Below are 230686 nucleotides of genomic sequence, written 5' to 3'. Positions count from 1 at the left end.
GAACAAAAGGACGTTGTTCCTGATCGACGAGTTCGGTACCGGTACGGAGCCGGGGCTGGGCGGTGCCATTGCCGAGGCGATCCTCGAAAACCTCACCAAATCGGGCGCATTCGGGATGATCAACACGCATTATACCAACTTAAAAGTGCTTGCTGATAAAACCGAAGGCCTCGTAAATGGCGCGATGCGCTTCGACGGCGAGCATCTGGAACCGCTGTACCAGCTCGAAATCGGCCGTCCGGGCAGTTCGTTTGCATTTGAAATCGCCTCTAAAATCGGTTTACCGAAAGCGGTGGTGGCGCGGGCGAAGGAAAAGCTGGGCACGCAGCAGGTGAATTTTGAAAAACTGTTGAAAGAACTCGATATCGAAAGACGTGTTTTCGCGGAGAAAAACATTGAAATAGGCATTAAGGAGCGGAAACTCGCCAAGCAGCTGGCCGATTACACGGCTCTTAAGGAAAAGCTCGATAACAACGAGAAGAAGATCGTCAATGAGGCCAAGCAGAAGGCTAAAAACCTGCTTGCCGACGCCAACCAGCTCATTGAGAATACCATTCGGGAGATCAAGGAAAACAAAGCCGAAAAGGAGAAAACCAAAACGGTACGGACTACGCTCGAAAATTTTGGCAAAAACAACCTCAAACTGGCCGAAGTGACCGAACCGCAGCCTGCCGAAGACGTGTACGAACCGGAAGGCGGCGAGATCACGGCCGGAAGCTACGTGCGGATCAGCGGGCAGACTGCCATCGGCGAAGTCCTGTCCGTAAAAGGCAAGGACGCGGAGATCCGCATTGGAGACCTCAAATCGACCGTGAAATTGAACCGCCTGGAAAAGGTATCCCGCAAGACCTATCGGGCCGCTACGGGCGAAAAAGGCGTGAAGACGGCCGCGCGGGGCGTAGATATGAACGAGCGGATGCTGAATTTCAGCTTTAACCTCGATATGCGCGGCAAACGCGGCGAGGAGGCGCTCGGGATGGTGGACCAGTTTATGGATAATGCCATTATGCTCGGTTACGACGAGCTGCGCATTGTGCACGGCAAAGGCGACGGCATCCTGCGCACGCTCGTACGCAACCACCTGCGCGGGTACAAGCAGGTAGCGGGCATGTATGACGAGCATGCGGACCGCGGCGGCGCGGGCGTGACGATCGTTAAGCTGAAATAACCGTTTGAACAGTCGTATTAATGCAAAAAGGACGCCTCGTCAGCGTCCTTTTTGCATTAATAGTCTATGAAAAATCAGTGTGCCGCTGCCGCAGAAGAGGCCGGTACTGTTTTACGTCCTTTCATCCAGAAATACAGGATTGCGAATGCGACGATCAGCAATGCGGGGAACATCACCATCGTGCTCAGCGTCGCCTGCCCTGCTGCGAGCTCCATTTCGTCGCCGGTAAGGCCTGCTGCCGCTTTCTCGATCTTGGCGTCATCCAGCCACTTACCGATTACCGGCTGCCAGATCGCCGTCGAGAACATCCCGATACCACCGACGATCGACATACCCAATGCACCGCTCAGAGGCACATTTTGCGCCACGAAACCGATCATCGTCGGCCAGAACAGCGCTACGCCCATCGCGAAGATCACCGCCGCCGCGTACGCCGCAGGACCGGTTACGGTGCTGAACAGGTAAATACCGATGGCCGCGAGGATGGAAGAACCCCATAGGATACCGGTTTGACCTATCGCAGCCACGATCGGGTGCGCAAAGAAGCGGGTAATCGCCATCAGACCGGTTACCAATGCGAGGATCAGCATGGGGCTGGCGCCGCTTTTGCTCATGATGAGGCCTGTCCATTGCTGCGGACCGAATTCGCTGATCGCCGTGAAGGCCATACACACGAAAATGAACAGGAACAGCGGCGTGAACATCGCTTTCACGTTTTCGCCGATTGACGTTACACCATCCACATGCGGTCTGGGGAATGCTTGGCCCCAGAAAAGAAATGCGTAAATGATCGTAGGGATGAGGATCACCCAGATCTGCGCCTGCCAGCCGAGATTGGCGTCGGTCATGAATTTCGAGATCAGCGAGCCCACTACGATACCGCCCGGGAACCACATGTGGAAGCGGTTGAGCATTTTGCTCATCTGCAGGCCCGAGTAGGAATCGGCGATCATCGGATTACAGGCAGCTTCGGTACAGCCGTTACCTACCCCTATGAGGAATGTAGAGATCAGAAGACCTGTGTAGCCACCTGAATAAATCGTCATAATGATACCAATCGCGTGGCAGACGAAGGCCACCTGCATGATAATTTTCGGCCCGATGGTGTGGTATACGAGCCCGCCAATGATCATGGCAAGCGGGAATCCGAAGAACCACATCGAGTTGATAAAGCCCAGCTGCTCGGCAGAAAGGTTGAATTCCGAGCCGAGCTGCGGCAGAATCCCCGCACGAATACTGAATGAGAATGCAGTGGTTATGAGCGCAAAACAACTTGCATTGAAGAGCCTTCCGCTGTTAACTGATTGGGTCATGTGACGTAATGGGTTTGATTATTTGAACTAGATGATTGATAACTTCGGGATACTGTTTTTATTCTAAGATTTTCACAAAAAAAACAAACTCCCGGGAATTCTACTGCTTTTCATTATTCCTAAGCAATGTTTTTTATGTCTTAAATTTATATTTGTGAGAAGTAAGAGTTTTTTACCCGACTCTTTCTTACTAATAAAATCTTTTCGAAAACCTTAAACCAACTGGAATGTCAAGAAAGATCAGAATGGGCATGGTAGGCGGCTCCCTGGATGCATTTATTGGTGGGGTCCATCGCCGTGCAGCGATCATGGATGGAGAAATTGAGCTGGTTTGCGGAGTGTTCAGCTCCGATCCCGCTAAGTCTAAGGAAACCGGAAAAGCGCTATACCTGCCTGAAAACAGGGTTTATAACGACTTTGAGGAGATGATCCTGAAAGAAAAGCAACTACCGGAAGGCGAACGCATGGATTTTGTTGCCATCGTTACCCCTAACCACGTACACGCCGCGCCTACGAAGCTGGCTTTGGAAAATGGCTTCCACGTCGTTTGTGATAAACCGATTACCCTCAATACCGAAGAAGCCGAAGAAATCGTCGCGCTGGTCGAAAAAACCGGGCTGGTTTTCTGCCTCACACACAACTATACCGGCTACCCGATGGTCAAAGAAGCCCGCCAGATGATCGCCTCGGGCGCCATTGGCGAAGTTAGAAAGGTCATTGTGGAATATCCGCAGGGCTGGCTCGCCACACTGGTGGAGGTAACCGGCAACAAACAGGCCGCCTGGCGCACCGATCCCAAACGTTCGGGAGCAGCGGGAGGCCTGGGCGACATTGGTACCCACGCCGAAAACCTGGCAGAATACGTCACCGGACTGAAAATCACCCAGATTTGCGCCGACCTTACAATATTTGTGGAGGGCCGTTTGCTGGATGACGACGCCAATATCCTGCTACGTTTCAACAACGGCGCCAAAGGTATCCTGCAAAACAGCCAGATCGCCAACGGGGAGGAGAACGACCTCAATATCCGCGTCTACGGCGAAACGGGCGGCCTCCAATGGAAGCAGATGGAGCCGAATACATTGATCCACAAAACCAACCAGGGCACACGCATCATCCGTACGGGTGTGGGCAACCTGTCCAAAGCCGCGCAGGTGCATACCCGTATCCCGGCCGGCCACCCCGAGGGCTACTTCGAAGCCTTCGCCAACCTCTACCGTAACTTCGCCATTCACGTGAGGGCTTACTGGGAAGGCAAAAAAGCCGATCCGGTGTACGACTTCCCGACCGCACAGGATGGTTTGAGAGGCATGAAGTTCATCGATGCCGTCATCGCTTCGAACAAGACGGAGACGAAATGGACCGATTTCTGATCCGGATACGCAGTCAATTCACCTACATCTCAATTTAACCCGCGAGAGCGGACTGTTTTTCACCAATCATTCCATACCCATTTATGAACAAAATCAAAGTTGGCGTTGTCGGTACCGGCTTCATTGGCCCCGCACATATTGAAGCACTGAGACGTCTTCCTAATGTAGAAGTTGCCGCACTTTGCGAAGTGACCGCAGAACTGGCCAAGGAAAAAGCTGACGCACTTGGCATTGCCCGTTCCTACACTTTCGATGAACTGTTAAAACAGGATGACATTCAGGCTATCCACATTTGCACGCCTAACTTTTTGCACTACTCACAGTCGAAGGCGGCATTGCTCGCCGGCAAACACGTGATTTGTGAAAAACCATTGGCCAAAGACCTCGCAGAAGCGGAAGAACTCGTTGAACTCGCTGCGAAAACCGGTCTGGTAAATGCCGTTCACTTCAACCTGCGCTATTACCCATTGGCCCGCCAGATGAAGTCAATGCGTGAAAAAGGCGAACTGGGCGAGATTTATTCGTTCATCGGTTCTTACCTGCAAGACTGGCTGTTTTACGAAACCGACTACAACTGGCGCCTCGAACCGGACAAATCCGGCGACTCACGCGCGATCGCGGACATCGGTTCCCACTTGATGGACATCCTGGAATACATTACCGGCTTGAAAACCGTTGCCGTTCTGGCGGACTTCAACACCGTTCACAAAACCCGCAAGAAGCCCTTGAAAGCCGTTGAGACTTACTCGGGCAAAATGCTGCAGCCGGAAGACTATGCCGATGTCCCCATCAATACCGAGGACCACGCCAACGTATTGCTCCGTTTCGATAATGGAAACAAGGGTGTGATCACCGTTTCGCAGGTTTCGGCAGGCCGTAAAAACCGCATGTCACTGGAAATTTCCGGTTCTAAAAAGACATTCAGCTGGTGCTCGGAATCCCCGAACGAAATGTGGATCGGTAACCGCGACAAGGCAAACGAAGTCCTCATGCGCGACCCGTCGCTCGTGAACGAGGACGTCCGCTCGACCATCACCTTCCCTGGCGGCCACAACGAAGGCTTCCCGGATACTTCGAAACAAATGTTCAAGGAAGTGTATGCCGCCATCGCAGCCGGTAAGCAACCGGAGAACCCGACATTCCCGACGTTTGCGGACGGCTACCGCGAGTTGCTGATTTGCGAGAAGATCCTGGAAAGCAACCGGGCTGAGGCTTGGGTAACAATTTAATTTTGAATGATTGAATGTGTTAAAGGTCGGGTGTTGTCAGGTATTGCTTTAATTAAATACTATCAATGACTACTTGACCACAAATGACAACTCTTGACTACAAATGACCACACCTGACAATTCGCGCATTCGATCACTAAACACAGATATCTATGAAAACAATAAAAGGACCCGGCATCTTCCTCGCTCAGTTTTTGGGCGATGAGGCTCCGTTCAACTCATTGGATACCATTGCCGATTACATGGCCGGGCTCGGCTATAAAGGTTTGCAGCTCCCTACCTGGGATCCGCGCGTGATCGACGTGAAACAGGCAGCGGAATCTCAGACCTATGCCGATGAGCTGAAAGGCAAACTGGCAGATAAAGGACTGGCAATTACCGAATTGGCTTCTCACATTATCGGCCAGCTGGTGGCTTCACACCCGGTTTATGACGAAATGTACGACGGTTTCGCCGTACCGGAAGTTCGAAACAACCCGAAAGCGCGTGCCGAATGGGCTACCCAGCATTTGAAATATGTAGCACAGGCAAGCCGTCGGCTTGGTCTGAAAGCCAGCGCGACATTCTCCGGCGCGCTGGCATGGCCTTTCCTTTACCCGTGGCCGCAGCGCCCTGCCGGCCTCGTTGAAACGGCATTCAAAGAATTGGCGACCCGCTGGAAGCCTATCCTGGATGTGTATGACGAAAACGGCGTGGATGTGGCCTACGAGCTGCACCCGGGCGAGGACCTCTTCGACGGTACTACTTTCGAAATGTTTGTTGACTACCTCGACGGCCACACCCGCGCGAATATCAACTACGATCCGAGCCATTTCGTGCTGCAGCAGCTGGATTACCTCCAGTTCATCGACTTGTATCACGACCGTATCAAGGCTTTCCACGTAAAAGACGCGGAGTTTAACCCAAGCGGTAAGCAAGGCGTTTACAGCGGCTTCGCAGGCTGGGCCGACCGCGCGGGACGTTTCCGTTCATTGGGAGACGGCCAGGTGGATTTCGGCGGGATTTTTTCCAAACTGTCGCAGTATGATTACGACAGCTGGGCGGTGCTGGAATGGGAATGCTGCATTAAGTCGCCCGTACAAGGCGCGGCGGAGGGTGCACCGTTCATCGAAAGCCACATCATCGAAGTAACGACAAAAGCATTCGACGATTTCGCAGGAACCGGTGCAGATGAGGCATTTAACCGCAAGGTTTTAGGTCTATAATTGTCGATCTTACAAGTATATTGAAAACCTGTCTTCCTTATGGAAGATAGGTTTTTCCATGTTAACCAAATCATCATAATGAGTGAATCCCCTTTTCAAAAAGTATTGAAACGTTTCAGGATCGCCGGGGTGGCGGCACTGGCCTGTTGCGGTCTGGTGGCTACGGCACAGACGGTGACGCCGGAAAAGCGCGTACTGGTATTCTCGAAAACAGCCGGGTTCCGGCATTCGTCAATCCCGGCAGGGAAAACTGCCATCCTGAAATTAGGTAGAGAAACCGGCTTCGCGGTGGATACTACCGAGAATGCGGCCGTCTTTACCAATAAAAACCTGCAAAAGTACGCAGCCGTTATATTCCTGAACACCACCGGTAATGTCCTGAACGACAAGCAGCAGGACGCATTTGAACGTTACATCCAGGCGGGCGGCGGCTACGTGGGCGTCCACGCCGCCACCGACACCGAATATGACTGGCCATGGTATAACAAACTCGCCGGCGCGCAATTCCTGAGCCATCCGGGCAATCCGAATGTGCAGGAAGGCGAAGCATTTGTCGTGAACGATCAGCATCCCTCGATGGATGGTTTTCCAAAAAAATGGAAGATCAAGGATGAATTTTACGACTTCAAGAACTTCAACGACAAGGTAACTGTCCTCGTAAAAATCGACGAGAAAACCTACAAGGATGGTAAAATGGGCGATAACCACCCGATGTCGTGGTACCACGAGTTCGACGGGGGCCGTGCATTTTATACCAATTTCGGGCACGAAGATGCAACTTTCGTAAACCCGGTTTTTGTGAAACACTTCACAGGCGGACTCAACTGGGCCATGGCTTCTAAGCTGGATTATGCCAAATCACGTCCGGAAGAAAACCGGTTTACTAAAAAAGTATTGGCTACCAAACTTGACGAACCTACCGAATTGGTCGTCCTGGATGATCAACGGGTGCTTTTTACCGAGCGTAAGGGAAAGGTAAAGTTGTTCAATCCCAAAACCGGGAAGGTCAAGATCGTGGGTGAAGTTCCTGTGTACACCAAACAGGAATATGGCCTCATGGGCCTGAATATCGACCCGAACTTCAAGACGAACAAGCTGATTTACATGTACTATTCGCCGCCTTCGACGGAAAAAGATACGGCGCAGCATTTGTCGAGATTTAAATATGATGATGTGAAGGACACCGTGCTGTTGAGCACCGAAGAAGTGCTTCTGACAGTTCCCGTAAAGCGTACCGACTGCTGCCATACCGGCGGCTCCATCGCCTGGGATGCGAAAGGCAATCTTTACCTGTCTACCGGTGACGACGTGAACCCGTTCCAGTCGAACGGTTACGGGCCTATCGACGAGCGTCCGGGCCGTGAGGGCTGGGATGGGCAGCATACTTCCTCGAATACCAACTCGTTGAGAGGAAAGGTATTGCGCATTAAGCCGCGCTACGGAGACCGTCGTGCGAATATGCCAGGCGGTACCAACCTGTACGACATTCCCGAAGGCAACCTCTTTCCTCCCGGAACCGACAAAACGCGTCCTGAAATTTATGTAATGGGTACCCGTAACCCATACCGCATTTCGGTAGACCAGCACACGGGCTATTTGTATTGGGGCGATGTGGGTCCGGACGCATCCAACGACGATCCGAAACGTGGCCCGAGAGGTTATGATGAGGTTAATCAGGCAAGAAAAGCAGGCTATTTCGGCTATCCGCTGTTTATTGGAAACAACAGGCCTTATATCGATTTCAACTTCGCCGACAGTACTTCCGGCAAACCGTTCGATCCTTTGAAACCGATCAATAACTCCCCGCATAATACCGGTATTCAGGAACTACCGCCTGCTCAGCCGGCATTCATCTACTATCCGTATGCCGATTCGCCGGAATTCGGCGCCATCGTGGGTAAGGGCGGACGTAACGCCATGGCCGGACCGGTTTACTACTCGGACGATTTTCAGGATAGCAAAGTTAAATTCCCTTCGTATTACAATGGCAAATTCTTCGCCTACGACTGGATTCGCGACTACATCAATATCGTTACCATGAACGAGAAAGGCGACCTGCAAAGCATCGAACGCTTTATGCCGGACACCAAGTTCAGCCACCCGATCGACATGCAGTTTGCCAAAGATGGTTCATTGTATACATTGGAATACGGCCCGAACTGGTTTGCCCAAAATGACGAAGCCAGCCTCTCGCATATCACATTCAATGCCGGTAACCGCGTTCCGGTTGCCATTGCCAGCGCGACGAACACAACGGGTGCCACACCATTGAAGGTGAATTTCTCATCGAAAGGCTCCATGGACCACGATGGCGACCCAATCAAATATGAGTGGTCTTTCGGCAAAGGTCTGCCGAAAAGTACGCTGGCTAACCCAAGCTTCACGTACGCTAAACCAGGAGAATACACTGCTACCCTAAAAGTCACCGACAATGCGGGTAACTCCAACACTTCGGAGGTGATCGTGCGCGTGGGTAACGCTATTCCAAAAGTAGACGTGGCGATTAAAGGCAATAAGACTTTCTATTGGAACGATAAGCCTGTGAATTACGAAGTTTCCGTTTCAGATAAGGAAGATGGTAGCCTTGCTAACAAAAAAATCCCGGAAGACGAGGTGGTACTGACCATTAACTATCTCGAAGGTTTCGATAAAACCCAGCTCGCGCAAGGTCACCAGGCCAATACCGGCTTTGAAACCGGTAAACGCATGATCGAGCTGAGCGACTGTAAAGCTTGCCATTCGATCGATAAAAAATCGATCGGTCCTGCGTACCGCGAAGTTGCCAAGAAATACAAAAGCGAGCGCAATTCGTTGAAGACGCTTACCGACAAGGTACTGAAAGGCGGAAGCGGCGTTTGGGGCGAGCAGGCAATGCCCGGTCACCCGCAGCACAAGCCTGAGGAAGTGGAAGAAATGGTGAAATACATTCTCGGCCTGGCAAATGAAAAGGCTGTGGACAAAAAACCGCTGAAAAGCGCATACGTGACACAAGCTAAAAAGAAAGATGGTTCGTACATCTTCACAGCCAGCTACACCGACAAAGGTAACGGCAATATGGGCCCATTGACGGGAAGTAAAACCGTGGCATTACGCCCGGCTACCCTGCTAGCCAACACGGCCGACACAACCAGAAATACCTTTAAGTACAAGGGTGAAAATGGTAATGAAATGGTAATCGGCATGAAAGACGGCGGCTTCATCGCCTTCGACGAGATCGACCTGACCGAAATTTCGAAGCTCTCTGTCTCGGTAGGAAGCAATGCAGGTCGCTCCGCGGGCGGCATCCTGGAAGTACGCCTCGATGGTGTTGCCGGAGCTAAAATCGGCGAAGGCAAAGTCGATAAGACGGAAACCATCAGCATCCCGGTGAAAGCCCCGGCCGATGGGAAGTTGCATAAGGTGTATTTTGTATTTAAAAACGCCGAAGCAGGCAACAAGCCGCTGTTCTCGATTGAATCGGTGCGGTTTGAGAATACTGTGTTGTGAAAGTGATTTTTTAGTAAAATGATAAAAGCGGGCTCCTTGACGGGAGCCCGCTTTTACATTCCTAATGGGTAACAAATTTACTTCTGAACCACCATTTTCTTCACACCGTTGCTTTTTCCGTCGGTTATCAGGTCATACAGAAAAACCCCGTTTTGAAAATCCGATGCTGAAATTGTCAGTTCTCCCTCTCCCCTTTCCTTTAACGGATAGGAGTTCACCTTAATACCATTTACAGAATATACCTCAACGGACGCCTCCTTCACAGATTGCGGAATAAAGAATCTGATCGACGAGTTTTTTGAAAACCCATTCGGCGCATTTTGTTCGAGAACCACTCCATTCGCATTCGGTTCAACGCGCGCAGCGTTGCCAGTCAACGGCTTTGCGGTATTGGATGCCACGACCTGCTCTAACTGTTCGAGTCGCTTCGACAATGCGGCGACTTGCGCATTCATTTCTTTCAATTCCGCATCCTTTCGCTCGATTACCTGCTGCTGTTCTTTCACCGAGTTGATCAGAATATAAGTCACCGCATTGGCGTCATAATCCAGGTATTCTGTTTTGTTTCCCAATGAATCCTGGTGCGTGAATGAACCGACTGTGTAGGGCGCTATTTTCTGCATTTCCTGTGCGATAATGCCGACAAATTGTTTGCTACCCGTTTCAATGCCTGCCTGGCCGTTGTATTGGAATCGGACGGGGTGGATTTGTTTGAGAACGTCCAGACCATCATTAAACTCGGTAATGTTCTGTTTGAGGCGCCTGTCGGAAGCTACCGTCCAAAGTGCGGAGCCGGGTTTGGCCGCGGCATCGGTGCTTAAATGTAATTGGAAAGATGGTGCGGATATGCCGATGCCTACGCTGGCTTTCTGCCCCAAAACAAGGCTATTGCTAGCAGTTACTTTTGCGGAAGCACCTATGGCTGTCGCATTGGTCAGGTTAGAATCGCCGCTGGCATTGTAACCCACGTAGGTATTTCTTTTTCCACTGGTATTGCTCTCCCCCGCATGAAAACCTAAAAATGTATTGCCTTGCCCACCCGTGTTAAAATATCCCGACCAATTACCTAGAAATACGTTGTCAGAGCCAGTCTGGTTGAAGAAGCCCGCCCGTGCCCCGACATAAGTATTACGGTACCCGACGGCACCGCTATATCCCGCATAATCCCCCAAAAAAGTGTTTTCAAATCCCGAGGTATTGCTGTAACCGGCATGGCTTCCGGTAAAGACATTAAAATCGCCCTTGTTATTCGTACCGGAAGCAAAGCCGATGATGACGTTTTCACTACCACTGTTTGCCTCGCCTGCCTGCGTACCCACAAAGACATTGTAATTTCCGCTGGTCCCCAGATAGTTAGCTAGGGCCCCTATCGCACAGTTGCTTCCTCCTTGTGTATTTAAAGCCGCCGCCTGAAAGCCTAGGTAAACATTGAGCCCGCCAATCTGATTGCTCCCACCCGCCTCTCTACCCAAAAACACATTCTGAAAACCCGTAGTATTAGACTTACCGGCAAGACTTCCGACAAAAGTGTTGTCAATTCCACCGACATTTAATCCGCCCGATTTGTAGCCAACAAAAGTGTTGTCATTCGCTACCCCATTATTCGCCCCGGCCTCCTGCCCGATAAACGTATTGGACGGCCCCGTACTCACTTTCCCCGCATCCACGCCAAAATGCGAATGAAACTGCCCTTGTGTACCTGCCCCGACGCCGTAATGTGTCTGGGCCGAAACGAACTGTGATATCATGCAACCCATCACGGCAAGCGCCGCCTTCCTGTAATTTTTGAACATAACACGACTGATTAGAGTGAAACGTTTACAAGCGACCGCTTGTAACAATCACAAATGTGAATTGCGACAGGCATGATCATCCAAAGCCTTACACTAATGGCCGTGCTGCGTTTTTTTCCGGTATTCTTAATTCGCAAACCCTTCTATCCCCAACCCAAACAATGCAAAGTCATACTTCACAGGGTCATTAGGATCGAGCAGACGCAAAGAGGCAGTAAGCTCGGTAGCCGTTTGCCAGTCGGTGGTGGGGCGTTTGATCAGGCCCAGGACGCGCGCGACCCGGTCGACGTGAACATCGCAGGGGCATACGAGCTGGGCCGGGCGGATCGTGTTCCAGATGCCGAAGTCGACGCCGTGGTCGTCTTTGCGGACCATCCAGCGAAGGAACATGTTCAGGCGCTTGCAGGAGGACTTGCGTGCAGGCGTCGCGATGTGCTTGCGCGTGCGTGCGGGAAAATTTTCGGAGTTGGAAAACAGGTCGTGGAAGCCGGTAAGGCCGGTCTCAATGGTAACCTCCTGCTGTGTCATATGGCTGCTGAATGCGAATTCCAGCGAGTCGTGGATTTTGTAGTATTCCTGAAAGAAATGCAGGAAATAGAGGGTATCGGTCGCGTTGAAAGTCCGGTGTTTGAAATGCAGGAAAGGTTTAAGATCACTTTCGTGGTGGTTCCTGACGAAGTCGTAAGGCGCATTGTCCATCAATGCGGCCAATTCCAGGCATTTGTTGATAATGGTTTTCCGCTGGCCCCAGGCTAGTACTGCGGCCCAGAAACCCATGATTTCAATGTCCTGTTTGATGGAAAACCGGTGCGGAATGCTGATCGGATCGAAAGGAATAAAGTCCGGCCGGTTGTATTGTGCCACCTTTTCGTCCAGCAGTTCGGCAACGTAGGACGGCGGGTAGGCGGTAAAGTCAGCGTCTGGCATGGCTACCTCCAAACAGGTAAGCCAGCACACGTGAAATACCTGAAAAAATCATCACGATCCCCGAAAACAGGAATGTAAAAACGGCAATAAACGGATACAGCAGCGTGAACATCACACTCCATACCTTGTATCCTGCCGTGTTTTTGAGCGCTTCCCGCTCCTCTTCTCTCTTGGAGCGAAACTGTGGTGCGTGTTTCATAATATTCGTTATACCGCTGTTATTCAAGATAACTCACTACGGCGCGGAATCGTTTGCTGTTGGGGGAAACTTTTTCAAATGCGCGCGACGAAAGTTTGATCACAATGTCGTCATTCACGCTGGTGTCGGGAATGCGGCCGATAATGCGGACGATGATTTTCTCCTGGTTATACTCGTTCAAAACCTCTACCAGCGACCCGATCGGAGCGGTACGGTGAAGGCCGAGGAATTTGCTGGTACTTTCGTCCGTTTCGATCACTTCCGCCAGGCCCGATTCCGATTTCTTCTTGCTTTTCACCACTTTCGGCGGCGCCACCTCTTCTACCGGCTTTACCACCTTTTCTGCCACAGCGGTTTTTGCTTTTACGGAATCTTTCACCACCGTCGTAGCTACTTTTGGGGCGGGCGGCGTCGCGGCTGGCGCGGCAGCTTTTTCAGCACCTTTTTCACTGACAATCAGCTCCTGGCCGTCTTTCAGGTTATCATCTGTGAGGTTGTTCCATTTGCGGAGATCGGCCATGAGAACGCCGTATTTCACGGCCACGCGGTACAATGTCTGGCCCGGCTCTACCTTATGAATACCGTTCGAAGGCAGCGGGGCGGGAGGGCCGGATGGTGCGGCGGTGCTGGTGACGACCGGGGCAGCAGGCGTATCGGCTACGGGTTTTGTTTCCTTCACCTCAGCCTTTACAAGCTCCTTCTTTTCTTCCTTTTTATCTTCTTTTTTGGAATCCTTTTTGGCGGTCTTGGGGGTGTAAGGCACACGGATCGTCTGTCCCGACTGGATCTGGTCGCTCATACCGGGATTGGCCTCGCGCAATGCGTGAATGGTGGTGCCATATTGCCGTACGACGGCGAACATGGTTTGTCCCTGGTTAACCTTATGCAAAACGAAGATCTTCCCTCCTACCTTTTCAACTCCGACGGAGTCAACAGCATTCAATCCCTTAGCCCGGGCACTCGTCAAACCTGTCATCAATCCTGCCAAAAGGGCCAGGCAAAAAATGTATTTCATTTATTATGAAAGCGTTAAACTCGAAAACTCGTTGCTATTTTTCAGATAAACCAGTGTGGACGCTTTCAGCATCATCGTCGAGCGGCCTGTTCCTTCCCGCTCTTCCGATAGTTTCTCGTGTAAAACCTGTTGCTTGTGATCGGTTACTATGAGGAGGTATTGCACTGTTTTATCTTGCTCGTAAATATAATAAGAAAAGATTATATAGGGTCTTTTCTCCAAATAATCAATGGCTACCGGCATATGCCCGCCCGTCGCATCGACAATAAATTGCGCGAGCCGTTCGAAATACATATTCTCCTCCCTGTAACGAACGGGCTCCTTTAAAATTACTTCTGTACCGGATTCTGACGCATGCTCTTTCAATGGCGACAACTTGCCGGTTACTGCATCGCAATGCGCGTGTTTGAAACGGTCGCCTTGCTTTGTTGCCACTTCCAGCACGTTATCATGAATGCTTTTGACAAGCACATAATCAGGCAAAAACCAGGATATTATCCCCGTTTCTGCATCCACAGCCATCAAATCCGTCGGTTCGGGAATTTCAGGGTTCCTGTAATTATGCAGGTAAATGCGGTTATGCGAGAAAGCGGTCAGCAATGTCCACCAATCCGTGCCTTCCAGCGCGCGGTGCCATTTCAATGTCTGTGAATGCAAATCGACGATCGCAAACGATACCTCCCTCGTCTCCGCATTGCGTAACTCGATGACCCACAACGCACTTTTCGGATCGGCATCGGGCATTACCCGCCAGATGTTTTCCGAAAACCGGAACGAAAACAGATTTTGCAATTTTTTACCTTTATTTTGAATTCCAATTTAAACTGACAACGACCTCGTGCGCATTTTAGGAATAATACCCGCCCGCTACGCTTCTACCCGCTTTCCTGCAAAAGCTTTGGTGGATATCGGCGGCAAAAGCATGATCCAGCGGGTTTACGAACAAGCATCCAAAGCTACGCAACTCGGCCAGGTTATCGTAGCGACGGACGACGAAAGAATATTCAACCACGTCGAAGAGTTCGGCGGAAAGGCGGTTATGACCTCCGAGGACCATCAGAGCGGCACCGATCGCTGCTATGAAGCGCTTTCCAAAACCGACGGCGGATACGACTACGTGATCAACATCCAGGGCGACGAGCCGTTCATCAGCCCGGAGCCGATCGACCATCTGGCATCCGTCCTGAATGGTGATACCGAGCTCGCCACATTGGTAAAAGTGATCGATAATGACGAGATCCTTTTCAATGTAAATGTACCAAAGGCCGTTCTCAACAAGCGTGGGGAAGTAATGTATTTCAGCCGGCAAACCATTCCTTACCTGCGGAATGCCCAAAGCCAGGACGAATTCCTGAAATCGCACGTTTTTTATAAGCATATCGGCATTTATGCCTACCGCACCGATGTGCTGGCCGAGATTACGAAGCTGCCGGTGTCGTCACTGGAAAAAGCGGAAGCATTGGAACAGCTGCGCTGGCTGGAAAACGGCTATGCGATCCGCGCGGTAATCACCTCCGACGACTCACACGGCGTGGATACGCCCGACGACCTGGCCCGGGTAACGAGAAAATTTTTGCACTAGGCAGCCATTGTGGAATGCATTTTTTACGGGGAAGGTTAACGTATAAGGATTAGCCGTATATTTCTTAAAAAACGTTAAAACCGTTTTACGTATACGACCCGCTTCTTCCGACGCGTTAGCCTTTTATTGTTTTAGTTAATTACCACTTTTGAAAAACAGTCCTATGCAATATAACATCCTGTGGGCCGATGACGAAATAGATCTTCTCAAACCGCATATCATGTTCCTTACCAATAAAGGTTATAATGTGACGCCCGTCAACAGCGGCGCGGATGCATTGGACCGCATTGAGAATGACCGGTTTGACATTGTGTTCCTCGACGAAATGATGCCCGGTATGACCGGCCTCGAAACCCTCGCGCAAATCAAGCAACAGCAGCCGAACCTGCCCGTGGTGATGATCACCAAGAGCGAGGAAGAGCACATTATGGAGGATGCAATCGGCTCCAAAATAGACGATTACCTCATCAAACCCCTGAATCCAAATCAGATATTACTTTCGGTTAAAAAGATATTGGACAACAAACGTCTGGTAACCGAAAAAACCACCCTTAGCTACCAGCAGGAATTCCGCAGCCTGGCCATGCAGTATCAGGACCGCATCGGTCACGAGGAGTGGGCGGATATTTACAAAAAACTCATTTATTGGGAGCTGGAACTCGAAAGCTCCGACGACCAGGGAATGGCCGAGGTTTTCAGCATGCAGAAAAGCGAAGCCAACGCGAATTTCTGCAAATTCATTGAGGATGAATATGAAGAATGGCTGAACGACCCGCGTTCCGACAAGCCCATTCTGTCGCACCAATTGATGAAACAGAAGGTGTTCCCGCATTTGAAAGGATCCAGCGATCCGGTTTTCTTCCTGCTCATCGACAACTTCCGGTACGATCAATGGAAGATGATCCAGCCGATTTTACAGGAGTATTTCAATATCGAGGAAGAGTCATCCTACTATTCCATTCTGCCGACAACCACCGGCTATGCGCGTAATGCGATCTTCTCCGGCCTGATGCCAAGCGAAATGGAGCGCAAGCATCCGCAATGGTGGGTAAGCGACGAAAATACCCCGGAAGGGGAAGAAGGGCTCAATAACCACGAACAGGACTTCTTACAGAAACAACTGGAAATGAACCACTTGAATATCAAGTTTTCATACAACAAGATATTGAACACGAACCAGGGCAAAGCGCTGGTGGACACATTCAACAACCTGCTGACCAACCAGCTGAATGTGATTGTCTACAACTTTGTGGATATGCTTTCCCACGCGCGTACGGACGTCCAGATGATCAAGGAGCTCGCGCCTGACGAAGCTGCTTACCGTTCGATTACCCGCTCGTGGTTCCAGCATTCGCCGCTACTGGACTTCATCCGAAAGGTAGCCGAGAAAAAAGGCCGCCTCATCCTGACGACCGACCACGGTATGATCCGTGTGCAAAAACCGGTCAAAATCATCGGATACCGCGAAACGAATACGAATCTCCGTTACAAACACGGCAAAAACCTCGGCTTCGACGACAACCATTTGATGGTATGCCGCAAGCCCGAGCGCATTTTCCTGCCGAAACCGCACGTTTCGACATCTTATGTGTTCACGAAAGAGGATTACTTCTTCGCCTACCCGAACAATTACAACCAATACGTCAACCTCTACCGGGACACCTTCCAGCACGGCGGCGTGTCGCTCGAAGAGATGATCATACCGGTGATCGATATGAAAGCGAAATAGGCAGTTTAGATATGCAAAAAGGGCGTCTGAGTTGATCAGACGCCCTTTTTGTTTTGGCTTATATCATATCAGTTGTCCGTCACCGTAATGCCTCCGTTCTCGCATTTGATCACGCGTGCGGGAAAGCGTTTCAGAAAGTCGTGGTTGTGCGTGGCCATTAATATCGCTGTACCTGCATTGTTGATCGTCCGGAAAACCTGCATGATCTGGTCGCCTACTTCCGGATCGAGGTTACCGGTTGGCTCGTCGGCAATGAGGATCTGCGGTTCGTTCAGCATGGCGCGGGCGATGACGACGCGCTGCTGCTCACCGCCGGAAAGCTGGTGCGGCATTCGCTTCTGAGCGGTTCCGAGACCTACCTGCATGAGCACTTCGGCAATGCGTTTGGAAATTTTACCCTTGTCTTCCCAGCCCGTCGCACGCAGCACGAATGCGAGGTTATCCTCCACGGAACGGTCGGATAGCAATTGAAAATCCTGGAATACAATGCCTATGCGGCGGCGCAGGAACGGGATATCGGCCCTTTTAATGTTGTGCAGCTCATAACCGGCCACTTTGGCAGAACCGGTATGCAGCCATAAATCGGCGTATAGTGTTTTTAAAAGCGAACTTTTACCACTACCGGTGCGCCCGATAAGGTAGACGAATTCGCCCTTGTTGATCTCGAAGTGAACGTCGTTCAAAACGGGCCTCTCACCCTGATAAATATCTGCCCTTTCCAGTCTGATTATTGGCTCCGTCGAATCGGTGGTCATAATTGTGCTAATGAGAATGTTGAGCTAATGATGCTCTGGTAGAATAGTGCGGGGAGATTAATGTCATCCTGAGCGAAGTCGGAGGATAATGGCGTGATGCCCCCGGCATCATGCATTGCACTTCGACTCCGCTCAGTGTGACATGTCAATGTTTAAGCATTACCCTTTTTGTAATCAGAAAGGAATTTCTCCAGACCGATATCTGTCAATGGGTGTTTCAGCAATGCTTCGATCGCGCTCAATGGGCCGGTCATCACGTCCGAACCTACCTCTGCGCATTGGATAATGTGCATCGGGTGACGAACTGACGCTGCCAATACCTGCGTATCGAAACCGTAGTTTCTGTAAATAGTCAGGATTTGCTCGATCAGACCGATACCGTCGGTTGAGATATCGTCCAGACGTCCCACGAATGGCGAAACGTAGGTAGCACCTGCTTTCGCAGCCACGAGCGCCTGTCCTGCCGAGAAAATCAGCGTACAGTTGGTACGGATGCCTTTTGAAGAGAAATATTTCAAAGCCTTGATACCTTCCTTGATCATCGGGATTTTCACCACGATTTTCTCGTCGATCTCTACCAGCTCCTCGCCTTCGCGAACCATTCCTTCGAAATCAACCGAGATCACTTCCGCACTTACATCACCATCCACGATGTCGCAGATAGCCTTGTAGTGACGCATTATATTATCCTTACCTGTAATTCCTTCTTTCGCCATCAGGGATGGGTTGGTGGTCACACCGTCCAAAACACCAAGTGCCTGCGCTTCCCGAATTTCATCCAGGTTCGCAGTATCAATGAAAAATTTCATATTGAAAATTTATTGGTTAGAATATTCCACAAAAGTAGAAAACCCTGAACAAAAGCAAAAAGAAAAGAAAGACGGATAAACCCGAGGCGAAGAAATAAAAAAAGGCAAACCGAGAATCTCACCGCATCGACCATCTACCCTTGCTTCCGTCAGGACCTGGGGGATTCGAAAGGAGCTGGTAGTTCCGATTTGCCGCTGCAAAGATAACGACATTTTATTCACAAAAAGAAAACATTCGTGTAACGTTTCGCCTTACTTTTGTGCGAAACAACTCGAAATGAACCAGTATGCCCCGATTATTTTTTTTCATTTTTCTGATTTTCCTCTACGCCTGCTCCCAATCTTCTGACGCATTTCTCCAAAAGGGCAAAGAACTGATGCAGCAGGGCAAAACCCGTGAGGCCATTGAATTCATCAACAAAGCGATCGAAAAAAATACCTCCAACGCCGACGCGTTCAACCTCCGCGGCGTGGCCTATTACGAACTGAAAGAAAACGACAACGCGTTGCTCGATTTCGGTCAGGCCATTAAGCTGCAACCCGGCTCCTACCGCCCCTATTTTAACCGCGCATTGCTCTATACGGACGAAAATAAGCTCGATTCCGCATTTGCCGATTACAACAAATCCGCCGAACTGGCACCCGACACGGCCGATGTCTTCCTGAACCGGGGCCAGTTACTCGTGTTAATGGACAAGACACCGGATGCGATCAAGGATTTCGAAAAAGCGACGCAGCTCGACGCCAATAACAAACAGGCCTGGTATAACCTCGGCAATACCTACTACCGCAGTAAGGATTTCAAACAGGCCACGCTCGCATTCCGCCAGACCGTGAAACTCGATGCTTCATACGGCAAAGCATTCTACGGCCTCGGCCTCGCACAGTATAATGATGGTGAAAAAGACTTAGGTTGTACCAGCCTTAAACAGGCGCTGAACCTCGGTTACAGCGATGCGGCGAACGCTTTGGCGCAATTTTGTCAGTAAAAAATTTGTTTAATTGCTAGGAAACAAAACCCACTATCATGAAACTCTTCAAGATATTTTTCGGCATTATCTTCGTGATTTTCGCCTATTTTCAGCTGAATGACCCCGACTCGGGCGTGTGGATAGCGATTTACGCGTTCGCAGCACTGGCGTGCTTCATGAGCTTCCGCGAACTGTGGCCTTCCTGGGTGTTTTATGCGATGGGAGCCGGTTACCTGATTGGCGCTATTTTCCAGTGGCCGCCTGAATTTGAAGGTATTTTCTTTGGAGAAACTGCCATGCGCAGCCTTAATATCGAACTGGCCCGTGAGTCGCTTGGCCTGGGCATTTGTGCCATCGTAATGGCTGTGATCGGCAAATGGGGTTGATCACTCTTTAACCCATTCGATTTCCTTCAAACCGAATTCGAGTTCTTCCGGCTCGGTAGCCAATCTCACCCGCAACCGCCCGAGTTGCGTCACGTTGGTTACCGAGCCGTTTGTGATATTTCCGTTATACAAAAACCTCACATCCTGCTGATAACCATATAGTTGATTCAGATACTCAGCCCTGATAGCTTCATTTTGGCTCCCCGACCGCAGCCTGACATAGTAGGCATCGAGGTATTTGAGCAGCTTCTGAAATTCCTCCGACAGTGCAAATACCTGCCCCGTTTCGCGAAAGAGCGAGGTAGCGTAGTTATTATCGAACACCGACTGATTGATATTGACGCCGATACCTACGATAGAGGTCGCGTACCGGGTGCCCTGCAATGAATTTTCGATCAGTACTCCACAGGACTTGCGGTTGTTCATGTAAATATCGTTCGGCCATTTGACCTTCGTGCCGGGCACGTAGCTGCCCAGGTATGCGCGTATCGCGAGGGCGGTGATCTGGCTGATCAGGAACTGCTCCTGGATCGGAAGGAATACCGGTTTAAGTATGACAGAAAATGTCAGATTCTCGCCCGCATTCGCGTTCCAGACGGTACCGCGCTGCCCTCTTCCTTTTACCTGATTATCGGTGATGACAACCGTTCCTTCTTCAAACAAGCCCGCATGCACTATTTCAGCCGCTATGTCGTTGGTGGAATGACAAGTTGGCAGGTATATAACTTTTTTACCAATTATTAGCGTATCTGGTGTAGAGTTGTACAATTTTTTTGTTTTACTTTAGGGTTTTAGAAAAGGAAACAATCACGCATGAAAGAACGCAAAAATAAAGAACTATCCTCAAAAGATCTCACCGAACTGGTGGTGAAGGGAATGACAGAAAAGAAAGGTTTGGACATTGCCATATTAGACCTCAGAAAAGTAAAAAATTCAATAACCGACTTTTTCGTGATTTGCTCGGGTAATTCCGACACTCAGATAGACGCTTTGGCCAGCTCGGTTGAAGATGAAGTTTATAAAATATCCAAAACAGAGCCCTGGCAAAAAGAAGGAAAGGCGAATGGGGAATGGATTTTGATTGACTATGTGGACGTTGTCGCACATATTTTCAACAAAGAACGCCGCAAACATTACGATCTGGAAGAACTTTGGGGAGATGCAGAGGTGACGTACCTGGAAGACTCCATGGTATAAAGGCCCGCCGGGCGAACATTAGCCCCGCCGGGATTGTTGTTTATTATATTTCCTCTTAATTAATACGAACGAATGTCTGAAAACGATAACAAAAGGGGGCCACTCAACCCTAAAAGTCCTCAGAAGGGATATCAAGGTTGGATTATAGCCGCTCTGATCGCTACTATACTCGGAATCACGTACCTTAACCGCACATCGACAATCCGCGAAACCACTCAGAAGCGTTTTGAGAAGATGATGGCCGACAAGGAGGTGGAACGCGTAACCATTGTGAATGACAAATCGGTAGAGGTCACACTGAAACCCGAGGCGCTCAAACTCGACAAATACCGGGTTGTTGCAAAGGAAAATAACTATTTCGGCGGGGAAAATGCTTCCCATTACCAGTTCCAGGTAACATCGGCGGAGACTTTTAAAAAGGACTTCGACAAAATGCAGGAAGGCGTCCCCGATGACGACAAGGTGCCGTTTGTCGTGGATACCCGCAACGACTGGACCAGCTTCCTCGGAACCTGGGGCTTTTTCATTGTCATGATCCTCGTCATGTACTTCATCCTCGGCAGAATGTCGGGCGGTGTAGGTCCCGGCGGTCAGATCTTCAACATCGGCCGCTCCCGCGCAACGCTTTTCGATGCGGAGAATAAGGTAAAGATCACATTCAACGATGTGGCCGGCCTCGACGAAGCGAAAGAAGAGATCAAAGAAATCGTAGAATACCTCCAAAGCCCTGACAAATTCAAGAAACTGGGTGCAAAAATCCCGAAAGGTGCATTGCTCGTAGGCCCTCCGGGAACGGGTAAAACGTTGCTTGCAAAAGCCGTAGCAGGTGAGGCAGGCGTACCATTCTTCTCCCTTTCAGGTTCCGATTTCGTGGAAATGTTCGTGGGTGTGGGTGCAGCGCGTGTGCGTGACCTCTTCAAGCAGGCGAAAGAAAAAGCGCCTTGTATCATTTTTATCGATGAGATCGACGCGGTAGGTCGTTCACGCGGCCGTGGCGCGATGCCCGGTTCTAACGACGAGCGCGAAAACACATTGAACTCCCTGCTCGTGGAAATGGACGGTTTTGCGACCGATTCCGGTATCATCATCGTGGCAGCTACCAACCGTCCCGACGTCCTCGACCCTGCACTACTTCGTCCGGGCCGTTTCGACCGCCAGATTTCCGTCGACAAGCCAGATGTGATCGGTCGTGAGGCGATTTTCAAAGTGCATTTGAAGCCATTGAAACTGGCTACGGACGTTAATATTCAGAAACTCTCGTCCCAAACTCCTGGCTTCGCCGGTGCGGAAATCGCCAACGTTTGTAACGAAGCCGCGTTGATCGCCGCTCGTCGTAACCGTGAGGAAGTAACGATGCAGGATTTCCAGGATGCAATGGACCGCGTAATCGGCGGTTTGGAAAAGAAAAACAAACTCATTTCGCCGGAAGAAAAGCAAATCGTGGCGTACCACGAGGCAGGTCACGCGGTGGCAGGCTGGTTCCTCGAACATGCCGATCCTTTGGTGAAAGTGTCGATCGTACCGCGTGGTGTGGCGGCATTGGGTTACGCACAATATCTGCCGCGTGAGCAGTATCTGTACCGTACCGAGCAGCTCTTCGACGAAATGTGTATGACATTGGGCGGCCGGGCAGCAGAAGATGTGGTGTTCGGTAAAATATCTACCGGCGCATTGAGCGACCTGGAACGCGTAACGAAAGTTGCTTACAGCATGGTAACCATGTACGGTATGAACGAGCGCATTGGCAACATTTCATTCTACGATTCGAAACAAACCGATTATGCATTCACCAAACCCTACTCCGAATCGACGTCGCAGGCGATCGATGAGGAAGTGAGAAAACTGGTGGACCAGGCGTACCAGTTCGTGAAAAACCTTTTGGTTGAGAAACGCGAGGCATTGGAAGTTTTGGCAAAAGAACTGCTGGAAAAAGAAATCCTGTTCCAGGCAGACCTTGAAAAACTGATCGGCAAGCGTCCTTACGAAAAGGAAACGAGCTACCAGGCCTATATCAACCGCCGCTCGAACGAAGAGGCTGCCATCCACGAGGAAGTGGTGAAACAAACCCTTGAAAAAGAGCGCAAGGAAGAAGAAATGGCAGAAGCCGAAAAAAGCGCCGACACCGAATAGGAAGCGACTTTTGACGATTAAATATGCAATAGCCGGACAATTCAACCTGTCCGGCTATTATTTTTACAGCATACAGTGATTTTTTACCTAAACCTTCAAAGCAAATGTCCTTTGAAATTTTCAAACAGCAATTCGGCGATCTTACAGAATACGTCATACACGATACCTCCACCGAAAATCGCTGCGTAGTCATTCCCGAGCTCGGCGGCGTGGTGCGCCAGCTCTCATTGCGAAAAGGCCTCACGCTTTTCTCGCTCCTGAAAACCCCGCCTACCCCTAATGCATTGGTAGCCGACACCAAGAGCGCCAGCGAACTGCTTTTCCCCTTCGCCAGCCGCATCCCGGAAGGGAAATACAAGTTCCTCGGCAAAGAATACGAGTTGGAGAAAAACGAAGACGGCGGATTAAATGCCATCCACGGCCTCGTGCGCAAAAACCACTTCCATATCGACGAGCAATCGGTGCACGAAGACCATGCCGCCATTCAGCTCTCCTATTCCATCGACAATGCAAAAGGTTACCCATTCCAGGTGCATTTCTCGGTACGTTACACCCTGCACGTCGACGGTCGTTTCGAGTTGAAATATGAAGCGAAAAACAATGGCCAGGCCCCATGCCCGACCATGTTCGGCTGGCATCCTTACTGGGTGTTGGGCAATGAGGATGTGGAAGCGTGGAAAATCAATATCCCGTCGAAACGGCTTGTGACATTCAACGAAAACCTCATTCCGATCGGTACCGAGCCATTTACGATGGAAATGCCCACGCTGCTGCACCGGAAAGAATTCGACAATTGCTTTATCATGGACGCTGCCGGCCCGCACGCGGTAACCGAACTGATCTCGAAAAATCAGGATGTGACCCTGCGCATTCAGCAGGAAACCGGGGAAGGAAAATTCAACTATCTCGTGGTGTACACGCGCCCGCAGCGCGATTGCGTAGCGATAGAGCCGCTTACGGCCAATGTCGACTCATTCAACACCGGCGACGGCTTAAATATCCTCGCGCCCGGTCATAGCGTTGACGGCACGGTTACGGTCAGCCTCGTTTAAGGGCCGCTTCCGGTACCAAATGAGCTTGTGCCACAACAGCCGCCAGTGGCTCAAATAACTGATATGCGCCGCGACAATGGAAAGTTTATCCGACCATCTGTCGCGGTTTTTGATATTATAAAGGAAAATGCGCCACGTTTTGGTTTGCAGCGAAGGGCGCTCATTCTCCCAATGGGCCAGCATTTCTTGCAAAAACGCAGGTGAAGGATATTGTCCCGGCACCCCGGCAGCCGACAAGTAGTCACGCCCGGCAAGCAAACCCGCCACCCCCAGCGATTCAAGAAGCAGTTTGTAAAAACCTTTCGCGGCTGCCACGCGACTGATATATTCCCAATCCAGCCGGTCGGCGAACTTATCGAGTAGCCTGACGAAATCGGCCATGTATTTCAGCTTGTCCCACTGCTCCACCCCCGCGTGATGGATGACCATCATAATGAGCTGCGTTTCCGTATCGGGAACGAGGACCGACTTACCAGCCATCGTGAATTCGACGCGGTTCGCCGCCAGCTCATCCCATGTGAAATTGTAGCAATACCGCGGGTATGTACTATTCCATTGAATTTCAAGAGACTGCAATGTATGCTCCTGCAATGGTGTGAGCGGAAGCTGGTAATCGGTGTTCAGGTAATCGTCCATCACCGATTGCTGGTTCAGCAGGTAATGCCGGTAGCTGTCGGCTGCGAAACCTTCGGTGCGGAAAATGTCGAGGCTTTTGGAAACGTCTTCCTTACCGATAAAAAAGTCTATATCGCCGAATTCCCGCAAAGTGGGTTTGTCGTAAAGCTTCCAGGCCCACAGCGCGCCCTTCATCGGAAAAGCCCGTACGTGCTGTTCGGTAAGCCGGTTGTACAAACGCACGCAAATGCCCAAAAACGCCATATTAGCCACAGCCTGTCCTAAGGTGAATTCGCGCAATGCCCGCAACACGCGCTCGGGAAGTTCCAGCGAACGGGACTGCGCATATTCAAATGCCAGCGGCCGCACCTGGTGCCATTTACTGAGCGCCATAAATTTTTGCGGATCCAACGGAGCATCGCTCACCTTAAACGGCAGCTCGCCGACAGGCGCCAGCGCGGCTTCTATGAGAATAGCCAGTTCACGGGAAATATGGGTCTGGCGCATATCAGCCCGCGATTAGTTGTTCACGGATGCTTTCCCGCACCCATTTTTCCAGCCTTTCAAAACCTTCCGGCCTTCTTTGCCGCAAAATTTCGGCAGATTTGGCACATTGCAGGCTTTGAAAGAAATGCTTTTTGAGATACTCGCCGTCCAGAAGCTCCGTTGCCAACGGGAAATTACGCAGCATTTCACCCGGCACTTCGGCCACGCCGAGGCTTTGTACGGCCGGTTTGTTTCTCGCTTTGTGTAAAAACAATACTTTCTTTAATGGCACGGCGGCCAGGGAGAAACCTTCTTTGGGCTGGAATGAAAACTTATTAACCCCCTCGCTCACCGGTTCAAGGTCCGAGCGGTTGTATTGCAGGCCCTGCACGGTGCGGTCCCAGATTTTCAGCTGTGGATAGGCGGGAATGATGAGCGGTTTGCCGGATTTATCGAATGTAATGGCGGTAAGGTCGTCACTCAGCAGCCGGCAACCAGCCTTGATGAATGCCGCCGCGGTAGAGGATTTTCCTGCCCCAGGCATCCCCATAAAGCACCACGCCTCGTCACCGACGGCCACAGCGCTCGCGTGCAGGAGAAAATAGCCCTTTTGAAACAGCACGAGCCCTAATGCTTCGCTAACTGTAAAAAGGCTGATCAGATTACCGTCGGCAGTAACGGGCGAAACGGTGAGCGCATGGCCGCCCGTGGCTTTGAATGCTGCCACACCGGCCCAATCGAGGTACAATGCCTGCTGTGCGTCCCGGCCGAAATGCGCGCGGATACCCCGTCTGTAAATCGTCGTAGGGCGGAGCTTGGGCAGCTCGAAAGTACCGCGCCGGATGTGCACATCGACCACAGCATCCGGGTCGCCGTCGGCGAGTTCGGGCAATGCGATTTCAGAATGGATATGAAGCCCGAAGGCCATGTAATGATGCATGTGTGTCGTTTCAATTAATATCACTCCCAAACCCAGATCCGTTTGTAAGAGACGGTGTCAGGCCAGCGGCCGATGACGATGTTGCCATGCTGCTCCACCCAGGCATGCGCCTCGAACTGTTTGGCAGGATTGATCTCTATTCCGATTTCCAGGGTCAATGCGGGCGAATTACGAAGCAGGTATTTGGTCGCCAGCGCGCGCGGCAGGCACAATAGCTCGAACGGCAGCAGGTTGGCGGCGGTGTCCACGGCCCACACGGTAAGCGTCATCTGGTCCGGGGGTGTTTCTTTCAGGTGGCTGGGGCGGCTTAGCCAGTGGTACCATTTGCGGAAAATGGCAAACGGCAGTAACGCAAGACCGGTTTTGATCCAGAGCAAACTCCATACGGCCCGCAGGAAAATCCATTTCTCGGGTCCGGACAGCGTCCGCCATTTGCCGATCAGCTTGCCGATTTTGCCCAAAACTATTTGATGATTTCAACCAGTCGTTCCGAGATAAGGTCTTTCAGCAGCCCGTCGATATCGCTTTTGCAGGTTTCGGCATCCACCTCGTATTCGCTGGTAACCGCTTCGCAAAGTTCCTCGATCGTCTGCGGGCCTTTTTCCAATGTATCCCACACCAGGACGCCCACTTCATCCAGACCATAATATGCCCCTTTGCTGTGGTTAAGGATCACTGTTTCCCCCGCAACTTTGGATGAGATCTGATCGGAAGTGAGCTGGTATTTCATTCTGAAAGTTTAATCTGAAAAAATAGAATGTGTATTGGCTTTGTACAAAGTTAGAAATTTTAATTACTCGATCTCAAACTTTATTCCCTGCGCAAGCGGCAATGCCGTGCCGTAATTAATCGTATTGGTTTGCCTGCGCATGTAGGCTTTCCAGGCATCCGAACCCGATTCGCGCCCGCCGCCCGTCTCCTTTTCCCCACCGAATGCACCGCCGATCTCCGCGCCCGACGTGCCGATATTCACATTGGCAATGCCGCAATCGGAGCCGGCGTGCGAGAGAAAGCGCTCGGCATCCCGGAGGTCGTTCGTAAAAATCGCCGAGGAAAGCCCCTGGGGCACATCGTTTTGTAATGCTATCGCCTCGTCGGGCTCGCTGTACGGGATCATATACAGTATCGGCGCGAACGTTTCATGCTGCACAATCGCGAAATGGTTTTCCACCTCGGCAATGCACGGCGCCACATAGCAGCCCGAAGCATACTCCTCACCCGTCAGCACGGCTGGTTCCACGACAAATCTTCCACCCGACTTCCGTATTTCGGCTACCGCATTTTCGTATTGTGTCACTGCCGGCCGATCGATCAACGGCCCTACGTGAATGCCTTCCACGAGCGGATTGCCGATTTTCAACTGCCCATACGCTTTTTTCAAACGGGCTTTTACCTCTTCAAAAATGGATTCGTGGACGATCAGCCGGCGGGTGGATGTGCACCGCTGACCGGCCGTTCCTACTGCGCCAAAAACGATTCCGGGAACCGCTACTTTCAAATCGGCCGTCGGCGTGACGATGATGGCATTGTTCCCGCCCAGTTCCAGCAAACTCTTGCCCAGCCTGCGCGCTACCGCCTCTCCTACCGACCGCCCCATTGGAATACTGCCCGTGGCTGAAACGAGGCCAATGCGCGGGTCGTTAGCCAGCCATTCGCCCACTTCGCGCCCGCCGGATACAATGCACGATACGCCTTCGGGTACTTCATTGTCTTTTAAAACTTGCTGGATAATGTGCTGGCAGGCAATAGCCGTCAGCGGCGTCTTTTCAGAGGGTTTCCACACGCACACATTCCCGCACACCCAGGCGATCATCGCATTCCACGACCATACCGCCACCGGGAAATTGAATGCTGAAATAATGCCTGTCACGCCCAGGGGGTGCCACTGCTCGTACATCCGGTGCTGCGGCCGCTCGCTATGCATGGTGAGGCCGTACAATTGCCGCGAAAGACCGGTAGCAAAATCGCATATGTCGATCATTTCCTGTACCTCCCCGAGCCCCTCCTGCAAGCTCTTACCCATTTCATAGCTCACGAGCGTTCCGAGCTCGTGCTTGCGTTCGCGGAGCTTCGCCCCCATTTGCCGTACGATTTCGCCGCGTTTCGGTGCAGGTATGCTCCGCCATTTCTTGAATGCGAGCGTTGCCGTTTCCACGGCACGGTCGTAGTCAGTCTTTACGCTGCCGGTTAATGCCGCTATTTTCAATCCATCGACCGGTGAAAATGATTCCAGCAATGCGCCGCCGCCTTGCCAGCTCGTCTGCCCGGTACTCACGCCATTATTGCTGGCAGCAATGCCCAGTTTTCCAAGAATATCATGGATTTCCTTCATATTTTGCGATGATATGCTAGTTGAAATACTGCCCGTTTTGCGTTTTGAAAAAATCATCCAGCAGAATGTCTTCCTGGCGGATAAAGCCGCTTTGGGGCAAAACACCATCGGCTACCATTTCCACAACGGAAGCGATGGAAGCGGCGGTGGTCCACGAAATTGCCCGCCAATGCTGGCCGTCGATCTGGATCGGGTGATAGGCCCGGTAAAATTCTTCCCTTTCGAGGTGGCTGCCTTTCCAGCCTTCCACCACGGCATATACATACACTACGTCCTGCTGCACGGGCGGCTTGGCCTCCGTCAGGATTTCCTCTACCAATGCGCGTTTATCCTTCAAGCACAGTTCATATAATACAAATCGCATCAGGCTGCAATGCCCCGGATAGCGGATGGTTTTGTAATTCAATGTATCCACCTTCCCTTCCAGCGTCTCGCACATGGTACCGAGCCCGCCCGAAGTGCTGAATGCCTCGAACTCCTGCCCTTCGATATTGATCATTTCGATGCCTTCCAGCGACGGTACCATCTTGCGGACGCCGTTATGGATCACCTCGGCGTCGTTCAGGTATTCGTTCACCACTCCCGCAGGCGACCAGGTAAAGGAGTAGCCCATTTGCCCGTTCGGGTAGCGCGGCAATGCGCCCACGCGGAGCTCGATGTCCCTGATTTTGGTAAAACGCTTCGCCAGGTCCATACCTACGATGCCGATAAACCCCGGCGCCAGCCCGCATTGGGGGGCCAGCACGCTCCGGCTGTTTTGGGCCATTTCGCGGATCGCGGAAGTAGTCGGTACGTCTTCGGTGAGGTCGAAATAATGGATGCCCGACTGGTGGGCCCGGCGCGCGATGGGGAGATTGAGGTTGTACGGCATACACGACACCACGGCGTCGAAACCTGTCATGACTTTTTCCAGGAAAGCGTCGTCGTTGACATCGCCTTCCACCACTTCAAATGGCAGCTGCACCGCCGGCTGGGCCCTGTCCACGCCGGTCACCCCGAAGCGTTTGCTAAGCAAAGTGCCCACGAGCGAGCCTACTTTGCCCAGACCGATTACAAGTACTTTTTGCATGTATAGTTTTAAATGGTTTTAGTTAGAATTTTTGAAGCTATTTTGAAAGATAGAAAAAGAAATTGCAGTTTTTAAAACTTGCATGGCATTTTTGTGGGGTAAATAGAGGATTATGACAATCACCATCGTGGGCGGGGGCGCCTCGGGTTTTATGGCTGCCATCACCGCCGCGGAGACATTTCCGGGCGCGCGCATTACCATTCTGGAAAAAAGCAAAACCGTGCTGAACAAGGTGCGAATCTCGGGCGGGGGCAGGTGCAACGTCACCCACCGGCCGCACGAGCTCCGGCATTTCGTAAAAAACTATCCGCGGGGCGAAAAGCTGCTGCGGAAGCTGCTAACACATTTCGACGCCGGGGCGACGGTGGAATGGTTTGAAAAAAGAGGGGTGAAATTGAAGACCGAAGCCGATGGCCGGATGTTCCCCGTTTCGGACTCGTCGCACACCATTATCGAATGCCTCATTAAAACGGCCCGTAACCTGGATATCGGGATCAGGACGGGCGTGAATGTGAATGCTTTTGTTAAAAACGGCGGACAGTTCCAGCTGGAAATCCTGAATGGTGAGCCGATCACAACCGACCGACTGCTCATCGCTACGGGCGGCTATCCCAAAGCGGAGAGTTTCGATTGGTTGCAGGAACACGAGCACGGCATTGTGCCGCCGCTGCCGTCATTGTTCACATTTAATACGCCCGACAATTACCTGCTGCCGCTGGCCGGCGTTTCGGTGAAAGATGCGTTGGTCAAAATAGGCGGGACGAAGCACGAATGGCGGGGGCCGCTGCTCATCACGCACTGGGGTTTCAGCGGGCCGGCGGTGCTGAAACTTTCGGCCTGGGGCGCCCGTGACCTCGCCGAAACGGATTACCATTTCACCTGCCGCATCAACTGGCTGCCGGACATGAAGGAACAGCAAATCCGTGATTTTTTGTTGGCAGAAAAAAACAATACGCCCAAGCAGCAAATTGCTTCCCACACCCGCCTCGGGCTGCCTTCCCGGCTTTGGAAAGCATTTACGGAAAGAGCGGAAATCCCCGAAACGCTCCGCTGGTCGGATGCCAGCCATAAGGTGCTCAACCGGATGACCGAGCTCCTGACGAACAGCCAGTTCGATGTGAAAGGCAAAACCACTTTCAAGGAGGAATTCGTCACCTGCGGCGGCATTGCATTGCCCGATATCGACCCCGAAACCTTGCAAAGCCGCTCTACACCCGGCCTGTATTTCGCTGGTGAAGTAATGGACGTCGATGGCATCACCGGCGGCTTCAACTTCCAGAATGCCTGGACAACGGGCTATATTGCCGGCAAAAACATTGGCCTTTAATTGTCGGCTACCGTAGCCCTGCTACCGTAGCCCGGCTATCGTAGCCCGGCTATGGTATCGAAATAGGCTCGTACCTTTTTCGCACGGTCGAGGCCGATGAGGTCTGTAAGCGTTTCCACCGAGCTCTCGCGTATGGCGCGCACGGAACCGAAATGCTTCAGCAGCTTGGTGGCGGTCACTTTCCCAACACCAACGACGCCTTCCAGCTCGCTTACCAGGCTGCTTTTGCTTCGTTTGTCGCGGTGGAATGTGATCGCAAAGCGGTGCGCTTCGTCGCGGATCTGCTGGATCAGTTTCAGCGACTCCGACCGTTTGTCGATATACAATGGCAGCGGGTCTTCGGGAAAATAAATTTCTTCCAACCGCTTTGCAATGCCGATAATGGGCACCTGGCCGTATATACCGAGGCTTTTCAATGCATCGCAAGCCGCGCCGAGCTGCCCCTTGCCGCCATCGATCACGATCAGGTCCGGCAATGGCTGTTCCTCGGCGATCAGGCGCAGGTAACGGCGGGATACGATCTCATTCATCGACGCGAAGTCGTTCGGGCCTATCACCGTTTTGATATTGAAATGGCGGTAATCCTTTTTGGATGGCTTACCTTCTTTGAAACAGACCATCGACGCCACGGGGTTGGTACCCTGGATGTTGGAGTTATCGAAACATTCGATGTGGCGGGGTAATGTCTTGATCTGCAAATCGGCTTTGAGACGGATGAGCACGCGGTCCTTTTTCGAGGTTGTTGCGGATGCTTCCACTTCCCGGCGCTCGGCTCTTTCCCTCCTGAAATACATCACATTCTTCATGGACATATCCAGCAGCTTCTTTTTGTCGCCGATTTGCGGTACCGTCACTTCCAGGCGCATATCGAGATCGGGCTTCATATTGGAAATGAGCTCCTTCGCCTCGGAACCATAAGTCGTCCGCATTTCGACGATCATCATCGCCAGGATTTCCATATCGCTCTCGTCGAGCTTTTTCTTCACTTCCAGCGTTTGCGTGGCCACCATATAGCCCTGCTTGATCTTCATAAAATTGAGATAAGCGGCTTCCTCGTCGGAAACGATGGTGAGCACATCGATATTCCCGATGCGCGGGTTAATGACGGTGGCCTTGCTCTGGAAATTCGACAAATGCTCGATCTTCGTTTTCCAGGCGTGTGCTTTTTCAAAAGCCATTTGCTCCGCCGCTTCGAGCATTTTTTCCTTGAAATACTGCTGCGGCGACGACAGGTTCCCTTTCAATATGTTATGCACCTGCTCGATTTCCGCATCGTACTCGTCCTCTGCCTGCAAGCCCTCGCAGGGGCCTTTGCAGTTGCCGATATGGTATTCGAGGCAAACTTTAAACTTCTTCGCTTCGATATTCGCTTTTGTGAGCGGCAGCTGGCAGGAGCGGATCTGGTAGAGGCTCTTGAACATGTCCAGCAGCGTGTGCATGGAGCGCAAATTGGCAAACGGGCCGTAGAACGTGCCTTTGGTACGGTCCATGTTCCGCGTCGGGAAAACGCGGGGGAAAGGTTCGTCGGTGACGCAAATGAATGGGTAGGTCTTGTCGTCTTTGAGCAGGATATTGAATTTCGGCTGCAACTGCTTGATCAGCTGGTTTTCGAGCAGCAACGCGTCCCATTCACTCAATACGATGGTATATTCGATCCGCCGGATTTGGCTCACAAGCCGTTTGGTCTTGCGGTCGTGCTGGTTGTTTTTCAAAAAATAGCTCGAAACCCGGTTACGTAGGCTTTTTGCTTTTCCTACATATATAACCTCGCCCGTTTCATCGAAATACCGGTACACGCCGGGATCGAGAGGAATTTTGGTGAGTTCTTCTTTGTAATTGAATTCAGACATTGACTGTAATTTAGGACTAAATATTGTCCCTGTTGAAGAAAAACAACCGCACTAATTGAAAAGTTGCGTCGCTCACGAGGCTGTACGCGTCGCGCTGGGCTGCGTCGAGGTCCATCGGACGGTTCAGTACCGACACGGCGTATGTCATGCCTGCATCCCAGGCCTGCTGCGGTGTAATTTGCAATGTGCCGCAAACTACCGCTAGTGGCACATTATATTCCTGGCAAAGTCCTGCCAGCCCTTTCACTACCTTACCGGCCAACGTTTGTTCATCCACCTTTCCTTCGCCGGTAATGACCAGGTCGGCCTTTTCCACGAGCGCCGCCACATTACTCTGCTCCATGACAATGCTGATACCGTCTTTGAGGACCGCATCCAGGAACCACATGCACCCTGCTCCCAGCCCACCAGCGGCACCTGCGCCGGGTACCAGGCTCACATCACGCCCCAATGCACGCGTGGCTACCTGCGCGAGGTTTTCAAGGCCGTGGTCCAGGATCGTTACCATGTCCGGATCGGCGCCTTTTTGAGGACCATACACATAAGCCGCTCCGTCTTTGCCAAACAGTGGATTGGTCACATCGCATGCGACGGTAACGGCAACGGAAGCCAGCCGCGGATCGGCATTAAGCCTGTCGATCGACGCAATTTTTCCGAGCGATTCGCCATTGGGAAGCAATGTATGCCCTTCCGAATCCCTGAATGCATACCCCAGCGCTTCCGCCATTCCGATGCCGCCGTCCGTGGTAGCGCTGCCGCCGATCCCGAGAATGATCTTTTTAACACCTCGATCGAGCGCGTCTACGATGAGCTGACCGGTACCGAATGTGCTCGTGCGCAATGGATTACGCGCTTCGACTGCCAGCAAATGCAGCCCGGAAGCGGCCGCCATTTCGATAAAAGCGACCTGGCTATCCTGTGAAAGGCCATAAGTTGCCCGGACAGGCCGGTTCAGCGGGTCCATAACGGTCACGGTCACTTCTGTACCGCCTGCATGCCGGGTGAGTATTTTCGAAGTCCCTTCACCGCCGTCGGCGAGCGGGATGGTGGTGACGCTGGCTTGCGGGTATGCTTTCAGAACGCCTTCTTTTACGGCATTGCACACTTCCACGGCTTCCAGCGAGCCACGAAACTTGTCGGGGGCTACGAGAATATTCACGGGCAAGAATTTAGGATGTCAGAACAAAATGCCTTCGTCATCCGAGCGGGATGGCGGGACGTAGGTATTGGTGCTGTCCGTCGCGACGCCGCCGCATTCCCGGACGTAGTTTTCAGGTTTGTTGAAAGGCATCTTCCGGTATTGTACCAGGGTGGGATCGGCATATACTTTTTGCATGAACAATCCCCAGGCCGGCATCGCAATGCGCCCGCCCTGCCCGTAGGCTATGGTACGGAAGTGAATGCTGCGGTCCTCGCCGCCTACCCAGATGCCGGATACCAGGTTTTGGGTCATACCCATAAACCAGCCGTCCGAATAATTGGATGTAGTACCCGTTTTTGCGGCGATCTCATTGCCCTCGGTGACGCCATACTGACGCAACCGCCCTGCCGTACCACCCGGATCTTCTACCGCCCCGCGCATGAGGTACAACATATTATATGCCATATTTTCGCTGATCTCCTGGTTCTGCTTCTGGAAAAACTCCTGCAACACATTGCCATATCGATCTTCAATGCGCAGGATCGTCATCGGTTCGGTACGGTGGCCTCCGTTGGCGAATGCGCAATACGCTCCGACCATCTCATATACCGACACGTCGCTGATACCAAGGCAGAGCGAAGGTACTTCCTGCAATTTGGAGGTAATGCCCAGCTTGTGCGCATATTCCACTACCGCCTTCGGCCGCACCATTTTCATCAGGTAAGCACTCACCGTGTTCACTGATTTACCCAATGCCTGCCGCAGCGACAGCGACTGGTAGGAATACTTGTTGTTCGAGTTCTTAGGTGACCATCCACCCGGCACGCCATCGGAAAGTCCGAAGAAAATAGGCTGGTCGGTCACGTGGTCGCACGGTGTGAGGAAGTTTTTATCCAAAGCCGAAACATAGACAAATGGCTTGAACGTAGACCCCGGCTGCCGCGAGCCCTGCTTGACGTGGTCGTATTTGAAATATTTGAAATTAATACCTCCTACCCACGCCTTGACATGCCCGTTACGCGGGTCCATAGACATCATACCTGCCCGCAGGAAGCGCTTGTAATAAGCAATGGAATCGAGTGGGCTCATTGTTACCTCCTTCTCGCCATTCCACGTAAACACCTTCATTTTGTAGGGCTTCCGCATAATCTTCCAGGCTTCTTCCTCGCCCAGGTCGCGTTTCAAGGAGATAAAATGCGGAGACCTGCGTGCGGCAGTAGCAATAAAGCCCGGAATTTCCTTGCCGTTGTCGAATGTCCATGGGTTACGGCCTTTCCAGTGCTCGTCGAAGAGCTTTTGCTGGGCCTTCATATGCTCGGTCAATGCGGCCTCCTGATAACGCTGCATGCGGGAATCAATGGTCGTGTAAATGCGCAGGCCGCTCGTGTACAGGTCGAGGTCGGTGTCATGCTCTTCATTGTATAGCTTCACCCAGCTTTTGAGGTAACCGCGCATGGATTCGCGGAAGTAGGGCGCCAGGCCGGTATTGTGGCTGTCGACGGTGAAGTTCAGCCCCAGTGATTTGTCTTTGAATTTCTCGAAATCCTGTTCGCGGATGTACTCGTACTTGTACATCTGCGCGAGCACGGTATTCCGGCGGTTCAATGCGTTGGTCGGAAAGCGCAGCGGGTTGAAGAGCGTCGGGTTTTGCAGCATGCCCACGAGCAATGCGGCTTCCGTCACATTCAGGTCCCAGGGATCTTTATCGAAATAGGTCTTGGAAGCGACCTTGATACCGTATGTATTATTACCAAACGAAACCGTGTTCAGGTACATCTGCATAATTTCCTGCTTGGTATATTTCCTTTCCAGCACCACCGCAAGTATCCATTCCTTCGTTTTGGCGATCACGATCCTTATCACCGGAATTTTGCCCAGTAGCCCTTCATATTCTTCGGAACGGGTATTGAAAAGGTTTTTGGCCACCTGTTGGGTAAGGGTACTACCGCCCCCGGAGCTGGAATTGCCCGAAACTACCCCTTTGAACACCCGCGCCAAACTGCGCGGATCGATACCCGAGTGGTTGACAAAACGTGCGTCCTCGGTCGCAACCAATGCGGCGATGAGGTTAGGGGAAATCTGCGCGATGTCGATCGGCGTGCGGTTTTCGAAGAAGTATTTTCCCAATGATTTGCCGTCCTCGCTGATCAGTTCCGACGAGAGCTCGCTTTTCGGGTTTTCGAGCGTTTTGAGATCAGGCATACCGCCGAACAACCACAAAAAGTTAAAACTGACGGCAACAATGTAGAATATGATCAGACCCAGTCCCAGGCCAACAACCCGCCAGAGACGGATAATGGTACGCCGATACTTTCCGGGTTGTAATTCAATCATAGATGTGGGGTGATAGGTTACTGTAAAAGGCAAATATACGATTTCAGCCTATTATCTCTTGCCCATCGACACGGAATTGAACTCCTGCATTTCTTTGAGCCGAGGCAGGTAGATGCTGGTTGGATAAAGCCGCATAAACTCGGTAATGGCCTGGCCGTAAGCATCCTTACCCCGGACTTTACCGATCAGGAAAACGCGGAGCAATGCAAACTTGTCCTCCATAGAACTGCCTTTGTAAGACGGCAGGTTTTTCTCGATATCTTCGAGGGCCCTAGTGTAGTTGCCGTCCGCGTAGAGCTTGTACATGGCCTCGTACTCCTTGGTCGCATTGCCGGAAGTCCCGCCCGTGTCCGTCGATTTGTTCACGAGGCGTGCGTAGGTAGAATTGGGATATTCGCTGAGCAACTTGCCTTTCCACGACTCTTTCTGCGTGACATTGTCTTCATTGCTCAGGAAAAGCAGGTAGTAAATCTCGTCCTTGTATTGCGTTTTGGGATATTCCGAAAGCACACGCTCAAACGACGTGATGGCGCGGCTGGATTCTTTCAGGTCGAAACGGTAGATTTTCCCGAGGTTATACAAGGCGTCTTCCTTCTTCTTTTGGGAGGTAGCAAAGGCGGTATCGCTCAGCGGAACGTTCTTTTTGAGCACCGCATGCACCTGGTCCCATTCGGGCGTGCCTTTTTTCAGACCTGTATTGTCGGTAGCGGTTTGCGCTACGGCCGTGCTGTCGGTTCCGGCGGCGCCGTTTCCGGCCAATGAGCGTAACGGACGGCTGCTCCGGCGCCAGTCGTCTTCCAGCGGACGGTTACCCCACGCCCTTTTAAAGTCGATTTTGCCCTTATTCACCAATGCGGGATCGTATAGCTCCCAGCGACGCTCGCCGCCATTCACCAGCGGGTTACCGCCGCCTTGCTGCATGCTCGCATTCTGCGCTGCCAGCTGGGCTTTGCGGGCCTTTTCTTCCTCTTCCAGGCGTTTCTTTTCCTGCGCTTCGATAATCCCGTCGATTTTGTTGTCCAAAGCGGCGGGGTTCATGCGGGCCAGCTTCTGGAGGCTGTCCTCGGCGGAGACGATGGTGTATTGGGTCACAAAATTATCCAGTGCACGTTTCCGGTCGGCCACGAGGCGGTATTCCGGTGCTTCCTGCGGGAGAATGGCTAATGCACTGTCATAATAGGCTTTCGACATTTCGAAATTCTCCAGCGACTCGTATTCGATACGTGCGAGTTGAAGGTAAGTATATGCTTTCTGCTGCATATTGCCTTTTGAGGCGGCGGCGGCTTTTTGCAGGTATTCGACGGCTTGCGGGAGCTGTTTCTTGTGTTCGGCGAGCAAGCCCATTGTAAAGTATACCCGGTCCCGCAGGTCGTCGTTTTTGCGGTCGCGGAGCATTTTATCGAAACCTACATTAGCCAGATTGCGCTCGGGATTGAGTACCACTTCGTTTTGCAGCGAATTCATGGCCGAGTAGAAACCCAAGTCGTAGTTTGGCTTGTTGCGGTTCACGCTCTTGTAATGCTTGTTGGCCAATGCATATTGCCCGAGACGGTCGTACATCTGCGCCGCCGCAAAGTGAATGCGGGCCGTTTCAATCGATTTCTTTAACAGCGGAAATGTCTCTTCCAGGATCGCGACGGATGTGAGGTACTCGCCGTTTTGCTGGTGCAGATAGGCTTTGGTAAGGTAAAAATCACGTTGCGAGCTTTTGTTAAGCGGCTGCTGGCTCAGGTATTCGGCCACGCCCAATGCATTGGAATAGTCCTTGTGCTCGATGTAGGCGCGCATGAGCACGATAAGCGCATTGTTTTTATCGCTTTCGTCGCGCCCGTTGGCATATACGTAGCGCAGGGCTTCGAGGCCGTCGGCCCACTCGCCGAGATAGAGCCTGGATTTACCCAGTAAAATATAGCTGTTGTCGATCCACTTGCTGTTCTGGTGCTTCTCCGCCACGATCGACGCCTTTTTGATCGCATCCTGCAACTTCGGCTTCACGGCCTGCGCCCGCACCGAATCCATCGGCAAAAGAATGGGTAGCAGCTGGTTATAGTTTTCCTTATAAGCTTTTTGCATTTCAAATTCCGCATCCAGCATATCCTGCTCGGCCATGAAATAGGCATTATACCGCGCCGCTACATTGTGGAATGTGATCGCACCGGGCCTTGAACTGTATTGCGAGCATGCTGCCAGCAGGGTGATCAGGCCAAGTAGCGGTAATGTGCGTCGGATATGGGAGGTAAAGCGGTCGATCACGAAATTGACTTTATGGGGTGTTCGTCTATGTGCCAGGTTTGCAAACCTAAAACGGTATTTTCAATAAATGCGTATCGAAGATAATGCCATTTGCAAAATTTGAAGCAATTTTACCCCGATATTCTACCATTGTTTTTCAACTGAAACAGGAGGTTACCAGATTATGGCAGAACAAAAAAAGCCGGCAGACAGGGGCCAGTCGTCCCGCTTCCTGAAATATTCGGGGATGGCCACGCAAATGCTGGGGACCATTCTGGCATTCACTTACGGCGGTTACAAGCTCGACGAGTGGCAGCAGAACAAAGTTCCTGTGTGGACGCTCGTACTTTCGCTCGTCTCGATTGGGGCGTCGCTCTACCTGCTGATCCGAAGTTTTACCAAACAGTAACCCGTTTCCCAACACCCGCGCATGCTACGCACCCTCATCGCAACCATTTTGCTAGGAATTGTATTTTTCCTTGCTCAAAAATTCCACTTCGATTCCTTCCTGCATCCTTATATATGGTATATTCTCGTGTTCTTTTTCGGGCTGTCGTTCCTGGCACACCGGCTCATGGACTTCGGAATGCAAAACAAACGGGAGAAATTTGTCACATTTTACATTTCTACCATCGTTGCACGGATCATTCTCAGCCTCATTTTTATCGCCATTTTTTTATACAGAGGGCTAACTGATTCATTCCTATTCGTTATCGACTTTTTTGCACTCTATTTATTTTATACATGCTTTGAAATATATGGTTTGTATCGTAACTTGCGCCGCGATTGACAAAGCATAGTATTTCAAGCATTTATGTATACCCATCTGAGACGGTTTTTTACTATCGCCCTTGTAGCGGCAACATGCCTTTTTAACCTCCCGGCCCGCGCCGACGAACCTACGCAGCACGATACTGACAAGGTCGCACAGGCTGTGAACGAGGAAGAGCATAAAATTGAACATAAGCTTGAAGAGCACGAAGCAAAGTTCAATATCGGTGAGATGATCATGCATCACATTGCCGACTCCCACGAATGGGAATTCTCGCACGGTGTTTCGATCCCCCTACCCGTAATCCTTTATTCGGCCGACCGTGGCATCGAGGTATTCTCGGCATCCAAATTCCACAATGAACACCACGAATACAACGGCTATCACCTGGTACACGGGGATTCCGAGCAAATCGTGCCGGTTGACGAATCACGTAAGGTTTACGACTTCTCGATTACGAAGAACGTAGCGTCCATGCTCCTCAGCGCCCTGATCCTGATCCTCGTTTTCACAAGCATCGCCGGCTGGTACAAAAACAGCAAAGGCAAAGCGCCGAAAGGGTTCAACTCAGCGATGGAGGTGATCATCCTCTTCATCCGCGACGAGGTGGTGAAACCGAACGTAGGTCCTAAATACGAAAAATACCTGCCATACCTGCTCACGTTGTTCTTCTTCATCCTGATCAACAACATCATGGGCCTGCTTCCAGGATCGGCTAACCTTACCGGTAACATCGCCGTGACCCTGACATTGGCAGTACTGACGTTCATCATCGTTCACCTGAACGCGAACGGCAACTACTACAAACACTTGCTGAGCCCTCCCGGCGTACCTGCTCCGCTGTTGCTGATCATGATCCCCGTGGAAATCGTCGGTGTGTTCATGAAGCCATTTTCACTGATGGTCCGGTTATTCGCCAACATCACCGCAGGCCACATTATCCTCCTGAGCTTGTTCGGTCTGATCTTTATTTTCCAAAGCATCGTGATCGCCCCCGTAATCTCCCTGTTCGCGTTGTTCCTGAACTTCATCGAGATCATGGTAGCGTTCATCCAGGCGTTCATCTTCACACTACTATCGTCCATGTACATCGGAAGCGCCATCGAAGAGCATGGCCACGCCGATCACGGACATTGATTTGAATCTCTTTTTTATTAATTATATTTTAAAACAAACACAATTATGTTGCTTCAAATTTTGCTTCAAGCTGCTGAACAAGGTGGTGCAGGTCTTGCAGTTTTCGGTGCTGCTATCGGCGCAGGTCTTGCTGCTATCGGTGCAGGTCTTGGTATTGGTAAAATCGGTGGTAGCGCTGTTGAAGGTATCGCCCGTCAACCGGAAGCTGCTGGTGCCATCCAAACTGCCATGCTGATCATCGCGGCCCTTATTGAAGCGGTAGCGCTTTTCGCAGCGGTTATCTGTCTACTTATCTCTTTCAAGCTGTAATAGCTTCCGAAAGGGGAACGTCGCCCCGGCGCGCTAGGCCCGGAAGCGGCGCAAAAACATTCTCGTGGGAGCATTAGGCTTCCACGAAATTTTAATAAGAAGAGAGAAGATACAGATCATTCTTACACTCAAAAACTCATTTAACTATGTCATTGCTTACTCCAAACCCAGGCCTTATTTTCTGGATGCTGGTAGTATTTTTGCTGGTAGTGTTCATCCTCGCGAAATTTGCATGGAAGCCTATCCTGAAAGGCCTGAAAGACCGTGAGAACGAAATTCAGGGTGCTTTGGACCTCGCAGAGAAAACCCGTGCTGAAATGGCACAATTGAAGTCGGACAACGAAAAACTGATCGCAGAAGCCAACGCCATCCGTGACCAGATCCTTCGTGACGCGAAAGACGCATCCGACAGAACGATCGCCGAATCGAAAGACAAAGCGGCTGTGGAGGCACAAAAAATCATCGAAAGCGCACGCGAAACCATCCGCAACGAACAAGCTGTGGCGGTGAGCAAAATCAAACGGGAAGTAGCTACCCTTTCATTGGAAATCGCTGAAAAAGTATTGCACCGTGAATTGGCTGACAAAGCGTCTCAGGAGAAACTGATCGCTGACCTGGCTTCATCTGCACGTCTTAACTAATCAGCATTCTAATCCAACATTCCGATGTCAGTAAGTATTGTAGCTTCCAGATACGCAAAATCGCTGATCGAGCTGGCGAAAGAACAGAACGTTCTCGACACGGTGTATCAGGATATGCTGCTGTTCAAAGACACAGCAGACAAGAACCGCGGCCTGATGCTTGCATTGAAAAGCCCGGTGGTACGTCACGAGAAGAAATCAGGCATTCTGAAAGGTCTTTTCAAAGAGCGGGTAAGCCCGGTATCATTCGCGATCTTCGATATTATCACCAAGAAAAACCGGGAGGCTATCCTGGACGAGATCGCGGTGGAATTCATTAAAGCCTATAACAGTTTCAAGGGGATCGAAAGAGCGACGGTGGTAACCCCTACCCCGCTGACCGACGAACTTCGCAAACAATTCACCGATATTGTTGCCAAAGCAACCGGAAAAACGGTAGAACTCGCCGAAAAAGTAGACAATGCGCTAATCGGGGGATATGTTCTCACAGTGGGCGACCGTCAGATCGACGCTTCGCTGCGCAGCCGTTTGAACGAACTTAAATTACAGTTAGTAAACTGAAATTTTTATCTGCATAATTTGGAAGACCCGGCTGCGATGCGGCCGGGTCTTTTTTTATGCTAGACTTTCATCTTCACGACGTTCTTGAAGCTCGTCTCGATCGCCTGCACCGGCGGCACTTTTGCGACGTCCTGTTCTACGAAGAAATGCGTCATACCGGCGAGTTTGCGATTATCGAAGATCTTCTTGAAATCGATCGTACCCGTTCCTACCTCGGCGAATGAACCGTCTTTTTTATCAATATCCTTCACGTGCCACAACGGGAAACGGCCCGGATATTTCTTGAACAATGCCACCGGATCGATGCCCGCTTTGACCGCCCAGTACAAATCCAGTTCCAGTTTCACAAGCTTCGGATCGGTTTTGCCTACGATAAGGTCGTAAGGAACCTGTCCGTCGATTTTCTTGAATTCAAAATCGTGGTTGTGGTAGCCGAATTGCAACCCCGCCTTCTTCGCTACTTCACCAGACTTATTGAAAAGGTCGACATACTTCTTGTACTGATCGATCGTCTTCCGCTCCGATTCGGTCAGGTAAGCGCAGTTCACATATTTCTGCCCGATTTCCGCGGCATCTTCAACCGCTTTCTGCCAGCCGTTGCTCAATGTACCTTTTGCCGTTTTGCTCTCCACACCGGCGCCGTAATGGCCGCTCACGGGGTTGAGGCCAAGGTCGCCCAGGATTTTCTTGAATTCCTTCGGTGTTTTCCCGAAGAATTTGCCGTCGGAATAGCCGTAAAGCTCCACTTCCTTGTAGCCGATCGCCGCCACTTTTTTCAGCGTTCCCAGGAGATCTTTGGATATTTCATTGCGCAATGTGTACAACTGCAAACCGATCGGCGAAGCAGCCTTCGCGTCCAGGTTCAGCTTGGAGAGCATGGGCGTAGCCAGCATGAAAGCACTGGCTTTAAGGAACGATTTCCGGGAAATCTTTTCGTTGTAATCCATGGGTTAGTATTCGAAAAATTGAAAAATAAACTACGGGGTAATATCAACGGCGCCTGAGGCGGAGAGCTTGCGTTTCGTGTCGTCGTCGAGCTTCCATTCCTGCGTGAAATGATTGTCGATCAGCAAATTGGTAGAAGCGTCTTTGAAGAATATAATGTCCTTGAACTCTGACAGCTTGCGGTGCATGACGGGCACAAACGGAAATCCTTCGTCTTTTATGCCCGCCCACCAGGGCAGTCCGGAACTCACTGCTATGTAGTGCCCTTCGATGGGAAATACATAAAAAAGGCCGTGAGCGGCATCTGTCTTTTTTAAATGCACGGGAAGCTGCCCGGCATGTTTCGCGATCAATGCATTGGTTTCTTTTGTACCGAATAAAATCAGGTTCGAGGTCTCGATGTCGCTTGGGCGCACTTCCTTATCCGCCAGCACACGTGGGAAAAACATGATCCGTCCCAAAAACTCCCCCCGGTACTGCGACCAGCCCGCCGCCTGCGTCGCAATTTCCACGCGTTTTTTCAGTTCTTCCGGTGACGGATTATCGGCCGTGCCATACACATACACATGGCGCGATGAGAATGCGGCATAAATGGGTCCCTCGGCGCCTTGTTTCTTACCCGTGTAAACGGACATAATGCTTGCACCCTCTACCGCCCATTTACCACCCGCCGATGCACGGAACAGGGTCAATACACTGTCCGTTTTGGCATTTACCACCGAACCGTCGATTTTGAGGCTGAGCGCTGTGCCGGGTTTGAATTTCGGGTGGTCTTTCAGGTTAAGGGTAAATTTTTCCAGATTTTTAGTCGCGATTTCCAATGCATTCTCCTTCGTGAACTTCGCATCGATCTCCGCCAGCTGGCCATAGGCAAACCGGTTAAACTGCACCCAGAATGCCTTGTCGTATTTGTATTGCTTACTCACAAACCGCACACGGTTCGGGTACGGGTTACGCTTGAAATCCTTGAACCATTCGAAAATGTACTCGTTGTCATAGGCGCTCACCCAGCTATCGTGTTCCACGTCTACGAACTCCTTGTAGGTAACATCCCCGCCCAGATCCTGCAAATGGCTGACCCATTTACGCGTCCCGGCCACGGGCACTACCGGATCGGCATCTCCGTGGAAGAAATGCACGGGAAAGTTCAGTGCATTGGTCGCAAGCTCGAATGTGGCTGCGGGTGGCGCCGGGCATACGGGCGCGATCGCCGCCCATATGTCCGGGCGTGTGAGGCCGATCCAAAGCGTACCGCCGCCGCCCATCGACAGGCCTGTGAGATATGTCCGGTCCTCATCGATTTTAAACCGCTTTTTGACATCCGCCAGCACGTCGTAAACATCCTGCTCGGGAATGCCCTGGTAACCTGCCGTTCCCCTCGCGTACGGCGAGGCTACAATATAGTCGACATTGTCCCATTTCGGGAAGTTGCGTGTCGCTTCCACATCCGTCTCCCCGTCGGCATTGCTCTTGCCGAATACCCGGCGCAATGCGAGGCGGTGATTGGAGCCGGCCCCGTGCAGCATGATCACCAGCGGATATGCTTTGGTTTCGTCGAAGTTCTCTGGGAGATAAAGGCCGTATGGCTGCTCGGTATCATCGGCGTCGGAGAAGAAAGTGAGGACTTGCGGGCCCGGAGGCAATTTTTGTGCAAACACATTGACATTAGTTGCTGCAATACTGAGGGTTAGCCCTATCAGCGCGCTCTTCCAGTTAGGTCTCATCGATTATACGAATTTTCAATGGCTAAATATAAACAAAAAAAGGCAGGTCATCCGACCTGCCTTCCAAGCTACTTTGTGCTTTCAGAGTATTACAAATCTAGTTTGCGAGCTCTTCTTCTTTCTTGCGAACACTGATAACGAGTTGTTCACTCTTTTCTTCGTGATCGGCTACCAATACATCGCCTTCGCGCAGGTCGCCTTTCAGTATTTCCTCAGCTACGGGATCTTCCAGGTATTTCTGGATCGCCCGGTTCAAAGGACGCGCTCCGTATTGCGGATCGTAGCCTTTTTCGGACAGGAAGTCTTTTGCTGCGATAGTCAGTTCTATTTCGTAGCCCAGCCCTTTCACTCGGTTGAACAATTTGCCCAGTGAAATGTCGATGATGCGGTGCAGATCTTCGCGTTGCAGCGAATTGAACACGATCACATCGTCGAGACGGTTCAGGAACTCCGGAGAGAATGCTTTACGCAATGCGCTCTGGATGGTACCTTTCATAATGTCGTCCTGGTTATCGGCCCTTGCTTTGGTTGAGAAACCGATCCCTGTTCCGAAATCTTTCAAATCACGTGCCCCGATGTTCGAAGTCATGATAATGATCGTATTACGGAAATCGACCCTTCTACCCAGACCATCTGTCAGAATACCATCGTCGAGTACTTGCAGCAGGATATTGAACACGTCCGGGTGCGCTTTCTCGATCTCGTCGAGCAGCACTACGCTGTACGGTTTCCGGCGGATCTTCTCGGTCAGCTGGCCACCTTCTTCGTAGCCGACATATCCCGGAGGTGCTCCTACCAGACGCGATACGCTGAATTTCTCCATGTATTCGCTCATATCGATCCGCACCAGTGAGTCTTCCTTATCGAACAGGTAAGTCGCCAACACTTTCGCAAGCTCGGTTTTACCTACACCGGTTGGTCCAAGGAAAATGAATGAACCAATTGGTTTCTTAGGATCTTTCAAACCGACGCGTGTGCGCTGGATCGCTTTCACCAGTTTTTCAATCGGCGGATCCTGACCGATTACTTTCGCTTTCAGCTCGTCGGCCATGTTCAGCAATTTCTTGCCTTCGTCCATCGATACGTTGGTTACCGGAATACCGGTCATCATCGCAACTACCTCAGCCACATTATGTTCTGTAACGGTGTAGCGCTTTTGCTTGGTTTCTTCTTCCCAGGCGAGTTTGGCGCGTTCCAGCTGATCGATCAATTTCTTTTCGCGATCTCTCAATTGGGCTGCCTCTTCGTATTTCTGGCTTTTCACCACCCGGTTTTTCTCCTGTTTGATATTCTCGATTTGCTCTTCGAGCATCAGAATGTCCTCCGGAACCGTGATATTGCTGATATGTACACGGGCACCTACTTCATCGAGTACGTCGATGGCCTTATCCGGCAGGAAGCGGTCTGTGATATATCTTTCCGACAATTTCACCGCCGTGCTGATCGCCTCGGGCGTGTAATTCACATGGTGGTGATCTTCATATTTGTCTTTGATGTTGGTCAAAATCTGAACCGTTTCCTCGATCGAAGTGGCGTCCACCATCACCATCTGGAAACGACGGGCCAATGCGCCGTCCTTTTCGATATACTGGCGGTACTCGTCGAGCGTGGTAGCTCCGATACATTGGATTTCCCCGCGCGACAATGCCGGCTTGAACATATTGGAAGCGTCCAGAGAGCCCGAGGCACCACCTGCGCCCACGATCGTGTGGAGCTCATCGATGAACAGGATCACATCCGGCGATTTTTCCAGCTCGTTCATAACCGCCTTCATTCTTTCTTCGAACTGGCCGCGGTATTTCGTACCGGCCACGAGCGAAGCCAGATCGAGCGTCACAACGCGCTTACCGAAAAGCACACGCGATACTTTCTTCTGAACGATCCGGAGCGCAAGACCTTCCGCGATGGCTGTTTTACCAACGCCCGGCTCACCGATCAGGATCGGGTTATTCTTTTTACGACGGCTCAGGATCTGTGCCACGCGCTCGATCTCTTTCTCACGTCCGACGATCGGGTCGAGCTTGCCTACTTCCGCCATTTTGGTTAAATCCCTTCCAAAGTTATCCAGCACAGGTGTACGGGACTTTTCAGCACCTTTGGATTCTTTACCGGAAGAAGAGCCACTACCACCTCCAAACATTCCGCCTCTGGCTTCATCATCCCCGTCTTCGGTCTCCGGCCCCATATGAGGTCTGGATCCGGATGATTGATATTCTAACATTTCCTTGATGACTTCGTAGTTAACATTGAATTTATGCAATATCTGGGTACCTACATTGTCTTCGTCACGCAATATCGAAAGAAGCAAATGCTCAGTGCCGATGAGCGTGCTTTTGAAAATCTTGGCTTCCAGATATGTAATCTTCAATACCTTCTCCGACTGCCTGGTCAGAGGGATATTCTGTAAATTTTTAACGTTGTTTGTGGCCGCACCTTTTGTTGCCTGCTCGATCGTCTGGCGGACGTCGTCCAGCGAAACGCCGAGTTTTTTTAGCAACCCTATGGCTACACCATCACCCTCGCGTATCATTCCTAATAACAAGTGCTCTGCTCCAATGTAATCGTGACCCAGGCGGAGGGCTTCTTCCCGGCTCATTGAGATTACCTCTTTCACTCTATTCGAAAATTTTGCTTCCATTGTGTAGCAATAAAAAGTGTTTATGTATTCTAAACGCTACTTGATCCTTGTTTGTTCAAATTAGCTTTTATTGAGACTTACAGGATCTTAACAAAACACTTTTTGCTTCCGGCCCCATATTAAACAGTAAATCAACAATACTTAAATTCCCCACAAAATCATTCCCGAAGGTCTGGTAATAAGGTGTCGGGTGGTAATATTTATGCAAATCCGGCTGTTTTCTGTTGTTTATTAAGGATATAGCGTTTTCCACACCGTTCCGGTCGTTTTCCCCACCTGACAAATTGTACTGAATCTCGTTTGTAATACCAGTCAATCTAAGACAAATTGTCAACAATTCATAGTTCAGGTCGACCAGATACGCCAGCTTCTTTTCATAAACGCGGGTAAACTCATGCACGTAATACTCGTAGAAGGGCGACTTCCCATATGCCGATTGCAGACATCCCAAATGACGCCTTGTCCAATCCTGGTTGTAGTCGATCAAAATATCTTTTGTGGAGCTCGCCGGCAAATACCCTTTTACAGGGATTGTCAGCGTGTCTATTTTATTGGTAGTGAGCACACTGCACCGGTTTCTGTAAGTCTGCTTCACATACCTCTCCGCAATATCGATGTAGACCCGGTCGTACTGTAAAATACAAGTAAAATACTCTAAACAAGGCAGATACTGTAACTCAATCAGTACTTCTGAGGATTTCTCCTCTCTAATCAAAAAATCTGACACTATCAAATATGGTAAAGGCTTATGATATTATCAAAAAATTTATAATAATTATTTTGTACGGTCAGCAATGTTCAACAGCAACTTAAATCATTACAATTTTTGATCTCAAAGGAAGATGCTCGTGTCGCCCAGGCCCTCGCGGATGATCTCGAAATCATCGCCGTCGGCCCTGACAATTGTGGACGCGATATTGCCTCCATATCCCCCATCCACGACCATATCCACCTGATGTTGAAATTTCTCGAAAATGAGCTCCGGGTCGGTCGAATATTCGATGATTTCGTCATCGTCGCGAATGGAAGTCGTCACGATCGGGTTCCCTAACTCCTTTACGATCAAACGGGGAATAAGGTTGTCCGGCACCCTGATCCCGACCGTTTTTTTATTGGTATTCAACAGCTTGGGGACATTGCTCGTAGCATCCAAAATGAACGTATACGGCCCGGGGAGCACCCTTTTCATCGTTTTGAACGCGGTATTCCCCACCCGGGCGAAGTCGGCGATGTGGCTCAGATCGTAGCAGATAAACGAGAAGTCGTTCTTCTGGGGTTTGATGCCTTTGATACGGGCGATTTTCTCGACGGCGCGGGTGTTGTAAATGTCGCAGCCCAGACCATAAACCGTGTCGGTCGGGTAGATCACCAGACCGCCGTCACGAAGACAATCCACCACCTGACGAATGCGTCGCTCGTCGGGATTCTGGGGATATATTTTAACAAATTCAGCAGGCATAAGGGAAATTTTACTTTTTGAATTAACAAAATCAAAAAGCAAATCCTTCCTGCGGGGCGATCTTTTTTAAATTTTCGATGTAGAACCTGTATGCGAAATTCACCGGCAAATGCAGCCTGCACATCAGTACGATCAGCTCTGTTTGCAAACCCGGATTCTCGATATAGTTCAATAACCGGCGGAAACGGACTGCCAGCTCAAACTCCTGGGCGTACAAACATTTACGGATAAATGTACGAATGCGGGCCGCCAAAAGATCGAACTCTTTCTGGTCGCGGTTGAGATCGTAGGCCTTGTTGCAGACGGCGTAGTAGGATTGCAGCATGCCGCTGCCTTTTTTGTAAACACCGGTGGAAAGAGAAGTTTTCAATACCCGCTTTTTGGTGAGGATTTCGTCCAGATAAAAGTATTTGAAACGCACCGACGAACGCACCCAGAAATCGAAGTCTTCGAATGCGAGCGCTTCGTCGTAACCGCCCAGCTGCTGCAATGCGGAGGTGCGCATCATCATCGTCGGCGTGCAGATAAAGTAGCGTTCCAGGATGTTCTTATATACGTCTCCCGAAGGTACCTGGCTGGTCGCCCTCCCCTTCGCGTCGATCTCGTAGTGATTGTGCAGCCGCTGGCCGTTTTTGCCGATATAGCGGGCATTGGTGAATACCACGGCGTAATCTTCGGGAAGGTGTTCGAAGGCTTCTACCTGTTTTTCGATGCGGTCGGCGATCATAATATCGTCGCCTGAAAGATCGATCACATATTGGCCCTGTGCAATAGCAAGTCCCTGGTTGAAGGCGCGGCAAAGACCGATATTATGCCGGTTGCGGATGACCTGAAAGGCGGGTGATTTCGACTTGAAACTCTCGATGATGCCCAGCGTATTGTCCTTGCTTGCATTGTCGATAACGATCAGCTGAATGTACCGGTAGGTCTGATAAAATACGGAAGCCAGCGCTTCCTCAATGTACTTCTCCTGATTATAAGCCGTCAGGATAACTGTAACGAGTGGTTTTTCAAAGTTTGTCATGTCGTGCGCTCCGTTGCGGTCCCTGCATTACGGTGGTTATTTTCGGAGGGATAAGGACACCGCAGCACAAAATTACCAACAACAAACCGGAGATGCCGATAATGTTATTATCCGGCAAATCACCGCGTTACAACACGTCTCGGACCCGCTTTGATGCGCGCGCGGGTTATGCTCGCGTTGATCTCGAATCCCAGAATAATTACAAATGCAAGCAGGTAAATCCAGATCATCAGGGCGATCATCGTACCGATGGAACCGTACAGCTTGTTGTAAGAGCTGAAACGCGACAAATAGAAAGAAAAACCGTAGGTAGCGGCCAATATGAGAATGGACGCGATCACCGAGCCTGCATTCAAGAATGTGAACTGACGCCCGTGCGAAGGCGCAAACCGGTAGATAATCGATATCGTCAACATCAGAGAGCCGAAGCTGATCAGGTAACGCAGGATATTGAGTAATGCGATGAGCCAGTTATCGCGGATAATGTGCCATTCACCCACAATGTTCATCACCGCATCACCGACGATCAGCAGCACCACCGACAGGAACAGTACCGCGATGAGCAGTAATGTCAACAGCATGGCGATACCTCGAATGGCCAGGAACCCCCGCGTTTCCGTATCGTCGTACACCATGTCGAACGAGCGCATGAGCGACATCATGCCGTTCGTCGAGGCGATCATTGCGAAGATAAAACCGAGCGAGAGCACGCCTGAACGCGGCCGGCTCACAATGTCCATGATCGTCTGGTCCGCCGCCTGAAATGTGCCGCGCGGCATATTCTCCCGCAGCATTTCCAGGATTTGCTGGTCGAGGTTCTCGATCGGGATGTAGGGAATGAGGGTAAAAAGGAAGATAATCCCCGGAAATGCGGCGAGCGTCAAGCTGAAAGCTACCGCCGAAGCCCGCTGATCGATCTCGTGCTTACGGTTGCTTGCGACGAGGTTCAGAATAATGTCGTACAGCGAAACCGTTCCCCGGAACAGCATTGTTTGCTGCAACCAGCGGATAAGGCGCTTGATATGTCGGTTTTTCAACAGTTTTTCAAGCATAACCGGCCGTTTGTTATTCCTTGCGTTCGAAATAGGGTCTCAGTTTTTCCTGTAACTTTTCAGGTGCGGGACAAAGCTTTCCGGTATCCATCCGCTGAAAAACGAGGGTCGTGTCACCCGTGTTCAGCAAAACGCGTTCCTGATTCCTGATTTCGTAAGAAAAACGGACGCGTACGCCCGGCATTTCCTCAATTCTGACGAGTATATTCAGCTCGTCGTCGTACCGCGCCGGTTTCAGGTATTTGTAATGACATTCATATACGGGCATCATCACACCCGAATCTTCCATTGCCTTATAGTGAAAATCGAGGCTGCGCAATGCTTCCACCCGGCCGATTTCATAGTATCGGGCATAGTTGCCATAATATACATAACCCATCTGATCGGTATCGGCATACCGCACCCTGATGCCCTTTACTTCGTGAACAAACATCCTTACTTCATGATTTGCAACCGGTTCAGCTCGGCCTGGTAGAGGCGCGCATTGCTGAGGTGGTCGGAATAGTTGGTGGCGAAAGCATGGTAACCCGAGAGGTCCGCCTTGGCACACATATAAGTGTAATCGTGCTTTTCGTAATTCAGCACCGCATTCAGCGAGTTGAAATCCGCCACACGGATCGGGCCCGGAGGCAGACCGGTATTCACATAAGTATTGTAAGGCGATTTAATGAGCAGCTGCTGGTTCAGAATGCGCTTGATCGCGAAGTCCTGCAATGCAAATTTAATGGTTGGATCGGCTTGCAGGGGCATGTTTGCGTGTAAGCGGTTGATATACAAACCGGCCACTTTCGGGCGCTCGTCCACCTTACGCGCCTGCTCCTCTTCCACTATCGAAGCCAGGATCGAAACCTGAACGGGCGTCAGGCCGATTGCCTTCGCTTTCGCCACTTTGTCGTCGGACCAGAACTTTCTATACTCGCTGTGCATGCGGTCGAGGAATTTCTCGGTGCCGGTGGTCCAGTAAATTTCATAGGTATTCGGCAGGAACATCGATACGATCGTCAGGGTATCGAGGCCGTATTTGTTACAAACCGCCGGGTCGTTCAATGCCTTGCGGAAATTGTCCTCGCCGAATGCAAACCGGCTGCCGATACGTTTGATCAGGTCTTCTTTCAACCGGATATTGTTGAATGTGAGCTTCACCGCGTCCTGACTACCGGCCGAAAGCTTTTTCAGCACCTCGTAGTTGTTGCTTTTCGGCTTGATCACATAGCGGCCTGGCTTCACTTTCTCCGTATATTTCAAAAATTTAGCCAGAAACTGGAATGAGATGTGGTCATTGATCACCTCATGTTTGTTCAATGTGTCGAGCACCGTCTTGTAAGTAGCCCCCTCGGGCACCAGCAAAACGAAGCTGGATTCCTTGTCGGCCTGCAAGTTCGGCGTGCGGAAGATCTGCCAGAAATAGAAGGTGAATGTAGTAGCAAGGATCGCGATCGTGATGAACAATCCTATTTTAAAATTGCGCGACATATTTTTCTGCGGTCAGCCGCCGGCGGTCAGCCGTCAGCGTTTTTTGTTTTCTTGATTACAAATTGATTTCAAATGGTATGCCGAAACGCCTGGCCAGCTCGTCGAGTGACAAAACTACCGGTTCGAGCAGCCTGATACCGTTCACGCTGCGCTCCGCTTCCATTTCCCGCTCGGGGTCGCCCGGAATGAGCACTTTTTCGCCGTCCACGGCCCGTGCGTGACGGAATGCGCCGATCCATTTGTCCATATCGGCCTTGAACTCGTCGGCCGGCCGGAAGCCATCCACGCGCATTGCGCCCAGGAAATGCCCGGTACCGAGCCCCACGCTTTGCTGCACGCCCATAAAACCAGCCGTAGCGAACGGCGGCACCCACGGCCCAAAGTTAGCACCGGAAAGCACACCGGAGAAAATATCGACGATCGCGCCCAGGCCGTAACCTTTGTGGCTGCCATGCTCGCGGTCGGAGCCTAACGGCAGCAAACCGCCCCCGCTTTTGACGGCATTGGAATCGGTGGTAGGATTACCGTCCGCGTCCTGCGCCCAGCCCAGCGGCGCTGGGAGGCCTTTTCTTTGCAGTATTTCGAATTTGCCGTACGCCACTGCCGTCGATGCGAAGTCTGCCACAAAGGCAGGCTCCGTCAATGCAGGTACCGCCACGGCAATGGGATTGGTACCTAATAATTTATCCAGCGAGAAGGTTGGCGTAACGAGCGGCGCGGCATTCGTCATCGTCCAGCCGATCATATCCTTCTGCAATGCCAGCATCGCGTGATACCCTGCAATGCCGAAATGGTTCGAATTCCGCACCGATATCCAGCCGGAACCGACTTCCTCCGCCTTCTCCATCGCGATTTCCATCGCTTTGGGCGCTACGACCAATCCTAATCCCCGATCGCCATCCACGACGGCCGTGCTGGGCGTTTCGTAGGCAATGGTCACATTGGGCTTCGGGTTCAGACGGCCATGATCGTAAAGCCTTACATAACCCGCGAGCCGGGCAATACCATGGGAATCCACACCGCGCAGATCCGCGCTGACCAACACTTCGGAAGCCAGTCGGGCCTCTTCCTGAGAACATCCTATCGCGAGAAAAACTTCTTCGGTAAAATGTTTTAAATAACTGGCCTGATACATATACGTCAAATGAGTGAACTTCTTGCTAATTTTGCCTGTACCGCCAAATCGCGCGCCCGGCGTGCAAATATGGAAATTAAAAACTCATTCCTCAAACGCATCATCAGCTACTTCATCCGGGGGCTTGTGCTGGTGGCGCCACTATACGTAACCGCGCTGATCATCTGGTCGGGCGTGGAATACCTCGACAGTATTCTTCCCATCGACATCCAGATTTCCAACAAACAGAGCGTTTACCTCCCCGGCCTCGGCGTGCTGATCATCATTTTCGGCATTATCCTGCTCGGCTTCCTCTTCTCGACGATCGTCCCGCAGTCGTTCTTCAAATTCACCGAAAGCATTATGCGGCGCATTCCGCTCGTGAGTTTGATCTACTATTCGATCAAAGACCTCATTCTCGCATTTGTAGGGGATAAAAAGAAGTTCAACCAGCCCGTACTTGTTACGATGTACAAGGAAACGGACATCAAAAAGATCGGTTTCATCACCCAAACCGACCTTAGCCACCTCAAAATCGCCGACCATGTGGCCGTATATATGCCGCTCTCCTACTCGCTCTCGGGGGAGCTTTTCATTGTCCCCGCCGACCATGTGACGCCCATCGAGGCGAAGGCCACCGATGTGATGAAAATGCTTGTATCCGGGGGTGTATCGGTGAAGGTTTCGAAGGAGGAAACCGCTGATGAGGACTAGTTTAACCCGTTTTTAATAAGCAACAATGCAACAGTTGTGCCCGTTTAAGAGAATGATTCCCTATATTTGAACCATTCTTTTAGTACTATGAGACAACTACTTCCCATTGTCGTTTTGCTGTTCCTGGGGAATGTCAAAGCATGGTCGCAAGACCATTACGACCCTAAAAAAACCCTTTCCAGTGAAGAACTCTTTCTGAAACAGGGCAGCAGCAGCCGGGTGATCGCCACGCCGGGACAAAAATATCTGGTACTCGACGCTTCTCCATTCATCGGCGGGTTTCACCGCTACCGGTTCTTTCCGGGCGATAATATCAAGTTCCGGATGAGAAACGAAACCATCCGCTTCAACGAAACGATTTCCAACGTAACCGACTCGTCCTTTACATTCGGGGTAGTGAACGAGGCCGTGGGCCGGGTGGATTACCAGGAAATTTTGCTGAAAGACGTGCGGCTGATGAAGGTGTCGAGAAGGATACCGTTCATTTCACAGGCGGCGCCATTGCTTCCGCTCGCCGGGCTGATCTTCATCGGGGCCGATTTTTTCAATAAAGGCGTGGACAACAAGCGCTATACCACCGATACCGGCACGCTGGTGATCGGCGGATCGCTCATGGCTGCGGGTTTTATTTGTTATAAATTCACATTCGCCTCTTTGAAGATCAATTCGAGGAATAAGCTGAAAGTGCTCGAAACCTATTAATTGCTGGAATACAGTTACGGACGACCGCGTCCCATTATCAAATCTGAATATTAAAAAGTGAAATCCATTCTCGTTCATCCCCCCCAACAACCCATACGTGCAGAAATACAGCTTGCCGCATCCAAAAGTGAATGTAACCGCGCGCTGATCATCAATGCGCTAACCGGCTTCCAGTCCGAGCTGACCAACATTTCGGAAGCCCGCGACTCGCAGACCATGCTTCGTTTGCTCAATTCGAACGACGCAGTAGCCGATGTGATCGATGCGGGAACCACCATGCGGTTCCTCACGGCTTATTTCGCCGTTACCAACCAGAAGAAAACCATGACCGGCACCCCACGCATGTGCGAGCGCCCGATCGGTATCCTGGTGGACGCGCTGCGCAAGCTCGGGGCGGATATTACCTATGAGAAAGTGGAAGGCTACCCGCCGCTCCAACTGAATGGCTTCAATTATTCGGGGAACAACGAGCTCACCATGCGCGGCGACGTAAGCAGCCAGTACATTTCGGCATTGCTGATGATCGCGCCGCAGCTGCCCGCCGGCTTGAAGATCAAGCTGGAAGGTGAGGTTGGGTCCCGTCCTTACATTGAAATGACTTTGAACCAGATGGCGCATTTCGGCATCGAATATGTGGCCGACTGGCAGACCAATACATTGACCATCCCCCCATTCAAATACCAACCCAAGCCCTACGCCATCGAATCCGACTGGTCGGGTGCGAGCTACTGGTACAGCATCGTGGCGCTGGCCGAAGATGCTGAGGTGGAATTGTTGGGATTAAAGAAAAACTCCTTGCAAGGCGACAGTGCCATTGTCGACATTATGCGGCACCTTGGCGTGGAAAGCGTTTTCACCGATCGCGGTGTAATGCTGACCAAAATTCCGGCAAAGGCATCGCTCGGCTGGGATTTCACCAACTGCCCCGACCTGGCGCAAACCGTGGCCGTTGTAGCGGCGATCAAGAAGATCCGTCTCTCGCTGACCGGCATCGAAAGCCTGAAAATCAAGGAAACCGACCGCGTTTTCGCGTTGCAGCAAGAGTTGAAAAAACTCGGCGCGGAGTTGAAAGAAGTTGAAAAAGACCATTTGTACGAAGTTGCGACCCTCACCGATATCCCGACGGAACCGGTGCCATCCATTCACACCTACGACGACCACCGTATGGCGATGGCGTTCGCGCCCGTAGGGATGGTAAGCCCCGTTCTGATCGAAGAGCCCGGCGTGGTCGTGAAATCGTATCCCGGCTACTGGAAAGACCTCGCGAAGGTTACCACCTGGGAAGAAGTATAGGAATATTCATCATCACGGAACTGTTTTATGGAAACTGTCTGGTCCTTTCTGGCATCAGTGCCTGTCTGGCTGTATATCATACTCGCCATTGCCGCCATCATCGCACTCAGGGATGTTATACAAAAAAAGCACACCATTCAGCATAACTTTCCGCTGGTTGGCCATTTCCGGTACATGATCGAGACGATCGGACCGGAATTGCGCCAGTACATTGTCGCCAACAACCGGGAAGAGCTGCCGTTCAACCGCCGGCAGCGCTCCTGGATTTATGCTTCCTCTAAAAAAGAAAACAACTACCAGGGCTTCGGTACCGACCAGAATATGCAGGAAGCGGGTTATGTGCTCATCAAGCCCGCCATGCTGCCATTCAAAGTCGCCGCTTCGCACAGTCACCATGTCAAAAACGGCAAGGACCCCGACCATTACACCATTCCGTCAGCCAAGGTAATCGGCGAATATCACCAGCGCAAGCGCCCCTACCGGCCGCGTTCGGTCGTGAACGTGAGTGCGATGAGCTATGGTTCATTGTCTGCCCGCGCCATCGAATCATTGAACAAAGGCTCGTACAAATTCGGGAATTACCATAATACCGGCGAAGGCGGGCTTTCGCCTTATCACAAATACGGGGCGGATGTGGTTTTCAACATGGGCACCTCTTACTTCGGTGTGCGTGACGACGACGGCAATTTCGTCATGGAAAAGCTCGTGAAACTGATGCAGGACAATCCATCGGTGCGGATGATCGAGCTGAAACTTTCGCAGGGCGCCAAACCCGGCAAAGGAGGCGTGCTGCCGGCAAGCAAGATCACGGCCGAAATAGCCGAAATAAGGGGCGTACCAATTGGCAAAGATGTGGTTTCGCCCCCCTACCACAGCGCATTCTCCGACGTCCGCGGCATGGTCGACTTCATTGAACAAATGGCGGCGGCCACGGGATTGCCGGTAGGCATAAAATCGGCGGTCGGCAAAACGGATATGTGGGAAGAGCTCGCCGAAATAATGGTCGAAACCGGCAAAGGGCCGGATTTCATCACCATCGATGGCGGCGAAGGCGGTACCGGTGCAGCCCCCCCTTCTTTTGCGGACCATGTGTCGCTGCCGTGGGTATTCGCATTCAGTACGGTTTACAAGATTTTCCAGCAGCGCAACCTTAACGACCGCATCACCTTCATCGCCTCCGGCAAGCTGGGCTTACCCGCGCAGGCCGTCATGGCGTTCGCGATGGGTGCGGACGTGATCAATGTTGCCCGTGAGGCAATGCTGTCGATCGGCTGCATTCAGGCACAAAGCTGCCATACCAATCGCTGCCCTACCGGCATTGCCACGAATAATAAGTGGCTCGAATCGGGCATTGACCCGGCATTGAAAAGCGAGCGTTTCAGCAACTACATGACCACGCTTGCGAAGGAGATCATCGAAATCACGCACGCATCCGGCTACGAGCACCCCTGCCAGTTCGGCATGGCGGACGTCGACATTTCGATGGGTGATAACAATAAAACCATTACATTGTCGGATAATTACGGTTACTTAAAAACCATCGTTCCCTATCCCGGCCTACCGGCATTGCTCCACTGCGAGCACCTTGGCGCACGGGCACCGATTGAAAAACCGGCATAACCGGCCACACTTTTGTCCCGGATCCGGTATATGGAAATAATGGCAAGGAACGTTGCTTTCAAAAATCCGGCTCCATGAAAAAAACTTTACTGCTCACCGCATTTTCGTATTGGCTCATCCAGGCGGCCGCTTTTGCGCAAAGCTCACCGAGATACCTGGTATTGTTCAAAGACAAAACCAATACCATTTACTCCGCCGACAAACCGACCGAATTTTTGTCCCAAAGGGCGATTGACCGTCGCAAAAAGCAGAACATCGCCATTACCGCCAACGATTTTCCTGTTAACGAGGGTTACCTGGCGGCAATCCGGCAAATCGGCGCCAAAGTGATTTACCCCACGCGCTGGCTCAACGGTGCGTTAGTAGAAGCCTCCGACGCGCAGCTGACGCAGATCAAGAACCTGCCATTTTACAAAGGCATCGAACTGAACCTGCCGGTCGCCAATATTACTTCGAAATCTCCCGGCATTGCCCGCACCGCCGCCACACACCAGAAGTTCGGCACGACCGAGGACGTCGATTACGGCAAAATGAATGCGCAGCTCGCCCTGATGGAGGTAGCCGACTTGCACAAAAAAGGATTTCAGGGCGAGAATATGCTCATTGCAATCCTCGACAACGGTTTTGCCAAAGCCGATGAAGTGGCCTATTTCAAACAGCTCCGCGACGACAAACGCATTATCGACACCCACGATTTCGTAGCCCGCGACGGCAACATCTACAACGACGGCTTCCACGGCCTGAACGTCATGTCCACCATCGCCGCCTATCTGCCCGGCACATTGGTAGGCACCGCATTCAAGGCCTCATTTGCATTGTATATTACTGAAAATAACTCCGGCGAATCGCCCTACGAGGAAATTACCTGGCTTATGGGCGCCGAACGCGCCGACAGCCTCGGCGCCGATGTCATCAATTCTTCATTAGGCTACACCACCTTCGACGACGAATTCGACTCGCCCGCGTACAACCACACCTACAAGGATATGGACGGTAAAACGACCATTGTGAGCCGCGCTGCGCGCTACGCGACGCGCAAGGGCATCATCGTCGTCAATTCCGCGGGAAATGACGGCAACAACAGCTGGAAATACATCGGCGCGCCCGCGGATGTGGATTCCGTACTGACCGTAGGCGCTACCAACTACGACCGCAGCTACTCTTCGCTGAGCTCCATCGGGCCCAACTCGGCGCAGCAGCAGAAGCCCGATGTAGCTGCAGTGGGCGCGGGAACCATTATCGGCGACCTCGCCGGCGGGGCATCCAGCGGGTATGGGACGTCGTTTTCCGCACCCCAGATAGCAGGTCTGGCGGCAATCGTCTGGCAGGCGTACCCGCAGCTGACGGCACAGCAGGTGATTTATGTATTGAAAAAATCGGGGCACCTGGCGGAAACACCCGACAATTTCCTTGGCTATGGCGTGCCCAATGCCGTCAAGGCGCAGGAAATCGTACAAAACGAGTTTTCACCTCTCGGTACCGAAGCCGGATTGCTCAGTTCCGTCATTCTCTCACCGAACCCGGCGCAAAGCGAAGTCACGCTCACCGTTCCGCAAACGCTGGTGGGCAAAATGGCGGAGATCAACCTCTTCGGCGCCAACGGCGCGGCGATGCATGCGAGCCAAATGCGGCTTCAAGCAAAGCAAACCGTCCCCACCGGCCAGCTGGCATCGGGAATTTACCTGCTGCGCCTGAAAGTGGACAAGCAGGAACGAACGCTGAAATTCATAAAGCGCTAGTTTTCCGCACCATCCGCATAATGGACTCCGAATTGTTGGCATCCTGCACCTGTGCAACGGGTATCCACTGCACGTCTTTCGATTCGCTGTTCAAAACAATTTCCTGCCCCTCTGCGGCTTTGAATGCAAAGCGGATGTCGTAATGGTAATGGGCGGGGATGTCTTTGTTTTCGGGGATTAAATGCACGTCCACGTCGAAAATACCTTTCTGCAATGCTTGCAGATCGGCGATGCCGGTTTCTTCCATGACTTCTTTCATGGCTACTGTGCGTACATCCGGATCACCGTCGCAATGGCCTCCGGGCTGGAACCAGCGGTCGAGTTTGCGGTGGTGCATGAGCAGTACCGTATCCTTATCGGGTGAAAGCACCCAGCCCGATGCGGTAATGTGGCCTTTGAGCAGGCTTCTTTCGAAACAATCGGGATGTTGTTTTACAAAATCGACCGTATCGTCGTGCATTTCAGCCTCTAACCCCGGCTCCGGCTCGTACGCTGCCAGCAATGCCAGCAAACTGTCCCTTTTCATGTAGACTATCTGGTTTTTTCGTTCTAATTTCACCACAAGTTTAACAACTGAAAGCAATAAACCACCTTATTCAAGCAATGAAAAAGTATCTATTAACCATGTCCCTGGCGGCATTCATGGCGACCGCTTCCATCGCGCAGCGCGTACCCGCGCCCAGCCCCGCAGCCACTGTCATGCAAACCGTTGGTGTAACCGATTTCACCGTTAAATATTCCCGTCCGTTCATCAAAGGCCGCAAAGTATTCGCGGAAGGTTCCGCATTGGCGCCTTACGACCAGATCTGGCGCACCGGTGCCAATATGGCCACCGTCTTCGAAGCCAGCACTGAATTTACATTCGGCGGGAAGAAGGTTCCTGCGGGCAAGTATGCTTTGTTTTCGATCCCCAATGGCGCAGCGTGGACAGTTATTTTGAACAAAGACTATAACCAGGGCGGCTCCGACAACTACAAGGAATCGGAAGACGTTGCCCGCGCGACGGTATCCCCTACTTCCAGCGAATACAACGAGGCATTCAAAATAGAGATCGAGCCGGTCACGGACAGTACCGCTTACCTCAACCTCTCGTGGTCGTCGGTGAATGTGCCGGTACCCATTTCGGTAGCGACCGAGTCGCTGACATTGACTGCATTGAACAAGGCCGTAGCCGAAAAACCGGAAGACGTAGCCACGCTGCAGAGCACTGCGGGTTATTTGCTTTCCAAAGGCAAGGATTTGCAGGTAGCGCTTTCCCTGGCTGATAAGGCGATCGGTTTGAAAGAATCATTCGGCGCGTTGTGGACCAAAGCACAGATTTTGAACAAACTGGGTAAAACTGCCGAAGCCATTCCAGTAGCGCAAAAGGCTTTGACGGTAGGCGCAGGCAATCCCGACGGCGCTTACAATTTCTACAAGCCGCAGGTAGAGAAAGCCATTGCAGACATGCAGGCGAAGGCCGCACCGGCGAAAGAAGCCGCTTCGGCAGTGAAAAAGAAGAAGAAGTAATTGAAATACAAATGCATACAGACGCCGCCGGAAAACCTCCGGCGGTTTTTGTTTACCTGAAAAAACGCGGAACGCTCCATTGGTAACGTACGGCCAGAATGCGGATCACGATGATCACCAATGCGGCCAAAATGAAGGTGGTATTGCGTTCGACGCCCAGGCTATCGAGTATCAGGTACACGCAGGCGCCCGTGAAGCAGGCCGTGGCATAGACTTCTTTACGATAAATGATGGGGATCTCGTTCGTCATTACATCGCGGATCACACCGCCCATCGTGGCCGTAAAAACGCCCATTATCACGGCAATTTCCGGCCTGACACCCAGATGCAATGCTTTTTCAGTTCCTACCAATGTAAAAAGCGCAATTCCGAAAGTATCGAACAGGAATAACGTCTTCCGTAACCTCAGCAGGAATTTGTAGAAAATAAATGTGACGATAATGCCAAGAATGATGGCATGGATAATCGTAATATCACTGATCCAAACGAGGGGGTAGCTGTCAAGCAGCACGTCGCGCAGGGTCCCGCCGCCGATGGAAGAAATAAAGGCCGTGAAGCTCGCACCAAACCAATCCTGGTGCTTCTGATCCTTCACAGCCAATGCGCCGGAAATCGCGAATGCGAATGTCCCGACAATTTCTAATATGTATTGAATGCTCATTCCGCCGCGATGGTTACACTGCCACCGGCGCCTTGATTCCCGGCCACGGGTTGTAATTCACAAGCTCGAAATCTTCAAATTTGAAGTCCAGCACGTTCGTCACGTCCGGATTCAGGATCATTTCCGGCAATGCGCGCGGTTCGCGGCTAAGCTGCGTTTCTACCTGTTCCAGGTGGTTGAGGTAAATGTGCGTATCGCCGCCGGTCCACACGAAATCGCCCAGGTCGAGGTCGCATTCGCGGGCGATCATCATCGTGAGCAATGCATAGCTGGCAATGTTGAACGGCACGCCCAGGAAAACGTCGGCACTGCGTTGGTAAAGCTGGCACGATAGCTTACCCTTCGTCTCGCCGGCCGCGGTATCGGGCGGCGCCACGTAAAACTGGAACAATGCATGGCACGGATGCAATTTCATCTGCGGCAGCTCCGACGGGTTCCAGGCCGAAACGATAATGCGGCGCGAATCGGGCGAGTTTTTGAGCTGTTTCAAAACTTCCTGCAACTGGTCTACCGACTTGCCGTCGGCACCTTCCCAGCTTCGCCACTGCTTGCCATATACCGGGCCCAGGTCGCCATTTTCATCCGCCCATTCGTCCCAGATCGACACGCCATGTTCTTTCAGGTAACCGATATTGGTATCGCCCTGCAAAAACCACAGCAGTTCATGGATGATCGATTTGGTATGCACCTTTTTAGTGGTCACGAGCGGGAAGCCCTTTTTCAGGTCGAAGCGCATCTGGTAGCCGAACACACTGATCGTGCCGGTGCCCGTGCGATCGGTTTTCTTCACCCCTTCTTTCAGGATATGGCGCAGCAGGTCGTGGTATTGTTGCATGATTTATCTAAACTGAGGCGATTTCAACGTCGTAAGTAATGGTCGCCAGCGCTTCCAGCTGGGCCGTCGCCGAGCAGTATTTTTCCATCGAAAGCCCGATCGCGCGCTGGATCTTGGATTCGTCGAGGTTATTGCCTGCGAATTTGAATGTCAAATGGATCTTGCGGAATGGTTTGCGCTGGGTATCGGGCTCCTGCTCGCGGTCTCCGTCGGCCACGATGCGGAAGTCGGTAATTTCCTGGCGCTGTTTTTTGAGAATGAGCACCACGTCGATGGCGCTGCAACTGGCAAGGCCCATCAGCAGTAATTCCATAGGCCTTACGCCCAGGTTTTCACCACCGATTTCAGGCGAGCCATCGGTATGTACTTTTACTTCGGAGGAACCGGTGCCTTCGAAATGGAAGGCGTCATTTACGCGGACTAGTTCTACTTTCATAATGTTTGCCTTCCGTTCGGAAGGACTGGCTTTGATTAATCTATCAACTCTATGGCGCGAAGCTCCTGCTTCGTGCCCGCTATGCGGAGGCCTCCGGCCGACACGCCCGGCCGCCTCGTATACGTGTAACGGCTTTACGCCCGGCCAAAGTTCAAATATACTCGAATGCATCCGGATCGGCTACCGGAACAAGGAAATTCAGGAAGAATAGCGTTATATTCGGGTGCAAAAATCCAGCCTGACACCAGCAATGCGGCACGCACTGGCATAAGTATTTTGGCTAAATACTTCACATCAAAACACCGAAAACCATGTGGCAGGAAGAAGACAACAAACTCAAAAAAAGCTTTTCGTTCAAGGATTTCCGGGAAGCTTTTACCTTTATGAACAAAGTGGCCGATGTTGTGAATGAAATGGACCACCATCCGTTCTGGACCAATATGTACAACAAAGTCACGTTCGAACTGAATACCCATGATGCCGGCGACGTCGTAACGGAAAAGGACCACCAACTGGCGGCGGCGATCGACCGGATTTATAACGCATGAAACTCTATATAGTACCCACGCCGATCGGCAACCTCGAAGACATTACATTAAGGGCGATCAACGTCCTCAAAAGCGTCGATGCAATCCTGGCAGAAGATACCCGCACGTCGGGCAACCTGCTCAAACACCTGGGCATTTCCAAGCCTTTGCACAGCTACCACATTCATAACGAGCACCAGACGGTCGCCCGCGTGGTGGAGCGCATCCGCAAGGGCGAGACGCTCGCGCTCGTATCCGACGCCGGCACGCCCGCCGTGTCCGACCCCGGCTTCCTGCTCGTACGTGCGTGTATCCGCGAGGGCGTAACCGTGGAATGTCTCCCCGGCCCTACCGCATTCGTGCCCGCACTCGTCAATTCCGGCCTGCCGAGCGACCGCTTCACATTCGAAGGGTTTTTACCCCACAAAAAAGGGCGCCAAACGCGCCTGCAAAACCTCGCCGCCGAAGAGCGAACGATGATTTTCTACGAATCGCCGCACCGGCTCGTGAAGGCATTGCAGCAGTTCGCCGAGCATTTCGGGGCCGACCGGCAAGTTTCCGTGTCGCGGGAATTGAGTAAAATGTTTGAAGAAAATGTGCGTGGAACAGTCACCGAGGTGATCGCGCATTTCGGCGATAAGCCTGTAAAAGGCGAAATCGTGATCGTGGTGGCCGGCAAAACCGATGATAAAAAGAAATCCGATGAAGATGAGGAATAGCTGTTTAACCCTTCTGATATGTTTGCTATGGCTGCTCAAACCGGCAGTTTCCCAGGCACAATTCACCACGTTGAGCCCCAATGCTAAAATCAGTCTCATTACCGTAGCTCCCGGCCAGGAGCTGTATTCGGGTTTCGGGCATAGCGTTTTGTGGGTTTTCGATCCGTCGATGGGCATCGACAGGGCATTCAATTACGGCACATTCAGCTTCCAGGAGGGTAATTTTTATGTCAAATTCCTGAGAGGCACGCTGCCTTACAGTGTTTCGGTTTCGCCGCTTTCCTACCAGATAGCGCATTACCAGGAAGAGAACCGATCCATTTCCGAGCAGGTTTTGAATTTATCTGTTCCCCAAAAACAAAGGCTGTACAATTTCCTGGAAAACAATTACCTGCCTGAAAACCGGGAGTATCAATACAAATTTTTCTACGACAACTGCGCCACCCGCATGACCGTCGCATTGAAATCGGCCGTGGGCGACAGCCTCATTTACAATGGTTATACCAAAGAAAAACTGAGCTTCCGCCAGTGGATCGACCGGTATGCATTCAAGCAAAACCCATGGGCGGACTTCGGTATGGACCTCGCTATCGGTGCGCCGTCCGACGAGATCGCGACGCCGGAACAAGCGACATTCCTGCCGGATAACCTCGCCGCCGCATTTGCCGACGCGAAGGTAAAAACCGCCACGGGCACGGCGCCATTGGTGTCCGAAACCCGCGAGATATTCAAAGCCGCGCCTGCGCCGCCCGTCAGCCCCGTTACCCCGACGGTCGTGTTCTGGTCGCTGGCGATCCTTACGCTGGCATTCACCTACTGGCAGATCCGCACGGATCGGGTGAATTTTTTGTTTGATAAAATCCTGTTCGGCATTGCGGGGCTGGCGGGCTGGATTTTGCTACTACTGTGGTTTGGTACCAACCACGGCGTGACGAGCTGGAATTACGATGTGCTTTGGGCGTTTCCGCTGTGGATGCCGCTCATTTTTGCCCTTTCTAAAAACAGGAAGCCCGCATGGTTTCAGTTTTTGTTGATTTTTTATGCATTTCTCTTACTTTGCGCAACGGGCAATGTCATGAAGCACAATTACGTGGTCATACCCATCCTGGCGACGCTGATCATCAGGGTTTACTATATTAACAATTCACTTTCAAAAGTTCCCCAAAAGGAGATTGCGTATGGATCTGGAGTTGCTGACACAAAAAACCATTGAAATAGTAAGGCAGGCGTCCTCATTTATCCAGCAGGAAGCGGCCCTTTTTTCCCGCGATAAAATCGAGTACAAAGACCTCAACAACCTGGTTTCCTACGTAGATAAGGAAGCCGAAAAGCTGCTTGTGGCCGGTTTACAGGAAATCCTGCCCGAGGCCAGCTTCATCACCGAGGAAGGCACGACAGGCCAGGAGCCCGACCCCACCGCATTGAACTGGATCATCGACCCGCTCGATGGTACGACCAACTTTATCCACGGTATACCCGTATACTGCGTGAGCGTAGGCCTCGCCCGAGGGAAAGAACTGCTCGTCGGCGTGATCCACGAACCGAGCCTGAACGAAATGTTCTACGGCTGGCAGGGCGGCGGCGCGTGGTGTAACGGCAAGAATATCAGGATATCGACGGTACCGAAGCTCGCCGACGCGCTCATTGCGACCGGCTTTCCCTACTACCGCTTCGAAAAGCAGAAACGCTACATGTACATCCTCGAACTGCTCATGCAGCGCACGCACGGCATCCGGAGAATGGGCGCAGCGGCCGTGGACCTGGCCTATGTAGCAGCCGGACGTTTCGATGGTTTTTACGAATATAACCTCAATTCCTGGGACATGGCCGCAGGCACATTGCTCATCAAGGAAGCAGGCGGCACGGTCACCGATTTCAACGGCGGCGACAACTACCTCTTCGGAGGCGACATCATCGCAGCCGCGCCCGGCGCCCATTCGGAGCTCGTTCAAGTTATTAGTGAAAATTTCTAGTACCGAACGCCAGGAAAGTCAGGAGGTCAAGAATAGTCATGTGTTGTCAGGTGTTGTCATTCATTGTCATGCAGTCATTAGTAGGATTCGAATTAAACAACACATGACTATAAATGACTACACATGACTGTTCTTGACCATTCAATCATTCACTCATCGCACCGGCAACCCGGTCAAAATTACCGCCCAACCATGAACCTGAACGAACTCAAATACCCGATCGGCGAATTCCAGGCGCAGGCCAGTTACTCGCCGGCTGACATCAAGACCAATATTCAGATCATCAGCGCGTTGCCTTCGAAGTTTATCAACCTCCTGGGTGGCTGGGATGATCACCGGCTCGATACGCCTTACCGCCCCGACGGCTGGACGGTGCGCCAGCTGATCCACCACGTAGCCGACAGCCATATTAATGCCTACACCCGTTGCCGGCTGGCATTGACGGAGGACAACCCGACCATCAAGCCGTACGAAGAACATTTGTGGGCCGAGCTCCCCGACGCGCAAACCGCCCAGGTGGAGCTCTCGCTGCAACTGATCCGCTACGTACATTTGCGCTGGGTGCTGTTGCTGAATTCACTCGATGAAAATGACCTGGCACGGACCTATTTTCACCCGGGCTCGCAAAAGACCTTCCGCCTCGACGAGGTGATCGCCAATTACGCCTGGCACAGCGAGCACCATTACCAGCACGCATTCCGCCTGGCGCAGCGGAACAATTGGCAGTGAAATACCGTTTAACGAAGCATGGAAACGCAGCAAATCATCATCTGGATATTGTTCCTCGCGGCAGCCGGTTTTATGGGCTGGCGGATCTGGAAGTCCTTCGACCGGCGCAACACCGGCGGCTGCGCCAAAGGGTGCGGCTGCGCTGCGGATAAGGTGACTTCGGTCAAAATCAAATAATATTTGTTTTAAAAGGGGCAAATGTCCGTTTTGAAACGTAGGAGGCCCCGCCGGGGCCTTTTTTATTGACAATCCCGATGTTGCTAGAAACAGTGAACCGCTCCGCGGTTGCGACTGCGCTTTTCAAGCACCGAGACTACGCGGACATCAAGCGACCAAATGCAATGCCGGAGGCATTCCCTGTTTCTAGAATCCCAATACTCCAAAACGACAAAAGGCCCCGGCGGGGCCTTTTGTCACAACGAAACGATATTCTATCTTACAATTTCCCTGCCTTGATCTCCTCCACAACCGCCGGATCGAGCAGCGTCGAGGTATCACCCAAATTACTCACATCTCCTTCCGAAATCTTTCTCAAAATCCGGCGCATAATCTTGCCGGACCGTGTTTTTGGCAGGCCTGATACGAATTGTACCTTGTCAGGCTTGGCGATCGGGCCGATGATACGGGACACGGTGGCTGAGATGTCTTTGCGGAACATTTCGGGGTCGTCGGGAGTGTGCTCGGCGATCACGTAGGCGTAAATGCCCTGGCCTTTGATATCGTGCGGATAACCTACCACGGCGGATTCCACTACGCCCAGGTGCATGTTGATCGCGTTTTCTACTTCCGCGGTGCCGATACGGTGACCGGAAACGTTCAGTACGTCGTCCACGCGGCCGGTAATGCGGTAGTATCCGTCCTCATCGCGAAGGCAGCCGTCGCCGGTGAAGTACATCCCCGGGTAGGTCGAGAAGTAGGTTTGGCGGCAGCGCTCGTGGTCGCCGTAGGTGGTGCGGATAATGCCCGGCCACGGAAATTTGATACAAAGGTTACCGCTCACGCCGTTACCTTCGATTTCTTTACCAGCTTCGTCTACGAGTACCGGCTGAATGCCTGGTAATGGCAATGTCGCGAATGTCGGCTTTTCGGGCGTTACGCCTGCCAGCGGGGAAATCATGATCCCCCCGTTTTCGGTCTGCCACCAGGTATCGACGAGCGGACAGTGGTCGCCGCCGATGTTGGTTTTGTACCAATGCCATGCTTCCTCGTTGATAGGCTCGCCTACGGAGCCGAGTTTTTTCAACGAAGAGAAATCATGCCCTTTGACATAATCCAATCCGAAGCCCATGAGCGAACGGATGGCCGTTGGTGCGGTATACAGAATATTAACCTTGTGTCTTTCAACGGTTTTCCAGAAACGGCTCGCATCCGGGTAGGTAGGAACGCCCTCGAACACCACCGAAGTGGCTCCATAGCACAGCGGCCCGTACACGATGTAGCTGTGACCGGTGATCCAGCCGATGTCGGCCGTACAGAAATGCACCTCGCCCGGTTCATACTGGAATACATTCGCGAACGTGTAGGTCGCGTACACCATGTAGCCGCCGCAGGTATGCACGACGCCCTTCGGCTTACCGGTAGAGCCGGATGTGTAGAGGATAAACAGCATATCTTCCGCGTCCATCGGCTCGGCCGGGCATACGGAATTCACTTGTTTCACTTCCTCTTCCCACCACAGGTCACGGCCTTTGAGCATATGCACCGGGGTGCGGGTGCGCGTCATCACGATCACCTTCTTCACAGTCGAGCATTGTACCAATGCTTCATCCACGGTGTCTTTCATCGGGATCACTTTCGGGCCGCGAAATGCACCGTCGGAAGTGATGACCATCGTACATTCGGCGTCATTGATACGGTCGGCGATGGATTTGGCGGAAAAGCCACCGAATACCACCGAATGCACCGCGCCGATGCGTGCGCAGGCGAGCACGGCCACGGCCAGCTCGGGTACCATCGGCAGGTATATACACACTCTGTCGCCCTTCTGCACGCCGTGCTTTTTGAGCACATTGGCAAAACGGCATACTTGTTCAAACAAAACCTGGTAAGTAAGCGTCACCGCCTGGTCTTCGGGATTATTAGGCTCCCAAATAATCGCGGGCTGATCGCCGCGTTCGGCCAGGTGACGGTCCAGCGCATTTTCCGTGATGTTCATCACACCACCTTCAAACCATTTCGTCCGCGCTTCCTGAAAGTCCCAGCTCAGCACTTTCCGCCACGGTTTACGCCACTGAAATTGTTGGGCTACTTCTGCCCAGAAACCTTCGGGATCGTCTACACTTTGCTGGTAGGCAACCTTATACTCTTCAAAGGTCTTAATTCTCATGATAAATAAAGGTTTTAAACAGGGAAATTTAGGATTGAGCGACAAGTTATAATTTTCATTTGGTTAGTCCTACTTAGACAGAAACTGTATTACGGACACATACGGGCCATTTTACTGATTATCAACCGATAGCGGAAAATCAGTAATTGTTATGATTCTGATAATATTTCAAATTGATCTTTCACGGCATCCGCATTGCCGCTCCCCGGCAAAAATGACGTACTTTCGGAATTCGAACCAGTTGAACAAATGGGTACAGGTAAGGAAACAGGGGCAACGGACGGCATTCAGGCCGGTTTTACGGAAGATGAGATCGCATTTATCCGCGAACATCTGCACGATAACCCGGGCGATCTCATCCTCAAAGCAGGGAAGTTCAGGGGGCTCGATGTGAAGAAACTCGCGGCCCAGGTCCAGTCGCGGCAGAAGGCATCGAAGAAGCTGCCCGAATGGTCGGCCAACGAACGGCTCATATTCCCGCCAGCATTGTCGGTGGAGCAATGCTCTTCCGAAGCCACGGCATTGTATAAGGCAAGTATTGTGTCCGGCCAAACGCTGACCGACATTACCGGCGGCATGGGCATCGACTGCTATTATATGAGCCGCAGCTTCGCGGAAGCGCATTATTTCGAACAACAACCCGACGTAGCATCCTCCGCGGCATACAACTTCGCACAGCTGGGCGCGACGCGCATTCACGTACACGCGGGCGAGTCACTGCATGCATTGGGAAGCGGCCTTACTGCCGACTGGCTCTACGCCGACCCGGCCCGCCGCGACGCCAACAAGGAAAAAGTAGTGCGCCTCGCCGATTGTACGCCCGATGTGGCCGGTAACCTGGCATTACTCTTCCAGGCAGCGCCGAATATTCTCATCAAAACCTCCCCCCTGCTCGACATCGATCTAGCGTCGAAAGAGCTGAAAAAACTGAAAGAAGTGCACGTTATGGGCTACGAGCAGGAATGCAAGGAGCTGCTGTTCGTCCTCGACCGGGACATGCCGGAGCGGGATTTTAAAATCAAAGTCAGGATTTTGGACCACACCGGAAAGCCGCTGCATCAGCTGGATTTCGACCGTGAAGAGGAGCGCAATGCATTAGTACGCTACTCCAAACCGCTGGGCTATTTATATGAACCGCACGCCGCCGTGCTGAAAGCGGGTGCATTCAAGACATCGTGTACGCGGTTTCCAATGCAGAAACTCGCCATACACAGCCAGCTTTACACTTCCGAAGCATTGGTAACTGATTTCCCCGGCCGCAGTTTCAGGATCGTGGCCGTTTGTAAGCCCGACATCCGGGAGATTTCGCAGCATATTCCGGGTGACAAGGCGAACATTACCGTCCGGAATTTCCCCGCGAAACCCGAAGAATTAAGGAAGAAGTGGAAACTAAAAGATGGTGGCGACCATTACCTGTTCGCCACCACCCTCGCCGATCAGACCAAAGTCGTGATCGTATGCGTGAAACCTATTTGAGATAGGTTTCTTCGTAGACCTTTTCGTTGAAACCCAGCGTGAGCGCTTTGCCGTTTTCATCTTCCACTACCGGGCGTTTAATGGCCGTCGGGTTCGTGGAAAGCAGTTTTGCGGCAGATTTGGCGTCGGTCACCTTCGCTTTTTCCGCATCGCTTAGCTCTTTCCAGGTGGTGGAAGCTTTGTTCAAAACCTTCTCCCACGGGAATTCGCTGAACCAGCTCGCTACTTTTTCCGGGCTGATGCCGTCTTTTCTGTAATCGTAAAACTGGTAGGCCACCTTATTTTTATCGAGCCAGGTGCGGGCTTTTTTAATGGTATCGCAATTGGGGATTCCGTAAAGCGTCAACATAAAATTTACTCTGAAAATGAACGGATACTATACTTCGGTGGTTTCGGGCTGCGGCACCACCTTGTCCGAATCGTGCATTTTCTGATCATCGAGCTCGCCTTCCCAACGGGCAATCACGGCGGTAGCCAGACAGTTCCCGGTCACGTTCACCGACGTCCGGGCCATATCCATCAGTTCGTCGATCCCCATGATCAGCAATACAGGCCATTCGGGCATGCCAAAGTTAGCGATCGCGCCCAACAATATCACCAAAGTAGCCCGCGGGATACCCGCCACGCCCTTGCTGGTAAGCATCAGCAGCAATACCATCGTAAACTGCTGCCCGATCGACATTTCGGTGCCGGTGGCCTGCGCTACGAACACCGTCGCCAATGCGAGGTACAAGGTAGAACCGTCGAGATTGAAGCTGTAACCCGTTGGCATGACGAAAGATACGATCTGCCGCGGCACGCCGAACTTCTCCATTTTCTCCATCGCCTTGGGCAAGGCGGATTCGGAGCTGGTCGTTGCGAATGCAATGGAAACCGGTTCGAAAATGGCTTTCGCAAATTTGATCACCGGGATACGCGCGATCATGGCCACCGGTACGAATACAACGAGGATGAAGACGATTAATGCACAATATAAGGTAGCGAGCAGCAATGCGAGGTTTTTCAAAACATCGATACCCATATGGCCCACCGTTTCGGCAATAGCAGCCCCTACCCCGATCGGTGCGAAATACATGATGATTTTGGTAAACTTGAACATCACCTCGGCCAGCAGCTCCACGCCGTGAACGAATTTCTCCTTCTTGGCAGCCGGCAGCAATGCCAGGCTAATGCCGAACAGCACGCTGAAAACGACGATCTGCAACACTTCGCCATGGTAAATGGATTTGGCGACATTCTCCGGGAACGAGTGCAGCACGATTTCCTGCCAGGTTTGCTGGTTCACCTTCGGCAGTGTCGCATTGAGGCTTTCCGGCGGAACTATACCGACACCGGGTTTGAACCAGTTGGCAAACACCAGGCCGATGATCAATGCGAATGTGGTAACGACTTCGAAATACAACAGCGATTTCCAGCCCATGCGGCCTACCTGTTTCAGGTCGGAATGGCCGGCGATACCGGTCACGAGCGTAGCGAAAAGCAGCGGCGCGATCACCGTTTTGATCATCTGAAGGAAGATCTGGCGAAGGAAATGCAGCTCCGTACCCATTTTCGGGAAGTCGTAGCCGATCTCCGTGCCGACGAGCATCGAAATCAGGATGGAAGTGGTAAGGTTCTTTTTGATGATCGCGTACACGACCAGACTGGCGAGCGCCAGCCAGCGGAGGCCGATCAGCACACTATCAGACAACGGCACAATGTCGTAAGCACTTAACACGGAAGCTATCGCGGCAATGGTAACCAGCACGATATTGATAGTGGTAATCTTGCTCTTCATACAGGGAATTTGGAATCCTAAATTAGTTTGTAACGGTAAACTTATAAAAAATCAAATTAATGATTGTCAACGCAACCAATGCATTTTACACAAAACACAGAATTTAATTATGTTTTGAACAATAAGAATGAACGTTTGTACTAAACAGAAGAGAAATTATAAAATAAACACTCGTTTACTTAAAAACTGTAAGGGTATTGGACAAATACAAAAAGTAACGAGGATACCGGCGGGCAAACGGCCGGAAATGCACGAATCCGGACCCAATTTGGCATAAAAATTGACACTATGGGAATTACCGGAATATTAAATCTTTCGCAGAAGTGCGCCTGCCGCCAAAAGATGACCAAAGTCCTTGATTCCGGTTACTAAAATCGATATGTTGGGACAAATCCATACCCAAAACAAAACGTGACCGCCCATGAGAAGCATATTAGTGGCTATCGACTTTTCTGAAAATGCCGAGCGCGCCCTGGCCGCCGCCAAGTTGATCGCCGAAAAAGACGTGACGGAACTGCTGATCCTCCACGCCTACCAACCCTATATCGCCGATGTGAACGTGACGCCCGGTAATGTAATGCCCGGCATCGGAGGCGCCGATTTCCTGACGATGACCACCGAGCTCGAAGAAGAATACCATAAACGCCTCGACGGGTATGCCGGCGACCTCGTTGCAGAAGGCTATAACGCCAAGGCCATCTGGGCGCTCGGCAGCGTGCAATCGGCCATCGAAGAGGCCATCGACGACCATGTGCCCGACATGATCGTGATCGGACGGACCGGTACCGGCGGGTTTCTCGACAAACTCATCGGCAGCTCCGCAACCCACATTGCATTGAACTCGCCCTGCCCCGTGCTGGTGGTACCGCCGCAGGTGGAACTGAGCAGTTTCAGGAATGTCGTGTATGCCACACAGTTCGAATACGAGGAGAATAACATCCTCCGCGAAGTATTTGTATTGATCAACCACCTGGGCGCGAAGCTTACATTACTCAAAGTAAATTCCGACACACAGCCCGATATTCAGCCTGACAACCAATACATTACCGAAATCCGTTCGCATTTCACCATCTCCGACGAACAGATCGCGATCCGCGAAAACAAACACGTGCTCGACGGCATCGAGGCGTATTGCGACGAAGTGAAGGCCGATCTGCTGATCATGTCCACACGCGAGCGGTCGTTTATTGAAGAATATCTGATTAATCCGAGCATTACCCGCAAGCTCGTGGTCGATACGCATGTACCTTTGCTGGTGTTTCACCTCAAATAGCATCCGTTTTGAACAGGACAGACGCCAGCAACAAGCCGAACGGGGGCCACGCAAATGGCGGCGGCACCCGCAACGGCAGCCGAAAATCCAAAAAGTACCGTAAGCGTGGCCTGCTCACTTCGCCAGGCACGCTTACTTACATTGGTCCGGATATTGGGATGAAAACCAAGATCCGCCGGATCAGGTATAATGAGCATATGTACAAGGAGGAGACGGTGAAAACGCTGGAAGAATGCCGTGCGGCGGAGAATGGCGAGAACTTCATTACCTGGCTCAATGTGGACGGTATCCACGAAACAGAGCTCATTGCCAAGCTCGGGGCATTCTATCATTTGCACCCGCTGCTCCTGGAAGATGTCGTCAATACCGAGCATAAGCCCAAGCTGGAATTGTACGACACGGGGCATTTGTTCCTGACCCTGAAAATGCTTCACGTCGATTCGGAATCTCCGATCAGCATTTCGGCGGAGCATGTAAGTTTTGTAATGGGTAACAATTACGTGCTCTCGTTCCAGGAAGAGCTGACGAGCGACATTTTCACGTCCGTCGAAAACCGGCTGGAAGCGTCCGTCGGCAAGACCCGCCGCAACGGGCCCGATTACCTGCTTTTTGCATTGATGGACGTCGTGGTGGACAACTACTTCATCGTGCTCGAAAAGCTGGGCGACGCCCTCGACGCCACCGAAGACCAGGTGATTCGCGGCGTGCAGGAACTTTCGCTGAAAGACATGTACGCATTAAAACGTGAACTTACCCTCGCCCGCCGGCAGATCTGGCCGCTCCGCGACATGGTGAACCAGCTCATCCGCGAGGACAATATGCGGATAGGCCGCGACGTGATCCCCTACTACCGGGACCTTTACGACCACATTATGCAGGTACTGGACACGATCGACTCCTACCGGGAGCTCGTGGCGAGTTTGGTGGACGTGCATTTGTCGACCATCAGCAACCGCATGAACCAGGTGATGAAAACGCTTACCATTTTCTCGGCCGTTTTCATGCCGCTGACGTTCATTGTGGGCGTTTACGGGATGAATTTCGAGTTTATGCCAGAGCTGAAAGATCCGAACGGTTACTACTACGTATGGGGACTCATGGTAGCCGTGACGGTGGGGATGATATTTTATTTCAAATCGAAAAAATGGATGTAGGATTGATACCTTTGTGCTCTGATTAACGCGCATTGGAATGAGTCTTACTGTTAATACGTCCCCTGTTGTAACTACACAAGCCCAGTACATCCTGACCGACAGCCGGCAGGTTTCCTTCCCCGGACAAAGTATCTTTTTTGCGATCAAAGGCGAGCGCCATGACGGCCACCGCTTCATTACCGAGCTTTACGCGGCGGGCGTGCGCGAGTTCGTAGTAGAGGAAGCCGCATTTACGGGCGAACTGCGGGAAACGGCCTCGGCGTGGAACGATGCGCAGATATGGGTAGTAGCGTCCAGCATCCGGGCATTGCAGCAGCTGGTGGCGGCGAAAAGGAAACAGTTTGATATTCCGGTGGTGGGCATTGCGGGGAGCAACGGCAAGACGATCGTGAAAGAATGGCTCGTGCAGCTACTGTCCCCCGGCCGGAGCATTGTAGCGAGCCCGAAAAGCTACAATTCGCAGATCGGCGTGCCGCTTTCGGTGTGGAATCTGAGCAAAGAGCATTCGCTGGCGATATTCGAGGCGGGCATTTCCAAAGCCCACGAAATGGAATACCTGCAACCGGTAATGCAGCCGACCGTCGGCATTTTTACCAATATCGGCCCCGCCCACGACGATGGTTTCCGAAGCCGCAAACAGAAGATCACCGAGAAGCTTCGCCTTTTTACAAAGGTCAAAAAACTCATTTACCGGAAAGATTACCACGAAATAGACGAGGAAATCAGCCTGATCCTCAAACCGGTCAACCCGTTTCTGGAAACGCTGAGCTGGGGCAGCAACTATTCCGGCTCGCATGTGCAGGTGACATTCAACCCGCAGAAAGACAAAACGGTCATTTCGCTCACCGGCAAGCTGGGCATTCACAGTTTCGAAACCGGCTTCCGCGACGATGCCTCCCTCGAAAACCTCACGCATTGCATTGTATTCCTGCTCGATTTCGGCCTCGAACCGGCCGTGATCCAGGAAAGGGTGCTGCTGCTGAAACCGGTATCCATGCGTTTGGAGCTCAAAGAGGGTATCAACCACTCCTACATCATCGACGACGCCTACAATAACGACTTGCAGGGACTCTCGATGGCGCTGAACTTCCTCGCGCAGCAGGAGCAGCGCAACCGTAAAACCGTGATCCTCTCCGACGTCCTCCAGACCGGACAGACGCCGACCGAATTGTACAAAATGGTTTCCCGCCTGCTCAGCGAAAAAGGCATCGACCGACTGATCGGCATTGGAAAACAAATCAGCAGCCAGGCTGCGCTGTTCGATATCTCCGAACAGGAGTTTTACGACGATACCGACAGCTTCCTCAAAACCTTCGCATTCCACACGCTCGCGGATACGCTCGTGCTCGTGAAGGGCGCGCGGCCGTTCTCTTTCGAGCAAATCGTGCACCGCATTCAGCAGAAAGCACACGATACCGTCCTGGAAATCAACCTGGATGCATTGGTGCATAACCTCAACTACTACCGGGCAAGGGCCGGCCAGGGTACCAAAGTCATGGCGATGGTCAAAGCATTTGCCTATGGCAGCGGCAGCTCCGAAGTAGCGGCGTTGCTGCAATACCACCGCGTGGATTACCTCGGCGTGGCCTATACCGACGAGGGCGTAATGCTCCGCCAAAGCGGCATCACGCTGCCGATCATGGTTATGAATGCCACTTTGCCAACCTTCGACCTGCTATGGCAATACAAGCTGGAACCCGAAATTTACAGCCGCCGCATGCTCATCGACTGGGTGGAATACATTACGCGCAAAGGCGAGCCGGCCAATACGCCGTCCGTACATTTGAAACTGGATACGGGCATGCATCGGCTGGGTTTTGTGAAAGACGATTACGAATGGCTGGTAATGCAGCTCCGGCAGAATCCCGCTCTGAAAGTAGCGAGTATATTCTCACACCTGGTAGGTGCCGACGAGGGCGTACACAACGAATTTTCGAGACAGCAATATGCGCAATTCAGTGAAGGCGTGGCGCTGATCGAGCGCACATTAGGCTATAAAACCATTAAACATATCCTCAATTCCGCGGGCATCGTACGCTTCCCGGAATACCGCCTAGATATGGTGCGCCTTGGCATTGGCCTCTACGGCGTGGAAGCCACCGGCCAGGATCAGCGCGCATTGCAGTCGGTGGGGACGCTGAAAACGATTGTGTCGCAGATCAAATACCTGACTTCCGGTGAAACGGTAGGTTACAGCCGCAAAGGCGTTGTGGATCACGATTCGGCCATCGCGACGCTCGCCATCGGGTATGCCGACGGCTACGACCGCGGCCTCGGTAACGGCGTGGGTAAAGTATGGGTGAACGGCACATTGTGCCCTACCATCGGCAACATTTGTATGGACATGACGATGATCGACGTCAGCGATGCTCAGGTAGAAGAAGGGGATGAAGTGATCGTTTTCGGAAAGGAAGTGCCTATTACGGAACTTGCGAAAACCATCAACACCATCCCCTATGAGATCCTGACGGGCATTGGCGACCGCGTCAAGCGTGTTTTTTACAAAGAATAATCACTTTTCAGCATTAACCTCCTGTACTTCCGGGCTTGCATCAGCGGGCTCGGAAGTTTTTTCTTCCGGCGAGGCCAGTGCAGCAGCCTCAATGCGCCGGTCTTCTTCTTCGAAAAGCTGTGTAGCCATCACCTGGTCCAGCGTAACGTTGTAGAACGCCTGATGCACGTTCAACGGCTCGCGGCCATTCTCGATCTCGCATTTGATATAGTTGCCGTCCTCCTGCAATTCGTAGGCGTTCACATTATCCTGCAAACTGTAATACAGAATGTGGATCGCTTCCTGGCGCACGCGCGGGTCCACGAGCTTGAACAGCGACTCGATACGCTTGTCGAAACTGCGTACCATCGCATCCGCACTGCCGCCGTACACGAGCGGGTTACCATTCTGATGAAAGTAGAAAATGCGGGAGTGCTCCAAAAAGTCGCCTACCAGCGAGCGAACGGTAATGTTCTCGCTCAAACCTTTGCGTTTTGGCCGCAGACAACACATTCCTCTTACAATCAGGCGAATAGGAACACCTGCTTCAGATGCTTTGTATAGTTCATAAATCGTGTCGCGGTCTTCCAGGGAGTTAATTTTAATACAAATACCACTTTTCAGTCCCGCCTTCGCATTCTCTGCCTCCTGCTGGATCAGCTCGATCAGCTTCGCACGCATGTAGCGCGGGGCCGTGATAAGGTTCTGGTATTCCGAAGGGATCGAATGGCCTGTGATGACATTGAAAAACTCGGAAATATCGTGCGTGTATTCTTCATTGGAAGTCAGCAGGCCGGTGTCGGTGTACAGCCTCGAAGTATCTTCATTATAGTTACCGCTCGACAAGTGCGCGTACCGCAGTACCTGGCTGCCCTCATTGCGGACGATGAGAAGCAGTTTCGTATGCGTTTTAAGCAAGCCTATGCCGTAAATGACGAAACAGCCGGCTTTTTGCAGACGCTGCGCTTCGCGGATGTTATTTTCCTCGTCAAATCGCGCTTTCACCTCGAATAATACCGCCACGTGTTTGCCATTCTCCGCCGCCCGGAGCAATGCCTCGGTCACACGGGAATTTTTGGCAAGCCGGTAAATGGTCAGCTTGATGGAAAGCACCTTGGGATCTTCCGCTGCCTGTTCGAGCAGCTGCAATACCGGTTCGAAGTTGTTATAAGGATGGTGCAGCAGAATGTCCCGTTCACGCATCACTTCGAAAATATCGGGAATGCGCTCCCGGTCGAGGCCCAGCGGCGGCACCGGCGGGTGGATCGGCGGGATCTGGTCCTTGAACTCAGGATGCCTGATAATGCTCCACAGCGCCGTGTAGTCGATCAATCCGTCGATAAGGAACACATTATGGTCGTCGATTTCCCAGCGTTTTTTGATCAGGTTCAAAAGGTCCGGGTTAGAATCGGGCTCGATGGAAACCTGCACCACACGTCCCAGACGGCGTCCCTTGATCTTCTGTTTGATCTCGTCGATAAAATCCGCTTCGATATCGTCGCTTTCTTCCAATGTAAAATCACCATTGCGGCTAATGCGGAAAAGGTTGGTAGACACGATATCGACATTCCGGTACAGCTTATTCACATGCGCTTTGGCAATCAGCTCGATGGGAAGGAAAAGCAATTCCTCGTCGCGATCGATCACGTAAAAACGCGGCAGGTTTTGCGGCAGCTGCACGAACGACAGCTTGCGGTCTTCTTCGGACGTCGTTCCTTTCACCTGCGTAATCACGCCCAGGATGAGCACTTTCGCGAGCAGCACGGGGAATGCGTGCGTGTAATCGAAAAGCATCGGCGTAAGCATCGGGTACACCGTGCGTTCGAAATACGCCTCCACGGCCGTTTCCTCTTCTTTACTCAGCTCGTCCATGCCGATCATCCGGAAACCATGTTTCGGGAAAAGCGGCATCAGCTGTTCTTTGTAGCATTCGTTCTGGCGGCGCACAAAATCATGCAGTTCCTTCATGAGCACCTTGCGGAAAGGTATTTCACGCAGGCCGGAGTAATCGAGGCGTTCTTTCCCGAAATCGAGATAATTATAAAGGCTTCCTACCCGGATCGTGAAAAACTCGTCGAGGTTGGAAGCGGTAATGGCGAGGAATTTGAGGCGGTCGAACAGGTTGCGGTCTTCATTGGTAGCCTGATCGAGCACGCGGTCGTTGAATTTCAGCCAGCTAAGGTCCCTGCTGATGAGGTCGCTCTGCTGCATTTGGGTATTTGCCTTTTCCGACGAGCTCACCACCTTGCTATCCTCCGCCGCAGCCGGTTCTTTCGGGCTTTTGAACAGGGCGAACAGGTTGGTCAGCTTACTTCGTTTTTCGTTGCTATATATATTGTCGGATGAGCCGGACATAACGTTATGCTATTAAAAAGGTGTATCAGGATGGCAATAAAAATTCAACGAATCTAAACAATCTATTGTTTTCGGGCCGATGAAGTTTGTGTTAAATTTTCGTTCCAAAAAAGAAACGGATGACCGTGTTTCACAGCCATCCGTTTCCCTATTGCGGTTTAAGCTAATGACTACACGTCTACACGGGCGTACTTCGCATTTTTCTCGATAAAATCGCGGCGGGGGGCTACTTCATCGCCCATCAGCATCGAGAACAGGTGATCGGCCTCGGCAGCGGATTCCACAGAAACCTGTTTCAAACTTCTTCGTTCCGGGTTCATCGTCGTTTCCCACAGCTGTTCCGCATTCATTTCTCCAAGACCTTTGTAACGCTGCACGTTCACCGAGTCTTCCTTGCCGGCGGCAATCTCGCGGATCGCCTCCTCACGTTGTTGCTCGGTCCAGCAGTAGCGCTCTTCCTTGCCTTTTTTCACGAGGTACAATGGCGGCTGGGCGATGTAGATATATCCGTTGTCGATCAAAATCTTCATATAACGGAAGAAGAATGTCAGGATCAGCGTACGGATGTGGCTGCCATCGATATCGGCATCGGTCATGATCACGATCTTGTGGTAACGCAGCTTATCGATGTTCAGTGCGCGCTCGTCGCCGTCCTTACCGATCTGCACGCCCATGGCAGTGAACATGTTCTTGATCTCTTCGTTTTCGTAGATCTTGTATTCCTGCGCTTTCTCCACGTTCAGGATCTTACCACGCAGCGGAAGGATCGCCTGGAATGCGCGGTTACGACCTTGCTTGGCTGTTCCACCCGCCGAGTCCCCCTCGACGAGGTACAGTTCGCACACATTCGGATCGGTTTCGGAGCAGTCGGAAAGCTTTCCGGGAAGTCCGGTACCGGTGAGAATGTTCTTGCGCTGCACCATTTCGCGCGCTTTTTTCGCGGCGATACGGGCTTTGGCAGCCAGGATCACCTTGTCAATGATCACACGGGCTTCCTTAGGGTGTTCGTCGAGGTAAGTATCGAGCATTTCGGCCACAACCTGGCTTACGGCGGCGGTTACTTCACCGTTACCGAGCTTGGTTTTGGTCTGGCCTTCAAATTGCGGCTCGGCCACCTTAATGGAAATAACGGCTGTCAGACCTTCACGGAAGTCGTCACCGCTGATCTCCACCTTTTCCTTGGCCAGAATACCCGATTTCTCGGCGTAGTTCTTCAAGGTACGGGTCAACGCGGCCCGGAACCCGGAAACGTGCGTACCGCCTTCAATCGTATTGATGTTGTTCACATAAGAAAACACATTCTCGCTGTACGACGTGTTGTACATCATCGCCACTTCCACGGGGATGGCGCCTTTGTCGCTTTCCATGTGGATCGGCTCGGGAATGAGCGGTTGGCGGGTCGCGTCGAGATAAGTCACGAACTCGTTCAGACCGACTTCGGAGTAAAATTCCTCCTGGCGGAATGTGCCGTTCTCCTCTTCCTCACGTTTGTCTTCCAGCGTAATACGGATGCCCTTATTGAGGTAAGAAAGCTCCCGCAGACGGGTAGCAATGGTTTCGTATTTGAATTCGGTTACGGAGAAGATGGTCGCATCCGGCAAGAAGTGGATGATCGTACCGGTCTTGTCCGACTCGCCGATCACGCGCGTGGCGTAAAGCGGCTTGCCTTCGCTGAATTCCTGTTCGAATATCTTGCCCTCGCGGTGTACTTCTGCGCGCAAATGGATAGACAGCGCGTTCACGCAGGATACCCCTACCCCGTGCAAACCGCCGGAAACCTTGTATGTGTCTTTGTCAAATTTACCACCAGCGTGAAGGACCGTCAGTACGACTTCGAGAGCGGATTTGTTCTCTTTCGGGTGCATCCCGGTGGGGATACCACGACCGTTGTCTTTAACGGTAATCGAATTATTTTTCTCAACAGTAACGTTGATGGTGTCGCAGTACCCGGCCATGGCTTCGTCGATCGAGTTATCCACAACCTCCCATATCAAGTGGTGAACACCCTTAAACCCGGTATCACCGATATACATCGCCGGACGCTTACGAACGGCCTCTAAACCTTCAAGAACCTGGATATTTTCAGCCGAATAGCTGTTTACTTCTAGCACTGCTTCGTTTGACATATAGTTTGTTTTACACTTGGATAAAAAGAACCATTATCTGGCTTTTTAAGCACGTAAAGATACGAATTTTTTATGGTTTTACCTAGCAAAAACTAATGCAAACCCGCCATTCGCCGCGGCTTTCGGAGCAAATGCGAAGTTCGGCGCTTAATGGGCCAAAATATGATATTTCTGTGTTGGCTGTCCGCTTTCCGGGATACCTGCCACCACTGATCAGGCGCCATTTGGAGGCGAGTAAGCGGACACGCCCGTTTACCGAAGGGCATACCCGTTACCAGTCGATACCAGCGAACGGTCGAGGCGGTAAAATGACTTGCGCCCGCTGCCCGAAACATCCAGAATGCCCATCGAATAGACGCCCGGCGCAAAGTCGTCGTAGCGCAGCTGGGTATTGAAACCGTTTTTATAATAATGGCCGCTGGTGACGATGTTCGCCCTCGCTTCCACTTTCGGGGTAGCATTGAGCAGGTAAGTAACGCCTGTCGAGTCGTTTTTCAATGCGAGAAAACGGTCGTCGAAAAAGTCCTTGCGCTGCGGGGAGGCATTGCTCGACACAAAATAGTAGGTCAGTTCTTCCTCGCCATCCCGCACAATGCGATGAATATCCCAGGTTTCAAGGTATAAAGTCGAATCCGGCGCCACCTTGCCGCTTTCGAACAGCGCATTCACCTCGTCTTTCGTCACCACTGGCTCGGGGAGTGAAAAGAATCCCTTTTCCCAGGCCGGCAGCAGGTAGAAATTACCGTATTGCACGATCGATTTTTCCACCGAAAACATATTGCGGGTATTCCGCCAGTTGTAAATATCGGCCAGGTAGGTGGTCCTTTTCGCCGCAACGACATTTGTAAACCGGTAATGCGAATAAGTCCAGTAGCATATGCTGAGCGTCAATACCGTGACGTACACCCATTTCTTTTTCATAAAATCGGTGTAATACAGTAAAAACAGGTAGAAAATCACCGTCGACAATGCCGCATACAGCTGAAAACGGCTGGCAATGGTGGTACCGGCCCACGACCGGAACAGCGCCACTACCGTACTCGAAATAAAAATGAATGCAAAAAGCGTCAGCAGCTCGATCGTACCCGGCCGGATGTCAGCCGGTTTTGGGAAATACACGCTGGCCACGCGGATGGTTACGAGCGCCATGCAGCCTATGATCGCCGCCCCCCAGATCGCCGAAAAGAATTCAGGTTCCATCCACAACGACATTTCCGAACCCACAAAACCAAACAACGACGAAAAGAATAGAGCCGCACTTTTCGGCAAATTAACCGCTTGTCCCGATTCATAGCCCGCCAGATATATAGCCAGACAAATGATCATAAAGATGGCCGTCAAAATCGCCTTGCGGAAATCTTTGTAGCAAAGGAAAAGGAATATGATCGCCGGAAATGAAAGTATGCCGTTGCCGTGCGTGAATGTCGCCAGGAAACAGCATACCATAGCCCCGTAAAAAGCAGCCGAAGTCCCGCGTGAGGCAAGGGTAATGGCGGTGACCAGAAACGCGGTAAGGTACGTATGCTGCATACCGGTAAGCGCCCAGCTCGAAACTTCGTGGTATAAGGGGTGAAAAAACAGGAACGGGACGGGCACGAAATAGTAAAGCGGCAGTTTGGCCTTTTTGAAATTGAGGTAAATGAAATAGAAAATATAAATCACATTTACCGACACCAGGAATATGTAAAAGCGGAAATTCAAATGCCCGGTGATCCAATATTCAATCAGTGATATAAATCTGGGAACCACCGCTTTATGGTCGTTAAAAGTGCGGAACATTTCCCTCACAACACCTACAAAACCGGCCTTGTTTTCGGAAATGGCTTCGATAAACTGAATGAATAAAAAGTCGTCCTGAAAGGGAAAATTGACTGAATAATGGAGATTATAAAGAAAATATAAAAGTATAACCGTACAAATAGCGACAACTGATAAAAATCGAAGCATGAGCAATGGCCTTAACGTATAGAATGTGATAGGGATAGGTGTTAGTAACCGAAAAATGACGATTTAATTGCAATAAAAAAACGAAGAGCGGAAGAAAATCCTCCGCTCTTCAAATATGTGATGTAGAATTACTTGCCTTGCTTTACAGTTTCTCCAATGGATGCTCTTTTAAAAGCTGGTCAGGCGAATAAAAATCCTTCTTGCTCTCCGTTGCGGCGCGCACCTGCTTCACTTTTTCGGGCGAAATGGCCGGTCCTTTGTTGCCGAATGAATTGCGGACGTATGTGAGCACAGCCGCAACTTCATCGTCTTTGAGCAAGCCCGCGAACGGCGTCATCGGCACCTGGCCGGGGTATTTCTTGCCATTCACTTCAATAGGCCCCAGCAAGCCCTTCAAGGCGATCTTGATCAGACGCTCGTCGCTGCCCATAATCCAGGGGCCCGCGAGCGGCGGGAAGCCCGATGCTTCCAGACCTTTGCCGTCGGGCTGATGGCAGGTGCCGCAATAGCCTTCCTTGGCATAAATCTGCCTTCCCTGGTTGAACAGGATCAGGTCGTTGCCTTTCAGGTTGGTAGCGGCCACTACCTGCTTCTCTTTCTTCACGTTCTCGCCTTTCAAATGCGCTTCCGCGGCTTCGAAGGCATGGATCGTCCAGTCATCGAGCGGCTTCTTCTTTGCTTCGGCCAGCACCGGCAGGCCTTTTTCCTTACCAATCCACGACGCCGCCACGATCGCCATCAACCGCACCCGGCTATTCTCGTCGCGTGCCGCCTGCGTGAGCAGTTCGGCCTGATCGGGCACCTGGTGACCGGTATAGCGCACCACCTGCACCGCTGCGGCACGGGCGTGGTAGTCTTTGGCATTCAATACCTGTTTCAGAAGTTTCTGATCCACCTTGTCCATCCCCCAGCTCACCCACAGGCCTTCCAGCAAATGATGCTCGTAGCGCGGGTCGCTTTTGTCCAGTTTCGCCACCCACGCATTCAGTTTCGGCAATACCTGCGATGCCTCGCGTCCGCGCAGCTCGCGGCGGGTGCGGTAGCGGGTACGGTATTCTGGCAATTTCAGGTTATCGAGCAGTTCTTCGATGCTCGCACCGTCGACCTTCGCAGGCGTAACGAGCGGGCGCGACGGGTAGGTAATGCGATAGATACGGCCGTGGGAGTGGTCACGCAGCGGGTCGCGCGCGTTGTGCTGCATGTGGCCGATAAGGATATTGTGCCAGTCGATCACGTACAAGGAGCCATCCGGCGCGAATTCCATATCCACCGGGCGGAAATTGCGGTCCTCGCTCACGACCAGGTCCTGGCGGTGATGGCTTTTGTAGCCGGTACCCTCGTCGGTCAGCGTGTGTTCCTTCGTTCCGAGGAAACCGATGGTGTTGTTGATCAGGAAATCACCCTGGATATCATCCGGGAAATGCCGGCTCGAAACAAATTCGAGGCCCGAAGTAGGGCGTACACGGTGCTTGTCCTCCACGAGCTGTACCGATTTGTGCGTGGCCTCACCGTAACGCGGCAACACGCTTCCGGGCAGCATCCAGCGCACATCCGGGCTGGATGTTTCGGCAAAAAACGGCTGGCCCCAGTCGTCGAATGCGATACCCCACGGGTTAGGGATCGAGAGCTGGGCGGTTCTTTCCAGTTTCTTCAATTGCGGTGCATAGCGATAGAAGCCGCCGTTGGTAGCACGTACCGGACCGTAGGACGTTTCGACATTCGTATGCAGGAAAACGCCTTCACCGGAATAGATCGCACCCGACGGGTCTACCGTGAATGCGTGGCTGTTATGGTGCGTGTCGTGGTCGTCGAAACCGCTCAGCAGGATTTCCTCTTTATCCGCCTTGCCGTCGCCGTTTGTGTCGCTCAGCAGTTTCAGGTTGGTGCCCTGCGAAACGTAAACGCCTTCTTTGGCAATCTCGAAACCCAGCGGCAAATGCAGCCCATCGGCGAAAACGCTCTGTTTGTCGGCCTTGCCGTCGTTATTGGTATCTTCAAAAATGATGATCTTGTCGTTCGGCTTCGAATCGCCCGGCTTGTAATGCGGGTAGCTCGGCATGGTGGCTACCCACAGGCGGCCTTTGTTGTCGAACGACATTTGCATGGGCTTCGCCAGGTCGGGGAACTCCTGCTCCGAAGCAAACAGCTCTATTTTATAGCCTTCCGGCACTTTCAGCTTTGCCAATGCGTCGTTCCCGTACAGGTACGTGAGGCTGCCGTTTTTCTCCGGGTTAAAATTGGTTTTCACCTGCGGCAATGTGCGGGTACTCTTGTCGGCCGCCGCCAGGTCCGTCTTTTCACCTTTCGAAGCTGCCGTCCAGATAGCCTGATCGCGAATGTCGGTCAGCTGGCGGATCTTCTCGATTTCCGCTGGATAGTTATCCGGGCCGAATGGATTGTAGCGCCGGCCATACACGTGTACGCCATTCGGGATTTTGAAATCGTTGTGCCACATCCAGTTCTTCTCGTCCACGGCAGCCTTCACCAGCTCGCGGCTTTTGGCTTTTGCGGCACCTTTTCCGAAAATTTTATCCACCAACAGCACTCCCAGTTTTTTATAACCTTCCGCATTCAGCTGCGAACCATCGATGGTCAGGTCTTCTTTCGTTTCGGCATACCATTTCTGCGAAGGCGTGAATGCGTCGACGAACAATACCTTGTTCTGATCGGCCACCTCTTTCATGGCATTGGTATAAAGCAGCAGATTGGCATTCTCCTTTTTGCCGTTCGGCAGGTCGAATTTCGCCGAAAGGTCTTCGAAAGCGATCGGCGAAACGATCACCAGCTGCGGCGCCGAAGTACCGTTGTATTTCTGCTGCAATGTCCATTTGATGAATGCATCGAGCTCGGCCTTGTAGTTGGCCAGCCCGGCTTTTCCTTCGAAAGACTCGTTATACCCGAAAAACGAAATAATGACATCCGTTTTCAGGCGGGTGAGCCATTGGTCGGGCGTTTCCAGGTGGCCTTCGCTTTGCGACGGGTTAGCCAGCTCGGTTTGGAATTTCTCGGCGCCGGGGAATGCCCAGGGCGTGTTGCGGCTCGCATGCGGACGGAAGCCCGGCGTATCGCCGCCGTCGCACATATTGCGGATCACGAGGTTGTCGTCCGGGTAACGTACATACAATTCCGTTTCGAAATTGTCGTAGTTCATCATCCGTGAGCCCAGGTTGTTGCCGATCAGGGAGATGTGCGTGCCCTTGCCGATCTTGACCGGCACAGGCTGGTTCAACTGGAATGCGCTGAATGCAATCACTGCCAGTCCAAATGCAATGAGCGATGAATAAACGCTGATTTTTTTGGGTTTAGACATTTGAAAAGATTTTAGATTGGGTTTTAGGTAGCGTTATGTAAATCTTACTTGGCTTCGCGGTAAGGCACCTGGATGTCCATTTTGCCCTTCCATTCCTTCGGGATTTTGAGGCCCAGCTCGTAATGGATCGCATTGATCACCAGCCGCTGAAACGGCTCCTGCCTGAAATCTTCGGGGTGACCGAGCGTCGTCATGAACACTTTACCGCCGAACGAGTTAGTCCCCGTCCAGGCCACCGGGTTTTCGACCGCCTCCTTGTCCGGATTCACCGATTTGCCCATCAGCAGCCAGGTAGAGCCTTTGGTAGGATAATCGGGCAGCACGCGGTATAGCCACGAACGCGCATGGAAAGGGCCGGTAACGCCGGTCAGGATCGGATTTTTAGCTTGCTCGGGGATCACCGTCACGTCGGTGCTGCTGTTATGGCCGTAATGCGTGTGCTTCGCGGCCCCGCCCCATCCCGGAGGCGCATTCAGTGCGAATTCGCCGAAAGCGTTCCATTTTTCGCTCTCATGTCCTTTGGGAAAATTGAATGCGTGCGTGGTCGTGCGGAATCCCATCACCGGTTTGCCGGTTTTGAGATAGGCCTCTATGTGCGCGAGCTGGTCGGGTGGCAATTGACGCCAGCGGAGGTAAAATACGGCCAGATCGGCATCCTTCAATGCTTCCAGACCGGGGATATTCTTTTCGCTGTTGTGATCAGGGTAGGCTTTTAGGACGATCGTGCGCATCCCGTAATTCTTTTCGAGCTCGGCGGCTACGATGGGCAAGGTTTCTTCGCCGCTGTACTCGTGGTCGCCTGTAACGAATACGACGAGCGGAGCGCCGCCCTGGGACTTCTTGTCTTTTCTAGCGGCTTGCGCGGTCGCCGTCTGCACAGCGATCATCCCTGCAAATGCCGCAAAGAGGAAGCAAATGCAGAATTGTTTCAATTTCATGATGAATGGATTAAGGTTCAAGCTTAGTGAGTAAAGGGATATAATAGGAAGACTGATTAATGCAATTTTTCCCCTAGTTAGTTATAAATGAAATGTAGTGTATCCTGTGTTGTCCTGTTTCCAGGCACAGAAAGCGCACTCATTTCATCAAGGGCAATAAACTATCTGATTGGATCACAAAAAACGAAACCCGATCGTCAGCGAAAACCGGGATAAATCCACGCTGTCGTCTTTCGATAAATGCAGCGTTTCGGTGTTGAATTCGGTTTTGCGCCGGAGGCGGTAGATGGCTCCCATCATGGCGGTGCCGGTGAGATTGAGGGCGAACCGCGGACTGATGGGCTGTTCGATACCGACGCTGACGCCCCAGTTCATCGTTTTGCCCGTAAATGTGAATGGCTGTCCCTTGACGGCGCTTTTGTTTTCGTAAGGCTGGTAGCCGAGCAGCAGGGAAGTAAGGATGGCTGTTTTGCCGTTTTTAAGAAAAGAGCGGTGGATTACCGCGCCGCTCAGATGCTGGATCGTCACCTTTTCGCTTTGCGTGCTATCCATTCCGGCATTGCCCTTGTACATTTCGTAGCGAATGCCGAACCCCACGTGTTTCCAGGGAAAATATGCCATGTCGCCGCCGAATGCGATACCGGATTTGAGATCTTTTAAATACTCCTGCTCATCGTGGCTCACCACACGGCCGGCGCGGAACAGGCGGTAGGCATATCCGCCATTCAGGCCGAAACTCCATCGGGGAAGTGCGGGATCGGCGGCTTCCTTTTCCTTCACGATGGCCTTTTTGGGGCTGTCGAATGCCTCTTCCCGGTCTTTCTTCCATTCGGTAATGGATGCTTCCTGGGCAAAGGCGCATTGGCCCGTGATGCCCAAAACCAGTATTAATGCTGCAAACGATCTGACCATTAGCTGTGCGGAACGCGGAGATTTCAAGAACCCAAAACTACTATTTTCAGGCCATATTCGGCTTTACGGGTTTCAGAAAATGTCAGATCGCCGGTTTTACGCCGGCCTTTTTCAGTTTTTCAACGATAAATGTCCCTATGGCCCTGCCCTGCGCCTGGCCGTTTTCGATGGCGTCGCGGTAGTGGATGCCGCCGTAAAGCCTCGATATGGCCGCTTCCTCCGAAGCCTGACGGAACGATTTGAAATCGCGGGTCGGGAGGTCGAAAATCACCTCGGTATCGTCTCGAAATGCAAAGTTATCGCCCAGGAAAAAGGTCAGCGTTTCGGCCACAGCCGTAGAAATGACGCTATGGCCGCTGGTGTATTCCGGAAATGGCGGTGTTTGGAGCAGCGGTTGCCATTTCGGGTCGATCATCCGGTTGATAACCGTCTCCGGGCGCACCCGGCTGCTCCGGTACTTCTCGTCCCAGCAGCTGATGAATGCGTCCATCAACGTCGCCGCGACGAGCGAATGCACCATGATGCCTTTGTCTAGGTCGAGGTTCGCTTTGGTGGTGGCAATACCGGTAATGTTCATCCAATGCCCTCCCGGACTGATTTTCTTGAAACCGATATTCATATGCCCCGACGTGTTGATCGCGAATGGGTTACAGTCCCAGTACGAAGCGATGAAGCGCTGCGGTTCGGTCAGGTTTTTGCCCGCGTCGTACACTTCTTTGGCCAGTTTATAAAATGCGCTGGTGCTGTCCTTGCTGAATTCCACCGGCGGCTTGGGCACGAATTGCGCGCTGGAATCGATCAGCACCGGACGGATCGTCTTCCAATGCGGCTCCACGCCCTCGATGTAGCCTGGCGGGGTCGGGTACCAGTAGGCATCGCCTTTTTTCGGACGGTAGCGGAGACGGGTACTGAGTTTGAGATAACCATCGGTAGCGGCGTCTGCGGCGATTTTTTTTGCTACTTCCTGCGCCACGGCAATCGATTGGTCGATCGTCGCCTGCGCATGCCCCTCGCGCAGCAACGCGATCACAAGCTTTTTCTCATCTTCTTCGAGCATATAGCCCGATGGAATGATCAGCCGGCCCGTTTCGAGAATGCAGTACAACGCGGCGATCTGGTAATTGTAATCCTTCGCGGCAATGGAAGCAGGGTTAATGCTTTTGGTAAATACCGTCGGCGCGACGATCTGCCGGTTGTTCCGTGCCACGATCTCGTGTGCGCCCATGAGGCAATAGGTGTAAAACCGGCTAGCTGCCGGCGGGTTCACCACGTCGTGGATCATCACCATCGTCACCGAAAACACGGCTGGCTGCAAATGCTTGCGCAGCTCTTCCTTCGCAGGTTTGGCAAAAAGAGTTTGGGAAACTATCAATAAAAGCAGGAGAATCCGACGCATTACTTTCTGGAATTTTTGTAAAACTGTAACGGCTCGTTGAATGCACCGATTACGATAAATGGCTGGTTACCAATGCGGACTTGTACCGCGGATTTCACATCGCCCAGCACCGACAAGCCCGACTGCGGCTGCGCCACAAACCGGAAACCGCCCTTGCCGTCGCCCGCGAACAGGCTGCCGTAGTTGGCGTCCATACTACCGAGTTTGAGCCGGTTATCGGTTTTATTGCCCAAAAGCAGCAGGTCGGCGTGGCCGTCGTGGTTATAGTCGCCGCTCAGGATCGCGCATACGGGCCCGAACTGCGCTTGCGCAGGCATGGCGATTTTCTCAAAACGGCCATTGCGGTTCATGAAGCATACGCTCCGCAGCTCGCGCACTTCCAGCTTGCCGGCATTGGCGAGGTCGGCGGCGGGGATCACGTCGGGCATGCTGGCATTCGCATAGTCGCGGTAGAATGAGAATTTCTTCCGCATCGGGTATATCTGGTCGTTCAGCTCGTCGCGGCTCACGAACGGGTAGGACTTGCCCTGGACGTAGAAGTTAAAAAATGGATCAATGGAGCCATTTTTGTCGAAATCGGCGAAGTACAATTCTGCCGGCTCATTGTCGGAGGCTTTGATCTGCGAGTTCCGGCCGAGGTTGCCTGCCAGCAAGTCGGGCTTGCCGTCGCCGTCGAGATCCGTGATTTGCAGGGTATTCCAAAAACCGCTCTCCGCGTTGGCGAAGTAATCGGCTGTTTTGTCTTCAAAATCCTTCCCATTGAAGCTAAAAACCTTCACCGGCATCATTTCACCTACGATCACGAGCTCCGCCTTGCCGTCGCCATTCAAGTCTCCCCATTGCGCGTCGGTGACCATTCCTATCTTGAAAAATGGCGATTCACGGGCCTCGAAGCGGCCCTTGCCGTCGTTCACGAGCAGGTACGACGCCGGGGCTTCCGGGTAGCGGCCGGGGATAATGCGGCCGCCCACGAACAAATCGAGGTCGCCATCCTTGTCAAAATCATAAGGCCGCACGCAAGACTTGCTGCTCGCCTTCATATTCGGCACCGATAGTACCGAGAGGTTCAGCCCGCCCTTGCCGTCGCTCAGGTAGAGCTCGTCCTGCAATGCCACGGTATTCGGCTCAAACATCGAATAGCCGCCTTTGGCAATGTACAAATCATCAAATCCATCCCCATTGGCATCAAAAAACAGGGCAGCGGAAATGGCCGACGTTTGCTCGTCGCCGATCGCAAAACCCGGCATTTCGCGGAAAGTACCGTCTTTCTGCTGCAACCAGATTTTGGCCTTTTTGTTCTGGTCGCCACTTGTGAAAATATCGTCCAGGCCGTCCTTGTTCACATCGCCTTTCGCCACCACGGGGCCCGTCTGCGAATACATCGAGAGCATGAGCGGCTGGCGTTTGAAATCATTTTCGCTGAAACCCTCGTGCTGGTAGGCGATTGCGGGCAGCTGCTTTTCAAACAATGCGGCCGTTTCTTTCTCCCCTTTTTCGGCCTTTTTGCTGCCGCTTTTTTCGACCACGAGCAGCTGGTTGCCTTTTACGTTCGTCAAAACCTGGTCGGTACCATCCGGCCACAGGATTTTCACCGTATCGACGGCCGATGATTCGCCGAGCCCGAAATGCAGCCGCAGCGGGGTGCAGGAGAGATAACCACGGTTGGGGCTCACTTCCTGGTATTGCAGCGAGCCGTTGTTTTTCAGGTAAACCCTCGCTCCTATCCCGCTCGCATTACCACCGTTTTGTTTGAGTTTCAGTTGAAGCCAGTTGCTGTTTTTAACCTCGCTGGCCGTGTTTTGGTATACAAATGCGGGTTCGTTGATATTGTTCACCACCAGGTCGAGGTCGCCGTCGTTGTCCAGGTCGGCGTATACGGCACCGCTCGAAACCGAGGCGTGGTCCATTCCCCAAACCTGCTGCATTTTGGTGAATGTGAGGTCGCGGTTGTTTTTGAAAATGTAATTGGCCAGCATCGTCGAGGGCATCGCTTTCACGAGGTCCATCAGCTGGAACGGCTCCTTATCGATGGCCCGGCGGATCTTGTAGTCCCCCCAGTATTTGAGAAAATCCTTATTGGTGTAATCCCTCAGATAGCCGTTCGATACGAACAGGTCTTTATAACCGTCATTATCGAAATCGGCGAACAACGGCGTCCAGCTCCAATCGGTGTTCGATACGCCGGCAAACTGCGCGATTTCGCTGAAAGTCCCGTCGCCGTTATTCAGTTGCAGCATATTGCGCATGTACTGCTTCTGCAAATCCTGGCCGACCATGAGCTCGAAAGACTCGTAATTTTCCTGCAATTGCAGCAGTTTCTGGCGCTGGTTGTCCTCGGGCAGCATGTCGAGCGACATCACGTCGGGCAGGCCGTCGTTATTGAAATCGGCAATGTCTATACCCATCGAAAACTGCGCCAAATGCCGGAAATACTGGCGGGTAACGTCCTTGAATGTCCCGTCCTGGTTGTTGATGTAGAGGTAATCGGGTTCGTTATAGTCGTTGGTCACGTAAATGTCCTGCCAGCCGTCGAGGTTCACGTCGGCAATGGCAATGCCGAGCCCGAATGTGAGCGGGTACTGGTGTATGCCGGCTTTCTGGGTGACTTCTACAAATTGGTTTTTCCGGTTTTCAAAAAGCTTGTTGCCCGCGAGCGCGTCCGTCTGCGTACGGAACTTGGCGAGCTCCATGTTGTCGATCTTCTTGGTGGTATGGTTGAGCAGCATCATATCCAGATCGCCATCGTTGTCGTAATCAAAGAAAGCGGCCTGGGTGCTGTATGAGAAGTTGTCCAACCCATACTCCTTCGCCTGTTCGACGAATTTGAGATTGCCCTGGTTGATAAACAGCTGGTTTTTACGGTCTTCGTCCTTCACTTTCCCCGAATAGCAGATATGAATGTCCAGCAGGCCGTCGCCGTTCACATCGGCCATGGTCACGCCGGTTTTCCAGCCGCCTTTGCGGCCTTCGAGGCCCTTGCCGGCGGATGCGGTAATGTCTTTGAACTTCATCCTGCCGCCGGTAGCGCCGAGGTTCAGGTATAATTTGTTGGAACCCATGTTCGAGGTGAAGAAAATATCCTCGAAACCGTCGTTGTTAATGTCCCCGACCGCGACACCGCCGCCATTGTAATAATATTCGTAGGACATCACATTCTGGTTCTCGGTTTCGCTGATGGGGTTCACGAAATCGATCCCGGTTTGTTTCGCATCGAGCAGGCGGAACAACGGGTTCTGCGCCCTGACGTCGGTGTAATGTAATGTCAGCAGTAAAAAAGCAGGCAGGCAAAAGAGGATACCCTTGTGATTCATTGAGCGTGCAGTACCGATTTAGAAAGGAAGATTTACTACTAAAATAAAAAACTTCAACCGAAAGTTGAAGTTAAAACTTAGTGCAGTGATTTGAGAAGAAAGCGCTAAGAAAATTAATATTTCTTAGCGCTTTCGTATTATTTATTTATCCCACCAAACTTTGTTCACCCAGTTGTCGCCGCCCAGACGTCCGATCGCGTCTGCGTAGTTGGCGCTGTTCTGAGTAGCTTCGGTAGTTGGGTAAGGCTGGCGGCGCGGGATGGTCCCGTTCGAGAAGTTACCCACGTAGTTGATCGGGGTCAGCACAGGGAAGCCTGAACGTTTCCAGTTGCTCCATGCCTCCACGAAGTTGAACAGGATACCGGTTGTTGCCCAGTACTGCTCGTTGATCTGCTTCAATGCATTGGCAGCATCCAGCGGGTGAGCGGTCGCATAAGCATCGGCAGTTGCTGCGTCGATTACGGCAGCAGCACCATATTTACCCAGCGACTGGATACCTGCCGACAAACCGTTTTTGTAGTGGGCAGCAGCCGTTCCGCCTACGGCGAATCCGCGGGTTACCGCTTCTGCAAGCAGCAATTCGGTTTGCGCGTAAGTGAGCACGGTGATCGGTCCGCTTCTTGAACGGTAAATGGCGGTCGGGCGCGAGTATTTGCCGATCGGCGTCACATCGCCGCCGGTACCGGTTCCGCCGGGATAGCCGGCTGTTTTGGTAATGTCGGTAGCGCCTCCGTTCATATCGTAACCATTCGGCAAGCCGAGCTGGTTGGCCGGTGTGGAATCACCTGCATTGGTAATGCTCTGGTTGGCCGCCAATCCTGCCGCAGGCACCTCGGCGATTTTGCTCAGACGTGGGTCGTTACCCGCTTTCAGGTAGTCGATCATGGTTTTGCTCCATCTTACCTGGTAAATATCCGCCGGGGTCGACAATGCGGCACCGTTACCGTTGGTATAGCCGTTGGCGTCGTCCATGATAATGTACGCGTCGTCGGCTACGCTGGTGAACACACCACCTGCCGCTGCTTTTTCCGCGTAGGTTTTAGCGGTAGCGAGGTCGGCTTTGGTGAGGCGCATGGCCAGTTTCAGCATCAGGGAGTAACCGTACTTCTTCCATTTACCGATATCGCCTTTGTAATTCGCGAACGAATCGTTAGCAGGGATAGCGGCAGCCGGGTTCAATGCGGCAATGGCGGCATCCAGCCGGGTGAGCATCGATTTGTAAATGCTTTCCTGCGTGTCGTACACCGGAAGTGTAACGCCGGATTTAGCCTGCAATGCCTGGGTGTAAGGGATATCACCGTAAATGTCGGTGATGGTCGCCAGGGCCTGGACCTGCATGATGATCGCGATGTTGGTCAGGTTCACCAGCGCGGGCTTGTCCTTCGTCAGCTGCTCCATTTCGTAAGCAAGGCTGGCTGCGCGGTAGCCGGTGTTCCAGGAGCTCGCCAGGTACGAGTTCGTGTTGCTCGAAATCACGTACTTATCGGCATTGGAATAGTAGTTGGCCGCACCCGAAGTAGTAGATGACAGAATCTGCACCCACATGCTTTGGAACAGGATCGTACCGTTATAACCCGCTGTTGCATTGGCATGGTTGAACTGGATCGTGGGCAACAAAAGGTTCGGATCGAAGGTCTCTCCCGACGACTTGGTAGGGTCGGTATTCAGCTCATCGAATTTGTCCGTACAAGCCAAAGGGAGCAGGCCTGCGAGGACGATCATATTGATTAGTCTCTTTTTCATATTTATGCTCATTTGAACTTGAAGGCTACGTTAACACCGTAGTTGCGTGTGGCAGGCAAGCTGGTTCCTTCGATACCGGAATATCTCAGGTTAGCACCGAAAGTAGCCTCGGGATCGATGTTGTTGGTCTTCTTCATGAAGTAGAAGAGGTTTCTCGAAACGAGCGAGATATTCACCGCGCGGATCAATGGCCATTTTTCCAGCATTTTGGCAGGAAGGCTGTAACCCAATGTCACCTGGCGCAGTTTGATGAAATCACCGTCCAGTACGCTGATAGCCGTCACGTTGTTGGCCAGTGCCGTGTAGTAATCCTGTGCAGTCGCAGTCACTGTGTTGGCCGCGCCAGTTTCGGTTACGCCGGTCGTTACACCGCCTTCACGGCCTACGAGGGTCTCTTTCGCCAAACCACGACGGTATGCGTAGTTTTCTGTTGCGGAAAGAATTTTGTTACCGAAGTTGTAGTCGATCAGGAACGACAGGTTCACGTCGCCGAAGCGGAGGTCGTTATTCAAACCACCGTAAAGCGTGGGCAGTACAGTGCCATAGTTTTTCAGGTCACCACGAACCGGAAGACCGGATGCATCCACGACGATCTGGCCGTTCGAAGCATATTTGTAGTCGTACGCGCGGATCTGCGGACCTGCCTCGCCCACTACGAATGCCGTGATGGCATTACCCAGTGTAGCACGGTTCTGGCCGAGTGAGATCGGATTGTTGTCCGCATCGGTTTCGAGGACCTTGTTTTTAACCGACGTCAGGTTGAAAGACGCATTCCATTCGAATTTCGAAGTTCTCACAGGCGTACCTGTCAGCATCAGTTCCAGACCACGGTTTTGAACAGAACCTGTACCAACCACACCGCTCACGTAACCGGTAGCGCTGCTGTAAGTAGCCGGCATGATCTCGTTTTTCGTTTTCTGGCTGTAATAAGATGCGTCCAGGCCCAAACGGTTGCCGAAGAATTTCAGTTCGAGACCTACTTCCACTTCGTCTTTCGTGAAAGGTTTCAGGAAGAGGTTCGGCAATGCGTCGGGGAAGTTACCGGTAGGAACGGTGTTGAATGCATTTCCAACACCATAATAGATGGCTGTACCGTAGGCGGTAGTAGGCTCACCGGAGGTTTTCGCATACGAAGCGCGCACCTTACCGAAGCTCAGGCTCGATACATCAAGCAGGTCGGTGAAAATGAATGCACCGGTTACCGAAGGTGTGAAGATGCTTCTGTTGGCACTTGGAAGCGTCGAGTACACATCGTAGCGGCCGGTTGTGCTCAAATTCAGGATTCCCTTGTAGCCCAAATCAACGCTGTAATAAGCTGACTGAACCTCGGTATTCGCCACTTCGTAGTTACGGTTGAAGTTCACCACGTTGTTCCAGCTGTACAGGTAGGGCAATACGAACGGGCTACCACCGATGCTTACTTTCTCGTACTGGTTCTTACGGATGTTACCACCCACGATCGCGTCCACCGACAGGTCGTTGAAAGTTTTGTTCAAACCAATCAAACCGTCGAAGTTCAGCTCGGTACGTTGCGCATTGGACAATTCGTCCAAACCACCTTTTCCGGCATTCGAGAATGCGGTTCCCCAAGGCGTTACCTTGAAAATGCGGTCGTTCGCATTGTCATAACCCATACGGGCCTGTGCGTAAATCCAGTCGGCAAACTGGTATTTGGTAGCCACGGCGGAGATCAGACGCTTACGGGTCACGTCGTTTACGAACTGGCTCGTTACGAAATAAGGGTTGGTCACATATTCATCATCCGAGAATACGATTTCCTTGCCGGTAACAGGGTCATAACCTGGTGCCAGAATGCGCTGGTCGATGTTCGTAGCGAGGAACATACCGTTGTTGGCATTCATCGGGCCATCGCTGAGAACGGGCTTGCCGGTGATTTTCTCATCGATATAGTTAGCCATCACATTCACGCTCAGCCTCTTGGTGATATTCTGATCCGCCGTAAGGTTGATAGTCCTTCTCACCAATCCGCTGTTTTCGATGATCGATTTGTTGTCCAGGTTCGCCAATGACAAACGGAATGAACCGTTATCACCGCCTTTGGTCACGGAAACGCTGTTGGTGAAGTTGCTACCGTTGCGATAGAAATGCTTCACATTGTCTTTCTGCGCAGAATATTTGTAGGTTTTGCCGTCGAACTGGATCACATCGGAGCCATCCAGTTTCGCACCCCAGCTCATACGGGCTGTTTGTTGTGCCAGTGCAGTGGTAGTCGGTTTCTGACCGCCGATACCCTGGCCGTACTCATACTGGAAGTCGGTCATGTCGCGTGGCGCGTCGAGCGAGTAGTTCAGGTTGTAATCCACTGAGAAATCGCCTTTTTTGCCCGCTTTGGTTTTCACGAGGATCACCCCGTTGGAAGCGCGCGCACCATACAGACCCGAAGCAGCCTGACCTTTCAGAACGGTCATCGACTCGATATCGTCCGGGTTGAGGTTACCCAAACCGTCGCCGCCGTCGGCTCCACCCCATTCACCGGCGCTGCCGCGCTGGGTGTTGTCCATCGGCACACCGTTGATAACGATCAGCGGAGAACCGCCGGAGTTCATACTCGGCATACCACGCATGAGGATCTTGGCAGTACCACCGGGGCCGCTGTTGGTTCCTTTTACGTTCAAACCAGCCACACGGCCTGCCAGCGAGTTACCTACGTTGGTTTCGCGCGCCTTGGTCATCAGGTCGCCGCCGATGGTGCTTACCGCATAACCCAGTTTACGGGCTTCTTTCGAAATACCGAGGGCCGTTACCACCACCTCTTCCAGGTTGGCCACGTCGGGTACCATTTTGATATCCATCGTGCTGCGGCTGCCGACGGTCGCTTCCTGTTTGAGATAGCCGATAGAGCTAAATACCAGCACATCGGTGTCCTTCACCCCTGCCAACGTGAACGCACCTTCCGCATCCGCGTTGGTACCTCTCGTTGTTCCCTTCACCGTTACTGAGACACCAGGGAGGCCCTGGTCTTTTTCATCAATGACCTTGCCTGAAACAGTCCGTTCCTGAGCAAAGGAGGTCAACGATGCAAAAAGCAGAAACAGCCCCAGGGGGATAATCCCTTTCCCCAGGACCATGCGTAGCTTTTCTTTCATAGGTCGATAAATTAGTAAATTTTAAATAGGTTAAATTTGGTAAAGACCGAATTTTTACAAAGCAAAAACCCGTCCAAGACAAATATCATAAATTATTTCATAATTAAATAATTTTAAAAACGATTTGTACTTATATGATTTTTTTAATATTTCTTTAATAACTATGAAAAGCATTTTATAAATATTTGACCTGCACTTCGTTAGGCGTTTCGTGTACGTTAACATTCCGGTAATATCCGAATACCCCGTTTTTCATGACCAAAAACCCATAAAAAATGCCCGGAAAGCACCAAAACGGGCTTTTCGGGCAAGCTGCCTTTTTAATTGAAAATTAATTTCCCTACTCCCGGAAATGGTACACAACCAAGGGTGCATCATTTATTCCCGCCAGCAAATACCGACTGCCTTTTACGTTTGATACCAGCAAATCGCGGACGTCGCCATTGACATAAAAGCCGCTTTTTTGCTGTGGTAAATGATTGAATTTCAGACCCCCGAAATTGGAAAATACCTGGATCAGGCTTGCATCGTTACGGCCCATTCTCACACGCGTTTGTTTGGTATTACCTCCCAGAACAATATCCGTTTTGCCATCGCCATCCATATCACTCAGCGCGATCGCGTGCACGGGCGCGAACTGCGCTTGTATTGGTAACGCACGGAAAACGAATTTACCATTCACATTTTCCAGCAGCCCGGTACGATATTCTTTCACAGACAGGCTTTTAGCATTAGTCAGCTTGTCTTTCGGCAGCATATCGGCGAGGGTTGCTTTGGAATAGCTCACGTAGTCGGGATATTTCTTTTTCAGGGATGGGACCTGGTCCAGGAGCTCGTCGCGGCTGGCGTAGGGATATTCTTTCCCGTTCTCGTTCAGGGCAATCACCGGCACAATGCGGTTAAGCCCATCGAAATCAGCGGCATAGAGCGACAATCCGGCAGGCGATGTAATGTTCCACTGCCAGTTGTTGCCCATGTTTCCCGCCACGAAATCGGTGTCGCCGTCGCCGTCCAGATCGGCGGCGCGGAGTACGTTCCAGCAGCCATTCAGGCCTTCCACGCCCCATTGTTTGCTTGCATTCGAAAGTTTACCGCTATGGTTGCCAAAAACCTGGATCGGGCCCCAGTCGGCCGTCAGAATCAACTCGGGCAAGCCGTTTTTATCCAAATCTTCGAAAATTGCGTCCGTAACCATGCCCGTTTCACGGAGTTGCGGGGCACGGCCGGCGGTTTCGTCCGTGAATACGGCTTTACCATTATTAACCATCAATACACTTCCTGTGCTTTCTGGAAAACGGCCTGGTGTCACCCGCGATCCGAGGAAAATATCCTGGTCGCCGTCCTTGTCCACATCACCTGTTGTCACCGTTCCGGCATTCGCTCCGACGGCCGGAAATGGGACTTTTTTCCAAACGCCTTTTTCGTTCAAATATAACCTCGGGAGCAGGAGCGGGTCGCCAGCATTTAGCTCGTAACCGGCGCTCGTGACGAGCAAATCCGCATCGCCATCGCCGTCCGCATCGAAAAACGCCGCGTCGGCGTCTTCATAAGCCGCATCGGCCTCGAATGCCGGCTGCACCGATCTCTTGTACCCGCCATTCCCGCTCAGGAACAGCGCCCCGGCCTGACCCCTCGCGCCAGCCACATAAAAATCGTCGGTACCGTCGCCATTCACGTCCTTTTGCGCCAAATGCGGGCCCTGGTAGGTAAGCATGGCGGGCATCAGGGTTTGAATGCGGAAATCGTTGCGTGCGTCCTCGGTATGCGTGAAGTCGATCAGCCTTGCGGGCTCCCATAATGGCGCCGGTGCCGCGGGGAGGTCTGGTGTTTTGCGCGCGTCGGCATAGCGAAGCGTGATTTCCTTTCCGGTAAGGCCTTTCAGCACCTGCCGGCTGCCATCGGCCCATTGCACGGCCAGGGAGTCGATGCGCGACTGGCCGCCCAGCCCGAAATGCAGCGCGTCCCACTGCGCCGACTGGAAGCCGCGAACGGGGATAAAATTCTGGGTTTGCGTCAGCGAATCGCCGTACAGCGTCACTTTCGCGCCAGCGAGCCAGGCATATCTGGGTGAGGCCAGTTTTACTTTCAAAGTCGCATTCGCTGCCAGCATTTGCTCCGCATTGTTGCGGTATACAAATGCCTTCTGACCCACATTATTCGTCACGAGGTCCAGGTCGCCGTCGTTGTCGAGGTCGGCGTAAATGGCCCCGTTCGATTGGTTATTTTTTTCAAAACCCCATTCCTTGATTTTTTTCGTGAATGTCAGGTTCTTTTGGTTCTGAAAAATATAGTCGGGCTCGTTAATCGGCGGCATCTGGGCGATAATCTCCATTTGTTTGGGCGCATTGCTGCCCTGGTTTTGCTGTACCTGCTTGTCGGCAGAGTATTTCAGGAATTCCATGTTGGTATAATCCCTGGCATAGCCATTTGAAATGAAAATATCCTTCCAGCCGTCGTTGTCGAAATCCGCCATGAGCGCCGCCCAGCTCCAATCGGTGTTCGAAATACCGGCCAACTGCCCTATTTCGCTGAAAACGGGCACGCCATTGCGGTTCACGCCGTTGTTGAGTTGCAGCATATTACGCATGCTCTGATCGTGGAAACCGGCGCGGACCAGCTGCTGGTACTTGTCGTAATTATCGTCGCCGGACGTGAGTTTGATCCGTTCGTTATAGCTCGGCAGCATATCCAGCGTGAGGACGTCCATCAGGCCGTCGTTGTTGAGGTCGGCGGCGTCGGTACCCATCGAGAAAAGCGATACGTGGCCCATTGCCTCGCGGATCACCTCGCGGAAATGACCGTTGCCTTCATTGAGGTACAGGTAATCATTCTCGTTGTAATCGTTGGCGATGTACAGGTCCTGCCAGCCGTCGTTGTTGAAGTCATTTACGTTTACCCCCAGTCCGAAGCTCAGCACATTGGAAACGATCCCCGCCGAATCCGTGACGTTCGTAAACTTGCCGCCGTCGTTGCGGAGCAGTTTGTTGCCGTACGCCTCGTTGCGCTGCTGCCGGTAGCTGGCGAGCAGGTTGCTGAAACCCGCAAATTCCTGCAAGGAGTGGTTCAGCAGGAAGCAATCGGTATCGCCGTCGCGGTCGTAGTCGAAAAACACGGCCTGTGTGGTGTAGGAGGCGTCGTTGAGGCCGTATTCGGCAGCTTTCTCCGTAAATGTCGGGATACCGTCAGCCGTTTTGCCATTGTTGATATAGAGCAACTTTGTGCGCAGGCGTGGGTTCTCCGCCCCGGCGCGCGAGACAAAAATGTCCACCCAGCCGTCGTCGTTAATGTCCACGAGAGACACGCCCGTTTTCCAGCCCTCGTTCAACCCCGTGCCCGATTTCTCCGAAACATCCTCGAACGCCATTTCACCCCGGTTAAGATACAGCTTGTTTGCGACCATATTTCCCGTGAAATACAGGTCGATGAGACCGTCGTTGTTGAAATCCGCGGCTGCCACGCCCCCGCCATTGTAGAAATAGCCGTAGCGGAGCACATTGTTCTCCTCGTCCTCGTCGATGTAATTGTTAAAATCGATGCCGGTCTTACCTGCATCGAGCAATGTGAAAAGGGTATCGTCTTTTTTGCAGCCTGAAAGAAGGATCGCCAGGAGTAGAATTTTGCGCATAGGTTCACGGGATTGCAAAAAGGCAGACACAGGGTCTGCCTTTTTCTTTTTCACAAAGTAGCTAAAAATCAGGGCTTATCCCACCACAGGCGTGTGCTGGATTTGTCCTCGCCGCCGAGCTTGCCGATGGCCGCATTAGCTGCCGCGGCATTCGCCTGGAATTCTCCTATCACGAACGGCGTCCTTCTTACGACTGCGCTTTTAGGCGAATCCGGGTTATCGGAGTTGATACGCGCGTAGAGTTTAGGATAACCCGTACGACGGTACTCTGCCCAGGCTTCGTGACCATTCGGATAGTTGGCCAGCCATTTCTGGGTGATGATCTGCTCCAATTGCTTGGCAGGATCGGCCGAGAATTTCACAGGGATGTCGGACAATGCCGGCGTTTTCGCCATGTCGTTCAGGGCAATCGGCGTAGTGGTACCGTTGGTATAGGCCGTGATAACCGCCGCATCGGTGATCCCCCATTGCTTGAATGCGGTTTCAATGCCTTTTTCGTAATAATCCTTGGCCGTACCGCCGCCCATATTCCAGCCTTTCAATGCACCTTCCGCGCGCAGGAAGTATGCTTCCGACGCGTACATGATCGTGAACGGGTTGGTGGCTTGCACCGCCGGCAGGAACTGGTCGGCCACGTTCGAGGTGGCATTGGCATTGTTTTCGGGCGCACCGAGCTCACCCTGGGTGTAGCCGTTCCGCAAGCCTTTGTAGCTGTTGGTCGTTCCGGCTACCGGGGCGTAATATTTACCGATCCGCGGATCGACATAGCCTTTGAGCACACTTTCCATGGCCGCGCTCATGCGGAACTCGTTCCATGCCGTTGCCTGGTTCATCGGGTTGAACGAGTTGGCAGTCACTTTCAGGAATGCGTCGTCGGCATTGGTGGATAATACCCCTCCTGCCACGGCTGCTTCCGCTTCGGTTTTCGCCAATGCAGGCTCTACTTTCGACATACGCATGGCTACGCGCAGGCGGAGCGTATTGCCAAACAGTATCCATTTATCCACATTACCTGCGTAGATCTGGTCATTGGAGCCGAATACATTGGTCCCTTTGAATGCCTGCAATGCGGCGGTGGAAGTGGCCAGTGTTTTTACAAAATCCTTGTAGATGGCTTCCTGCGTATCGTATTCCACGCTGCTTTCGCCATTTCCTACCTGGCTGTAAGGGATCGGGCCCCAATAGTCGGTGCGGGGAAGGTACATATACACTTTCCAGATGCTGGCGATCGCGTACATGGCCGCATTTTCGTTGGAACCGCCTGGTTTCGTCGCGTCTAGTACGCCCAGCAACGGCGGGATCGCCGTGCCGTAGAAGCCGCTCCATGCGCCGTTGAGCCAGTTACCCACCATTACGTTCCGGTCGGACGAGAAGTTCTGGGCGATGTTGGCAAAATACTGACCCTGCAAATCGGCGAACAAGCTCTGGAATGTCTGCCAGCTGGCCTGAATGGACCGGTATTGGGCCGCCGCGAATGCATTACCGATCGCGGAGGCATCGAGGGTCGTCAGTTTGGTTTTGTTGGTGTTGATCTCCTCGAAATTATCCGTACAGGAATAGGTACTTCCCGCCAGCGTGGTGATCAGAGCCAATGATAGTATTTTATATCTCCGTTTCATTTGTATCAGAATTTTAGCAATTAGAATGTCAAGTTAAGATTCAAACCCAGCGAACGCGTGGACGGCATCGAAAACGACTCCAGACCGACCGTGGTGTTTGCCGAACCCGCAACGAGTTCAGGGTCAAAACCTTTTGCTTTATTCATAATGAAGAACAAGTTACGTCCCACGAGTGAGAGCGACACATTCTGGAACGGCGACTTGCCGATCAGGCTCTGCGGCAGGCTGTAACCCAGGGTCAGCTCGCGGAGGCGGATGTTGGAAGCGCTGTAAGTAAATGCCTCTCCGATCGGCGTGTTCCGGCCGCCTACGAATTTCCAGTAAGCTTCGGCCGTCGTTTTCACTGTGTTCGGGCTTCCGTCCGCTTGCACGCCTTCTATCACCATACCGTCGCGGCCGGCCAGCGTTTCTTCGGTCACACCGTCGGCGTAGATGACCGCGTTGGTGAACGAGGTAACAACACCGCCGATGCGCCCGCTGACGAGGAAGCTCAGGTTAATGCCTTTGTACGAGAAGCGGTTGGTCACACCGCCCGTCCAGCTCGGACGTGAAGTGCCCAGCGGCACGGTGGTTCCCGACGTTACGAGCGGAATACCATTGGTACCTATCAGAATACGGCCCTGGGCGTCTCTCTGATAGCCCCGGCTGTAAATCTGGCCTAATGCCCTGCCTTCTTCCGCACGCATGAAATTCATGAAGTCGCTCGACAGCGTGAGGGTTTGCAGGTTGGGCGCGAGGGTGATGACCTTGTTAATGTTCCTGGCGTAGTTAAAATCAAGGTTCCACACGAAATCGGCGGCTTTCACCGGAACGAGGTTCATGGTCAGCTCGATACCCTTGTTGTTTACATTACCCGCATTGATATACTGGAAGCTCCAACCCGATGCCGGCGGGATCGCTACCCGGAACAGCTGGTTTTTAGAGTTACTGTTATACAATGTCAGGTCGAAACCGATGCGGTTTTGCAGGAATTTCGCTTCCAAACCTACTTCCTGCGCATTGGTGAGCTCTGGTTTCAGGTCCGGGAACGGCTTGGTATCGTCGCGGATAATGTACCCGTTGGCACCGCCCGCAATGTAGGAATAGGTCTGCATAAGCAGGTAAGGCGAGGCATCGTTACCGGTCTGCGCCACGCTACCGCGGATTTTCATGAATGAAATCGCCTGCGGCATGTTGAACAGGCTCGAAAGCACGGCAGAAGCTCCTACCGACGGGAAGAAATACGATTGGTTCGCCTTTGGCAATGTCGACGACCAGTCATTACGTGCGGAAGCAGAAACGGTCAATGCATCTTTCCAGATAAAGTCGGCCTGGGCAAAAACGCCTTGCTTGCGGGTTTGCGTCACGGTGCGGTTCGTAACCGAGTTTCTGGCATTGGTGGTCACGAACAGGTTATCGCGGTTCAAGCCGTTGTTCAATGTCTGGTGGTTCAGGTAATCGCGTTTCAGCACGTTACCACCCACGGTCGCGTCGATTTTAAAATCTTCACCGATCGGCTTGCTGATCAATGCGAACAAATCGAGGTTGAGCTCGCTGTTGTCGCGCCAGTTGGTCTGGTAATCCCCGAAATCGGCAATCGTATAGGTATTGGTGTACCATTTACCTTCGAACTTATCAATGTACTTGTCGTACCCGGCACGTCCCATCACGGTCAGCCACGGCAGAAACTTGTAGCTAAGCGAGGTAAATCCGTAAATACGGTCGCGCGTGTCGTCGGCTAGAACGCGGTTTTTGATCCAGTAGGGGTTCTGGCCGCCGTTAGAACCGGGGTTCCAGTAGTTTTGCAGCTGCTTACCCGACGATGGATCTACATATTCAAAGGATTTCGCCTGGTCGAGGGAAATGCTTCTCGGCAAACGCAGGATGTGGCGTTGCAGGTTGGCGAATGCCTCCCCGGTTTGCTGGCGGTTTTCGATATTTTCGTTCAGGTAGGTAATCTTCCCGTCGAAGCTCAGCTTGCTTGTCACCTGGCTGGAAAGGCGCAGGTTGAAGTTGTGGCGATCCAGCTTGTTGTTGGAAACGATCCCTTTCGCATGGGTATTGGTGTAGGAAAAATATGTCTGCACCTTTTCATTACCAGCATTGAGCGATACGGAGTTCGCCAGCGAAGTACCGGTCGAGTAAAAATCCTTATAAGAGTTCGGATTGGGTGAATAGGCGTAGGTCTTGCCCTTGTTGGCCGGGTCGGGCCCCCAGGCAGCTACCTGCTGTCCGTCCATTTTAGGCCCCCAGCTGAATTCGCTGTTCGGGAAAAACTTGCCTTCCACGCCCTGGCCGTACACATTCTGGAAGTTTTGCAGCTCCATCGCCTTCTCCATCTGGAATGTGCTGTTGATGTTCACGCCGATACCTTTGCGCACCGCTCCTTTTTTGGTCGTAATGAGCAACGCACCATTCGCAGCGCGGCTACCGTACAGCGCCGTCGCGGACGCTCCCCTCAATACGTTGATCGATTCGATATCGTCGGGGTTGATGCTCGACAGACCGTCGCTCGCATCGCGGCCGCCATTCGCATTACCCGGACTGAAATTGGAGTTATCGATCGGCACACCGTCGACAACAATCAGCGCCTGGTTGTTACCGGTAATGGACCGGTCGCCGCGCAATACCACCCGGCTCGATCCGCCGACACCGGACGACGAGCGCACAATGTCCAGACCGGCCACACGCCCCGAAAGCGAGTTGGCTACGTTCAGCTCGCGCGCTTTGGAAAAGTTGTCGGTATTGATCACCTGCGTGGCGTAGCTCAGTGTTTTCTGCTCCTTGGTGATACCGAGGGCGGTAACCACCACCTCGCCCAGGTTGCGCACGTCCGCATCCATGGAGACCGTCACGTTGGTCATGCTTTCGGACACGGCTATTTCTTTGGAGTTATATCCGACCGAAGAAATGATCAGGACTCCGGCGCCATTCATATTCAGACTGAAATTTCCTTCGGCATCGGTATTGGTCCCTCTCGTGGTACCCTTGATCAGGATGTTGGCACCGGGAAGCCCGGCCCCGTTTTCGTCATTCACCTTCCCGGTGACCTGTCGGTCCTGGGCGTGCGACGCATTCATAAATAGCACTACCGACAATAACGTTAGCAGCACGCACTGTAAAGCTTTGCTCATAGGTAAGTTGGGTTTATTTGGATTTCCTAGAAATTTAAGTCTATTAAGCCAAATAAGCAACTTATTCTGCTGTTTTTAATTGCACTAAACTAATATTTCGCACAAACGGCTTTTAAAAGCATTTAAAATGCATGATTTGGAACATTTTAAAATATTATTTGTCCAAAATACATTTATTAAACAGTCTAAAATTTTGTTGCGTGCTCGAAACACAGTCGTGTATTCGGCGTTTTTGATTTTTTGCCAATTATATGGAAACATCGGTCCGCCACCCGGAAGCAACAGAACTAAAACGACAAAAGAGTACTAAAAGCCAATGGTATCTTTGGACGCAGAACTAGTATAAAAGCAAGATGGGATAATGGCGCGCTACTCGTACTTGCGCCAGGCGCCGAGAATGGTGCCCGTAATGGTGTACACGATCACGCTTACGCCGCCATCGATGAGCGAGAGGGCCAGCGGGCGCATGGAAAACATATCCTTCACAATCGTTTCAAACAGTACAAACACGGTCCCGAACAGCAGCCCGATGAGGAAACCGAGAACAAACGATTTAACGGGGACTTTGGTGAAAACCCAGGCCATGGTATAGGCAACAAAGGAAGTGGAGACAATACTGGCAAGATAAGGGACCGGGCTCGTGGCCGACTTGATCTGCTCCACCGTGAAGCCGTTCAAAGACATCCACTGTTCTGAAAATATGCTATACCAAACTGCTGGTATCACCTGACCTATCACTACACATACTAGCACGGCCCAAAGATTGACAGATTGTTTTCTCATTGTATTGAGTGTTTTATTCAGTCATCGAAAGGTACTCCCCGGCCCAAATATAAGATGTTTCGAATATAATTGTGCTTTTTATTCACGGGATATAACAAATTCGATATTCCGCTTCAAACCGGCGTATTTGGCCCTTTTTACCGGTGATTTCCTGAAAATTTCCCGGAATACTTCTTCCGTAATCTCCTGCCAGTCACCGTTTGAAAAGCCGGCCAGCTTCCCCGGCAAATCAAACGCCGGCGTCGTGTGCGGCCGCGCGAAGCGGTTCCACGGGCACACGTCCTGGCAGATGTCGCACCCGAAGATCCAGTTGTTGAATTTGCCGTGGACCTCTTCGGGAATGGCGTCCTTTAATTCAATGGTATAGTAGCTGATACACTTGCTGCCGTCGACCACAAACGGGTCGGTGATGGCGTCGGTCGGGCAGGCCTCGATGCATTTGGTGCAGGTGCCGCAGTAGTCGCCCGTGGCGCTGTCGGGCGCGAGGTCGAGGTCACAGATGATCTCGCCGATAAAGAAGAAACTGCCCATTTCCCGGTTGAGCAGATTGGAATGCTTCCCAACCCAACCCAAGCCGCTTTTGGCAGCCCATACCTTGTCCATCACAGGCGCCGAATCGACGAAAATGCGCCCGTTCACCTCCCCCACCTCTTCCTGAATGGACGCGAGCAAGGCGCCCAGCTTTTCCTTTAATATATAATGGTAGTCCGTGCCGTAGGCGTACTTGGAAAGTTTCAGGTCGTCGTCGCCTTCGGGCAGGCGTGCTTCGGGGTAATAATTTAATAATACGGAGATGACGCTCCTGGCCCCATCCACCAGCTTGCGGGGATCGAGGCGCTTGTCGAAATGGTTGGCCATATAGGCCATAGCGCCGTGGTGGTTGAGCGACAGCCATTTTTCGAGGCGCGGCGCTTCACTTTCAAGAAAGTCGGCCTTTGAAATACCACAGAAATCGAAGCCGTGTTCCAATGCCTTTGCCTTGATCAACCGACTCCTTTCCTGCGCTACAATATCTGCTGTCGTCATACTGCAAAGTTACAAATTGATTGTAAAATGCCATCTTGTCAGTAATTTAGCCGTGGCAAAGTAATTTTGGAGTAAAATGGCTGTTGCAAAAAGACACGTAACTGCGAATAACCATGCCAGAAAATACAGAATTCAACATAGATCAAGACAAAAATTACGAAATGAACGAGGATAAAGCTTCATTGGAAACTGACAATCTGGTTAACGAAGAAACTTCCGAAGGCTCCAACACTGTGCCGCTGGATAATGCCGGACAGGAAATAAAAGGAGAAGCGCCCGCACTCGACCCGCTCGATGCGGCAAAGGCCGAAATCGCGGAGCTGAAAGACAAGTACCTGCGCCTGTATGCGGATTTTGAAAACTTCCGCCGCCGTACTGCCAAGGAAAAACTGGAAATGATCTCGGGGGCCAGCGCCGACACGGTGAAACTGATCCTGCCGATCGTCGACGATTTCGAGCGCGCCAAAGTTTCATTTGATTCTTCTACCGACGTAGAGGCCCTCAAAGAAGGTGTTGACCTCATTTATAACAAGCTTTACAAAACCCTGGAATCCAAAGGCCTCAAAGCCATGGAATCGAAAGGGGCCGACTTCGACGCCGACATCCACGAATCCATCGCCCAGTTCCCCGCCCCGTCGGAGGACCTGAAAGGCAAAGTGATCGACGAGATCGAAAAAGGTTATTACCTGAATGACAAGGTCATCCGTTACGCCAAAGTAATCGTAGGCGCCTGATACGCTCAACCTTCCTTACGGGATACATCAGTAATTAAAAATGGCAAAGAAAAGAGATTATTACGAAGTCCTTGGCGTAGATCGTGGCGCCTCTGCGGATGAAATTAAAAAGTCGTACCGCAAGCTCGCGATCAAATTCCACCCGGACAAAAATCCGGACGATCCCACGGCAGAGGACAAGTTCAAGGAAGCAGCGGAAGCATACAGCATCCTGAGCGACGATAACAAACGCGCACGCTACGACCAGTTCGGTCACGCGGGTGTAGGCGGCGCGTCGGGCGGTGGCGCAGGCGGCTTCGGCGGCGGCTTCACGATGGACGATATTTTCTCCCAGTTTGGCGATATTTTTGGAGATAGCAGCCCATTCGGTGATATTTTCGGTCGCCAGGGCGGCAATGGCCGTCGCGTACGCAGAGGTTCCGACCTTCGGATCAAACTGAAACTGAACCTGGAAGAAGTCGCGAACGGCGTTGAGAAGAAAATCAAGGTAAAAAGACATGTAACGTGTAATACCTGCGGTGGCAACGGGGCCAAAAACGGCACGTCACTCACCAACTGTAACGGCTGTAACGGCACTGGCCAGGTCCGCAAGGTGGTAAGCACCATGCTGGGCCAGATGGTATCGACCAGCACCTGCCCTACCTGTAACGGTGATGGCAAGATCATCAGCGAACGCTGCGACTCGTGCGCAGGCGAAGGCCGTTTGTTGCAGGATGACCTGATCACGCTCAACATTCCGGGCGGCGTGGCGGAAGGCATGCAGCTCTCGATGTCGGGCAAAGGAAACGTTCCCGCACGCGGGGGCGTAGCGGGCGACCTGCTGATCGTCATCGAGGAAGAAGAGGACGCATTGCTGAAACGCGATGGTAACAATGTGGTGTACGACATGCATTTGAGCTTTATCGACGCCGCGCTGGGCACCTCGGTCGAAATTCCGACCATCGATGGCAAGGCACGCATCAATATCGAGTCGGGCACGCAGGCCGGCAAGATCCTGCGTTTGAAAGGCAAAGGCGTCAAGGACCTGAACGGCTACGGAAAAGGCGACCAGCTGGTACATATTAATGTATGGACGCCGCAGCAACTGACTTCCGACGAGCGCTCGACGCTCGAATCGCTCCGTCACTCGCCAAACTTCCAGCCGAAGCCAGGCAAGAACGAAAAAGGTTTTTTCGATAAAATGAAAGATTTCTTCCATTGATCATGCCTATCCAATAAATATTACAAAAGAGCTGCTTCGTCACCGGAGCGGCTCTTTTTGCTTGACACCAATAGCGGTTTCCGCAACTCATCACCGATCATTAATAACCAAAATTATCATTCAATGAAATCTCTGTTGCTTGCCGGCACAATGCTCTGTCCGGGGCTACTCGCGGCGCAAAACTCCAAACCCGCGGCGTCCATCACTTTCGCTACCTATAATGTAAGTATGGAAGCGGAAAATTACTTCCCGCGCGGCACGCCGGGCAATTCGGAAAAGGTGCTGATCAAGGAGCTGGCCTCCGGCTCGAACCAGCAGATCAAAAACATCGCCCGCATTATCCAGACCGTCCGCCCGGATGTGATTCTGCTTAATGAGTTCGATTACGTCAAAAACCCTGCGGAAGGCGTCGGGCAGTTTATCAAGGGATATTTAAAAGAAGGTACCGACGGCGCGAAAGGCATCGATTACCCTTACTACTACTACTCGACCGTAAACACCGGCCAGCCGAGCCCCTACGACCTGGACGGCAACGGCAAAGCGGAGCAATACGGCGCCGACGCCTGGGGCTTTGGCAACTACCCGGGACAATATGGTATGGTACTGCTATCGCGTTTCCCGATCGACACGAAAGCGGTGCGTACGTTCCAGCATTTCAAGTGGAAAGACATGCCAGACGGCCTGAAAACGACGAAGGAAGACGGCAGCAACTGGTACAGCGCCGAAGCCTGGGCTGAATTCCCGCTATCGTCCAAATCGCATTGGGACATTCCGGTGAAAGTAGGCGACAAAACGGTCCACGTCCTCGCCAGCCACCCCACCCCGCCCTCCTTCGACGGCAAGGAAGACCGCAACGGCAAGCGCAACCATGACGAAATCCGTTTTTGGAACGATTACATTACTCCAGGGAAGGGCGACTACATCTACGACGACAACCACAGGCAAGGCGGCCTGCCAGCCAACGCATCCTTCGTCATCCTCGGCGATCAGAACGCCTCCCCCGACGAAGGCAACGCCATTTCAGACGGCATCCGCCAGCTCCTGGCCAACCCGGCCGTAAACAACGCCTCCGCCCCGGCCAGCAAAGGCGGCCCGGAGCATTCCCCGACCAACGCATTCGCCAAAAACCACACGGCCTTCTGGCGCATGCGTGCGGATTACGTGCTCCCCTCGCGCAAAGGCTTCCAAATCCTCGACAGCGGCGTTTTCTGGCCCGCCAAAGGCGAACCGATGGCCGGGCTGGTAGAGAAGCGGGAGTCGAGCTCGGATCACCGGTTGGTTTGGGTTAGGGTGAAGGTGGAGTAAAAACCGGATAAGATTGTCAGCTTGATTGTTTAAAATACCGTTGTTCTGATTTCCCCGATTAGCTTGTAGCAGAACTTACAACTAAGCCGGCAATCCGCACAAAAAGAAAGGCGGCATCTGCTTTCGCAAATGCCGCCTTTCGTATTTTAAAAAGTCAGACGCTACTACTGCCCACCATACATATTAAACGCTGCCAAATGCTTCTGGAAGATCGCCTCGTATTTCTTCGCGGCGGCTTCCTGCTTGGCGTCGCGGCATTCCTGGACGATTACCTGCATGATGTAGAGGTAAACGTTCGTGTCGCGGCGGCGGGTGGTACTATTGTCTTTCGCCCACGTGAGAACTTCGTCGGAACGCTTGGCCATGGTATCGGCGATTTCCAGCGCTTTTTTCGTTTCACCCAGGTCGAACAGCGGGCCGATGAAGTTGGCCGAGAACTGGTCGTACGGAATGCTCTTGTCCGGCATCGTTGTCAGGGAGCGCTCGATGGCTTTTTTCGCTTCTTCCTTGCGGCCGTCGGCGATGAGCTGGCCGGTGAGGCGCAGGAATGCGATACGCGCAGTCGCCACCGGCGAGCCAAGGTAGGTGTTGTCGTAATATGTGTTCGGATTGTCGAGCTCGCGCCAGGCCATCTTCGTCATCATATTGTTGTACATCACGTCGGCATTCACGTAGCCATCGCTGGCACCCGGTACTTTCACAGGCAGCAGGCGGTAGGCGTAACCTTCGAGCTGCATATATTCTTTCAGGTTCAGGTAGCTCGATCCCCCGAGGGTCGACGAGAAGTAAATCGGACGTTTCCAGTCGTTCGAGGCGATGATATCGAGCATGATCAGGTCTGATTTGTACAAATCACCTTTCCCGATCGTCCAGCTGATCGAATCGCTCACGAATGGCGTGAGGTCGCTTTTGATGATACCCATTTTCTTCACGGCATCTGCATCCACAGGCAGGAACAGTACCGAAGATGGCAGGATCGACGTCATGTCGCCGCTCGTCAATGGCACCTGGATGGCCTTGTTTTCCTGTTTCACCAGGCCAAGGTATTCTTTCAGGTTGATACCCGATTTCACGCTCGGGATTTCGTAGAACGGCACAATGTCGTTCTTACCGAATGCGTAGTTGTTTTTATCGAGTGAGATCGGCAATGCTTCCGACAAGTAAGTCTTCCGCTTCATCTGATCGATATACCAGTCGGTTCCCAAGAGGCTGAGGTTACACACGCGCACGTCGGTACGGAAGCCTTCAACTTCCTGCACGTACCACAATGGGAATGTATCGTTATCACCGCCGGTAAAGAGGATCGCGTTCGGCGCGCAGGAGTTCAGCAGGTTTTTTGCGAAATCGACCGAGTGGTAACGGTGGTCGCGGTTGTGGTTATCCCAACCTTTGGCGCCCATCATGACGGGTACAACCAATGATGCCGCGGTTGCCACGCCGGCACGGGCCGTGGCGCTCTTGACAAACTTCCCGATCGCATCCGCCACGGCGATGACGCCATAACCGATCCAGATACAGAAAATGTAGAATGAACCTACGTAAATGTAATCACGCTCGCGCGGCTCAGTCGGCGGTGAGTTGAGGTATACTACCAGCGCCACGCCCGTCAGGAGGAAGAGCAGGCCAAGTACGAGCAAATCGCGTTTCTGGCGGAAATAATTGATCACCAAACCGAACAAACCCAGCAGGAACGGCAGCATGAAATAGTTGTCGTGCGCCTTGTTGTTGGCAATCGGTTCGGGGTACTTTTTGGATACATCCCACGGCACCATGTTACCTGCCCCTTCCTCGTCGCTTTCACGGCCGACGAAGTTCCAGAGGAAATAACGCCAGTACATATGCCCGATCTGGTAGGAGAACATGAACGAGAGATTATGCGACATGGTCGGTTTCTGGTTTTCGGCCAGACCGGTCATTTGCATATACAGCTGTGGGTGGCCCGGCTGCGTGCTGTACATACGCGGGAGCAGCATATTCGCGCCCGGCTCGTATTCGTACTCCGGACGGTAATCGTAAATCACATATTTCCCATCCTGCTTGCGATACATCGGCGCGCCGCGCTTCTGGCTTACCGGGCGGGACACGAACGATGGCCCGTACAGCAACGGACGGCTTCCGTACTGCTCACGTTTCAGGTAGGACACGAAGCTGAGGACGTCGTTCGGGTTATTTTCGTTGATGGGCGGGTTGTACTCCGCGCGTACGAGCACCATCAGGTAGCTGGCGTAGCCGATCAATACGAATGCCAGGGAAAGTAAGCTGGTATTGAGCAGCACATTGCCTTTTTTCTGCGAGAAACGAATCCCCCAGATCAATGCGCCGATGAACAATATGATGAAGAAGATCACCCCTGATTTGTAAGGCAACCCCAATGTATTCACAAAGAAAATCTCGAATTTACCCGCTACACTCGGCAGCCCGGGAATGATGCCGGAGTTGATAATACCTAGCACAACCAATCCGCCGACGAAAGCCATAATGCCTCCGAATATGCTCGTTTTGGGGTACTTTTTGAAATAATATACCAATGCAAGCGCAGGAATGGTAACGAGGTTCAGCAAGTGAACACCGATAGAAAGCCCTACCAGGTAGGCAATGAGAATGAGCCAGCGGTTCTCGGCAGCAGGGTCCTGAATGCGCTCCCATTTGAAAACAGCCCAGATCACGATGGCGGTAAAGAAGGACGACAAACCGTAAACTTCCGCTTCCACGGCCGAAAACCAGAACGAGTCGGACCAGGTATATGCCAATGCGCCGACGATGCCCGCGCCCATGATCAGGTAAGTATCGCCGGAAGAGAGTTCCTCGTCACCTTTTTCGATCAGCTTGCGGACTAGTAATGTAATGGTCCAGAACAGGAACAGGATTGTGAATGCGCTGCTCAACACGGATACCATGTTGATCCAATATGCTACTTTCAGCAGGTCGCCTAATGCAAAAAGGGAGAAAATACGACCTATGAGCAGGAAGAACGGCGCGCCGGGAGGGTGAGGCACCTGCAATTTGAATGCACAGGCGATAAATTCCCCGCAATCCCAGAAACTGGCAGTACGTTCGACTGTGAGGGCATATGTGAGGAATGCAATAGCAAAGACAATCCAACCCGTAAGGTTGTTGGTACGGTTGAAACGGGTCATCTGAAAGACGGTAAATTTGAAAAAGTTATATGCACGATGCGCAAAGATGGCGACTCTTTTTGAGCAGTTCTATCATTGATCGGCCAAAAATAGCAAATTTACCACAACGGCAGCCGTTTGTGAATCTTAAAAAACGTTAAAGGTCATTTATAAAATATCCATTTCACCAACTCCTTGTAACTAACCTTTTTGCCGTACATCAGGATACCCACGCGGTAAATGCGGGCGGCAATCCAGGTGGTGCCCATGAAGCCCAGGATGAGCAGTACCATCGACAGGACCAGTTCCCAGGCCGGCACACCGAACGGAATGCGCACCATCATGATAATGGGCGAGGTGAACGGAATGATAGACGTCCAGAATGCCAGCGTGCCGTCGGGATCTCGGAGGACAAACTGGGCGAAAACGAAGGAAAAAATGATCGGTAAGGTAATCGGAAGCATAAACTGCTGGGTGTCCGCATCGTTGTCCACCGCCGCACCCACGGCACCGAACAACGCGCTGTAAAGCAAATATCCACCCAGGTAGTAGAACAAAAAGCACCCCAGGATCAGCGGAATGTTCAGGCTGCTGACGGCGCCCAGGATTTCTCCCACCGGGTTATCGGCAGCGTTGCCCTGCATGGCCTGGTTCGCAACCTGAGCCTTCTCCATTTCCTTGGCTACCTGCGCCGACTGTTTCGACATGTTATTGCTCAATATCGCCGAAGTTGCACTCGTGAGCGCCGTCGTGAGCAGTATCCAGAGGACAAATTGCGTAAGCCCTACCAATGCGACACCGATGATCTTGCCGAGCATCAGCTGGAATGGTTTCACGGAAGAAATGATCACTTCCACGATACGGCTCGTTTTCTCCTCGGTAATGCCGCGCATCACCTGCGTACCATAAATGAACACCGACATATAGATAAGGAATGCGCAAATACCGCCGATCACCGTAGCCGCGCCGGAACTGCTCGTTTTCTCTCCGCCGTCGCTCAGGCTGATCGTCTCCGAGTTCACGTTCACCCGCGAATCTTCCAGGATTTTGTGCGTAATGCCCGCTTCGGCGAGCTTGATGTCCTCGATCTCCTTCTCGATCACCTTTTCGATCTCCGATTTCAGGTCCATACTCACATTCTTGGCGGCATAAATGCGTACGCTCTTCGGCGCTTTGATCACATTGGCCGGAATGTATACGAGCGCGTTGGCGTCGCCTTTCTGGAAAGCCGCTTTGGCGGAGTCGAGGCTGCTGTCGGTAAATTCGAATTTGAGTGCTTCCGAATCTTTGAATTCTTTTTTAAATAAACCGCTTTCATCCAGCACCTGCACGGTTTTGGTATCCACCGAGCCCACAGCTACCCAGATCACCGCCGCGTAGAAGCCCACAAAAAGCAGCGGGCCCAGCAGTGTCATCACGAGAAACGACTTCTTCTTGACCCTCACCAGGTACTCTCTTCTTAAAACCAGATATATATTTCGCATGGGATTCGGATTAATAGCTTGGTTGAACGGGCATTATGCCTCGGGAACTTCGTTGACAGCTTTCATAAAAATGTCGCTCATCGACGGGATATTCTCGCCGAAAGCACGGATCTCTACCTTCGATACCAGGTTCAGCAGCAAAGCATTGGCGGTCGAATTGCCGTCTAGGTGAATGTTGGCCCGCAGGTAGCCGTCTTCCAGGACTTTCTGGTCGAGGATCTGGTAAATCGGGTCGAGCTGGTCGAGGTGGCCTTTATATTCTACAAAATAGGTATGCGTTTTAAACTCTTCCTTGATCTGCCGCTTGGGGCCGTCGAGCACCTTTTTGGACTTATGGATCAATGCAATGTAGTCGCAAAGCTCTTCCACGGTTTCCATGCGGTGCGTGGAAAAAATAATGGTACTGCCTTTTTGTTTCAGTTCCAGGATCTCGTCCCGGATCAGGTTCGCATTGATGGGGTCGAAGCCGGAAAATGGCTCGTCGAGAATGATCAGGTCGGGCTCGTGCAGGACGGTGGATACGAACTGTACCTTTTGCTGCATTCCTTTCGAAAGATCGGAAATCTGCTTGTCCCACCAGGTTTTGATATCGAATTTAATAAACCACGTTTTCAGCTTGTCCATCGCTTCTTTCTGCGAAAGGCCTTTCAGCTGGGCAAGGTACAGCAGCTGCTCCCCTACTTTCATCTTCTTGTAAAGCCCGCGCTCCTCGGGAAGGTAGCCGATCCGCGAGATATGGTCGGGATTGAGCGGTACGCCATCGAAAAGTATTTCCCCGCTATCCGGGCCGGTAATCTGGTTGATAATGCGGATGAGCGACGTCTTGCCGGCCCCATTTGGCCCGAGCAGTCCAAAAATACAGCCTTTGGGTATCGAAATACTCACGTTACTGAGGGCTGTATGATTGGAATATTCCTTCGTTACATTCCTAACCTCGATGATGTTCATAGATTTGAAGACGGTATAAACGCAAATATGCGAAGTAATTAGCTCAGCCCTTGTCGCCACAGGTACAAAAGCCCCATTTGACTGACCAATGGCAAAAATAAAAAGCGGACGGAATAATCCGCCCGCTTCTTACATGAATGCGTTATAACCTTCACGCGTACTTCTCGCGGATCTGGAACAAAACCCAGAAACCGATCAATCCGCCGATGATGAATCCGAAGATACTCAGCTGGATAAGGTTGCTCACCAGGCCGATCAGCAATGCGTAATACAGCAGGTTCCAGCCGGCACGTTTGCGTGCTTTGAGTGGAGAAAACGCCAGGAGATACATCACCAGCGCTACAATGCTGAACGCCAGCCCGACGTAATAATTAAATCCGATGCCGACCGCGACAGCACCGCCCGCCCCGAACAGCGCCCCGCCTACGCCGAGGGCGGTAAGCAAGCCCAGCACGCCGATCAACGACAAAATCAGGAGAATGTAAGGGCCATACTGCGCGAGAAATTCTTTCACGCTCTCGGAGAATGGCGGAAATTTTTGAAGAAAAATGGGTTCGAGTTCCTTTTCAAGAGGCAGTTTTGATTCCATAAGTAACGGGGATTTGATCTGAATTTCAATTAATTGATTTTAAAACTAAAACAAATTCAAGGAACTCGATCCCCACGACCTAGTAAGCGTTCCAACTGTTTATTTATCGGCCTTCGATCACTTTTTCAATGTCACGAATCATTAATCTTCCGGATAAGGTACGAAAACGAATCCCGAAAACTCGCCGATCAAAGCGAAAAGGCAGCAGTATTCGTCCGGGTTCTTATAATTTTCTGTAAAAAGCAGCACCGATTCCTCCCCGATCAGCTTCCGGTCTACAAACTCCTGCATATACGAAGCCTTATACACGTAGCGGTTGGTCAGTTCGTTGGCGCCGATGAGCAGCACACCGAGGTCGACCTCGTTATTGGTGACCGCGAAAATCGGGTGTTCAGAGAAACCGCGCTTGCGGATCTGGTAGGACGCCTCTTTCAGCTGGTCGGCCACCCTGATAAAATCCTGAGAAATAAAGCCCATGATCTTCTGATTCAAATCCGGAGAATTTGCATCATCCATCAGGGCATTTTCATTGCTGTTGTTGATCATTACGTTATAGTATGTTAGAGGCTGTAAGCTTTAAGCAGCAGGCTTTAAGCCGATTGCGCAACTAGCACAGATAAATTTTAATAAAAAAAATACATCAAGCTTACAGCCTAAGGCTTAAAGCTTATAGCTCCTTACATCCTCGCTGCGAGCAATAATGTGAGATCCTTATACCTCATGTTAAAGCTTCTGGCGATGTGGGAGTTGGTGAGCGTGCCTTTGTGGCAATACACTCCTTTCATAAACCAACGATTGGCATAAATCATTTCCTCGATGCCGCCAATATTGCCGGTTTGCAATAAAAACGGCAAAAACACATTGCTGAGCGCCGTGCTCGCCGTGTGCGCCACGCGTGAGGGAATGTTGGGGACACAATAATGGATCACCTCGTTATATTTGAATGTGGGGTTCTTGTGCGTCGTCATGCGCGACGTTTCGAACGACCCGCCCTGATCGATGCTCACGTCGATGATCACCGAGCCCGGCTTCATCTGCGACACCATTTCACGTGTCACCACCATCGGGCTCAGGCCATTTTCGGCGCGCATGGTACCGATCACCACGTCGGCCCGGCCGATGGCCTCGCCCAGCGTTTCCGAATCGATGATGGAGGTGTACAGGTTCTGCCCGATCGAGTATTTCAAGCGCTGGAGACGATAAATGTGTTTATCAAAAACCTTCACGTCGGCGCCCAGGCTCAGTGCCGCGCGCGTGGCGAACTCAGCCACGGTACCTGCGCCCAGGATCACGATTTTCGTCGGCGGCACGCCGGTAATGCCGCCCAGGATCACGCCCCGGCCGCCATTGGGCGTCGAAAGGTATTCTGCGGCGATGAGCAGCACGGTACTCCCGGCGATTTCGCCCATGGCGCGGATAATGGGCTTGCCGCCCACCTTATCCTCGATGAGCTCGTAGCCGATACCGGTTATTTTAAGGTCATTGAGTTTTTCAAAATACTGTTTTTCCAAAGCGGGCAGATTCAGCGCGGAGATCAGCGTAGTGCCGGCTTTCACATAACCGAACTCTTCTTCCACGAGGGGCTCCACTTTCAGGATCACATTGGCCTGGTACACTTCTTCCGGGCTATGCACGATCTTCGCACCCGCTTCGCTGTACTCGTGGTCGGACAGGTTGGCACCTTTGCCGGCATCCTTTTCCACCCATACCTCATGCCCGTTCCTGACGAGGATCGCCACGGCGTCGGGGGTAAGCGCAATGCGGTTTTCCTGCAACGAAACTTCCTTCGGCAAGCCTATATGCAACGAATTCTGGTCCTTTCGGACCGCCATTAATGATTCCTGGGGGTACAGCACCGACTGCTTGGCGAGCGCTTCAAAACCGGTAATCTGAGGTTGTGGCATTGACTGGCAAAATGAAGTGTGAAACTAAACTGACTAAATGTGACCTCTTATACCTTGGTGACTTCCAATATTCTCATGCCACTTTCATCCGCTTCCAGATAGAGCTGCATGTAATTCAGCGGCCAAAGGTTTTCTACCTTCCCCGGCCATTCGACAAAGCAGAAATCCCCCGAATCGAAATACTCCTCCACACCCATGTCCAGGGCTTCTGTTTCGTCCTTAATCCTGTAAAAATCAAAATGATAGATTGTTTTCCCGCCCGCGTCGTACTCGTTCACCAGGGAAAATGTGGGGCTTTGCACGTGGGTCGTGACCCCGAGATGGTTACATAATGCTTTGATCAGCGTCGTTTTACCGGCGCCCATGTGGCCCTCAAACAGCCAGACAGGTGTTTCGGCGCCTAGCCTCAGGAGCGCTTCGGAAACACTTCCAAGCTCGTCGAGTTCCTTAAAACGAATAACCGTGGGCTGTCCAATCATGTTACAAAAATACACAATTTGGACAAACCCGTGACAATTTTATGCCCTCGCGGGCGTCATACTTTCCACTCCTTCCGCATGGCACGCCCGAGCAGCTCGTTCGCTTTTTTATCGCCCTTGAATTGCTCCTTTTGCGGGTCCCACTGCAACGAACGCCCCAAGCCGTACGCGATATTCCCGATATTACATACCGAAGCGGTGCGGTGCCCCGTTTCCACGTCGCAAATAGGCGGCTTGCGGGTACGGATGGCATTCAGGAAGTCTTTATAATGGTTTGTGCTCACGTACACGCCCGCGTCGCCGGCGTTGAATGTCTTGTCTTTCAAGGGTTCCGGGGTCGTTCTCAGTTCACCACGGGCTACGAACACTTCTCCATCGGTACCCACGAAATGACAATGCTGCTTCCCTTCCATCGGCCGGTGGACCACCTCCACGCCATTGGCGTATTTGTATACCAAACCTTTCCCCGGTTCGGAATAGATCAGTTCCGAAGGCCCGCTGGCGTCCATCCCCAGCCCCCATTGCGCAATATCGAACATATGCGCGCCCCAGTCGGTCATACCGCCGCCGCCGAACTCGGCATAATCCCGCCATTTAGGCCAGAATGTCGCATTCATGGCCGGCGCGAGCTCGTTGTTATATGGCCGCTCGGTCATGTTCGGACCCATCCAGGCCTCCCAGTCGAGGCCGTCGGGCTTGGTTTCGCCTTGTAAATCCCACACTTTCGGCGGGCCGCCTACATTGACATACACCTGCTTCACCGTGCCGATCGCCCCGCTCCGGACGAGCTGCACCGCTTTGGTAAATTCCGGCGCCGAGCGCTGCATGCTGCCCGTCTGGAACACCCGGTTATGGTTCCGGGCGGCATTCACCATCGCCCTTCCCTCTTTAACAGTTAATGAAAGTGGTTTTTCACAATAAATATCCTTACCCGCCTCCGCTGCCCGTACGGCCATAGCCGCATGCCAATGGTCGGGCGCGGCAATCACCACGGCGTCGATATCCTTGCGATTGAGCAATTCGCGGAAATCCTGAATGCCTGTCGCGGCCTTATAGGTGCCCTGGCCGAGTTTTTCGGCGTACCATTTGTTGGTCGCATGCACGAAAGCGTCCAGTTTCAATGCGTACACATCCGACGCCGCCACGATGCGCGTTTCCTGCGTATCCAGAAAGCGGTTGCGCAGCCCGCCGCTCTGCCGGCCGCAGCCGATAAAGCCCAGTGCGAGCATGTCGCTGGGCGCCTGGTAACCCCGGCCGAGCACATGACGCGGCACGATCATGAACGAAGAAATGACGGCACCGGCTTTCAGGAAGTCGCGGCGGTTGAGACATTCGGTATTCATATTTTTTCAAAAAATTATCCTGATTGAATTTAAATTAAAGGCCGAAGTCAGTGATTCTACTGGATATTGGAGTCTTATATTAAAACCGCATTCAACTTCCTAAACCACAGCCTTATGGTCCGATTTCTGATGGCGCTCGCTCTGCTGTTTTCCGTGCAGGCGCATGCGCAAGTCACCCAGCGTAACCTTTTAGCCAAAAAATACAGTCAGGCCGCATTTAGCGAAGCCCTCTTGCCGCACGGACAATGGGCGCCTTATCCGAAAACACCCGAAGCATGGCGCGCCAAAACCGACCCGGCGGAGCTGGCAAAAATCATTAAAGCCGGCGAAGAAGCCCTCGAAAAGCCCATACCATTGGTAACCGCAAGCCTGCTGCTCGATTTTACCCGCAGCGGCGACCGCGAACGGCACGCGGCAGCGTCGTTTGGGCGTCGCAACCAGCTCATGAACCTCGTCCTCGCCGAAAGCATGGAAGGTAAAGACCGGTTTACGGAAGCCATTCTCAATTCGGTATGGGCCATTTGTGAGGAAACGTATTGGGGCGTGCCGGCGCATTTGAGTGCTCAGCGCGCCAAAAACGGCCTGCCCGACGTAGAAGACCCGACGGTAGACCTTTTCGGGGCCGAAACGGCCGCGGTACTGGCGCTGACCGATTATTTTATGGGGGAAAAATTAGCCAAAATCTCACCGCTCATCCGTCCGCGCATTTATTTTGAAACCAATAAAAAAATCTTCGAACCGCTCAGACAACCGACTCGTTACGGCTGGCTGAGCACCACAAACCCGGTGAATAACTGGAACCCGTGGATCGTATCCAACCTGCTCATCGCTGACCTGCTGCTCGAAAACGACGCCAAAAAACGCGCTGATAATGCCTATCAGTACACCGTCTTTCTCGACCGGTATTTCAATAGCCTGGGCGACGACGGCGGCTGCGACGAAGGGCCGAGCTACTGGTTTGCCGCCGGTGCGAGCGCATATGATGCCCTCGCGATCCTCGAAAGCGCCACCAACGGGAAAGTGAATATTTACGACGAAGACCTGATCCACAAGATGGCGGCCTATGTATATAAAGTACATATCGCAAACGACTATTTCGTCAACTTCGCCGACGCCGATCCGAAACTGAAACCGGACGGACTAATGCTCTACCGCTTCGGGAAAGCCGTGGAAGACCCCGAACTGGCCGCATTCGGCGAATGGGCGTACGGCCAGTTTGGGGCCGTGACGGGCGGCAACGGCTACCAGCGGCCGCGCAAAGTATGGAACCTGCTCGGTACCGCGGAATTGAAAGCCGACAAGAACAAAACTTACAAACCGGTGCCGAATGCATGGCTGTCGGACATTGAAGTGCTCACGGCACGGTCGTCGAATGGCCTGTACCTGGCCACGCACGCCGGGCACAATGCGGAAAGCCATAACCATAATGACGTGGGCGATTTCATCGTGTATGCCGATGGAGAGCCGGTCATCGTCGATGCGGGGCGCGGCAACTATACGGCGCGAACGTTTTCGTCGAAGCGCTACGAACTCTGGTTTACGCAGTCGCAGTACCATAACCTGCCTGTTATCAACGGCCTCGGCCAGCCGGCGGGCAAGCAGTTCAATGCACGAAATGTAAAAAGCAATGCTTCGGACAAAGAAGTATCGCTCGCGATGGACATCGCGCCCGCATACCCGCAGCAGGCCGGCGTGCTCAACTGGAACCGCATTGTGAAGCTGAACAAAGTCAAAAATACCATCGAAATCGCCGACGACTTCGCATTGAAACAGAAGCCCGATTCTTTACAGCAGATATTTATGACCGTGTGCCAGGTCGATACCGGCACGCCCGGCAAAATCATCCTCACCACTGCCGGTAAAAAAACGGTATCGCTCACTTATGATCCAAAGGCCTGGACGGTAGCCACGGAGCTCCCCTCCACCGAAGGCATGGAGTACAGCAGTTTCAAAACCAAATGGGACGGCAGCCCCGTCACCCGCATTGTACTCACAGCCAAGACATTGAAACCAAAAAGCAAACACAGTTTCATCATTTCCAAATCCTGAACCATATGAACCGCAGAGATTTTCTGATTAACAGCGCCGTCGCCGGCAGCATCATCCCCTCGCTGGCCGGGGAAGCACTGGCACGCCCGGCGGCAGCGGACCTGAAAGTCAATATATTTTCCAAACACCTGCAATTCCTGAACTACCAGGACATGGCCGAAGTAGCCAAAGAGCTCGGTTTCGACGGCATCGACCTTACAGTTCGTCCCAAAGGCCACGTATTACCCGAAAAAGTGGAGACCGATCTCCCGCTGGCCGTGGAGGCGATGAAAAAGGTAGGTATGGCGCCGCAAATGTTCTGTACGGCCGTGGAAGACGCGAACAACCCCGTCGACAAAAAGCTGCTCGAAACGGCCGCGAAACTCGGTTTCAAATACTACCGGATGAACTGGTACCGCTATAACGAACAAACAGCTATTCCCGGACAACTCGGTGAATTCAGCACAAAAATGGCCGGATTGAGCCAGCTGAATGAGAAACTGGGCATTTACGGCTGCTACCAGAACCATTCGGGCCGGATGGTGGGCGCCTCTATGTTCGAGATCTGGCAGATTTTGCAAAAAGCCAATCCAAAAACGATGGGCGCGCAGTACGACATCCGCCACGCGACCGTCGAAGGCGGGCTGTCGTGGCAGACCGGCTTCAACCTGATCCGGCCCCATATCAAGACGATCGTCATCAAGGATTTTTATTGGGAGAAAAACAATGCAGGTAAATGGGTGGTGAAAAGTGTGCCGTTGGGGGAAGGTATGGTGGATTTTAAAACCTATTTCAAACTGCTGAAAGACTTGCAGGTGGACGTCCCGATCTGCCTTCACCTCGAATATCCGCTTGGCGGCGCGGATCAGGGCGCATTTCAGATTAGCGTGGACAAAAAGGTAGTGTTCGACGCGATGAAACGCGATCTGGCAAAACTGAAAGAACTCTGGGCAGCCGCTTGATAACCGCATTCCATGAAACTGATACCCATTCTCCTGTCGGGCTCGCTGGCCGCATTGTGCGGTTTCGCGCTCGTCACGCAGCCGGCTGACCAAAACTGGCCCGAATACAACGGCGATGGTTCGCGCAGCCATTATTCGGCATTGAACCAGATCACAAGGGATAATGTAGCGCAGCTCAAAGTCGCCTGGACATATGCGTCGGGCGGCGCCGACACGGTCCGCAACCGCACGCAAATGCAATGCAACCCGATTGTCGTCGACGGGATTCTATATGGCGTTTCGGCCGGGATACAGGCTTTCGCGGTGGACGCTGCGACTGGTCGGGAGATATGGAAAACAAATTTGCAGGACAATGGCGGCACGTTGAGCCGCGGCGTCACCTATTGGTCGGATGGCAGAGAGAAACGCATCTTTTTTGGCGCGGGAAAATACATGCATGCGTTCAATGCGACCGATGGTTCATTGGTCCCTACATTCGGAGAAAACGGCCGCATTAACCTGAAAAACGGCATCGAACGCCCGGGCTCAGACGATTATGTGACATCCAACACGCCGAATACCATTTACAAGAACCTGCTCATCACGGGCGCACGCGTGAACGAATCCGAAACCGCGCTACTAGGCGACGTGCGCGCCTATGACGTGCGTACGGGAAAACTGGTTTGGACTTTCCGGACGATCCCGGCCAAAGGCGAATTCGGCGCGGAAACGTGGCCGGCCAATGCACGCGAAAACTTCGGTGGTGCCAACGCATGGGCCGGCATGGCGATCGACCGCTCGCGGGGGATCGTCTACATTCCGACGGGCTCTGCGGCTTATGATTTTTATGGCGGAAATCGCCCGGGTAGCAATCTTTTCGCCAACTGCCTCCTCGCCCTCGACGCCGCTACCGGCAAACGCCTGTGGCATTACCAGCTCGTTCACCACGACATCTGGGACCGCGATCCGCCCTGCCCGCCCAACCTCGTGACGGTCACGCATAAGGGCAAGCGCGTGGACGCCGTCGTGCAGGTGACCAAGCAGGGCTACGTGTTCGTGCTCGACCGTGCGACGGGCAAGCCGCTCTTCCCGATCAAAGAAACCGCATTTCATTTCCCGGCAATCGGAGGTGAGCAGGTAAGTGCCACCCAGCCGATCCCTACCCTGCCCGTTCCGTTTACCCGGCAGACATTCAACGCCACGGATTTCAATTCCTTCGTCGCCGACCGCGACTCGTTGGTGGGATTGCTTGCCAAAGCGAAAACCGGCAGCGCCTACATTCCCATCACGTCCAGCATGACCATTTTCTACCCCGGAACCGACGGCGGCGCACAGTGGGGCGGCGCGGCGACGGACCCGGAGGGCATCATGTACGTTCCGGCCAAGGAAATACCCGTTTATACTTCATTGGTAAAAAAGGATATTCCCAAGAGCAGCGCGGGCGTTACAGGTGCTCAGCTTTATCAACTGCATTGCGCAGCCTGCCACGGCGCCGACAAAATGGGCAACCACGACGGCTCCTACCCTTCGCTCGCCAACCTGGAAAAGCGCCTGAAACCAGCACAGATCGAAACGATTTTACAGAATGGCCGGGGCATGATGCCGTCGTTTGCGCACATTTCGGACGCCGAAAAAAAATCCATCATCGCATTTCTCACCAATCAGGGACGCAACGAAAGCATTACCATAAATGCTAAAACGCAGCTTCCTTACCAGCACACGGGCTACAACCGCTGGTACGACCGCGCTGGTTACCCGGTCAGTCAGCCGCCCTGGGGCACATTAACCGCCGTTGATCTCAATACCGGCCAACGAAAATGGCAGGTACCGCTCGGGGAATACAAGGAGCTCACCGCCAAGGGCATCCCGCCCACGGGCACCGACAATTATGGTGGCCCATTGGTAACAGCCAGCGGGCTGATTTTCATCGCTGCCAGTCGCGACGAGCAGTTCCGCGCATTCGACAAGGAAACCGGTAAAATCCTGTGGGAGGCCGCATTACCCGCTGCAGGGTACGCCTCGGCGAGCACCTACTCAGTGAATGGCAGGCAATATGTCGTCATAGCCTGCGGCGGCGGAAAGTTGAATACGAAGTCAGGGGATAGGTATGTGGCGTTTGCATTGCCATAGCAGAGTTTTTCCTTTGTCAATCTAAATGTAAAATTAACTTTGCAAGCATGATCGAGATATCCTCTCAACCTTTTCATACCAATTCAAAACTATGCCTTCAAAAATTCTCAATGTCGGTTTAATCGGCTTCGGTTTGTCGGGGCGGTATTTTCACTCGCCGTTCCTGAGCACCAATCCTAATTTCAAGATTAAAACGGTGGTCGAAAGGTCCAAAAACGAAGCCCAGGAGTTTGATCCGACCATCGGCAATGCGCGGTCGGTCGAGGAACTGCTGAGCGACGAGGCCATCGACCTCGTGTTCATTTGCACGCCCAACGATACGCATTTCCAGTACGCAATGGACGCCCTCGAAAACGGCAAGCATGTCGTGATCGAAAAGCCGTTTTCCGCTACCGAAGAAGAGGCGCGCCAGCTGGTGGCGCTAGCCAAAGAAAAAGGCCTGGTATTGACCGCCTACCAAAACCGCCGCTGGGATTCCGACTTCCTGACGATTCAAAAGCTGCTATCCGAGGGTAAAATCGGCGATATTATCGAGTACGAATGCCGTTACGACCGCTACCGCGAGGCTGTGGCCGGCTCCTGGAAAGAGCGGGCGGTACCGGTTGGCGGAAACGTCTATAACCTCGGTCCCCACCTGATCGACCAGGCGCTGGTGCTCTTCGGCGAGCCGGAAACGGTAACCGCGGACATCCGCATTGTTCGCCCGAACAGCGAAATCGACGATTATTTCGATATTCGCCTGGGCTATAAAGACAAGTCGGTGATCGTCAAATCCAGCCTGATGGTGTACGAAAACCAGCTCCGTTACGTGCTGCACGGCACGAAGGGCTCGTTCATCAAGGGCGGGCTCGACCCGCAGGAGGAAACTTTGCGAAAAAACATCCTACCTACCGAACAGCCTTGGGGCGTGGAGCCGGAAGACCGCTGGGGTAAGTTATACAGCCCCGAGTTTACCGGCATTGTCGAAAGCGAAGCCGGCGATTACGCGCCATTTTACCAGAATGTATACGACGCCATCGTGAACGGCGCCGAGCTGGCCGTGAAGCCGGAGGAAGTACTCAGGACCTGCCGGGTGATCGACCTCGCATTCCAAAGCAGCAATGAAAAGAAGGTTTTGGCTTACTAACCGGCCATAACAAAATAGCAAAAGGCAGCCCGGAATATCCGGACTGCCTTTTTTTAGTGCCAAATCAGCAGGCTGTATTATTTGATAACTGCTGTTACCTGACGTTTTGTTTCCGTTGAGATCGCGAATGGCTTTGTAGTGATTTCGCTGCCATTGTTGATTACGAAGCTGTAATTTCCGTCAGCCAGGTTCGACAGGTCGAAAATTTTCGTGTAGTTTTCAGACTTAGGAATTGAAGTGCTGTACACAACTGTTCCTGTGAAATCTTTGATAACCAGTGAAGATCTTTCTTTAACGCTTTCGAGGGACAATTTAAATTTCAATTCCGCGCCAGAAACGAGCTCGATAGAAGCTGCGTTGTTTTCTTTTACTTTATCGGCAGCGATTGAAAAGTTAGCAGCTGATACTCCCACCAGAACTGCGATTGCCAAGATAGTTTTTTTCATTTTATTTCTAATGTTTAATGTCTGATTCAATGTTACCAATTTGTACTTTTCAGGCATTTGCCTGATCAAGCTCTTCAAGCAGTCTGTATTTTTCATTTCTGCTCTTTGGACATTACAAAGGTACCCAACATTGTGATTTAAAGTCAATAGGAGCGATTTAGACGAGTCAAAGTTCTTTTTTCAATGATGTATAAATATTGAAATAATTATATGTTTCTAGAAAAAGTACAGCACTTCGTTTGAAATCTGCCAGTCGAATTAGAAAAGTACAATTCGACATATTTGTACTTTTTAAATATTAAAGCTAATTATTGTCATATTGACGATTATTGCCACGAAGACGTGAACAACCCCGAATGCGTTGACTTCGTGCTCATTCGCCTTCGGGGCAAAAAATTTTATCAGAAAATAAAGTAATCCGCTCCCCCTGCACGTCTGCAATCCCAGAACCCGTTACAAAGCCCGTTTGTCGCAGAAAAAGCCAAATATCATCCAAACCGTCACATCCTATGGCAAGCAGCTGCTGGGGTTCATCCGTCAGCGTGTGAATACCGATGAGGATGCGGAAGATATTTTGCAGGATGTATGGTACCAGCTCAGCACTGTGCCAGAAATTGAGGCGATCGAGCAGATGAGCAGCTGGCTGTTCCGCGTGGCCCGTAACCGGATCATCGACAAGTACCGGAAGCAAAAGCCCGATTCGCTGGAAGATTACGGGTATGAGGACGAAGACGGCGAGTTTCATTTCAAGGACATCCTGCTGGCCGACGGCAGTACGCCGGAAACCGCTTACCTGAAAGACCTTTTCTGGGAGCAGCTGAACCTTGCATTGGACGAGCTTCCCGAAAATCAGCGGCAGGTATTTATTTGGAACGAACTCGAAGACCAGACTTTCCAGGAAATCGCCGATCGGACCGGGGAGAATATTAAAACCTTGATTTCCCGCAAACGCTACGCCGTGCGCCATCTGCGCGAGCGGCTCGAAAACGTGTACCGGGAGTTTGTAAATTATTAAATTTGTTCACCATGATGGACCCGCAAAACAGAGGTAGGAGATTTCGGCTTGCGCTGCCGGTTTTCGCTGTGATCGCAGCGCTGGCCCTGGGAGCGATTGTGCAATGGCTTTGGAACGCCATTCTGCCCGCCGCCGCCAACTTCAATCCCATTAGCTATTGGCAGGCGGTAGGGCTGTTTGTTTTGTGCAAAATACTGTTTGGAGGGTTCAGAGGGCCTGGCCACCACCATCATCATCCCAAATGGCGCCGGTTCAACCGCCGCTTCGGGCGCGAGGCGCGCGAGGAGGCATTGGCCTGGAAAGCGAAATGGATGAAAATGACCGACGAGGAAAGACGGCGCTTTCGCCAGGAAATGCGTAACCGATGGAGAAAACCTCCCGAATTTTAAAGTATTTTTTCAACCTGCACGTCTGCATGATTGTAAGCGCAATAGGGCGCACATTTCATTCATCCAAATAGACAAAACCATGTTCATCGTCATCTTAAAAGCAATCGGGGCGGCCGTCCTGGGAGGGTTACTGCTGTTCGCACTGCCGTTCCTGATCTTCAAAGCGCTGTTTTTCTTTCTATTTATCGGATTGATTTTCAGACTATTCGCCGGAAGGCGCCGTTACCGCCTATGGAGGCACTACCATTCGTATAATGGTTACCCCAGTCACCTTTCGGGCAACCAGGACAGGGAATATCTGACCGACCCGTTCCGGTACGGCCCGCAAAAGATTTAATTCATCTTCCAACTAAAAACCAGTTAATACCATGTGCAATAACAGATTCGGACATCGCGGCTTCGGAATGCGACACGAGTTCCACGGCCGGGATTTCGGCCAGCACCGCGGCGGATACCGCGTGCCGGTGAATATCGTCAAAAACGACGGCCATTACGAAATGCTCATCTTCGCGCCCGATCGCAACAAAGAAGATTTCAATGTCAAAGTGAAAGGCTTCGAATTGAGCATCTCCTACGAGGTGAAAGACGATCTCGGAGAGAAACGCAACTGGATCCGTCACGAATTCGATAAGACGTCGTTTGAAAGAACATTCATGATCGACGACAGTGTGGATACCGAAAATATCCGCGCCGAGTATACCAATGGCATTCTGCAACTCATTTTGCCCATTATTCCCGGTGCCGAAAGACCTTCGCACGACATCAGCGTGAGCTAGAAACCATCTTCATCGCAAATAAGAAAGCCCCTGCGCAACCGCCGGGGCTTTTCTGATTACAAACGCTTAACAAATACTGGCTTTAACCAAATCATTTATAGGCAGGGTCCTGCGTGAGGGTGGCAGCCCCTGCTTTGTACGAACGGTCGATGGCTTCCTGCGGGATCGGAAAAAATTCGTTTTTACCCTTGGTGAAGACAGCGCCTTTCTTGTAAACTCTTTTGTTGGATTCTACCGCGACATAAGCATTCAGCGTCTCGGCGGCAATGCCCCAGCGCTGCAAATCGAAGAACCGGTGGCCTTCCATCGCAAACTCCAAACGGCTTTCGAAACGCACCGCTTTACGTGCGGTGGCGGCATTGGTCCACGCCTGGTCGTAGATTTTGATCAAATAATTGGCCGCAGGCTCGTTCATGACGGTAAAATCATCCCGCGATTTCGAACCTTGTACCGCTTTTTTCACAAAACCGGCCGGGTTCATGGCACGGGTACGGATCTGGTTCACGAGTTTCCGGGCATTTTCGAGGTTGCCGAGCTCCACTTCGCATTCGGCGAGCCATAGCAGCACCATTCCATAACGCATAATGCGGTAGTTGTTGCTGGAAAGGTTACCCCATCCGTTAATACCAAATCCTGCTTTTTCGGAAATGTGTTTTTTAGGCGAATAAGGCCCTGCATACGTCTGGTCGCGGATGAAGTCGCTGCCGTGGATTTTGAAGTCCTTGAACAAAATCCCGCGGCGGCCGACGGTTTGGTCCAAACGCGGATCGAGGGTACCGGTGTAAGGCTCAAACGGGTCGGTATACTTCAAGCCCTGGTCGTTTTTCACGTCGCTGTCATTGAATGTATCGAGCAGCGGCAGACCTGCTGCGCTGGTTTTGAATGCATTAACCAGGTTTTGGGATGGCTGGTAAAACCCGCAGCAGCCCCAGGGGTCGATGTATGGGTGCGCCAGACCTACGCCCGCGTCGGCCGCGTCGCCGGATGCGCTGGAAACCGCGTACTGAATCTCGAAGATGGACTCGGCATTGTTACGGGTAGCAATCAGGAAGTTATCCTCGAATTTAGGGGCCAGCGTAAATTTGCCCGATGCCACGATCTGTTCCAAAACAGGTTTCGCTTTTTGTAACACAGCTACGTTGGCGGCGCCCGTCGAGATATTCCAGCCCTGGTACATGTAGGTTTTGGCCAAAAACGCCAACGCGGCCCATTTGGTCGGCCGGCCCACCTGTGACTGTGCTTCGGGCAAGCCTTCGGAAGCCGCTTTAAAATCGGCTTCGATCATCGGCCAGGCATCCTTGTCGTTCGGTATTTTGGTGGATTCGAGGTCGTCGAGTTTGTAAATCGTCTCGTCGATGTACGGGATCGTTTTCCACATTTTTTTCGCTTCAAAGTGGAATAATCCGCGCAGGAACCGTGCTTCGGCAATAATCTGCTTTCTGCGGGCGTCGCTCACTTCTTTCACTTCGGACAGCGTGTTGATGACGTCGTTGGTTCGGGCAATGCCTTTGTACAATCCGCGCCATTTGTTGCGAATGTGGCCGTTGGTCGGCTGAAAGTCCCATTTCTCGATGAACGACTGCTCCGGCTGGTCACCTGCGTCAGTTCCTTTATATGAGTCGTCGGAAGCGAGGCCGCCGAACACCCAGCTCTGGATGTCGTTGTTCCACGAGTCCTGGCCATCGAGGCCCTGGCCGTCGATCATCGCGTAGGCACCTACGAGCAGGCCTTCCACACCCGCCGGAGTTTTCAGGGCTGTCGGGCTGTATTGTCCCTGCGGATCACGACTCAGAAATTCGTCCTTACAAGCGGAGACTATCCCGATCGCCAGCCCCACCGAAAGCATGTATTTTAAGATTCTTGCATTCATATAGCTTGAATAGTTAAGATCAATGAAAAAAACCGGTGTCAGAATGATACGTTGAGGCCCAGCAGGAATGTCCGCGAAACGGGCATATAACCACCGTCGAAGCCTAACGTGCGGTCTTCACCTGTCTGGATTTCAGGGTTCAAACCGCTGTATTTCGTGACCGTGAACATGTTCTGGCCCTGCACATAAATCTGCGCATTGCTGAAACCGATTTTCGCGGCTGCCGCTTTGGGAAGCGAGTAAGTGAGCTGCACGTTTTTCAGACGGAAATAAGTGCCTTTTTCAACAAAATAGCTCGATGGACGGCTGCTGATCTGGTCGTCCGCATCCATAATGGGTACAGTTCCTTCTTTGTGATCAGGCTGCCATGCGTCGTACAAGGCACGTTTCGCGCGGTTACCCTGGAATGTGTTGAAATCCGTGAAATAGCGCAGGTAGCTGAATATTTCGTTACCCACCACGCCATTACCGAACACCGTCAGGTCAAATGCCTTGTAGCCTATATTCACGTTTACACCATATACAAAATCGGGGTGCGGGTTACCGATTACCGTCCGGTCGTCGTCGGTGATTTTACCGTCATTGTTCACGTCGGCGATTTTGAATTTACCCGCTTTGTTGTAAGAACCATATGGTGCCCAGGCTTTGGCCTCCTCGTCGGACTGGAAGATTCCCAGCACTTTATAGCCATAGTAGGACGAAATCGGCAGCCCCGCCTGCGTGAGCGTAACGGCAGGAACGCGTGAGCCTGCGCCAAAGTATTTGGTATTTTCACTTTCGTCGAGCTTATCCACCGTGTTGCGGTACATCGAGTAGTTGAAAGAGGCACCATAGCGCAGCTCGCCTTTCAGCGCGGTGTTCCGGTACGAAATGCCGAGGTCGATACCCTTGTTGGTCATCTGGCCTACGTTGAACGAAGGCGCGCTCGCATCACCGGCTGTGAAAGTGATCGGTGTCGAGAAGAGCATATCGGTCGTTTTGCGGTTCCAGAAGTCGAGTTCGAGGGTCAATGCGTCGTTCAGGAATGTCGCGTCGAGACCGATGTTATTGGAAGTCGTCGTTTCCCATTTCGCATTCGGGTTACCGAAAGAAGAGGCGTCATAACCGATGGTCGGCTGGCTTCCGGAGCCGTCGATTGGATAACCGGCGTGGAAAATGTCCGCACGATAGGTAGTGTAGGCATTGTAGTCCCCGATTTTCTGGTTACCCGTCTTACCCCATCCGTAGCGCAGCTTCATATCATTGATAAAGCTCACCGATTTCATAAAATTCTCATCCGACAAGCGCCATCCCAAGCTGAATGCGGGGAACACCGCGTTGCGGGAAGCCTGCTGGAAGCGGGAAGATGCGTCGTTGCGAAGGATAAATTGGAACAAATATTTGTCCGCATAAGCATAGTTGACTTTCCCAAACTGCGAATACAAGCTGTAATCGCGGTTCACGCCGCCGTAGTTCGTCGCTTTGGTCGCGTCACCGAGGTTCAGGTAGTTGATAATGGAAGGGATTTCAAATGCGTACCCGGAGCGGCTTGCACCGAATTCCTCGGCAAACTCCCGGATCGCCTCGATACCCACATAAGCATCCACTTTGTGGTTGGTACCGAAGTTGCGCGAGTAGCTCAGTGTATTCGTCCAAACCCATTGGTAAGAATAGTAATCGGTGGATGTCGAACCGTTGTTGAAGCTACCTTCCACGTATTCCGGGTTAGCGCGACCGATATACCGGCCTCTCTGGCTCACGCCGTCGATACCGAGACTGGTTTTGACCGTCAAATTCGGGATAATGTCGAACTCGCCGTAAACATTACCGAATGCACGCAGCCGGTAGGTCCGGTTATCTTTTTCGCGGTACAGGGTGGCGTAAGGGTTGGAGTTGTTACCCAGGTTAGCCCCGCGTGAACCGGCAAAGTTGCCTTTGATATCGTAAACCGGCAGCAATGGGTGGTGTTTGTAGCTACCGGAAACCGCATTCTGTTCCTGGTTGTTCCCGAAACCGCCCTTCCGGTTATCGAACGAAACAGCCAGGTTCTCGCCTACCCTGAAACGTTTGTTGGCAGTTGAGAACTCTGTGTTCGCCCGAACGGTGTAGCGGTCGTAGCCGATGAATTTCACGACACCATCCTGGCTGAAATAGCCCACCGACAATGCGTAGCGACTGTTTTCTGTACCGCCTGTTGCGGATAGCTGGTAATTTTGAATGGGTGCTGTTGTTGTCAGTTCGCGCCACCAGTTGGTATCGGCGGCTTTGGTAATGGCATAAATATTACCCGGCACGAGCGAGTAGCGGGCTGGGTCTACATCCGGCGTACCTTCTTTTCCTTTGCTTGGGAAAACGTAGTCCGGCAGGGTTACTTCGCCATTCGGGCCGAATGTGTATTGACCGTGCGAAGGTGTTTTACCGGCATATTTATCGGCGAGATAGAGGTATTTACCCAGCTCTTCGGCATTCAGCGCCTCTACTTCCTTGTATGCTTTTTGCGAACCATAGTATGCATTGAACGAAATCACCGGCTTGCCGATCTTGCCGCGCTTCGTCGTGATGATCACCACCCCGTTGGCCGCGCGTGAACCATAAATGGAGGCCGAAGACGCGTCTTTCAGGATCTGGATCGTCTCGATATCGTTCGGGTTGAGGTTCCCCTGGTTCTCGGTAGGAACGCCGTCGATAATAAACAGCGGGTCATTGTTCCCGATCGTACCGAATCCCCGTATACGTACCGTTGCATTACCGCCGGGCGTCGCGTCGTTCACGATGTTCAGACCCGATGCACGGCCTTGCAGCTGCTGTGCGAATGTGGTAGCGGGAACGGACTGCAAGTCTTTGGCATTCACGGTAGTTACCGAGCCGGTAATATCCCGCCGCGATTGAGAGCCGTAACCCGTCACAATCACCTCTTCCAGGGCGCTGACGTCGCTCGTCATCGACACATCGATCACCGTACGGTTGCCGATCGCCACGTCCTTGGCCGTGTAGCCGATAAATGAAAATACCAGCGTTTGTGAGCTGGAAGGCACTTTAATCGAATATTTCCCGTCTGCATCCGTCGTAACCCCGATCGTCGTCGAGCCCTTTAATGTCACGGACGCACCCGGTAACGCGGACCCCGACTGCTCATCCATTACCTTTCCGGTAATGGTAATATCCTGAGCGGAGGCAATGTAGGAGGAGAGGAATAGAAGCACGCAACACAACAGCCTGCTTCCCAGGTGAAGGTAGTTTTGTTTCATCGTATTTAGTCAGGTTAATATAATTATGCTCCCAAAAATATTGATTTGAAATCATTAAATAATCTAATATTTACAAAATATATTCAAATGAATATTTAATTGTATTTTTCCAGCTATATCAAGATTATTTCATTGACTTTTTCCAAGAAAACCGGGGAAATTAAAACCAATTTTAATCGCATTTTAATTTGATAAAAATTAAGTGTCAAGCACACAAATATCAATTAATCAGGCATTTATAGTAAATAAAAGGTTACTTAACGGGACATACAGATTATGTACGATCAGATAAAATATCTGAAATAGCCGCTACGGCCCGGCACAAGCTTAAACGATTAATATTTATATAATTAACTTAAATATTAATATTCAAAAACCCCTCCATTACGCTCAAAAATTAAAATATTCATATTTCTAACAACAAAATACGGCGGCTTGTCGATGTCAAAATAACATACAAGCCGCCGTCGCGAAATTTGACCCGAAATACTTACCTGATTTCCCTTCGTACGCCCTTGGAATCTGTGATCGTGGCGGAAGTTACATAAGGCGGCAGAAACAGCGCGTGACTGGATTGCGACAGGAATGAAGAGCCGTAGCCGGGTTCTTCCCGCCTCGATTTGCCATCCTTGAAATGCAGTACCACCGCCGTTTCGCCGGCGGTCAGTTCCAGTTTTCTGGCGGGTTTAGCGGAAGTGTGAAAGCGCATTACATCACGGTTCTGCGACGTCGCTGTCATGCATTTATCACCCTGCGCAGCAAGTTTTACCAGGCCTTTCATATTACCATTGGCCATATAACCGCTCTCAGCAATCCGCAAAGGCTTGAAACGGCCCTTCCCGTCGCCTTGCAGCACCAGGCCGTAGCTTGCGTCATACCGGCCTACCGACACTTCGGAGCCGTAATCGTTGCCCGCCAATAACAGATCGAGGTTGCCATCCTGGTCGAAATCGTCTGCGATCATGCCGAACAGTGGCGCAAACTGTGCCTGAATAGGCAGTTCATGCATCACGAATTTGCCGCCGCCGAGATTTTCGATATAGCTGCTTTTCATCCACGTAGCCTGCAAATGCAACGCGTCTTTCAATTCCTCGGGTTTCAAAATATCATTTAAACCCGATTCTGCGAACTTGCTGTACTCCTGAAAACGCTGCCGGACCTGGATCACCTGCTTGCCCATATCGTCGCGGGTGTTGTAGGGAAATTCCTTGTACGTATCGTCCTGCGCCCGGTAATACACGGTCGGGATGGCGTCGAAATAGCCGTCGTTGTTGAAATCCTTCGCATACATACTCACGGGCCTGCCCTCAGACGCACGTGCGAGGGTATTCCGACCAAGATTTCCGCCGATATAATCCATGTCCCCGTCGTTATCGAAATCTCCGGCCGCGAGGCTTCCCCACCATCCTTTCTGTGCTTCCAGGCCTGACACTGCCTTCTTGAATTTCCCCTTGTCGTTTTTCAGGAAGGTAAGCGGCATCCATTCGCCGGCCAGCAGCAGGTCCGCCCAGCCATCGTTGTCGTAATCCGTCCAAAGCGCGTCGCATACCAGCCCTATGCCCGCCAGCTCCGGCGCAACGGCGTTGGTTACATTAGAAAAACGCACGGTTCCATTCCCGCTATCGTTCCGTAAAATGTAGCTCGAGACAGGCTTGGGATATTTGCCCGACTCCACCCTGCCGCCTACAAAGAGATCCAGGTCCCCGTCCCGGTCGTAATCTACCGCCTTCACACACGATCCATTCACCAGAAATGCCGGCAACGCAGCGCTATCCGGCGCAAAACGCCCCTTCCCGTCATTGATATACAACACATTACGTAATGCAGCCGAACCTTCCTGTAACTCGTAACTTCCACTCACGATATACAGGTCGAGGTCCTTATCCCGATCCGCATCGAAAAGCAGCACACCCATATCTTCCGTTGCCTTTTCCAGCCCTTCCGGCCCCGGCAGCAAATCAGCGACCCTGAATTTCCCGCCGGGCTGCTGCAACAGAAACCGTCCCTTATGCTGAAAGGCACCGCCCACGAAAATGTCGTCTAAACCATCCCCATTCACATCCCCCGCAGCCAGGCCCGGCCCATATTGCGACATTTTATGCGGTAACAGTTTTTGCACGTTAAAATCGATAATATCCGTTTCCTCATGCCGGTATGGCACATTCAGCTGGTCGGTGATGTCTGTAAAAAGCGTGTTTGGGGGTGTAACAATCGGCGCAGGCATATCCACGGCATTCTTTTCGTGGATCGTCAGCACCTGATTGACTTTTATATTATTTAAAACCTGCACTTTACCTCCCGGCCAGGTTACTTTCACCTCCTTTACGAGCTGATCTTTGCCCAATCCGAAATGCAGGTACGGCTCCACGGTCGACAAGTAACCTCGGTAAGGTGAGTTTTCGGCTACCTGTTTTTTACCGTCCGCGTAAGTGATTTCCGCAATGGCCCCAAGGCCCTGGCGATTATAACGGTCACCCTTAAACGCAATTCGCAAATAGTTGCTTTCCTGCGGCCTGAGCTGGATGCTGTTGTTCCGGTATACCATCGCCGAGTCGTTGATCCGGTTCACGACGTAGTCCAGGTCACCGTCGTTGTCAAGGTCGGCGTAAGCCGCGCCGTTGGAAAAACCGGCAGTTTCAATGCCCCAGTCCGTCGTCACGTCTTCGAATGTCAGGTCGCCTTTGTTTTTAAATACAAAATTCCGCAGTCTGACGCTCGGAATGTAATCCCGCATCATCATCGGGGCGACAATGTTCTCGACCCTGCTGCGGTAAGCGACGAAGTCGAGGTCGGTAATGTCGCGCGGGAAGCCGTTGGTAATGATAATATCGCGGAAGCCGTCGTTGTCGAAGTCGGTCACCATCGGCGTCCAGCTCCAATCCGTTTCCGCAATGCCGCTCAACAGCCCTATTTCGCTGAAAACGGGTGATTTAACTTTGGGATCGGGGCTTCCCAAATTCAGTTGCAAGGTATTTCGTGCAACCTGGTATTGGTAGCCGAACAGTTCATTGTTCTGGTAATTGACGTAGCTGTTGGCCGGGGTCATCATCTTTTTGCGGCGGTTGGTCGCAGGCATCATATCCACGGCCACAATATCCACCAGGCCGTCATTGTTCAAATCGGCCACGTCATTGCCCATTGCCGAATGTGAGGTGTGCTTGAAAGTTGCCGGCGCGCGCTCGGTGAATGTGCCGTTGCCATTGTTGATGTAAAGCAGGTCGTTGGTCAGGTAGTCGTTTGTGATGTAAACGTCCTTCCAGCCGTCCTGGTTGACGTCCGTCACATTGATTCCCAGGCTGTAACCTTCGATCAGGATGCCTGCTTCTTTGGAAACATTGGTAAAAACGGGATGGTTAAGCTTCGCATCCCAGTCGTTCCGGTAGAGCCGGTCGGTGCGCCGGGAAGTGCCGTCGACGATCTTTTTGTGGTATTTGTTCGGGAAGTTGTTGTCATCCATTTCATTGACAATCAGGAACAGATCCAGGTCGCCGTCATTGTCGTAGTCAAAAAACGCGGCATTGGTCGTGTGCGTCGTGTCGGCGATGCCGTACTCCTTACCCATTTCCCTGAACACCGGCACCTTGTTCGCGTCGAGGCCCTGGTTTACATACAGCAGATTCTCCCGCTCGCGCGCCACCTTGCGCACCGACGCACATACATATATGTCGAGCAGGTTATCATTGTTAATGTCCACCAGCGCCACCCCGGTCGACCATTTGTTTTCCGGTGCGACCCCGGCTTTGGCCGTCACGTCCTCGAATTTGAAATCACCCTTATTCAGATAGAGCTTGTTCGGCGACGTATTTCCCGTAAAGTACACGTCCGGCAGGCTATCGTTGTTGAAATCGCCCAGCGCCACGCCACCGCCATTGTAGACATATTCGAACGAAAGAATATTCATCGTGTCGTTTTCGGTAATGCGATTAGCGAAGCGGATGCCCGTGTCACCGGCGGGCAGCTCGGTGAAGGTTTTCAATTCGTTTTTACAAGAGAAGAGCAGGGCGGCTCCTGCCAATACCGGGAGTAATCGCTTAACGAACATTAGTCAGGTGCAATAAAATGACAGAATCAGGATATTTCGAAATTAAGAAAAGGAGACGGCAAATACATACCATCTCCAAAAAATTCCTGCAAATGTCACTCGTCGCGTTTCCAGTCGGCGGGAAGAAGGTTGGAGAAACGGTTGTTGCCCAGGTCGCCGGCCATCTCGAAGCCCATCGGCATGACTACCCAGCCCTGCGGTGTGATAACCATGTACCCGTTGGGAAATGTGATCTGGGTGTATGCGTAAGGCATATCCGAGTAAGGCGAGCGGCTCCTTTTATTCATATTGAAAACTTCCAGCTGCGTAAGGGACACCACCAAACGTTCCGTCGGCAATTCGCCCGGCCGCACAAGCCGCATTCCGCGCACGGCCTCTATGCGGTTATGAAGGTGGTTGGCAAGCGAATTATACCCGTTCACGCTCCGCACCGATTTAAAAATCCGCAGCGAATCTGGAATCACCTGGTATACCTTGAAACCCTGCTCCTGCAAACTATCGGCGACCATGCTCGTCAGCAAATGTTTCAGCGAGCCTTTGTAAGCCTCCTTCTGGTTGGCGCGCCAGAGCTTGCGCTGCGCATCGTCCTTCGGTTCGAGTAATTCAAACCGTGTTGCGCCGCCGTAGATAACTCTGCCATTGTAATAATCAAAATCGTCGAGGTCCTGGTGAATGCGGTAGCCCAACGCAAAGTTCTCGATTATAAGCGGCTGGGTGGTCTGTGCGCCGAGGTGGCCGTCGTCGTCCTCCGATATCCGCAGTACCTCGGGGTTCGTGATCTTGCAGAGCTTGCTGAATCTACTGTTTCCAAGCAACTCCCGGCTGATGATTTTGAGATTCTTCTCCCGCTTCTTGTTCTTTTTCGCTACGATCGTCACGCCTTTCAGCTCCTGCCCTTCCCGTAATTTGAACAACACCGTTTTCACACCCGGCTGCTCGAAACGGAGTGTTTGCTTCACTGTTTCGTACCCCAGGAAGGAGACGACCATTTCGAGGCTCCCTATGGCCAGGTTCGGCAAGCGGTAGTTTCCATTTTCGTCGGAATTGGTCCCGATGGTCGTATTATTGATAAAAACATTGGCAAAAGGCAGCGGCTTACCCGTTTTCTCGTCGGTAACCTTTCCTGTAAGCGTCACCGTGGCCGCCTGCTGCGCCTGCACACGTGTACACAAGAGCCAGGCCAGGGTGATGATCAATAAACAACGGGTCAGGGATATGCAATTTAAAAACGGACGCATCGGCAACATTCAAAGCTTTTGACCTCAAATATAAATGAGGAGTTGGTAAAACTCTGAAACTGTACGCAAATACACGCCGAACGTTGCATATCCCCTCCCGATCAGGGCTTCGTTTTCAGCGTCGCAGTCTTCTGCGACGAGGCCAGCGAATTGTCCGCCACCACTTCCGCGAATATCACCGACGTCACGTTTTTACCTTTGGGGGCCGTTACCGGTACTTTCATCACGTAGTTGCGAAGCTCGGCATCGTACTTCTGCGCACCGGCCGGCACGGTCGCCAGGAGCGTTTGCGCACCGGTAGCCGTGGGTGCGGAATAGACCCTGAATTCCTTCACGCCCACCTCCGACGTGTATTCGATATTGACATTCACCGTGCTCAGCGAATCTACGGTGGTAGTTGTTTGCAGAACGCCGGCCGCATTGTACACTTTCGCATCCCCGAGCCATACCACGGCTATCTGCGCCACTTTGCCGTTGCTCACGAGCAGGTCGTCGAACAGGTCGGGTTCGTCGTAGCAGCTCGTCAGCAGGCAGGCGGCGGCCAGGCAGGTAATGATATATTTCAAAAACAGTTTCATAATTTTTCTATTTGAGAATGGATTACTTCGAAATCAGCCACATTGCCACTTCCGGGTCTTTCTGGTTGGCCAGCACGGTTTTGGAATTGCGGGTAATCTCCGAATCAGGGTATTTCATGCGCTGGATGCGCTTGCCCTGGAGATCGGGATTGGCATTGGTCGGCATCGGGAAGTCGAGGTAGTTGTATTTGCGGATGTCCGTCCAGATATCCCCGTTCAGCAGCATGGATTTGAATTTCTCCGTGATAATATGCTTCGCCGTCAGTTTGGATGCACCCACATTGATCTTCGCATCTTTGAGAAATGCATCGATGTCCGCATCGGCCACGCCTACCTTTTTCATATTGGAAGAAATCATTGCCTGATAAGCCGCATAGCCCTCCGCCGAAGTGCCGGTGGCAGCGCCGCTCAGCACCATTCTCGCCTCCGCTTCGATGCCTTTCAGCTCCGAATAGCTCATCATCACCAACGGCGAATTGATATTGGAATGCCAGGCTTTGCTGTTCAAATCGACCGTGGAGCCACTGCCAGAGCCCGGTACGACGCCGGAATAAACCGTCTGGTTATTTTTCAAGCCGATCACCTTCGAAAGCCGCGGATCGGCCACGCCCTGGGTGGTGCCGTTCATGAGGTCCACGATCGTGTTGGTGAAAGTGACTGACAGGTTGCCCGTCGTGTTCGGAATGGCCACTTTGCTGTACCACGGGCTTAGGTTTTTGGAATTGTATTGCAGCTGAAAATCGTCCTCATTACCCTTCATACCCTTTTCCAGTGATGCCAATGCGCTTTGGGCGGCCTGCTGCGGGTTGCGCAGCGAACCGTGCCACACGTAACGGGCGCGCAGCGAATGCGCCAGCCGTATCCATTCCGCCATGTCGCCCTGGTAAATGAGGTCGTCGGTGCCGGGCTTTGCGCCCGTGTTGCCGGTGAGTTCGGTATTGGCCTCGTCGAGCAGCCGCACGATGGTCGCATACACCTGCTCCTGCGTATCATATGCAGGGGAAAAGTTCTTTTGATCTGCCTGCGAATAGGGCACATTCTCCCAGTTTACGGTAGCAATGCCCAGGTTATAGGCGGTGAGCACCTTGGCAATGCCCACATAAGCGGACGCCCCTTCCTCCTGCCCCTTTTCAATGATTGCATTCAGCTGCGGCAACGCATACAGATAGAGGTTCGACCAGCCGAGCGTGTTGTCCGTTTCCGCATAGGTGTCAATGCCATTCGCACCGAGCGCGCTGCCCAGCTGCTGCGCATACTGGCAGGCCACGTAAGCTTGCTGAAAACTGGCTTCTGCCGTATAAAACTGCGCGGTAGGCAGCAGCTCCTGCATGGTGGCGTCGCCTTTGAGGGTTTCGTCCGTGTTCACATCCAGGAACTTGTCACAGGACAGCAGGAGCATGCCCAGCAACGGCATAAGTATAATGGTATATTTAAATCTCTTCATCGCTCTCAAAAATTAACGTTGATACCCAACTGATAACTGCGCGTGGCGGGGTTGTTCCGGCCCACAAAACCGATGAGGTTCGTCCCCGACCCGAAGGTAAGCGCCTCGGGGTCGTAGCCGCGGAAAGGCGTGTTCAGGAAAAGGTTGGTAGCCGTCAGATTGAACCGAATCCCGCCTTTGAAAACGGATTTGGCCAATGCCGTTTTCGGGATCGCGTACGAGAGGCCCACCGTCCGCAAACGGAACCAGGAACCGTCCTGGATATTGAATTGAGCGGAATTACCCATGTAGCGGGCCGTAGAAGGATTGTAGAATGCATCGTCCAGGATCACCGCTTTGGTATTAGGCACATAGGTCACCGAGCCGTCGGCACCCTTTTTCTCCACCACACCTTTGAAAACGACCTGCTCATAACGCTTTTCCGTGATCTCGATCGACCCGGCCCGGAATGCATTGCGCTCACCGAGGTCCACCACATCCCCGCCTTGCCGCCATTCGAACAGGAACGACAGGCCGAGCCCGCGATAATTGAAGGTGTTCGTCAAGCCGGCCGTCCAGTCTGGCAGTGCATTGCCGTATGGCGTGGTGACCTGGCTGGTGAGCGGGAAGCCGTTCGACTGGATCAGCAGCTGGCCATCCGGCGCGCGGAGATAATCGAGGCCCCACAAATCACCCAATTTACTTCCCTCACGCACTTTCAGCACGCCGCGGCTGCCATTATCGAAATAGGAGATTTCTTCGAGCTCATCGGGCATTTCGATCACCTTTCCCGACATTTTGGTAAAATTCAAAGACATATCCCAGGTAAACCGTGCCGTTTGCAGCGGCTTGAAAGTCGCCAGCAGTTCCACGCCCTTGTTGCGGATCAGGCCGATATTGGTATAATAAAATGAATATCCCGACACATTCGACACCGGCGCACGGACGATCTGGTCCTTGCTGTCCATCGTGAAATAGGTCGCGTCGAGCATAAGCCGGTTACTGAAAAACCGGAGTTCGGTACCGAATTCGATGGACGTCGTACGCTCGGGCCTGAGGTTATCGGCCGCCGTGGTGGAGCGCCTGATGTAGCCCGGCACCGTATTACCGAACGGAAAGTTGTCGGCCAGCTCGTAATACACGCCTATCACGTAGGGGTCCGTGCCCTTGCCCACCTGCGCCCACGAGGCACGCAGCTTTCCGTAACTCAGAATGTTGTTCTTCGGCAGGTTTTCCGTAAAAATATAGCCGGCGCTGAACGACGGGTAGAAGAATGAGTTGTTGGCTGTGGGCAGCGTCGAAACGATGTCGTTCCGGCCCGTCGCATTCAGGTACAAAATGTCCTTGTAACTCAGCTTGGCGTCGGCGAAGAAGCTGACAATGCGGTATTCCAATGGTGAGTAAAAACGTTTCTGCTGGTTGCGGTAACTGCTTATTTCGTCCGTAAACGGCGCTTTCCAGCCCTCGCCGCGCTCGTAGTAGCTGTCGGGCCGCTTGCTGCCCACTACCGAGTTACCGACCATCAGCGAGCCGTTCCAGTTCTCGTTCAGCTGCTTCGTGGCAGTCAGGTACAGGTTGGAGTTGACTTCGCGATAGTTGATGTTTTCCTTGATCAAAAAGCCTTTCACGGCAGTCCCCACGTCGAATGTGCTATCCACCTGCCGTTTCCGCCGCTCGTTGAATGCATCCATCGTGATCTGGTATTTGGCGGAAAGCCAGTCGATGATGTTATAGTTCAATGTCAGATCGGCAATATAGCGGTTCACAGCGTCGATACGCGGGCTTTTTTTGACGAGGTACACCGGGTTGTCGGTGAAGCCCGGCAGCAGGTTTTTGTAGGAGCCGTCCGGGTTCAGATAGTCGTTGACGTCATAGGTATTGGGCCAATACGACAATGCGCTGAATACCGATTTGTCGCCTGCCGGCGGGCGTTTTCCGCCGGAACGGACGTAGTTGAATGAGCCCGACGCAGAGAAGCGTTTGGTAAAATTGTAAGTACCGGCGATTTTGGCGGAAGTCCGTTCGAAATGCGTGGCCGGCACAATGCCCTGCTGATAGTTATGCCCGGCCGAAACATAGATATTGCCCTTTTCGCTGCCTTTGGTGAGGGAAATGTTATTATTGGTGCGGAAACCGGTCTGGTAAAAACCACGGAAATTATCGTAAATGCGGTCGGTGGTATTACCGATAATGGACGGGCCGAAAGATTGGTAGGGCGTCCGCTGGCGTACTTCGGTGGGCGAAATGAACTCCCCGAAACGTCCCTGGATGAAGCGCGTCTGAATGTCGGGCGACTTACCGAGCACGTCCACGCCGCCCGATAGCGAGAGCGACACATTCAGTTTACCCGACTTACCCCGCTTGGTGGTGATGATAATGGCCCCATTGGAAGCCCGCAGCCCATAAAGCGCCGTGGCGGCAGGGCCTTTCAGAACGGAAATGCTTTCAATATCGTCGGGATTGATATCGGCCGCGCGATTGGTGTTCGCAAATTGCTCGGAAGCCCCCGGCGAGGCCGATCCGGCGCTGGGCAACGGGCTGCCGGCTGTGGTGGAATTGCTGATGATAATGCCGTCGATCACGAAGAGCGGCTGGTTGTCGGCACTGCCGCTGAGCGACGTAATGCCCCTCAGAATGATGTTCACGCCGGCTCCCGGTGCGCCCCCCGAGCCGGTAATCACCGCCCCGGCGATCTTGCCCTGCAATGCGCCCACCATGTTAGGGTTACCCGATTCCCTGATCTCGTCCGACCGGATGGACTGCACCGAATAGCCGATCGCGCGCTTTTCCTGCGTCTGCCCGAGGGCGGTCACCACCACCTCGTCGAGCATCGACACGTCGGGCTCCATCTGCACATTGACGTTTGTTCGCTGCGCCGTCACGACGACTTCTTGCTTTTTAAAACCGATAAAGCTGAAAACCAGCACCGCTCCGGGTGCTGCCTGGATCGAGTACGTCCCATTCCCGTCCGTAGAAGTGCCGCGCGAAGTGCCTTTCACGGCGACGCTCACACCGGGGATCTCTGCCCCGTCCTTGTCGGTGACTTTTCCCGTCAGCGACCCGTCCTGCGCCCAGGCCGCATTCCAGCAAAGCGCCAGGACCAGCCCAAGCAACGCCAGGTTGCTGTGTAGTAGTTTTTTCATCATGTTAGTCAGGTGTCGTTATATGATACTTGTAATTTACTATCCATTCTTCAAAAAGTATTATGCAAAATCACTTTAAGAAAACAAAAGGTGACTTATTGGTTAATTAACGGTTCAATAGTCGTGCCGAACGCCGTTTTGACAATCATCGTTTTTTGTCCGAAAAAATTATTACTAGAAAAATAGTTTGTTAACTATAAAAATAGTTTCAATATTTACCGCATGGAACTTGAAAAGCTAACCAACAAAGAAGAAGAAGTGATGCAGGTGCTGTGGAAGCAAGGCGCCGCATTCGTGAAAGACATGCTTCCGCTTTTTACCGAACCCAGGCTGCACTACAATACACTTTCGACCATGATCCGAAACCTGGAAGAGAAAGGGTATGTATCGCACCGGCAGTTCGGGAACACGTACGAGTATTTTCCGGTCGTGAAGCAGGAGGATTATCAAAATCACTTCGTCCTGAACAAGGTCGTTGGAGGGTACTTCAACCATTCCTACAAGGACCTTGTGGCCTATTTCGCCAAACAGGAAAAAGTGACACCGGACGACCTGCGTGAGATCATCCGGATGATCGAAGAAGGAGTATAGTATTGATCTAAACCATTAATCCGCCGACTTATGCTGATCCCTTACCTTATGAAAGTCAGTCTGGTACTGGCTGTTCTTACACTGGCCTACCGCTGGCTCATTCAGTTTGAGACTTTTTCAAAACTAAACCGCATTCTGTTGTGGCTCAATGCCGCAGCAGCCTGGACGCTGCCGCTCGTAAAACTTCCCGACTGGGGCCCGAAAGCTGTGCAGGCAGAATTTCATCATAGCATTCCGAAAGTAGTAGGCAAGCTCCCGATGCTAGGCACCCCACTTGCCACCGTACAATTCGAGGCGTTGCATGTGACGTCCGCGACCGCTGGATCATCGGTAAATACAGCTGAATGGATGATCGTGCTATATCTGGGTGGGGTTTTGGCGCTGTCGGCTTATTTTCTTTTTCAAATCGGGCGGCTATTTTTCATCGTAACACGAGGCAAGAAGGAGCAATGCGTGAATGGAACATGCATTGTTAGAGTGGCTGGCTCGACGCCCTACTCTTTCTTTAAATGGATCATTCTTGATGTGGAAAAGCATTCGGATTCAGAGTTGCGGAATATCGTCGCTCACGAGTCGGAACACGCCCGGCAGTGGCATAGTGCTGATTTGTTGCTGGGCGAAATTCAGCGCATTTTCCTGTGGTTCAACCCGTTTGCCTGGGTACACCAAAAACTTGTGCAGGAAAACCTCGAATACCTGGCCGATCGCGCTGTGCTGGATAATGGTTTTGAGAAAAAACAATATCAATACAACCTGCTCAATACCGCACTGCGTACGCACGAGCTACCACTGACCAATTCATTTGCTCAGTCGTTGCTTAAAAAACGAATTAAAATGATGAACCGAAAACCGTCGCACTACTTAGTTTGGGGAAAGTATGCGGTCGCGCTTGCATTGATTTACATTTCGTCGGCATTCGTGGCACCTTACCGTGAGCAGATGATCCGGCTGACACCGAAAGAGATCCGCCCGTTTGTGACGCCACTGGTTGGGGAAGTGATTGATACAAAGGCATCCGATAATCAAGCTTTTACGGACGAAAAGTATAAATCAGAAACCGACTCCTCAACGAACGCCAGCAAACTTTCACGTGATAGAGCAACTAACGTAGAGAATGCAAAGTCAGAAGAATTTGAGCCGAAATCAACGAAAGGCATTTTGATCGTCAACAAGACATTGTACTGGGCCATCACGCCATTGACGACATGGGATGACATTAACGCCATCAAAGCAGTCATGAAAAAATTCGGGCAGGAGTTTGAAGTCAATAAATTACAATTCGACCCGCTGCAACAATACATTACCGCCGTGTCGGTTCGTATCAGTTCAAAAGGCGGCTACGGGACCGGCGAAGAGCAAGGAGATGCCGAATTTGAACCTATGAAAGGCTATTCAGGCTTCATTTCGGGCTTTGAGAGCGGAATGGGCCGACTTCCGCCTGCACCTTTACTCAATGAAATGGAGCAGGATTACGAAAAAGCACTTGCGATTGCAAAACGAAATGAGGTCGCCTATTTTGAATTCAAATTGGGGCAAAGCCTTGGCGCGCATTCCGCACGCACCTATACACGCCAACTGCTCATCGGACCGAATGCCGCGCAGTCTTACAACAAGAACGGCATTGGTACGTCAGCGGCGAATACGCTTCAAATTTCGGATTATCACAAAAACGCCACATTGTATCTCAACACCGGTACAACCACTTTCACTGAGCTGAATGAATTGCCTATTTCGAAAGTCGAGCGGGTGACGTTACTCGAAGACAGTGCCCGACGAAAATACATTATAGTATATGCCCGATAACGCAAAAAAGGCGGCCCGAATGGGCCGCCTTCACGTATATTAAACCTGATTAAGGTCTTATTTCAAATTCAGCTCCTCGCCGATCGCCTTCACTTTGTCTTTCAGTGAAGCGTAAACGCTGTCGAAATCCTCGCTCTTTTCGAGTGCTGCGCGAACGCCTACGTAGAACTTGATCTTTGGCTCGGTGCCCGACGGGCGGCAGGTGAATTTCGTGCCGTCTTCGGTGAAGAATTGCAGTACATTCGACGATTCGATACCCATTTCGCCAGATGGAATGGATGTGGTCGCATGCGTTTTGAAATCGGTAGTGGTTAATGCCTTATAGTCGTCCATGCGTACTACCGGCGAGCCTGCGATGGTTTTCGGCGGGTTAGCGCGGAAATCGGCCATCATTTGCTGGATTTCGTCTGCGCCGGATTTACCCTTTTTGGTCAGCGAGATCAGCCCTTCGTAATAGAAACCAAACTGTTTGTAGATTTCCATCAGCATATCGAAGAGGCTCAGGCCCTTGTCTTTGGCATAGGCCGTCAGCTCGGCGATCATCGCGCAGGAAGCGATCGCGTCCTTGTCACGCACCGCGTCGCCGATGAGGTAGCCGTAGCTTTCCTCCCCGCCGCCGATGAACTGCTCCTGGCCTTCCTTCTCACGGATTACCTGGGCTATGTATTTGAAACCGGTGAGCGTGTTGTAGCATTTCACGTCGTAAGCTGCCGCCATCTTGTCAATCAGGTCGGTGGTTACGATGGTTTTGCACACAAACTGCGTCCCGGTGAGTTTTCCGGCGTCTTTCCAGGCGTTCAGAAGATAATAAATGAGGACGCTGGCCGTCTGATTGCCATTCAAAAGCTGGATTTCGCCGTGGTGGTTTTTCACCGCGATACCTACACGGTCGGAATCAGGGTCGGTGCCCATGACGAGGTCCGCGTCGATTTCCCTGGCCTTTTCAACGGCTTTGGACATCGCTTCGCTTTCCTCGGGGTTGGGATAAACCACCGTCGGGAATTGGCCATTGCCTTTCGGTTCGGCCTGTTCTTCGATCACGGTTACGGCCTGGAAGCCCATTTTACCGAGCAATTGCGGCACGAGTGTGACGCCCGTTCCGTGCAGCGGCGTATACACGATTTTCAGGTCTTTCTGACGTTCCAATGCACCTTTCGAAATGGACAGGGACAGGATATGGTCAATGTATTTTTCATCCACATCCGCACCGATCTTCGTGATTTTCGACGCATCGCCGTCGAATTTCACCTGGTCAATGGAAGTGATTGCATTTACTTCGTTGATAATGTTGGTATCGTGCGGCGCTACCACTTGCGAACCGTCGGTCCAGTAGGCTTTGTAACCGTTATATTCTTTGGGGTTGTGTGAAGCCGTTACCACTACCCCGCTTTTGCAGCCCAGCAAACGGATCGCGAAGGAAAGCTCAGGCGTCGGGCGCAATGCTTCGAACAGGTACACGGAAATGCCGTTGGCTGTGAAAATATCGGCGATGATCTTCGCAAACTCGTCCGATTTAATACGACTGTCGTAAGCCACGGCCACGCTTTTTTCCTCATTCGGGAATGCCTTGTTGAGGTAATTGGCCAAACCCTGCGTAGCGCTGCCGACCGTGTAGCGGTTCATGCGGTTGGAACCGATGCCGATGAGGCCCCTCAAACCGCCCGTTCCGAATTCGAGGTCCTTGTAAAACGCGTCTGTCAGTTCAGTATCGTTGCCTTCATCAATCAGTTGTTGAATGGATTGTTTTGTATCGATATCGTAATCACCGTTGAGCCAGCTGCTCACTTTGGTCATCACATTCGGTTCCAATTTTGCAGTCATAATGAGTTAAAGAGAATAAATTAAGAGAATGATAAAATGTAAGTGTGGATACTATTTACTGATTTCAACCGGCTCTTTCTCGATCGCCGAAAACTGTTCTTTGGCCGTTTTGTGGATCAGCTCCGCTACGAGCCCTGTCCAGCCCGTCTGGTGGCTTGCGCCGCAGCCGCGGCCATTGTCGCCGTGGAAATATTCGTAAAAAAGAACGTGCTCGTTAAAATTCGGGTCTTTCTGCATTTTTTCATCGTGCCCGTACACCGCCCTTTTCCCTTCCGAATCCTTCTTGAAAATGTCGATCAACCGGCATGCAATGGCCAGTGCGGCGTCTTTGATCGTTGTCAGGTTGCCGGAATTGGTCGGGTATTCGATCATGAAATCCTCGCCGTAATAGGAATGGAATTTCATCAGGGAGTCGAAAATGAGGTAGTTCAGCGGGAACCAGATCGGGCCGCGCCAGTTGGAGTTACCGCCCATAATGTCGGTCAATGCTTCCGCCGGCGTGTAATCTACCTGCAACACCTCCCCATTGATATAAAACTTGTACGGGTTCTGCTCATGGTATTTGGACAACGCCCGCACGCCGTAATCCGACAGGAATTCGCTCTCATCGAGCATCCGTTTCATGATCATCTTCATCCGGTGCCCGCGCAGGATCGACAGCAGCCTGTTCTCGCCTTTTCCCGACTCGAACCACCGCGATATCAACCTCGCCAGGTCCGGCCGGTTGGCCAACACCCATTCCACACGCCGTTTGAAAACCGGTAGTTTGTCCAGATTCTGCGGGTCCAGAATTTCTACGGCAAAAAGCGGGATAAGGCCTACGATCGAGCGTACTTTCAGCAAAATACTTTGTCCGTTCGGAATGTGGATCACATCGTAATAGAACTGGTCTTCCTCGTCCCAGAGACTGATCGACGAATTTTTCCCGCCAATAGACTCCATCGCGCCCGCAATGTGCAGGAAGTGCTCGAAGAATTTGGAAGCCATATCCTGGTAAACACCGTGCACCAGGGCGATCTCCACCGAAATGCGCAGCATATTGAGCGTATACATGGCCATCCAGCCCGTAGCATCGGCCTGTTGGAGCTTGCCGCCGAACGGCATCGGCGTAGAGCGGTCGAATACCCCTATGTTATCGAGCCCGAGGAAGCCGCCGCTGAAAATGTTATTGCCCGTATCGTCCTTCTGGTTGACCCACCATGTGAAGTTCAGGAGCAGTTTATGGAATATTTTTTCCAAAAACTCGATATCTCCCACCCCATTGTTCTGCTCGCGGTCGATCTCGTATACTTTCCACGTCGCCCAGCCATGTACGGGCGGGTTTACGTCGGAGAAGTTCCACTCATAGGCAGGTATCTGCCCGTTCGGATGCATATAATACTCGCGCAGGAGGATTTCGAGCTGTCTTTTGGCAAAATCGGCATCCACCCTTGCCAGCGGCACGCAATGGAAGGCTAAGTCCCATGCCGCAAACCACGGGTACTCCCATTTATCGGGCATTGAAATGATATTGGCCGCATATAAATGCTTCCAGCCCGAGTTACGGCCCCATTTCCGGCCCTGGTTTGGGCCCGGCTGCGCGGGGTCGCCTTTAAGCCATTCGTATACATTGTAATAGTAGAACTGCTTGCTCCAAAGCATCCCGGCGTAGGATTGCCGCTGGATCGAGCGCAGGTCCGCGTCCGCAACGTCGCGCTGAAGGTCATCGTAAAATTCGTCAGCCTCCCGGATACGCTTGCTAAAAAGGTCCTCAAACCCGCCGAATGGCTCTGAAATGGTATGGTTGACGAACCGCAGCCGGAAAGTGGCGCTCTCGCCGCCTTTGATAGTTTTGGTAAAACGCGCCGCTGCTTTCGTACCGATATTGTTCGGATTGACGGTATTGCTCTTCTGGCCGCTGATCACATAATCATTGATACCGTCCTTAGGATAAGCGGTATTATTGGCCGTACCGTAAAGTTTCTTGAAATTGGTTTCGTTCTCGCAGAACAACAGCTCATCCGCACCGTCGAGGTATAGGTTATATTTACCATGTTTCCGGTGGGTTACCTCGATCAGCCGGTTGGAAATACCATTCATGATCGGCTTGTAGTTGAACGCCTCGTAACCCCACGACCAGGTATTCCGGAACATAATCTGCGGCAGCACCGTGATGGGCGCGTCCTCTTTCCCCCGGTTGAAAACCGTCACTTTCATGAGAATATCCTCCTCGTCGGCCTTGGCGTGCTCGATGAAGATATCGAAGTAATCGTCGTTATCGAACACACCGGTGTCCATGATTTCGTACTCCGGGTCCTGTTTACCGCGCCGGCCGTTCTCCTGTCGCAATTTTTCGTAGGGAAATGGCTGCTGCGGGTATTTGTAAAGCATTTTGGTGTACGAATGCGTCGGCGTGCTATCGAGGTAATAGTACATTTCCTTCACATCCTCCCCGTGGTTCGATTCCCGGTTAGTCAGTCCGAAGATCCGTTCCTTCAATATTTTGTCCTTATGGTTCCAGAACCCGAACGAGAGACATATATGCTGTTTGTTATCAGAAAAACCACCGATCCCGTCCTCGCCCCAGCGGTATGCTTTGGAAAGGGCCATTTCGTGGGTAATGTAGTTCCAGGCATCGCCATTCCCGCTGTAATCCTCGCGAACGGTCCCCCATTGGCGTTCAGACAGGTAAGGCCCCCACTTTTTCCATCCCTTATTTTCTTTCTGAAGACTCAATCTAACTTTTTCAGCTCCTTGTGCCATTAATCTGTCAATTTTTCGAAAGGAATGAATTTCAATAATTACCCAATTTAGAAAACCGGTTTTCAAAAACACGAGAAACGGCCAGAAAATTGAAAAAAATTAACAATCTGGTATCACGCCGCTCCCGGGCACGTGAATGCTTGTAAATCGCTCATAATGAGCAATCATTTAGTAACCTCGCAAATACTTGCAATTATAATGCCGGGCTTTCGATTCGGGTGATGTCGTAGGATACCGCACCTGCAAAAAAGGTGGTGATCGACGCCGCTTTCTCCGAAGTCTCGGTCAGCAGCGGGTGGCGCTCCCCGTGCAGCAGCGCCTCCACATCCGATACGTATTCCTTGAACATCAGCGGATTGGACAATTGATAGAACTGGCCGTCGGCGGCTTTCAGTACCGGTACCGGCCTCTTTTTTCCTTCCGCATTGAGCAAGTCGTAACGGCGGCGCGCTTCGGCATACGCCTCGTCAGTGGCGTCGAACACGATCTGTTCGGCAGGTTTTTCCACAGCGACGCCGGCAGTAATCTGCGCATCCAGCTTTTCCAGGAGCGCCCGCAGCGCCCAGGTGTGTTTACCCGTACGTATGCGTTCGCGCAGGGACTGGCGGATGAGGTAGGTCAATGCCTGGGTCACGTTCAGCCCAATCTCCGCCATTTGCTTGAAAATGAAGGAAGTAGGAGACATACCCGGAATGGTGTTCGGATCGTGGAGCAGGATGGTGCCTTCTTCGGTGAGGAAGCCGTCGATGCGCACGCACGCATTGATGCCCAGCTGCTGGAACACCGCGGCAATCATTTGCTGGATTTCCCGGTTCTTTTCCAGCGTAGTGTCCACCGGAATGCGTTTGCGGCTGGCGCCGGGCTTGTATTTGGCGTTAAAATCAAAAACCTGCACCATTTTAATCACCTCGCTTGGTGGTAATGCCAGCGGTGCGCCGTTATCAAACTGAATGCAGCCGCAGGAAAACTCCTGCCCATTCACGAATTCTTCGATCAGCACCTGGTCTTCGGCATTGGAACTGCTCAGCAATGCCTGGTTATTTCCTTCGGAAAAATAGATTTCCAGCTCGCTGATCAGCGTCACAGGATGGTAAATGGTTTTCCCATGAAATACGACAGGAAAGCCGATGCCTTCGTCGAGATTAGCAATTTTCTGCCCCCAGGCCAGTTTTTCGGCTTCATCGAGTTCCTTCCAGGTCGCTGCATCCAGCTCGATCTGGAAAAAGCATTGGTTCACGGCAGCCACGAATTCGTCCAGCGAATCCTCCTTCACGATGGCTACGCCGATAGACGAGCCCTGATGCGGCGCCTTGATCACCAGCGGCAGCCCCAAATGCTTTTTCAGCACCTGGAAGAGCAGCGGGTAATCCTTCGGCACCCACTGGTTATAGGTGAGCGTCCAGCTCTTCTTTTCCTGCCCGTTCACGAGGGCGATCATTTCGTTCTGTAAAATCTTGTCGATACCCACTGCGGAGCCCATCAGGCCGGGGCCGCTGTACGGGATTTTGTACCATTCGAGCAGGCCCTGAATGGCGCCGTCCTCACAGTCGGGCCCATGCATGGCCAGGAATGCGAATTCGAAATGGTTTTTGAAATCGGCGGGGGTAATCAGTGTTCCGGTGTCGGCAGGCACATCGGCCGCGGCGAGTTCGGGAAACGATTCGATGTATGTTTTGAAGCCATCTTTTTGAATGCCCGGCGCCGGATAAAACTCCCGGATTTCGGACTGGTACATTAACTCCTTTTGCAACAGTATAAACCTTCCGAAGCTGTCCACAAAAACCGGTACCGGCTCAAAAAGTGACTTGTCGAGGTATTCAAATGCTGTTTTGCCGCCCGCAAATGATATTTCCCGTTCGCGGGAAGGACCTCCAAAAAAAATTCCGATACGCATGTCTGATAATCCTGATTTAGCATTTCAATGTGGTTCGCAATATAACGGACTAAACGGGAGGAATCAATTTCCGGCTATCCAACGCGGGTATTAAAACGCAAAAAGCAGTTCCCCTTTCGGGAAACTGCTTTTTAGGAATATTCAATATTATTTTTCCGCTGTTATGCCAGCTCCGGCACATTGGAAGAAACTACTTTATTAATGTATGGCACAGCTTTACGGATCGATTCTTCCAATCCGGCACGGAACGTCATCGCACTCATCGGGCAGCTTTGGCAGGAGCCTTGCAGTTCCAGCTTCACAACCAGGTCGTCCGTCAGTTCCACAAATTTCACATCACCTCCGTCTGCATGCAGGTAAGGACGCACCGTTTCGAGCGCCTGCTCGATCAATTCTATGGTTTTTTCTTTTGAATCCATTGTTAAAAAGTCTGTCTGCTAAGATGCAAGATTATATCCAAAAAATCAAATCATTCAGTCACTAACTGCTAAACCACGATCTCTACCGCTTTCGTTCTTTCGCGTGACGCATTGCGGATCGCTACCTGCTGCGCCAATGCCTCAGCGGCACTCATAAACGCATCGTTCACAATCGCGTTGGTATCCATCACTGCCGGACGGCCGTCGTCACCCGCCTCGCGGATACCTTGTACCAATGGAATCTGACCGATCAAAGGCACTTCGAATTTATCTGCCAACGCCTGTCCGCCACCTTTTCCGAAGATGTGGTACTTGTGGTCGGGCAGCTCTTCGGGCGTAAACCAGGCCATATTTTCGATCACTCCGAGAATAGGTACGTTAATCTGCGGCTGTTTGAACATGGACAAACCTTTGATCGCATCGGCCAGGGCCACTTTCTGAGGTGTCGTAACCACCACCGCGCCGGTTACCGGAACGGTTTGTACGAGCGTCAGGTGAATGTCGCTGGTACCAGGGGGCAGGTCGATGAGCAGGTAATCCAGCTCGCCCCAGTCGGTATCGCCGAAAAACTGGCGCAATGCCTGGCTCGCCATCGGTCCGCGCCATACGACTGCGCTGTCAGGTGGGGTCAGGAAGCCGATCGACATCATTTTAATGCCGTACTGGCGGATCGGATTGATGTAGTTTTTACCGTCTTTCGGTGTAATGGTGGGCTGCATATTCTCCGCGCCGAACATCACCGGGATCGACGGGCCTGAAATGTCCGCATCGATAATGCCCACTTTCGCGCCTGAACGGTGCAATGCCATCGCAAGGTTGGCCGTAACAGTAGATTTACCGACGCCGCCTTTCCCGGACGAAATCGCAATCACGTTTTTCACGCCGGGGATCAACGGGCCGGTGTGCCGGGTAGTGGTAACGTTGGCTGTGAGCTTGATGATCACCTCCACATCCGGGCTCAGATGCTCGTGGATCGCATTCTCGCAATTCTTTCTGATCAGTTCTTTGAGGGGGCAAGCGGGGGTGGTCAGCACTACCGTAAACCGCACCTGGTTTACCCCGACTTCTATATCCTGGATCATACCGAGCGTCACCAGATCCTTTTTCAGGTCGGGCTCTTCCACAGTACTCAACGCCTGCAATACTTTTTCCTTATTGATTGTAAATTCTCCCATTATTATGGTTGGTACTTTGACTTGATATTATGCAACACGAAATGCGGGCAATGAGTTTGTCACATTCCCGGAAATTCTCCGATTCGCCGCTCTACCTCCTCCATCTCCGCCGAAACGTCCACATTTCGTGACAATGCATTGAGCTTGCTCCACAGCGATTTCAGCATTTTGAGATGCCCCTGTGTGAAACCATGCAGCGGCCGGTGCGCGAGGCTGTCCCGGAGCGACGCCCATTCGTTCATGAATTTCAGCGCGTCGGGCTCGACGTATGTTTGGGTAAAAGCATTGAAAATGTACTGTTCCGCGAGGCTGCTCGGGTGGATCATATCCTCCTTATAGAACCGGTAATCCCGAAGCTCGTCGATCATGATCTCGTACGACGGGAAGTAACCCACGTGCTTGTATTTCTCCGAGAGCCGGTGGCATACGAGCCGCAATGTCGACTTGCTCACCTGGTTAAGCGGGAGCGTGTCGCGGGTGTGGCGCACGGGGCTCACCGTGAGCATAATGCGCATCTTCCGGTTGTATGGGATCAGTTTCTGAATGAGTTGTTCAAATGCGATGGTGATCTGATCGAAATGCAGCAGTTCCTTTACAAACCGGTCGCCGGGCAACTTATGGCAGTTCCCGACGATCAGGTTCGTCTTCCGGTGGCGGTAAGCATATGCAGTGCCCAATGTGATGACGAGCAGATCGGCCTCCGCCAGGAACTCACGCATTTCATCCAGCTTATCCGAAAGCTGCGCATCCAGCGACGCCTGCCCCATGGCCCATTGCGACGAATGAAAATCGTGGTGCAGCCAGATATGATCGGGATTTTGAAGAAACAGCGCGGGGTTAGGCCTTTTTTCCTCCACGGCGCTGTCGAGTATTTTACAAATCGTGAGCGGGTTGAACACCGTACCTACGGGATTGTTGAGCACGTGGAACTTGTAATCGTCCAGCTGGCTTCCCAGCACCTCGGCGAAGCACGAGCCGATGGTCAGTATTTTGGTATGGTGATTAATCCTCCAATCGGGTGCATCCAGCGCGACTTCCGTACTCAACTTAATATCCTTCATTACATAAAAACGACAAGCGGGCCACAAAATTAAGCATGAAAACCAAACGATTTCACTAAATGCTGTGGTTTAGGAATTTATAATTTGGATTATTAAAAAAATTTCTATGTTTGACGGCGTTTCAACACACACTGTAAGTCGTTTAGAATATGGATGAAAGGGGCTATCCGTTTGAGGTCATTCCTGATGAGCACATTTATAAGTTTGAAAGCGTCAGCGCAAACAAAAAGATCCATAAGGCTGTTCTAATGACGCCCACAGCAAATGAATGGCTCTTCAATCTGGCACTGGTAGACGTGGATGAAGATCGATTGCGGGATGATGTGGAAAGCAATAACGGCGACATGCCGGTGATCCTGGCTACCGTGTTTCAGATCGTTGATCATTTTCTGAAAATCAGGCCGGAATGCATTGTCATGTTCAGAGGCAATGACAGTCGCAGGCAAAGGCTGTACCGAATAGCGTTGAGCAGGGAGCTGTTCCGCATTTCAGAGAAATTCGAAATTTTCGGCGGTCAGCATGGCAAGGCGGTCCCTTTTACCCCAAATACTGATTTTGAACTATATTACATTAAACTACGACGACATGAAGGAGACAAAACCATTGGAAGAGACCAAAAAATTTAAACTCTCTCCTGCACAGCAACAGTTCGTTGACCAAAAGTTGAAGGATGCCAACGAGTATCTCCGTACAGCAGACTTATCGGCGCTTTTCGCAGACCGTACCAAAACCGACAAAACAAAGAAAGTGTAGTTTCATGCTGCTTCCAACCCTACCCGAAATAGCCGTTCTTTTGGCGTTATCAGGCTGCGCCCAGCCGTCTCCCGACAAGCTGCCAACCCAGCCTACCTACGAATTCGCCTCTACCCCATCCTGGCAGGACGAATTTACTACACCCGGCGAGCCCGACCCGGCCAAATGGAGCTATAACCTCGGCGATCATGGTTGGGGAAATAATGAGCTGGAAAACTATACCGATAAGATCGGGAATGCCAGGGTAGAGGATGGCAACCTCGTGATCACGGCCATCAAGGAGCCGTCGGGGAAGCAGCAATACAGTTCGGCGCGGCTGGTGTCGAAAGGTAAGGGGGATTTCCTGTACGGGAAATTCGAGATCCGGGCGAAGTTGCCGAAAGGGCGCGGGACATGGCCGGCCATCTGGATGCTGGCCAGCGGGAACGACTATGGCAACAAAGGCTGGCCGGACAACGGCGAGATCGATATCATGGAGCACGTAGGGTTCGACCAGGACCGGGTGCATGGCAATATTCACACGAAAGCATTCAACCATGCGATTAAAACCAACAAGGGTAGCAATGTGGTCGTGCAGGGGCTTTCCGAGGATTTTCACGTGTATACATGTGAATGGACGCCCGATGCCGTGACGATTCTCGTCGATGGAAACGCCTATTTTACATTCAAAAAAGAAGCGGCCTACCAATGGCCCGAATGGCCGTTCGACAAACCATTTCATTTAATTTTAAATATCGCCGTCGGTGGTAACTGGGGCGGGCAGAAGGGCGTGGACGACAGCATTTTCCCGCAAAAAATGGAGGTCGATTACGTCCGCGTGTACCCGCTCGTAACGAAGTAGCGGCTTTGAAAATCCAGTGCACGGAAGTATCTTGCACCATGGATCATTTCGTTGTTTCGGCCAGGAAGTATCGTCCCGTCACCTTTGATTCGGTGGTGGGTCAATCACACATTACTACCACGTTAAAGAATGCCATTCGCACCAATCACCTCGCGCAAGCTTTTCTTTTCTGCGGCCCGCGCGGAGTGGGAAAAACGACTTGCGCGCGTATCCTGGCCAAGACGATCAACTGCCAGAACCTGGGCGACGACGTGGAGGCCTGCGGCGAATGCGAATCATGCGTAAGCTTCCAGAACAACGCTTCTTTCAACATCCACGAGCTCGATGCGGCTTCCAACAACTCCGTGGAAGATATCCGTAACCTGATCGACCAAGTGCGGTACCCGCCCCAAACCGGTAAGTACAAGATCTACATCATCGACGAGGTGCATATGCTCTCGCAGGCCGCCTTCAATGCATTTTTGAAGACATTGGAAGAGCCGCCTTCGTACGCGATTTTCATCCTCGCCACGACGGAGAAGCATAAGATCCTTCCAACAATCCTGTCGCGCTGCCAGATTTTCGACTTCAACCGCATTCAGTCGAAAGACATTGCGCATCATCTTTTGGATATTGCCAAAAAAGAAGGCATTAACGCAGATCATGAAGCCCTCGAACTGATCGGCCAGAAAGCCGACGGCGGTTTGCGTGACGCATTGTCGATGTTCGATTTGAATGTGACCTTTTCCACTGATAACCACCTCACCTATGCGGCGGTACTGGAAAACCTGCATATTCTCGATTACGATTACTATTTCAAAATCACCGACGCGCTAACGGCCGGCAGCATTGCCCGCTCGCTGGTACTTTTCGATGAGATATTAAGAAAAGGATTTGACGGCCATTTGTTCATAGTAGGCCTGTTGGAACATTTCCGGAACCTGCTTGTGTGTAAAGACCCGGCCACGGTTACCTTGCTTCAAGTTTCCGAGTCGGCCGAGCGGAAGTACCTCGAACAGTCGCTCATGGCGGATCTGAGTTTCCTGCTCTCGGCATTGAGCATTACCGGGCAATGCGATATCAACTACAAATCGGCGAAAAACCAGCGGTTGCATGTAGAGCTCTGTCTCATGAAACTCGCCAGTTTGCCCCAGGTTCTTCAACTTCACACCCTTGCAGCCGTTGATGAAACGGCAAAAAAAAAAGTTGAGCCCCAACCCGGACAACCATTAAGCGCATCCGCGAACGCTCCGCAACCAGGCGGCCCGGCCAACAATGGGCAGTACACTAACGGCAACACAACCTCGCCGGCAAATAACACACATGCTACGGCAGCTCAGCCAGCCGCTTTTGCGCAGGCACATGTGCAGCAAACAGCACCGCAACACGCCGCGCCTACACATAATGCACATACGCATGCCGCCAATGCGCCGGCCAATCCCGCGCAAGCTGCAACTTCTCGCCTGAAAAACACCGTTTCCCTCACGCAATCGCTCACGCCACCTTCGCAGGCAGCGAAAGAAGAGACCAGCCAGCCCGCGAAAGTAGACTATGGCACTGTGTCAAACGGAGCGAAAAAAGAGGAGCTGAATTTGGCCAACCTGCAACGGCTATGGTACGAGTTTTCGCAAAAGCGCCTGCAAGCCGGCAATTCCACCACGGAGCAAATTACCCTGAACCGTGAATTTCAGCTGAGCGGCACCACCATTGAAATCGCGTTGGATAACGACCACCAGCTCGACGCTGTGGCGAATGTGCGGTATGAATTACTGGGCTTCCTGAAAGCACGGCTAGATGCACCGAAATTGGATATCAACCCCCGTGTGGCCCCTCAGGAAGTAAACAGGCTGCCTTACACGCCTGCCGAGAAATTCAACTTTTTGGCAGAAAAAAACCCCTATTTACTCGAATTGAAACAAGCATTGGGGCTGGATGTCGATTTTTAATTTCTGGAAGAACCTGCGTTCCGGAAAGTATCGTGCAAATGCAACACTTGCGGTATCAACTCGGAGTCATCGTCGTTTTGCACAAAATAATCGCCTATTTCGCGCCGGTGCTCATCCGAAACCTGCCGTTCGATAATGGCCCGGATTTCTTGTTCCGTGCGGTTGTCGCGTTGCAGGATCCTTTGAATGCGCAGATCCACCGGTGCTTCCACCACCACCACGTAGTCAACGGCATTTGCCTCACCCGCTTTCCCCATAATGGCGGCTTCTTTCAGCACATAAGGAATACCCTCATTTTGCGCAACCCACGATTTTGTGTCACGCATCACCACCGGGTGAATGATCGCATTCAGTTCTTTCAGCAATGGCTCGTTGTCGAAAACCCGTGAAGCGACGTATTTGGTATTATAAAAACCTTCGGCATAAGCTTCCGGCCCCAGTAACGCGGTCACTTTTTCCCTGATCCCGGGGTCGTGGTTCGTGAGCCATTTGGCCCGGCTATCGGCATAGTACACCGGCACGTCCAGGCATTCGAAGAGCCGGCAAACCATGCTTTTACCAGAACCAATACCGCCGGTAACGCCTATCAGGAGGGGAAGTTTCATGGAATGCAGGGTTGGCGATAAGTTATTCCTGCGGAGGCGCCGCAAGGTACTGCGCTACCTCGAAGCTCACGTAAACATCCCGGTGGCTCACTTCCACCAGTGGGGAAACCGGCAGCGGAATGGGCAGGCTTTCGTCGTAGTTGTTCTGGATTTTCGGCGTTTGCACGCGTACCCTGATCGTATCCGGGTAAGATTTGATCTGAGAAACGGGGCCATCTACCGATATCAGCGACGGGGACACATTGATAAAGCTCGAAATCACATACCCTTCACGAATATCGATACCTGTGCTATCGACGCGGATCGGGATGATCTTGCGGATTTTCGGTTCGAAGTTCAGCTCGAATGTGTCGGCTACCACATAGTTCACGTGCAGGTTCGGGAACATGTCCGTGATCTGGTCGGTGAGTGTGGTGGAGTTGATGAAACTGGACACGTTCGGGTTTTGTACCCGGTAGATCACCGGGTTAGCATTGAAATTCAGCCAGGATTTTTGGAGTAATGTCCAGCCGTCGCCCGTCACGTTCACCGAAATCCGCTTCGGGAGCGGCTGCATGGGCACGTAGGCCGCATTATCGTATTCGATCGACAGCGGGTAATTCAGTTTGAGAGAATAATTGTCCTTATTGAGGACGTTCATTAACCAAAAAAAGGATGCTGCAAGCAAGCATCCTATAAATGTTTTGATCCTGTTCTGGTTGGGTGGGACTTGGCTCACAACAATTTTGAAATTGCATGCATTGCGGCGAATGCATGCTGTTCACAATTAGTTACCCGCAATCGTGCGGGAAATCGCCGATTTCTCGACTGTTAATTTCACACCTTTATCCAACTCAAGCGTCACCGTCGCTTCCTCCACCGTGTAAACCCGTGCATGGATTCCACCGATGGTCACGACCTGGTCGCCCTTTTTCAGGTTATTCAGCAATTCTTTCTGCTCCTTCTGCTTCTTCTGTTGCGGACGGATCATGAAAAAATAGAATACCCCGATGATACCAACCCACATTACGACCTGATAGATCATCCCTTGTGAGCCGCCGGCTCCTGCTTGTGCTAAAATAGAAAAATTCATTGTAGTAGATGGGTTGTATAAATGTTACTTCTTCGCCGTTGTCGAATCGACGGCCGGCTGAGGTGCTGCATTAACGATGCCTTTCAGCCTCAATTCGATATTAGCCGGCTCGGTATTGGCGTAAACCGTAATGGTTTTAACCTGCGGGCCTGCCTTGTGCTTGCTGTCGAAACGTACTTTAATGCTGGACGTCTGCTTTGCTTCGATCGGGTCTTTCGGCCATTCGGGCGTCGTACACCCGCACGAGGAACTGATATTATTGAGGATCAGCGGGTATTCGCCGTCGTTGCGGAATTTGAACTCGTGTTCCACAATGGCACCTTCCTCGATCGTCCCGAAATCATACTCGGTACTATCGATCAAAGCAAAAACAGGCATCTTTGAACTTGCCTGTTTTTCCTCGCCTTTCTTGTCAGTTTTGGAACAACCGGAAAAAGCTACTGCCAATCCCAGCACCGCGAAAAGGGCTATTTTCTTCATAGAAAGCATTAGCTGGCTTGTCCCTTGATCTGCGCCATCAGGCGATCGACGTCTTCCAGCAGCTTTTCGGCTTTTTCACGGGCATCATTCACCACGCGCTCGCCTTCCGTTCTGGAAAAATTGTCGGGCTGGTCTTTCTTATCAACCAGGTCCTGAATAACTTCTTGCAGTTTTTCACGGTATTTGGACAGCCTGTATGTAAGCTGGGTACGAAGCACCTCCCCTTTGTCGGGAGCGTAAAGGATACCCAGTGCCGCGCCCGTAGCGCAGCCTGTCAGGAATGCGATTAAAGTATTACTGGTTTTACTCATGATTTCTCTTAGTTTTTTAGCTGTTAACAGGGGCTCAGCTTCATTTTCTATAATGGCCTCCAAAAATTGTTCCATTATACCCGGCCCCAATTTCGTCAGCTTTTACTTATTATCAATCAATCCGCGCCCGCTTTTTCTGATCACGCCTTCCTTCGCAAGCTTGACGGACAGTACGTCGAGGACGCCGTTCACAAACTTACCACTTTTTGGGGTACTGTACCTTTTTGCAATCTCGATAAACTCATTGATGGTGACTTTCACGGGGATACCCGGGAAATGGATCAGCTCCGCGAGGGCTGTTTTCAGGATAATGAGGTCCACCAATGCGATCCTTTCGAGTTCCCAGTTTTTCAATTGGTCTTCAAGATAAATATCGTACTGGTCGCTATCCCTAACCACAATTTTACACAACTCTTCCACAAATGCCCTGTCTTCTTCCCAATCCTTGGTCAGCGGTGCGAGCTGGAACGTGTGCGCGTGGTCGGCCGTACGCAGGGTTTTGATCGCAAGGCTGCGGATCAGTTCGGCGTGGTCGGCCCAGTAAAGGTCACGTTGTTCGAGATAGTCGAGTGAGACCTCGTGTTTGAGGATAATCTGACGCAGGACGTGCTGGATCAGCTCCTGGTCTTCCTCCGGCTCGTGCGAAGCCGATTTGCAATATGTTTCATAGGTTTCGTCCTTCCGCAATGCCTCCCGGTAAATCTTCCGGATCAGGTTCATTTCGTCGGACCAGTTGATGCCGCTGCGGATAATTTCTTCCGTCAGCGCCTTGTCTTCCTGCAATACCTTGATCACCCGGTTGGAATCCAGGCCCGAATCTTTCGGGAATGGAGCCTCGGGGTCTTCGTACCTGCGCTCGCGGTCGATTTTCGCCTGGTGCGCCAGTTCGATCAGCATCGACAGGATTCTGATAAAGTCGACGTAAATGGTTTCCGTCTCATTCAAAACCCTTCTTACGAGTTTCTCTCCATCCGAATTAGTCTGCCGGGTATATGCCTCATAGGCGCTTCTCGCTACGGTCAATACTTTGGCCGGAAGCTCCTCGTCTTCGTTCGGCTTGCCGTGCTTGATGAACTCGTCGAGCGTCATATTCGCGAGTTGCTTCATTCCGGAGAGCTTTTTGCGATCCTGAAACTCCATCGAGTTGAGGTCGGGCGCGAAAGCTTCTTCAATATTGTCGAGCGCCAGCAAACGGTTCGCGTCGGCGGTGAGTTGCCGCGCATAAAGTGCCTGAACCGCCTTGGTTCTTAGTAATCTTCTATTCAGCATAAGCCGGAATACTATTTGGATAAAAGGTACAGTAAATCAAAGAACGTGTCTGCATGTGCTGCAAGGCCATTCTGTGGTGTACCCCGCATTGGATGTTTTTGAAATTGACCGCAAAATTAGACTATTTTGTTCACAATCGGAAAATTGGGACGCGCCGTTTTAATTTTGCAACGTTTTAGTAAAATAGGATGTTGGCTAGAAAACATCCTGCGCGGCGATCTTAAATCTGAACTGGTGAAAGCATTAAAGTTCCTCAACAAATATTTGTGGAAATACAAGTGGTATCTCATTCTGGGTATCCTTTTTACGATCATATCCAATCTTTTTGGCATTATCCCGGCCCAGCTTGTGCGTTACGCGCTCGACCTCGTGATCGAAACGCTCGATGTTTATTACCTCTACCATGGCATGTCGCTCCAAACCGACATGTATGACATTTTTGCGTTCAGCATCCTGCTCTACGGCTTCCTGATCCTGGTCATGGCCTTGCTGAAAGGGATATTTCTCTTCCTGGTGCGCCAAACGATCATCGTCATGTCGCGGCACATCGAGTTTGAGCTCAAAAACGACATTTACGCCCACTACCAGACGCTCCCGGCCGCATTTTTCCGCCGCCATAGTACCGGCGACCTTATGGCCCGCATTTCGGAAGACGTGAGCAATGTCCGCATTTACGTCGGTCCGGCGCTCATGTACGGCATTAACCTCATCGTGCTGTTCTTCCTCGTCATCTCGTATATGATTTCGGTGAGTGCCAAACTGACTTTTTTCGTCCTTTTGCCGCTACCGGTGCTCTCGATCAGTGTATATGTGGTCAACAGCATGATCATGAAACGCTCGCAGGAAATTCAGAAGCAGCTTTCCGCATTGTCCACATACGTGCAGGAAGCGTTTTCAGGTATACGGGTGATCAAGTCATTTGTCCAGGAAAAACGTTCCTATGCCAATTTCGAGAAGGAAGCGGAGGTTTTTAAAACCAAATCGCTGGGACTGACCAAAGTCGACGCATTCTTCTACCCGATTATCATGCTGCTCATCGGCCTGAGCAACATCCTCGTAATTTTTGTCGGCGGCCAGGAAATCATCAATGGAAGGCTTACGCCGGGCAACATCACCGAGTTTATATTGTATGTCAATATGCTCACCTGGCCAGTGATGGCATTGGGCTGGACTACAAGCCAGATCCAGCGCGCAGCATCTTCGCAGCAGCGGATCAATGAATTTCTGGATGAAAAAACGACACTGACTTCCGAGAAAAACCTGAACCGGCCGGTAACGGGCAAGGTCACCTTCCGCCACGTAGGTTTCGTTTATCCCGATTCGGGCATTAAAGCGCTCCAAGATTTCGATCTGACAGTCGAAGCCGGCGAAACCGTAGCTATCCTCGGCACGACCGGCTCCGGCAAAAGTACGCTGGCGCATCTGCTATGCCGTCTTTACGACCCTACCGAAGGCCAGATCCTGATCGACGACATCCCGATGAAAGATTACGACGTGCGCGGTTACCGCCGTCAGATCGGCTATGTTCCGCAGGACGTATTCCTGTTTTCGGACAGCATCCAGAACAATGTCCGCTTCGGTACGGAGGATATGCCGTTCGAAAGGATCGAACAGGCCGTGAAGGACGCCGATTTGTATAACAATATCAAAGATTTCCCGCAGGGCTACGAAACCATGCTCGGCGAGAGGGGCATTACCCTCTCCGGCGGACAAAAGCAGCGCCTTTCCATCGCCCGCGCCATCGCCCGCGACCCAAAAATCCTCGTCCTGGACGACTGCCTCTCGGCCGTCGACACCAATACCGAGAATATCATTCTCAACAATATGAAACGCATCATGGACCACCGCACATCCGTGATCATCTCCCACCGCGTATCCTCCGCCAAGCTAGCCGACAAAATCGTAGTCCTCGACGAGGGCCGCATTGTAGAACAAGGCACGCATTCCGAGCTCATGGCGCTGAATGGGGCATATAAAGAGCTGTACGAGAAGCAGCTAATTTCGGAGGAGGTATAAAATACGACCTGCGCTTGACATAAACGTGAATTGATTAGCTTTGAATAGTTATCCATTCACCAACCACACTATGAGACGCTAGCTTATTTGTGGGACGCCAACGTCGCCATGTACTATCTTCAAGAAGACTTTCCGGGTTATTAATATCACTTCACCAACCGCTTCATTTCCTGCCGCAATTCCCGCATTTCCTGGTGCAGGCTTTGCAGGCTGATTTCCGTTTTGTCGGCTTCCAGGTTGAATGACAACTTACTGTTCACCTGCCATATTTCGCGGATTTCGGTGCGGTCTACGCGGATCGGTGCGTAATCGGGATTGAGGGAAATGAGGGTTACGAACGGCGAATCCTTTTCCTTCCTGATCTTTTTGACCAGCACGCTGTCAACCGTCACGACAACGTACAACTGCTTTTCACTCAATGCGTCCCAATCGTCGACCGCGCGAGCCCAGATCCATTCGCCGGATTGCAGGACGGGCGTCATACTGTCGCCATCGACCTGGAAGCCACGGAATGTAGCATTCCGGTATTCGGGTAACGGGATCGTGAAAGCGGGTAATGCCTCAAACCATTGCGCATCGCCGATATTGTTGGGATAACCCGCCGCCGCTTTGGCGCTCACGAGCACGATGTTATCCCTGCCTGCCGGATCGACCGTCACCACCTTCGGATTGACGAATACTTTATCCGCGTACAGGTATTTCTGCGCACTGTCGCCGAACAGCCAGAGCGGGTTGATGTGGTATTTTTTCAAAAGCTCCTTCACCACCTGCCCGGGGATACGCGTACGCCCGCGCTCGATATCGGCCGTGGTAGCGCTGATCCCGAGCTCTTCCGCAAATGCGGACTGGGTCAGGTTCAATTCTTCCCTGATTTGCTTAAAACGCCTGAACTCTTCGTCTATCGCCATGGATTCATGTGCTGGTTACTGGTGACAATCGCTTGACTTTTCAAACATACAAATATTTTGGAATATTTCCTTTCAATAAATGGAATTGATCCATATATTTGGAATAAATCCATTAATTCGTAAAAAATCCAACCGCCAGTGGACCGTGCGATATTACATTTTGACCTGGACACCTTTTTCGTGTCCGTAGAGCGCAAGCTGGACAGCCGGCTTGAAAAACGCCCTATACTCGTCGGGGGTACGGGCGACCGTGGCGTCGTGGCCGCGTGCAGCTATGAAACGCGGCAGTTCGGCGTGCATTCGGGTATGCCCATGAAGATGGCGCGGATGCTTTGCCCGGAGGCCACGGTGATCCGCGGGAACGGCGAAACGTATTCGCAGCATTCCAAAGTGGTGAGTGAGATCATCGCGGAGAATGTGCCGGTGTTTGAAAAAGCGAGTATCGACGAATTTTACGCCGATTTGTCGGGGATGGATAAGTATTTCAATTGCTATGGCATGGCCAGCGAGCTGCGGCAACGCATTATCCGCGAAAGCGGCCTGCCCATCTCGTTCGGGCTCGCTACCAACAAGCTGGTGTCGAAAGTGGCGACCGGCGAAGCCAAGCCGAACAACCAGCTGCAGGTAGAAGCCGGGCGGGAAAAGCCTTTCCTGGCGCCGATGGAAGTCCAGAAGATCCCGATGGTAGGGGAAAAAATGAACCAGACGCTGAACAACCTCGGCATCCGGTACGTGAAAACGATCCAGGAAATGCCTATGGAAATAATGGGGCAGGTTTTGGGCAAAAACGGCGTTTCCCTCTGGAACCGCGCCAATGGGCTCGACAACTCCCCTATCGTCCCGTTTCACGAGCGGAAATCGATTTCGAGCGAGCGCACTTTCGGGCGCGACACGGGCGATGTGCGCAAAATGCGGGAAATGGTGCGGGCAATGGCCGAAACACTGGCATTCCAGCTCCGGACGGGTGAAAAACTGACGTCCTGCGTATCCGTCAAAATCCGCTATTCCGATTTCAATACATTTTCGAAACAACTGAAAATTGCCTACACCTCGGCAGACCATGTACTGATACCGCATATCGAAAAGCTTTTCGACCAGCTGTACAACCGAAGGATGATGGTCAGGCTCGTCGGTGTCAGTTTCAGCGACCTCGTCACGGGGAATTACCAGATCAACCTGTTCGACGACACGGAAGAGCGCCTGAACCTTTATCAGGCGATGGATTACATTAAAACCAAATACGCCTACAACAAAGACGGCGACCAGATCCTGACCTGGGCCAGCACCATGGGCATTTCCGATATCGGCTCCATGGGCAACCCCTTCAACGGAGAACCGCCCATCATCCCGGCGCATCGGAATGCCTAGTTTTCCCCAACATTCATGCTACTCAACTGTCACTCTTATTTTAGCCTGCGGTTTGGAACGATATCGGAGGATGATTTGCTGGCGCTTTGCCGCGAGCACGGCCATGACTGTGCTGCGCTGACCGACATCAATAACACGTCGGGCTGCCTCAATTTCATCCGGATGGCGCCGCGGTATGATATCAAACCCATTGTCGGGATTGATTTCCGGAATGGCGTTACGCAGCAGTTTGTGGCGCTGGCGAAGAGTAACGCCGGGTTTCAGACACTGAATGCATATCTCTCGGCTTACAAGCAGACCGGCGCCCCATTCCCCGACCGCGCGCCGGAGATGGAAGACGTCGCGGTTATATATCCGTTTGAAAAACTGAACAAAGAACGTCGGGAGCAGTTCAGGAGCAACGAGTACATCGGCATTTCGATGCAGGAGCTGGATAAGCTGCATTACTCGCCCCTGCACCGGTACCGCGACCGGCTCGTGATCCAGCAGCCGGTGACGTTCCGGAACAAAAAGGACTTCAATGCGCACCGCCTGTTACGCGCCATTGACGGAAATACATTGCTCAGCAAACTATCGGCGGCTGAAACGGGCCAGGAAAGCGAACAATTTGTGCAGGCGAAGGTTTTGGAATACCATTTCAAACAAAAAGACTTCCGGGTAATCCTCGAAAACACCCGGAAACTGATGGATGAATGCCAGATCCATTTCAGTTTCGGCAACGAACGCGAGCACCAGAACCTGAAAGTATTCGGTCAGAGCGCGGAAGAGGATTTCAAAAAGCTCCGCTCGATGAGCTACGAGGCGCTGGGCTACCGGTACGGCAGCGACATTACGGACGAAATTTTCGACCGCATTGCCAAGGAACTCGAAATGATCCGGCAGCAGAACTTCGTGCCGTTCTTCCTCGTCAACCACGACATTGTGCGTTATGCGCGCCGCAAGGGCTATTATTATGTAGGCCGGGGAAGCGGCGCGAACAGCATTATCGCCTATTTACTCAACATTACCAATGTAGACCCGATCGAGCTGGACCTCTATTTCGAGCGGTTTATCAATATGTACCGGAAAAATCCCCCCGATTTCGACATCGATTTTTCCTGGCGCGACCGGGAGGATGTGACCCGCTACATTTTCGACACTTACGGCAAAAACGGCCAGACGGCCCTGCTCGCGACGTACAGCACGTTTCAGCACAATGCCGCCGTGCGCGAACTCGGCAAGGTTTTTGGCCTACCTGCCTACGAAATCGATACGCTGGCCAACGGAAAGTTCGATCCGAAAAAGCTCGACCAGCTATCGGGCCTGGTGATCAAATACGCCGATTACCTGCAAACCAACAACCAGCCGAACCACCTGAGCATCCACGCGGGCGGTATCCTCATTTCCGAGCGGCCAATGCATTATTTCACGGCCACCGACGTGCCGCCGAAAGGCTTCCCGACCACGCAGTTCGACATGGTGATCGCCGAGGATGTGGGGCTGAACAAATATGACATTCTGGGCCAGCGCGGGTTGGCGAAAATCAAGGAGACACTGGAAATCATCCGGTATAACCGTCCGGATGCGGCGGATTTCGACATTAACGACGTCAAAAAATTCAAAACCGACCCAAAAATCAACGACCTCATCCGGCAGGCGCAATGCATTGGCTGCTTCTACGTGGAATCACCGGCGATGCGGATGTTGCTCAAAAAACTGGAAGTGGACAATTACCTCGGCCTCGTGGCGGCCAGCTCCATTATCCGTCCCGGCGTGGCCAAAAGCGGGATGATGCGCGAGTACATTCTCCGCCACCGCCACCCCGAAAAACGTACCGAAGCACACCCGCGCCTGCTCGAACTGATGGAGGAAACGTACGGCATCATGGTGTACCAGGAGGACGTGATCAAGGTTGCACATTACTTTGCCGGGCTTACACTAGGCGAAGCCGATGTGATCCGGCGCGGCATGAGCGGCAAGTTCCGGGGGCGCGAGGAGTTTGAAAGGGTGAAGAAAAAGTATTTCAAAAACTGCCGCAGCAAAGGTTACGACGAAGCGACTTCGATGGAAATCTGGAACCAGATCGCCAGCTTCGCCGGGTTCGCATTCGCGAAAGGGCATTCGGCGTCGTATGCCGTGGAGAGCTACCAGACCCTGTTTTTGAAGGCCTATTTCCCGCTGGAATTCCTCGTGGCCGTGCTGAATAACGGCGGAGGCTTTTACGCGCCCGAGCTGTACGTACACGAGGCGCGCATGCTGGGCGCAACCGTACATGCACCGTGCGTGAACCACAGCGACGCGCACGCAACGATCGAAGGAAGCGATATTTACCTCGGTATGCAGTTCCTGAACGACCTGGAAGCCAAAACCATCGAGCGCATTCTCGCCGCGCGCTTGCAGGATGGGCCATTCACCTCGCTGAACGATTTCCTCGACCGGGTACCGATCTCGATCGAACAGCTCACGATCCTTATCCGCATCGACGCGTTCCGGTTTACAGGTATAGACAAGAAAACAATGCTCTGGAAGGCACATTTCCGGCTCAGCACCACGCCCGTGAAGGTGCCGCAAAAGCAATTGTTCCACACGGAAATCAAGGATTTTGAACTGCCTGAGTTCCATTCGTCCATTCTCGACGATGCTTACGACCAGATCGAGTTGCTGGGTTTTCCGCTTTGCAGTCCTTTTAACCTGTTGAAAAACACGCTGCCGAAAAGCACCATGTCGCGCGACCTGCACCTGTATGTGAACCAGGAAGTGGTGCAATACGGCTACCTCGTGGCGTTGAAAAACACGCGTACCGCCCGGGGTGAATCGATGCAGTTCGGTACGTTTCTGGATTATGAGGGACAATTTATCGATACCGTGCATTTTCCCTCGGCGGCTACACGGGTGAATGCTTCGGTGAGGGGCGTTTATAAAATTCGCGGCATTGTGACGGAAGAATTCGGCTTTCTGACCGTGGAAGTAACGGAAATCACCCGGATGGAATCGGCGGCCCGCTAACTGCGGCGGTTCCGTCCGGCCAATTTGCGGACAGGATTGATCTCTCCCAGCATTTCCACAAAAAGCCAGATCAGCAGCGCATTCCGGGCGTTCAGGATGATGACCATCGGCCATTGTTTCGAGAGCAGATTATGGTATTGCCCCGGAAATATCACCACCGTGAGCATGAGCGCGACCGTAAAAAGCAGATGGGTCCGAGCCTTGCAGAACGGGACCAGCGGCAGCAGCCAGATCATGTATTGGGGTGAAAAAACTTTGTTGAGCAGCATAAAAAGCAGTATTTGCGCACCGCAAGAGGCAATCAGCCTGCGCGTTTGCAATCCCGCCGGCATGGCCGACGCTCTATGAAACGCCCAGCCGAGGTAAGCGGTCATCGCCAGGAAGCAAATGGGAGTCGTGATATTGATAAAACCCAGAATACCGGCCGTTAACGGTGTAATCAAATGTATGGCGCCGAAGCTGTGCGCAATGTCCAGCTCGATAAGGCCGAAGCTTTCCAGCAACATCAGCATCCCTCCCGCAAGACTTTCGATCTGAATGCCGCGCAGCAGGTGGTAGCGCATGAAATCGGAGGCCGCATTCATTTCCATCGCCGCGATACAGCCTGCTAGAATAGCCGCGGCCGCCACAAAACCGGCGATTTGCCACCCCAGCTTTTTCCATTCTTTTTGAAACAAATAATACCACCCGAATACCGGCACCAGCACAATGCTGTACAACTTGGCAGCGACCGAAGCCAGGAGCGACATCCCGGAAACAAACGGCTTCTGCGAAATGTAATACACGGCGACAATGGTCAGTAACGCGGGGAACGTATCGAACCGGAAGAGGAACACCGGCAATGAGAACAGCATCGCCATCAGGTATTTGGGAAGCACTTTGCCACGCGTATCCATTTTAGCGATCACCGCTGCCATTCCCAGCCCGAGCGCCAGGTTTTGCACGACAAACCAGAACACGTAACTTTTGAAAGAACCGCCCGCCAGACTGCTGAGTATGCCCGGAAGCACGATCGGAACCAGGGAAAATACGGGATATTCGAGCCGGAAATCGCGGAATGGGACTTCGCCGCCGAGGAGTCTCATGGCCGTGCCCTGATACAAAAGCAGGTCCTGCATATGACCGGCGAAACGGAAAAACAGGTAGTAACTCTCCAATGCGAGGTACAAAAGGCCGGCAGCGAGTGCGATGGTATGACCTGGACTTCTGGCGAGACGTTTTCGGAATACAGCAGGGTCTGCGACCATCTGCAAGCCGGGAATTCTGAACTCAGTCATGGATCGGAACGTATTTTGCGGGGTGATTTCCTTCGTGGCGTGGGTCAGCGGCATTGTATTTTATATAAAACTAGCATCCTTTGCCTAATTTCCAAACAAATCACAGCTAACTATGATCTCAATACGACACTTCCTTTCATTCTCCATTTTTGTATGCCTTTTGTCCTGCAACAGCCATAAAGACACTGCCGGAGGCCAGGCCGACACGACGGACGACGGCATTCCCGCCGGGGTCGGGAATTCGGATTGTTATGTGTATCAAACGAAGGGAGACTCCGCATTTCTCCGCATCGATACCGGAAAGGACGATAGGGTCGCCGGTGAACTTTCGTATGACTTCCATGAAAAAGACCGTAACCGCGGCCAATTTACAGGTACCCTAAATGGTGACACGATTCTGGCACGCTATACTTTCCAGGCAGAAGGCAGCGAATCCATTCGGGAAGTGGTTTTTCTGAAAAAAGGATCGGGGTGGGTTGAAGGTTTTGGCGAGGTGAAAGATTCGGCAGGCGTAACACTTTTTAAAGATCGGTCGAAGCTTGATTTCGAAAAAGGGCTCCATTTCGAACCGTCGGAATGCCCTCCCGGTAAGCAATAATTTTCGGGACTGCTGTCATAGGGTTGTCATTGTACGGCTGCTAATTGCGCAGTGTATCAACCATAACCCCAATGTGCCATGGAAAAACTGGATCTGACTAAACATTTCAAAAGTTACTACACCGCAAAAGCCCAACCCGAACTGCTTGAAATCGGCCAGGCGTGCTATCTGTCCATTCAAGGCAAAGGCGATCCTTCGGGTCGGGATTTTATGCAAAAAATCCAGGCGATTTACCCGGTGGCTTATGCATTGAAATTCGCATTCAAAGCAAAGAAAAAGGATTTTGTCGTGGCGAAACTGGAAGGGCTGTGGTGGTACGACGAGGCACGCTATGCCGGCATTTCGATCGCTGATTCGCCCAAAGCCATTCCGCGCAGCGAATGGGAATACCGGCTGCTGATTCGCCTCCCGGATTACGTGACGCAAAAAGACGTCGAAGGTGCCGTAGAAATGTCTTTCGCATCGAAGGGCACGGCGGCGATCAGGGATGTTTCCTGGTTTGAAATGGAAGAAGGGAAAGTAGTTCAGATACTGCATACCGGGCCGTTTGATAACGAGCCGGAGACGCTGGCTAAACTAAATGAATTCATGACGGCACATTCCCTCGGCCGCAACGGGTTGCACCACGAAATATACCTGTCCGATTTCCGGAAGACAGCGCCCGAAAAGCTCAAAACCATTCTGCGCGAACCGGTTAAATAGCATACCGGTGACACGATTTTGTTGAAAATACGTCGCCGATGCGTCGTTTACGATACCGGCATTCTTTTTCAGCGACATTTGCAGCGCGGTCTTTGCAATCGCAATCTTTAACCATATATTTCGTCCCTCCTGAATAATATCAAATTAAAATTAGAAAAATGAAAAAGGCGTTCATAGCATTATGCTTGGCCGGATGGGGCTTCATGACTGTTACGACGGTGTCGGCGCAGACCCTGAGCTCCCAAAAAGTCCCCCTCGATCCCAGTGTGAAGACCGGAAAATTGAAAAACGGAATTACCTACTACATTAAAAAGAATACGGAGCCCAAAAACCGGGCGGAACTCCGGCTTGCCGTGAAGGCTGGCTCGGTGCTGGAAACCGACGCGCAGCAGGGCCTGGCGCACTTCATGGAGCACATGAATTTCAACGGCACCACGCATTTTCCTAAAAACGAACTGGTGAATTTCCTGCAAAAAACGGGCGTACGTTTCGGGGCGGATTTGAATGCTTACACGGGTTTCGACGAGACGGTTTATATGCTGCCTATCCCGACAGACTCGGCCGGTTTGCTCGAAAAAGGCATTCAGGTGCTCGAAGACTGGGCCAATGGCGCATTGCTCGACCCGGCTGAAATCGACAAGGAGCGCGGCGTGGTGCTCGAAGAGTCGCGCATGGGACGCGGGGCGCAGCAGCGTATGCGCGACAAATTCCTGAAAGTGATCCTCAACAATTCGCGCTACGCGGAGCGGCTGCCCATTGGGAAGGACAGCATTCTCAAAAGTTTCAAACCGGAGACGATCAAGGCATTTTACCAGGATTGGTACCGCCCGGACCTGATGGCCGTCATTGCCGTGGGCGATTTCGATGTGGCGAAAGTGGAAAGCATCATCACGCAGAAGTTCAGCTCCATTAAACCGCCTGTTAACCCTAAAAAGCGCGTCCGCTACGACATTCCGCTCGACGGCTCGACCAAAGTTGCGATCGTCACGGACCCGGAATACCCGCAAAACCTCATTCAGCTGATCTACAAGCAGCCTAACAGCAAGGAAAAGACCTTGCAGGATGTGCGCAACAACTTCGCGCAGGAATTGTACAATGCCATGATGGGCCAGCGCATTCAGGAACTGACGCAAAAGGCGAACCCGCCGTTCCTCTACGGAGCAACCGAGTATGGCGATTTCCTCGGAAACCTGGATTCCTACACCTCCTTTGCCCTTGCGAAAGATGCCGCTTCCATGAAAACGGCGTTGACGGCATTGCTCGAAGAGAATGCCCGCGTGCAGAAATTCGGCTTCACACAGCCTGAGTTAGACCGTGCGAAAAAGGATTTTTACAATGGCATTGAAGAGTATTACAAAGAAAGGGACAAGACGAAGTCGGCCAACCATGTGCAGGAATATTTGAACCATTTCCTCCACGACAAACCATTCATGGGTGCCGGGGCCTATTTTGAATTTGTGAAAAAACACCTCGATGGCGTCACGCTCGCCGAAGTGAATGCGCTGGCCAAGAAATACATTACGGATAAAAACAGGGCCGTGGTGATTATGGGCCCTGAAAAAAGCAAGGACGCATTGCCTACCGAAGCGGACATTACCTCGCTGCTGAGCGAGGCCGGTAAGGATGTGACGGCTTATGTGGACGACGTCGTGGATGCCCCATTGCTGAAAGCGGAGCCGACACCGGGGAAAATAACGGCCGAGAAAACGCTCGACAAGCTGGGCGTAACGGAAATCACGCTGTCGAACGGTGTGAAGGTGCTTTTGAAGCCCACCGATTTCAAAAATGACGAAATCCTCATCAAGGCGACGGCCAAGGGCGGCTATTCACTCTTCCCCGGCGAGCGCGAGACGGGCATTTTCACGAGCTACCTCGTCCAATCGGGCGGTGTGGGGCCTTATAACCAGACGCAGCTGCAAAAATTCCTCGCAGGCAAGACCGCCGGCGCGGGCCCGTACCTGAGCGAGCTCACGGAGGGGATCGGCGGCAATACCAACCCGAAAGACCTCGAAACGACCCTGCAACTGATCTACGCCTATTTCACCGAGCCGCGAAAAGACGCCGACGTGGTGACGGGCATTCTGGCCAACCAGAAGGCTTACCTGGAAAATATGCAAAAAACGCTGACGCCGGAGAAAGTATACTCAGATTCCCTGAATGCAGTCCTCACGAGCCACAACCCGAAAAGACAACCGCTCAAACCGGAGAGTATCGATAAAGTAAGCCTCGACCGCGCATTTGAAATTTACAAAAACCGCTTCGCCGACGCGTCCGACTTTGTTTTCACGATCGTAGGTGCATTCAAGCCGGAGACGCTGAAACCGCTGCTTGAAAAGTACCTGGGCAGCCTGCCGTCCAGCGATCGCGACGATACCTTTAACCACCCGAACATTTACCCGCCAAAGGGTAGGATCGAGAAGGTGATTTACAAAGGATTGGAACCCAAAAGCCGCGTAACGATGGTTTCGAGCGGAGAATATGACTATAACCCTGAAAACAACATTCAGATCGAAGCATTGCAGGAGGTATTGCAGATCAAACTCATCGAATCGCTCCGGGAGGAAGAAAGCGGCGTCTACGGTGTGAGCGTTTCCGAGGGAACGGATAAATTTCCGACCGGGCATTACCGGTTTTCGATCGGCTTCGGTTGCGCGCCGGAGAATGTGGATAAGCTCGTAAAGCGCACGCAGGAAGAGATCGCGAAGATCAAGCAGAATGGCGCCGATCCGAAGGATATCGAAAAATTTGTGGCGGAAACGCAGCGAAAAACCGAGATCGCATTGAAAACAAACGGCTTCTGGCTCGACTACCTCGACGACAACACCTTCCTCGGAGACGATCTCAACGAGATTTTCGAGCAGGACCGGTTGTTAAAATCGATTACTGTCGCCAGCACGAAGGCGGCTGCACAGAAATATTTCAATGACGACAATTTCATCAAAGTGGTGCTGATGCCCGAGAAGAAATGACCTCATTCCAAACAAAAATGCCGGCTCCGTTTCACGAAGCCGGCATTTTTGTTTTAAGCCACTTTGCGTAGCCCCTGGATCAGCGACTCCAACCCATTCATCTTGATTTCCAGCATCGTACCGAGCAGCATACCCAGTTTACCGGATGGAAATCCCTCGCGGTAGAACCATTCGAGGTAAGAAACGGGCAGATCGGCGATGACCTGGTCTTTGTATTTGCCAAAAGGCATTTTGTGGGTAATCAGATCTTTGAGGATCTCACTGTTCGGATGTGTTAACTCTTGCATACTCAGTTTTATCACGCCTCGTTGCCGGCGCGAAGTTTAAAAATCAAGTTCGTTTTTAAATCAAATAAATCCTTTTCAAGGCCCACCGGATAGGCATGCGGGTTTACAAATCGTTTTATTCCCTTATAAAAATGTGCCAGCTGGTCCTGCACGCGCTTCCGCGTGTCGTGTACCGAAGGCCGTTTGTAGATCAGCCGACCCGCTGCGAAAACGGGGACGAGCAAATCTTCATAGGACACTGACTCGTCAAAAGACCGGTTTTTGGTAAAATCATACGGGTCTACCATGGTGGCCTTACCGATGAGCGGCGTCTCCGTGTTGAAAATCATGTCTGACACAAAGCCGCTTGCATCCCGGAAGCGTCGAACCTGCTGAATGCCCGGCGTGGAGACCTTAATGGCCTGCTCGGACAATTTCAGTTTATAGTCCCATTCGCCGGAGTCCGCGCGGATCGCCGCCAGTTTGAATACACCGCCCAACGCCGGCTGATCGTAGGCTGTAACAAGCTTGGTACCGATTCCCCACACATTGATTTTCGCCCCCTGGATTTTCAGGCTGTCCATAATGTATTCGTCGAGGTCGTTGCTGGCGACGATATTTGTTTTCTCAAACCCTGCCTCGTCGAGGATTTTTCTCGCTTCGATACTCAGGTAGGCCAGATCGCCGGAATCGAGGCGGATACCGGAAAGGTCGTGGCCGGTTTCCCGCAATTGCTTACCCACTTCCGCTGCATGCCGCACACCATTGAGGGAATCGTATGTATCTACGAGCAGGGTGACGTTGTTGGGCATATGTTCGGCATAAGTGCGGAATGCTTCGAGCTCGGAGTCGAACGACATCACCCAGCTGTGTGCATGCGTGCCTTTCACGGGAATGTCGTACAGCTTGCCCGCGAGAACATTGGAGGTAGCGTCAAAACCGCCGATATAGGCCGCCCGGCTGGCCGTAACGCCGCCATCGGGCCCCTGCGCGCGCCGAAGGCCGAATTCCAGCAATGCATCATCTTTCGCGACGAGCCGCATTCTGGCTGCCTTGGTGGCGACCAACGACTGAAAATTGATCAGGTTCAGCAGCGGCGTTTCCAGCAGCTGGCATTGCAGTATCGGCCCCTGAATGCGCAGCAACGGCTCGTTCGGGAATACTACCGTGCCCTCCGGAATGGCGTCGATGCTGCATTGGAGCTCCATTTTACGGAGATAATCGATGAAACCGTCGTCGAACAGCCTGGTGCCGTCGCTGCCGGTCAGCGAGCCGATATAGCTCAGGTCATGCTCATTGAACCGGTATTCCTGCAAATATTCGATCACGCTGCTCAGCCCGCATGCCACCGTGAACCCGCCCTGAAACGGGTGCTTCCGGAAGTAGAGATTAAAGACCGCCTCTTGCTCCGCCTTGCCCGATTTCCAGTAGCCATAAGCCATGGTGAGCTGGTACAAATCGGTGAGCAAGCTCATGGAAGTGTCGTATAGCTGATTAATCATATTCGAGGTATTTCGGTGTCAAAGCCCTAATTACTAAAAAATCGCCATTATTACCATTTGAAATGATTTTCGAGCGGGCCCGGTTAGCCAATGGCGGGACAAAACAAAAGCGGGGCCGCTTCCAGGAAGCAGCCCCGCCGGTATCATCCGTTCAACAGGTTCAGATCGCTTCGAGAATGCGTTCGATTGCTACCTGGTAACCGATTTTTTCTTTCAACTCATTGATATGCACACGCTCCTGCTCCATAGAATCGCGGTGGCGGATCGTTACCGTATCGTCTTCCATCGTCTGGTAATCCACCACGATGCAGAACGGCGTTCCGATCAGGTCCTGGCGGGTGTAACGCTTACCGATCGCCGCATTATCATCATAAACCGTGCGGAACGACGATTTCAGGGATGCTGCCAGTGCCTGCGCTTTTTCAGCGAGTCCGTCCTTCTTCACCAATGGCAACACCGCGGCTTTGAACGGTGCCAGCGCCGGGTGCAGTTTCAGGAAAGTACGTTCTTTCGCGCTTTCGCCTTCGCCAACCGATTCTACGGTATAGGCATTGCAGAACGTGGCGAGGAACAAACGGTCGGCACCCACGGAAGTTTCAACCACGTAAGGAATGTAGTTACCGTACGGCTTGCCGTTTTCGTCCAGATCGGCGTCAAAATACTGCTGCTTTTTCTTCGAAAGCTCCTGGTGGTTGCGCAGATCGAAATCCGAACGGGAGTGGATACCTTCGATTTCGCGGAAACCGAACGGGAATTCAAATTCTATATCGACAGCCGCCTTAGCATAATGCGCCAGCTTATCGTGGTCGTGGTATTTCAATTTTTCCGCAGGCAAACCTATCGCCTTGTGGAACTTCAACCGCGCCTCTTTCCATTTGTTATACCATTCTTCTTCGGTGCCGGGGCGCACGAAGAATTGCATTTCCATTTGTTCGAACTCGCGCATACGGAAGATAAACTGGCGCGCCACGATTTCGTTACGGAATGCCTTACCGATCTGTGCAATACCGAAAGGAACTTTCATACGGCCGCTTTTCTGCACATTCAGGAAGTTCACGAAAATACCCTGCGCCGTTTCGGGGCGGAGGTAAATCATGTTGGCGTCCTCCGCTACCGACCCTACCTGGGTGCTGAACATGAGGTTGAACTGGCGCACTTCCGTCCAGTTGGTCGTGCCCGACACCTGGCACTTAATGTCTTCCGCGATAATCAGGTCGCGCACGCCGGTCAGGTCCTCGGCGCTGAGCAAACGGCCCATTTCGGCTAACAAAGCCTTGGCTTTTTCCGGCTGGCCGTCTTTTTCGTATTGTTCGGCTTTGCCTTCCAGGAGCTGGTCGGCGCGGTAGCGCTTTTTGGAATCCTTGTTGTCGATCATCGGATCGTTGAACCCGTCGACGTGCCCGGATGCCTTCCAGGTGAGCGGATGCATGAAAATGGCCGCATCGATACCCACGATATTGTCATTGAGCTGCGTCATGGCCTTCCACCACGCAGTTTTGAGGTTATTTTTCAGCTCGACGCCATTCTGACCGTAATCGTAAACGGCCTGTAATCCATCATATATTTCGGAAGAAGGGAACACGAAACCGTATTCCTTCGCGTGCCCAACAATGTCTTGCAAAGAGGTAGCAGGTGCCTGGCTCATTCTATTTGTTTAAAAATCAATAAGAAAAAAGACTATTAAATCCATCAAAATCATGAATTTGGCAAAATTAGGGATTTTGGCGGCATTGCGCATGGCAATCCCGGCCGATTTGCCTTCTTAATTTTTCCGTAACACGCGTGCGCCGCTGGACAAAGCTGTCCGTTAGCGAACAGCCCAGCATTCATTTATTTATATAATTCACTCAAAATCAATGCAAAAACCGGTTGGCATATAATTTATTGGTTACCAGGTACTGACTAACAAACCTTGACTTATGCTATTCAACTACCTCAAAATATCTATCCGGAACTTCCGCAAGCAGCGGTTGTTCAGCGGCCTGAACATCCTCGGGCTCGGCATCGGCATCGCCGCCGTGTGGCTGATGGTTCTCTACGTAGCCGACGAGCTGAGCTACGACCGTTTCCATGCCAAATCCGACCGCATTTTCCGCGTCAGCCAGGAAGCACAGTGGGCCACAGGCAGCTTCAAACTGGCGCCTACTTCGCCGCCGTTCGCACCAGCATTGCAAAATGAATACCCTGAAATCGAGCAAACCGTGCGCATCAGCACCGAAGGCGGCGGCAGGATTCGTTTCGGGGAAAAACAGGTCGATGCGAACGACATTTACTTTACCGACGCTTCTATATTCGGCCTATTCAGTTACCCGTTCATTTACGGCGACCCGGCCACCGCATTACGCGAGCCGCAGAAAATCGTCCTAACCAAGACCCTCGCCGAGCGCATTTTCGGCGACGCTTCGCGGGCTATGGGCCAAACCGTGTTTTTTTCCAACAACTATCCCAATACGGTGACGGGCGTCATCGAGGATGCACCCGCCAATTCCCACTTGAATTTCAGCGCGTTGCGTTCGCTCCCGGCGGATTACACCGGCGGCTGGCAGGAGGGCAATGTCTATACCTATTTGTTACTCAAAGAAGGCGCCGACGCGAAGAAGCTCGAAGCCAAGTTCCCCGCGTTTTACAGCAAGTATTTGCAAAAACAAATGGGCAATGCGGATTACCATATGGCATTGCAGCCGCTCACATCCATTCACCTCCACTCCCACCTCGACTACGAAGTCGGCCCGAACGGGAACATTAATACGGTATACATTTTCTCGGCCATTGCCGTGCTGATCCTGATCATCGCCTGCATTAATTATATGAACCTCTACACCGCCCGGTCGCTCAAACGCGTGCGGGAAGTGGGCGTGCGCAAGGCCATCGGCTCGCAGCGTGTCCAGCTCATCGGCCAGTTTCTGACCGAGTCGTTTATAATGACCATTCTCGCGGGTTTTGCCGGCTTTTTACTGGCGAAAGCGGCGCTCCCGTTCTTCAATGCGCTGGCGGAAAAGTCGCTGAGCATGCAGTTGAGCAATAACAATATCGCTACGCTGGGCATTGCGGCGGCATTTCTCGTGCTGATCGGTCTGGTGAGCGGCTTGTACCCGGCTCTGATGCTCTCGGGTTACCGACCTGTGATCGCATTGAAGGGACAACTGGGCAGCCAGGCAGGCGGCGCGGGGTTCCGGCAGTCGCTGGTCGTGTTCCAGTTTGCGGCTACGGTGGTGATGATCGCCTGCGCCGGGATTGTGTACAAGCAAATCCGCTATGTCAACGATAAAAACCTCGGTTTCAACAAAGATCAGATCCTGACGTTCCATATCGACAAAAACGAGGTGCGCAACCAGGTGGGCGCATTAAAAACGCAGCTGGAACAGAACCCGGTGATCGAAAGTGCCGCCGCCGCGAGTAATCCGATCGGCAACAACAGTATTGGCTCTACGGCCTTGTTTGTGGAAACCAGCAACGGCGAAATACCTTCTACCACCCAAATGATGCAGCGATTCATGGCCGATGCCGACTACCTGCGCACGATGGAGATCAAGCTGCTGCAAGGACGGGATTTTGTTAAAAACTCCCCTGCCGACCTGGCTGGCTCCGTGCTTGTGAACGAGGCATTGGTCAAAAAACAGGGTTGGGTGAACCCCATTGGCAAGCGCCTGCGCTACCCGGCCGACAACGACGGCAATACAACTGAGCTGACGATCGTAGGCGTGACCAATGATTTTCACATTTATTCGTTGCAGCACAAGATCGAGCCGCTAATGATCCAGCTCGCACCGCCTTCGGAGCAGGACAACATGTACGTGCGCGTTAACCCCGCAAAAACGTCCGAAGCCTTGGCGCACATTGCGCGGGTTTACAAAACATTCGACCCGGAAGCGACGCCGGAGTTCCATTTCCTCGATGAGAATTTTGCCAAACAATACCAGGCAGAGCAACGGCAGGGCAACGTACTGCTGGCATTTGCGGTCCTTGCGGTGGTCATCGCCTGCCTTGGCCTGTTCGGTCTGGCCGCATTCGCCGCAGAAGCGCGCACAAAGGAAATAGGCGTCCGGAAAGTGCTCGGCGCCAGCGTGCAGGATGTGGTACTGATGCTCTCCCGCGATTTTGTAAAACTCGTCCTGATCGCGATCGTCATCGGAACGCCCATAGCGGTCTACGCCATGAGCCGCTGGCTGCAAAATTTCGAATACCGCGAGACATTATCCTGGTGGATCTTCGCCCTGGCCGGCATCATTGCCATCGTGATCGCGCTCGCCACGGTAAGTTCTCAGGCATTGAAATCGGCATTGACCAACCCGGTGAAGGCTTTAAGAGCGGAATGAGAGGAGGAAAGTAAATAACTTTTCATCCCCCCTCCCTTTGTTAAAAATAGTTAAACCGCACTACCCTGAAAATCAGCATGCTTCAAAAAACCCTAGTTTTGAAGCATGCTGAAAAACTACTTTAAAATCGCGTGGCGGAACCTGGTGAAACGCCGGTTTTATTCACTGGTCACCATCCTCGGGCTTACCGTCGGGATGACGTTTTCGTTTCTGATCGCAAGCTACATCTGGGGCGAACTGCGCGTGAATGCGGACCTGCGGGATGCGGATAATCAATACATTATCCGCAGCAAATGGACGAACCCGGATATGGGTCTCGACCTCACCACGCTGGGGCCATTGGGCAAGGCATTGAAAACCGATTATCCCAACCTTGTCGCCAACTATTATCGCTACGATGCCATTACCGTGGCCGTTTCCCAGGGTGACAAGCATTTCCGCGAAGACGCGCAGACCTGCGATTCCACCCTGCTCAGCATGTACGGCTTTCCGCTCCTGCACGGGGACGCGCGCACGGCACTGAATGCGCCCAATTCGGTGGTTATTACCGAAAATAAGGCCATGAAATATTTTGGCAGCACCGATGTCGTCGGCAGATCGCTCACGCTGCACAATTTCGTCGGAGGGAAGCAGGAATACCAGGTGACCGCCGTGATGAAAAATCCGACTTTCAACTCCATCAACAACCTGCTGAACAGCCCGGCGGAGATATTCTTTCCATTCAGCAGCCTGGAAGGCCGTAAGGGCTTCGAAGACAACTGGGGTATGGCTTTCATGGTGAATTACATCGAACTGAAAGAGGGCGTCACGCCCGCGGACCTGGTCAAACCCATCGCGCAGGAAGTCGCCACGCACGCGCCGGAGGCCATCCGGGCAAACCTGCAAGTGTACCTCACCCCGCTGCGCGATTACTACCGCGAAGCCAACGGCGGGATCGTCAATAAAATGATCCTGACGCTCTCGGGCATTACGGCATTCATTATCCTGATGGCGATCGTCAATTTTGTCAACATATTCATCGGCAACTCTTCCTCGCGCCTGAAGGAAATCGGCGTGCGTAAGGCATTGGGGAGTTTGAAACGGCAGCTCGTGGGCCAGTTTCTCGCCGAGGCCATTCTGCTGGCCTTGCTGGCGATGATGATTTCAATGGGCCTTTATATGTTGCTCCGACCGGCTTTCAGTGATGTTTTGGGTAAAAACGTGGCGTCGGTTTGGCAGCTGATGCCCTACTCCTTGCTCCTCCCGCTCGTGTGTGCGCTGGTAACCGGGCTGCTGGCCGGCATTTACCCCGCCTGGGTGCTTTCTCGGGTGCCGTCGGTGGCGTCTATGAAGGGTACGCTGAAATCGGTGAAGGACAATGTGCTTTTCCGCCGCGCACTCATCGCTTCGCAGTTCGTCATCGCGCTGTTCGTGATTGCCGGGGCTGGCATTGTAGCGCGCCAGGTCGATTATTTTTTCAATAAAAACCTGGGTTACGACAAGGAATCGCTCGTCACGTTAGGCGTTCCGCGTGACTGGACGCCCGAGGGACTCGCCAAAATGGAACGGGTACGCGACGGTATCGCTGGTTTGAAAGAGGTCAAAAGCATTTCCCTTTCCTACGAAATACCGAATGGCAATGGGGGTGGCGGTTTCGGATTGTACAAACCTGGCCAGGACTCCACCGGGGCGGTGATGACTACCCTCTTGCGCGCGGACGTCGCCTACGCGCATACGTATAATATGCGCCTCCTCGCGGGGAAATTCCTGCAAGATGCGCACACCACTTACCAACCCGACCATATCGTGCTAAATGAAACGGCGGTCCGCTCGCTCGGTTACGCCAGCGTCCGCGACGCCGTGGGACAACAACTGCGCGCGCATTTCTACGACAAGCCATTGACGATCGTGGGTGTGGTGCAGGATTTTCACTTCGCCTCCATGCACCAGGCGATCAAGCCCATCGCATTCGCCGACGTGCGCGGCACCAACACCTACCGTTACCTCAGCATCCGCCTGAATGCCGGCGACCTGGGCGATGCCATGACGGTTATTGAGCAAAAATGGCACGAACTCATGCCCGACGCCCCATTTGAATACGCATTTATCGATCAGACTCTTCAAAAATTATATATGACTGAAATGCAGCTCAAAAAAGCCTCCCGCATTGCCACGGTACTCTCGGTCGTGATCGTGCTGCTGGGCATTCTGGGCATGGTATCGCTCAACGTCGCCCGCCGGACCCGCGAAGTCGGTATCCGCAAAGTACTGGGCGCCACCAGTGTGCATGTGGTGCTGCTGTTTTTAAAGGAATTCATGCTCATCCTGGCCGCCGCTATCGCCATTGCATTCCCCCTCGCCGCGCTGCTTGGCCGGAAATGGCTGGATACCTACGCGTACCGGACGGCTATCGGCTGGGATGTTTTCGCCGTCATCGCCGCCGCATTCGGGGTAATGATCACCCTGCTCGTCGCCTTGCAGACTTACAAGGCGGCGGTTATGAACCCGGTGAGGAGTTTGCGGAGTGAATAATCAGACACTCCAACTAACTCAGCCTCACCGCAAACAAATCCTTCGATTTCAAATATACCCACGTTACGACGACCAGCGTGGCTACGCCCCCGATCATGACCGATGGGACCGTGCCGAAGGCTTTGGCCATCACGCCGGATTCGAAGGCGCCGAGCTCGTTGGAGGAGCTGACGAACATGCCGTTGACGGCGGCGACGCGGCCGCGCATTTCGTCGGGCGGATAGATTTGCAGGATCGTCTGACGGATGATGACGCTGACGCTGTCGAACACACCGGTGGCGAAAAGTGCGCCGCACGAGAGCATGAAGTCCGTCGATGCAGCGAATACCAATGTGAACACACCGAAACCGGCCACGGCGACGAGCATATTACGCCATGCATTGTGCGTTGGCGGGAAGTAGGCCATCGCGAACATCGTGAGCATCGAGCCGATGGATGGCGCCGCACGCAGAAGCCCCAGTCCCTCCGGGCCAACTTTGAGAATGTCCTCGGCGAAAATGGGCAGCAATGCGATCACGCCGCCGAACAAGACGGAAAAGAGGTCCAGTGTCATCGCATACAGGACAATGCGCGTTTTGAAAACGAATTTAAAACCCTCTTTCAAACTCTCCATAATGGGCGTGACGATCTTCGGAAACTCGGGACGCGTTTTGATCAAACCCAATAAAAACCAGCATATCAGGAAGTTACCGATCACAATCATCAATGTATGCGTGAGTCCCATGTAAGCATAGAGAAAACCTGCCGCCGCCGGGCCGATGATGGCGCCTGCCTGCGAAAAGGAGCTGCTCCACGTAGACGAATTATGGTAAATCGTGCGAGGTACGAGAAATGGTTTCAGAGAGCTGGCCGCGGGCGAATAAAACCCTTTTGCAAAGCCTATTAACCCAAACACCGCATAAATCACAGCCAAATGCTGCCACTCCGCCAGCTGGTTGTAAACCGCCGGCTGAAAAGCCGTATACAACACGCCCGAACCGAGCAGGATAACCACCAGGCTGATATGCATGATCGTGATCTTGTTCTTCTGATCGGCCACGTAGCCACCGAAAAGCGACGTGATAATGAACGGTATGGCCTCTGCCAGCCCTACCAAACCCAATGCGAGCGGGTCGTGGGTGGTTTTGTACAGCTCATAACCGACGATCACCTCCTGGATGCGGATGGTAGCGGAAAAAAGGAAAGAATTGGATACGAAAAACCGGAAATCAGAATAGCGGAGTGCTGCGTAGGGATCGTTGGGCGTGACTGTTTTCAAGTGAGTGCTTGGGAGTTATGAAAAGGTAACACCGCCCGTCGCCAGGAATGTTCGGCTTTAATTAAAAATTAATAGCAAATGCGTTTTCCATACCATAAATGCCCGGCAAAGTGCCATAACCAATCTTTTACATTTCGTTTACATTGTTTTACAGGCGCTATGCGAGGGGCCCGGAGCGGCGGCGATACATTTGGGCAAGTTTGAAACAACCATTCCAAACATCGTCCTATGAAAACCAGAACCTTGAAAATCACCCTGGCGCTGACGCTCCTCTGTACCCTGCAGGCGTCGGTCGCGCTGCCCGAAACGATCGCCGCATTTACTTCGAGCCTGCTGCTGAACGGCCACGCTATTTCCACCGAAGCATTTGGTCAGGTAACCCGCGGCACCATCTCGCTGGCCAGGGACAACGCCGGTTCAGGCGGCAAAACGCTGGTCGCATTTTACATTTACCTGAAACGCAATGGCCGGATCGTGGACGCCGAGGCGTACGGGCACAACCACGCGGTGCTGCGTTACGAGCTTTCGGAAGTACTCCGGCTCGCCGAAGCGGGCGACCAGCTCGTCATCGATCCGCTGGGCCCCGGCAATGGGGACGACAGGCGCGTGCTTACGATCAAAAAAACGCAGATCGTTCCGCAATTCGAATGGTTTTATGGTATGAAAAAGAAGAAGGACAACTGCTGAAATTGGTTAAATTTGACTGTCGTATCCGCTGTGCTCATGAAATACTCGAAGGCTGTTTTCCGGGAAATAATGCGCTGTTCCGTTTTGATCATGGTACTGGCTGTAAATGCACGGGCGAACAGCGACGCCGTGCGGTTTTCGGAAAATGTGAACCTTTCGCTGCGCCGGACCGTGCATTTACTCCTTCGCGCCAATGGAGATTCCGCAACGGCCATTCCGCCCGTGAGCCAGGCCGACGCGCATACCTTTTCCGTGCGCATGGAAAACATGCTCGACTACGACAAACTGCCCGAAACCTTGCAGCAATCGCTTGCTGCCTACCATATCGACCAGCCGTATACTGTTACCGTGCTCGACTGCGACTCCGGTACCGTACAGCTCGGGTACCAGTTTTTCGATCTCAGACAACCCGGCGGTGTACCTTGTGCGGGCCGCTCGCGGGAGGCGCGCTGTTATGTGCTGCAGGTCCGTTTCACACCCGCGCAGCAGCCGGCGAAAACGGCCGGGAACTCCTGGCTGCTGATTTCCGTCGGCGGGGCGCTGGCCGGGCTGGGTTTTATCGCCTGGAACCGTTCACGGCACAAAAAAGAGCAAAGCCCAATGCCCTTGCCCGAAACGGTACCCGCTTCGCGGCTGGCATTCGGGCAATCATGGCTGGATACGGCCAGTCAGACGCTTTTCGACAGCGCAACCACCCACTCGCTCACTTTCCGGGAAGCCAAGTTGCTGGCGCTGTTTGCCAAAAACACGAACCAGGTACTGGAAAGGGATTTCATTCTCAAATCGGTTTGGGAAGATGAAGGGGTCACCGTAGGCCGCAGCGTGGACGTGTTCGTTTCGCGGCTGCGGAAGCTGCTCGCCGCCGACCCGCACGTCAAGATCACCGCCGTTCATGGCGTAGGCTACAAACTGGAAGCACATTCCTGAAAATCCATGTTCAAAACTTTTCTCAAAATCGCAGCGCGTCAGCTCTGGCAGGGGTGACTATAGCGGCTGAGCACGGTGGAAACATTGTATGCCAAAATCCGGCTCGGCGGCCGCAATCCGCTGGGGAATGTGCTGATGGTGTTCCAGTTTGCGATGGCGATCCTGCTGGGCATTGCGAGCGCGGTATTTTATCGTCAAATGCATTTTATCCGTTCCAAGAACCTGGGTTACAATCCCGACCAGGTCGTTAAAATCGAAATCCAGGGCGTGCGGGATGTGCAGCAAGAATCCCGTGCAGGTTTTGCGGTCGGAACAGGTGCATTTCGGCTGTAACCGGCGTGTCCGCTCACCGCGTCCGAATGCGCACACATTTTGTACGGTATCGGACGCGGATATGTCTTCATTTATTTAAAATGTACTGAATGTCAATCATTTAGTCTTTTGGCAAGCCTTTTTAAAATAGGACTGGCATAAGAGAGACGGATGTAAGGATTTGTTTTTCGGACAGGTTATCCTTAATTACATACCAAATCTCAAACTCTTAATTTTTATGATCCAGTTAGAAAAGATATCCAAATATTACCCGGCAGGTTTTGGCAAGACATACGTGTTGCGCCACATTGATTTGAACATTAAAGAAGGTGAATTTGTGTCGATTATGGGCCCGTCGGGCTCGGGCAAATCCACCCTGTTACACATACTTGGCTTGCTCGAAGAACCGTCCGAAGGCGAATACCTTTTCCTCGACGAGCCTGTCCAGAAACTCTCCGAAAAGAAACGCACCGAATTGCACCGCCACCACATCGGTTTCGTGTTCCAGGCCTACCACCTGATCGACGAGCTGACGGTGTATGAAAACATCGAGACGCCGCTTTTGTATAAAGGTACATCGTCATCGGAGCGGAAAAGCCGGGTAGCCGAGCTGCTCGACCGTTTCAATATGGTTGCCAAAAAGGACCTGTTCCCGCACCAGCTTTCGGGCGGACAGCAACAGCTCGTAGGCGTGGCGCGCGCCATTGTACATAACCCGAAAGTGATTTTCGCCGACGAACCGACCGGTAACCTGCATTCGGAGCAGGCGATCGAGATCATGGAATTATTTCAAAAACTTAACCAGGAAGACAAAGTCACCATCGTTCAGGTAACGCACTCGGAATTGAATGCGGGTTACGGCAACCGGATCGTCCGGTTGAAGGACGGCTGGCTGGCATGACCTAACTCAATCTATTAGCCATGAAACGCATTTTTTTACTTTTCTGCCTCCTGCCCCTACTCGGGCAGGCGCAAACCAAACTGAGCCTCGCCGAATGCGTGGACCTGCTCGCCAAAAACAACCTGCTTTACCAGCAGGGATCGTTGCAGGCCGAGGCGGCGCAGGCACAGCTTCGGCAGACAAAGTCGCAGATATTCCCGCAGATTTACATTACGGCCGACCAAAGCCTTAACCTCGGCCGCAGCATCGACCAGTACACCAACGCGTACATAGACCAGCTTTACAGCTATAATTCGATCAGTACCGGCTTTCAAATGCCCGTTTACCAGGGTGGAAAATTAGCCAACCAGACGCGCCAGGGCACATTGCTCAAAGAATCGGCGATCGAAAACCGGACTGCCGTGCTGAATGCGCAAACGATCCTGCTCATGCAGGGCTATGTGAATGTACTGGCTACGAAGGCATTGTTCGAGGCGGCGCAGCAACAGGTCGAATCATCGCAGCAGCAGGTTGATAAGGTTCAGAAACAAGTCGATGCGGGAACGGCAGGCAACAATTTGCTGGCGGAAATCAAAGCGCAGCTGGCAAACGACAAATATTTGCAGGTAACGGCCCTTAGCAATTACCGTACGGCGCGCCTCGCATTGTTCCAACGGATGAACGTCACACCGGACGACAATATCGAATTCGAACCATTGCTGCCAAAGGAGAACATCGTGCCGGCGGCGGCCAATTCTACGGAGCTGTACGAAAATGCGATCAAGACATTCCCGGAAATCCGCAGCGCCGAGCTGAACCGTCAGAGCTATAAATACCTTGTCAAATCCATTAAAGCATTGAATTTCCCGTCGCTCAACCTGAGCACGAACGTGCGGGCATTCTACGCATCGACGAACGATAACCTCGACTATTTCAAGCAGTTGAATGCGACACGGAACGGCTATATCAACCTCGGCCTGAACATTCCGATCATGGGCCGCTGGGTAACCCGGCCGCGCGTCGAGCTCGCCAAGGTGCAGGAACGCCAGGCGCAGAATACGCTGGACATCACGAACCAGCAACTCCGCCAGGCCATCGAAACAGCCGTGTTGAACCTGAACGCGATGGCCGACAAGCACGCGGCAGCCGAAGGACAGGTAGAATCGCTGGGAGCCGCATTCGCGGTGGTGGAGAGCAAGTTCAATGCAGGGGTATCGAGCATTTTCGAATACACGCTTTCGAAAGCCAAACTCGCTCAGGCACAGGGCACGGCCATTCAGGCAAAATATGATTATCTGATGCAACAGAGATTGTTACAATACTACCGTCAGGGCAACTGGCAGGGGGTGTTTTAGGCGGTAGGCTTTAAGTAGTAGGCTATAAGCTTTAAGCAGTAGGCTGTAAGCTTTAAGCCCAAAGACTGTTAGGTTAAATTTGGTATCGGTAATTCTTAGAGGCAGCCAGCGCATTGGCTGCCTCTTTTTTGTTAAATAAACCTAAATTATTAGGTGGTTACATAAACGAATGTAAATTGCTTCTACAAACTAAATTTATTATCCATGAAAAGACTTCTTCTATTGTTACTGCCGGGGATGGTATTCCTGGCAGGGCGCGCGGAGGCGCAGTTTCAGAAAGGGACGGTGCATTGGGGCGCGACGATCAGCGCGGAGGGGACGCTCAGCAACTTTGAAACCTACGAATCCAACCGCTTGAAAACCGGTGTGCACACGATCACGCCGTCCGTTCAGTTCGGTAAATTTTTCAAGGATAACTCGCTGTTTGGTGCGAGGCTGTTGTCGTCATTCAACTATAACAAGAGCGATCTGAAAGGACCAAACAGCGACAACGAATACAAAAACAACAATACGAACTTGTCGCTTTCCCTGTTTGTCAGGCGTTACAAATTCCTCGGCGAAAAGTGGGCGATTTTCCTCGAACCGGGCATTAACCTGTCCTATTATCATGGAAAAAACACGTCCGATGATGTCGAAACGAGCAATGGGTATGGCGGCGGTATTTACATTCGTCCGGGCATCGTTTACCGCGTTTCTCCCCGTTTCGCCATCGAATCCGATCTGAATGTGCTCTCGCTCAATCTTCAGTATTACCATATGAAAGACTGGGATAATTTCCATTTCAGCGCCGGCGCTACTTCCGGCATCCAGAGTTATTTCGGCCTGCGGGCTTCATGGTACCTGACCCAATCCAACTAAAACGGATATGAAAAAGATCATTCTACTTTCGTGGCTCTTCACCGCATGTTCGATCACCATTGGTTTCGCACAGCTGGAAGGCAAAAAATTTGTGAGCGCTACCGTGGGCCTCAATTTCAACAATACCAATCAGGACGAATATCCTACTGCTACCAACTACGGCTACAATATCGACGCGAGCTTCGGCAAATTCAAAACCGCCAATAAAGCTTCGGGCTGGAATATCGGCACGTCCCTTTACGGGCAAAAGGCGACGTTATACCCGGATGGGACGCGGGAAACTTTCGAAGGGATCACCGGTTTTGGCGTAAGTACCGGCTATTTCTGGCAGCATTACAAACACTTTTCCGACAAGTTCGGAATATTCGGCGGACCGCATGTGAATGTGCTTTACAGCTACACCAAGCTCCTGCCGAACCAGTCCAGCGACAACTTGCTGCATCGGCAACATCACATTTCTCCGCAGTTCGGTGTATCTGCGGGTGCCTACTATGCGCTGAATGAAAGGTGGTGGCTCACGGCGTCCTTAGGCATCGCCAACCTGCTTTATCTTTCCTACACGATCGACGAAGCGGAAGCCAGGCCGACCGGCAATACCAATAAAACCAAAACATTCGACTACAAGCTAACCCCCAACCTCACATTACCAAGCGTCTCGCTGGGACTTCGCTACTTTTTCAAGGACTAGCGGCGTTGCCGGAAACCGAAAAATTTACCATTATTGCATTAAAATCCCCGTGGATATGGCTTTTACCGCCATATCCACTTTTATTTTGTAATGAAAAAACACCTTCTGATTGTCCTTTTTGCTGCGTTCAGCGCTTGCCATAAACCACAAACTGCCAACCTGGCCGGCCCCTGGGAGCCCGATTATGACGTAACCCGTTCGGAAGGCGCTATCAAGGAATTTGAGAGAAAGGACGCCGAGCATATGCCCGCACCGGGTGGAATAGTTTTCACGGGGAGCTCCTCATTTACCAAATGGGTGAATGCCGACAAGGACCTCGCGCCGCTGCCGATCATCAACCGCGGCTTCGGCGGCTCTACATTGCCGGAAGTAATCCATTATTCCGACCGCGCCATTACCAAATACAAGCCGAAAACCGTCGTGATCTATTGCGAGAATGACATGTTCGGTAAAAAACCGAAGTCGCCCGAGCAGGTGCGCGACGCGTACGTGACGCTGGTCAAGAAGATCCGCGCGCAGCAGCCCGACGTGCGCATTTATGGTGTATCGCTGAAACCCTCACCGTCTCGGTGGGCGAAGCGCGAGGATGTGATCAGGGCCAACAAACTCATTCAGGATTATATCAAAAAGGACAAGAACCATCATTACATCGACGTGTGGCCGGTAATGCTCAAAAACGGCCGCCCGGACGGCGCTATCTTCGTGAGCGACAGCCTCCATATGAACGAGGAAGGTTATAAAAGATGGACGAAAGTGTTCCGCCCGATACTGGAAAAATCGGTCTGAAACTGTCCTGCTCTTTGCGGTTTTTTACAAAGATTTTAAAAGAACAGATAAGGGTATTGGTTTTAACGTAAAGTCACTATATTGACCGAAAAAATACATTTCCGGGTAAAAAAGTGATATTCCACTAATGAAAGTAACAGCGGTTTTTGATATTGGCAGGACCAATAAGAAGTATGTACTTTTTAACGAAAAGTATGACATCGTTCACGAGTTTTCAGAATACCTCCCAGAAACAGTTGACGAAGACGGCTTCCCGACCGAAGATTGTGAATTGTTGACCAAATGGGTGCAGGACCGCTGGGCCGAGCTTTTGGCAGATCCCCGATACGATATCAAGGCTGTGAATGTGGCCGGCTATGGCGCGAGCCTCGTGCACCTGGACCACGCCAACCGTCCGCTTACCCCGCTGTACTCTTACTTAAAACCTTTCCCGGAAGAACTTTCAAGGCAATTTTACAGCACCTACGGCGATCCTACGCGCATTTCACTGCAAACCGGCTCGCCGTCGATGGGAATGCTCAATTCGGGCATGCAGCTGTATTGGCTCAAACATACCAGACCGGAAATCTACGCGCAGATCGCGACCACCCTGCATTTGCCGCAATACATCCTGTACCTGCTCACGGGCCGAAAAGTAAGCGATTATACCTCGCTGGGCTGCCATACCGCATTATGGAGCTTCGAGATGTGGGATTACCACGAATGGGTGAAGCAGGAAGGCATTCATAAGAAACTCGCGCCCGTGCTCGCATCGTCGTCGTTTATCTACCGGCATGGCGACAAGGGCATTCAGTCGGGCTTCGGGCTCCACGATAGTTCCTCGGCACTGATCCCTTACCGGATGGCGGTGAAAAAGCCGTTCGTACTGCTGTCGACGGGGACTTGGTGCATCAATTTCAACTCTTTCGCATCCAAACCGCTGACTTCCTACCAGCTGGAACGCGATTGCATGAACTACCTCACACCGGAAGGCAGCGGCGTTACGGCGTCACGGCTCTTCCTCGGCCGCGAGCACGACTACCAGGTGGCGCGTATTGTGGAGTATTTCAAAGTAGAGCCTGATTTTTACAAAAAAGTAGCGTTCGACGAGGCAGTACTGGAAGCGGAAACACCGAAATTCTACACCGCCTGTATGACCGGCAATGGCCCGTTCCCGCAGCCCAATACGCAGGAATGGCAGATCAGCGCATTCAAATCGGCCGAGGCGGCGTACCACCATTTGCTGAAAGGCCTTACCGAACTGCTGTTCGTGTCGCTGGACCTTGTGAATGTCAACGACGTACACGCGATTTACATCGATGGCGGTTTTGCGCGTAACGAAATTTTCACCCGACTGATTGCCAGACATTACCCGAACCACAAAGTGTACGTGTCCGACCTGCCTTACGCGACGTCACTCGGGGCCGCATTGCACGTGACGCGCCCGCAGACGTACGAGTTCGCGAACGAGATCCGTGAAATAAAACCTTGATTTAGCTGATTCGGCTCCAGTTGGTTTCTTCCTTACGCAGGTTTTCAAGATGGCTGCGGATAGGATGGTGGACCGGCTGGAGCAGATCGGGATCGGCCGTGAGAATTTCCTCCGCGGAAGCCCGTGCCGCTTTCAATATCTCGCCATCCTGCGCCAGATTGGCCACCAGCAGGTCCACCAGCCCGCTTTGCTGCGTTCCCGAAATATCGCCGGGGCCGCGCAGCTGCAAATCCACTTCCGCTATTTCGAAACCGTCGTTGGTATTGCACATCGTGTCGATACGGAGCTTGGTATCCTTGCTGAGCTTGTAATCGGTCATGAGAATGCAATACGACTGTTCCGCACCGCGCCCTACCCTGCCGCGCAGCTGGTGCAGCTGCGACAGCCCGAACCGCTCCGCATTTTCGATCACCATCACGGAGGCATTCGGCACATTCACACCTACTTCGATCACCGTCGTGGCGACCATAATCTTCGTCTCGGCCCGCACGAACCGCGCCATTTCGAAATCCTTGTCCTGCGACCGCATTTTACCGTGTACAATACTGAGCGGAACGCCCGGAAACGCCCTCGCGACGCTTTCGTAGCCGTCCATAAGGTCTTTCAAATCCATTTTCTCCGACTCCTCGATGAGCGGATATACGATGTATACCTGTCGCCCCTTCGTAATTTCGTCCTTCAAAAAACCGAATACGGAAAGACGGTGCTTGTCGAAGCGGTGTACGGTTTTAATGGGCTTCCGCCCGGCGGGGAGCTCGTTAATGGCTGAAATATCGAGATCGCCGTAAAGCGTCATCGCCAGTGTACGCGGGATGGGCGTGGCCGTCATCACGAGCATATGCGGGTTGATGTGCTTGTTTTTGGCCCAAAGTTTGGCCCGCTGCGCCACCCCGAAACGGTGCTGCTCGTCGATAATGCAAAGGCCGAGGTTTTTGAACTGAACCGCGTCCTCGATCAGTGCGTGCGTGCCGACGATAATGTGCAATGTGCCGTTCAGTAGCTCGCGGTGGATGACCTCGCGTTCCTTTTTCTTGGTAGAGCCGGTGAGCTTGGCAATGTTGACGCCCAGCAGGTCGGCGAACTTTTTAAGGCCCTGGTAATGCTGGTCGGTGAGGATTTCGGTCGGCGCCATGAGGCAGGCCTGGGCATCGTTATCCAATGCAAAAAGCATACTGATAAACGCCACGATCGTCTTGCCGGAGCCTACGTCGCCTTGCAGGAGCCGGTTCATCTGCTTGCCGGTTTTGAGGTCTTCGTGGATCTCGTGCAGCACGCGTATCTGCGCACCTGTCAGCTTGAAGGGCAAATGCTGTTCGTAAAACTCTTTCACGAGCAGGGTTTTATCAAATACCAGTCCCGGATATTCGGTCTTATGCAGTAACTTGTTCTTGATCAGCCGGAACTGGTTGTAAAACAGCTCCTCGAATTTTAGCCGGCGCTGCGCCTGGTGGAGCGCGCGGGCATTATCGGGCAGGTGGAAATGCCACAATGCCTGGGCTTTGGAAATGAGCTTGTACTTCTGGACCAGTGGTTCAGGCAACGTCTCCCGGATGTGCGGATGCGCTATTTCGAGCAGGCTCCGCACCATTTTACCCAGCGCCTTGCTGTCGAGAAACTTCTTGCGCAGCTTTTCCGTAAGCGGGTAAATGGGCTGCCAATGGCCCGCCGAAGCGTTCTCCTGCGTGAGTACCTCTATTTCCGGGTGGGTAATGCTCCATTTCCCGCCGAATAGCACGGGATTACCGTAAACGACGTATTCGCCGCCGCGTTTCAGCCATTTTTCATACCACGAAATACTCTGGAACCATACCAGTTCCAGAAATCCCGTACCGTCCTGAAATATACCGACGAGCCTCTTTTTATTTCCTTCACCGATCACGGTAAATTCACGCAAACGCCCTTTCACCTGGGCGGCGGTCATTTGCTCGTTGAGGTCGCTGAGCTTGTGGAAAACGGTGCGGTCCTCGTGGCGGAATGGATAATGCTGGATGAGGTCGCCGAAAGTGAAAATATTCAGTTCCTGGTTCAGCAACGCAGCTTTTTGCGGCCCTACACCTTTCAGGAATTCGATTTTGGTATCGAAAAAACGGGTTCTAACGGATGGGTTTGTTTCAGAAGTCATTACTCAAATATAAACCGAAATCGCTAAAAACACCGTCCACGCCGTCCAAATGTTAATCTCTGTTAACGGAGTCGCTAATCGGCCGCTTTTAGGCACAACCTGCTTGATTCCCAACTTTGGAATGCCTTACTTGCCACGTTGTAATTTCTTAAACCACCAGTTAATTTCTAAATTTTACACGCTTTATGAAAACCACATTCTTTTCGCTTTTCCTCACCCTGATCGCATTCACATGGGCATCCGCACAAGAAAAGCCAATGAGCCCGCACGTTACCACCGACGGTAAAAATATGAGCATTACCTACGGCCAGCCATCTAAAAAAGGCCGCGTGCTGTTCGGTAAAGCCGGCAGCGGCAGCCTCGAACCATATGGCAAGCCATGGCGTATCGGTGCCGACCAGGCTACTGAAATCACGTTCAAGAAAGATGCTACTTTCGGCGGTAAGGCGGTAAAAGCAGGCACTTACACATTGGTAGCCGTTCCTAACGAAAAAGAATGGACCATTATCCTGAACAGCCAGCTCGGCCAATGGGGTGCTTACAAGTACGAAGAAAACAAAGCCAAAAACGTACTCGAAGTGAAAGTTCCGAACAAAACCTACCCGAGTTCGGAAGAAAAACTGACTTTCAATGTAAAAGACACCTCCCTGGATTTCCAATGGGATAAAGTAGGTTTCTCGGTACCTGCGAAGTTCTGATAACCATCAGCCTTAAACAAAGAACGGGGTGTTACCAAAAGTAGCACCCCGTTCTTTGTTTCCCTCCTCCCATTCCTCCATCTTCCCTTTACTCCTTTCTACAAATTCTGCCTGATCATATTCTCCAATACCTGCAAGTGCTCGGTAAATGCCTTATGGCCGTCTTCGGTCGCTTTGTAGGTGGTGAGGGGCTTGCGGCCGTTGAATTGTTTCCGGAATTCGATGTATTTGATTTCCTCCAATGCCTTCAAATGCGAGGCCAGGTTGCCGTCCGTCAGCTGCAGCAGTTCTTTCAACTCGTTAAAACTCAGGGAATCGTTGACCACCAGCACGGACATTAGCCCAAGCCTGATCTTGCTTTCGAATACCTTATTAAACTTTTCTAACCACTCCATTACAAGTTTCTGTTACTGAGGTGCGACCGCTGACCGCCGACCACAGACGGCCGATTGGCTTCTGACGATCGCAGGACCGTCAATCGGCATTATTGATTGGCTTCCAGGAACAGCATGGCGTCGCGATTGCGAATCCATACGGCCTGGTCGCGTTGATTGTTGGCGGCCATGGTAAATCCCGAGCCTACCAGGCCCGTTCCTACCGACACCCAGAAAAATGTTTTCAGGTTGTCGCGGTTACCCGAGATCAGCGAAATAATCGAACCGGCCGACCCCGCAAGCGAGATCACCAAACCAATGCTACGCGTCCTTCTTGATTTCAGATAGAGGCCCAGACCTTCCGGCGAAACCATAAATTCGTTCCTTATCGCCTTCTGTCCGCTATAAATGACATTGTTTTTGACAAAACTATTCCCATTTCTCAAATAAATAGTCTCTTTATCGTACCATTTTCTCGCTTTAAAGGCCATACTATCGGATGGCACCCGCACCTGCGCGCTGCAAACCGAGCCGGTAAGCAGCAATATCAGCATACCCACGATGCCGGATTTACCTCTCGGAAACTCGCCTCCCTGGCGTTGCCCGCCCGGTTCCTCGCCATTTGGCAACTTTTCCCTTTCATACCGGTTGTACATCGTAAGCCCATACACAATGTGCAGCAGCCCGAACCCTATCGCCCAGAAGATCAGGGAATAACCCGTCAGAAAGAGCGCCACGCAGCCGATCCCGATTTCGGAAATACCCATGTAAAATACCTCCGGGTAGGTGAAACGGCTCGCGTTGACGAGCGCCAGCCCGTAAAACAGCAGCGTTACCGGGAACACCAGCCAGATAAAACCATAGCTCAGCATCGCAAGACAGAAAATTCCGCCCGTCGCCAGCGGGATCAGCATCGCTACCAGCAACCGTTTGGAACTCCCGTTCCATACGGAGAGGCCGTTCCGGCGGCCCTTCCGCACGGTGAGGATAATGCCCACGGCCAATGATGCGACCAACACGCAAATGCCGTCCACGAGCAGGAAACCGATAATATCCGCCCGGGAATGCCCCTGGTAGGTGCCCATCGGTACGAGAATGTCTGCGAGCCAGTCGGTTTTGAACCGGATGTAGGCAGCAGCCGCGCCGATTAATGCAAAAATACCGGCGAATACCCCGCTCAAACCGCTAAGGGATAGGAACTTGGACGACCGCTCCATGAGGTTGCGGATTTCGTTCAGGGTGTGCAAAGAATCCTGATTCGGGTTCATAAGCTGCTAAATATAAATATCGGTCAGAAATGGTCAGTTTTCGTCAAGTGTGGCCAGGTGCAGCTCATCCTAAAAAAGCAGGATGATCTTGGGAATGAAAATGATCCCTCCAACGATCACCGCCGAAATGGCGAGCAACAATACCCCTGCGGCCGCGGTGTCTTTTACTACTTTGATCACGGGATGGTAATCGGCCGATACGAGGTCGGCCAACTTTTCGATGGCGGTATTGAATGCCTCGCCCGCCCATACGAGCGCGATCTGGATCACGATCACGCACCATTCGGTAGCTGAAAGGTTGAAAAATACACCGGCAATGGCTACTACCACACAAGCCAGCAAATGGATACGCGCATTGTTTTCATAACGGAACAGGCTGTAAATCCCCGCACCAGCGTAACGAAAGCTCCGGACGGCTTTAAAAATATCGATGGGTCCGTTCATTGTGTTTCAATTCGGCGAAAATATGGAACGCAAAGTACAACAACATGAGCACGAACGAAAACGTAATGGTGTGTTTGATCGCCAGCGGATCCCTCATGCTATGGTAGATGCCCCTTGCGAGCGCGCCGGGCTGGGTAATGATATCCCAGCTGTTCCAGCGCCCGTACCGTCCGAGGAAAATCCCGAACCCGCTCAATACCATCGAACTGAGGACCGCGAACCACGCGAGGCGGTCGTTCCAGCGGTGGGCGATAATGCGGTGCACAATGCGGATGCTGTACAAACCGGTGAGAAAACCAGCCAGGGAAAATGTAAAAATCATCAGCGCATCATACCAGATCATGTTTTCGGGCACGCCGCGAAGGTGTTTCAGGTCGGTGATGATGTAAGGCGCATTCGGGAAGAACAGCAGCCAAATGGCCAGGTAGGTCATCAGCATAGCAAATGGCGCCGGTTTGCGCCTTTCCATTTCCCATACCCATTTGATAAACAGCAGCGGCACCCAGGCCAAAAACAGGTTCCAGACGAGGAAAATGAAATGCCAGCTTTCCAGGACAATCCTGACCGACAACAATGCCACGGCAGCGGCGGAAATAAATGCGAGGAGCGCAATCTTCAAATTGCCTTCCAGATAATCGACCAGTTTTCTCAGCATCTTTTGCGTATATTTAAAGTACTTTGAAATACAAAGTTAATAGAAAGCAATGCTAAACTGCAACAGCCGGTTGTCGATTTAATTTAAAATACAGTTACTTTTTGTTGTTTTCGGAGAAAGCCTTCATCATCGCCCACTCGCGACCGGCTGTTTTAGCCTTGAAAGTTTCGAGGCAGCCGCGGTCCTGCAAGGTAATGTAGCAGGTCTTGCCGTTTTTGCCGCCGAAGCAGATATTGGAAACCTTCTTCCCGATTGTGTGAATGGTATGGATCACTTTTCCTTCGGGCGAAAGCACCGCTACCTCGCCTTTTCCGTGGCGTGCAATGTAGAGGTTGCCATGCACGTCGCAGCGCATACCGTCCATTCCGCCGTCCTCGAAGTGGTGCAGGAGTTTCTTATTGGACAATGTGCCATCCGGCGCGAGATCGAACGCCCACACGTTCCGCTGCACGCTTTCGTTGACGTACAGCTTCTTTTCGTCGGGGCTCACATCGATGCCGTTGGTGGTTCCCATATTTCCAAAGGCAAGGTTCACTTTTCCTTCGGGGGTAATATGCCAGATTTGCCCGGTACCATCCTTCCAGTTCGGGTCGGAAGCGAAAATATGGCCGGTGGCGGTTACGGCGAGGTCGTTTGGCTGGTTCATTTTCGGCTCGTTCGCAAAGACATCGACATCTTTCGTCAGCATATCCACTTTCAGGATGTTATGCCCCGTAAAATCCGCTACGTAAAATGTGTTTTTGTCGATGAAACGAATCCCGTTGCCCGTGCTGCCTTTGGGTAATGTCACAAAAAAGCTCGCATTGCCCTTTTTGCTGATCTGCGCGATCGTACCGTCGCGGGCAAAATTCACGGCGTAAACATTGCCGTCTTCGTCCACGGCCGGCCCTTCGCAGTTGCTGGTGAACTCGCCTTCGTTGGAGAAATTTTTGCTTTTGACCTGCGCCCTGCTTATTTCAGGGAACAACAAGGCTACGGTGAGGAGGACAGCTAAATATCTGGTCATAAGGGTTAATGCTTCAAAATCACTGGTTTTTCCATTTAATGGCGCAGCCCACCGGCTTGGTAATAGTGGTCACGACCGGCTTACCGCCCACAAGGTTGCTCACGGCCTCATCCACATACAGTTTGGTGACGCCGGCGGCATCCTGCGGGTTGTCATCGATCATGCCCATGTAGCGAACGGTGAATTGCGCACCGCTTTTTTGCAGTACAAATGCCTGCGGCGTGCGGCCGGCCCCAAATGCGCGGGCTACCTGCTGGGCGTCGTCGACCAGGTAGGGATAGCCGTAACCTTTTGCGGCGGCCCGTTCTTTCATTTTTTCAAATGTATCGTCCTGATGCGTGCCGGGGTCGCTGGGATTGATGGCGATCACCGGAAAGCCCTGGCCGGAAAACTTATTGTTCAATGCAATGATCCGGTCTTCGTACGCCTTCGCGAACGGGCAGTGGTTGCTGGTAAAAATAATGATCACGCCTTTGGAGGAGGCAAAATCGGACAATGAAACCTGGTTGCCGCCCGTGCTTTTCAAACGAAAGTTCGAAACCGCGTCGCCTACCTGGTAACCGCCCTGCCCCTGCGCTGCGCCTTCCCTGCCGGTTTCATCGGCCATCAGCGGCTTCACCGCCATGACGAGGCACAATACCACCGAAACCCACAGACTCACTTTTATATTCATGTTTTTCAAATCTTCTGTTGGTTAGACCCTAATAATTAGGTAAAAGTAAAAGCGCGACCTGTTAAATTTTGTTAAGACAGCCAGTTACGCTCCATCCATAAACGTGCCAGTCTGCCTGGACCATATAAAGGTAACTTTTTGGACATCTTTTACCACATCGGGCACATAAATTCTGAAAACGGCCCCGCCAGCATGACAACCGGGAATGGGCATTACCCTAAACGCACGACCTTTTGTCCGCGAGATATTAAAAAAACCGGAATATTCCTCCTAATGCATTGTGATTCTGCCGCTCTCTTTTTATCTTTGCACCTCAAAATTTGAATCCAGTTTAATAAAACTATTAACATGTACGCAATCGTAGAAATCGCAGGTCAGCAATTTAAAGTTGAAAAGGGTCGCGAAATCTTCACGCATAGGCTTGAAGGTGACGTGAACGCTGCACTTGTATTTGACAAAGTCCTTCTCGTTGATAACGGAGGCACAGTACAGGTAGGTCTTCCGACAGTAGCAGGTGCTTCTGTAAAAGCAACTGTTCTCGAACACCTCAAAGGTGAAAAAGTGATCGTTTTCAAAAAGAAACGTCGCAAAGGATACCGCGTGAAAAACGGTCACCGTCAATATCTGACTAAAATCAGCATCGACGAAATCGTTGCTTAATGCACACGGCGGAAGCCGGAATCAGTTAAAACAGGAAACTACAATTTAAGTATAAGATATTATGGCACATAAGAAAGGTGTAGGTAGCTCGAAAAACGGACGTGAATCGGAAAGTAAACGTCTTGGTGTAAAATTATTCGGTGGCCAGTTGGCAAAAGCAGGTAATATCCTGGTTCGTCAGCGTGGAACCAAGCACAACCCAGGTAAAAACGTTGGTATCGGTCGTGACCACACATTGTTCGCGCTCGTTGATGGTAACGTGGTGTTCCGCAAGACCCGTGAAAACAGATCTTACGTTCACATCGAGCCCATCGCGGTTGAAGCTGCTGCGGAAGCGTAATCAGTTCGCTTAGCGCAACTTTCCAAAGATTTAAAGACCCGTCAGGCATCCGTTTGACGGGTTTTTTATTGGTGAAAGCGCCCGCTGCCAAACCAAATGCCCGCATTCCGTGTTCTCTAAACCGGAAAGTTGTTTTACCTTATCCATATCGACCATCCCAATGCTGTCACGACCCATTTTTGTATATACCGAACTGAGCCCCAACCCTAACTCGATGAAATTCGTACTGAATTTCGAGCTGGTGCCCGACGGCCTTTCATTCGACTACCCTTCGCTGCAATCAGCGCTGGAAGAAGGTACTGCTTCCCCGCTCGCCGCGGACCTGTTCCAGTTCCCGCATGTGAAGCGCGTGTTTATCGCGAGCAACTTCATCACCATTACCAAAGACGATGTGGTGGCCTGGGAAGAGGTTCTGCGCGATACGAAGCAGTTTATCAAAATCTATTTTGAAGAAAACCACCCGGTATTCGAACAAAAAACAATCGAAAAGAATACGGTAATCGTCGATTCCCGTGATTCGGACACAGTTCAGAAGATCAAAGCAGCATTGGACCAATATGTACGCCCGGCCGTTGAATCGGATGGCGGTGCGATCAATTTCCATTCTTTCGATGAAGGTTCGGGAACGGTGAAGGTGCTTTTGCAGGGATCTTGCAGCGGCTGTCCGTCATCGACCCTGACATTGAAAGCCGGTATCGAAAACCTGCTTACCCGCATGGTACCCGATGTGAAAGAAGTAGTCGCAGAAGGCGTTTAATGTAAAAAGATATTCATCGAAACCCTGTCGGAAATCCGGCAGGGTTTCTTTTTTTAATGTGTTTTGTTAGTTTCGGCGCATGAAGCCAGCGCTGGAAACATTCATAGACCGCATTGAGGCATTACAATCGAAGGGTAATGCATTATTCCCTAAAGGCATTTTCCCTGCGCAGCGGTCGAACACGATGATCGGCTACCGGCGGCCGGACACGACGATGTTCTTCTCGGCCATCACCGCATTCACGCTGCAATCCATCCGTAAGTACTGCAATACAGCCAGCCAAAAGCAGATCGACGCGATCCGCGGGCTGGTGACGGCCAACTACCCCGATTTTCAAAACAAGGACGGCTTAAAGACCTACAATTTCTGGAAAACAAAACCCTCGCGCCATTTCCCGAACGGCCGCTGGTTCCGCCGCTTCGAGCATTTCCGCATTCCCGACGATATCGACGACACGGCATTTGCCTACCTCACCACCGATCCCACGCGGGAGGAATTGGTATGGTTAAAAGAAAAACTAACCCTGCACGCGAACGGTACGAAGCGCTGGATCAGGAATACCTATCCGGAATACCAGCCCCTGCGGGCCTACTCCACCTGGTTTGGCAAGCATATGTACGTCGAGTTCGACATCAGCGTACTTTGCAATATGCTGTACTGCATTTTGCATTATAACCTGCCGCTCAACGAACATGACGACGCCAGCCTCGAATACATCCGCTCGGTCATCGACACGCGGCGGTACATTACCGCGCCTTTTCGTTGTGCGCACCAGTATCCGCGCACACCGCTGATCATGTACCACGCGGCGCGTCTCATCGCCGCATTCGATCCGCCTGCATTAAGGTCCGTAAAACCACAGCTGCTCGACGATATGGAAAATCTGCTGCAAACTACCCGCAGCGGCATGGACCGCGTTTTGCTCGCGACTTCGCTTATGCGTTTTGGCAGGGCCACGCAACGCATTCCCGTGGAAACGTATTCGGAAAAGGATTTTAAAGGCTTTTACTTCTTTATAGCAGGGCTGCTCACGGCTTATGAAAACCCGGTGCTGTACAAATTGTCGGTCAATCCGCTGGTGCATATGCATTGGACTTGCGAGGCGCATTGCTGGGCGCTCCTGGCGGAATATGAGGCACTTTGGAACCAGCAGCAGCCAGCCGGCACTTTACTATGACAGACCTCGAACCAGGCACCATGGCAGACCATACGATCGCATTGAAGCTCCGGGAAATCGTCCGCGAAACGGACGACGCGAAAACATTCATTTTCGAAACCGCCGATGGCAGCGCATTGCCCTACAAGGCTGGCCAATTCCTGACGTTCCTCATTGAAATCCATGGCCACGAAGTGCGCCGGTCCTATTCGATGAGCTCGGCGCCCGGCGTGGACGAATACCCCGCCATCACGGTCAAAAGAGTGCCGAACGGCGAAATTTCAAGGTTCTGGATCGATACCGTGCAACCGGGGCAAACGTTCCGCGTACTCGCACCATCGGGCCGGTTTACATTGGAAAAAGAAGACACGGGCCCGCGCGACATCGTGCTGATCGGCGCCGGAAGCGGCATTACCCCGCTGTTCTCCCTTTTGAAACAAACACTAACCCAGGAAAACGAAAGCCGGGTAACCCTCATTTACGCCAGCCGGAACATCCGAAATACGCTTTTTTGGCAACACATTACGCAATGGCAGGAGCGTTTCCCAGAACGCCTGCGCGTAATCCATATTCACAGCCAGCCCACCGACGACTGGAACGGCATCCGCGGCCGCATCAACAACACCCGGCTGGAACAGTTGGTGAACCAATCCATCGTCTACAATCCGCAGGACGCCCGGTTTTTCATCTGCGGGCCGTTCGACCTGATGCGTTCTACGGAAATCACCCTGCATTTCATGGGCTTCCGCAGCGCGCAGATACGGAAGGAAAACTTTGTGATTACTTCGCCGCCGCCCCCACCGCCCGTCTCCTACCCGCACCGCATCGCGCTCCACTTCCGCGGGGCCATTTACGACCTGCTGGTACCGGCGCATTCGACCGTGCTGGACGCTGCATTGGCTGAGGGCATTCAGCTGCCTTACAGCTGCAAGGGCGGGCGCTGCTCCTCGTGCGCGGCCGTGTGTACACACGGGCACGTACATATGAGTGTGAACGAGGTCCTCACTGATCGCGACCTTGCCGCCGGCTGGATATTGACGTGCTCCTCATACGTCGATAGCGAAGATGTGGTAGTGGAATTCAGGCAGGAGTAAAAACAAAGAAGCGTACAGACAGGGCCGTACGCTTCATTAAGGTTTAGGATTAGAGGAATTTCAACGAATGAATTCCTGAAAAGGTTAAGTGTTAGGAATATTAAAGAATAAAATTTTCTTTCTTATCTTATTTACAAAATTACTTGTCAAATCGGATTTTCCTAACAAAATTTAAAAAAGTGTTCGAGCACGCAATCGAAAACACACACCGGGCTCGTACACGTCATTAGGAACCAATAGTGTTTTTTAGTGAGGTAAAACTAATGGGCCAGCCGCAGAATCTCAAATTTATTATAAAAAAAATTTGAAAAATTTTGTATCACATAGTAGCCTTTCACTAGAAACCCACTATTTGGCCCATACTCGTAAATACTTGTTAGATTTGTTGATCGATACTGAAAAATTCCTGAATTATAGTCGAGTGTGAAAAAGAAAATTGTCAGAATCAAAGATATAGCGGAAAAGGCGCAAACCTCCAAAGGCACAGTCGATCGCGTTTTGCATAACAGGGGCAGGGTCGCCGATGACGTTCGGGAGCGCATCCTGGCCATCATCAAAGAGCTCAACTACGAGCCCAATCTCATTGCCCAGTCGCTGAAATCGCAACGCGCATTCAACCTCGCCGCCCTCATCCCCGACCCTAACCTCGACTCGTACTGGGAAGCCCCGCATGCGGGTTTGGAAAAGGCGGAAAAAGAGCTCCGGCAATACGGCGTGCACATCAGCAAGTTCATATTTAACTCGCATTCGGAATCGTCGTTCATCGCCAAGGCAAAAGAAGTCATCCGCGAGCATCCCGACGGCCTGCTCATTGCCCCGATTTTTTACAAGGAAGCATTACCGTTTTTCAAGGAATGGGCCGACATGGGCATTCCTTATGTGCTTTTCAACACGCAGATCGAGCACGTGGCGCCGTTGTGCTACATCGGGCAGGATTCGTACCGGAGCGGCTCGCTGGCGGCCAAAATCCTGCGTTTCGGCCTGCATTCGCCGGGCACGGTACTCGTAGCGCACGTGAACGAGGACATTTCCAACTCGGCGCATTTGATTACCAAGGAGGACGGTTTCCGGAATTATTTCAAAGGGGAAAAGCTGGATGGGACATTCAATGTGATCAGCCGGGAAATCAACTTCCCGGACGAGGAAGGCCCCGACAAGCAGCTGGACGAAATCCGGGCGCAGCACCCCGACCTCGGCGCGGTGTACGTCACCAATTCCAAAGCATTCGAAGTGGCCGCATACCTGGAAAAGAATGCATTGAAGGACATCAAACTCGTAGGTTATGACCTGATCGAGCACAACCAGCATTACCTCAATAAAGGCATTATCGATTTCCTGATCAACCAGAACCCGCTCGGGCAAGGTTACTGGGGCATTCACCAGCTCGCAAATCATTTGATTTTCAAGAAGGAAATCCCGGCCATCAAGTTCCTGCCGCTGGATATCATCACCCGCGAAAACCTCGATTACTACCTCGATCCGCAGTAAAAGTTCTCCATAAACAAGACAGGCCCGGACGATATCCGGGCCTGTCTTGTTTGTAATAATGGTCATCCACTATAAATCCCCAAACTGGCTATACATCTCTTTCAGCTTCGGCTCGGTTTCCTTTGCGCGGATATCCTTGCGTAATGCGGACACGCCCTGTATATCCGTGAGCAAGCCCAATGCCTGGAATGCACCGAAACGCACGAAATAGGAAGGATTGTCCCGCGCGAGACCTTCGAGTATCGGAATGCTTTTACGCTGCACGTCCTGCTTCGATTTGATAAGGTATTTACCAAAAACTTGCAGGAAGTTATATTTTTCCGTCGGCTTCATGGCCTTCATTTTGGTCAGGAACCAGTCGTAGCGGTCGGGCTGGGCCAGTCCGGCGTAATAGTTACCTACCGAGGTGATAATGGCATCGTTCCGCGAATTTTCGAACTGTGCAGCCACCTCCGCCGCGTCGTTCGGCTGACTCATGAGGTATTTTTCAATGGCAACAGAGGCCACCAGGTACGAACTGTCAGTCAACGCGGCCTTGAAGATCGGATCGCTGTTGTTGTCTCCGAATGAGGCCAGGGTGATGATCGCCTCCGAGCGTACCTGCGGGTGCGGGTCCTGCTGCGCACGGCTCTGGATTACTTTTTCAATGTCGGCAAAACCTTCCCCGGCATATTCCGAAAAGTTGCTGATCGCCATCTGGCGAAGTTTCCAGAACGGATCGTCCATCGCTTTCACGAGGATTTTCCGTGCGGTGGTATCGGCCAATGCGCCTTCCAGCGACGATAATGCTTCGTATTTGTGTAAAAACCGATCGGAATGCAGGTATTGGAACTCCATTTCCGGCCTGTTTTTATCATGCTCGATCACGCCCAATAGCTGCGCATCCGAATCGAATACGACGAGATCGGGCTTTTTCGCAGCAGGGAATTCGAGCGTTTGGTTCACTTTGTCCACCACCACATCGTAGCGGTTCTTTTTACCGGATACCCACACGTCCACTTTCACCGGCAGGCGGTACACCGTCGTAGCCACGGTATCCTGCGATTGTTTTACTTTCAGAATCACCTTGCTCTGCGCGGCCACGAACTGCTGGTCTATTTTCAGCACCGGATGACCGGGACGGTGAAACCACTGATCGAAAAACCAGTTCAAATCCTGGCCGGTCACCTTTTCGAATGCCACGCGCAGGTCGTCGATCTCCGCCGTACCGAACGCGTGCGATCTGAGGTAACCCTGCAATGCCGCGAAGAATGCATCGTCGCCCACAAGCGTACGCAGCATATGCAATATGCGTCCGCCCTTCGCGTACGAATGGCTATCGAACATATTCTCGCGGTCTTTGTAAAAATAACGGATCATCGGCACCTGCTTCGTCTCCGACTCGGCAAGATACTCTTTCATTTCCTGCAAATTACCCCAGTCGGCCTCGTAACGGCCATCGTTATACTCGCTCCACAGATATTCCGAGTAGTTGGCAAACGACTCATTCAAAGGCAATTGCCCCCATTCTTCACAGGTTACATAATCACCGAACCAATGGTGCGCCAGTTCGTGGGCGATCACCGCGTCGGAATTACCGTCCACCAGCGATCGGGCATCGTTTTGTACGCCCTCCTCGTGCACCGTAGCCGTCGTGTTTTCCATCGCTCCGGCTACGAAGTCGCGCACCGCTATTTGCGCGTATTTTTCCCAGGGATATTCCACCCCGAAAATATTCGTGAAGAAACCCATCATTTCCGGCGTGCGGCCGAAGATCGCGTGGGCGTCGGCGCCGTATTTCGGCTCTACGTAATAGCTCAGTTCGAGACCGTTAGGCATCATATCCTTCGCTACCACGAAGTCGCCCACGGCCATCATCGCCAGGTAAGGCGCGTGCGGCAATGTTTGCTTCCAATGGTCGGTGCGGGTGCCTTTTCTACCCTCCTGCTGGTTCACGAGCAAGCCGTTGGAAAGCGTTTTATAGGTACTGTCGACGGTAATGTAAATGTCCTGCGTAAATTTCTGGTTAGGCGCGTCGATCGTCGGGAACCAGCAAGAGCTGCCCTCGGTTTCGCCTTGCGTCCAGAGCTGGCGGGGCTTGCCCTCATCCAGACCATCCGCGTTAATAAAGTAAAGGCCTTTGTCCGAAGCGCTGTCGTCCTCCTTTCCGCGCGGCACATCGTTCGGCTTAGCGATGTAGTCGATTTTGATAAAAAGCGTGTCTTTCCGGGTGTATTCCTGGCCTAGTTTGACGGTCAGCCTGCGCTTGTCGTAGGTAAATTCCAGCTTCTTTTTAACTTTTGAAGTAATCTCCTCACTACTAAGGTCACCATACTCCCCGGTCGTATCGAGCAGCGAGATGCCTTTGATTTCGAAACCCCTGGCATCGAGTTCGAGGGTATTCTGGGGATAAAAATGCGGTTTGAACTTCAATATGGCCGAAGCGGGAAGCTGCTGCTTCACCCAGTCGGGCTGCACGTCGAGGCGTGTGTAGAGAATGTCGTGTTTTTTGGGCTTTTCAGGCCGGTAAGGGCCCTTAGGCGTAACGGTACCGGGATTTCTTCTGTAAAGTGTGTCAGCAACCGTGCCGGCTGTCACCGGAGTGCTCCATGCGAGGAAAAGTAAGCCAAGAATTGTAAAGATCAATCGGTTCAAAAAAGGTCTTTGATTATCACCGGTCATATCCGCTTTCTGATTGATTGCTAGGAAGTAAGTCAATGTAAATGATTTAATAAACGATTATCTGGTGCCTTCGGGCTATCTACACGCGCAGCAGCATTCCCGACTCCGCGGCGCGCCTGGCCGGAATGTAAGAAACAACCATAGTAATCATAACGACAACAACGCCCGTGTAGAGTATGTCTTCCCAAATTAATTTCACCGGGTAAGCATCCACCAGCGAGGTGGCCATTCCCATCGAAACGAGGCCATACCGCATTTGCAGCCAGCAAATCCCGATCCCGCCCAGCAGCCCCACAACGGCCCCCGACAATGCCACGATCGCCCCTTCGGCCATAAAGATCTTCCGGATGAGCGATTCCGTGGCACCCATCGCGTACAACATCGATACATCGTTCTTCTTCTCGATCGCTAACATGCTGAGCGAGAAAAAGATATTGATTGCAGCCACTAAAATAATCAGCGAAAGGGTCACTGCCACAAAAAGCTTTTCCATTTTTATTGCCCGTAACAGGTCCGCATTCAGCGAATCGCGGTCTTTTACGACGAATCCCTTGCCCAGCTTCGCACTCAGCGCCTCGGCGATGTCCTTTTCGGCATAGCCGGGTTTGGTATACACCTCCAATGCCGACCGCTCGCCATTGTAGCCCATCAGGCCTTCGACCTGCTTCAATGGGGCGATAATGTAGTCGTCGTAGCGGTTTTCGATAAAGAAAATGCCGCCCGGCCGCAGATTCACCTGATTGAATGCTTCCGGCGAAGTAAGGTTGAGCGTTTTGGAACTCGTGCGCGGGTATAGCAGCTCGATCGGCGTGAAAATATCTTCGAGCGTGATCGACAATGCATTCCGTATTCCTTCCGCAATGAGCGCGTAAGACGTTCCATTATCGCCGGTGAGGCGCCTGGATCCTTCCACCATCGCGGTGTCGAGCTGCTTTTGCTGTGCAAATGTGCTGTCCACGCCTTTGAGGCGGATAATCGTCTGCTGATTGCCGTACCGGGCCAATGCATTGTCCTCGATCACCTGCGTCACCAGCTGCACGCCCTGGACCGATTTCAGTTCATTCAGCATCGAAGGCGTGATTTTGAAGCGCTTACCTTCGGCCGGCACAATGCGCACGTCGGAATCGAACGTCTTGAATATCTTCCGGTTGAGGTCCTCCATGCCATTGAACACGGACAACACCACCACCATAGCCATCGTCCCGACCGCCACACCCGCCATGGCGATGCGTGCGATCAGACTGATGAAACTCCTTTTGTTACGTGAAAAAAAGTAGCGAATGGCAATCCGGTAGGAAATATCCATGATGGCTCAACTTGATATCAGTGCGTGTCGTCCTCGTCGTCCGGCTGTGCAGGCGGAATGACCAGGTCTGAGAAAAGCAGGTCCATTTTGGCCGCGTATTCGGCAGTATCGTCGATATAAAATTGCAGGTGCGGCACGATCCGCAGCTGGTGACGGACGCGCTCGGCGAGCTTCTGGCGGATAAAACGGGTATTTTCCCGGATCGTTTCCAGCAGCATGGTTTTGTTCTTATCGGGCAAAAAACTCAGATACGCCCTGGCAATGCTCAGGTCGGGCGTTACGCGCACGGCGGTGATCGTCACGAATGAGCCGCTGGTCAAATGCTGCGCGTCCTTCTGGAAAATCTCGCCCAGGTCTTTCTGTATCTGTCTGCCTACTTTTTGTTGTCTTTTCGATTCCATATGATGAACGTCGTTCCCTCTCTCCTTTTCAATAAGTACAAATATCCGTACTTATTTTGTTTTTGTAGAACCCGGCATTGTAATTTCGTGAAACTTATTTCCCGTCAGATACCTAATCCACCTGCCGCTTGCTTAGTTTTTTTCGCGTCAATGCACGGTACCAAACCATCAGCCTGGTTGTATTCTTCCTGCTGCTGCGCCTGCCTTTTTTCCTGGGCGGCGCACCGCTGCTGATACCCGAGCTGAGCTGGATGCTGGTAGGCGAGCAAATGGGCCGGGGGTTCATGCTCTACCGCGATGTGTGGGATAATGTGAGCCCGTTCTCGGGCCTCACCTACTGGCTCATCGACAGCCTCTTCGGCCGGGCGCAATGGGTGTACCAGCTGGCCGCCATGGGCGTTTCGCTGATCCAGATTTTGTATTTCAATTACGTAATCCACTCCCGCGACGTTTTCCCGGAGCGCACCTACCTGCCGGGGGCATTGTACGCGCTGTTTCTCAATATTTCCTTCGATATGGGCACATTATCGCCCATGCTCATCGCGAATACCTTCCTCTTGTTCGCATTCGGATCGATCGTCAAAATGCTCGTCCGGCGGGAAGTGACTACGCAGGTGTTCGAGCTGGGGATGTATATTGGCATTGCCACGCTGTTTTATCTGCCGGCGTCGTTGTTCATGATCTGGGCGTTCCTGGCGTTGCTTTTTTACACGGGTTCCACCTTCCGGCACCACTTACTCACGCTTTTCGGGTCTATATTCCCGCTGATGATGGTCGTGCTTTTCTTTTACCTCAACAATGGAATGGAAAGTCTCAACCGCAACCTGCTGACCTCCGTATTCCAGGTAAAACAATATAACCTCAACGACTTTTCCTCCCTGTTAGCCTCGCTCCTGCTGCCGTTGGGTTTCGGGGTGATGGGGTTCATGCGGATCTTTACCACGCTGCGGTTCGTCAACTATCAGACGCGCATTCAGCAGGTAATGGCGCTTTGGTTCATCGCGGCGGTATTCACGATCCCGCTTATGCAGTTCCTCGCGCCGATGCAGTTTGTGATATTCGTCCCCCCGGCCGCATTCTTCGCCACGCACTATTTCCAGAGTTTCAAGAAAAACAGCTGGGCCGACGAGCTCCAGTTCACACTCATGGGTGCGATGATTGTCCTGATCCAGTACCAGGGACTGCGGGGCGTATTGCCCGGCGTTTCGATGGGTAAGCTCGAAAACCTGCGTGCCAAACCGGCCAACCTGCCGGACCAGATCCAGAACAAGCGCATTCTCGTGCTGGGGCAAAATTCAGGGGAGTATATCAATAATTTCACGGCCACCCCCTACCTCAACTGGGAGCTGGCCAGCTACGATGTGCAGAACCTCGACAATTTCGACAGCGTGATCCACGTCTATAACAACTTCCGCAAAGACCCGCCTGAATACGTGATCGACAAGGTGAATATCATGCCGAAACTCCTGAACAGGGTTCCGGCATTGAAAAAGCAGTATATCCAGAGTCCCTGGAAAGGTATTTACCAGAAGGCGTATTAGCAGGAAATCTTATCCACGCGCGTCTGGTGACGGCCGCCTTCGAATTCGGTGCTCAAAAATGCTTCCAGGCCAGCCAGTGCCGTTTCCAGCTCGATAAACCGCACGGGGAAACAGATCACATTCGCGTCGTTATGCTGGCGGGCCAATGGTGCCAGCGGCGTATCCCATACGAGCGCCGCACGCACGCCCTGATGCTTGTTGGCGGTAATGCACACGCCCTGCCCGCTGCCGCACAGCAATACGCCTTTCTCGAACTCTCCGCTTTCCACGCCGCTCGCTACGGGATGCGCGAAATCCGCATAATCCGCCGAATCAGCACTGTAAGTACCGAAGTCCTTCACTTCGAAACCGTTGGTGGTAAGCCAGTCGATAACCGGTTGCTTGTAGGGGAAACCCGCGTGATCGGAGCCGATAGCAATTTTTCTCATTACTTTTTTGTTAATTACAGCCCACCGTTCTCTGTAAACGACAGCGGACAGGGTGAAAAGTTTTAATATTGGTGATAATGGTGCAAAGTTACCATTATCCTTATCAACAACTCAATGAATTCCTAATATGAGTGAAGAAGTAAAACCCAAAAATGGAGAATTAGTTGACGTTTCTCTCCTCAACCCCGCGGTTCCCGAAGATGAGAAAAGGATCAAAGAAGCGTTTGAAGACCGCAACTGGAACGAAATCAAAAGTGCCGACTCGTGGGTCGTGTTCAAGGTAATGGCCGAATTTGTGGAGGGCTTTGACAAGCTGGCCAAAATCGGCCCGTGCGTATCGATCTTCGGTTCCGCCCGGACGCTACCCGACAATCCGTATTATAAAACCGCCGAAGACATTGCCGCCAAGCTCGTACGCCACGGTTACGGGGTGATCACCGGCGGCGGCCCGGGTATTATGGAAGCCGGTAACAAAGGCGCATTCGAGCAGGGCGGTAAGTCCGTCGGCTTGAACATCAAGCTGCCGTTCGAACAGCATAGCAACATTTACATCGACCACGACAAGAGCATCAATTTCGATTTCTTCTTCGTGCGGAAAGTGATGTTTGTCAAATACTCGCAGGGATTCATCGTCATGCCCGGCGGATTTGGCACGCTCGACGAGCTTTTCGAAGCGATGACGCTGATCCAGACCAAAAAAATCGGCCGCTTCCCGATCGTACTCGTCGGCACCGCCTACTGGTCGGGCCTGCTAGACTGGATCAAAGGCACCATGCTTACCGAGCACAATATCAACCCGGAAGACCTCAAACTGATCAGCATCGTCGACACGCCCGACGAGGCCGTGAAGGTGATCGATATGTTCTATTCGAAATACCTGCTGAAACCCAACTTCTAGGACAAGCACGTTGCCGGTGCCCAACTGCGGTTTGGCCGGCGGCATTTTCCAGACAATTTCTCCTCCGAAGGGCCACACCGTCAGAAAGACAGGTATGGCCCTATTTTTTGTATCGTCGCCTCATCCAGCACCTTCACATTCCGCAACTCTTCCAGCGAACGGAAAGGCCCGTGAGCATCCCGGTAGTTGAGCAGCACCTGCATTTGTTTCCTGTTTCTCAAATAGGGATGCCTGGAAAGCTCCGCGGCCGTTGCCGCATTGATATCGATTTTTTTCACCCCACTGCCCACTTTCGCATACCGTCGCAATTCCGCTAATGCCAGTGAATCCAGCCCGTAAACTTCGGCAAACTGGTCTGCGGAATGGAAACCGCCGAGGCCGTCGCGGAACTTCAGAATACGCTCCGCGAGTTTGCTGCCGATGCCTTTCAGGCGGATGAGCGCCGTCGTATCGCATTGGTTAATATCAAATACACGCCGGGCGTCCTGGCCGGGCGTATTGAATGCGGGAGGCTTACGAGCATTCGCTACCGCAACGTTTGCATAGCCGGAAGCATTCGGAATGATGATATGCGCTTCCAGGCGCGCGTACAAGTCCGCGGGGAAGTCGTAGATTTTCTTCAAATCCTCCCTCCGCCGGAACTGCCCGCCCTTACTCCTGAACCTGGCAATGCGCGCAGCCAGAAACGGCGGAATACCTACGCCGGCCAGCATGGCCTCCGAGGCGGTATTCGGATCAAAATCGACGAGTTTAACCTGCTGCGGGGGCACCTGTCGGCTGGATGGCGTGCGCGGTGACCGGCGTTGCTGGTATTGCATTGCCTGCTGCTGTTCCAGCAACGCGGCAATGCTGTCGAGCACCTTTCTTTCGGGTGGCGGGGTGCCGGGCGGTACGAGCGGTAATATCCAGCGCCGGAATGCGAATGGCGATGCGATCACAAGCAGGCAAAACACCATCATCACCAATGCGCCGCGCGCTTCTTTTCGGGAAATGCCGAAGAAGTCCTGTAAACCATTTAAAATTTTCTGATACATAACCGGGAAAAGTTTTTCCCTTTTGACGTAACAAATGCATTTTGGTAACAGGTTATAAAACAACAATGAGCAGGCGGTCGACCCGCCTGCTCACCGGAGCAAAATAAAATGCGATTACTGGTTTACATAAACGCTGCCGGCACTGGCCGATAACGTCACCGGAATGCCGCCTCCGTTCATTTTGCCTTGTACGCGGTCTTTTTCAGCGGAACCGTCGAAATTCTTGAGCGGGATCGAAACGCGGTTGCCTTTCAGGTTCAGGTCGACGCCTTTATCCAACGGCATGGTTACGCGTACCGTGCCGGCCGAGGTAGAAAGATCCACATATTTGCCGAGCGATTTCAGTTCCAGTTCGATACTTCCCGCGCTGGTGCTCGCACGCACGCTGCCCGATACATTCGCAAGGCGTACCGAACCGCCCGACGTACCCGCGTCCAGCGTGCCGTCCACGCCCTCGCCGCGGATGCTTCCGCCGCTGGTATGCGCCACTACATCGCCATTCAGCTGGTTGAGCTCAATGCTGCCGCCGGAGGTTTTCAGCTCTATTTTACCTTTCAGTTCAACCGCTTTGATGCTGCCTCCACTGGTATGGAGGTTAATGTCCTTGCTGCAATGCGCCACGTCGATGCTTCCACCGGAAGTGCGGCCGTTGATCATTCCGTCCAGGTCGTCGATTTTCAGGCTGCCGCCGCTGGTAGTGAAGTTCTGGACGCCCGTCAGCGAAGCGATTCTGATGCTGCCGCCGCTGGTTTTCAGGTTGGTAGCCACATTGCGCGGCGCGGTCACTTTGAATGCGATGGAAATGTTGCGTTTATCGTTCCATTGCTGGTTATTTTTGCGTTTGGCCGTCGCCACGACTTTGCTGCCTTCCGTGCCGATCAGGATATCGTAATCTTCCAGGCGGTCTTCGATTTCTTCTTTCGAAAGTTCCTTATTGTTGTTCCAGCCATTGCTGCGGACGTACATTTCTACTTTGAAACCGTCGGATTTGCCGCCCTCCACCGAGATGGAGCCGCCGGAAGTTTCTACCTGTAATTCTTTGAGGGATGAGCCGTTGAAATTCTTGGTTACGTAAGGTTTGTCGTCACCGCTTTGTGCACAGGCGCTCATGAATGTCAGCGCCGACAGGGCGAAAGCTAGTAGTTGTTTCATTTTCATGGGATTCTCGATTTGTTTCCGCAATGATGTAAATCCAGGCTTGCAGGTTGCACGGCATCGGTATAGTTTTTGCAATATTGTTTTTCTAAACAGCATTGAATCATGAAAACCTACCGTGTAAAAGCCGTCCGCGAGTCAGAAGAAGCATTGGTACTGGACATCCTGCAAAACCTGCAACGCAAGGGCACGATCGTATTCGAAGAAGAACAGCCCGACCACCGCGCTAAAGAAACTACACCTGCCACAGAGGAGCAGGTGCAGGAGATCATTGATGAAGCGGAATTGGGTCCTTATTATTCAGAGCAGGAAGCGAAAAACATCCTGCATTTGTAATGCCTACTGTTTTTTGATATCGATGACTTTGATTTCGTCATAAGTATTGGTAGCGCCCCAGCCGCATTGTACGGTGCTTTTTGCGCCCGTGAGGCTGTATTTCAGACGTACTTTGGTGAAGCTGTAATAAGTATCATTTTTGCCCAGCTCCTTATCGATTTTCGCCTTGGAAGCTTCGTCGGGCAGGAGCGAAATTGTGCTGTCTTTCGAAGTAATGCTGAAATGCCAGGAGCAGCCGTCGGCGGCCAGCATGTTCGTCCACGTGGCGTCCGTTTCATATACCTGCTCATTGATGTCGGGCGCCTCGTCTTGGCAGCTTATCCAGGCCAGAAGGCCAAATAAAACAATCAGGATTTTCATGGTTAAAGGGGTTTAATTAACTGTCAGACACGACCGTTTTGGAAATAGTTGGAAGCCTTTTTACAATTCCGCATTTTTCAGAAACCCCGCAAACCATTTCCCCGACTCTTTCACGGTACGCCCCTGTGTTTGGAAATCCACATACACCAGGCCAAAGCGTGCCGAATACCCGTGCGCCCATTCAAAGTTATCCAGTAACGTCCAAGCGAAATAACCGGTAATATTAATGCCCTCGTTCTTCGCTTTCAGCACTGCCGCCAGGTAATCCTGGTAATAGCTTTGCCTGCCCGGATCCGCCACCTGCCCTTCTTTCAGTTTGTCTTTGAATGCGGCACCGTTTTCCGTGATCAGCAGTTCCCGCACGCCCTTGTACCGGCTGAACTGTTTCAATATTTCATACATCCCGGCAGGGTTCACCTCCCAGCCGAGGCCGGTCGTGGGGACATTGCGCAATGTCGCCGGGACTTCTTTGAGCCACATCACAGGCGCCAGGTACGAATGCTGCACCACCACGCTGAAATAGTTTTGCAGGCCCCAGAAATCGAAATCGAATTTCAGCCGCTCGCGGTCGCCCTCGCGCATGAACCTTTTGATATTGGACAAAAACGGAAATGCGTCTTTGGGATAACCCATCCCCAATGCGGGCTCGATGAAAAGGCGGTTCATGAGCGCGTCGGCCCGGCGCGCTGCGCGTACGTCCGCGGCGCTCTGGCTGTGGGGATATACGTATGAGCACGACACCGCATTACCTATGCGGGCGTCGGGCAGCAGGCGCCTGAGCGTACGGCCGCCCTCGGCCTGGCTCAGTGCCAGGTGGTGCACCACGGGCAGGAAGTTGTGAATCCCCGTATGGCCCGGCGCGTGCTCGCCGGTGGTGTACCCGAGCCCGGCCACGGCCATCGGCTCGTTCAGAACGATCCAGTGCTTTACACGGTCGCCGAATGCGCGGGCGCATACTGCCGTATAATCGGCAAACCATTCCACAATGCGCCGGTTTTTCCAGCCGCCCGATTTTTCCAGCGCCTGCGGCAAATCCCAGTGATACAGTGTAATCCACGGCTCCATCCCCAGCGCCAGGCATTTGTCGATCACCCGGTTGTAAAAGTCGATTCCTGCCTCGTTGACCAGCCCGTGGCCGTCCGGCATTACCCGCGACCAGGAGATCGAAAACCGGAACTGTTCAAAGCCCAGCTCTTTGGCAATTTCCAGGTCGGTCTCATAGCGGTGATAGAAATCGCAGGCTTGGCGGGCATGGTCGCCATTGCGGATCTTGCCTTTTTTTCTTGCAAATACATCCCACACACAATCCGTGCGCCCGTCTTCATTCACCGCGCCTTCGATCTGGTAGGCGGCCGTAGCAACGCCCCATTTAAAGTTTTCGCCGAAAGCCTCCCGGTTAAGCGGACTGTCGTAGTCTGGTTTGTTGTCTGAATTCCTCGTCGGATGATCGATAGTCGTTGCCAAGGCTGTTTCGGTTAATCGCATTGATACGCGAAAGTTAAAAACTAATCCTAACACAAAAGCCCTTCGTCCGTAAACTGTGGACGAAGGGCTTTTCGGATTTCCGATCCGGCGGCTGCTTACCGCACGATGAGGATTTTGCGCATCAGTGGTCCGTTGTTCACTTTCACAAAGTAAGTGCCTTGTGACAGTTTGGTCAGATCCACTTCGTTACCCGAATCCGGTGTGGCGTTCAGTACGAGCGCGCCGGCCTGGTTGTAAACTTTCACGTTCGTTACCAGTTGGTTGCTGCTTACCTTAATGCGGTCCACAGTCGGGTTAGGATACACGTTCAGTTGCTCCTGGCCATCGAAATTCAGGCTCTTGATGGCGCTGAAAGTGAAGGTTTCATCCAGATCCACCATTTTCAGACGGTACAGGTTCACCGCGAAAGGATTGGTGTGCGTATAAGTGTATGTTTCGAGTTCCTTGCTTTCACCTTTGGCTTCGATCTGTGCGAGGGCCGCCCAGTTTTTACCATCCTGGCTGTGTTGTACTTCGAAGTAAGCCGAGTTGCTTTCTGCTGTGGTAGCCCATGCCAACTGTGCGGTAGAGCCTTCTTTCTTCGCAGAGAATGCCGACAATGTTACTGGCAATGGAGGACCTGAGAATGTCAGACAGCCATTGTCCACTACGAAGTCCCCGCCATTCGAAGACAACAGCACGCGAACATACTTGGTACCTGCCGGAACCGTTCCTGCTACTGTATACAATTCCAGTCCCCAAGGGTTGCTGCCAAGTACTTTCGTTACGTCCGTGCTGAGCTGGCCGAGTTCGGTCTGACCTTCGTTAAGGAATACCAGCTGGATTTTCTGGCTGTTCAATGCGCTGGCGGCAGCGTAGATTTTCAATGCAACCTGGTTTCCGGTGGTGGTGGTCAGTTCCACATCCTGCCAGAATTTGCCTGCACCGCTCAGTTTAGCACCTTTCGAACCACAGACCGCGTAGATTTGGTCGGTCGACAGTGAACCTGTAACGCTCCATGAAGTTGTTCCATTTTCGAAGCTTGGGTTCAGCAATTTGTTACCGCTACATTCTACACAGTTTGCAGGAGGTGTAAGGGTCGTACAGATCGCGTCGATTTTGAAATAGTCGCCGGAAGAAACGGCAGAGAAGCGAACTTTAACGGCACCCGCAGGGGCTGTGGCAGAGATTGCGAATTGTTTCAGGTAGCTGTCAACGACTTTGTAGTTCATATCCACTACCGCCTCGTTGGTGTTGATCTTGTTGCCAGCGCCGTCATAGAATGTCAGCTTGAACTGGTGCGACACGCCGGTGTTGTGCGTACCACCATAAGCGGTGATATCCACTTTTGTACCTGCTACGAGGGCAATATCCTGCCAGATCGAACCGGTGCCGGTGATGAGACCGTTTTTGCTGCCGCACATTTTGTAGGCTGCATCTACACCGAAGTTACCAGAGCTGGCCCAGTCGTTGGTACCATTCTCGAAGCTGGCATTTTTGATGTACTGGTTGTTGTTCACGCAATCGCAATCCACAACGGGAACAGGGTTGGTAACAGTCGTACAGATCGCATCGATTTTGAAATAGTCGCCCGAAGAAACGGCAGTGAAGCGAACTTTGGCAGTGTTTGCAGGAGCGGTAGCAGAGATCGAGAATTGTTTCAGATAGCTGTCTACCACTTTGTAGTTCATGTCGACTACGGCCTCGTTCGAGTTGATTTTGTTGCCGCCTGCATCGTAGAATGTCAGCTTGAACTGGTGGGTAGCACCTGTGTTGTGTGTACCGCCGTAAGCCGTAACATCCACTTTCGCGCCTGGTACTACGTTGAATTCCTGCCAGATTGAGCCAGCGCCGGTGATCAGACCGTTTTTGCTGCCGCACATGTTGTAAGCATCGTCTGTACCGAAAGTACCTGTTTTAGACCAGTCGTTGGTACCGTTTTCAAAGCTCGCGTTCTTGATATATTGGTTGCTGTTAACGCAGTCGCAGTTAACAACCGGTGCAGGAGGGGCGATGGTAAGGCAAGCGCCGTCAATTTTGAAGTAGTTGCCTGATGAATAAGCCTGGAAACGAACTTTTGCCGTATTGGCAGGTGCAACCGCCGACTTGGTGTAAAGCTGCAAAGAGCTTCCGCTACCCACCTGAAAATTCATATCAACGTTTACTTCGCTGATTTTTGTGCCGTCTGATTTGTAGAAAATCAGTTTGAACTGATGATCGAATTGGTTGTTGTGCGTACCGCCGTATACCTTAAGGTTAACAGTGCTTCCGGCTGTGGTGGTAAATTCCTGCCAGATAGATCCCGCTCCGGTGATCAGACCGTTTTTGTTACCGCACATGTTGTAGCCGTCGTCCGTTCCGAATGTGGTGTTGCTTCCTTTGGTCCAGCCGCCTGTTCCATCCTCGAAGCTGGCGTTGGTGAGCTTGTTTCCATCGCAACCACAATCGTTGGTTGCGTTAGCCTGGAAGGCGAAGCCCAGGCTCAGTAGTAGTAGGGTAAATAGAAAAGTAAAATTTTTCATAACGTATTTGATTTGTAATTGATTAGCAGCTGTGGCCTGTCAACAAAATGTACGTTACAAAGGTAAAAATTAGATGCTCCAAAAATAGCACTTTTTTTATATGACAAATATCAATAAACTATATTTATAGCAATTTTTAAATTATTTCTAATTCAAAAAATAGAATTAATTCTAAGTACTATACGTTATTAATTGCTTTAAAAACAGCATTTTTAAGGTAAATAATTCAAAAAACGGCTTCAAAGTGGTTGCACGCAACTTTAAAACTAGTAATAGTATTTTTTCAATATACTACACAGCACCCGGAGCCCCCCGGAAAAGCATCCGGTTACATCCGCCGATTGTATAAAATTGTTAAAATCGGTGTAAATCAGGATTTTCACGTATACACCCCAGCGGCATTATCGTTCACCCCAAAATGAATACATAGTCATGATGATGACGGATCGGGAAGTAAAAATTCTACATCTAAAAACAGCCAACGGTGCAATTTTCAGGACAAAATGCCGTTTTGGGCTATTTAGTGGCGTTTGTCGAACTTATGGGAATCTGTGGCGAACAATGAATTTTCACTGAAGAATTTCGACAAAATTTTTTTTCGAAAAATTCGCGGGTTCTACAAGGTTTATATCGACTACGAATAAAATGCAATCATTTTATTACTGTATTACAGCATTTTAGCTACATACCATTCGGATATATAGCGGACATACTCCAAAGAAACTTGGTTTTACTTTATATTAAACAGTATAAAATATGGAAAAACCAGCTATCAGAAGGCGATTTTGAGTGAGCAACGGTGCCAAAACCAAATATGGGACGAGTTATTTTTACAAAGGCAATCAAACGGAAAATTGGATTTTAAGCTAACTTCGATTGCAATTATTCCCCATTTCGAGCCCGAAATTATGGTAAAAAGATACTTAATAGCGCTATCCATCGGCCTGACGGCACTTTCGTGCGGCTCCCACGACAAGCCTGCAACCACTCCCAAACTCGACAGCATTGCCCGTGAATACATTAGCCTCGGCCTGTCGATCGGTCGGTACGACGGCGATTTCGTGGATGCCTACTATGGGCCAGACTCGCTGCGTCCTGCCGAAACCGATCGTTCGCAGCTCCCGAAGGAAGCATTCCTGCAAAAGATCGCCGACCTGAAAGCAGCCCTGGCGGCCACCGCCGCAAACGAGCCCAACGACACCCTCGCCCACCGCGCTGAATGGCTTGCGGCCCAGCTTACCGCATTTGAAAGACGCATCCAGGTGTTTTCCCGCACATTCGTACCATTCGACGTGGAATCGAAAGAGCTCTTCGACGCCGTGGCCCCGGTATATGACGAAAAGCATTTCCAGGAACTCATCGCCCGCCTCGACCAGCTGCTGCCCGGCAAAGGCCCTATCCCGGCCAGGTACCAGGCATTGGCCAGCCGCTTCCTGATCCCTCCGGCGAAAATCGACACGGTGTTCCGTACGGCCATCGCGGAGGCGCGCAAACGCACGCTTGCGCACTACGCGCTCCCGCAAGGCGAAGATTTCAAGCTGGAATATGTGCATGACAAGCCGTGGTCGGGGTACAACTGGTACAAAGGCAACTACAAAAGCATTATCCAGATCAACGTAAGCCAGCCGATTTACATCGAGCGCGCCATCGACCTGGCCTGCCACGAGGGCTACCCCGGCCACCATGTATATAATGCATTGCTGGAAAAGAACCTGTTCCGCGACAAAGGCTGGGCGGAGATTTCGCTCTACCCGCTGTTCAGTCCGCAGTCGCTCATTGCCGAGGGGAGCGCCAACTTCGGCATTTCGATCGCTTTCCCGGGCCGGGAGCAGGAAGATTTCTGCAAAAAAGTGCTCATTCCGCTCGCCGGGCTGGACACTACCGGCAGCAGCACCTATTTCGAAGCGATCGCCATCCGCTCGGCGCTGAACTACGCCCGCAACGAAGTAGCCCGCGGCCTGCTCGACAAGGGCATGACCGACCAGGAAGCCAAACGCTGGCTGACCGACTATTGCCTGCTGCCCGAAAAAGGCGCGACGGATTACCTGCGGTTTATCCGGAAATACCGGAGTTACGTGATCAACTATAATTACGGGCAGGACATCGTGCGGAAATACATCGAATCGCAGGGCGGCACCGCGGCCGATCCCGACAAAAGGTGGAAGCTTTTCGAATCATTGCTCAGCAGCGAAAACAAGGCTGGCGACCTGCTCGAAGCATCGAAGAAATAGTGGTAAAGTTCGTTAAGGAGAAGCTGGTTTACGGGGCCAAAATGCCCGTTTGGCTTCAAAAAATAGGCAAAATGCCGTATCTTGACCCTTTTACACTACTCCCCTTGACCAATCTTGAAAAATTTTAATTTAGTCAGTAAAAAGAACAGATTTAACCTCCTGCGATCCGCATTCATGTTCTCCGCACTGGGCGGAGCCACCATTTCGCACACCCTGGCACAAACCCCTGCCGAGTCGAAAAGCTATACTTGCTACCGTGCCGATAAAGCCATTTCGATAGACGGGCGCATGAATGAACAGGCATGGAAAAAAGCCGCCTGGACCTCCTCATTTGTTGACATTGAAGGTGACAAAAAGCCTTTGCCCTTGCAGGATACGCGCGTGAAAATGCTCTGGGACGATGAGTACCTATATATAGCGGCACAGATCGAGGAGGAACATATTTGGGCATACCAGGACAAAAAGGACCAGATCGTATATCTGGAAAACGATTTCGAGGTATTTATCGACCCGGATGGCGATACCGACAACTATTACGAGCTGGAAATCAATGCGATCAACAATACCTTCGATCTTTTTTTACCTAAACCTTACCGCAAAGGCGGCCGCGCACAGCTGAAATGGGACATTAAGGGCCTGAAATCCGCGGTAAGCATCGACGGAACGGTCAACAATGCCCAAGACAAGGACAAGCGCTGGGTGCTGGAAATCGCCATTCCGTTTGAATCGCTATCTACCGAAAACGTCAAACCGCTGTTCCCGAAAGGCGGAGCCGAATGGCGGATCAACTTCTCGCGCGTGAACTGGCAGCACGAGGTGGGCGCAGACGGCCGTTACAGCCGCAAGCGCGACGGCGAAACCGGCAAAATCTTACCCGAATACAACTGGGTATGGTCGCCGCAAGGCATTATCAATATGCATTATCCCGAATATTGGGGCAAACTGCTTTTCAGTGAAGAGAAAGCCGGGAAAGCAAAATAGCTCAATGCCCATCACACAACCGCATTTTAACCTAAACGCACGATGATCAGGTACGCCTTTACCTTACTATTTGTAGCCTTCGCACTACGACTGCACGCGCAACCGAATGCGATCGGCAGCACGACCACCGATAAGAAACTGACCGCCAAACTGGAAACCGCGCTCGCGGGCTTCCACGGGCAGGTAGGCGTTTACGTACGCAACCTGAAAACCAACCGCACGGCGGCCGTCCATGCCGACAGCCTCTACCCGACCGCCAGCATGGTCAAGGTACCGATCATGTGCGGGATCTTCGATAAGATTGACCAAGGCGAAGTAAAGTTCGACCAGGAACTTGTTTACCGCGATTCATTGAAATACGACAACGGCATCGTTGGCTCGTTCCGCGACAGTACGAAGATCGCCCTGCCGAAAGTGGTACATCTGATGATCTCCCAGAGCGACAACACGGGCAGCTTGTGGTTACAGGCGATGGCCGGCGGCGGCGCGACCATCAACCAATGGCTGGAAAAGAATGGATTTGCCAATACACGCGTCAACTCGCGCACGCCGGGGCGGAAGGAATTCCAGGCGCGTTATGGCTGGGGCGTCACCAGCCCGCGCGAAATGGCGGAACTCGTGGCGATGATCCGCAGCGGCAAGGCCATCAGCCCGGCCGCCAGCGACCGGATGTACCGTTATCTGGGGATGCAGTTCTGGGATGGGGAGGCCATTTCGCAGCTGCCTTCGAATGTGAAGATCGCCGCCAAAAGCGGGGCCGTGAACCAGGCTAAATCCGAAGTATTGGTGGTACACGCGCCGCACGGCGACTATGTGTTTTGCATTGCTACCAAAAACCAGGAAGACCAGCGTTGGCAGAAAGAAAACGAAGGCTATGCATTGATCCGAAAAGTATCGGCCATTATCTGGGACCATTTCGAACCGAAAAGCAAATGGAAGCCGGTTGACGGCTCCGAAAAATTCTGGTTCTGAAAAACCCCGGCAAGCCGAACGCTTGCCGGGGTTTTGCTTTAATGCCCCTCGCTGGATTCAAATCCGAGGATGCTGAGCCGGTAAGGCGTCGCGGAAACTTTTACCTTGCTGATTTTGGACAAATTAGCCGCATTCACCACGAGCAGTTCGCCTGTTTTAGGCTGCGTAATATAAATGTACCGCGCCGTCGCTTCAAGCTGTGGCTTCTGGGTTTCGTCTTTGGCGGTGGCACCTGTTACCGAGCCGCTGATTTTAAGGGAATTGGTTTTCAAATCGTATACCCGCAGCTCGCCGCTGTGCAGCAGTACGGCCAGGTTATTGCCGGCGTAATCCACTTTGGCCTGCATAATATCCGTGCTGGCCAGCACCGGCGTCACCGCTTTGGATGCCACATCGATGAGGTACACGCCTTTCGCAGCCGTATAACCCAGGAATTTACCGGCACCTTTGGCTTCCAGAATGCTCCCGAACCACGCGTCGCCGAAATCGGCCGGGTGTGGGATGAGCTGCTGAGTACCCGTGGGCTCCACCGCCAGAATACCGCTCGACGAGCCGAACAACGAAATGCTGCCGTTGGTCGCGTTACCGTGAATGCCCTTGGTTTGAATGGTGGAGGCAAAAAGGGTTTTACCCGTCGCGTCGATGATCTTCACGCGCTCCGGCAGTGTGCCGGCCACCGAGCCGTCTTTGACGGTAATGGCATAGGTGCCGTTGTCGAACTTGGTCATGGCGCCGTGGTGCGCAACGTTACCCGCATTGATGTGCGTCATTTTCTTGCCTGCCGTGTGAAAATCGGCTTCCCTGGCAATGCTCAGCGTTCCGTCGCCGTCGTTAAACGTGATGATTTCGTCGCCCTTGCTTTTGAAGTGCGTAGGCTTGTTACCGTCGCCCGTCAATGCGCCGAATTTCGGGGTGCCTTTCACATCCACATGGTCGCCGTGGCCCTCGAAGCCCGTATCGAACAGCTGCACAAAGTTGTTGGCGCCGTTCAAAATGGCCCCGAACCGGCCGCCCTGCGTGCCGTACAACGCCGATTTGGCATATTGCGCCTCGAATTTTTCTACCGACAGCTTCACCGGGTCTACCAGCGAGAGTTCCTTCGAAACCTCGTCATTCACGAGCACGCGGATGAATTTGTACTCGGTTTCTTCTACCGGCGTCACTTCTTTCTCCTTGTCGTCGTCGCAGGCCACGAGCACCGCGCCGAAAGCCACCGAGAACAATACTTTGAATAAATGCTTTTTCATAAAAAAATCTTTACATGCAACAATGATGCAAATGTAGTTTCAGAAAAACCACAAATGCAACAATGTTGCAGATAAAGATTAAAAAAGAATTAAATCGCCGCCCGGCTGTTGTCAGGCAATAGCTTCGCGCAGCAGGTTCCGGCTTTCCTTTTTCACAAATGTGATGGGCACGAATTCGTCGTTCGGTGCGCCGATATAATAAACTGTCCATTCCGGATCGTGGTGCGCCAGCATTTCGCTGATGCAATCGGCGCGGTGTGCGACCGGATTGCTACAATCCTCCCAATAAAACAGCTCGACCCGATAGAATAGGTTTTGCTTGATTCCATTGATCGTAACTTCGACTTTGATCTCCTGCTTACCTTGAAGCGGTGGGATGGGAATGGCAATGTGGCTCATGGGATTATCTTGTTAAAATTCAATGCATACAGAAGGTTTATGGTAACGCACTAGTCTGTTTTGAGGGATTTGACAGGGTTTGTCAGCGCGGCTTTGATGCTCTGGAAACTTACCGTAAGCAATGTCACGGCTACCGTCACGATGCCTGCCAGTCCGAATATCCACCAGGCGATATTGGTTTTGAATGCGAAGTTTTCCAGCCATTTGTCCATCGCATACCAGGCGAGCGGGCTCGCTATCACGAGCGAAATGCCCACCAGCACGACAAAATCGCGGGATAGCAGCTGCACAATGCTGCGCACCGATGCGCCCAGCACTTTGCGGATGCCTATTTCTTTGGTACGCTGCTGGGTGACGATCGACACGAGGCCGTAAAGCCCGAGGCATGAAATAAGCACGGCGAGCCCGGCGAAGTAGGTAATGAGCTTGCTAAGCCGCTGCTCGCCGGCGTAAGCATCGGCAATGCTCTGGTCTAGAAACTGGTAATCGAAGCCTTTTTCAGGAAAATACTTGTCCCACTCCCGGCCAATGAATGCAAGCGTTTTGTCCACACCGGCGGTCGAAAGCTTCATGGACACCTGCGTAAAAAGCGGCTGCTCGATATGGAACACCATACCTTCGATCGGGTTTTGCAGCGATTGGCCGTGGAAATCTTTCAGAATACCGACGATCCTCCCCTGCTTCCCTTCCAGGTTAATGTTTTTGTTCAACGCCTCCGCATTCGATTTCCAGCCCAGCATTTTCACGCCGGTTTCGTTAATGAGAAATCCCGCCGACTTATCCGTCGAATATTGCTCCGACAGTTCCCGGCCGGCCGCGAGTTGCAGCCCGTATGTTTTCACAAAATTAAAATCGATGCCGATGGTGCCGATAAAGAGGTTCGCTTCCTGCGTTTTACCCTCGGGCACCACATTCCTGCGCACGGCGCCCGTGCCCATCCGCTGCGTCGCGAATGTGACTGCCTCTACGCCCGGATGCTGCGCGAGCGCCTCGCGGAAGGTTTTCAAACGCAGGTAAGCGCTGTCGTTCCGGGCGGCGAATACATTGGTAATCTTATCGTTACGAATGTCGGCAGTGATAATGAAGTCTTTATTGAAACCCATCGGTTGCTCCATGAGGAAGCGCAGCTGCCGGAAGGCAACCATCGCGCCGATGATGAGTACAATGGAAGCGATAAACTGAAAACCCAGCAAAACCTGCCGTACCGCCCCGCCTTTGGCTTTTCCACTCACAAAACTGCCTTTCAGCGTAGCAATCGGCTGAAAGCGCGCCACGAAAAACGCGGGATAACTACCTGAAATAAGCCCCGCCACAATGGCCACCAGCGCAAATACGATGAGCAATGCCGGGTTCGCCAGCAGATATTCCCAGGTCAGGTTCTTATTTGTCAGCGCATTGAGTACCGGAAACAGCAAAGTGATGAGCATCACCGCGAAAACCAATGCAATACCGCTCAGCAGAAGCGATTCGCCGAGGAACTGCAACACAATTTGCCCCTTCTCACTCCCCAGCGTTTTGCGGATACCTACTTCACGCGCGCGCTGCAATGAACGCGCGGTCGAGAGGTTGATAAAATTAATGCAGGCGATCAGGAGCGTCATGATACCGATCCCCAGGAAGACATACACGTACGTCATGCTGCCGGTCGGTTCGGGATTGCTTTCCACGTCGGCATTGAGGTGAATATCCGTCAATGGCTGCAAGCGGTATTCGATGTCTTTCGCAATCTGCGGGTCGGCATGGGTGGCCAGGAACTTCGGTAGCCGCGCATTGACCGCCTCCGCCGTCTTGCCCGGCCGCAGGAGCACGTACGTCGCCGAATGCGTGATCACCCAGTTTTGGGGCAGGTTGCTCCGGACGAGTTCACTTTCCGTGGCAAACATCGTCTGGTAGTCCGATAGCAGGTCGATGCGGATATGCGAATTGTCCGGGAATGCTTTCACGACGCCGGTAACCGTCAGCGGATGCTTACCTTCATAAGTTACGGTTTTGCCCAGTGCAGGCGCGTTACCAAAGTATTTACGGGCGATTTCATCGGTGATAACGAGCGAGTAAGCCTGTTTCAATGCGGTTTTCGGGTCGCCTTCGATGAACTGGAAAGAGAAAATATCGATCAGCGACGAGTCCGCGAAGAAGAAATGGTCTTCGTCGAATTTTACCGGACGCGGGCTTTGCGCATTTTTGACTTCAATAGTCGCGTTACTGCGGTACACCCGGGCCGATTTTTCGATATCCGAGAAATAATCGGGCAGTAACGGCGACGCTACCGCGGGTGTGAGGCCAATGTAAATGGAGTAGCCCGCGAATTTGGGCATATAATTCAGCCTGTAAATACGGTCGTGCTTCGCATGGAACGTGTCGTAGCTGGTTTCATGCCGC

184 protein-coding genes (2 of these 184 only partly in view) are annotated in these 230686 nt (G+C 52.1%); 80 read left to right on the top strand and 104 right to left on the bottom strand.

The genetic code is table 11. From position 1 onward, the window contains the following. On the top strand, positions 1–1168 hold the end of the coding sequence (locus tag H144_RS0112715) for an endonuclease MutS2 (RefSeq protein WP_026350655.1). Its footprint begins 1241 nt before the window's first position; 1168 of the gene's 2409 nt are visible here — the last part of the coding sequence; its start codon lies beyond the left edge, outside the window; its stop codon occupies positions 1166–1168. Between the two features lie 74 nt (positions 1169–1242). Here the strand turns inward: H144_RS0112715 and H144_RS0112710 are convergent, their stop codons facing one another. Further along, entirely contained in the window at positions 1243–2481 is a 1239-nt protein-coding gene (locus tag H144_RS0112710) for an MFS transporter (protein WP_019942450.1), read from the bottom strand. Positions 2482–2726: 245 nt separating this feature from the next. Here H144_RS0112710 and H144_RS0112705 point away from each other — a divergent pair, with 245 nt between their 5' ends. The 4 genes from H144_RS0112705 to H144_RS0112690 all read left to right on the top strand — a co-directional run bounded on the left by H144_RS0112705 (position 2727) and on the right by H144_RS0112690 (position 9774). Then, a complete protein-coding gene (locus tag H144_RS0112705) occupies positions 2727–3854 on the top strand; it encodes a Gfo/Idh/MocA family protein (RefSeq protein ID WP_026350654.1) in 1128 nt (375 codons plus the stop codon). A gap of 83 nt (positions 3855–3937) precedes the next feature. Further along, entirely contained in the window at positions 3938–5083 is a 1146-nt protein-coding gene (locus H144_RS0112700) for a Gfo/Idh/MocA family protein (RefSeq protein WP_019942448.1), read from the top strand. Between the two features lie 152 nt (positions 5084–5235). Beyond that, complete coding sequence (locus H144_RS0112695; protein WP_019942447.1) at positions 5236–6288, top strand: sugar phosphate isomerase/epimerase family protein; 1053 nt, start codon at positions 5236–5238, stop codon at positions 6286–6288. A 78-nt stretch (positions 6289–6366) separates the two neighbouring features. Continuing rightward, positions 6367–9774, top strand: coding sequence for a ThuA domain-containing protein (locus H144_RS0112690; protein ID WP_019942446.1), 3408 nt, complete (start codon positions 6367–6369; stop codon positions 9772–9774). Between the two features lie 77 nt (positions 9775–9851). On the opposite strand, the gene H144_RS0112685 is transcribed toward H144_RS0112690, so the two are convergent. The 5 genes from H144_RS0112685 to H144_RS0112665 all read right to left on the bottom strand — a co-directional run bounded on the left by H144_RS0112685 (position 9852) and on the right by H144_RS0112665 (position 14500). Beyond that, entirely contained in the window at positions 9852–11567 is a 1716-nt protein-coding gene (locus H144_RS0112685; RefSeq protein WP_019942445.1) for a tail fiber domain-containing protein, read from the bottom strand. A 126-nt stretch (positions 11568–11693) separates the two neighbouring features. Continuing rightward, positions 11694–12494 (bottom strand): TIGR02757 family protein, encoded by an 801-nt coding sequence (locus tag H144_RS0112680; RefSeq protein ID WP_019942444.1) that lies wholly within the window; start codon positions 12492–12494, stop codon positions 11694–11696. After that, positions 12481–12693 (bottom strand): hypothetical protein, encoded by a 213-nt coding sequence (locus H144_RS0112675; RefSeq protein ID WP_026350653.1) that lies wholly within the window; start codon positions 12691–12693, stop codon positions 12481–12483. Before H144_RS0112675 ends, H144_RS0112680 begins: the two co-directional genes overlap by 14 nt. Before the next feature lie 19 nt (positions 12694–12712). Beyond that, complete coding sequence (locus H144_RS0112670) at positions 12713–13708, bottom strand: LysM peptidoglycan-binding domain-containing protein (protein ID WP_019942442.1); 996 nt, start codon at positions 13706–13708, stop codon at positions 12713–12715. A gap of 3 nt (positions 13709–13711) precedes the next feature. Further along, entirely contained in the window at positions 13712–14500 is a 789-nt protein-coding gene (locus H144_RS0112665) for a DUF4905 domain-containing protein (protein WP_019942441.1), read from the bottom strand. Positions 14501–14546: 46 nt separating this feature from the next. On the opposite strand from H144_RS0112665, the gene kdsB reads away from it, so the two are divergent. Together kdsB and porX are read left to right on the top strand one after the other, a co-directional pair. Continuing rightward, complete coding sequence (kdsB, locus tag H144_RS0112660) at positions 14547–15290, top strand: 3-deoxy-manno-octulosonate cytidylyltransferase (protein WP_026350652.1); 744 nt, start codon at positions 14547–14549, stop codon at positions 15288–15290. 163 nt (positions 15291–15453) lie between these two features. After that, positions 15454–17019: a T9SS response regulator signal transducer PorX gene (porX, locus tag H144_RS0112655; RefSeq protein ID WP_019942439.1), complete on the top strand. Its 1566-nt coding sequence runs from the start codon at positions 15454–15456 to the stop codon at positions 17017–17019. A 68-nt stretch (positions 17020–17087) separates the two neighbouring features. Here the strand turns inward: porX and H144_RS0112650 are convergent, their stop codons facing one another. Beyond that, positions 17088–17774 carry a cell division ATP-binding protein FtsE gene (locus H144_RS0112650; protein ID WP_019942438.1) on the bottom strand — a complete coding sequence of 229 codons (687 nt, stop codon included), beginning with the start codon at positions 17772–17774 and terminating at the stop codon, positions 17088–17090. 152 nt (positions 17775–17926) lie between these two features. Next, positions 17927–18583 (bottom strand): fructose-6-phosphate aldolase, encoded by a 657-nt coding sequence (fsa, locus tag H144_RS0112645; RefSeq protein WP_019942437.1) that lies wholly within the window; start codon positions 18581–18583, stop codon positions 17927–17929. 287 nt (positions 18584–18870) lie between these two features. Here fsa and H144_RS0112635 point away from each other — a divergent pair, with 287 nt between their 5' ends. Together H144_RS0112635 and H144_RS0112630 are read left to right on the top strand one after the other, a co-directional pair. Next, positions 18871–19572: a tetratricopeptide repeat protein gene (locus H144_RS0112635; RefSeq protein WP_019942435.1), complete on the top strand. Its 702-nt coding sequence runs from the start codon at positions 18871–18873 to the stop codon at positions 19570–19572. 38 nt (positions 19573–19610) lie between these two features. Then, positions 19611–19940, top strand: a complete 330-nt coding sequence (locus H144_RS0112630) for a transmembrane 220 family protein (RefSeq protein WP_019942434.1) — start codon at positions 19611–19613, stop codon at positions 19938–19940. Here the strand turns inward: H144_RS0112630 and H144_RS0112625 are convergent, their stop codons facing one another. Next, positions 19941–20708, bottom strand: a complete 768-nt coding sequence (locus H144_RS0112625; RefSeq protein ID WP_026350651.1) for a biotin--[acetyl-CoA-carboxylase] ligase — start codon at positions 20706–20708, stop codon at positions 19941–19943. A 45-nt stretch (positions 20709–20753) separates the two neighbouring features. Here H144_RS0112625 and rsfS point away from each other — a divergent pair, with 45 nt between their 5' ends. The 3 genes from rsfS (at position 20754) to H144_RS0112610 (ending at position 24319) form a co-directional block, all read left to right on the top strand. Then, positions 20754–21137 carry a ribosome silencing factor gene (rsfS, locus tag H144_RS0112620; protein WP_019942432.1) on the top strand — a complete coding sequence of 128 codons (384 nt, stop codon included), beginning with the start codon at positions 20754–20756 and terminating at the stop codon, positions 21135–21137. Between the two features lie 72 nt (positions 21138–21209). After that, positions 21210–23267: an ATP-dependent zinc metalloprotease FtsH gene (gene ftsH / locus H144_RS0112615; protein ID WP_026350650.1), complete on the top strand. Its 2058-nt coding sequence runs from the start codon at positions 21210–21212 to the stop codon at positions 23265–23267. Positions 23268–23371: 104 nt separating this feature from the next. After that, the gene (locus H144_RS0112610; RefSeq protein ID WP_019942430.1) at positions 23372–24319 is read left to right on the top strand and encodes an aldose 1-epimerase; all 948 of its coding nucleotides are present in this window, start codon (positions 23372–23374) and stop codon (positions 24317–24319) included. On the opposite strand, the gene H144_RS0112605 is transcribed toward H144_RS0112610, so the two are convergent. The 6 genes from H144_RS0112605 to H144_RS0112580 all read right to left on the bottom strand — a co-directional run bounded on the left by H144_RS0112605 (position 24260) and on the right by H144_RS0112580 (position 29761). After that, entirely contained in the window at positions 24260–25441 is a 1182-nt protein-coding gene (locus tag H144_RS0112605) for a nucleotidyltransferase domain-containing protein (protein WP_019942429.1), read from the bottom strand. The two genes, H144_RS0112610 and H144_RS0112605, sit on opposite strands and share 60 nt — an antisense overlap. 1 nt (position 25442) lies before the next feature. Continuing rightward, positions 25443–26360, bottom strand: a complete 918-nt coding sequence (locus H144_RS0112600; RefSeq protein WP_033402498.1) for a serine kinase — start codon at positions 26358–26360, stop codon at positions 25443–25445. 20 nt (positions 26361–26380) lie between these two features. Further along, positions 26381–26821 (bottom strand): lasso peptide biosynthesis B2 protein, encoded by a 441-nt coding sequence (locus tag H144_RS0112595; protein ID WP_019942427.1) that lies wholly within the window; start codon positions 26819–26821, stop codon positions 26381–26383. 2 nt (positions 26822–26823) lie between these two features. Next, the gene (locus H144_RS0112590) at positions 26824–27090 is read right to left on the bottom strand and encodes a PqqD family protein (RefSeq protein WP_019942426.1); all 267 of its coding nucleotides are present in this window, start codon (positions 27088–27090) and stop codon (positions 26824–26826) included. A 63-nt stretch (positions 27091–27153) separates the two neighbouring features. Continuing rightward, a complete protein-coding gene (gene amaB, locus H144_RS0112585; protein WP_019942425.1) occupies positions 27154–28692 on the bottom strand; it encodes an L-piperidine-6-carboxylate dehydrogenase in 1539 nt (512 codons plus the stop codon). A gap of 16 nt (positions 28693–28708) precedes the next feature. Continuing rightward, entirely contained in the window at positions 28709–29761 is a 1053-nt protein-coding gene (locus H144_RS0112580; RefSeq protein WP_019942424.1) for a saccharopine dehydrogenase family protein, read from the bottom strand. 112 nt (positions 29762–29873) lie between these two features. On the opposite strand from H144_RS0112580, the gene H144_RS0112575 reads away from it, so the two are divergent. Continuing rightward, positions 29874–31088: a BaiN/RdsA family NAD(P)/FAD-dependent oxidoreductase gene (locus H144_RS0112575; RefSeq protein ID WP_019942423.1), complete on the top strand. Its 1215-nt coding sequence runs from the start codon at positions 29874–29876 to the stop codon at positions 31086–31088. 35 nt (positions 31089–31123) lie between these two features. Here H144_RS0112575 and uvrC read toward each other — a convergent pair whose 3' ends face one another. Genes uvrC through porW form a run of 4 tightly spaced genes read right to left on the bottom strand, consistent with a single transcriptional unit; the run spans position 31124 to position 38666 of the window. Continuing rightward, a complete protein-coding gene (uvrC, locus tag H144_RS0112570) occupies positions 31124–32938 on the bottom strand; it encodes an excinuclease ABC subunit UvrC (RefSeq protein ID WP_019942422.1) in 1815 nt (604 codons plus the stop codon). A 16-nt stretch (positions 32939–32954) separates the two neighbouring features. Then, the gene (locus H144_RS0112565; RefSeq protein ID WP_026350647.1) at positions 32955–34097 is read right to left on the bottom strand and encodes a glycerate kinase; all 1143 of its coding nucleotides are present in this window, start codon (positions 34095–34097) and stop codon (positions 32955–32957) included. 18 nt (positions 34098–34115) lie between these two features. Beyond that, positions 34116–36413: a transglycosylase domain-containing protein gene (locus tag H144_RS0112560; RefSeq protein WP_019942420.1), complete on the bottom strand. Its 2298-nt coding sequence runs from the start codon at positions 36411–36413 to the stop codon at positions 34116–34118. 51 nt (positions 36414–36464) lie between these two features. Then, entirely contained in the window at positions 36465–38666 is a 2202-nt protein-coding gene (gene porW, locus H144_RS0112555; protein WP_019942419.1) for a type IX secretion system periplasmic lipoprotein PorW/SprE, read from the bottom strand. Positions 38667–38829: 163 nt separating this feature from the next. Here porW and H144_RS0112550 point away from each other — a divergent pair, with 163 nt between their 5' ends. The 5 genes from H144_RS0112550 to atpH all read left to right on the top strand — a co-directional run bounded on the left by H144_RS0112550 (position 38830) and on the right by atpH (position 42065). Beyond that, positions 38830–39054, top strand: a complete 225-nt coding sequence (locus H144_RS0112550; RefSeq protein ID WP_019942418.1) for an AtpZ/AtpI family protein — start codon at positions 38830–38832, stop codon at positions 39052–39054. A gap of 405 nt (positions 39055–39459) precedes the next feature. After that, complete coding sequence (atpB, locus tag H144_RS0112540; RefSeq protein ID WP_019942416.1) at positions 39460–40554, top strand: F0F1 ATP synthase subunit A; 1095 nt, start codon at positions 39460–39462, stop codon at positions 40552–40554. 45 nt (positions 40555–40599) lie between these two features. Continuing rightward, positions 40600–40863: an ATP synthase F0 subunit C gene (gene atpE, locus H144_RS0112535; protein ID WP_019942415.1), complete on the top strand. Its 264-nt coding sequence runs from the start codon at positions 40600–40602 to the stop codon at positions 40861–40863. Between the two features lie 146 nt (positions 40864–41009). Then, a complete protein-coding gene (gene atpF, locus H144_RS0112530; RefSeq protein ID WP_026350644.1) occupies positions 41010–41504 on the top strand; it encodes a F0F1 ATP synthase subunit B in 495 nt (164 codons plus the stop codon). Positions 41505–41528: 24 nt separating this feature from the next. Then, complete coding sequence (gene atpH / locus H144_RS0112525; RefSeq protein WP_019942413.1) at positions 41529–42065, top strand: ATP synthase F1 subunit delta; 537 nt, start codon at positions 41529–41531, stop codon at positions 42063–42065. A 59-nt stretch (positions 42066–42124) separates the two neighbouring features. On the opposite strand, the gene H144_RS0112520 is transcribed toward atpH, so the two are convergent. From H144_RS0112520 to H144_RS0112475, 10 genes are all read right to left on the bottom strand, one after another. Continuing rightward, positions 42125–43012 carry a sugar phosphate isomerase/epimerase family protein gene (locus tag H144_RS0112520; protein WP_019942412.1) on the bottom strand — a complete coding sequence of 296 codons (888 nt, stop codon included), beginning with the start codon at positions 43010–43012 and terminating at the stop codon, positions 42125–42127. A 30-nt stretch (positions 43013–43042) separates the two neighbouring features. After that, positions 43043–44734: a carboxylesterase family protein gene (locus tag H144_RS0112515; protein ID WP_019942411.1), complete on the bottom strand. Its 1692-nt coding sequence runs from the start codon at positions 44732–44734 to the stop codon at positions 43043–43045. 97 nt (positions 44735–44831) lie between these two features. Beyond that, a complete protein-coding gene (locus H144_RS0112510; RefSeq protein WP_026350643.1) occupies positions 44832–47372 on the bottom strand; it encodes an ATP-dependent Clp protease ATP-binding subunit in 2541 nt (846 codons plus the stop codon). Between the two features lie 67 nt (positions 47373–47439). After that, on the bottom strand, positions 47440–48099 hold the full coding sequence (locus tag H144_RS0112505; protein WP_229207893.1) for a WbqC family protein: 660 nt from the start codon (positions 48097–48099) through the stop codon (positions 47440–47442). Positions 48100–48204: 105 nt separating this feature from the next. Continuing rightward, the gene (locus tag H144_RS0112500) at positions 48205–48831 is read right to left on the bottom strand and encodes an L-threonylcarbamoyladenylate synthase (protein ID WP_019942408.1); all 627 of its coding nucleotides are present in this window, start codon (positions 48829–48831) and stop codon (positions 48205–48207) included. Between the two features lie 31 nt (positions 48832–48862). Next, positions 48863–49855, bottom strand: a complete 993-nt coding sequence (locus H144_RS0112495; RefSeq protein ID WP_019942407.1) for a glycosyltransferase family 2 protein — start codon at positions 49853–49855, stop codon at positions 48863–48865. A gap of 119 nt (positions 49856–49974) precedes the next feature. After that, complete coding sequence (locus tag H144_RS0112490) at positions 49975–50907, bottom strand: YihY/virulence factor BrkB family protein (RefSeq protein WP_019942406.1); 933 nt, start codon at positions 50905–50907, stop codon at positions 49975–49977. Between the two features lie 13 nt (positions 50908–50920). Continuing rightward, a complete protein-coding gene (locus H144_RS0112485) occupies positions 50921–51340 on the bottom strand; it encodes an acyl-CoA thioesterase (protein ID WP_019942405.1) in 420 nt (139 codons plus the stop codon). Between the two features lie 2 nt (positions 51341–51342). Beyond that, on the bottom strand, positions 51343–52380 hold the full coding sequence (gene mltG, locus H144_RS0112480) for an endolytic transglycosylase MltG (RefSeq protein ID WP_026350642.1): 1038 nt from the start codon (positions 52378–52380) through the stop codon (positions 51343–51345). Between the two features lie 55 nt (positions 52381–52435). After that, positions 52436–53515 (bottom strand): Ldh family oxidoreductase, encoded by a 1080-nt coding sequence (locus H144_RS0112475; RefSeq protein WP_019942403.1) that lies wholly within the window; start codon positions 53513–53515, stop codon positions 52436–52438. Between the two features lie 9 nt (positions 53516–53524). Between H144_RS0112475 and H144_RS0112470 the strand changes: the two genes are divergently transcribed. The 5 genes from H144_RS0112470 (at position 53525) to H144_RS0112450 (ending at position 59562) form a co-directional block, all read left to right on the top strand. Then, positions 53525–54208, top strand: coding sequence for a DUF502 domain-containing protein (locus H144_RS0112470; RefSeq protein WP_229207892.1), 684 nt, complete (start codon positions 53525–53527; stop codon positions 54206–54208). Between the two features lie 87 nt (positions 54209–54295). Further along, positions 54296–54910 carry a hypothetical protein gene (locus tag H144_RS0112465; protein ID WP_033402497.1) on the top strand — a complete coding sequence of 205 codons (615 nt, stop codon included), beginning with the start codon at positions 54296–54298 and terminating at the stop codon, positions 54908–54910. 57 nt (positions 54911–54967) lie between these two features. Beyond that, a complete protein-coding gene (locus tag H144_RS0112460) occupies positions 54968–56203 on the top strand; it encodes a 3-phosphoshikimate 1-carboxyvinyltransferase (protein ID WP_019942400.1) in 1236 nt (411 codons plus the stop codon). A 27-nt stretch (positions 56204–56230) separates the two neighbouring features. Continuing rightward, complete coding sequence (locus H144_RS0112455; RefSeq protein WP_019942399.1) at positions 56231–57823, top strand: FMN-binding glutamate synthase family protein; 1593 nt, start codon at positions 56231–56233, stop codon at positions 57821–57823. A gap of 74 nt (positions 57824–57897) precedes the next feature. Continuing rightward, positions 57898–59562: a S8 family peptidase gene (locus H144_RS0112450; RefSeq protein ID WP_019942398.1), complete on the top strand. Its 1665-nt coding sequence runs from the start codon at positions 57898–57900 to the stop codon at positions 59560–59562. Here H144_RS0112450 and H144_RS0112445 read toward each other — a convergent pair. Continuing rightward, a complete protein-coding gene (locus tag H144_RS0112445; protein ID WP_019942397.1) occupies positions 59549–60088 on the bottom strand; it encodes an NUDIX hydrolase in 540 nt (179 codons plus the stop codon). The genes H144_RS0112450 and H144_RS0112445 overlap by 14 nt on opposite strands. A 77-nt stretch (positions 60089–60165) precedes the next feature. Between H144_RS0112445 and H144_RS0112440 the strand changes: the two genes are divergently transcribed. Beyond that, positions 60166–61071 (top strand): DUF2911 domain-containing protein, encoded by a 906-nt coding sequence (locus H144_RS0112440; RefSeq protein ID WP_026350641.1) that lies wholly within the window; start codon positions 60166–60168, stop codon positions 61069–61071. 52 nt (positions 61072–61123) lie between these two features. On the opposite strand, the gene H144_RS0112435 is transcribed toward H144_RS0112440, so the two are convergent. From H144_RS0112435 to H144_RS0112425, 3 genes are read right to left on the bottom strand one after another with little or no spacing between them, the layout of a single operon-like run. After that, on the bottom strand, positions 61124–61732 hold the full coding sequence (locus H144_RS0112435) for a trimeric intracellular cation channel family protein (RefSeq protein ID WP_019942395.1): 609 nt from the start codon (positions 61730–61732) through the stop codon (positions 61124–61126). 13 nt (positions 61733–61745) lie between these two features. Beyond that, positions 61746–62567: a thymidylate synthase gene (locus H144_RS0112430; protein WP_019942394.1), complete on the bottom strand. Its 822-nt coding sequence runs from the start codon at positions 62565–62567 to the stop codon at positions 61746–61748. Between the two features lie 7 nt (positions 62568–62574). Continuing rightward, on the bottom strand, positions 62575–63003 hold the full coding sequence (locus H144_RS0112425) for an OsmC family protein (RefSeq protein ID WP_019942393.1): 429 nt from the start codon (positions 63001–63003) through the stop codon (positions 62575–62577). 311 nt (positions 63004–63314) lie between these two features. On the opposite strand from H144_RS0112425, the gene H144_RS0112420 reads away from it, so the two are divergent. From H144_RS0112420 to H144_RS33860, 6 genes are all read left to right on the top strand, one after another. Next, complete coding sequence (locus H144_RS0112420; protein ID WP_019942392.1) at positions 63315–63551, top strand: 4a-hydroxytetrahydrobiopterin dehydratase; 237 nt, start codon at positions 63315–63317, stop codon at positions 63549–63551. Further along, positions 63548–64249 carry a 16S rRNA (cytidine(1402)-2'-O)-methyltransferase gene (gene rsmI / locus H144_RS0112415; protein ID WP_019942391.1) on the top strand — a complete coding sequence of 234 codons (702 nt, stop codon included), beginning with the start codon at positions 63548–63550 and terminating at the stop codon, positions 64247–64249. Before H144_RS0112420 ends, rsmI begins: the two co-directional genes overlap by 4 nt. Then, on the top strand, positions 64239–65462 hold the full coding sequence (locus H144_RS0112410) for a lipoprotein N-acyltransferase Lnb domain-containing protein (RefSeq protein ID WP_026350640.1): 1224 nt from the start codon (positions 64239–64241) through the stop codon (positions 65460–65462). Before rsmI ends, H144_RS0112410 begins: the two co-directional genes overlap by 11 nt. Continuing rightward, positions 65428–66222, top strand: a complete 795-nt coding sequence (locus H144_RS0112405; protein ID WP_019942389.1) for an inositol monophosphatase family protein — start codon at positions 65428–65430, stop codon at positions 66220–66222. The genes H144_RS0112410 and H144_RS0112405 overlap by 35 nt, the downstream gene beginning before the upstream one ends. Positions 66223–66414: 192 nt before the next feature. Continuing rightward, a complete protein-coding gene (locus tag H144_RS0112400; protein ID WP_019942388.1) occupies positions 66415–66951 on the top strand; it encodes a YfiT family bacillithiol transferase in 537 nt (178 codons plus the stop codon). 18 nt (positions 66952–66969) lie between these two features. Next, complete coding sequence (locus H144_RS33860; protein WP_019942387.1) at positions 66970–67128, top strand: FeoB-associated Cys-rich membrane protein; 159 nt, start codon at positions 66970–66972, stop codon at positions 67126–67128. A gap of 259 nt (positions 67129–67387) precedes the next feature. On the opposite strand, the gene acs is transcribed toward H144_RS33860, so the two are convergent. Next, positions 67388–69277: an acetate--CoA ligase gene (gene acs, locus H144_RS0112390; RefSeq protein ID WP_019942386.1), complete on the bottom strand. Its 1890-nt coding sequence runs from the start codon at positions 69275–69277 to the stop codon at positions 67388–67390. A gap of 249 nt (positions 69278–69526) precedes the next feature. Here acs and H144_RS0112385 point away from each other — a divergent pair, with 249 nt between their 5' ends. Further along, on the top strand, positions 69527–70753 hold the full coding sequence (locus H144_RS0112385; protein WP_051100111.1) for a THUMP-like domain-containing protein: 1227 nt from the start codon (positions 69527–69529) through the stop codon (positions 70751–70753). On the opposite strand, the gene H144_RS0112380 is transcribed toward H144_RS0112385, so the two are convergent. Beyond that, positions 70746–71102 carry an ArsC family reductase gene (locus tag H144_RS0112380; protein WP_019942384.1) on the bottom strand — a complete coding sequence of 119 codons (357 nt, stop codon included), beginning with the start codon at positions 71100–71102 and terminating at the stop codon, positions 70746–70748. The genes H144_RS0112385 and H144_RS0112380 overlap by 8 nt on opposite strands. A 27-nt stretch (positions 71103–71129) precedes the next feature. After that, positions 71130–72530 (bottom strand): dicarboxylate/amino acid:cation symporter, encoded by a 1401-nt coding sequence (locus tag H144_RS31755; RefSeq protein WP_019942383.1) that lies wholly within the window; start codon positions 72528–72530, stop codon positions 71130–71132. Positions 72531–72951: 421 nt separating this feature from the next. Between H144_RS31755 and H144_RS0112365 the strand changes: the two genes are divergently transcribed. Genes H144_RS0112365 through H144_RS0112355 form a run of 3 tightly spaced genes read left to right on the top strand, consistent with a single transcriptional unit; the run spans position 72952 to position 77469 of the window. After that, positions 72952–73803 carry a universal stress protein gene (locus H144_RS0112365; protein WP_019942381.1) on the top strand — a complete coding sequence of 284 codons (852 nt, stop codon included), beginning with the start codon at positions 72952–72954 and terminating at the stop codon, positions 73801–73803. An 8-nt stretch (positions 73804–73811) separates the two neighbouring features. Continuing rightward, positions 73812–74957 carry a magnesium/cobalt transporter CorA gene (gene corA, locus H144_RS0112360; RefSeq protein ID WP_019942380.1) on the top strand — a complete coding sequence of 382 codons (1146 nt, stop codon included), beginning with the start codon at positions 73812–73814 and terminating at the stop codon, positions 74955–74957. A 37-nt stretch (positions 74958–74994) separates the two neighbouring features. Continuing rightward, on the top strand, positions 74995–77469 hold the full coding sequence (locus H144_RS0112355; RefSeq protein WP_019942379.1) for a bifunctional UDP-N-acetylmuramoyl-tripeptide:D-alanyl-D-alanine ligase/alanine racemase: 2475 nt from the start codon (positions 74995–74997) through the stop codon (positions 77467–77469). Here H144_RS0112355 and ppk1 read toward each other — a convergent pair whose 3' ends face one another. The 15 genes from ppk1 to queG all read right to left on the bottom strand — a co-directional run bounded on the left by ppk1 (position 77470) and on the right by queG (position 108759). After that, on the bottom strand, positions 77470–79803 hold the full coding sequence (gene ppk1 / locus H144_RS0112350; protein WP_019942378.1) for a polyphosphate kinase 1: 2334 nt from the start codon (positions 79801–79803) through the stop codon (positions 77470–77472). It abuts the gene before it with no gap. 170 nt (positions 79804–79973) lie between these two features. Continuing rightward, a complete protein-coding gene (gene gyrB, locus H144_RS0112345) occupies positions 79974–81929 on the bottom strand; it encodes a DNA topoisomerase (ATP-hydrolyzing) subunit B (protein WP_019942377.1) in 1956 nt (651 codons plus the stop codon). Positions 81930–82181: 252 nt separating this feature from the next. After that, positions 82182–83630: a hypothetical protein gene (locus H144_RS0112340; RefSeq protein ID WP_229207891.1), complete on the bottom strand. Its 1449-nt coding sequence runs from the start codon at positions 83628–83630 to the stop codon at positions 82182–82184. A 388-nt stretch (positions 83631–84018) separates the two neighbouring features. After that, complete coding sequence (locus tag H144_RS0112335; RefSeq protein ID WP_019942375.1) at positions 84019–87186, bottom strand: PVC-type heme-binding CxxCH protein; 3168 nt, start codon at positions 87184–87186, stop codon at positions 84019–84021. Between the two features lie 44 nt (positions 87187–87230). After that, complete coding sequence (locus tag H144_RS0112330) at positions 87231–88124, bottom strand: ThuA domain-containing protein (protein ID WP_019942374.1); 894 nt, start codon at positions 88122–88124, stop codon at positions 87231–87233. 174 nt (positions 88125–88298) lie between these two features. Further along, positions 88299–89036, bottom strand: a complete 738-nt coding sequence (locus H144_RS0112325; RefSeq protein WP_019942373.1) for a hypothetical protein — start codon at positions 89034–89036, stop codon at positions 88299–88301. An 82-nt stretch (positions 89037–89118) separates the two neighbouring features. Further along, positions 89119–90432 carry a vanadium-dependent haloperoxidase gene (locus H144_RS0112320; protein ID WP_019942372.1) on the bottom strand — a complete coding sequence of 438 codons (1314 nt, stop codon included), beginning with the start codon at positions 90430–90432 and terminating at the stop codon, positions 89119–89121. Further along, entirely contained in the window at positions 90432–93743 is a 3312-nt protein-coding gene (locus tag H144_RS0112315; RefSeq protein ID WP_019942371.1) for a VCBS repeat-containing protein, read from the bottom strand. Before H144_RS0112315 ends, H144_RS0112320 begins: the two co-directional genes overlap by 1 nt. 141 nt (positions 93744–93884) lie before the next feature. Then, positions 93885–95486 (bottom strand): SusD/RagB family nutrient-binding outer membrane lipoprotein, encoded by a 1602-nt coding sequence (locus H144_RS0112310; RefSeq protein WP_026350637.1) that lies wholly within the window; start codon positions 95484–95486, stop codon positions 93885–93887. An 8-nt stretch (positions 95487–95494) separates the two neighbouring features. Next, complete coding sequence (locus H144_RS0112305; RefSeq protein WP_019942369.1) at positions 95495–98593, bottom strand: SusC/RagA family TonB-linked outer membrane protein; 3099 nt, start codon at positions 98591–98593, stop codon at positions 95495–95497. 340 nt (positions 98594–98933) lie between these two features. Next, positions 98934–102218 carry a VCBS repeat-containing protein gene (locus tag H144_RS0112295; protein WP_019942368.1) on the bottom strand — a complete coding sequence of 1095 codons (3285 nt, stop codon included), beginning with the start codon at positions 102216–102218 and terminating at the stop codon, positions 98934–98936. A gap of 68 nt (positions 102219–102286) precedes the next feature. After that, on the bottom strand, positions 102287–103837 hold the full coding sequence (locus H144_RS0112290; RefSeq protein ID WP_026350636.1) for a SusD/RagB family nutrient-binding outer membrane lipoprotein: 1551 nt from the start codon (positions 103835–103837) through the stop codon (positions 102287–102289). Between the two features lie 20 nt (positions 103838–103857). Further along, positions 103858–106950: a SusC/RagA family TonB-linked outer membrane protein gene (locus H144_RS0112285; protein WP_026350635.1), complete on the bottom strand. Its 3093-nt coding sequence runs from the start codon at positions 106948–106950 to the stop codon at positions 103858–103860. A 369-nt stretch (positions 106951–107319) separates the two neighbouring features. Continuing rightward, a complete protein-coding gene (locus tag H144_RS0112280) occupies positions 107320–107733 on the bottom strand; it encodes a DUF1761 domain-containing protein (RefSeq protein WP_084599944.1) in 414 nt (137 codons plus the stop codon). Positions 107734–107811: 78 nt separating this feature from the next. Next, entirely contained in the window at positions 107812–108759 is a 948-nt protein-coding gene (gene queG, locus H144_RS0112275; protein WP_019942364.1) for a tRNA epoxyqueuosine(34) reductase QueG, read from the bottom strand. 113 nt (positions 108760–108872) lie between these two features. On the opposite strand from queG, the gene H144_RS0112270 reads away from it, so the two are divergent. The 3 genes from H144_RS0112270 to H144_RS0112260 all read left to right on the top strand — a co-directional run bounded on the left by H144_RS0112270 (position 108873) and on the right by H144_RS0112260 (position 111999). Further along, entirely contained in the window at positions 108873–109493 is a 621-nt protein-coding gene (locus H144_RS0112270) for a nucleotide exchange factor GrpE (RefSeq protein ID WP_019942363.1), read from the top strand. Positions 109494–109533: 40 nt separating this feature from the next. Further along, on the top strand, positions 109534–110694 hold the full coding sequence (gene dnaJ, locus H144_RS0112265) for a molecular chaperone DnaJ (RefSeq protein ID WP_019942362.1): 1161 nt from the start codon (positions 109534–109536) through the stop codon (positions 110692–110694). Positions 110695–110817: 123 nt separating this feature from the next. Then, positions 110818–111999, top strand: a complete 1182-nt coding sequence (locus H144_RS0112260) for an endonuclease/exonuclease/phosphatase family protein (RefSeq protein WP_019942361.1) — start codon at positions 110818–110820, stop codon at positions 111997–111999. A 164-nt stretch (positions 112000–112163) separates the two neighbouring features. Here H144_RS0112260 and H144_RS0112255 read toward each other — a convergent pair whose 3' ends face one another. The 8 genes from H144_RS0112255 to H144_RS0112220 all read right to left on the bottom strand — a co-directional run bounded on the left by H144_RS0112255 (position 112164) and on the right by H144_RS0112220 (position 121862). Next, complete coding sequence (locus H144_RS0112255; protein ID WP_019942360.1) at positions 112164–115136, bottom strand: glycosyltransferase family 117 protein; 2973 nt, start codon at positions 115134–115136, stop codon at positions 112164–112166. Between the two features lie 143 nt (positions 115137–115279). Beyond that, complete coding sequence (locus H144_RS0112250) at positions 115280–116599, bottom strand: ABC transporter permease (protein WP_026350633.1); 1320 nt, start codon at positions 116597–116599, stop codon at positions 115280–115282. A gap of 33 nt (positions 116600–116632) precedes the next feature. Then, entirely contained in the window at positions 116633–117547 is a 915-nt protein-coding gene (locus H144_RS0112245) for an ABC transporter ATP-binding protein (RefSeq protein ID WP_019942358.1), read from the bottom strand. Between the two features lie 151 nt (positions 117548–117698). Beyond that, positions 117699–118136 carry a hypothetical protein gene (locus tag H144_RS0112240; protein ID WP_019942357.1) on the bottom strand — a complete coding sequence of 146 codons (438 nt, stop codon included), beginning with the start codon at positions 118134–118136 and terminating at the stop codon, positions 117699–117701. Positions 118137–118277: 141 nt separating this feature from the next. Beyond that, entirely contained in the window at positions 118278–118682 is a 405-nt protein-coding gene (locus tag H144_RS0112235) for a hypothetical protein (RefSeq protein ID WP_019942356.1), read from the bottom strand. Positions 118683–118813: 131 nt separating this feature from the next. After that, a complete protein-coding gene (locus tag H144_RS0112230) occupies positions 118814–120040 on the bottom strand; it encodes an alanine dehydrogenase (protein ID WP_019942355.1) in 1227 nt (408 codons plus the stop codon). Positions 120041–120087: 47 nt separating this feature from the next. Next, positions 120088–120519, bottom strand: coding sequence for a tRNA (adenosine(37)-N6)-threonylcarbamoyltransferase complex ATPase subunit type 1 TsaE (gene tsaE / locus H144_RS0112225; protein ID WP_019942354.1), 432 nt, complete (start codon positions 120517–120519; stop codon positions 120088–120090). 56 nt (positions 120520–120575) lie between these two features. Continuing rightward, positions 120576–121862, bottom strand: coding sequence for a Gfo/Idh/MocA family protein (locus H144_RS0112220; protein WP_019942353.1), 1287 nt, complete (start codon positions 121860–121862; stop codon positions 120576–120578). Positions 121863–121976: 114 nt separating this feature from the next. On the opposite strand from H144_RS0112220, the gene H144_RS0112215 reads away from it, so the two are divergent. The 4 genes from H144_RS0112215 to H144_RS0112200 all read left to right on the top strand — a co-directional run bounded on the left by H144_RS0112215 (position 121977) and on the right by H144_RS0112200 (position 128087). Next, positions 121977–123911 carry a heparinase II/III domain-containing protein gene (locus H144_RS0112215; protein WP_033402609.1) on the top strand — a complete coding sequence of 645 codons (1935 nt, stop codon included), beginning with the start codon at positions 121977–121979 and terminating at the stop codon, positions 123909–123911. 5 nt (positions 123912–123916) lie between these two features. After that, on the top strand, positions 123917–124852 hold the full coding sequence (locus tag H144_RS0112210; protein ID WP_019942351.1) for a sugar phosphate isomerase/epimerase family protein: 936 nt from the start codon (positions 123917–123919) through the stop codon (positions 124850–124852). A gap of 12 nt (positions 124853–124864) precedes the next feature. Further along, entirely contained in the window at positions 124865–126961 is a 2097-nt protein-coding gene (locus tag H144_RS0112205; RefSeq protein WP_019942350.1) for an outer membrane protein assembly factor BamB family protein, read from the top strand. Between the two features lie 91 nt (positions 126962–127052). Then, a complete protein-coding gene (locus H144_RS0112200; protein WP_019942349.1) occupies positions 127053–128087 on the top strand; it encodes a Gfo/Idh/MocA family oxidoreductase in 1035 nt (344 codons plus the stop codon). 77 nt (positions 128088–128164) lie between these two features. On the opposite strand, the gene H144_RS31750 is transcribed toward H144_RS0112200, so the two are convergent. Next, the gene (locus H144_RS31750) at positions 128165–128533 is read right to left on the bottom strand and encodes a T9SS type A sorting domain-containing protein (RefSeq protein WP_033402605.1); all 369 of its coding nucleotides are present in this window, start codon (positions 128531–128533) and stop codon (positions 128165–128167) included. A 466-nt stretch (positions 128534–128999) separates the two neighbouring features. On the opposite strand from H144_RS31750, the gene H144_RS0112185 reads away from it, so the two are divergent. The 4 genes from H144_RS0112185 (at position 129000) to H144_RS0112170 (ending at position 130713) form a co-directional block, all read left to right on the top strand. Then, complete coding sequence (locus H144_RS0112185; RefSeq protein WP_019942346.1) at positions 129000–129548, top strand: RNA polymerase sigma factor; 549 nt, start codon at positions 129000–129002, stop codon at positions 129546–129548. Between the two features lie 11 nt (positions 129549–129559). Beyond that, on the top strand, positions 129560–129937 hold the full coding sequence (locus H144_RS0112180) for a hypothetical protein (protein WP_019942345.1): 378 nt from the start codon (positions 129560–129562) through the stop codon (positions 129935–129937). Between the two features lie 79 nt (positions 129938–130016). Further along, positions 130017–130274 (top strand): hypothetical protein, encoded by a 258-nt coding sequence (locus H144_RS0112175; protein ID WP_019942344.1) that lies wholly within the window; start codon positions 130017–130019, stop codon positions 130272–130274. A 31-nt stretch (positions 130275–130305) separates the two neighbouring features. Further along, a complete protein-coding gene (locus tag H144_RS0112170) occupies positions 130306–130713 on the top strand; it encodes an Hsp20/alpha crystallin family protein (RefSeq protein WP_019942343.1) in 408 nt (135 codons plus the stop codon). Between the two features lie 91 nt (positions 130714–130804). On the opposite strand, the gene H144_RS0112165 is transcribed toward H144_RS0112170, so the two are convergent. The 7 genes from H144_RS0112165 to H144_RS0112130 form a co-directional block, all read right to left on the bottom strand. After that, complete coding sequence (locus tag H144_RS0112165; protein ID WP_019942342.1) at positions 130805–132583, bottom strand: RagB/SusD family nutrient uptake outer membrane protein; 1779 nt, start codon at positions 132581–132583, stop codon at positions 130805–130807. Between the two features lie 38 nt (positions 132584–132621). Next, positions 132622–135810, bottom strand: coding sequence for a SusC/RagA family TonB-linked outer membrane protein (locus H144_RS0112160; protein ID WP_019942341.1), 3189 nt, complete (start codon positions 135808–135810; stop codon positions 132622–132624). A 490-nt stretch (positions 135811–136300) separates the two neighbouring features. Continuing rightward, positions 136301–139852, bottom strand: a complete 3552-nt coding sequence (locus H144_RS0112150) for a VCBS repeat-containing protein (RefSeq protein WP_019942339.1) — start codon at positions 139850–139852, stop codon at positions 136301–136303. 95 nt (positions 139853–139947) lie between these two features. After that, positions 139948–141048: a carboxypeptidase-like regulatory domain-containing protein gene (locus H144_RS0112145; RefSeq protein WP_019942338.1), complete on the bottom strand. Its 1101-nt coding sequence runs from the start codon at positions 141046–141048 to the stop codon at positions 139948–139950. Positions 141049–141191: 143 nt separating this feature from the next. Further along, on the bottom strand, positions 141192–141668 hold the full coding sequence (locus H144_RS0112140) for a hypothetical protein (protein ID WP_019942337.1): 477 nt from the start codon (positions 141666–141668) through the stop codon (positions 141192–141194). A gap of 22 nt (positions 141669–141690) precedes the next feature. Then, positions 141691–143112: a SusD/RagB family nutrient-binding outer membrane lipoprotein gene (locus H144_RS0112135; RefSeq protein WP_157504641.1), complete on the bottom strand. Its 1422-nt coding sequence runs from the start codon at positions 143110–143112 to the stop codon at positions 141691–141693. A 5-nt stretch (positions 143113–143117) separates the two neighbouring features. After that, complete coding sequence (locus tag H144_RS0112130) at positions 143118–146237, bottom strand: SusC/RagA family TonB-linked outer membrane protein (protein WP_019942335.1); 3120 nt, start codon at positions 146235–146237, stop codon at positions 143118–143120. Positions 146238–146456: 219 nt separating this feature from the next. Here H144_RS0112130 and H144_RS0112125 point away from each other — a divergent pair, with 219 nt between their 5' ends. Both H144_RS0112125 and H144_RS0112120 read left to right on the top strand, forming a co-directional pair. Further along, the gene (locus H144_RS0112125) at positions 146457–146825 is read left to right on the top strand and encodes a BlaI/MecI/CopY family transcriptional regulator (protein WP_019942334.1); all 369 of its coding nucleotides are present in this window, start codon (positions 146457–146459) and stop codon (positions 146823–146825) included. A gap of 138 nt (positions 146826–146963) precedes the next feature. After that, on the top strand, positions 146964–148628 hold the full coding sequence (locus H144_RS0112120) for a M56 family metallopeptidase (protein WP_229207890.1): 1665 nt from the start codon (positions 146964–146966) through the stop codon (positions 148626–148628). Positions 148629–148685: 57 nt separating this feature from the next. Here the strand turns inward: H144_RS0112120 and H144_RS0112115 are convergent, their stop codons facing one another. From H144_RS0112115 to H144_RS0112090, 6 genes are all read right to left on the bottom strand, one after another. After that, entirely contained in the window at positions 148686–150449 is a 1764-nt protein-coding gene (locus tag H144_RS0112115) for a phospho-sugar mutase (RefSeq protein ID WP_019942332.1), read from the bottom strand. 51 nt (positions 150450–150500) lie between these two features. Beyond that, complete coding sequence (locus H144_RS0112110; RefSeq protein WP_026350631.1) at positions 150501–153191, bottom strand: MGH1-like glycoside hydrolase domain-containing protein; 2691 nt, start codon at positions 153189–153191, stop codon at positions 150501–150503. 193 nt (positions 153192–153384) lie between these two features. Beyond that, complete coding sequence (locus H144_RS31745) at positions 153385–155085, bottom strand: D-alanine--D-alanine ligase family protein (protein ID WP_019942330.1); 1701 nt, start codon at positions 155083–155085, stop codon at positions 153385–153387. Positions 155086–155246: 161 nt separating this feature from the next. Then, positions 155247–155504, bottom strand: a complete 258-nt coding sequence (locus H144_RS0112100; protein ID WP_019942329.1) for a NifU family protein — start codon at positions 155502–155504, stop codon at positions 155247–155249. Positions 155505–155572: 68 nt separating this feature from the next. Further along, a complete protein-coding gene (locus tag H144_RS0112095; RefSeq protein ID WP_019942328.1) occupies positions 155573–156679 on the bottom strand; it encodes an Mrp/NBP35 family ATP-binding protein in 1107 nt (368 codons plus the stop codon). Positions 156680–156738: 59 nt separating this feature from the next. Continuing rightward, entirely contained in the window at positions 156739–157740 is a 1002-nt protein-coding gene (locus tag H144_RS0112090; RefSeq protein ID WP_019942327.1) for a GSCFA domain-containing protein, read from the bottom strand. Between the two features lie 149 nt (positions 157741–157889). Between H144_RS0112090 and H144_RS33255 the strand changes: the two genes are divergently transcribed. The 3 genes from H144_RS33255 to H144_RS0112070 all read left to right on the top strand — a co-directional run bounded on the left by H144_RS33255 (position 157890) and on the right by H144_RS0112070 (position 161259). After that, a complete protein-coding gene (locus tag H144_RS33255) occupies positions 157890–158366 on the top strand; it encodes a DUF6934 family protein (RefSeq protein ID WP_019942326.1) in 477 nt (158 codons plus the stop codon). A gap of 131 nt (positions 158367–158497) precedes the next feature. Beyond that, positions 158498–159334, top strand: coding sequence for a glycoside hydrolase family 16 protein (locus tag H144_RS0112075; RefSeq protein ID WP_019942324.1), 837 nt, complete (start codon positions 158498–158500; stop codon positions 159332–159334). A 38-nt stretch (positions 159335–159372) separates the two neighbouring features. Continuing rightward, on the top strand, positions 159373–161259 hold the full coding sequence (locus H144_RS0112070) for a DNA polymerase III subunit gamma/tau (protein WP_019942323.1): 1887 nt from the start codon (positions 159373–159375) through the stop codon (positions 161257–161259). On the opposite strand, the gene coaE is transcribed toward H144_RS0112070, so the two are convergent. From coaE to nusB, 6 genes are all read right to left on the bottom strand, one after another. After that, a complete protein-coding gene (gene coaE / locus H144_RS0112065; RefSeq protein WP_019942322.1) occupies positions 161256–161864 on the bottom strand; it encodes a dephospho-CoA kinase in 609 nt (202 codons plus the stop codon). The two genes, H144_RS0112070 and coaE, sit on opposite strands and share 4 nt — an antisense overlap. Before the next feature lie 22 nt (positions 161865–161886). Next, positions 161887–162504 (bottom strand): YbbR-like domain-containing protein, encoded by a 618-nt coding sequence (locus H144_RS0112060; RefSeq protein WP_019942321.1) that lies wholly within the window; start codon positions 162502–162504, stop codon positions 161887–161889. A gap of 126 nt (positions 162505–162630) precedes the next feature. Further along, positions 162631–162936, bottom strand: a complete 306-nt coding sequence (gene yajC / locus H144_RS0112055) for a preprotein translocase subunit YajC (RefSeq protein ID WP_019942320.1) — start codon at positions 162934–162936, stop codon at positions 162631–162633. A gap of 24 nt (positions 162937–162960) precedes the next feature. Next, positions 162961–163416, bottom strand: a complete 456-nt coding sequence (locus tag H144_RS0112050; protein WP_019942319.1) for a DUF1573 domain-containing protein — start codon at positions 163414–163416, stop codon at positions 162961–162963. A gap of 8 nt (positions 163417–163424) precedes the next feature. Further along, the gene (locus H144_RS0112045; protein WP_015814366.1) at positions 163425–163727 is read right to left on the bottom strand and encodes a YtxH domain-containing protein; all 303 of its coding nucleotides are present in this window, start codon (positions 163725–163727) and stop codon (positions 163425–163427) included. Positions 163728–163829: 102 nt separating this feature from the next. Continuing rightward, entirely contained in the window at positions 163830–164996 is a 1167-nt protein-coding gene (gene nusB, locus H144_RS0112040; protein ID WP_019942317.1) for a transcription antitermination factor NusB, read from the bottom strand. 234 nt (positions 164997–165230) lie between these two features. Between nusB and H144_RS0112035 the strand changes: the two genes are divergently transcribed. Further along, positions 165231–167012, top strand: coding sequence for an ABC transporter ATP-binding protein (locus H144_RS0112035; RefSeq protein WP_026350630.1), 1782 nt, complete (start codon positions 165231–165233; stop codon positions 167010–167012). A gap of 146 nt (positions 167013–167158) precedes the next feature. Here the strand turns inward: H144_RS0112035 and H144_RS0112030 are convergent, their stop codons facing one another. Continuing rightward, on the bottom strand, positions 167159–167920 hold the full coding sequence (locus H144_RS0112030) for an XRE family transcriptional regulator (RefSeq protein ID WP_019942315.1): 762 nt from the start codon (positions 167918–167920) through the stop codon (positions 167159–167161). Positions 167921–168058: 138 nt separating this feature from the next. Between H144_RS0112030 and dinB the strand changes: the two genes are divergently transcribed. Together dinB and H144_RS0112020 are read left to right on the top strand one after the other, a co-directional pair. Further along, the gene (dinB, locus tag H144_RS0112025) at positions 168059–169288 is read left to right on the top strand and encodes a DNA polymerase IV (RefSeq protein ID WP_019942314.1); all 1230 of its coding nucleotides are present in this window, start codon (positions 168059–168061) and stop codon (positions 169286–169288) included. 15 nt (positions 169289–169303) lie between these two features. Continuing rightward, positions 169304–172273, top strand: coding sequence for a DNA polymerase III subunit alpha (locus H144_RS0112020; RefSeq protein ID WP_026350629.1), 2970 nt, complete (start codon positions 169304–169306; stop codon positions 172271–172273). Here H144_RS0112020 and H144_RS0112015 read toward each other — a convergent pair. Then, positions 172270–173550 (bottom strand): glycosyltransferase family protein, encoded by a 1281-nt coding sequence (locus tag H144_RS0112015; protein WP_157504635.1) that lies wholly within the window; start codon positions 173548–173550, stop codon positions 172270–172272. The genes H144_RS0112020 and H144_RS0112015 overlap by 4 nt on opposite strands. A gap of 112 nt (positions 173551–173662) precedes the next feature. Between H144_RS0112015 and H144_RS0112010 the strand changes: the two genes are divergently transcribed. The 3 genes from H144_RS0112010 to H144_RS0112000 all read left to right on the top strand — a co-directional run bounded on the left by H144_RS0112010 (position 173663) and on the right by H144_RS0112000 (position 177819). Further along, the gene (locus H144_RS0112010) at positions 173663–174148 is read left to right on the top strand and encodes a hypothetical protein (RefSeq protein WP_063826388.1); all 486 of its coding nucleotides are present in this window, start codon (positions 173663–173665) and stop codon (positions 174146–174148) included. 78 nt (positions 174149–174226) lie between these two features. Next, positions 174227–174850, top strand: a complete 624-nt coding sequence (locus H144_RS0112005; protein ID WP_019942310.1) for a GyrI-like domain-containing protein — start codon at positions 174227–174229, stop codon at positions 174848–174850. A 158-nt stretch (positions 174851–175008) separates the two neighbouring features. Beyond that, positions 175009–177819, top strand: a complete 2811-nt coding sequence (locus tag H144_RS0112000) for a M16 family metallopeptidase (protein ID WP_019942309.1) — start codon at positions 175009–175011, stop codon at positions 177817–177819. A gap of 53 nt (positions 177820–177872) precedes the next feature. On the opposite strand, the gene H144_RS0111995 is transcribed toward H144_RS0112000, so the two are convergent. The 3 genes from H144_RS0111995 to H144_RS0111985 all read right to left on the bottom strand — a co-directional run bounded on the left by H144_RS0111995 (position 177873) and on the right by H144_RS0111985 (position 181232). Continuing rightward, complete coding sequence (locus H144_RS0111995) at positions 177873–178106, bottom strand: DUF3820 family protein (protein ID WP_026350628.1); 234 nt, start codon at positions 178104–178106, stop codon at positions 177873–177875. Positions 178107–178117: 11 nt separating this feature from the next. Then, positions 178118–179587 (bottom strand): nicotinate phosphoribosyltransferase, encoded by a 1470-nt coding sequence (locus H144_RS0111990; protein WP_019942307.1) that lies wholly within the window; start codon positions 179585–179587, stop codon positions 178118–178120. 160 nt (positions 179588–179747) lie between these two features. Beyond that, a complete protein-coding gene (locus tag H144_RS0111985) occupies positions 179748–181232 on the bottom strand; it encodes a glycine--tRNA ligase (RefSeq protein WP_019942306.1) in 1485 nt (494 codons plus the stop codon). A gap of 274 nt (positions 181233–181506) precedes the next feature. On the opposite strand from H144_RS0111985, the gene H144_RS0111975 reads away from it, so the two are divergent. After that, positions 181507–183903 (top strand): ABC transporter permease, encoded by a 2397-nt coding sequence (locus tag H144_RS0111975; RefSeq protein WP_019942305.1) that lies wholly within the window; start codon positions 181507–181509, stop codon positions 183901–183903. A gap of 105 nt (positions 183904–184008) precedes the next feature. Further along, positions 184009–186414 (top strand): ABC transporter permease, encoded by a 2406-nt coding sequence (locus H144_RS0111970; protein WP_019942304.1) that lies wholly within the window; start codon positions 184009–184011, stop codon positions 186412–186414. 13 nt (positions 186415–186427) lie between these two features. On the opposite strand, the gene H144_RS0111965 is transcribed toward H144_RS0111970, so the two are convergent. After that, complete coding sequence (locus tag H144_RS0111965; protein WP_019942303.1) at positions 186428–187672, bottom strand: MFS transporter; 1245 nt, start codon at positions 187670–187672, stop codon at positions 186428–186430. 228 nt (positions 187673–187900) lie between these two features. Here H144_RS0111965 and H144_RS0111960 point away from each other — a divergent pair, with 228 nt between their 5' ends. The 9 genes from H144_RS0111960 (at position 187901) to H144_RS0111920 (ending at position 195636) form a co-directional block, all read left to right on the top strand. Next, complete coding sequence (locus H144_RS0111960) at positions 187901–188359, top strand: hypothetical protein (protein WP_019942302.1); 459 nt, start codon at positions 187901–187903, stop codon at positions 188357–188359. Between the two features lie 36 nt (positions 188360–188395). Then, positions 188396–189286, top strand: coding sequence for a winged helix-turn-helix domain-containing protein (locus H144_RS0111955; protein ID WP_019942301.1), 891 nt, complete (start codon positions 188396–188398; stop codon positions 189284–189286). A 75-nt stretch (positions 189287–189361) separates the two neighbouring features. Beyond that, a complete protein-coding gene (locus tag H144_RS0111950) occupies positions 189362–189619 on the top strand; it encodes a hypothetical protein (protein ID WP_019942300.1) in 258 nt (85 codons plus the stop codon). A 217-nt stretch (positions 189620–189836) separates the two neighbouring features. Then, entirely contained in the window at positions 189837–190499 is a 663-nt protein-coding gene (locus H144_RS0111945; RefSeq protein ID WP_019942299.1) for an ABC transporter ATP-binding protein, read from the top strand. Between the two features lie 20 nt (positions 190500–190519). Then, entirely contained in the window at positions 190520–191833 is a 1314-nt protein-coding gene (locus H144_RS0111940) for a TolC family protein (protein WP_019942298.1), read from the top strand. 204 nt (positions 191834–192037) lie between these two features. Beyond that, on the top strand, positions 192038–192691 hold the full coding sequence (locus H144_RS0111935; protein WP_157504633.1) for a hypothetical protein: 654 nt from the start codon (positions 192038–192040) through the stop codon (positions 192689–192691). 7 nt (positions 192692–192698) lie between these two features. Further along, positions 192699–193379: a hypothetical protein gene (locus H144_RS0111930; RefSeq protein WP_019942296.1), complete on the top strand. Its 681-nt coding sequence runs from the start codon at positions 192699–192701 to the stop codon at positions 193377–193379. A gap of 90 nt (positions 193380–193469) precedes the next feature. Further along, positions 193470–194165: a GDSL-type esterase/lipase family protein gene (locus H144_RS0111925; RefSeq protein ID WP_019942295.1), complete on the top strand. Its 696-nt coding sequence runs from the start codon at positions 193470–193472 to the stop codon at positions 194163–194165. A gap of 127 nt (positions 194166–194292) precedes the next feature. Beyond that, positions 194293–195636: an FGGY-family carbohydrate kinase gene (locus tag H144_RS0111920; RefSeq protein WP_019942294.1), complete on the top strand. Its 1344-nt coding sequence runs from the start codon at positions 194293–194295 to the stop codon at positions 195634–195636. 1 nt (position 195637) lies between these two features. On the opposite strand, the gene recG is transcribed toward H144_RS0111920, so the two are convergent. Then, positions 195638–197758, bottom strand: a complete 2121-nt coding sequence (gene recG / locus H144_RS0111915; protein WP_019942293.1) for an ATP-dependent DNA helicase RecG — start codon at positions 197756–197758, stop codon at positions 195638–195640. 185 nt (positions 197759–197943) lie between these two features. Here recG and H144_RS0111910 point away from each other — a divergent pair, with 185 nt between their 5' ends. Next, positions 197944–198456 (top strand): DUF2911 domain-containing protein, encoded by a 513-nt coding sequence (locus tag H144_RS0111910; RefSeq protein WP_019942292.1) that lies wholly within the window; start codon positions 197944–197946, stop codon positions 198454–198456. Between the two features lie 98 nt (positions 198457–198554). On the opposite strand, the gene H144_RS0111905 is transcribed toward H144_RS0111910, so the two are convergent. The 6 genes from H144_RS0111905 to H144_RS0111880 all read right to left on the bottom strand — a co-directional run bounded on the left by H144_RS0111905 (position 198555) and on the right by H144_RS0111880 (position 202876). Continuing rightward, positions 198555–198851, bottom strand: coding sequence for a winged helix-turn-helix domain-containing protein (locus H144_RS0111905; protein ID WP_026350627.1), 297 nt, complete (start codon positions 198849–198851; stop codon positions 198555–198557). An 89-nt stretch (positions 198852–198940) separates the two neighbouring features. Continuing rightward, positions 198941–200098 carry a hypothetical protein gene (locus tag H144_RS35015; protein WP_019942290.1) on the bottom strand — a complete coding sequence of 386 codons (1158 nt, stop codon included), beginning with the start codon at positions 200096–200098 and terminating at the stop codon, positions 198941–198943. Between the two features lie 69 nt (positions 200099–200167). Continuing rightward, complete coding sequence (locus H144_RS0111895) at positions 200168–200542, bottom strand: diacylglycerol kinase family protein (RefSeq protein WP_019942289.1); 375 nt, start codon at positions 200540–200542, stop codon at positions 200168–200170. Further along, positions 200517–201197 carry a DUF1361 domain-containing protein gene (locus tag H144_RS0111890; protein WP_019942288.1) on the bottom strand — a complete coding sequence of 227 codons (681 nt, stop codon included), beginning with the start codon at positions 201195–201197 and terminating at the stop codon, positions 200517–200519. The genes H144_RS0111895 and H144_RS0111890 overlap by 26 nt, the downstream gene beginning before the upstream one ends. A 94-nt stretch (positions 201198–201291) precedes the next feature. Then, on the bottom strand, positions 201292–202203 hold the full coding sequence (locus tag H144_RS0111885; protein ID WP_026350626.1) for an SMP-30/gluconolactonase/LRE family protein: 912 nt from the start codon (positions 202201–202203) through the stop codon (positions 201292–201294). 19 nt (positions 202204–202222) lie between these two features. Next, a complete protein-coding gene (locus H144_RS0111880; protein ID WP_033402601.1) occupies positions 202223–202876 on the bottom strand; it encodes a thioredoxin family protein in 654 nt (217 codons plus the stop codon). Between the two features lie 348 nt (positions 202877–203224). On the opposite strand from H144_RS0111880, the gene rplU reads away from it, so the two are divergent. From rplU to H144_RS0111850, 6 genes are all read left to right on the top strand, one after another. Then, positions 203225–203536, top strand: coding sequence for a 50S ribosomal protein L21 (rplU, locus tag H144_RS0111875; RefSeq protein ID WP_015814326.1), 312 nt, complete (start codon positions 203225–203227; stop codon positions 203534–203536). Between the two features lie 61 nt (positions 203537–203597). Further along, entirely contained in the window at positions 203598–203876 is a 279-nt protein-coding gene (rpmA, locus tag H144_RS0111870) for a 50S ribosomal protein L27 (protein ID WP_015814325.1), read from the top strand. Positions 203877–204036: 160 nt separating this feature from the next. Beyond that, positions 204037–204633, top strand: coding sequence for a NifU family protein (locus H144_RS0111865; protein ID WP_026350625.1), 597 nt, complete (start codon positions 204037–204039; stop codon positions 204631–204633). A gap of 79 nt (positions 204634–204712) precedes the next feature. Then, entirely contained in the window at positions 204713–205810 is a 1098-nt protein-coding gene (locus H144_RS0111860) for a hypothetical protein (RefSeq protein ID WP_019942284.1), read from the top strand. Beyond that, positions 205807–206883 carry a ferredoxin--NADP reductase gene (locus tag H144_RS0111855; RefSeq protein WP_019942283.1) on the top strand — a complete coding sequence of 359 codons (1077 nt, stop codon included), beginning with the start codon at positions 205807–205809 and terminating at the stop codon, positions 206881–206883. Before H144_RS0111860 ends, H144_RS0111855 begins: the two co-directional genes overlap by 4 nt. Before the next feature lie 423 nt (positions 206884–207306). Then, positions 207307–208371, top strand: a complete 1065-nt coding sequence (locus tag H144_RS0111850) for a LacI family DNA-binding transcriptional regulator (RefSeq protein WP_019942282.1) — start codon at positions 207307–207309, stop codon at positions 208369–208371. Positions 208372–208440: 69 nt separating this feature from the next. On the opposite strand, the gene H144_RS0111845 is transcribed toward H144_RS0111850, so the two are convergent. The 3 genes from H144_RS0111845 to rbfA all read right to left on the bottom strand — a co-directional run bounded on the left by H144_RS0111845 (position 208441) and on the right by rbfA (position 212739). Beyond that, the gene (locus H144_RS0111845; RefSeq protein WP_229207889.1) at positions 208441–211005 is read right to left on the bottom strand and encodes a M1 family aminopeptidase; all 2565 of its coding nucleotides are present in this window, start codon (positions 211003–211005) and stop codon (positions 208441–208443) included. Between the two features lie 106 nt (positions 211006–211111). After that, complete coding sequence (locus tag H144_RS0111840; RefSeq protein WP_019942280.1) at positions 211112–212338, bottom strand: FtsX-like permease family protein; 1227 nt, start codon at positions 212336–212338, stop codon at positions 211112–211114. A gap of 17 nt (positions 212339–212355) precedes the next feature. Beyond that, positions 212356–212739 carry a 30S ribosome-binding factor RbfA gene (gene rbfA, locus H144_RS0111835; RefSeq protein WP_019942279.1) on the bottom strand — a complete coding sequence of 128 codons (384 nt, stop codon included), beginning with the start codon at positions 212737–212739 and terminating at the stop codon, positions 212356–212358. Between the two features lie 128 nt (positions 212740–212867). On the opposite strand from rbfA, the gene H144_RS0111830 reads away from it, so the two are divergent. Further along, entirely contained in the window at positions 212868–214280 is a 1413-nt protein-coding gene (locus tag H144_RS0111830; RefSeq protein WP_019942278.1) for a hypothetical protein, read from the top strand. On the opposite strand, the gene rpiB is transcribed toward H144_RS0111830, so the two are convergent. Then, complete coding sequence (gene rpiB, locus H144_RS0111825; RefSeq protein ID WP_019942277.1) at positions 214277–214708, bottom strand: ribose 5-phosphate isomerase B; 432 nt, start codon at positions 214706–214708, stop codon at positions 214277–214279. The two genes, H144_RS0111830 and rpiB, sit on opposite strands and share 4 nt — an antisense overlap. 127 nt (positions 214709–214835) lie before the next feature. Between rpiB and H144_RS0111820 the strand changes: the two genes are divergently transcribed. Continuing rightward, complete coding sequence (locus H144_RS0111820) at positions 214836–215606, top strand: LOG family protein (RefSeq protein WP_019942276.1); 771 nt, start codon at positions 214836–214838, stop codon at positions 215604–215606. Positions 215607–215686: 80 nt separating this feature from the next. Here H144_RS0111820 and H144_RS0111815 read toward each other — a convergent pair whose 3' ends face one another. Next, positions 215687–216640 carry a ComEA family DNA-binding protein gene (locus tag H144_RS0111815; RefSeq protein WP_019942275.1) on the bottom strand — a complete coding sequence of 318 codons (954 nt, stop codon included), beginning with the start codon at positions 216638–216640 and terminating at the stop codon, positions 215687–215689. A 114-nt stretch (positions 216641–216754) separates the two neighbouring features. Continuing rightward, positions 216755–217798, bottom strand: coding sequence for a DUF4097 family beta strand repeat-containing protein (locus tag H144_RS0111810; protein WP_019942274.1), 1044 nt, complete (start codon positions 217796–217798; stop codon positions 216755–216757). Positions 217799–217900: 102 nt separating this feature from the next. On the opposite strand from H144_RS0111810, the gene H144_RS0111805 reads away from it, so the two are divergent. Next, complete coding sequence (locus tag H144_RS0111805; RefSeq protein WP_019942273.1) at positions 217901–218131, top strand: hypothetical protein; 231 nt, start codon at positions 217901–217903, stop codon at positions 218129–218131. 3 nt (positions 218132–218134) lie between these two features. Here the strand turns inward: H144_RS0111805 and H144_RS0111800 are convergent, their stop codons facing one another. The 3 genes from H144_RS0111800 to H144_RS33250 all read right to left on the bottom strand — a co-directional run bounded on the left by H144_RS0111800 (position 218135) and on the right by H144_RS33250 (position 222477). Next, the gene (locus tag H144_RS0111800) at positions 218135–218491 is read right to left on the bottom strand and encodes a hypothetical protein (RefSeq protein ID WP_019942272.1); all 357 of its coding nucleotides are present in this window, start codon (positions 218489–218491) and stop codon (positions 218135–218137) included. A gap of 60 nt (positions 218492–218551) precedes the next feature. Continuing rightward, on the bottom strand, positions 218552–219976 hold the full coding sequence (locus H144_RS0111795) for a GH1 family beta-glucosidase (RefSeq protein WP_019942271.1): 1425 nt from the start codon (positions 219974–219976) through the stop codon (positions 218552–218554). 95 nt (positions 219977–220071) lie between these two features. Further along, a complete protein-coding gene (locus H144_RS33250) occupies positions 220072–222477 on the bottom strand; it encodes a T9SS type A sorting domain-containing protein (protein WP_019942270.1) in 2406 nt (801 codons plus the stop codon). 908 nt (positions 222478–223385) lie between these two features. On the opposite strand from H144_RS33250, the gene H144_RS0111775 reads away from it, so the two are divergent. The 3 genes from H144_RS0111775 (at position 223386) to H144_RS0111765 (ending at position 226661) form a co-directional block, all read left to right on the top strand. Beyond that, positions 223386–224708 carry a hypothetical protein gene (locus tag H144_RS0111775; RefSeq protein WP_033402597.1) on the top strand — a complete coding sequence of 441 codons (1323 nt, stop codon included), beginning with the start codon at positions 223386–223388 and terminating at the stop codon, positions 224706–224708. Between the two features lie 174 nt (positions 224709–224882). Next, positions 224883–225689: a carbohydrate-binding family 9-like protein gene (locus tag H144_RS0111770; protein WP_229207887.1), complete on the top strand. Its 807-nt coding sequence runs from the start codon at positions 224883–224885 to the stop codon at positions 225687–225689. A 42-nt stretch (positions 225690–225731) separates the two neighbouring features. Continuing rightward, a complete protein-coding gene (locus H144_RS0111765; protein WP_019942265.1) occupies positions 225732–226661 on the top strand; it encodes a serine hydrolase in 930 nt (309 codons plus the stop codon). A 38-nt stretch (positions 226662–226699) separates the two neighbouring features. On the opposite strand, the gene H144_RS0111760 is transcribed toward H144_RS0111765, so the two are convergent. The 3 genes from H144_RS0111760 to H144_RS0111750 all read right to left on the bottom strand — a co-directional run. Beyond that, the gene (locus tag H144_RS0111760) at positions 226700–227908 is read right to left on the bottom strand and encodes a hypothetical protein (protein WP_019942264.1); all 1209 of its coding nucleotides are present in this window, start codon (positions 227906–227908) and stop codon (positions 226700–226702) included. A 111-nt stretch (positions 227909–228019) separates the two neighbouring features. Further along, a complete protein-coding gene (locus tag H144_RS0111755; RefSeq protein ID WP_019942263.1) occupies positions 228020–228307 on the bottom strand; it encodes a hypothetical protein in 288 nt (95 codons plus the stop codon). Positions 228308–228357: 50 nt separating this feature from the next. Continuing rightward, a protein-coding gene (locus H144_RS0111750) for an ABC transporter permease (protein WP_019942262.1) crosses the window boundary here: on the bottom strand, positions 228358–230686 show its 3' portion. Its footprint extends 122 nt past the window's final position; only the last 2329 of its 2451 coding nucleotides appear in the window; its start codon lies off the right edge, out of view; its stop codon occupies positions 228358–228360.

The organism is Dyadobacter beijingensis DSM 21582 (assembly GCF_000382205.1).
Taxonomy (GTDB): Bacteria; Bacteroidota; Bacteroidia; order Cytophagales; family Spirosomataceae; genus Dyadobacter; species Dyadobacter beijingensis.
The sequence above is the reverse complement of the archived record's forward strand: the minus strand, read 5'-3'. Positions and strand labels throughout refer to the sequence as shown.

Excerpts from the sequence above, each read along its gene's own strand:
- H144_RS0111800 (WP_019942272.1), bottom strand. The coding sequence starts at position 218,491 with ATGAAAATCCTGATTGTTTTATTTGGCCTTCTGGCCTGGATAAGCTGC.
- H144_RS0111935 (WP_157504633.1), top strand. The coding sequence starts at position 192,038 with ATGAAAAGACTTCTTCTATTGTTACTGCCGGGGATGGTATTCCTGGCA.
- rsmI (WP_019942391.1), top strand. The coding sequence starts at position 63,548 with ATGAAACTCTATATAGTACCCACGCCGATCGGCAACCTCGAAGACATT.
- H144_RS0112280 (WP_084599944.1), bottom strand. The coding sequence starts at position 107,733 with ATGAGAAAACAATCTGTCAATCTTTGGGCCGTGCTAGTATGTGTAGTG.
- H144_RS0112050 (WP_019942319.1), bottom strand. The coding sequence starts at position 163,416 with ATGAAGAAAATAGCCCTTTTCGCGGTGCTGGGATTGGCAGTAGCTTTT.
- H144_RS0111990 (WP_019942307.1), bottom strand. The coding sequence starts at position 179,587 with ATGATTAATCAGCTATACGACACTTCCATGAGCTTGCTCACCGATTTG.
- H144_RS0112590 (WP_019942426.1), bottom strand. The coding sequence starts at position 27,090 with ATGAAATACCAGCTCACTTCCGATCAGATCTCATCCAAAGTTGCGGGG.
- rpmA (WP_015814325.1), top strand. The coding sequence starts at position 203,598 with ATGGCACATAAGAAAGGTGTAGGTAGCTCGAAAAACGGACGTGAATCG.
- H144_RS0112400 (WP_019942388.1), top strand. The coding sequence starts at position 66,415 with ATGAACCTGAACGAACTCAAATACCCGATCGGCGAATTCCAGGCGCAG.
- H144_RS0111960 (WP_019942302.1), top strand. The coding sequence starts at position 187,901 with ATGAAAACCAGAACCTTGAAAATCACCCTGGCGCTGACGCTCCTCTGT.
- H144_RS0112325 (WP_019942373.1), bottom strand. The coding sequence starts at position 89,036 with ATGGTCAGATCGTTTGCAGCATTAATACTGGTTTTGGGCATCACGGGC.
- H144_RS0111885 (WP_026350626.1), bottom strand. The coding sequence starts at position 202,203 with ATGACCAGATATTTAGCTGTCCTCCTCACCGTAGCCTTGTTGTTCCCT.
- H144_RS0112575 (WP_019942423.1), top strand. The coding sequence starts at position 29,874 with ATGACAATCACCATCGTGGGCGGGGGCGCCTCGGGTTTTATGGCTGCC.
- yajC (WP_019942320.1), bottom strand. The coding sequence starts at position 162,936 with ATGAATTTTTCTATTTTAGCACAAGCAGGAGCCGGCGGCTCACAAGGG.
- H144_RS0112380 (WP_019942384.1), bottom strand. The coding sequence starts at position 71,102 with ATGTTGACGCTTTACGGAATCCCCAATTGCGATACCATTAAAAAAGCC.
- H144_RS0112610 (WP_019942430.1), top strand. The coding sequence starts at position 23,372 with ATGTCCTTTGAAATTTTCAAACAGCAATTCGGCGATCTTACAGAATAC.
- atpF (WP_026350644.1), top strand. The coding sequence starts at position 41,010 with ATGTCATTGCTTACTCCAAACCCAGGCCTTATTTTCTGGATGCTGGTA.
- H144_RS0112060 (WP_019942321.1), bottom strand. The coding sequence starts at position 162,504 with ATGAACGTCCTCAATAAGGACAATTATTCTCTCAAACTGAATTACCCG.
- H144_RS0112170 (WP_019942343.1), top strand. The coding sequence starts at position 130,306 with ATGTGCAATAACAGATTCGGACATCGCGGCTTCGGAATGCGACACGAG.
- H144_RS0112000 (WP_019942309.1), top strand. The coding sequence starts at position 175,009 with ATGAAAAAGGCGTTCATAGCATTATGCTTGGCCGGATGGGGCTTCATG.
- H144_RS0112500 (WP_019942408.1), bottom strand. The coding sequence starts at position 48,831 with ATGCCTGCTGAATTTGTTAAAATATATCCCCAGAATCCCGACGAGCGA.
- H144_RS0112285 (WP_026350635.1), bottom strand. The coding sequence starts at position 106,950 with ATGAGCAAAGCTTTACAGTGCGTGCTGCTAACGTTATTGTCGGTAGTG.
- H144_RS0112020 (WP_026350629.1), top strand. The coding sequence starts at position 169,304 with ATGCTACTCAACTGTCACTCTTATTTTAGCCTGCGGTTTGGAACGATA.
- atpB (WP_019942416.1), top strand. The coding sequence starts at position 39,460 with ATGTATACCCATCTGAGACGGTTTTTTACTATCGCCCTTGTAGCGGCA.
- H144_RS0112335 (WP_019942375.1), bottom strand. The coding sequence starts at position 87,186 with ATGTCTAAACCCAAAAAAATCAGCGTTTATTCATCGCTCATTGCATTT.
- H144_RS0112165 (WP_019942342.1), bottom strand. The coding sequence starts at position 132,583 with ATGAATGCAAGAATCTTAAAATACATGCTTTCGGTGGGGCTGGCGATC.
- H144_RS0111895 (WP_019942289.1), bottom strand. The coding sequence starts at position 200,542 with ATGAACGGACCCATCGATATTTTTAAAGCCGTCCGGAGCTTTCGTTAC.
- H144_RS0112150 (WP_019942339.1), bottom strand. The coding sequence starts at position 139,852 with ATGTTCGTTAAGCGATTACTCCCGGTATTGGCAGGAGCCGCCCTGCTC.
- coaE (WP_019942322.1), bottom strand. The coding sequence starts at position 161,864 with ATGAAACTTCCCCTCCTGATAGGCGTTACCGGCGGTATTGGTTCTGGT.
- H144_RS0112100 (WP_019942329.1), bottom strand. The coding sequence starts at position 155,504 with ATGGATTCAAAAGAAAAAACCATAGAATTGATCGAGCAGGCGCTCGAA.
- H144_RS0112705 (WP_026350654.1), top strand. The coding sequence starts at position 2,727 with ATGGGCATGGTAGGCGGCTCCCTGGATGCATTTATTGGTGGGGTCCAT.
- H144_RS0112670 (WP_019942442.1), bottom strand. The coding sequence starts at position 13,708 with ATGAAATACATTTTTTGCCTGGCCCTTTTGGCAGGATTGATGACAGGT.
- H144_RS0112710 (WP_019942450.1), bottom strand. The coding sequence starts at position 2,481 with ATGACCCAATCAGTTAACAGCGGAAGGCTCTTCAATGCAAGTTGTTTT.
- H144_RS0111955 (WP_019942301.1), top strand. The coding sequence starts at position 188,396 with ATGAAATACTCGAAGGCTGTTTTCCGGGAAATAATGCGCTGTTCCGTT.
- acs (WP_019942386.1), bottom strand. The coding sequence starts at position 69,277 with ATGAGAATTAAGACCTTTGAAGAGTATAAGGTTGCCTACCAGCAAAGT.
- tsaE (WP_019942354.1), bottom strand. The coding sequence starts at position 120,519 with ATGATTGGACAGCCCACGGTTATTCGTTTTAAGGAACTCGACGAGCTT.
- H144_RS0112695 (WP_019942447.1), top strand. The coding sequence starts at position 5,236 with ATGAAAACAATAAAAGGACCCGGCATCTTCCTCGCTCAGTTTTTGGGC.
- H144_RS0111880 (WP_033402601.1), bottom strand. The coding sequence starts at position 202,876 with ATGAATATAAAAGTGAGTCTGTGGGTTTCGGTGGTATTGTGCCTCGTC.
- rbfA (WP_019942279.1), bottom strand. The coding sequence starts at position 212,739 with ATGGAATCGAAAAGACAACAAAAAGTAGGCAGACAGATACAGAAAGAC.
- H144_RS0112070 (WP_019942323.1), top strand. The coding sequence starts at position 159,373 with ATGGATCATTTCGTTGTTTCGGCCAGGAAGTATCGTCCCGTCACCTTT.
- H144_RS0112475 (WP_019942403.1), bottom strand. The coding sequence starts at position 53,515 with ATGTATCAGGCCAGTTATTTAAAACATTTTACCGAAGAAGTTTTTCTC.
- H144_RS0112295 (WP_019942368.1), bottom strand. The coding sequence starts at position 102,218 with ATGCGCAAAATTCTACTCCTGGCGATCCTTCTTTCAGGCTGCAAAAAA.
- recG (WP_019942293.1), bottom strand. The coding sequence starts at position 197,758 with ATGACTTCTGAAACAAACCCATCCGTTAGAACCCGTTTTTTCGATACC.
- H144_RS0112030 (WP_019942315.1), bottom strand. The coding sequence starts at position 167,920 with ATGGCGATAGACGAAGAGTTCAGGCGTTTTAAGCAAATCAGGGAAGAA.
- H144_RS0112435 (WP_019942395.1), bottom strand. The coding sequence starts at position 61,732 with ATGAGCATTCAATACATATTAGAAATTGTCGGGACATTCGCATTCGCG.
- H144_RS0112425 (WP_019942393.1), bottom strand. The coding sequence starts at position 63,003 with ATGAAAGTAGAACTAGTCCGCGTAAATGACGCCTTCCATTTCGAAGGC.
- H144_RS0111840 (WP_019942280.1), bottom strand. The coding sequence starts at position 212,338 with ATGGATATTTCCTACCGGATTGCCATTCGCTACTTTTTTTCACGTAAC.
- H144_RS35015 (WP_019942290.1), bottom strand. The coding sequence starts at position 200,098 with ATGAACCCGAATCAGGATTCTTTGCACACCCTGAACGAAATCCGCAAC.
- H144_RS0112550 (WP_019942418.1), top strand. The coding sequence starts at position 38,830 with ATGGCAGAACAAAAAAAGCCGGCAGACAGGGGCCAGTCGTCCCGCTTC.
- H144_RS0112305 (WP_019942369.1), bottom strand. The coding sequence starts at position 98,593 with ATGAAAGAAAAGCTACGCATGGTCCTGGGGAAAGGGATTATCCCCCTG.
- H144_RS0111755 (WP_019942263.1), bottom strand. The coding sequence starts at position 228,307 with ATGAGCCACATTGCCATTCCCATCCCACCGCTTCAAGGTAAGCAGGAG.
- H144_RS0111910 (WP_019942292.1), top strand. The coding sequence starts at position 197,944 with ATGAAAACCACATTCTTTTCGCTTTTCCTCACCCTGATCGCATTCACA.
- H144_RS0112135 (WP_157504641.1), bottom strand. The coding sequence starts at position 143,112 with ATGAAGAGATTTAAATATACCATTATACTTATGCCGTTGCTGGGCATG.
- amaB (WP_019942425.1), bottom strand. The coding sequence starts at position 28,692 with ATGAAGGAAATCCATGATATTCTTGGAAAACTGGGCATTGCTGCCAGC.
- H144_RS0111905 (WP_026350627.1), bottom strand. The coding sequence starts at position 198,851 with ATGGAGTGGTTAGAAAAGTTTAATAAGGTATTCGAAAGCAAGATCAGG.
- H144_RS0112560 (WP_019942420.1), bottom strand. The coding sequence starts at position 36,413 with ATGATTGAATTACAACCCGGAAAGTATCGGCGTACCATTATCCGTCTC.
- H144_RS0111820 (WP_019942276.1), top strand. The coding sequence starts at position 214,836 with ATGAGTGAAGAAGTAAAACCCAAAAATGGAGAATTAGTTGACGTTTCT.
- H144_RS0112270 (WP_019942363.1), top strand. The coding sequence starts at position 108,873 with ATGCCAGAAAATACAGAATTCAACATAGATCAAGACAAAAATTACGAA.
- rsfS (WP_019942432.1), top strand. The coding sequence starts at position 20,754 with ATGAAAGAACGCAAAAATAAAGAACTATCCTCAAAAGATCTCACCGAA.
- gyrB (WP_019942377.1), bottom strand. The coding sequence starts at position 81,929 with ATGTCAAACGAAGCAGTGCTAGAAGTAAACAGCTATTCGGCTGAAAAT.
- H144_RS0112230 (WP_019942355.1), bottom strand. The coding sequence starts at position 120,040 with ATGCCACAACCTCAGATTACCGGTTTTGAAGCGCTCGCCAAGCAGTCG.
- mltG (WP_026350642.1), bottom strand. The coding sequence starts at position 52,380 with ATGTCGCGCAATTTTAAAATAGGATTGTTCATCACGATCGCGATCCTT.
- H144_RS0112700 (WP_019942448.1), top strand. The coding sequence starts at position 3,938 with ATGAACAAAATCAAAGTTGGCGTTGTCGGTACCGGCTTCATTGGCCCC.
- H144_RS0112450 (WP_019942398.1), top strand. The coding sequence starts at position 57,898 with ATGAAAAAAACTTTACTGCTCACCGCATTTTCGTATTGGCTCATCCAG.
- H144_RS0111865 (WP_026350625.1), top strand. The coding sequence starts at position 204,037 with ATGCTGTCACGACCCATTTTTGTATATACCGAACTGAGCCCCAACCCT.
- porX (WP_019942439.1), top strand. The coding sequence starts at position 15,454 with ATGCAATATAACATCCTGTGGGCCGATGACGAAATAGATCTTCTCAAA.
- H144_RS33860 (WP_019942387.1), top strand. The coding sequence starts at position 66,970 with ATGGAAACGCAGCAAATCATCATCTGGATATTGTTCCTCGCGGCAGCC.
- H144_RS0112015 (WP_157504635.1), bottom strand. The coding sequence starts at position 173,550 with ATGACTGAGTTCAGAATTCCCGGCTTGCAGATGGTCGCAGACCCTGCT.
- H144_RS0112175 (WP_019942344.1), top strand. The coding sequence starts at position 130,017 with ATGTTCATCGTCATCTTAAAAGCAATCGGGGCGGCCGTCCTGGGAGGG.
- H144_RS0112235 (WP_019942356.1), bottom strand. The coding sequence starts at position 118,682 with ATGATCAACAACAGCAATGAAAATGCCCTGATGGATGATGCAAATTCT.
- H144_RS0112240 (WP_019942357.1), bottom strand. The coding sequence starts at position 118,136 with ATGGAATCAAAACTGCCTCTTGAAAAGGAACTCGAACCCATTTTTCTT.
- H144_RS0112465 (WP_033402497.1), top strand. The coding sequence starts at position 54,296 with ATGAGACAACTACTTCCCATTGTCGTTTTGCTGTTCCTGGGGAATGTC.
- H144_RS0112675 (WP_026350653.1), bottom strand. The coding sequence starts at position 12,693 with ATGAAACACGCACCACAGTTTCGCTCCAAGAGAGAAGAGGAGCGGGAA.
- H144_RS0111975 (WP_019942305.1), top strand. The coding sequence starts at position 181,507 with ATGCTATTCAACTACCTCAAAATATCTATCCGGAACTTCCGCAAGCAG.
- queG (WP_019942364.1), bottom strand. The coding sequence starts at position 108,759 with ATGACGACAGCAGATATTGTAGCGCAGGAAAGGAGTCGGTTGATCAAG.
- H144_RS0111970 (WP_019942304.1), top strand. The coding sequence starts at position 184,009 with ATGCTGAAAAACTACTTTAAAATCGCGTGGCGGAACCTGGTGAAACGC.
- H144_RS0112485 (WP_019942405.1), bottom strand. The coding sequence starts at position 51,340 with ATGTTTGTTCACGAAGTAAAGGGCATCAGGGTGCGGTATGCCGATACC.
- H144_RS0112510 (WP_026350643.1), bottom strand. The coding sequence starts at position 47,372 with ATGGAAGCAAAATTTTCGAATAGAGTGAAAGAGGTAATCTCAATGAGC.
- H144_RS0112125 (WP_019942334.1), top strand. The coding sequence starts at position 146,457 with ATGGAACTTGAAAAGCTAACCAACAAAGAAGAAGAAGTGATGCAGGTG.
- H144_RS0112365 (WP_019942381.1), top strand. The coding sequence starts at position 72,952 with ATGAGAAGCATATTAGTGGCTATCGACTTTTCTGAAAATGCCGAGCGC.
- H144_RS0112490 (WP_019942406.1), bottom strand. The coding sequence starts at position 50,907 with ATGCTTGAAAAACTGTTGAAAAACCGACATATCAAGCGCCTTATCCGC.
- H144_RS0111890 (WP_019942288.1), bottom strand. The coding sequence starts at position 201,197 with ATGCTGAGAAAACTGGTCGATTATCTGGAAGGCAATTTGAAGATTGCG.
- H144_RS0112385 (WP_051100111.1), top strand. The coding sequence starts at position 69,527 with ATGGGTACAGGTAAGGAAACAGGGGCAACGGACGGCATTCAGGCCGGT.
- H144_RS0112330 (WP_019942374.1), bottom strand. The coding sequence starts at position 88,124 with ATGAAATTGAAACAATTCTGCATTTGCTTCCTCTTTGCGGCATTTGCA.
- H144_RS0112215 (WP_033402609.1), top strand. The coding sequence starts at position 121,977 with ATGGTCCGATTTCTGATGGCGCTCGCTCTGCTGTTTTCCGTGCAGGCG.
- H144_RS0111795 (WP_019942271.1), bottom strand. The coding sequence starts at position 219,976 with ATGCGATTAACCGAAACAGCCTTGGCAACGACTATCGATCATCCGACG.
- H144_RS0112405 (WP_019942389.1), top strand. The coding sequence starts at position 65,428 with ATGGATCTGGAGTTGCTGACACAAAAAACCATTGAAATAGTAAGGCAG.
- H144_RS31755 (WP_019942383.1), bottom strand. The coding sequence starts at position 72,530 with ATGAAGAGCAAGATTACCACTATCAATATCGTGCTGGTTACCATTGCC.
- H144_RS0112140 (WP_019942337.1), bottom strand. The coding sequence starts at position 141,668 with ATGAAACTGTTTTTGAAATATATCATTACCTGCCTGGCCGCCGCCTGC.
- atpE (WP_019942415.1), top strand. The coding sequence starts at position 40,600 with ATGTTGCTTCAAATTTTGCTTCAAGCTGCTGAACAAGGTGGTGCAGGT.
- H144_RS0112650 (WP_019942438.1), bottom strand. The coding sequence starts at position 17,774 with ATGACCACCGATTCGACGGAGCCAATAATCAGACTGGAAAGGGCAGAT.
- H144_RS0111860 (WP_019942284.1), top strand. The coding sequence starts at position 204,713 with ATGAAGCCAGCGCTGGAAACATTCATAGACCGCATTGAGGCATTACAA.
- H144_RS0112260 (WP_019942361.1), top strand. The coding sequence starts at position 110,818 with ATGAAATCTCTGTTGCTTGCCGGCACAATGCTCTGTCCGGGGCTACTC.
- ppk1 (WP_019942378.1), bottom strand. The coding sequence starts at position 79,803 with ATGTCCGGCTCATCCGACAATATATATAGCAACGAAAAACGAAGTAAG.
- uvrC (WP_019942422.1), bottom strand. The coding sequence starts at position 32,938 with ATGTCTGAATTCAATTACAAAGAAGAACTCACCAAAATTCCTCTCGAT.
- H144_RS0112045 (WP_015814366.1), bottom strand. The coding sequence starts at position 163,727 with ATGAGTAAAACCAGTAATACTTTAATCGCATTCCTGACAGGCTGCGCT.
- H144_RS0111945 (WP_019942299.1), top strand. The coding sequence starts at position 189,837 with ATGATCCAGTTAGAAAAGATATCCAAATATTACCCGGCAGGTTTTGGC.
- H144_RS0112635 (WP_019942435.1), top strand. The coding sequence starts at position 18,871 with ATGCCCCGATTATTTTTTTTCATTTTTCTGATTTTCCTCTACGCCTGC.
- nusB (WP_019942317.1), bottom strand. The coding sequence starts at position 164,996 with ATGCTGAATAGAAGATTACTAAGAACCAAGGCGGTTCAGGCACTTTAT.
- rpiB (WP_019942277.1), bottom strand. The coding sequence starts at position 214,708 with ATGAGAAAAATTGCTATCGGCTCCGATCACGCGGGTTTCCCCTACAAG.
- H144_RS0112580 (WP_019942424.1), bottom strand. The coding sequence starts at position 29,761 with ATGCAAAAAGTACTTGTAATCGGTCTGGGCAAAGTAGGCTCGCTCGTG.
- H144_RS0111760 (WP_019942264.1), bottom strand. The coding sequence starts at position 227,908 with ATGAAAAAGCATTTATTCAAAGTATTGTTCTCGGTGGCTTTCGGCGCG.
- H144_RS0111855 (WP_019942283.1), top strand. The coding sequence starts at position 205,807 with ATGACAGACCTCGAACCAGGCACCATGGCAGACCATACGATCGCATTG.
- H144_RS0112095 (WP_019942328.1), bottom strand. The coding sequence starts at position 156,679 with ATGGGAGAATTTACAATCAATAAGGAAAAAGTATTGCAGGCGTTGAGT.
- H144_RS0112685 (WP_019942445.1), bottom strand. The coding sequence starts at position 11,567 with ATGTTCAAAAATTACAGGAAGGCGGCGCTTGCCGTGATGGGTTGCATG.
- H144_RS31745 (WP_019942330.1), bottom strand. The coding sequence starts at position 155,085 with ATGCGTATCGGAATTTTTTTTGGAGGTCCTTCCCGCGAACGGGAAATA.
- dnaJ (WP_019942362.1), top strand. The coding sequence starts at position 109,534 with ATGGCAAAGAAAAGAGATTATTACGAAGTCCTTGGCGTAGATCGTGGC.
- H144_RS0112515 (WP_019942411.1), bottom strand. The coding sequence starts at position 44,734 with ATGAGACCTAACTGGAAGAGCGCGCTGATAGGGCTAACCCTCAGTATT.
- H144_RS0111925 (WP_019942295.1), top strand. The coding sequence starts at position 193,470 with ATGAAAAAACACCTTCTGATTGTCCTTTTTGCTGCGTTCAGCGCTTGC.
- H144_RS0111920 (WP_019942294.1), top strand. The coding sequence starts at position 194,293 with ATGAAAGTAACAGCGGTTTTTGATATTGGCAGGACCAATAAGAAGTAT.
- H144_RS0112470 (WP_229207892.1), top strand. The coding sequence starts at position 53,525 with ATGAGTGAACTTCTTGCTAATTTTGCCTGTACCGCCAAATCGCGCGCC.
- H144_RS0111775 (WP_033402597.1), top strand. The coding sequence starts at position 223,386 with ATGGTAAAAAGATACTTAATAGCGCTATCCATCGGCCTGACGGCACTT.
- rplU (WP_015814326.1), top strand. The coding sequence starts at position 203,225 with ATGTACGCAATCGTAGAAATCGCAGGTCAGCAATTTAAAGTTGAAAAG.
- H144_RS0111805 (WP_019942273.1), top strand. The coding sequence starts at position 217,901 with ATGAAAACCTACCGTGTAAAAGCCGTCCGCGAGTCAGAAGAAGCATTG.
- fsa (WP_019942437.1), bottom strand. The coding sequence starts at position 18,583 with ATGAAATTTTTCATTGATACTGCGAACCTGGATGAAATTCGGGAAGCG.
- H144_RS0112115 (WP_019942332.1), bottom strand. The coding sequence starts at position 150,449 with ATGACTGCAAAATTGGAACCGAATGTGATGACCAAAGTGAGCAGCTGG.
- H144_RS0112160 (WP_019942341.1), bottom strand. The coding sequence starts at position 135,810 with ATGAAACAAAACTACCTTCACCTGGGAAGCAGGCTGTTGTGTTGCGTG.
- H144_RS0112310 (WP_026350637.1), bottom strand. The coding sequence starts at position 95,486 with ATGAAAAAGAGACTAATCAATATGATCGTCCTCGCAGGCCTGCTCCCT.
- H144_RS0111930 (WP_019942296.1), top strand. The coding sequence starts at position 192,699 with ATGAAAAAGATCATTCTACTTTCGTGGCTCTTCACCGCATGTTCGATC.
- H144_RS0111940 (WP_019942298.1), top strand. The coding sequence starts at position 190,520 with ATGAAACGCATTTTTTTACTTTTCTGCCTCCTGCCCCTACTCGGGCAG.
- H144_RS0111995 (WP_026350628.1), bottom strand. The coding sequence starts at position 178,106 with ATGCAAGAGTTAACACATCCGAACAGTGAGATCCTCAAAGATCTGATT.
- H144_RS0112605 (WP_019942429.1), bottom strand. The coding sequence starts at position 25,441 with ATGCGCCAGACCCATATTTCCCGTGAACTGGCTATTCTCATAGAAGCC.
- H144_RS0112255 (WP_019942360.1), bottom strand. The coding sequence starts at position 115,136 with ATGACCCGTTTCAACCGTACCAACAACCTTACGGGTTGGATTGTCTTT.
- H144_RS0112075 (WP_019942324.1), top strand. The coding sequence starts at position 158,498 with ATGCTGCTTCCAACCCTACCCGAAATAGCCGTTCTTTTGGCGTTATCA.
- H144_RS33255 (WP_019942326.1), top strand. The coding sequence starts at position 157,890 with ATGGATGAAAGGGGCTATCCGTTTGAGGTCATTCCTGATGAGCACATT.
- H144_RS0112245 (WP_019942358.1), bottom strand. The coding sequence starts at position 117,547 with ATGAACATCATCGAGGTTAGGAATGTAACGAAGGAATATTCCAATCAT.
- H144_RS0112210 (WP_019942351.1), top strand. The coding sequence starts at position 123,917 with ATGAACCGCAGAGATTTTCTGATTAACAGCGCCGTCGCCGGCAGCATC.
- H144_RS0112130 (WP_019942335.1), bottom strand. The coding sequence starts at position 146,237 with ATGATGAAAAAACTACTACACAGCAACCTGGCGTTGCTTGGGCTGGTC.
- H144_RS0112315 (WP_019942371.1), bottom strand. The coding sequence starts at position 93,743 with ATGAATCACAAGGGTATCCTCTTTTGCCTGCCTGCTTTTTTACTGCTG.
- H144_RS0112250 (WP_026350633.1), bottom strand. The coding sequence starts at position 116,599 with ATGCGAAATATATATCTGGTTTTAAGAAGAGAGTACCTGGTGAGGGTC.
- ftsH (WP_026350650.1), top strand. The coding sequence starts at position 21,210 with ATGTCTGAAAACGATAACAAAAGGGGGCCACTCAACCCTAAAAGTCCT.
- H144_RS0112440 (WP_026350641.1), top strand. The coding sequence starts at position 60,166 with ATGAAAAAGTATCTATTAACCATGTCCCTGGCGGCATTCATGGCGACC.
- H144_RS0112220 (WP_019942353.1), bottom strand. The coding sequence starts at position 121,862 with ATGAATACCGAATGTCTCAACCGCCGCGACTTCCTGAAAGCCGGTGCC.
- H144_RS0111810 (WP_019942274.1), bottom strand. The coding sequence starts at position 217,798 with ATGAAAATGAAACAACTACTAGCTTTCGCCCTGTCGGCGCTGACATTC.
- H144_RS0112410 (WP_026350640.1), top strand. The coding sequence starts at position 64,239 with ATGAGGAATAGCTGTTTAACCCTTCTGATATGTTTGCTATGGCTGCTC.
- H144_RS0112010 (WP_063826388.1), top strand. The coding sequence starts at position 173,663 with ATGATCTCAATACGACACTTCCTTTCATTCTCCATTTTTGTATGCCTT.
- H144_RS0112520 (WP_019942412.1), bottom strand. The coding sequence starts at position 43,012 with ATGGATTACAACGAAAAGATTTCCCGGAAATCGTTCCTTAAAGCCAGT.
- H144_RS0112630 (WP_019942434.1), top strand. The coding sequence starts at position 19,611 with ATGAAACTCTTCAAGATATTTTTCGGCATTATCTTCGTGATTTTCGCC.
- H144_RS0111985 (WP_019942306.1), bottom strand. The coding sequence starts at position 181,232 with ATGAGCCAGGCACCTGCTACCTCTTTGCAAGACATTGTTGGGCACGCG.
- H144_RS0112495 (WP_019942407.1), bottom strand. The coding sequence starts at position 49,855 with ATGACAAACTTTGAAAAACCACTCGTTACAGTTATCCTGACGGCTTAT.
- H144_RS0112600 (WP_033402498.1), bottom strand. The coding sequence starts at position 26,360 with ATGCATCATTACATGGCCTTCGGGCTTCATATCCATTCTGAAATCGCA.
- H144_RS0112090 (WP_019942327.1), bottom strand. The coding sequence starts at position 157,740 with ATGAAGGATATTAAGTTGAGTACGGAAGTCGCGCTGGATGCACCCGAT.
- H144_RS0112005 (WP_019942310.1), top strand. The coding sequence starts at position 174,227 with ATGGAAAAACTGGATCTGACTAAACATTTCAAAAGTTACTACACCGCA.
- H144_RS0111770 (WP_229207887.1), top strand. The coding sequence starts at position 224,883 with ATGTTCTCCGCACTGGGCGGAGCCACCATTTCGCACACCCTGGCACAA.
- H144_RS0112290 (WP_026350636.1), bottom strand. The coding sequence starts at position 103,837 with ATGAAACGGAGATATAAAATACTATCATTGGCTCTGATCACCACGCTG.
- H144_RS0112455 (WP_019942399.1), top strand. The coding sequence starts at position 56,231 with ATGGAAACTGTCTGGTCCTTTCTGGCATCAGTGCCTGTCTGGCTGTAT.
- H144_RS0112430 (WP_019942394.1), bottom strand. The coding sequence starts at position 62,567 with ATGCAACAATACCACGACCTGCTGCGCCATATCCTGAAAGAAGGGGTG.
- H144_RS0111765 (WP_019942265.1), top strand. The coding sequence starts at position 225,732 with ATGATCAGGTACGCCTTTACCTTACTATTTGTAGCCTTCGCACTACGA.
- H144_RS0112110 (WP_026350631.1), bottom strand. The coding sequence starts at position 153,191 with ATGGCACAAGGAGCTGAAAAAGTTAGATTGAGTCTTCAGAAAGAAAAT.
- H144_RS0112690 (WP_019942446.1), top strand. The coding sequence starts at position 6,367 with ATGAGTGAATCCCCTTTTCAAAAAGTATTGAAACGTTTCAGGATCGCC.
- H144_RS0112445 (WP_019942397.1), bottom strand. The coding sequence starts at position 60,088 with ATGAAAAGGGACAGTTTGCTGGCATTGCTGGCAGCGTACGAGCCGGAG.
- H144_RS0112200 (WP_019942349.1), top strand. The coding sequence starts at position 127,053 with ATGCCTTCAAAAATTCTCAATGTCGGTTTAATCGGCTTCGGTTTGTCG.
- H144_RS0111815 (WP_019942275.1), bottom strand. The coding sequence starts at position 216,640 with ATGTATCAGAAAATTTTAAATGGTTTACAGGACTTCTTCGGCATTTCC.
- atpH (WP_019942413.1), top strand. The coding sequence starts at position 41,529 with ATGTCAGTAAGTATTGTAGCTTCCAGATACGCAAAATCGCTGATCGAG.
- H144_RS0112320 (WP_019942372.1), bottom strand. The coding sequence starts at position 90,432 with ATGCGTCGGATTCTCCTGCTTTTATTGATAGTTTCCCAAACTCTTTTT.
- H144_RS0112680 (WP_019942444.1), bottom strand. The coding sequence starts at position 12,494 with ATGCCAGACGCTGACTTTACCGCCTACCCGCCGTCCTACGTTGCCGAA.
- H144_RS0112205 (WP_019942350.1), top strand. The coding sequence starts at position 124,865 with ATGAAACTGATACCCATTCTCCTGTCGGGCTCGCTGGCCGCATTGTGC.
- H144_RS31750 (WP_033402605.1), bottom strand. The coding sequence starts at position 128,533 with ATGAAAAAAACTATCTTGGCAATCGCAGTTCTGGTGGGAGTATCAGCT.
- H144_RS0112420 (WP_019942392.1), top strand. The coding sequence starts at position 63,315 with ATGTGGCAGGAAGAAGACAACAAACTCAAAAAAAGCTTTTCGTTCAAG.
- H144_RS0112355 (WP_019942379.1), top strand. The coding sequence starts at position 74,995 with ATGAGTCTTACTGTTAATACGTCCCCTGTTGTAACTACACAAGCCCAG.
- H144_RS0112180 (WP_019942345.1), top strand. The coding sequence starts at position 129,560 with ATGATGGACCCGCAAAACAGAGGTAGGAGATTTCGGCTTGCGCTGCCG.
- H144_RS33250 (WP_019942270.1), bottom strand. The coding sequence starts at position 222,477 with ATGAAAAATTTTACTTTTCTATTTACCCTACTACTACTGAGCCTGGGC.